At 70.8% G+C, this 230,686-nt stretch carries 211 protein-coding genes, 5 tRNA genes and 5 pseudogenes (1 of these 221 cut by a window edge); 96 read left to right on the top strand and 125 right to left on the bottom strand.

From position 1 onward, the window contains the following. On the top strand, positions 1-539 hold the 3' portion of the coding sequence (locus tag CLV30_RS03740) for a TetR family transcriptional regulator (protein WP_106535836.1). The gene continues 97 nt to the left of window position 1, outside the view; the window shows 539 of its 636 coding nt (coding positions 98-636); its start codon lies off the left edge, out of view; its stop codon occupies positions 537-539. A 19-nt stretch (positions 540-558) separates the two neighbouring features. Next, positions 559-1,074, top strand: a complete 516-nt coding sequence (locus CLV30_RS03735; RefSeq protein WP_106535835.1) for a nucleoside deaminase — start codon at positions 559-561, stop codon at positions 1,072-1,074. Here the strand turns inward: CLV30_RS03735 and CLV30_RS03730 are convergent. Then, positions 1,071-1,730, bottom strand: a complete 660-nt coding sequence (locus CLV30_RS03730; protein WP_165358436.1) for a TetR/AcrR family transcriptional regulator — start codon at positions 1,728-1,730, stop codon at positions 1,071-1,073. The genes CLV30_RS03735 and CLV30_RS03730 overlap by 4 nt on opposite strands. 290 nt (positions 1,731-2,020) lie before the next feature. On the opposite strand from CLV30_RS03730, the gene CLV30_RS03725 reads away from it, so the two are divergent. After that, positions 2,021-2,638, top strand: a complete 618-nt coding sequence (locus CLV30_RS03725; protein ID WP_165358437.1) for a GNAT family N-acetyltransferase — start codon at positions 2,021-2,023, stop codon at positions 2,636-2,638. 13 nt (positions 2,639-2,651) lie between these two features. Here the strand turns inward: CLV30_RS03725 and CLV30_RS03720 are convergent, their stop codons facing one another. After that, positions 2,652-3,629, bottom strand: coding sequence for a DUF6454 family protein (locus CLV30_RS03720; protein WP_106535833.1), 978 nt, complete (start codon positions 3,627-3,629; stop codon positions 2,652-2,654). A 90-nt stretch (positions 3,630-3,719) separates the two neighbouring features. On the opposite strand from CLV30_RS03720, the gene CLV30_RS03715 reads away from it, so the two are divergent. Both CLV30_RS03715 and CLV30_RS03710 read left to right on the top strand, forming a co-directional pair. Continuing rightward, a complete protein-coding gene (locus tag CLV30_RS03715; protein WP_338068478.1) occupies positions 3,720-4,181 on the top strand; it encodes an imine reductase family protein in 462 nt (153 codons plus the stop codon). Positions 4,182-4,242: 61 nt separating this feature from the next. Continuing rightward, complete coding sequence (locus CLV30_RS03710) at positions 4,243-4,674, top strand: PPOX class F420-dependent oxidoreductase (protein WP_106535831.1); 432 nt, start codon at positions 4,243-4,245, stop codon at positions 4,672-4,674. A 78-nt stretch (positions 4,675-4,752) separates the two neighbouring features. Here CLV30_RS03710 and CLV30_RS03705 read toward each other — a convergent pair whose 3' ends face one another. Then, the gene (locus tag CLV30_RS03705; RefSeq protein WP_106535830.1) at positions 4,753-6,783 is read right to left on the bottom strand and encodes an MSCRAMM family protein; all 2,031 of its coding nucleotides are present in this window, start codon (positions 6,781-6,783) and stop codon (positions 4,753-4,755) included. Positions 6,784-7,182: 399 nt separating this feature from the next. On the opposite strand from CLV30_RS03705, the gene CLV30_RS03700 reads away from it, so the two are divergent. Then, positions 7,183-9,228: a HelD family protein gene (locus tag CLV30_RS03700; RefSeq protein WP_129710841.1), complete on the top strand. Its 2,046-nt coding sequence runs from the start codon at positions 7,183-7,185 to the stop codon at positions 9,226-9,228. A 51-nt stretch (positions 9,229-9,279) separates the two neighbouring features. On the opposite strand, the gene CLV30_RS03695 is transcribed toward CLV30_RS03700, so the two are convergent. Next, on the bottom strand, positions 9,280-10,221 hold the full coding sequence (locus CLV30_RS03695; protein WP_106535828.1) for a GlxA family transcriptional regulator: 942 nt from the start codon (positions 10,219-10,221) through the stop codon (positions 9,280-9,282). Positions 10,222-10,291: 70 nt separating this feature from the next. Between CLV30_RS03695 and CLV30_RS03690 the strand changes: the two genes are divergently transcribed. Further along, positions 10,292-11,332: a saccharopine dehydrogenase family protein gene (locus CLV30_RS03690; protein WP_106535827.1), complete on the top strand. Its 1,041-nt coding sequence runs from the start codon at positions 10,292-10,294 to the stop codon at positions 11,330-11,332. A 58-nt stretch (positions 11,333-11,390) separates the two neighbouring features. Here CLV30_RS03690 and CLV30_RS03685 read toward each other — a convergent pair whose 3' ends face one another. The 3 genes and pseudogenes from CLV30_RS03685 to CLV30_RS03675 all read right to left on the bottom strand — a co-directional run bounded on the left by CLV30_RS03685 (position 11,391) and on the right by CLV30_RS03675 (position 13,699). Then, on the bottom strand, positions 11,391-11,618 hold the full coding sequence (locus tag CLV30_RS03685) for a hypothetical protein (RefSeq protein ID WP_106535826.1): 228 nt from the start codon (positions 11,616-11,618) through the stop codon (positions 11,391-11,393). Between the two features lie 612 nt (positions 11,619-12,230). Further along, a pseudogene (locus tag CLV30_RS03680) lies at positions 12,231-12,568 on the bottom strand (IS1380 family transposase); the annotation flags it as partial. A gap of 150 nt (positions 12,569-12,718) precedes the next feature. Then, complete coding sequence (locus CLV30_RS03675; protein ID WP_106535825.1) at positions 12,719-13,699, bottom strand: AraC family transcriptional regulator; 981 nt, start codon at positions 13,697-13,699, stop codon at positions 12,719-12,721. A gap of 82 nt (positions 13,700-13,781) precedes the next feature. Here CLV30_RS03675 and CLV30_RS03670 point away from each other — a divergent pair, with 82 nt between their 5' ends. The 6 genes from CLV30_RS03670 (at position 13,782) to CLV30_RS03645 (ending at position 16,919) form a co-directional block, all read left to right on the top strand. Continuing rightward, complete coding sequence (locus CLV30_RS03670) at positions 13,782-14,213, top strand: pyridoxamine 5'-phosphate oxidase family protein (RefSeq protein ID WP_106535824.1); 432 nt, start codon at positions 13,782-13,784, stop codon at positions 14,211-14,213. A gap of 65 nt (positions 14,214-14,278) precedes the next feature. Further along, positions 14,279-14,617 (top strand): ArsR/SmtB family transcription factor, encoded by a 339-nt coding sequence (locus CLV30_RS03665; protein ID WP_106535823.1) that lies wholly within the window; start codon positions 14,279-14,281, stop codon positions 14,615-14,617. Next, positions 14,614-15,084: an SRPBCC domain-containing protein gene (locus CLV30_RS03660; protein ID WP_106535822.1), complete on the top strand. Its 471-nt coding sequence runs from the start codon at positions 14,614-14,616 to the stop codon at positions 15,082-15,084. Before CLV30_RS03665 ends, CLV30_RS03660 begins: the two co-directional genes overlap by 4 nt. Beyond that, entirely contained in the window at positions 15,081-15,548 is a 468-nt protein-coding gene (locus CLV30_RS03655) for a dihydrofolate reductase family protein (protein ID WP_106535821.1), read from the top strand. The genes CLV30_RS03660 and CLV30_RS03655 overlap by 4 nt, the downstream gene beginning before the upstream one ends. A gap of 56 nt (positions 15,549-15,604) precedes the next feature. Further along, complete coding sequence (locus CLV30_RS03650) at positions 15,605-16,210, top strand: helix-turn-helix domain-containing protein (RefSeq protein WP_106535820.1); 606 nt, start codon at positions 15,605-15,607, stop codon at positions 16,208-16,210. Next, a complete protein-coding gene (locus CLV30_RS03645) occupies positions 16,203-16,919 on the top strand; it encodes a B3/B4 domain-containing protein (RefSeq protein WP_106536056.1) in 717 nt (238 codons plus the stop codon). The genes CLV30_RS03650 and CLV30_RS03645 overlap by 8 nt, the downstream gene beginning before the upstream one ends. 68 nt (positions 16,920-16,987) lie before the next feature. Here the strand turns inward: CLV30_RS03645 and CLV30_RS03640 are convergent, their stop codons facing one another. Then, entirely contained in the window at positions 16,988-17,473 is a 486-nt protein-coding gene (locus CLV30_RS03640; protein WP_129710842.1) for a hypothetical protein, read from the bottom strand. 276 nt (positions 17,474-17,749) lie between these two features. Between CLV30_RS03640 and CLV30_RS03635 the strand changes: the two genes are divergently transcribed. The 3 genes from CLV30_RS03635 (at position 17,750) to CLV30_RS27485 (ending at position 20,465) form a co-directional block, all read left to right on the top strand. Beyond that, positions 17,750-18,538: an oxidoreductase gene (locus CLV30_RS03635; RefSeq protein WP_106535818.1), complete on the top strand. Its 789-nt coding sequence runs from the start codon at positions 17,750-17,752 to the stop codon at positions 18,536-18,538. A 102-nt stretch (positions 18,539-18,640) separates the two neighbouring features. Then, on the top strand, positions 18,641-19,384 hold the full coding sequence (locus tag CLV30_RS03630; RefSeq protein WP_106535817.1) for an SDR family oxidoreductase: 744 nt from the start codon (positions 18,641-18,643) through the stop codon (positions 19,382-19,384). A 64-nt stretch (positions 19,385-19,448) separates the two neighbouring features. Beyond that, positions 19,449-20,465, top strand: coding sequence for an MDR family NADP-dependent oxidoreductase (locus CLV30_RS27485; RefSeq protein ID WP_106535816.1), 1,017 nt, complete (start codon positions 19,449-19,451; stop codon positions 20,463-20,465). A gap of 54 nt (positions 20,466-20,519) precedes the next feature. Here CLV30_RS27485 and CLV30_RS03620 read toward each other — a convergent pair. Then, positions 20,520-21,119, bottom strand: a pseudogene (locus CLV30_RS03620) (MmyB family transcriptional regulator); the annotation flags it as partial. Here CLV30_RS03620 and CLV30_RS03615 point away from each other — a divergent pair. After that, positions 21,107-21,781: pseudogene (locus CLV30_RS03615) on the top strand (SDR family NAD(P)-dependent oxidoreductase); the annotation flags it as partial. The pseudogenes CLV30_RS03620 and CLV30_RS03615 sit on opposite strands and share 13 nt — an antisense overlap. Before the next feature lie 7 nt (positions 21,782-21,788). Here CLV30_RS03615 and CLV30_RS03610 read toward each other — a convergent pair. Then, on the bottom strand, positions 21,789-22,685 hold the full coding sequence (locus CLV30_RS03610; RefSeq protein ID WP_106535813.1) for a LysR family transcriptional regulator: 897 nt from the start codon (positions 22,683-22,685) through the stop codon (positions 21,789-21,791). Positions 22,686-23,324: 639 nt separating this feature from the next. Here CLV30_RS03610 and CLV30_RS03605 point away from each other — a divergent pair. Beyond that, a complete protein-coding gene (locus CLV30_RS03605) occupies positions 23,325-24,860 on the top strand; it encodes an arylsulfatase (RefSeq protein WP_211300007.1) in 1,536 nt (511 codons plus the stop codon). A 170-nt stretch (positions 24,861-25,030) separates the two neighbouring features. Here CLV30_RS03605 and CLV30_RS03600 read toward each other — a convergent pair whose 3' ends face one another. The 15 genes from CLV30_RS03600 to CLV30_RS03535 form a co-directional block, all read right to left on the bottom strand. Further along, on the bottom strand, positions 25,031-26,824 hold the full coding sequence (locus CLV30_RS03600; protein ID WP_106536055.1) for a sulfatase: 1,794 nt from the start codon (positions 26,822-26,824) through the stop codon (positions 25,031-25,033). 320 nt (positions 26,825-27,144) lie between these two features. Then, positions 27,145-27,217, bottom strand: a tRNA-Ala gene (locus CLV30_RS03595). A 374-nt stretch (positions 27,218-27,591) separates the two neighbouring features. Continuing rightward, entirely contained in the window at positions 27,592-28,227 is a 636-nt protein-coding gene (locus tag CLV30_RS03590) for a histidine phosphatase family protein (protein ID WP_205740455.1), read from the bottom strand. Continuing rightward, a complete protein-coding gene (rsfS, locus tag CLV30_RS03585; protein ID WP_106535811.1) occupies positions 28,224-28,628 on the bottom strand; it encodes a ribosome silencing factor in 405 nt (134 codons plus the stop codon). The genes CLV30_RS03590 and rsfS overlap by 4 nt, the downstream gene beginning before the upstream one ends. A 49-nt stretch (positions 28,629-28,677) precedes the next feature. Beyond that, positions 28,678-29,247: a nicotinate-nucleotide adenylyltransferase gene (gene nadD, locus CLV30_RS03580; RefSeq protein ID WP_106535810.1), complete on the bottom strand. Its 570-nt coding sequence runs from the start codon at positions 29,245-29,247 to the stop codon at positions 28,678-28,680. A 54-nt stretch (positions 29,248-29,301) separates the two neighbouring features. Next, a complete protein-coding gene (locus CLV30_RS26225; RefSeq protein ID WP_165358439.1) occupies positions 29,302-29,448 on the bottom strand; it encodes a hypothetical protein in 147 nt (48 codons plus the stop codon). 27 nt (positions 29,449-29,475) lie between these two features. Then, positions 29,476-30,735 (bottom strand): glutamate-5-semialdehyde dehydrogenase, encoded by a 1,260-nt coding sequence (locus CLV30_RS03575; RefSeq protein ID WP_106535809.1) that lies wholly within the window; start codon positions 30,733-30,735, stop codon positions 29,476-29,478. Positions 30,736-30,795: 60 nt separating this feature from the next. After that, positions 30,796-31,929: a glutamate 5-kinase gene (gene proB, locus CLV30_RS03570; protein WP_106535808.1), complete on the bottom strand. Its 1,134-nt coding sequence runs from the start codon at positions 31,927-31,929 to the stop codon at positions 30,796-30,798. A gap of 154 nt (positions 31,930-32,083) precedes the next feature. Then, on the bottom strand, positions 32,084-33,427 hold the full coding sequence (obgE, locus tag CLV30_RS03565; protein ID WP_106536054.1) for a GTPase ObgE: 1,344 nt from the start codon (positions 33,425-33,427) through the stop codon (positions 32,084-32,086). Between the two features lie 121 nt (positions 33,428-33,548). After that, positions 33,549-33,806, bottom strand: a complete 258-nt coding sequence (gene rpmA, locus CLV30_RS03560) for a 50S ribosomal protein L27 (RefSeq protein WP_106535807.1) — start codon at positions 33,804-33,806, stop codon at positions 33,549-33,551. A 14-nt stretch (positions 33,807-33,820) separates the two neighbouring features. Further along, a complete protein-coding gene (gene rplU / locus CLV30_RS03555; protein WP_106535806.1) occupies positions 33,821-34,132 on the bottom strand; it encodes a 50S ribosomal protein L21 in 312 nt (103 codons plus the stop codon). A 206-nt stretch (positions 34,133-34,338) separates the two neighbouring features. After that, positions 34,339-37,818, bottom strand: coding sequence for an Rne/Rng family ribonuclease (locus tag CLV30_RS03550; RefSeq protein ID WP_106535805.1), 3,480 nt, complete (start codon positions 37,816-37,818; stop codon positions 34,339-34,341). Positions 37,819-37,834: 16 nt separating this feature from the next. Then, positions 37,835-38,014, bottom strand: a complete 180-nt coding sequence (locus tag CLV30_RS03545; RefSeq protein ID WP_129710843.1) for a hypothetical protein — start codon at positions 38,012-38,014, stop codon at positions 37,835-37,837. Positions 38,015-38,234: 220 nt separating this feature from the next. Beyond that, positions 38,235-38,987, bottom strand: coding sequence for a TIGR03936 family radical SAM-associated protein (locus CLV30_RS03540; RefSeq protein ID WP_205740456.1), 753 nt, complete (start codon positions 38,985-38,987; stop codon positions 38,235-38,237). Between the two features lie 93 nt (positions 38,988-39,080). Next, on the bottom strand, positions 39,081-39,893 hold the full coding sequence (locus CLV30_RS03535) for a PhzF family phenazine biosynthesis protein (RefSeq protein ID WP_106535802.1): 813 nt from the start codon (positions 39,891-39,893) through the stop codon (positions 39,081-39,083). A 42-nt stretch (positions 39,894-39,935) separates the two neighbouring features. Between CLV30_RS03535 and CLV30_RS03530 the strand changes: the two genes are divergently transcribed. Next, positions 39,936-40,652: an MBL fold metallo-hydrolase gene (locus CLV30_RS03530; protein WP_106535801.1), complete on the top strand. Its 717-nt coding sequence runs from the start codon at positions 39,936-39,938 to the stop codon at positions 40,650-40,652. Here CLV30_RS03530 and CLV30_RS03525 read toward each other — a convergent pair whose 3' ends face one another. After that, complete coding sequence (locus CLV30_RS03525) at positions 40,653-42,575, bottom strand: TIGR03960 family B12-binding radical SAM protein (protein ID WP_106535800.1); 1,923 nt, start codon at positions 42,573-42,575, stop codon at positions 40,653-40,655. Between the two features lie 241 nt (positions 42,576-42,816). Here CLV30_RS03525 and CLV30_RS03520 point away from each other — a divergent pair, with 241 nt between their 5' ends. The 4 genes from CLV30_RS03520 to CLV30_RS25860 all read left to right on the top strand — a co-directional run bounded on the left by CLV30_RS03520 (position 42,817) and on the right by CLV30_RS25860 (position 46,412). Further along, on the top strand, positions 42,817-43,374 hold the full coding sequence (locus CLV30_RS03520) for a hypothetical protein (RefSeq protein ID WP_106535799.1): 558 nt from the start codon (positions 42,817-42,819) through the stop codon (positions 43,372-43,374). Beyond that, positions 43,371-44,543, top strand: coding sequence for a hypothetical protein (locus tag CLV30_RS03515; RefSeq protein ID WP_106535798.1), 1,173 nt, complete (start codon positions 43,371-43,373; stop codon positions 44,541-44,543). Before CLV30_RS03520 ends, CLV30_RS03515 begins: the two co-directional genes overlap by 4 nt. A gap of 142 nt (positions 44,544-44,685) precedes the next feature. Beyond that, positions 44,686-45,396 (top strand): hypothetical protein, encoded by a 711-nt coding sequence (locus tag CLV30_RS25865; RefSeq protein WP_129710844.1) that lies wholly within the window; start codon positions 44,686-44,688, stop codon positions 45,394-45,396. Next, positions 45,393-46,412, top strand: coding sequence for a hypothetical protein (locus CLV30_RS25860; protein WP_129710845.1), 1,020 nt, complete (start codon positions 45,393-45,395; stop codon positions 46,410-46,412). The genes CLV30_RS25865 and CLV30_RS25860 overlap by 4 nt, the downstream gene beginning before the upstream one ends. A gap of 79 nt (positions 46,413-46,491) precedes the next feature. Here CLV30_RS25860 and CLV30_RS03505 read toward each other — a convergent pair whose 3' ends face one another. The 4 genes from CLV30_RS03505 to CLV30_RS03490 all read right to left on the bottom strand — a co-directional run bounded on the left by CLV30_RS03505 (position 46,492) and on the right by CLV30_RS03490 (position 49,808). Further along, complete coding sequence (locus tag CLV30_RS03505) at positions 46,492-47,208, bottom strand: hypothetical protein (RefSeq protein ID WP_165358440.1); 717 nt, start codon at positions 47,206-47,208, stop codon at positions 46,492-46,494. A 316-nt stretch (positions 47,209-47,524) separates the two neighbouring features. Next, a complete protein-coding gene (locus CLV30_RS03500) occupies positions 47,525-47,953 on the bottom strand; it encodes a hypothetical protein (RefSeq protein WP_106535796.1) in 429 nt (142 codons plus the stop codon). Positions 47,954-48,171: 218 nt separating this feature from the next. Then, positions 48,172-48,630, bottom strand: a complete 459-nt coding sequence (locus CLV30_RS25855) for a hypothetical protein (protein ID WP_129710846.1) — start codon at positions 48,628-48,630, stop codon at positions 48,172-48,174. A 104-nt stretch (positions 48,631-48,734) separates the two neighbouring features. Beyond that, positions 48,735-49,808 carry a hypothetical protein gene (locus CLV30_RS03490; RefSeq protein ID WP_129710847.1) on the bottom strand — a complete coding sequence of 358 codons (1,074 nt, stop codon included), beginning with the start codon at positions 49,806-49,808 and terminating at the stop codon, positions 48,735-48,737. Positions 49,809-50,106: 298 nt separating this feature from the next. Here CLV30_RS03490 and CLV30_RS03485 point away from each other — a divergent pair, with 298 nt between their 5' ends. Continuing rightward, positions 50,107-50,364, top strand: coding sequence for a hypothetical protein (locus CLV30_RS03485; RefSeq protein WP_106535793.1), 258 nt, complete (start codon positions 50,107-50,109; stop codon positions 50,362-50,364). 193 nt (positions 50,365-50,557) lie between these two features. Beyond that, positions 50,558-52,369 carry a DUF6571 family protein gene (locus CLV30_RS03480; RefSeq protein ID WP_106535792.1) on the top strand — a complete coding sequence of 604 codons (1,812 nt, stop codon included), beginning with the start codon at positions 50,558-50,560 and terminating at the stop codon, positions 52,367-52,369. A 74-nt stretch (positions 52,370-52,443) separates the two neighbouring features. Here the strand turns inward: CLV30_RS03480 and CLV30_RS03475 are convergent, their stop codons facing one another. The 12 genes from CLV30_RS03475 to CLV30_RS03420 all read right to left on the bottom strand — a co-directional run bounded on the left by CLV30_RS03475 (position 52,444) and on the right by CLV30_RS03420 (position 67,157). Then, positions 52,444-57,099, bottom strand: a complete 4,656-nt coding sequence (locus tag CLV30_RS03475; protein WP_106535791.1) for an FtsK/SpoIIIE domain-containing protein — start codon at positions 57,097-57,099, stop codon at positions 52,444-52,446. Between the two features lie 176 nt (positions 57,100-57,275). Then, the gene (locus CLV30_RS26220; RefSeq protein WP_165358441.1) at positions 57,276-57,548 is read right to left on the bottom strand and encodes a WXG100 family type VII secretion target; all 273 of its coding nucleotides are present in this window, start codon (positions 57,546-57,548) and stop codon (positions 57,276-57,278) included. A 237-nt stretch (positions 57,549-57,785) separates the two neighbouring features. Then, a complete protein-coding gene (locus CLV30_RS03465; protein WP_129710848.1) occupies positions 57,786-60,794 on the bottom strand; it encodes an AfsR/SARP family transcriptional regulator in 3,009 nt (1,002 codons plus the stop codon). A 121-nt stretch (positions 60,795-60,915) separates the two neighbouring features. Beyond that, positions 60,916-61,368 carry a pilus assembly protein TadG-related protein gene (locus tag CLV30_RS03460; RefSeq protein ID WP_205740457.1) on the bottom strand — a complete coding sequence of 151 codons (453 nt, stop codon included), beginning with the start codon at positions 61,366-61,368 and terminating at the stop codon, positions 60,916-60,918. Next, entirely contained in the window at positions 61,365-61,784 is a 420-nt protein-coding gene (locus CLV30_RS03455; RefSeq protein WP_106536050.1) for a TadE/TadG family type IV pilus assembly protein, read from the bottom strand. Before CLV30_RS03455 ends, CLV30_RS03460 begins: the two co-directional genes overlap by 4 nt. Before the next feature lie 5 nt (positions 61,785-61,789). After that, positions 61,790-62,197, bottom strand: a complete 408-nt coding sequence (locus tag CLV30_RS03450) for a TadE/TadG family type IV pilus assembly protein (protein WP_205740458.1) — start codon at positions 62,195-62,197, stop codon at positions 61,790-61,792. An 8-nt stretch (positions 62,198-62,205) separates the two neighbouring features. After that, positions 62,206-62,436, bottom strand: a complete 231-nt coding sequence (locus tag CLV30_RS03445) for a hypothetical protein (RefSeq protein WP_205740459.1) — start codon at positions 62,434-62,436, stop codon at positions 62,206-62,208. A gap of 66 nt (positions 62,437-62,502) precedes the next feature. Beyond that, complete coding sequence (locus CLV30_RS03440; RefSeq protein ID WP_106535788.1) at positions 62,503-63,426, bottom strand: type II secretion system F family protein; 924 nt, start codon at positions 63,424-63,426, stop codon at positions 62,503-62,505. Further along, complete coding sequence (locus CLV30_RS03435) at positions 63,423-64,289, bottom strand: type II secretion system F family protein (protein ID WP_106535787.1); 867 nt, start codon at positions 64,287-64,289, stop codon at positions 63,423-63,425. The genes CLV30_RS03440 and CLV30_RS03435 overlap by 4 nt, the downstream gene beginning before the upstream one ends. Further along, positions 64,286-65,590, bottom strand: a complete 1,305-nt coding sequence (locus CLV30_RS03430; RefSeq protein ID WP_106535786.1) for a TadA family conjugal transfer-associated ATPase — start codon at positions 65,588-65,590, stop codon at positions 64,286-64,288. Before CLV30_RS03430 ends, CLV30_RS03435 begins: the two co-directional genes overlap by 4 nt. A gap of 6 nt (positions 65,591-65,596) precedes the next feature. Beyond that, positions 65,597-66,379: a CpaE/TadZ family protein gene (locus tag CLV30_RS03425; protein ID WP_106535785.1), complete on the bottom strand. Its 783-nt coding sequence runs from the start codon at positions 66,377-66,379 to the stop codon at positions 65,597-65,599. Between the two features lie 4 nt (positions 66,380-66,383). After that, a complete protein-coding gene (locus CLV30_RS03420; RefSeq protein WP_106535784.1) occupies positions 66,384-67,157 on the bottom strand; it encodes an SAF domain-containing protein in 774 nt (257 codons plus the stop codon). A gap of 418 nt (positions 67,158-67,575) precedes the next feature. On the opposite strand from CLV30_RS03420, the gene ndk reads away from it, so the two are divergent. Further along, positions 67,576-67,986 (top strand): nucleoside-diphosphate kinase, encoded by a 411-nt coding sequence (ndk, locus tag CLV30_RS03415; RefSeq protein WP_106535783.1) that lies wholly within the window; start codon positions 67,576-67,578, stop codon positions 67,984-67,986. Between the two features lie 75 nt (positions 67,987-68,061). On the opposite strand, the gene CLV30_RS03410 is transcribed toward ndk, so the two are convergent. From CLV30_RS03410 to CLV30_RS03395, 4 genes are all read right to left on the bottom strand, one after another. Further along, on the bottom strand, positions 68,062-68,403 hold the full coding sequence (locus CLV30_RS03410) for a DUF4233 domain-containing protein (protein WP_106535782.1): 342 nt from the start codon (positions 68,401-68,403) through the stop codon (positions 68,062-68,064). Beyond that, a complete protein-coding gene (locus tag CLV30_RS03405) occupies positions 68,400-69,731 on the bottom strand; it encodes a bifunctional folylpolyglutamate synthase/dihydrofolate synthase (protein WP_106535781.1) in 1,332 nt (443 codons plus the stop codon). The genes CLV30_RS03410 and CLV30_RS03405 overlap by 4 nt, the downstream gene beginning before the upstream one ends. A 346-nt stretch (positions 69,732-70,077) precedes the next feature. Further along, positions 70,078-72,702 (bottom strand): valine--tRNA ligase, encoded by a 2,625-nt coding sequence (locus CLV30_RS03400; protein ID WP_106535780.1) that lies wholly within the window; start codon positions 72,700-72,702, stop codon positions 70,078-70,080. Positions 72,703-72,795: 93 nt separating this feature from the next. Then, entirely contained in the window at positions 72,796-73,716 is a 921-nt protein-coding gene (locus tag CLV30_RS03395; protein WP_106535779.1) for an NADP-dependent oxidoreductase, read from the bottom strand. Positions 73,717-74,537: 821 nt separating this feature from the next. On the opposite strand from CLV30_RS03395, the gene CLV30_RS03390 reads away from it, so the two are divergent. Then, entirely contained in the window at positions 74,538-74,972 is a 435-nt protein-coding gene (locus tag CLV30_RS03390; RefSeq protein ID WP_106535778.1) for a helix-turn-helix domain-containing protein, read from the top strand. Further along, positions 74,969-75,382: a DUF4180 domain-containing protein gene (locus CLV30_RS03385; protein ID WP_106535777.1), complete on the top strand. Its 414-nt coding sequence runs from the start codon at positions 74,969-74,971 to the stop codon at positions 75,380-75,382. The genes CLV30_RS03390 and CLV30_RS03385 overlap by 4 nt, the downstream gene beginning before the upstream one ends. A 56-nt stretch (positions 75,383-75,438) precedes the next feature. Here the strand turns inward: CLV30_RS03385 and CLV30_RS03380 are convergent, their stop codons facing one another. After that, entirely contained in the window at positions 75,439-76,872 is a 1,434-nt protein-coding gene (locus CLV30_RS03380) for a GuaB1 family IMP dehydrogenase-related protein (protein ID WP_106535776.1), read from the bottom strand. A gap of 124 nt (positions 76,873-76,996) precedes the next feature. Here CLV30_RS03380 and CLV30_RS03375 point away from each other — a divergent pair, with 124 nt between their 5' ends. Continuing rightward, entirely contained in the window at positions 76,997-77,668 is a 672-nt protein-coding gene (locus tag CLV30_RS03375) for a hemerythrin domain-containing protein (RefSeq protein WP_106535775.1), read from the top strand. Between the two features lie 69 nt (positions 77,669-77,737). Here CLV30_RS03375 and CLV30_RS03370 read toward each other — a convergent pair whose 3' ends face one another. The 6 genes from CLV30_RS03370 to CLV30_RS03345 form a co-directional block, all read right to left on the bottom strand. After that, positions 77,738-79,486 (bottom strand): metallophosphoesterase family protein, encoded by a 1,749-nt coding sequence (locus CLV30_RS03370; RefSeq protein ID WP_106535774.1) that lies wholly within the window; start codon positions 79,484-79,486, stop codon positions 77,738-77,740. Between the two features lie 42 nt (positions 79,487-79,528). Further along, complete coding sequence (gene clpX / locus CLV30_RS03365) at positions 79,529-80,824, bottom strand: ATP-dependent Clp protease ATP-binding subunit ClpX (RefSeq protein ID WP_106535773.1); 1,296 nt, start codon at positions 80,822-80,824, stop codon at positions 79,529-79,531. Positions 80,825-81,049: 225 nt separating this feature from the next. Further along, complete coding sequence (locus tag CLV30_RS03360; protein ID WP_106535772.1) at positions 81,050-81,655, bottom strand: ATP-dependent Clp protease proteolytic subunit; 606 nt, start codon at positions 81,653-81,655, stop codon at positions 81,050-81,052. Between the two features lie 68 nt (positions 81,656-81,723). Then, entirely contained in the window at positions 81,724-82,290 is a 567-nt protein-coding gene (locus CLV30_RS03355; RefSeq protein WP_106535771.1) for an ATP-dependent Clp protease proteolytic subunit, read from the bottom strand. Positions 82,291-82,761: 471 nt separating this feature from the next. Then, positions 82,762-84,240, bottom strand: coding sequence for a trigger factor (gene tig / locus CLV30_RS03350; RefSeq protein ID WP_106535770.1), 1,479 nt, complete (start codon positions 84,238-84,240; stop codon positions 82,762-82,764). 89 nt (positions 84,241-84,329) lie between these two features. After that, positions 84,330-84,405, bottom strand: a tRNA-Pro gene (locus CLV30_RS03345). Positions 84,406-84,472: 67 nt separating this feature from the next. Here CLV30_RS03345 and CLV30_RS03340 point away from each other — a divergent pair. Then, positions 84,473-84,546 (top strand) — tRNA-Gly (locus CLV30_RS03340). A gap of 224 nt (positions 84,547-84,770) precedes the next feature. Here CLV30_RS03340 and CLV30_RS27480 read toward each other — a convergent pair. After that, complete coding sequence (locus tag CLV30_RS27480; RefSeq protein ID WP_276319979.1) at positions 84,771-84,896, bottom strand: hypothetical protein; 126 nt, start codon at positions 84,894-84,896, stop codon at positions 84,771-84,773. A gap of 188 nt (positions 84,897-85,084) precedes the next feature. Here CLV30_RS27480 and CLV30_RS03335 point away from each other — a divergent pair, with 188 nt between their 5' ends. The 3 genes and pseudogenes from CLV30_RS03335 to CLV30_RS03325 all read left to right on the top strand — a co-directional run. After that, positions 85,085-85,822, top strand: a complete 738-nt coding sequence (locus CLV30_RS03335; RefSeq protein ID WP_106535769.1) for an XRE family transcriptional regulator — start codon at positions 85,085-85,087, stop codon at positions 85,820-85,822. Positions 85,823-85,826: 4 nt separating this feature from the next. Beyond that, the gene (locus CLV30_RS03330; RefSeq protein WP_106535768.1) at positions 85,827-86,297 is read left to right on the top strand and encodes an NUDIX hydrolase; all 471 of its coding nucleotides are present in this window, start codon (positions 85,827-85,829) and stop codon (positions 86,295-86,297) included. A gap of 247 nt (positions 86,298-86,544) precedes the next feature. Further along, positions 86,545-86,769, top strand: a pseudogene (locus CLV30_RS03325) (GNAT family N-acetyltransferase); the annotation flags it as partial. Between the two features lie 106 nt (positions 86,770-86,875). Here CLV30_RS03325 and CLV30_RS03320 read toward each other — a convergent pair. The 3 genes and pseudogenes from CLV30_RS03320 to CLV30_RS27170 form a co-directional block, all read right to left on the bottom strand. Beyond that, positions 86,876-87,289 carry a hypothetical protein gene (locus tag CLV30_RS03320; protein ID WP_106535767.1) on the bottom strand — a complete coding sequence of 138 codons (414 nt, stop codon included), beginning with the start codon at positions 87,287-87,289 and terminating at the stop codon, positions 86,876-86,878. Between the two features lie 465 nt (positions 87,290-87,754). Continuing rightward, positions 87,755-88,165, bottom strand: coding sequence for a nuclear transport factor 2-like protein (locus CLV30_RS03315; protein WP_106535766.1), 411 nt, complete (start codon positions 88,163-88,165; stop codon positions 87,755-87,757). A gap of 55 nt (positions 88,166-88,220) precedes the next feature. Then, positions 88,221-88,612 (bottom strand): annotated as a pseudogene (locus tag CLV30_RS27170) (GrpB family protein). Positions 88,613-88,689: 77 nt separating this feature from the next. Between CLV30_RS27170 and CLV30_RS03305 the strand changes: the two are divergent. The 5 genes from CLV30_RS03305 (at position 88,690) to CLV30_RS03285 (ending at position 92,462) form a co-directional block, all read left to right on the top strand. Continuing rightward, positions 88,690-89,472 carry a protein phosphatase 2C domain-containing protein gene (locus CLV30_RS03305; RefSeq protein WP_106535765.1) on the top strand — a complete coding sequence of 261 codons (783 nt, stop codon included), beginning with the start codon at positions 88,690-88,692 and terminating at the stop codon, positions 89,470-89,472. An 84-nt stretch (positions 89,473-89,556) separates the two neighbouring features. Next, entirely contained in the window at positions 89,557-90,165 is a 609-nt protein-coding gene (locus CLV30_RS03300) for an RNA polymerase sigma factor (protein WP_106535764.1), read from the top strand. Further along, the gene (locus CLV30_RS03295; RefSeq protein WP_106535763.1) at positions 90,158-90,901 is read left to right on the top strand and encodes a hypothetical protein; all 744 of its coding nucleotides are present in this window, start codon (positions 90,158-90,160) and stop codon (positions 90,899-90,901) included. Before CLV30_RS03300 ends, CLV30_RS03295 begins: the two co-directional genes overlap by 8 nt. 47 nt (positions 90,902-90,948) lie before the next feature. Then, positions 90,949-91,584 (top strand): hypothetical protein, encoded by a 636-nt coding sequence (locus CLV30_RS03290; RefSeq protein WP_106535762.1) that lies wholly within the window; start codon positions 90,949-90,951, stop codon positions 91,582-91,584. 32 nt (positions 91,585-91,616) lie between these two features. Beyond that, complete coding sequence (locus tag CLV30_RS03285) at positions 91,617-92,462, top strand: alpha/beta hydrolase (protein WP_106535761.1); 846 nt, start codon at positions 91,617-91,619, stop codon at positions 92,460-92,462. Between the two features lie 68 nt (positions 92,463-92,530). Here CLV30_RS03285 and CLV30_RS03280 read toward each other — a convergent pair whose 3' ends face one another. The 4 genes from CLV30_RS03280 to CLV30_RS03265 all read right to left on the bottom strand — a co-directional run bounded on the left by CLV30_RS03280 (position 92,531) and on the right by CLV30_RS03265 (position 95,879). Then, the gene (locus CLV30_RS03280; RefSeq protein ID WP_129710849.1) at positions 92,531-93,634 is read right to left on the bottom strand and encodes a PP2C family protein-serine/threonine phosphatase; all 1,104 of its coding nucleotides are present in this window, start codon (positions 93,632-93,634) and stop codon (positions 92,531-92,533) included. A gap of 64 nt (positions 93,635-93,698) precedes the next feature. Beyond that, positions 93,699-94,502 carry an Fpg/Nei family DNA glycosylase gene (locus CLV30_RS03275; protein WP_106535759.1) on the bottom strand — a complete coding sequence of 268 codons (804 nt, stop codon included), beginning with the start codon at positions 94,500-94,502 and terminating at the stop codon, positions 93,699-93,701. 180 nt (positions 94,503-94,682) lie between these two features. Continuing rightward, the gene (locus CLV30_RS03270; protein ID WP_106535758.1) at positions 94,683-95,162 is read right to left on the bottom strand and encodes a ribose-5-phosphate isomerase; all 480 of its coding nucleotides are present in this window, start codon (positions 95,160-95,162) and stop codon (positions 94,683-94,685) included. A gap of 57 nt (positions 95,163-95,219) precedes the next feature. Continuing rightward, positions 95,220-95,879 (bottom strand): mycothiol-dependent nitroreductase Rv2466c family protein, encoded by a 660-nt coding sequence (locus tag CLV30_RS03265; RefSeq protein WP_106535757.1) that lies wholly within the window; start codon positions 95,877-95,879, stop codon positions 95,220-95,222. A gap of 184 nt (positions 95,880-96,063) precedes the next feature. On the opposite strand from CLV30_RS03265, the gene pepN reads away from it, so the two are divergent. Further along, entirely contained in the window at positions 96,064-98,619 is a 2,556-nt protein-coding gene (gene pepN, locus CLV30_RS03260) for an aminopeptidase N (RefSeq protein WP_106535756.1), read from the top strand. Positions 98,620-98,676: 57 nt separating this feature from the next. Here pepN and CLV30_RS03255 read toward each other — a convergent pair whose 3' ends face one another. Together CLV30_RS03255 and CLV30_RS03250 are read right to left on the bottom strand one after the other, a co-directional pair. Further along, positions 98,677-99,573 carry an LLM class flavin-dependent oxidoreductase gene (locus CLV30_RS03255; protein ID WP_106535755.1) on the bottom strand — a complete coding sequence of 299 codons (897 nt, stop codon included), beginning with the start codon at positions 99,571-99,573 and terminating at the stop codon, positions 98,677-98,679. Between the two features lie 7 nt (positions 99,574-99,580). After that, positions 99,581-101,023, bottom strand: coding sequence for an amidase (locus tag CLV30_RS03250; RefSeq protein ID WP_205740463.1), 1,443 nt, complete (start codon positions 101,021-101,023; stop codon positions 99,581-99,583). Positions 101,024-101,167: 144 nt separating this feature from the next. Here CLV30_RS03250 and CLV30_RS03245 point away from each other — a divergent pair, with 144 nt between their 5' ends. The 3 genes from CLV30_RS03245 (at position 101,168) to CLV30_RS03235 (ending at position 105,322) form a co-directional block, all read left to right on the top strand. Continuing rightward, complete coding sequence (locus CLV30_RS03245) at positions 101,168-102,385, top strand: M48 family metalloprotease (protein ID WP_106535754.1); 1,218 nt, start codon at positions 101,168-101,170, stop codon at positions 102,383-102,385. Further along, entirely contained in the window at positions 102,382-103,983 is a 1,602-nt protein-coding gene (locus CLV30_RS03240) for a type IV secretory system conjugative DNA transfer family protein (RefSeq protein ID WP_106535753.1), read from the top strand. Before CLV30_RS03245 ends, CLV30_RS03240 begins: the two co-directional genes overlap by 4 nt. Before the next feature lie 280 nt (positions 103,984-104,263). Further along, entirely contained in the window at positions 104,264-105,322 is a 1,059-nt protein-coding gene (locus CLV30_RS03235) for a 3-deoxy-7-phosphoheptulonate synthase (RefSeq protein WP_106536047.1), read from the top strand. Between the two features lie 84 nt (positions 105,323-105,406). Here CLV30_RS03235 and CLV30_RS25850 read toward each other — a convergent pair whose 3' ends face one another. Continuing rightward, the gene (locus CLV30_RS25850; protein ID WP_129710850.1) at positions 105,407-105,877 is read right to left on the bottom strand and encodes a hemerythrin domain-containing protein; all 471 of its coding nucleotides are present in this window, start codon (positions 105,875-105,877) and stop codon (positions 105,407-105,409) included. Between the two features lie 87 nt (positions 105,878-105,964). On the opposite strand from CLV30_RS25850, the gene CLV30_RS03230 reads away from it, so the two are divergent. The 3 genes from CLV30_RS03230 to CLV30_RS03220 all read left to right on the top strand — a co-directional run bounded on the left by CLV30_RS03230 (position 105,965) and on the right by CLV30_RS03220 (position 108,068). Continuing rightward, complete coding sequence (locus tag CLV30_RS03230; RefSeq protein ID WP_165358442.1) at positions 105,965-106,732, top strand: NAD-dependent epimerase/dehydratase family protein; 768 nt, start codon at positions 105,965-105,967, stop codon at positions 106,730-106,732. A 98-nt stretch (positions 106,733-106,830) separates the two neighbouring features. Then, complete coding sequence (locus CLV30_RS03225; protein ID WP_106535751.1) at positions 106,831-107,601, top strand: GntR family transcriptional regulator; 771 nt, start codon at positions 106,831-106,833, stop codon at positions 107,599-107,601. Between the two features lie 200 nt (positions 107,602-107,801). Continuing rightward, entirely contained in the window at positions 107,802-108,068 is a 267-nt protein-coding gene (locus CLV30_RS03220; RefSeq protein WP_129710852.1) for a hypothetical protein, read from the top strand. A gap of 106 nt (positions 108,069-108,174) precedes the next feature. Here CLV30_RS03220 and CLV30_RS27475 read toward each other — a convergent pair whose 3' ends face one another. Continuing rightward, complete coding sequence (locus CLV30_RS27475; RefSeq protein ID WP_165358443.1) at positions 108,175-111,111, bottom strand: helix-turn-helix transcriptional regulator; 2,937 nt, start codon at positions 111,109-111,111, stop codon at positions 108,175-108,177. A gap of 78 nt (positions 111,112-111,189) precedes the next feature. Beyond that, positions 111,190-111,387, bottom strand: a complete 198-nt coding sequence (locus CLV30_RS25845) for a hypothetical protein (protein ID WP_129710854.1) — start codon at positions 111,385-111,387, stop codon at positions 111,190-111,192. A 250-nt stretch (positions 111,388-111,637) separates the two neighbouring features. Between CLV30_RS25845 and CLV30_RS03210 the strand changes: the two genes are divergently transcribed. The 5 genes from CLV30_RS03210 to CLV30_RS03190 all read left to right on the top strand — a co-directional run bounded on the left by CLV30_RS03210 (position 111,638) and on the right by CLV30_RS03190 (position 116,626). Further along, positions 111,638-112,585: an ABC transporter ATP-binding protein gene (locus tag CLV30_RS03210; RefSeq protein ID WP_106536046.1), complete on the top strand. Its 948-nt coding sequence runs from the start codon at positions 111,638-111,640 to the stop codon at positions 112,583-112,585. After that, on the top strand, positions 112,582-113,460 hold the full coding sequence (locus CLV30_RS03205) for an ABC transporter permease (protein ID WP_106535748.1): 879 nt from the start codon (positions 112,582-112,584) through the stop codon (positions 113,458-113,460). Before CLV30_RS03210 ends, CLV30_RS03205 begins: the two co-directional genes overlap by 4 nt. Next, positions 113,436-114,722 (top strand): sensor histidine kinase, encoded by a 1,287-nt coding sequence (locus CLV30_RS03200; protein WP_106535747.1) that lies wholly within the window; start codon positions 113,436-113,438, stop codon positions 114,720-114,722. The genes CLV30_RS03205 and CLV30_RS03200 overlap by 25 nt, the downstream gene beginning before the upstream one ends. An 11-nt stretch (positions 114,723-114,733) precedes the next feature. Next, positions 114,734-115,372, top strand: coding sequence for a response regulator (locus tag CLV30_RS03195; protein ID WP_240723157.1), 639 nt, complete (start codon positions 114,734-114,736; stop codon positions 115,370-115,372). Between the two features lie 93 nt (positions 115,373-115,465). Beyond that, positions 115,466-116,626, top strand: a complete 1,161-nt coding sequence (locus tag CLV30_RS03190) for an ROK family glucokinase (protein ID WP_106535746.1) — start codon at positions 115,466-115,468, stop codon at positions 116,624-116,626. Between the two features lie 130 nt (positions 116,627-116,756). Here the strand turns inward: CLV30_RS03190 and CLV30_RS03185 are convergent, their stop codons facing one another. The 23 genes from CLV30_RS03185 to CLV30_RS03075 form a co-directional block, all read right to left on the bottom strand. Further along, the gene (locus CLV30_RS03185; RefSeq protein WP_106535745.1) at positions 116,757-117,605 is read right to left on the bottom strand and encodes a 3-hydroxyacyl-CoA dehydrogenase family protein; all 849 of its coding nucleotides are present in this window, start codon (positions 117,603-117,605) and stop codon (positions 116,757-116,759) included. 13 nt (positions 117,606-117,618) lie between these two features. Next, entirely contained in the window at positions 117,619-118,635 is a 1,017-nt protein-coding gene (locus CLV30_RS03180; RefSeq protein ID WP_106535744.1) for a phosphatase PAP2 family protein, read from the bottom strand. Beyond that, positions 118,628-119,902, bottom strand: coding sequence for a UDP-N-acetylglucosamine 1-carboxyvinyltransferase (gene murA, locus CLV30_RS03175; protein WP_106535743.1), 1,275 nt, complete (start codon positions 119,900-119,902; stop codon positions 118,628-118,630). The genes CLV30_RS03180 and murA overlap by 8 nt, the downstream gene beginning before the upstream one ends. Positions 119,903-119,985: 83 nt before the next feature. Beyond that, the gene (locus tag CLV30_RS03170; protein WP_205740464.1) at positions 119,986-120,426 is read right to left on the bottom strand and encodes a DUF2550 domain-containing protein; all 441 of its coding nucleotides are present in this window, start codon (positions 120,424-120,426) and stop codon (positions 119,986-119,988) included. Positions 120,427-120,467: 41 nt separating this feature from the next. After that, positions 120,468-120,842 carry a F0F1 ATP synthase subunit epsilon gene (locus CLV30_RS03165; RefSeq protein ID WP_106535742.1) on the bottom strand — a complete coding sequence of 125 codons (375 nt, stop codon included), beginning with the start codon at positions 120,840-120,842 and terminating at the stop codon, positions 120,468-120,470. A gap of 237 nt (positions 120,843-121,079) precedes the next feature. Continuing rightward, on the bottom strand, positions 121,080-122,537 hold the full coding sequence (atpD, locus tag CLV30_RS03160; RefSeq protein ID WP_106535741.1) for a F0F1 ATP synthase subunit beta: 1,458 nt from the start codon (positions 122,535-122,537) through the stop codon (positions 121,080-121,082). A gap of 5 nt (positions 122,538-122,542) precedes the next feature. Further along, positions 122,543-123,514 carry a F0F1 ATP synthase subunit gamma gene (locus CLV30_RS03155; protein WP_106535740.1) on the bottom strand — a complete coding sequence of 324 codons (972 nt, stop codon included), beginning with the start codon at positions 123,512-123,514 and terminating at the stop codon, positions 122,543-122,545. A 50-nt stretch (positions 123,515-123,564) separates the two neighbouring features. After that, positions 123,565-125,247 carry a F0F1 ATP synthase subunit alpha gene (gene atpA, locus CLV30_RS03150; protein WP_106535739.1) on the bottom strand — a complete coding sequence of 561 codons (1,683 nt, stop codon included), beginning with the start codon at positions 125,245-125,247 and terminating at the stop codon, positions 123,565-123,567. Positions 125,248-125,310: 63 nt separating this feature from the next. Further along, on the bottom strand, positions 125,311-126,132 hold the full coding sequence (locus CLV30_RS03145) for a F0F1 ATP synthase subunit delta (RefSeq protein WP_165358444.1): 822 nt from the start codon (positions 126,130-126,132) through the stop codon (positions 125,311-125,313). Further along, positions 126,132-126,710 carry a F0F1 ATP synthase subunit B gene (locus CLV30_RS03140; RefSeq protein ID WP_106535737.1) on the bottom strand — a complete coding sequence of 193 codons (579 nt, stop codon included), beginning with the start codon at positions 126,708-126,710 and terminating at the stop codon, positions 126,132-126,134. Before CLV30_RS03140 ends, CLV30_RS03145 begins: the two co-directional genes overlap by 1 nt. Positions 126,711-126,719: 9 nt before the next feature. Then, positions 126,720-126,923, bottom strand: a complete 204-nt coding sequence (atpE, locus tag CLV30_RS03135) for an ATP synthase F0 subunit C (RefSeq protein WP_106535736.1) — start codon at positions 126,921-126,923, stop codon at positions 126,720-126,722. Between the two features lie 42 nt (positions 126,924-126,965). Next, positions 126,966-127,757, bottom strand: coding sequence for a F0F1 ATP synthase subunit A (atpB, locus tag CLV30_RS03130; protein WP_205740465.1), 792 nt, complete (start codon positions 127,755-127,757; stop codon positions 126,966-126,968). A 47-nt stretch (positions 127,758-127,804) separates the two neighbouring features. After that, the gene (locus tag CLV30_RS03125; RefSeq protein ID WP_205740466.1) at positions 127,805-128,017 is read right to left on the bottom strand and encodes a hypothetical protein; all 213 of its coding nucleotides are present in this window, start codon (positions 128,015-128,017) and stop codon (positions 127,805-127,807) included. A gap of 12 nt (positions 128,018-128,029) precedes the next feature. Then, positions 128,030-128,476, bottom strand: coding sequence for a hypothetical protein (locus CLV30_RS03120; protein WP_106535734.1), 447 nt, complete (start codon positions 128,474-128,476; stop codon positions 128,030-128,032). A 122-nt stretch (positions 128,477-128,598) separates the two neighbouring features. Continuing rightward, positions 128,599-129,705 (bottom strand): MraY family glycosyltransferase, encoded by a 1,107-nt coding sequence (locus tag CLV30_RS03115; protein ID WP_106535733.1) that lies wholly within the window; start codon positions 129,703-129,705, stop codon positions 128,599-128,601. A gap of 15 nt (positions 129,706-129,720) precedes the next feature. Then, entirely contained in the window at positions 129,721-130,383 is a 663-nt protein-coding gene (locus tag CLV30_RS03110; protein ID WP_106535732.1) for an L-threonylcarbamoyladenylate synthase, read from the bottom strand. Positions 130,384-130,529: 146 nt separating this feature from the next. Continuing rightward, positions 130,530-131,408, bottom strand: a complete 879-nt coding sequence (locus tag CLV30_RS03105; RefSeq protein WP_211300004.1) for a N5-glutamine methyltransferase family protein — start codon at positions 131,406-131,408, stop codon at positions 130,530-130,532. A 19-nt stretch (positions 131,409-131,427) separates the two neighbouring features. Further along, positions 131,428-132,516 carry a peptide chain release factor 1 gene (prfA, locus tag CLV30_RS03100; RefSeq protein WP_106536042.1) on the bottom strand — a complete coding sequence of 363 codons (1,089 nt, stop codon included), beginning with the start codon at positions 132,514-132,516 and terminating at the stop codon, positions 131,428-131,430. Positions 132,517-132,681: 165 nt separating this feature from the next. Beyond that, complete coding sequence (gene rpmE / locus CLV30_RS03095) at positions 132,682-132,903, bottom strand: 50S ribosomal protein L31 (RefSeq protein WP_106535730.1); 222 nt, start codon at positions 132,901-132,903, stop codon at positions 132,682-132,684. 158 nt (positions 132,904-133,061) lie between these two features. Continuing rightward, positions 133,062-135,281: a transcription termination factor Rho gene (rho, locus tag CLV30_RS03090; RefSeq protein ID WP_106535729.1), complete on the bottom strand. Its 2,220-nt coding sequence runs from the start codon at positions 135,279-135,281 to the stop codon at positions 133,062-133,064. 359 nt (positions 135,282-135,640) lie between these two features. Continuing rightward, complete coding sequence (thrB, locus tag CLV30_RS03085) at positions 135,641-136,570, bottom strand: homoserine kinase (RefSeq protein WP_106535728.1); 930 nt, start codon at positions 136,568-136,570, stop codon at positions 135,641-135,643. Further along, complete coding sequence (gene thrC / locus CLV30_RS03080; protein ID WP_106535727.1) at positions 136,567-137,670, bottom strand: threonine synthase; 1,104 nt, start codon at positions 137,668-137,670, stop codon at positions 136,567-136,569. Before thrC ends, thrB begins: the two co-directional genes overlap by 4 nt. A gap of 3 nt (positions 137,671-137,673) precedes the next feature. Then, on the bottom strand, positions 137,674-138,966 hold the full coding sequence (locus CLV30_RS03075) for a homoserine dehydrogenase (protein ID WP_106535726.1): 1,293 nt from the start codon (positions 138,964-138,966) through the stop codon (positions 137,674-137,676). Between the two features lie 315 nt (positions 138,967-139,281). Here CLV30_RS03075 and CLV30_RS03070 point away from each other — a divergent pair, with 315 nt between their 5' ends. Then, positions 139,282-139,914 (top strand): hypothetical protein, encoded by a 633-nt coding sequence (locus tag CLV30_RS03070; RefSeq protein ID WP_106535725.1) that lies wholly within the window; start codon positions 139,282-139,284, stop codon positions 139,912-139,914. Here the strand turns inward: CLV30_RS03070 and CLV30_RS03065 are convergent. Next, a complete protein-coding gene (locus CLV30_RS03065; RefSeq protein ID WP_106535724.1) occupies positions 139,877-140,857 on the bottom strand; it encodes a S1C family serine protease in 981 nt (326 codons plus the stop codon). The genes CLV30_RS03070 and CLV30_RS03065 overlap by 38 nt on opposite strands. A gap of 182 nt (positions 140,858-141,039) precedes the next feature. Between CLV30_RS03065 and CLV30_RS03060 the strand changes: the two genes are divergently transcribed. Continuing rightward, complete coding sequence (locus CLV30_RS03060) at positions 141,040-141,987, top strand: serine/threonine dehydratase (protein WP_106535723.1); 948 nt, start codon at positions 141,040-141,042, stop codon at positions 141,985-141,987. Between the two features lie 59 nt (positions 141,988-142,046). On the opposite strand, the gene lysA is transcribed toward CLV30_RS03060, so the two are convergent. From lysA to CLV30_RS03045, 3 genes are read right to left on the bottom strand one after another with little or no spacing between them, the layout of a single operon-like run. Then, positions 142,047-143,456: a diaminopimelate decarboxylase gene (gene lysA / locus CLV30_RS03055; protein ID WP_106535722.1), complete on the bottom strand. Its 1,410-nt coding sequence runs from the start codon at positions 143,454-143,456 to the stop codon at positions 142,047-142,049. Positions 143,457-143,460: 4 nt separating this feature from the next. Next, on the bottom strand, positions 143,461-145,119 hold the full coding sequence (gene argS / locus CLV30_RS03050; RefSeq protein WP_106535721.1) for an arginine--tRNA ligase: 1,659 nt from the start codon (positions 145,117-145,119) through the stop codon (positions 143,461-143,463). Then, positions 145,116-145,412, bottom strand: coding sequence for a helix-turn-helix domain-containing protein (locus CLV30_RS03045; protein WP_106535720.1), 297 nt, complete (start codon positions 145,410-145,412; stop codon positions 145,116-145,118). Before CLV30_RS03045 ends, argS begins: the two co-directional genes overlap by 4 nt. A gap of 51 nt (positions 145,413-145,463) precedes the next feature. On the opposite strand from CLV30_RS03045, the gene map reads away from it, so the two are divergent. From map to CLV30_RS03020, 5 genes are all read left to right on the top strand, one after another. Next, the gene (gene map / locus CLV30_RS03040) at positions 145,464-146,231 is read left to right on the top strand and encodes a type I methionyl aminopeptidase (protein WP_106535719.1); all 768 of its coding nucleotides are present in this window, start codon (positions 145,464-145,466) and stop codon (positions 146,229-146,231) included. A gap of 63 nt (positions 146,232-146,294) precedes the next feature. Continuing rightward, positions 146,295-146,367, top strand: a tRNA-Arg gene (locus CLV30_RS03035). A gap of 300 nt (positions 146,368-146,667) precedes the next feature. Next, positions 146,668-149,781 carry an alpha-mannosidase gene (locus CLV30_RS03030; RefSeq protein ID WP_106535718.1) on the top strand — a complete coding sequence of 1,038 codons (3,114 nt, stop codon included), beginning with the start codon at positions 146,668-146,670 and terminating at the stop codon, positions 149,779-149,781. A gap of 328 nt (positions 149,782-150,109) precedes the next feature. Next, positions 150,110-152,527 carry an LPXTG cell wall anchor domain-containing protein gene (locus CLV30_RS27470; protein WP_165358445.1) on the top strand — a complete coding sequence of 806 codons (2,418 nt, stop codon included), beginning with the start codon at positions 150,110-150,112 and terminating at the stop codon, positions 152,525-152,527. Between the two features lie 481 nt (positions 152,528-153,008). After that, complete coding sequence (locus CLV30_RS03020) at positions 153,009-155,255, top strand: LPXTG cell wall anchor domain-containing protein (protein ID WP_106535716.1); 2,247 nt, start codon at positions 153,009-153,011, stop codon at positions 155,253-155,255. Between the two features lie 138 nt (positions 155,256-155,393). Here the strand turns inward: CLV30_RS03020 and CLV30_RS03015 are convergent, their stop codons facing one another. Next, positions 155,394-156,575 (bottom strand): (Fe-S)-binding protein, encoded by a 1,182-nt coding sequence (locus CLV30_RS03015; RefSeq protein WP_205740467.1) that lies wholly within the window; start codon positions 156,573-156,575, stop codon positions 155,394-155,396. After that, positions 156,572-158,008: an FAD-binding oxidoreductase gene (locus CLV30_RS03010; protein WP_205740468.1), complete on the bottom strand. Its 1,437-nt coding sequence runs from the start codon at positions 158,006-158,008 to the stop codon at positions 156,572-156,574. The genes CLV30_RS03015 and CLV30_RS03010 overlap by 4 nt, the downstream gene beginning before the upstream one ends. A gap of 121 nt (positions 158,009-158,129) precedes the next feature. Between CLV30_RS03010 and CLV30_RS03005 the strand changes: the two genes are divergently transcribed. Beyond that, complete coding sequence (locus tag CLV30_RS03005; protein WP_106536040.1) at positions 158,130-159,353, top strand: ROK family transcriptional regulator; 1,224 nt, start codon at positions 158,130-158,132, stop codon at positions 159,351-159,353. A gap of 115 nt (positions 159,354-159,468) precedes the next feature. Then, the gene (locus CLV30_RS03000) at positions 159,469-160,974 is read left to right on the top strand and encodes a sulfatase family protein (protein WP_106535714.1); all 1,506 of its coding nucleotides are present in this window, start codon (positions 159,469-159,471) and stop codon (positions 160,972-160,974) included. A gap of 105 nt (positions 160,975-161,079) precedes the next feature. Here the strand turns inward: CLV30_RS03000 and CLV30_RS02995 are convergent, their stop codons facing one another. After that, the gene (locus CLV30_RS02995) at positions 161,080-163,497 is read right to left on the bottom strand and encodes a glycoside hydrolase family 43 protein (protein WP_106535713.1); all 2,418 of its coding nucleotides are present in this window, start codon (positions 163,495-163,497) and stop codon (positions 161,080-161,082) included. Positions 163,498-163,666: 169 nt separating this feature from the next. On the opposite strand from CLV30_RS02995, the gene CLV30_RS02990 reads away from it, so the two are divergent. Further along, positions 163,667-164,941: an MFS transporter gene (locus CLV30_RS02990; protein ID WP_106536039.1), complete on the top strand. Its 1,275-nt coding sequence runs from the start codon at positions 163,667-163,669 to the stop codon at positions 164,939-164,941. A gap of 44 nt (positions 164,942-164,985) precedes the next feature. Continuing rightward, entirely contained in the window at positions 164,986-166,056 is a 1,071-nt protein-coding gene (locus CLV30_RS02985; protein ID WP_106536038.1) for a trans-sulfuration enzyme family protein, read from the top strand. 86 nt (positions 166,057-166,142) lie between these two features. Here CLV30_RS02985 and cydC read toward each other — a convergent pair whose 3' ends face one another. The 4 genes from cydC to CLV30_RS02965 all read right to left on the bottom strand — a co-directional run bounded on the left by cydC (position 166,143) and on the right by CLV30_RS02965 (position 172,073). Beyond that, positions 166,143-167,801 carry a thiol reductant ABC exporter subunit CydC gene (gene cydC / locus CLV30_RS02980; RefSeq protein WP_483401414.1) on the bottom strand — a complete coding sequence of 553 codons (1,659 nt, stop codon included), beginning with the start codon at positions 167,799-167,801 and terminating at the stop codon, positions 166,143-166,145. A 134-nt stretch (positions 167,802-167,935) separates the two neighbouring features. Further along, positions 167,936-169,795, bottom strand: coding sequence for a thiol reductant ABC exporter subunit CydD (gene cydD, locus CLV30_RS02975; protein ID WP_205740472.1), 1,860 nt, complete (start codon positions 169,793-169,795; stop codon positions 167,936-167,938). Further along, positions 169,747-170,712, bottom strand: coding sequence for a cytochrome d ubiquinol oxidase subunit II (locus tag CLV30_RS02970; protein ID WP_106535712.1), 966 nt, complete (start codon positions 170,710-170,712; stop codon positions 169,747-169,749). Before CLV30_RS02970 ends, cydD begins: the two co-directional genes overlap by 49 nt. Before the next feature lie 2 nt (positions 170,713-170,714). Then, complete coding sequence (locus CLV30_RS02965; RefSeq protein ID WP_106535711.1) at positions 170,715-172,073, bottom strand: cytochrome ubiquinol oxidase subunit I; 1,359 nt, start codon at positions 172,071-172,073, stop codon at positions 170,715-170,717. 108 nt (positions 172,074-172,181) lie between these two features. Between CLV30_RS02965 and CLV30_RS02960 the strand changes: the two genes are divergently transcribed. Further along, positions 172,182-172,511 carry a PadR family transcriptional regulator gene (locus tag CLV30_RS02960; protein ID WP_106535710.1) on the top strand — a complete coding sequence of 110 codons (330 nt, stop codon included), beginning with the start codon at positions 172,182-172,184 and terminating at the stop codon, positions 172,509-172,511. On the opposite strand, the gene CLV30_RS26870 is transcribed toward CLV30_RS02960, so the two are convergent. Next, positions 172,434-173,150, bottom strand: coding sequence for a permease prefix domain 1-containing protein (locus CLV30_RS26870; RefSeq protein WP_205740473.1), 717 nt, complete (start codon positions 173,148-173,150; stop codon positions 172,434-172,436). The genes CLV30_RS02960 and CLV30_RS26870 overlap by 78 nt on opposite strands. 268 nt (positions 173,151-173,418) lie before the next feature. Here CLV30_RS26870 and CLV30_RS02950 point away from each other — a divergent pair, with 268 nt between their 5' ends. Genes CLV30_RS02950 through CLV30_RS02940 form a run of 3 tightly spaced genes read left to right on the top strand, consistent with a single transcriptional unit; the run spans position 173,419 to position 178,155 of the window. Beyond that, complete coding sequence (locus CLV30_RS02950; protein WP_106535709.1) at positions 173,419-177,240, top strand: multifunctional oxoglutarate decarboxylase/oxoglutarate dehydrogenase thiamine pyrophosphate-binding subunit/dihydrolipoyllysine-residue succinyltransferase subunit; 3,822 nt, start codon at positions 173,419-173,421, stop codon at positions 177,238-177,240. Positions 177,241-177,255: 15 nt separating this feature from the next. After that, on the top strand, positions 177,256-177,462 hold the full coding sequence (locus CLV30_RS02945) for a DUF6104 family protein (protein WP_106535708.1): 207 nt from the start codon (positions 177,256-177,258) through the stop codon (positions 177,460-177,462). Continuing rightward, the gene (locus tag CLV30_RS02940; RefSeq protein ID WP_106535707.1) at positions 177,463-178,155 is read left to right on the top strand and encodes a GDSL-type esterase/lipase family protein; all 693 of its coding nucleotides are present in this window, start codon (positions 177,463-177,465) and stop codon (positions 178,153-178,155) included. Between the two features lie 138 nt (positions 178,156-178,293). Here the strand turns inward: CLV30_RS02940 and CLV30_RS02935 are convergent, their stop codons facing one another. Both CLV30_RS02935 and CLV30_RS02930 read right to left on the bottom strand, forming a co-directional pair. Then, positions 178,294-179,259: a zinc-binding dehydrogenase gene (locus CLV30_RS02935; protein ID WP_106535706.1), complete on the bottom strand. Its 966-nt coding sequence runs from the start codon at positions 179,257-179,259 to the stop codon at positions 178,294-178,296. A gap of 144 nt (positions 179,260-179,403) precedes the next feature. Beyond that, entirely contained in the window at positions 179,404-180,609 is a 1,206-nt protein-coding gene (locus CLV30_RS02930) for an NAD(P)-dependent malic enzyme (RefSeq protein WP_106535705.1), read from the bottom strand. Positions 180,610-180,883: 274 nt separating this feature from the next. Between CLV30_RS02930 and CLV30_RS02925 the strand changes: the two genes are divergently transcribed. The 7 genes from CLV30_RS02925 (at position 180,884) to CLV30_RS02895 (ending at position 186,190) form a co-directional block, all read left to right on the top strand. Beyond that, positions 180,884-181,726, top strand: coding sequence for a transporter substrate-binding domain-containing protein (locus CLV30_RS02925; protein ID WP_106535704.1), 843 nt, complete (start codon positions 180,884-180,886; stop codon positions 181,724-181,726). Between the two features lie 17 nt (positions 181,727-181,743). Then, a complete protein-coding gene (locus tag CLV30_RS02920) occupies positions 181,744-182,529 on the top strand; it encodes an amino acid ABC transporter permease (RefSeq protein ID WP_106535703.1) in 786 nt (261 codons plus the stop codon). Further along, the gene (locus CLV30_RS02915) at positions 182,526-183,269 is read left to right on the top strand and encodes an amino acid ABC transporter ATP-binding protein (RefSeq protein WP_106535702.1); all 744 of its coding nucleotides are present in this window, start codon (positions 182,526-182,528) and stop codon (positions 183,267-183,269) included. Before CLV30_RS02920 ends, CLV30_RS02915 begins: the two co-directional genes overlap by 4 nt. Before the next feature lie 185 nt (positions 183,270-183,454). Further along, on the top strand, positions 183,455-183,841 hold the full coding sequence (locus CLV30_RS02910; protein WP_211300003.1) for an ATP-binding protein: 387 nt from the start codon (positions 183,455-183,457) through the stop codon (positions 183,839-183,841). Beyond that, on the top strand, positions 183,751-184,656 hold the full coding sequence (locus CLV30_RS02905) for an RNA polymerase sigma factor SigF (RefSeq protein ID WP_106535700.1): 906 nt from the start codon (positions 183,751-183,753) through the stop codon (positions 184,654-184,656). The genes CLV30_RS02910 and CLV30_RS02905 overlap by 91 nt, the downstream gene beginning before the upstream one ends. Before the next feature lie 34 nt (positions 184,657-184,690). After that, entirely contained in the window at positions 184,691-185,614 is a 924-nt protein-coding gene (locus CLV30_RS02900) for a diacylglycerol/lipid kinase family protein (RefSeq protein ID WP_106535699.1), read from the top strand. Positions 185,615-185,938: 324 nt separating this feature from the next. After that, on the top strand, positions 185,939-186,190 hold the full coding sequence (locus CLV30_RS02895) for a WhiB family transcriptional regulator (protein ID WP_106535698.1): 252 nt from the start codon (positions 185,939-185,941) through the stop codon (positions 186,188-186,190). A gap of 84 nt (positions 186,191-186,274) precedes the next feature. On the opposite strand, the gene CLV30_RS02890 is transcribed toward CLV30_RS02895, so the two are convergent. Next, on the bottom strand, positions 186,275-187,750 hold the full coding sequence (locus CLV30_RS02890; RefSeq protein ID WP_106535697.1) for a sensor histidine kinase: 1,476 nt from the start codon (positions 187,748-187,750) through the stop codon (positions 186,275-186,277). Positions 187,751-187,815: 65 nt separating this feature from the next. Between CLV30_RS02890 and CLV30_RS02885 the strand changes: the two genes are divergently transcribed. Continuing rightward, positions 187,816-188,697, top strand: coding sequence for a DUF2785 domain-containing protein (locus CLV30_RS02885; RefSeq protein ID WP_106535696.1), 882 nt, complete (start codon positions 187,816-187,818; stop codon positions 188,695-188,697). 34 nt (positions 188,698-188,731) lie between these two features. Then, a complete protein-coding gene (locus CLV30_RS02880) occupies positions 188,732-190,513 on the top strand; it encodes an acetolactate synthase (protein ID WP_106535695.1) in 1,782 nt (593 codons plus the stop codon). Here CLV30_RS02880 and CLV30_RS02875 read toward each other — a convergent pair. Next, positions 190,486-191,454: a GlxA family transcriptional regulator gene (locus CLV30_RS02875; RefSeq protein WP_106535694.1), complete on the bottom strand. Its 969-nt coding sequence runs from the start codon at positions 191,452-191,454 to the stop codon at positions 190,486-190,488. The two genes, CLV30_RS02880 and CLV30_RS02875, sit on opposite strands and share 28 nt — an antisense overlap. Before the next feature lie 93 nt (positions 191,455-191,547). Between CLV30_RS02875 and CLV30_RS02870 the strand changes: the two genes are divergently transcribed. Next, the gene (locus CLV30_RS02870; RefSeq protein ID WP_106535693.1) at positions 191,548-191,730 is read left to right on the top strand and encodes a hypothetical protein; all 183 of its coding nucleotides are present in this window, start codon (positions 191,548-191,550) and stop codon (positions 191,728-191,730) included. Positions 191,731-191,765: 35 nt separating this feature from the next. On the opposite strand, the gene CLV30_RS02865 is transcribed toward CLV30_RS02870, so the two are convergent. Continuing rightward, positions 191,766-192,155, bottom strand: a complete 390-nt coding sequence (locus CLV30_RS02865) for a thioesterase family protein (RefSeq protein ID WP_106535692.1) — start codon at positions 192,153-192,155, stop codon at positions 191,766-191,768. Next, a complete protein-coding gene (locus tag CLV30_RS02860) occupies positions 192,152-192,400 on the bottom strand; it encodes a biotin/lipoyl-binding carrier protein (protein WP_420841953.1) in 249 nt (82 codons plus the stop codon). Before CLV30_RS02860 ends, CLV30_RS02865 begins: the two co-directional genes overlap by 4 nt. A gap of 88 nt (positions 192,401-192,488) precedes the next feature. Between CLV30_RS02860 and CLV30_RS02855 the strand changes: the two genes are divergently transcribed. Next, positions 192,489-193,286, top strand: a complete 798-nt coding sequence (locus tag CLV30_RS02855) for a DUF5317 family protein (protein WP_106535690.1) — start codon at positions 192,489-192,491, stop codon at positions 193,284-193,286. Between the two features lie 60 nt (positions 193,287-193,346). After that, positions 193,347-193,421, top strand: coding sequence for a 50S ribosomal protein bL37 (locus CLV30_RS27730; protein WP_420841957.1), 75 nt, complete (start codon positions 193,347-193,349; stop codon positions 193,419-193,421). A 94-nt stretch (positions 193,422-193,515) separates the two neighbouring features. On the opposite strand, the gene rsrA is transcribed toward CLV30_RS27730, so the two are convergent. The 4 genes from rsrA to CLV30_RS02835 form a co-directional block, all read right to left on the bottom strand. Next, positions 193,516-193,791 (bottom strand): mycothiol system anti-sigma-R factor, encoded by a 276-nt coding sequence (rsrA, locus tag CLV30_RS02850; RefSeq protein ID WP_106535689.1) that lies wholly within the window; start codon positions 193,789-193,791, stop codon positions 193,516-193,518. Next, complete coding sequence (locus CLV30_RS02845) at positions 193,788-194,387, bottom strand: sigma-70 family RNA polymerase sigma factor (RefSeq protein ID WP_106536035.1); 600 nt, start codon at positions 194,385-194,387, stop codon at positions 193,788-193,790. The genes rsrA and CLV30_RS02845 overlap by 4 nt, the downstream gene beginning before the upstream one ends. Positions 194,388-194,586: 199 nt before the next feature. Further along, a complete protein-coding gene (locus CLV30_RS02840; protein ID WP_106535688.1) occupies positions 194,587-195,243 on the bottom strand; it encodes an alpha/beta hydrolase family protein in 657 nt (218 codons plus the stop codon). Next, complete coding sequence (locus tag CLV30_RS02835; RefSeq protein ID WP_106535687.1) at positions 195,240-195,959, bottom strand: SOS response-associated peptidase; 720 nt, start codon at positions 195,957-195,959, stop codon at positions 195,240-195,242. Before CLV30_RS02835 ends, CLV30_RS02840 begins: the two co-directional genes overlap by 4 nt. A gap of 69 nt (positions 195,960-196,028) precedes the next feature. Between CLV30_RS02835 and CLV30_RS02830 the strand changes: the two genes are divergently transcribed. Continuing rightward, a complete protein-coding gene (locus CLV30_RS02830; protein ID WP_106535686.1) occupies positions 196,029-196,577 on the top strand; it encodes a DoxX family protein in 549 nt (182 codons plus the stop codon). On the opposite strand, the gene CLV30_RS26865 is transcribed toward CLV30_RS02830, so the two are convergent. Next, positions 196,546-197,547, bottom strand: coding sequence for a TetR/AcrR family transcriptional regulator (locus tag CLV30_RS26865; protein WP_205740476.1), 1,002 nt, complete (start codon positions 197,545-197,547; stop codon positions 196,546-196,548). The two genes, CLV30_RS02830 and CLV30_RS26865, sit on opposite strands and share 32 nt — an antisense overlap. A 67-nt stretch (positions 197,548-197,614) precedes the next feature. Between CLV30_RS26865 and CLV30_RS02820 the strand changes: the two genes are divergently transcribed. Both CLV30_RS02820 and CLV30_RS02815 read left to right on the top strand, forming a co-directional pair. Next, positions 197,615-198,538 carry a DMT family transporter gene (locus CLV30_RS02820; protein WP_106535685.1) on the top strand — a complete coding sequence of 308 codons (924 nt, stop codon included), beginning with the start codon at positions 197,615-197,617 and terminating at the stop codon, positions 198,536-198,538. Positions 198,539-198,597: 59 nt separating this feature from the next. After that, positions 198,598-199,026 (top strand): PRC-barrel domain-containing protein, encoded by a 429-nt coding sequence (locus CLV30_RS02815; protein ID WP_106535684.1) that lies wholly within the window; start codon positions 198,598-198,600, stop codon positions 199,024-199,026. 113 nt (positions 199,027-199,139) lie between these two features. Here the strand turns inward: CLV30_RS02815 and CLV30_RS02810 are convergent, their stop codons facing one another. Continuing rightward, positions 199,140-200,894, bottom strand: a complete 1,755-nt coding sequence (locus CLV30_RS02810; protein WP_106535683.1) for a glycerol-3-phosphate dehydrogenase/oxidase — start codon at positions 200,892-200,894, stop codon at positions 199,140-199,142. Between the two features lie 223 nt (positions 200,895-201,117). Here CLV30_RS02810 and CLV30_RS02805 point away from each other — a divergent pair, with 223 nt between their 5' ends. The 5 genes from CLV30_RS02805 (at position 201,118) to hisN (ending at position 206,846) form a co-directional block, all read left to right on the top strand. Next, positions 201,118-201,828, top strand: a complete 711-nt coding sequence (locus CLV30_RS02805) for an MIP/aquaporin family protein (RefSeq protein WP_106536034.1) — start codon at positions 201,118-201,120, stop codon at positions 201,826-201,828. Positions 201,829-201,904: 76 nt separating this feature from the next. Further along, positions 201,905-203,419, top strand: a complete 1,515-nt coding sequence (gene glpK / locus CLV30_RS02800) for a glycerol kinase GlpK (protein ID WP_106535682.1) — start codon at positions 201,905-201,907, stop codon at positions 203,417-203,419. A gap of 264 nt (positions 203,420-203,683) precedes the next feature. After that, positions 203,684-204,976, top strand: coding sequence for a 3-phosphoshikimate 1-carboxyvinyltransferase (aroA, locus tag CLV30_RS02795; RefSeq protein ID WP_106535681.1), 1,293 nt, complete (start codon positions 203,684-203,686; stop codon positions 204,974-204,976). Continuing rightward, positions 204,976-205,983 (top strand): ribosome small subunit-dependent GTPase A, encoded by a 1,008-nt coding sequence (gene rsgA, locus CLV30_RS02790; RefSeq protein ID WP_106536033.1) that lies wholly within the window; start codon positions 204,976-204,978, stop codon positions 205,981-205,983. Before aroA ends, rsgA begins: the two co-directional genes overlap by 1 nt. 77 nt (positions 205,984-206,060) lie before the next feature. Then, positions 206,061-206,846 (top strand): histidinol-phosphatase, encoded by a 786-nt coding sequence (gene hisN, locus CLV30_RS02785; RefSeq protein WP_106536032.1) that lies wholly within the window; start codon positions 206,061-206,063, stop codon positions 206,844-206,846. Positions 206,847-206,865: 19 nt separating this feature from the next. On the opposite strand, the gene CLV30_RS02780 is transcribed toward hisN, so the two are convergent. Continuing rightward, complete coding sequence (locus CLV30_RS02780) at positions 206,866-208,266, bottom strand: AI-2E family transporter (protein WP_165358446.1); 1,401 nt, start codon at positions 208,264-208,266, stop codon at positions 206,866-206,868. A gap of 204 nt (positions 208,267-208,470) precedes the next feature. On the opposite strand from CLV30_RS02780, the gene CLV30_RS02775 reads away from it, so the two are divergent. The 3 genes from CLV30_RS02775 to CLV30_RS02765 all read left to right on the top strand — a co-directional run bounded on the left by CLV30_RS02775 (position 208,471) and on the right by CLV30_RS02765 (position 212,949). Continuing rightward, a complete protein-coding gene (locus tag CLV30_RS02775) occupies positions 208,471-209,319 on the top strand; it encodes a hypothetical protein (protein ID WP_106535679.1) in 849 nt (282 codons plus the stop codon). A gap of 30 nt (positions 209,320-209,349) precedes the next feature. Continuing rightward, the gene (locus tag CLV30_RS02770) at positions 209,350-212,397 is read left to right on the top strand and encodes a sigma-70 family RNA polymerase sigma factor (RefSeq protein ID WP_106535678.1); all 3,048 of its coding nucleotides are present in this window, start codon (positions 209,350-209,352) and stop codon (positions 212,395-212,397) included. 291 nt (positions 212,398-212,688) lie between these two features. Beyond that, positions 212,689-212,949 carry a WhiB family transcriptional regulator gene (locus CLV30_RS02765; protein ID WP_106536031.1) on the top strand — a complete coding sequence of 87 codons (261 nt, stop codon included), beginning with the start codon at positions 212,689-212,691 and terminating at the stop codon, positions 212,947-212,949. Between the two features lie 269 nt (positions 212,950-213,218). On the opposite strand, the gene CLV30_RS02760 is transcribed toward CLV30_RS02765, so the two are convergent. Then, positions 213,219-213,295, bottom strand: a tRNA-Met gene (locus tag CLV30_RS02760). A 149-nt stretch (positions 213,296-213,444) separates the two neighbouring features. Here CLV30_RS02760 and CLV30_RS02755 point away from each other — a divergent pair. Further along, positions 213,445-213,939 carry a GNAT family N-acetyltransferase gene (locus CLV30_RS02755; RefSeq protein ID WP_106535677.1) on the top strand — a complete coding sequence of 165 codons (495 nt, stop codon included), beginning with the start codon at positions 213,445-213,447 and terminating at the stop codon, positions 213,937-213,939. A 115-nt stretch (positions 213,940-214,054) separates the two neighbouring features. Here the strand turns inward: CLV30_RS02755 and CLV30_RS02750 are convergent, their stop codons facing one another. Then, positions 214,055-216,982, bottom strand: coding sequence for a UPF0182 family membrane protein (locus CLV30_RS02750; RefSeq protein WP_106536030.1), 2,928 nt, complete (start codon positions 216,980-216,982; stop codon positions 214,055-214,057). A gap of 161 nt (positions 216,983-217,143) precedes the next feature. On the opposite strand from CLV30_RS02750, the gene CLV30_RS02745 reads away from it, so the two are divergent. Next, a complete protein-coding gene (locus CLV30_RS02745; RefSeq protein WP_106535676.1) occupies positions 217,144-217,695 on the top strand; it encodes a PPA1309 family protein in 552 nt (183 codons plus the stop codon). Positions 217,696-217,771: 76 nt separating this feature from the next. On the opposite strand, the gene CLV30_RS02740 is transcribed toward CLV30_RS02745, so the two are convergent. From CLV30_RS02740 to CLV30_RS02730, 3 genes are all read right to left on the bottom strand, one after another. Then, positions 217,772-218,821 (bottom strand): YlbL family protein, encoded by a 1,050-nt coding sequence (locus CLV30_RS02740; RefSeq protein WP_106535675.1) that lies wholly within the window; start codon positions 218,819-218,821, stop codon positions 217,772-217,774. A 208-nt stretch (positions 218,822-219,029) separates the two neighbouring features. Further along, positions 219,030-219,452, bottom strand: a complete 423-nt coding sequence (locus tag CLV30_RS02735; protein ID WP_106535674.1) for a molybdenum cofactor biosynthesis protein MoaE — start codon at positions 219,450-219,452, stop codon at positions 219,030-219,032. Between the two features lie 2 nt (positions 219,453-219,454). Next, the gene (locus tag CLV30_RS02730; RefSeq protein WP_205740478.1) at positions 219,455-220,552 is read right to left on the bottom strand and encodes an NAD-dependent epimerase/dehydratase family protein; all 1,098 of its coding nucleotides are present in this window, start codon (positions 220,550-220,552) and stop codon (positions 219,455-219,457) included. 75 nt (positions 220,553-220,627) lie between these two features. On the opposite strand from CLV30_RS02730, the gene CLV30_RS02720 reads away from it, so the two are divergent. Together CLV30_RS02720 and CLV30_RS02715 are read left to right on the top strand one after the other, a co-directional pair. Continuing rightward, positions 220,628-222,091 carry a zinc-dependent metalloprotease gene (locus CLV30_RS02720; protein ID WP_165358447.1) on the top strand — a complete coding sequence of 488 codons (1,464 nt, stop codon included), beginning with the start codon at positions 220,628-220,630 and terminating at the stop codon, positions 222,089-222,091. Further along, positions 222,092-222,706: an NUDIX hydrolase gene (locus tag CLV30_RS02715; protein ID WP_106535671.1), complete on the top strand. Its 615-nt coding sequence runs from the start codon at positions 222,092-222,094 to the stop codon at positions 222,704-222,706. It begins immediately after the preceding gene. On the opposite strand, the gene CLV30_RS02710 is transcribed toward CLV30_RS02715, so the two are convergent. Next, positions 222,695-223,315 (bottom strand): M48 metallopeptidase family protein, encoded by a 621-nt coding sequence (locus tag CLV30_RS02710; protein WP_205740479.1) that lies wholly within the window; start codon positions 223,313-223,315, stop codon positions 222,695-222,697. The two genes, CLV30_RS02715 and CLV30_RS02710, sit on opposite strands and share 12 nt — an antisense overlap. 600 nt (positions 223,316-223,915) lie before the next feature. Here CLV30_RS02710 and CLV30_RS26215 point away from each other — a divergent pair. The 3 genes from CLV30_RS26215 to CLV30_RS02700 all read left to right on the top strand — a co-directional run bounded on the left by CLV30_RS26215 (position 223,916) and on the right by CLV30_RS02700 (position 226,543). Next, a complete protein-coding gene (locus CLV30_RS26215) occupies positions 223,916-224,074 on the top strand; it encodes a DUF5679 domain-containing protein (RefSeq protein WP_165358448.1) in 159 nt (52 codons plus the stop codon). 102 nt (positions 224,075-224,176) lie between these two features. Next, positions 224,177-225,208, top strand: a complete 1,032-nt coding sequence (locus CLV30_RS02705) for a thiamine biosynthesis protein ThiF (RefSeq protein ID WP_106535670.1) — start codon at positions 224,177-224,179, stop codon at positions 225,206-225,208. A gap of 21 nt (positions 225,209-225,229) precedes the next feature. Next, positions 225,230-226,543: an ABC1 kinase family protein gene (locus CLV30_RS02700; protein ID WP_106535669.1), complete on the top strand. Its 1,314-nt coding sequence runs from the start codon at positions 225,230-225,232 to the stop codon at positions 226,541-226,543. Between the two features lie 13 nt (positions 226,544-226,556). On the opposite strand, the gene CLV30_RS26210 is transcribed toward CLV30_RS02700, so the two are convergent. From CLV30_RS26210 to CLV30_RS02675, 5 genes are all read right to left on the bottom strand, one after another. Continuing rightward, positions 226,557-226,721 (bottom strand): hypothetical protein, encoded by a 165-nt coding sequence (locus CLV30_RS26210; protein ID WP_165358424.1) that lies wholly within the window; start codon positions 226,719-226,721, stop codon positions 226,557-226,559. 160 nt (positions 226,722-226,881) lie between these two features. Then, positions 226,882-227,064, bottom strand: a complete 183-nt coding sequence (locus tag CLV30_RS02690) for a hypothetical protein (RefSeq protein WP_146154783.1) — start codon at positions 227,062-227,064, stop codon at positions 226,882-226,884. Between the two features lie 209 nt (positions 227,065-227,273). Continuing rightward, positions 227,274-227,546, bottom strand: coding sequence for a WhiB family transcriptional regulator (locus tag CLV30_RS02685; protein WP_106536028.1), 273 nt, complete (start codon positions 227,544-227,546; stop codon positions 227,274-227,276). A 108-nt stretch (positions 227,547-227,654) separates the two neighbouring features. Then, positions 227,655-227,873: a hypothetical protein gene (locus CLV30_RS02680; protein WP_106535666.1), complete on the bottom strand. Its 219-nt coding sequence runs from the start codon at positions 227,871-227,873 to the stop codon at positions 227,655-227,657. A 123-nt stretch (positions 227,874-227,996) separates the two neighbouring features. Next, complete coding sequence (locus CLV30_RS02675; protein WP_240723161.1) at positions 227,997-230,081, bottom strand: ATP-dependent DNA helicase UvrD2; 2,085 nt, start codon at positions 230,079-230,081, stop codon at positions 227,997-227,999. Positions 230,082-230,217: 136 nt separating this feature from the next. On the opposite strand from CLV30_RS02675, the gene CLV30_RS02670 reads away from it, so the two are divergent. Next, a complete protein-coding gene (locus CLV30_RS02670) occupies positions 230,218-230,475 on the top strand; it encodes a mycoredoxin (protein WP_106535664.1) in 258 nt (85 codons plus the stop codon). The last annotated feature ends 211 nt before the right edge of the window (positions 230,476-230,686 follow it).

Below are 230,686 nucleotides of genomic sequence, written 5' to 3'. Positions count from 1 at the left end.
ACGGCTTCGCCCAGCTCAGCCTGCGCCAGGTCGCCCGGCACGCGGGCGTGGTCCCCACCGCCTTCTACCGGCACTTCGACTCGATGGACCAACTCGGGCTGGCACTGGTCGAGCAGTCGTTCGCGACGCTGCGCCGCATGATCCGCGACGCCCAGCGCGACCCCCACGTCTTCGACAACATCATCGACGCGTCGGCCGAGATCCTGGTCGAGACCGTCAAGCAGAACAAGGCCGACTTCGCCTTCGTCGCCCGAGAGCGCGTCGGCGGTTCACCCACCGTGCGGCGCGCCATCCGGCACGAACTGGACCTGTTCGTCAGCGAGCTGGCCGTGGTTCTGGCGCGGCTGCCGAACATCGAGACGTGGAGCAGCGACGACGTCCGGATGGTGGCGCGGCTGTTCGTCCGCAACATGGTCGCCAACGCCGAGGAGATCGTCGAGATCCCCGACGGCCGCACCGATCTGGAGGACGAGATCAAGGACGGCGCACGTCGCCAGATGCGGCTGATCGTCATCGGCTTCCGCGACTGGCGCTCCTGAGGGACGTAACGTCGCTGCCATGACGTCCGCGTACGACCCGAGCACCGTGACCGCGAAGGACCGTGAGCTCCTGCGGCGTTGTGTGAACCTCGCCCGCGAGGCTCTCGACGCCGGCGACGAACCGTTCGGCTCGCTGCTCGTCGACGACCACGACACCGTCCGCTTCGCCGACCGCAACCGGGTCGCCGGCGGTGACGCCACCCGGCATCCGGAGTTCGCCATCGCCAGGTGGGCTGCCGCTCACCTGACCCCCGAACAGCGACGCGCAAGCACCGTCTACACCTCCGGCGAACACTGCCCGATGTGCAGCGCCGCGCACGCCTGGGTGGGGCTCGGCCGCATCGTTTACGCCGCGAGCACCGAACAGCTGACCGGGTGGCGCAAGGACTGGGGGTTCGAGCCGACCGGTCCGGTCGCACCGCTGCCGATCACCGTCGTCGCGCCGGGCACCCCGGTCGCCGGTCCCGAGCCGGCACTCACCGCGGAAATCCGCTCGCTGCACGCCCGGATGCTCGGCATCGACACCACGGACTAGGGCGTGCTGCGGGCAAGCAGTCCGTCGACGACGCGCGGCAGGCCGGCCGCGAACCACCGGGCGACGTCGTCGTGGCCGTCCGCGCCGCTGGCGGTGGTGTTCTGGGCGATCCACGGGTGGCGGCGGTCGCGGCCGGTGCGTTCGGCGCGACGGTGCTGCGCCGCCCACCACGCGGCGTACGTCACGCCGTGCGCACGGGTCTCGTGCTGCTCGGAGGTGAGCAGCCGCGCCATGCCCTGGACGTAGGCGCTCAGCGCGATGTAGCGGTCGAAGGCGTCCGCGGGGTCGAGTCCGTGCCGCACGAAAGCGTCGATCACGTCGCCGGCGTGCTCGAGGACGGCCGGCTCGACCGGTGGCCGGCTGCTGGCCAGCACGGAGACCAGCCACGGATGCCGCTCGTACCTGCGCCACTCCGACTGCGCGAGCGCCACGATCCTCGCCGCGCTCCCCGGCGCCATCGCCGATGGATCGCGGCGGGGCCGGGACAGGACGTGTTGCGTCATCGCGGCGACCAGCCGGTCCCGGCTGCCGATCAGCCGCTCGACCCTGACCGGCGACGCGCCCGTGTGTCGCGCCACGGATCGCAGCGTGACGGATTCGATGCCCTGACGATCCGCCAGTGCCACCGCCGCCTCGACCAGATCGTCGACGGTCACCGGGGTCGACGTGCTCGCGGCCTCCGATGCCCACGCACCGGTCACGTCGCCGTGCCGCGGCGCGGACCGGCCACGATCACGGCGACGCCGGTACGCGCGCGCCTGGCACGCTCGCGAGCAGTACCGGCGGGGACGGCCTGTGCCGGCCGGGGACGGCAACTCGTCCTGACATTCGGCGCAATCCATCCCGGCAGCCTTTCGTCACATCGACCCGATGTGACGAAACTACTGGGTCGTCGGAGCATTCGCCATCAGCGTGGAACCATGATCGAGCAGAGAGGACCGACACCATGACGTCCACGACACGCCCGCGCATCGAGGCCAGGCAGGCCACCACCGCCGAGGCCGACACCGTCGTCGCCGCGTGCCTCGAGGCGTTCGCCGACGAAGCCGTGTTCACATGGGTGCTCCCCGACCCGGAGCAGCGCCGTCTCCGTGCGGACGAGTTCTTCGACGTCCCGCTGCGCGCCGCCATCGACGCCGGAAACGTCCTCGTCGCCGTCACCGACGACGGCCACGTCGCCGGTGCGTCGGTGTGGCTCGACAGCAACGGCGGGGACGCCGAGCCGTCTCAGACACAGCCTCCTGCCGAGGACGACCCGGTGGCCAACCGCCTCGTTCTGGTCGCGGAGGCGACGGCCGCCGCACATCCGCGCACGTCACACCTCTTCCTGTCGTCCATGGCCGCGCTGCCCGCCTACCGCGGACACGGTGTGGGGACCGCGATGCTCACCGTTGCGCTGCACCGCGCCGACCGGCAGGCCAGGCCCGTCTACCTGGAAGCGTCGACGCCGCGCAGCCGGGACCTCTACGCGCGGTTCGGGTTCCGCGACCACGGGCCGGCGATCCACCTCCCGTACGACGGTCCGACGCTGCAGCCGATGTACCGGCCCGCTACGCGGGACTGACCCGGCGGTGGGATCACGGCTCGGCGGTGTAGATCAGCACCTGGGTGCCGGCGCCCTCGTCTGAGTCGTCCGGAGCGGCGTAGAGGGTGAGCTCCGTACTGTCGCCGCGGGTCTCGACGTCGATGTCCGTCGGGTTGCGGGTGATCACGTGGCCGGCCGCCGACCACAGCTGCAGCGGCACCTCGTGCCGGATCCGGTGCCCGTCCCGCAGGTCGATCATGGCGAACCCGCCGAGCTCGTAACCGGCGTCCGCGCCGGGCTGGGCCGGAAGGCCGGTCACGCCCGAGCAGAGCGTCTTGCGGGCGGCGACGTACTCGCAGTCCTGATAGTCCAGGAAGTGGTTCTCGTTGAGCCAGGTGTCCTTCTGCTTGCCCTTGACGTTCCATTCGTAGAACCGTCGCGATCCCCAGGACTGGCCCACCAGCCGCCCGGTCGCCTGGTCCATGACCACGCCACCGACGTGGTCGTCCACACCGAACATCCGGGTCACCTCGTAGGTGTCCAGGTCGACGCGGTAGATGTCCGCGGAACTGTCCGGGCGGTACTCCGCGACCGGAAGGTAGAGCGCGTCGCCGTGGACGTCGAGACCGCCCGGGTGGTACCGGTGCCCGTCCGAGATCTCGATGTCGCGCAGCAGGTTGCCCTCGCGATCGAGCACGAACAGGTGCCCGACGCCCCGGCCCGGGCTACGGTCGTAACCATCGATCGGCTCCGGATAGCGCTGCGTCGGCTCGATGATCTCGACCGAGGACAGGTAGATCCGGTCGCCCACCACCTCCATCGCCTGCGGGTGATACGTCTCGAAGTCCAGGTCGACGGTGTCGGCGTGGACCCATTCGGTGCCGCGATCGACCCGGTCGAACGCTGCGACCAGCGGTTCGTCACGGCCCTTCGCCCGGACGTCGTCGGTCGATGCCGTGGACGTGGCGACGGCGGCCACGCCGACGACCAGGGCCGTCGTGCCAGCGAGAGCGGCGAGGCGTATCTTCATGGGCCGGATGCTAGCCGGGCCACGGATGCCGCTGCGCGACCGCGCGTCGACAGGCGCTGGAACCCTCCGCGAACCGGACGTGGCGTCCCGGTGATCACGCCGGCGCCGACTCCGGCACGGCGCCATCCCCGTCCGGGACGGGACGCGGCAAGCGCCGTTCGGCGGAGTCGATGTAGTCGTGCAGGGCTGGCCCTGATGTACGGCATCCTGGACGGCTTCCTCCAGGGCACCGCGCTGCTCACCGCCGCGGGTGTCGACGCCGCCGCATTCACGCCGGTCGCGAGCGGCGGACTCGCGACCGTCGCGAGCTGGCTGCCCGGGTATGCCCGGCAGATCGACGAGGGCGCATACGCGGCTGCGGACTCCACCATGGACACCCACCTGGCAGCGATCGACCACCTCGTCCACGAGAGCGAATCGCTCGGCGTCAGCACCGAGTTTCCGCGATTCGTCAAGGCCCTGGCGGACCGGGCCATAGCAGACGGGCACGGCGGCAACGGCTACCCGGCGCTGATCGAGCAGTTCCGCAAGCCCGCGGGAGACCGGCCATGACCGGCGGTCTCCCCCACTGCGGCAGGAATATTCGGCACCCGTTCGGATCTTGGCTCCACACATGACCACCACACAGTTCAGCCCGTACGCACTGCTCGCCGAGAGCCGCCTCGGCGTCCTGGCGACCATCAAGTCGGACGGGCGCCCGCAGCTGTCACCGGTGACGCCGTTCTACGACCAGGAGGCCGGCGTCATCCTCGTGTCGATCACGGAAGGGCGGGCGAAGACCGCGAACCTGCGCCGGGACCCGCGCGCCACGCTCGAGGTCACCAGCCCTGACGGCTGGGCCTGGGCCACCGCCGAGGGCACGGCGACGCTCACCGGACCGAGCACCGACCCGCACGGCCCGGAGGTCGAGGCGCTGGTCGACTACTACCGCCGGGCCGCCGGAGAACACCCGGACTGGGACGAGTACCGGTCGGTGATGGTCTCCGACCGCAGGGTGCTGATGACGATGACAGTGGATCACGTCTACGGCGCCAAGATCCGCTGACCACGCCCTGACGGAGTACGCAACCGGGGAAGGCGCCCGCGCCGAAGCCGCGGCGCCGGGCGCCTTCCCCGGTCCGGCTCAGCACTGGTTGGGTCGTCGCGCCAGCACGACCGCGCCGGTCATCAGCAGTGCGAGGGAGATCGCCAGCCACCCGGCGACGGACGAGCCGCCCGTGTCGGGAAGACCGGGGTCCGTCGGCGACGGCTCCGGCTCCGTCGGCTCCGGCTCCGTCGGCGACGGGGTCGGTTCCGTAGGTGTCGGCTCCGGTTCTGTCGGAGTCGGCTCGGGCTCCGTCGGTGTAGGCGTCGGCTCCGGTTCGGCAGGCGGGTCGACGAACGTCACCGTCGCCGGCGAGGTTCCGGTGTTCGTCGCCGTCACCGAGATCATCTCGCTGAACCGTGTCTCCGGCAGGAGGTAGCCGTCGGGCGCCTGCACCTCGAACCAGTAGTAATCACCGAAATCCAGGCCGTCCCTGGTGCAGGTGCCGTCGGCGCCGGTCGTGCACTCGCCCACCAACGTGTCGCCCTCTGGAGCATCCGGAGCACCGTTGCCGTCGTCGAGGTAAAGCTCGAACACGGCACCGGCCAGCGGCTCTTCGGAGTCTTCGGCGATCTTGCGCACGGTCAACTCGGCGAGCTGACGTGGATCCTCGAACGGTTCGCTCACCACCACGTCGGGTGTCTCCGCACTGATGACCACGTCGGTGCGAACCGGATCGACCGGAAGCTCGTAGCCTTCCGGAGCGACGGTCTCGGTGATCGTGTACGTCCCGGTCATCAGCTCCTCGACGAGGACCACACCGGCGGCCGTGTCCGCGTCGTTCTCCCCGTTGTCGACCACCGTCACCGACACGCCCGCATCGGCCCCGTCTCCCTCGGTGGCCTCGACGGTGAAGGTCGCGCAGCAGACCGGCTCACCGCTGCTCTCGTCCAGCTTCTGCCATGCCAGCGTGCCGAGACGATTCTCGAAGACGACCGTGGCCGAACCGAATTCGTCGAGCGTGACCTCCTGCGCCTCGTCGGTCCCGATGTAGCCCGGTGGTGGCGACGCCTCGGTGACGGTGTACTCGCCGGGCTCGGCCGGATCGATGCGGACGACACCGTCGGCCGGGTCGACGTCGTTCTCGTCGTTGTCGACGATGGTGAGCTCACCCGGGTCGTCGGCTTCCGGGATCGGATTCGGCGTGACACCGAACGTCGCACCGCCGACGAGGTTGCCGTCGACGTCTCTCTTCTCGATCACCAGGTCGCCGCAACGGCTGGGAACGTCGACCGTGCCGACGGCGTGGTCCTTCAGTTCGGCATTGGTCCCCTGGCCGGACTGCGAACGCAGGTTGAGCGCCTGGTAGCCGGTGAACACGCAGGCGTCGTCCGCGCCGAGCAACTCCGTGAGGTTGAAGCCGAGCTCCATGAACCGAGCTTCCTCGCGCGCGCCCTCGGTCGTGGTGATCTCGGAGTCGTTGGCCAGCCCGGCCCATGCGTCACCGCTGCCCCCCGGTGCCACCACCCAGTCCGACCCGTCCCAGACGTGCGCCGTCTCCACCGCGAAGTCCCCATTGCCCTGCACCGTCATGGTGAGCCGTAGATCGTTCACCGTTCGGTCGGGCACCGATACGCCGTGCTGATTCGTGGTGTTGGGGTGTTGATTGAGTTCCAGATACCACGTCGTGGTGCCGGTGGTCTGCGCCCTGTCGAAGGCGACGAAGGCGTACAGGTCACCGCCGACCACCCGGTCGTAGACGTAGATGTTGCCGATGTCGGCCTGTCCCGGCGCCGACTGCGAACCCTCGTTCTGCCAGGAGGACAGGTCGTCTTCTTTCGAACCCTGGCCGTAGACGGTGTCGTCGGCATTCCCGGTGGGATCCACCAGATGCGACACGTCCGTGGAAATCTCCGCGGATCCCCAGTCGACCGGGTCACCGTCCGGCCCGGTCGCGGTGGATGAATTGTCGAAACCTTCGTAGAAGTTTCCGTCGATCTCGAACCCGCCGATGACCGAGTTCCCATCGGTGTTGGCCTGCGCCGGGACCCCCACTCCGGTACCGGCGAACACCAGTACGGTCGCCGCTGCAATACCTGCGTGCCACCGGTACGCGTTCGAGTTGGACATACATGACCCCCATTGCTGATCCCGTCGATCGACGCACGGTTCCCCCATTTGTGCGGTTGAGATCAACGCGCCGGATCGCGCTCAGACTGCTCCTGACTCACCTGACCGTCAAGCACATCCGCGAATTTCGTTGACTTTTCCCATCCGGTGGGTGTGTCGACGTTGCTGCTCACCGGCAGACGCCGCGAGCTCGAACAACTCCCCATCCGTACGCCCGGAACGTGACCGTCCCCGCCGTCGCGGAGGCCGCGAGCGCACCGTTGTGCGTGCGGTCACCATCACGTCATCGAACACTCACGCGCCGGTAAGGTTGCCGCGGGTTGACGTCGGCGCGGAGACGCGCACTCGGCTCCCCGACGCCACCGAGCAACGCCCCGCCGCCCCGTGGAGAACCACACCGTGTCCGAGGCCGAACTACGCGCCGAGATCGACCACCACGACCGCGTCCGGGACGTCGTCGCGACGATGCGCGAATCGACCGTGGCGCGGCTCGAGAAGTTCGAGGCCGACTTCGTCGAGAGCAAGCAGAACCGGTTCGCCCACGACGGCGGGCCGGACCACAACATGGGCCAGGCGATGGCGAAGCGCGGTGAGGAACGCCTTCGCAAGCTCGCCGACCGGGACGTTCCGATGTTCTTCGGGCGGCTGTGGTTCGACTCGGGCGCGGACTACCACGTGGGCCGGCTGCACGTGGCTCACGAGAGCGACCGCTCACAACCACTGGTGGTGGACTGGCGCGCTCCGGTGGCCGAGCGCTTCTACCGGGCGTCGGTCCATGCACCGCAGGACGTCATCCGGCGCCGTCGGTTCGGCTTCAACGGCAGCACACTCACCGGCTTCGAGGACGAGGATCTTCGGCTGGGACAGGACGGCGGTTCCGACGCGCTGGCTGCCGAGATCGAGCGGCCGCGCACCGGACCGATGCGCGACATCGTCGCCACGATCCAGCCCGAACAGGACGAACTCATCCGGCGCGGACTGGACACGACCCTGTGTGTCCAGGGAGCGCCGGGCACCGGGAAGACGGCCGTCGGGCTGCACCGCGCGGCCTGGCTGCTCTACTCCTTCCCCGACCGGCTCACCCGCAGCGGCATGCTCGTCGTCGGCCCCAACGAGAACTTCCTCACCTACATCTCCGAGGTCCTGCCCGCGCTCGGCGAGCGTTCCGTCTGGCAGGTCACCGTTGACCAGCTCACCGGCGCCGCCGACGCGCCCGGCCGCGACCGCCCCGAGGTCTCCCTGGTCAAGCACGACGCACGGATGGCCGAGGCGTGCCGGCGGGCCGTCTGGAACCACCGGGGACACGTCGAGGACCGCCTGGTCGCGCTGCACGACGGCATCCGCATGGCGCTCAGCGTCGACTATCTCACCAATGCGATCGACAGGGTCGTGACCACGCGGCACACCTGGGAGGCCGGGCGCAAGGCTCTCGAGCAGGCCGTCATGCACGGCTTCGAGCGCCAGTTCGAGGAACGCACCCGGCGATCAGCGGACGGCCGGACGAGAGCCGCGATCAAACGCCACCCGTCCGTCAAGGAGTTCTTCGACACGGTCTGGCCACGGCTGACCGCCAAACAGGTGCTGCGCAAGCTCGGCACGGACGAGGCGTTCCGGGCCGAGATCTGCGCAGGGCTGCTCACGGCAGAGGAGACCGAACTTCTGCAGGCAGGCAAGCGGTCCGCCAAACCGTCCGCCGCGGACATCCTGCTGCTCGACGAGGTCCAGGCGCAGCTGCGGCCGATCGAGCCGGAGCAGACGTACGCGCACATCGTCGTCGACGAGGCGCAGGACCTGTCACCGATGCAGTGCCGCGCCGTCGCACGACGCAACGGCGCACGGTCGATGACCGTGCTCGGGGACCTCGCCCAGGGCACCACGCCGTGGGCCGCCGCGGATTGGCGCACCCAGATGGCCCATCTCGGTCACGATGACGCCGAGCACACGGAGCTGACCACGGGATACCGCGTCCCCGCTGCGATCATCGAGCTCGGCAACCGGGTACTACCCCACCTCGGCGTGTCCGTGTCTCCCGCACGCTCCATCCGGCCCGGCGGCACGGTCGACGTGATCGGATCCGACGACGTCGTCACCGCGACGGCCGACGCCGTCGAACGTGCGCTGCTCGACGAAGGGCTCGTCGGAGTCATCGCCCCCGACGACCTCGTGGACTCCGTCCGGGCCGTGCTTCCCGCGGGCGATCGCGTGGAACTCGTCGCGTCCGGCCTGGCCAAGGGTCTGGAGTACGACCACGTCGTGCTGGTCGAACCCGCCGACGTCGTGCTGGCGACCGACGAGGGCCTGGCCCGCCCCGACGTGGGACTGCGGCACCTGTACGTCGCGCTGACCCGAGCGGTCTCGCGGCTGACCATCGTGCACGCCCGGCCGCTGCCGGCCGAACTCGACGACGCGAACGCCGTCGCGCCGGCGGTGGCGTCGCGGCACTGAGCCCTCCGGCCGACGGTCCGCATCGAACGGTTCGGCCGGCTCGTGGTGCGGTCAGTTGCGGAACGCGGTCCGGTATGTCGTCGGGCTCACCCCTGTGACACGGGAGAAGTGACGGCGCAGCGTGCCGGCGGTCCCCATCCCGCAGCGGGACGCGATCTGCTCGATGGACGCGTCGGTGCGTTCGAGTAGCTCTTGCGCTCGGACGATCCGCTGTTGCTGCAGCCACGCGAGCGGCGCGGCACCGACCTCCGCGCGCATCCGGCGTGCGAGTTGCCGCGTGCTGAGCGCCGCCCGGTCGGCCAGTTCCCGGATCGTGATCGGCCGGTCCAGGTGCCCCCGAGCCCACTCCAGGGCCGCGCCGAGGCCGTCGGTCACCTGCGGATCGTGCGGAGGATCGATGAACTGCGCCTGACCGCCCGGGCGGTGCGCCGGGACGACCAGGCGACGGGCGAGCCCGTTCGCCGCGGAGGCACCGTGGTCGCGGTGGACCAGATGGAGGCAGAGGTCGAGAGCGGCCGTCTTGCCCGCCGAGGTGAGCACCGGCCCGTCGTCGACGTAGAGGACGTCGGGGCGGACGTCGACGCGCGGGTATCGCGTCGCGAGCACGTCCGCGTGCATCCAGTGCGTCGTCGCGGCGCGTCCGTCCAACAGTCCCGCGGCCGCGACGACGAAGGCTCCGGTGCACAGCGCGGCGATGCGGGCGCCCGCGTGGTGCGCCCGCCGCAGTGCAGCCAGCAGATCGGCCCTCGGCTCCTGGTCGAGGTCGCTCGCCGACGGCACGACGACGAGGTCCGCGTCGGCCAGCGCGGCGAAGCTCCGGGTCGGCACGTCGGGCAGCCATCTGGCCGGCGCTCCGTCCGCCGTGCACACCGCGAAGCGGTACCAGTCGCCGGTACGTGACAGGTCCGATCGGTCGACACCGAAGATCTCCGCCGCGATGGCGGTCTCGTACAGCATCGAACTCTCGTGGACTGCCAGAGCGACCGAGTGCATGTCCGAAACTGTACGCACCCTGTCGGATCAGACACTCGTCCACGCCCCCTCGAGTTGATGGGATGGCGGCGTGAATGAAGACGTACTCGTGTACGGCGCCTACGGACACACCGGGCGGTTCGTGGTGGCCGAGCTGCTGCGACGTGGCTTCTCGCCGGTGTTGTCCGGCCGAGACCCGGCGGCTCTGAAGGACCTGGGGTCGCAGCACCCCGGCCTCGATGTACGGCCGGCGGCCGTCGACGACGACCGGGCGTTGGACGCCGCGATGCGGGGTGTCGCGGCGGTCGTCAACTGCGCCGGCCCGTTCCTCGACACCGCCGTCCCGGTCGCGAAGACCGCGATAGAGGCCGGGGCGCACTATCTCGACATCAGCGCGGAGCAGGCAGCAGCCCAGCAGATCTACGACTCCCATGACAGGCGCGCGCAGCACGCAGGCGTCGCGGCGGTGCCGGCCATGGCCTTCTACGGTGGCCTCGCCGACCTCCTGGCAACCGCGGCGGCCGCCGATTGGGACGCCATGGACGAGATCGTCGTCGCGATCGGTATCGACAGGTGGTGGCCGACGATCGGCACGCGGAACACCGGTCGACGCAACACCGCGACCCGCCTCGTCGTCGAGGGCGGGCAACTCGTCCCGGCACCCACGACCGCGCCGGTCCGCGACTGGGAGTTCCCCGAGCCGTTGGGGCGGCGAACCGTGATCGGCGCACCGTTCACCGAGGTCATCAGCGTGGCTCGGCACCTGAACGTATCGTCCGTCCGCACCTACCTGGCCAGTGACGCGCTGGACGACATCCACGATTCCGGCACACCCGCACCTCAGGCCATCGACGAGACCGGTCGCTCCGCCCAGCGGTTCGTCGTCGACGTGACCGTATGCCGGGGACGTGCCCAGCGCCGCATCTCGGCAGGAGGACGAGACATCTACGCCGTCACCGCGCCCCTCGTCGTCGAGGCCGTGCAGCGGCTGCTGGACGGACGGGCGGTGATCCGGGGCGCTGCCGCACCGGGCGAGACCTTCGACGCACGCGACTTCCTGGAGGCGCTCACCCCGGATCACCTCACCCTGTCGACACGAGATGTCGACGTCGAATGCGCACGGACCGGATAGCCAGAGGTGTGGTCACTCTCGAGTGCGCAACTCACACCCCAGCTGTCGATGGTGAACTTCATGGTCGAGTCGGTTCGTCGTTGATGGCAGCAACCTCGACGTCCTCGGTTGAGCAGACGAATGTCCCTATCCCAGGAAAGGACACCACCGCTTCCGACGATCCCGGCCCGTCGAAATCAAGGAACACGCCGATTGTCCCCGGGAGCACGTCCTCGGACAGCTCTGTGTACGGGACGCCGATCCACCGGACGGCCGTGCCGTGAGCGATGTTCGCAGGCAGAGTCATCAGGTCAACGTCATCATGACGCCGCGCCATGCAGCACCCGCACAGAGCCTGCTGGACTTCTCCTGGCGGCGGCACGGTTGCAGTACCGCGGGACCACCCAAGACGAGTCCGGAGTTCTCGCCGCCGCGACGACGAAGGCTCCGGTGCGAGGGTGTCGTGTCTGCTCCATCCGGTCCGGTCGGGCGTGCGGACCGTGTCGACGTCCGATGGCTCGCGCAGAGCCGTCTCGCCGAGCTCGGTGCCGGGATGCCGCGGCGCTCGGTCGCTGAGGCAGGAAGCTCGAGGCTCGGGTCGTACCTCGGTGCCGGCTGGGTTCGACGTCCGATCGACCGGATCGTCTCAAGATTTCACAGGCCGTTGTGCCCGTACGCTGCAGCTACAAGCAACGCGGGGGTGCCTTGTCCGGCTGCTGGTGCGGTGACAGCGTTCTCGCTGTCACCGCACCAGCGAGCTGACACTGAGCCTCGATCCGTGGACCAGCTGCACGGTGATCTTCGCGCGGGATTGTTGATCTTGACGGGTATTGGCTGTGGTCGGGCGTGGCTGGTCTGCCCAGCATTTCCACTGTGGCCTCCGGTCGGTGCCGCGTGCGGCTGGTGGTCGATCCTCAGGCGGCGGTGAGTGGCCCAGTGGCGGAGGGGCGAACACGTGGCGAATGAGCGCGCTCCACTGCTCGCCCCATGGCCAGTGCGCGGGGTAGATGCAGCACGACGCGGCGTTGTGGTCGGGCCAGGCGGGGCGGGGACGGTGACGAGGCGTCGGCGCAGGGTGACGCCGCGCGCGCCGGCTGTCGGGGCTGGTCAGGGATTCCGGCGGCGCGCAGCAGGTTGTGCGTGATCGCCGCGCAGGTGGCCCAGGCGCTGTTCGCGGCGAACCGGCCGGACGGAAGGTGGCCAGGGGCCCGTCGATGAGGTCGGCGAACACGGTCCGGAAATGATCGCGTGGCGGCGGCGCGCGAAGGCGTCTTTGATGCGCAGCGCCCGGCCAGTCACGGTACGACATACATGTGAGCGCTCGACATGCAAAAATCCGACGGATATTCGCGACTTCGAGCCGACATTCGTCGCTGATTTGTATGTCGAGCGCACGCGCGCCTGACCTCAGGACAGTGCCGGTTCGGCCGCTCGGGACGTGCGCGTCGTGGTGCGGCGGAACTCGCTCGGGTTGACACCCCGGACCCGCTTGAACGCCGCACTGAACCCGAACGGGTCGGAGTAGCCCACCGTATGGGCGACGTCCGCGACGGTCGTGGCCTCGTGCTCGACGAGCCGGTCCGCCGCGAGCGTCATGCGCCAGCGGGTGAGGTAGGTCAGCGGCGGCTCCCCGACCAGCTCGGTGAACCGCTTGGCCAACGTCGAACGCGACACCTGGGTGAGCTCGGCCAGCGCGGCGACCGTCCACGGTGCCGCCGGGTCGGCGTGCAACAGGCGCAGCGCGTCGCCGACCACCGGATCCCGCTGGGCAGCCCACCAGGCAGGAGGTGCGCCGTCGGGCCGGTCGAACCATTCACGCAGCGTGCAGACCAGCATCCAGTCCAGCAGCCGGTCGAGGACCACCTGCTGGCCCGGGGTGTCGACGGCGACCTCGGCGGCGAGGTGCTCCAGCACGGCGTCGGCCGTGCTGCCGGCGTCCACGCGCAGCACGACGGGCAGCGCGTCCAGCAGCCGGCGGCTGATCTCGCCGCGCACCGGGTAGGCGCCGGTGACCAGGGTCGTCGCCCCGGAAACGGCCTCGCCGGCACCAGTGCCCCCGGAGAGGTCGTTCCAGCCGCGCCGGTACCTCGTCCCACCCTCTTCCGGTGCCGCGCAGTGCTCTCCGCACGCGACCGGCTCGGCCGGGGTCTCGAGTTCGTCGACGAAGGTGAACGTCGCGGGACCGCGGACGACGATCGTCTCGCCGGCCCGGAGCGGCTCGGGTGGACGGTGCTCCGGCACGATCCAGCCCGCTCCGGTGAGGACGGTGCACAGGGTCAGCGGAGCCCCGTCCACGAAGTGCAGCGCCCAGGGCGGGGACAGGGTCGAGCTGCCGAACAACGATCCGTGGGCTCGCACCCCTCGGATCAGGTCACTGAAGACGTCCACCTCCGCGAGGATAGACGATGACACAGGTGATCCGGCTTCTTACCTATGGCTCCGTCCAAGTCGGCCGTGTTCAATCGATGTCATGAACAACGTCACCAGCAGCAGACTGACCGCCGAGGACCTCGAGTTCCTCGGACGCCCCTTGCACGGGTTCCTGTCCGTGGCCGCCGGGCCGCTGCCGCCTCAGCCGCGGCCGGTGTGGTTCGAGGCCACCACCGAGGGCACGATCCAACTGTTCACCGCTTCGGACACGCTCAAGGTGCGGCGCCTGACGCGCGACCCCCGCGCCTCGATCGTCGTCGCCGCGCCGGTGGGGGAACGCGAGCGCTGGGTGGCGGTCGCCGGGCACACCACCGTGGAGCCCGACGGCGCATACGACCTGTGCACACGCCTCGCCCCGCGCTACTGGGACCTCGACGACCATGCCCGCGCCGACGACCTCGCCGAGATCATGGCCACTGACCTGGTCCGTCTCGTCATCCACCCGGAGACCGTCAGTCGCTACGCGATCTGACCGCCGCGCAGACCCGTCACACTGTGCCCTTGCGCTAAGTATCGCAGCCGGAGATACTTAGCCTCGTGGCACAGCATTTGGCAGGGCTCGACGGAGTGTTCCTCGCTCTCGCGGACCCCACGAGGCGCGCCGTGATCCACCGCCTCGGGCACGGGCCGGCGAGCGTCGGCGACCTGGCGCGCGACGCCACGATGACCCTTCCCTCGTTCATGAAGCACGTGCGGATGCTCGAGGAGAACGAGCTGATCCGCACGACGAAGTCCGGCCGCGTGCGTACCTGCGAACTCAACCGCGAACGGCTCGCGGTCGTCGAGGACTGGCTCACCGAGCAGCGCCGCCTCTGGGAAGGCCGCACCGACCGGCTCGAGCGGTTCGTCACCGAAACGGAGAGGAACACGAGATGAACCCCGATCTGGACCTCAGCATCGAACGCGTCATCCGGGCGCCCCGCAGGGCCGTCTGGGACGCGTGGACCGAGCCGGCCAGTCTGTCCCAGTGGTGGGTCCCCGCCCCGACGCTGTGCCGCGTCGACCGGTTGGAGGTCCGCCCCGGTGGCGCGTTCGTCACCAGGATGAGCGACGACGGCGTCACGTTCGGCCCGCACCTCGATGCGTGCTTCCTGCTGGTGGACGAGCTCGAGCGCCTCGTGTTCACCAACACCGTGGACAGCCAGTGGCGTCCGGCGAACCCCGACCCCGTCGCGATGACCGCGGAGATCACGCTGCGCGAGCACGCCGACAGCACCGACTACCGGATCGTCGTGCGGCACGGAGATCCGGCCGCGAGGAAACGCCATGCCGAACTGGGCTTCACGCAGGGCTGGGGCACCGTCGCGGACCAGCTCAGCCGGTTCGTGGAGAACGCGGCATGAAGATCACCATGACGCAGTTCCTGACCCTCGACGGGGTGAGTCAGGGACCGGGCTCGCGAACGGAGGACACCAGCGACGGCTTCAGCCGTGGCGGCTGGCTGGTGCCCTACATCGACGAGCTGTTCGTCCAGCGCACGTCGGAGTGGCTCGACCTCGCCGACGGCCTGCTGCTCGGGCGCCGGACGTACGAGGCGTTCGCACGCGACTGGCCCCGCATCACCGACCCCCGCGATCCCTTCACCGGGCGGATGAACTCGCTGCCGAAGTACGTCGTCGTGGCGCCGGTCCTGATCGGGGCGGGGCGGCAGTTGCTCACCCACCCGAACGCGGCGACGGGCTTGCGGCTCGTTCGGCACGAGGCCACGGCGCCGGGCCTGCTGCTGCTCGAATATCACGCCACGGGCGCGGCCCGCACCGACGACTACCACGGCGTCGCGGATCTGCGGCCGCAGCCACAACCCTGATCACGCGAGCATGAACGCGAGTTTCGATGCACTGTGTAGTGCATTATGATGCACTCATGGAGGCGGACACGGACACGCTGGCTGCGCTGATCGGCGCACGCGTCCGGCACGAGCGGACTTCTGTGGGCTGGACGCTGGACCAACTCGCCGAGCACGCGGGCGTGAGCCGCCGGATGGTCGTGAACGTCGAACAGGGAGCGACGAATCCGAGCATCGGCACCCTGCTGCGTCTCGGCGACGCCCTGGGGGTCGGCCTGCCCGCCCTGGTCGAACCTCCTGCGCACGATCGCGCAAGTGTCACCCGTACCGGCGAAGGCGCGGTGCTGTGGCGCGGCGCATCCGGCGGCCGCGGAGTGCTCGTCGCCGGCACCGAACCGCCGGACGTGGTCGAGCTCTGGACATGGACCCTTGCGCCCGGGGAGCACCACGCGAGCGAAGCTCACTCCGCCGGCACGAAAGAACTCCTGCACGTCATCGAAGGCACCCTCACCGTCACGGTGGCTGACGACACGTTCACGCTCGGTCCCGACGACGCCCTGACCTTCGCCGGAGACGAGCCCCATTCCTATGCGAACCCCGGCGAGGAGCCGGCCCGGTTTTCGCTGACCGTCCACGAGCCCGGGGTCGGTGCCGGGCACCGAACAGGGAACACGCATGCCTGACCCGTCGCAGACCCGATTTCTGGCTTCCGCGCGCGTCGCCCCGGAGGTGTTCGCGCTGCGCCCCGACTACCGGGTACTGCTGATGGCCGCCGACGGCATCGAACCCGGCCCCAGCGCTCCCGACGACGAGAAGCTCATGGTCGCCGCCGAGGATGCGGCAGCGCAGACCCTCGCTGACCGTCCGTTCACCGAGGTTCCGCACGTTGCCGCGTGGCGCGAGGCGTACCGCGCGTTCGGCGCGAAGCCGCAGCGGACCCGCAACAGCCTCGAGGCGCTCATGCGGCGTGCGGCGACGGGACTGCCGCGGGTGAACCGGCTCACCGATGCCTACAACGCGATCTCGGTGCTGCATCAGGTGCCGTTGGGCGGTGAGGACCTGGCCTGCTACCAGGGAGCACCGCAGCTGATCCGCGCGACCGGTGCGGAGCCGTTCGACACCATCGCCGACGGTGCGCCGGTCGTCGAGAATCCGGATCCCGGCGAGGTGGTGTGGTGCGACGACGCCGGCGTGACGTGCCGCCGCTGGAACTGGCGGCAGGGCCGGCGCACCGCACTCACCGACACGACGACCTCGGCGGTGTTCATCCTCGACGCTCTCGACCCGATGAGCGACGACGCGCTGCGAGCAGCCGCCGACGGTCTGGCGAAAGAACTCGAGCGGCTCGGCAGCAACGTGACGGTGGCGTCGCGGGTGATCTCGGCGGCATGAACCGTCAGGGCGCGGGCGACGTCCCGCCGCCGTGGCTCGGCGCGGTCGCGGCGATGAGCGCCGGATCGTCAGTTCGCTGATTCGACGGTGACCGTTGCTGACACTGCGGTGGCGATCGTGATGTCGGCCGCCCCCGGTTGCGCATCGTCGGGAATCGTCACCGACAGTTCGACGACGCCGTCAGCGTCGGCGTCCACAGTGTCCAGGACAGACTCCGCGGAGCCCTGTCGCCACACGACACGCAGATCCGTGTCCGGGACCCGCTCGCCGGGTGTCACGCCCGGAGTGTTCCAGCCAGGAGGGAGACACTGTTCCCACATCCCCTTGGCGGACACGCCGATCGACTCGCCCGCGACAACGGTGGCGTCGGACACGTCGGTCATGGGCTTGGCGCACGAAGCGCTGATGTCAGTGGTCTCGTCGCCGTTGTTCTGCGCCTGAACACGCTGTTCGCCACGATCGCTCGGCTGATCCTCTGATCCACAGGCCGTGAGGCCACCGAGCACCACGATCGCGACGGCGGGTACAGCTCGGTGCTTTCGCCACATGAGCACGGACCTCTCCTCTGCGATGGAGTCGTCGATGCGGCTCGGTGTCGCATGGATCCGACGTCCACCGCACCCGTCCGGTTCCGCCTCGCCTTGGAGCGATATAGGGATTCCCTATGGCGGCTGCTGACATTTCGTCTTTGCCATTCGTTCTGCTGCGGACGTAGCGTCAAATTGCTCGGCGAGGTGCTCACCGCGATTTCTCCAGAATATTCGCGCTGGTGCGCACGTGAATTCTTTCCTCCGTCGAGCGGACGAACTCGCAAACGAGAGGACCATGGCATGACCACGTTCGAGAACGGCTCGGGAACGCAAGAACTCAAGGGAAAGCGGGCCCTGGTCACGGGCGGTTCACGCGGAATCGGAGCAGCCGTCGTACGCCAGCTCCTGGACGCCGGCGCCGACGTGCTCACGACCGCCAGGTCAGCGACGAGCACCGTGCCGGAAGGGGCCACCTTCGTGGAGGCCGACGTCCGGACCAAGGCCGGAGCGCAGGCTCTCGCCACGGCCGCACAGGACATGCTCGGCGGGGTGGACATCCTGGTCCACAACGCGGGCGGGGCGCGCCCGCACGAAGGCGTCGCGGCCATCCCGGACGAGGAGTGGCAGGACGCGCTGGACCTGAACTTCCTGGCGTCGGTGCGGCTGGACGTGCAGCTGGTGCCGGGGATGCGGGAACGCGGTGACGGGGCGATCGTGCATGTCTCGTCGGCCGCCGTGCTCACCCCGGTAGGACAGTTCCTGCACTACACCACGGCGAAGGCGGCACTGGACAACTACAGCCGGGGAATGGCCATGGAGCTGGCCACGGCCGGTATCCGTGTCAACACCGTCACTCCCGGCAGGGTCGCCACCCCCGGCGGCGAAACGACGCGGGAACAGTGGGCGGAGGTGACCGCACGCATGGGTGCGGCGCCGGCGGAGACCAACGCCAGCGACACGCCGCCGCTGGGGCGCGATGGTCAGCCCGACGACATCGCCCACGCGGTGCTGTTCTTCGTGTCCGAGAGGGCCGGCTGGCTGACCGGGCGCAATCTCATCGTGGACGGCGGCGAATTCCCGATGGATTGACGCCGACGGTTTTCCGAAACGCCACACACCGGCGACAAGCATTCATCGACTTCGCGCCGGGACACATCACCGAGTTTTCGAGAAAGACCGAGGGAATCCGGCATGGGTGAGTACAGCGACAAGAACGTGGTGATCACCGGCGGCGGCAGCGGCATGGGGTTCGCGCTGGCGCAGCTACTGGTGGACGGCGGAGCCCGCGTGGTGATCACCGGTCGTTCACAGCACACGCTCGACGCCGCGCGGGAGCGGCTCGGCGAGAACGCGATCGCGGTCCGGGGCGACGTGGCCTCACTGTCCGACCTGGACGATCTGGCCGACCGGGTGAAAGGTGAGCTCGGCACCATCGAGGCGCTGTTCGTCAACGCCGGCATCGCACGCACCACGCCCTTCGAGTCGACGACCGAGCAGGTGTACGACGAGCTGTTCGCGATCAACGTCAAGGGCGCCTACTTCACCGTGCAGAAGCTCGCCCCGCTGCTGAGCACGGGCGCCGGCGTCGTCCTCACCACCTCGAGCGCCAACGCCGTCGGCATGCTGGACACCAGCGTCTACGCGGCCGGCAAAGCCGCACTGCGCTCGATGGCGCGCAGCCTCTCCCGCGAGCTGCTTGCCCGCGAGGTCCGGGTGAACGCGGTCAGCCCCGGGCCGATCGACACCGGGATTCTGGAGAACACGATGACCGCGGAGGCCGCCGCGCAGTTCAAGGCGCAGGTGGTCGCGGACAATCCGATGCAGCGTTTCGGCACCCTCGGCGAGTTCGCCCGGGCGGCCGTCTTCCTCGCCTTCGGCGCCACGTACACCACCGGCGCCGAACTCGCTCTGGACGGCGGCGTCACCCAGCTCTGAGCTCGTCCCACCCGTTCCGCCATGGGCTCCTCAGCCCGGCAACGACCGACCACGAGGATTCATCATGCCCGTTCAGGGATCATCCGCCGTCGTCCTACGCGCGCACCGCACGGATCTCGCCCAGCCGCCCAGCTCGCTGCTGGAGGTGGTCGAGCAGCCTCCACAGGAGCCGGCTGCCGGCCAGGTGCGGGTGCGGAACCTGTTCCAGCAGGTGATCGCGGCCAACGGCGACCTGATGTTCGAGACCAGCCAGATCCCGGTTCCCGTCTTCCGGGTCGGCGAACCGCTCTACGGCACCGCGATCGGCAGGGTCGTCGAGTCACGCGCCGACGACCTGCCGGTGGGCACCGTCGTGCTGCACATGTCGGGCTGGCGCGAGGAGAGCATCCTCGGGCCGGGTGAGGCGTTCCCCGTGCCCGACGGCGTCTTCCCCGGCCCCGAGTACCTGCTCAACCAGGGCGTTCCCGCCTACCACGGCATCGTCGACGTCGCCGCCGTCGGCGCGGGGGACGTCGTCCTCGTCAGCGGAGCCGCTGGCGGCGTCGGGTCGATGGCCGCGCAGATCGCCAAGGCACGTGGTGCTTCGGTCATCGGCATCGCCGGCGGGCCGGAGAAGGCCCGTTACCTCGTCGACGAGCTCGGCCTCGACGCCGCCATCGACCACCACGACGACGACCTCGACGACCGTCTCGCCGAGCTCGCGCCCGACGGCATCACCGCCTTCTTCGACACCATCGGCGGTCCGCAGTTCGAGGCGGCGCTGCGGCACGCGGCGTCCGGCGCCCGCTTCGCGCTGGCCGGCGCCCTCGCCGGACAGGTGGGCGGCGGCGACGGCGGGCACCCACGACTCGACATCATGACCGCGCTCGCCCACGAGGTGCGGATCCTCCCGTTCAGCACCAGGCACACCCCGGACCAGATCCAGGCCTGGAACACCCACTACGCCCAGTGGTACGCCGAAGGCCGGATCAGGTTCGCGCACACGCTCCTCGAAGGCACGCTCCAGCGCGCCGTCACCGCCCAGGACGAGCTCCTCGCCGGCGTGCACCGCGGCAACGTCGTCGTGCGGCTCGCCGAGTAGACGAGTCCCTGCCACCGGCGTCGCCGTGCGGCCGGGTGAACAGCATCGCCGCGATCAGGTCGTTTCGAGGCTGTCCGCTCCCAACGCGTCGAGGAAGGCCAACGCCTCGGCGTCCGAGGAGGCCACGGGAGCGCTGTAGAGCACGAGATGCTGGTCACGGTCGGCGGGGTAACGGGCGAGAGCGGCGCGCAGTTCCATGACGACTTCCTGGCGGAACTCGGTGGCGTCGGTGATCCCGTACAGCGGCTCGTCGGCGGGCGACGAGCGCAGGAAGGCGCGGCGGGCGAGGTTGCGGTCCGCGGGGTCGCGCTCGGCGAAGTTCTCCATGAGCGCCACGGCCAGGTCGTTCCAGGCGAGCACGTCGAACGCGGCCGACATCACGAATCCGGCGGTCCGTGGGAGCCGTTCCAGGAGCGCGAGGATGCTGGGGCGCACGTCCCTGCGATGCAGGTCGGTGCGGTTCGGTGCGGTGCCGGCGAGAAGGTGCAGGTAGTGGGATTCGGGGTCGGTGAGCCGCAACGCCGCCGCGAGTCCGGCGAGCACTTCGGCCGACGGACGCGGCGCCCGGGCCTGCTCGAGGCGCACGTAGTACTCGGTGGAGATGTGCGCGAGGACCGCGACCTCTTCCCGCCGCATCCCCGGAGTGCGCCGCCGTCGTGCTCGCCGCCCGCAGCACCGATGCCCTCGGCCACATCGTGACCGGCATCCGTGTCGCAGGTGGTACCGCCGACGCCGTGACCGTCGACCTCGCCGACGGCAACAGCATTCACGCCGCCCTGGACCATCTCCAGGAGCGACACGGACGGCTCGACGGCGCGTTCAACAACGGCGCGGCCATCCAGCGGCAGCCCGGCCCGATCGACACCACGAGCGACGAGGACATCGACGAGCAGTTCGCGGTGAACTTCCGAGCGCATTGGACCGCCATGACCGCTGAGGCCGAGCTCATGCGAGCCAACGGCGGAGGGGCGATCGTCAACACCTCCAGCATCGGCAGCCGCCGGGCGAACCCCGGCCTGCCCGCGTACGGCGCCATGAAACGCGCGCTCAACAGCCTCACCGAGACGGCCGCGGTGACCTGGGCGCCGGAAGGCATCCGCGTCAACGGCATCACCCCCGGCGGAACCGCGACGGAGATGATCCTGGCTTGGGACAAGGCCAGCCCCGGCATCATCGAAGCGAACAACGCCGCCACCCCGATGGGCCGGATGGCCGAGCCCCGCGAGGTCGCCGAGGCCGCCGCGTGGCTGCTCAGCGAGCGCGCCTCGATGGTGACCGGTGCGATGGTCCCCGTCGACGGCGGAGCCGGCGCATGACCGGCCGTCAGGACACCAGCGCCAACGAACCGGGCTCGGACCAGGTCTCCTGGCGCAGGACGTCGAGCAGGGCCGCTCCCGCCGGGCCCGCATCGTGCCGGAGCACGGCGATGACGGGCTGCGACACTATCGGGGACACCGGGCGGACGAGGTGCTCGTAACCGTCGGGCACCGCGGAGGCCGGAACGAGCGTCACCCCGAGGCCGTGGGCGGCCCAGCGCACGGCCGTCGCCGTCTGGGAAACGCGGGCTGCTGTCGTCGGTGTCAGCTCGTTGTCCCGCAGCACACCCTGCAGGACGCCGTCGAGCGCGCTGTCGCGGTCGAACCTCACCCACGGCTCCCCCGCCAGATCGCGCAGCTCGACCCGGTCCGCGGCGAGCAGCCGGTGCCCGGGGCCCAGCGCGACGACGAACTCCTCGTCGCCGAGGCGGTGCGCGTCGGCAGGGCTCTGCTCGCACGCCGCCATCAGGGCGAGGTCCAGCACGCCCCGCCGGCACAGCCGATCCAGCTCAGCCGAGCTCGGCTCCTCGAAGACGGTGACCTCCAGCCGCGGGAAGCGGCGACGCAGCGTACCCAGCGCGCCCGGCAACTGCCCCGTGCCGAAGCCCATCTGCGCCGCGACCACCACCTCACCGACCAGCTCGTCGGCGCCGGCCCGCGCCGCCGCCCGCGCCCGCCGCGACGCACTCACCGCGGCCTCGGCCTCCCGCAGGAACGCGCGGCCGACCGCGGTGGGCACCAGCCCGGTGGGCGTGCGATCGAACAGGCTCACGCCGAGCTCCCGCTCCAGGCCGCGGATCTGCTGCGACATCGACGGTTGAGCGACGTGCAGAAGCTCCGCCGCCGCGGTCACCGAGCCCGCTTCGGCGACGGCCAGGGCATACTCGTACTGCCGAAGGCTCATCGGCTCTCGTCCCCTCACTGGGTGGACCGCGGTCCCCATGTGTTGTCGTCCCTGACGTAACACGCGCGACAACACGCGAGACGGCGTGCTTAGTCCACACACGTCACCGCCACACCCGGGGCCGGCGCCGTCTTCGGGCCCGCTACTTCGATGTCACCGCCGCCGGCGGTTTGGTCTCGTGTGCCCGACCGGAGCCTCTCGACGGTGACCGACACAGGGATTCCCTATGTCGGCTGCTGACATTTCACCTTTGCCATTCATTCTTCTGCGGACGTAGCGTCAAATAGCCCGGCGAGGCGCGCACCGCGACTCTCGAAAAGCCCACACGCGTCAGGATCGCCCAGGCGCGTAAGGATCGCCCAGGCGCGTAAGGATCGCCCAGGCGCGTAAGGATCGCACACGGCAGCGGACGGACCACCCTCACCATCGGTGCGAGAGCATCGGCCGGGCCGGCGCGCGGGGCGACGCGGGGTGACCCTGCCTGCTACTTCGATTCGACGGCCTGCTGGATGAGGAATGGTTCAGCGCAGGCGAATTGGCCACCTCACGAGCACCGTGGACGCACACGGAAAGGGAACCATAATTACGGCTATACCTGAATCACATTATGTTCATTGACCTCATTACCCTTGCCTCCGTATGATCATCCGCAATCATCGAGCCGCGCACCCTGGCCGCGCGTCCTGGGTGCGCCAAAGACGCCGGAGTGACATGCGACCCTTCAGCACCGGAAATCGGCCGAATGTCGTGTTGATCTGCGTCGACCAATGGCGAGGCGACTGCCTGTCTGCCGCCGGGCACCCGGTCGTGCGCACTCCCTATCTCGACGCGCTGGCATCGGAGGGTGCAAACTTCACGCGGGCCTACTCGGCCACACCATCGTGCGTGCCAGCGCGCATGGCCCTGATGACCGGGCTGACTCAACGGTCCCACCGCCGGGTCGGCTACAGCGACGGGCACGCCTTCGACGTTGCAACCACCCTTCCAGGCGAGTTCCGGCGACACGGCTACCACACCCAGGCGATCGGCAAGATGCACGTGCATCCGCCCCGCACTCGGGTCGGATTCGACGACGTCATCCTGCATGACGGGTACCTTCACTTCACACGCGAACGCGAAACGACGGCCGAACTGTACGACGACTACCTGCCGTGGCTTCGCGATCAGCCGGGTCAGGCCAGGCGGGCCGACTACGCAGAACACGGGCTCAACCCCAACTCGATCGTCGCCCGGCCATGGAGCCGGGAGGAACGGCTGCATCCGACGAACTGGGTCGCCGAGCAGGCCATCGACTGGCTTTATCGACGTGACCCGACAGCCCCGTTCTTCCTCTACCTGTCCTTTCACCGCCCGCATCCGCCCTACGACCCTCCGGCCTGGGCGTTCGACCAGTACGCCGACCACGACTACGAGCCGCCGGTGGGAGACTGGTGGGAGACGTTCACCGACTGGCGGCGTGACCATGACCCGGCGGCACAATGCGCGGTCTACGACGGGCTCAGCGCCAAGCGGGCGCGTGCCGGCTACTACGGGCACATGAGCCACATCGACCAACAGATCAACAGGTTTCTGACCGCATTGGCCGAGTTCGAGCTGCGAGACGACACGTACCTGATGTTCGTCTCCGACCACGGCGAACTCATGGGCGACCACAACCTGTATCGGAAGAGCCTGCCGTACGAAGGCTCCAGCCGGATCCCGTTCATCCTGTCCGGCCCCGCCGACGCACAGTTGCACGCCGGCGCGACGCCGCACCAGATCGTCGAATTGCGAGACGTCATGCCCACACTTCTCGACTGCGCCGATCTCCCGATCCCGGACACGGTCGAAGGACACAGCGTGCTTCCGCTCGCACGCGGCGAGAACCCTGGCTGGCGCTCTCACCTCCATGGCGAAGACATTCCAATCGCTGCCGACGTGGGGTCAGCGCAATGGATCACCACCGATCAGTACAAGTACGTCTGGATGTCCCGTCAAGGCATCGAACAGCTCTTCGACCTGCACCACGACCCGACCGAACTGCACGACCTCGCGGCCGATCCCACATATGCGGATGCCCTCCGCCAGTGTCGTGACCTACTGGTGCAAGGACTGGCAGGCCGCGAGGAAGGCTACGTCCAGAACGGCCGGCTCGTCGCCGGCCAGCGCCCGGTCACGCTGCTCAGCAAAACATGACGAACGTCAGGGCCCCGATGGGCTCGAGTGTTGCAACGGGAGAGTAGGTGGACTCGGAGGTTCCTTCCGATGATCTGCTACCGGACGTCGACGAGATGCTCGAACCGTTCGCGGCCGAGCACGAAGATCGTCAGGTGTACAGCGTCGAGCGCGACGCCGCCGGACAGTCTCTAAGAGTCGGTGCTGGTCGGATCGAGCGCCGTAAGCTCCTCGGCGATGGCGTGCACCGTCGGCCACGGCAGCACGCCAATGGCCAGAGCGGCGGCACGGTACAGGGACAGATCCGCAGCGATCCTCGCCACCGGACCCGTGGAGACCTGTGGTGCGTGCCGGGCCAGGACCTCCGCCGCCGGCGGATGCGCGAGCAGGTCGGCCAATGGTGAGTGGACGCTGTACCCGCCGTCCGGGAAATCCGCCGCAGCGGGTGGGGGTGCAGCGGCGCTCACGGCGCGCTCGTAGTGGGCCGCGGCGAGGAGATGGGCGCCCGTGATCGGCCCGTCGGTCGGCAGTCCGAGCCGTTCGTACTGGCTCACCGGCGCGTCGTTGGCCCGCATCAGCTCGACGAGTGCGACAGCCATCCGCAATTCGAGTTCGTCGTCGACGAGCGGCGCCTTCTGCTGCGGGTCATGGCGCAGATCGAACAGCAGCGTGCCGAAGGCATACGGGTTGGTGGCGCTGTGTCCGGGCACCCTGAGCGGCCGCACGCCCTTGGTGAAATCGAACGGCGCGACGAGCTCGGCCGGACGGAGCTCCTCGGGCGCGAAGTGTCCACGCATGTGCGTAGGCATGAGCGTGTGCTCGAACAGAGGCGTGTTGGACTCGGACACCGGCGACCGCATGTACACGTAACGACCGTCGGTCACACTGACGTGGCCGCCGAAGGCCCCGAACAGGCCGAAATCGCGTACGGGAGTGTCGTCGGCAACCGTGTCGGCGAGTGGAACCCCCTGAACGTCATCCGGGATGGTGACGCCGAAGAAGTCCAGCACGGTGGGCGCCAGGTCGATGGTCTGCACCAGACTCGTCCGGTGCTCGCCGGCCACCCGCGAACGCGGATCCCACATGAACAGGGGCGTGTGGATCGTTTCGTCGTACCAGGGAGGCGCGGCCTTGCCCCACCATTCGTGCTCACCCAACAGGAAACCGTGGTCGGTGCAGACGATGAGCATCGTGTCGTCCCACAGCGAGAGCTCGTCCATCAGATCGAGCACGCGACCCAGCGAGTCGTCGCACATGCTCAGCAGTGCCGCGTACCGGTTGGTCACGTGCGCCACCGTGGCGTCGTCCTCAAGAACCTGCTGGTAGTCAGGCCAATCATGGTCCGGGCCGGAATAGTCCTCCGGGTACAGCTTGTGGAAGTCGGGATGGCTGAAAAAGGGCTCGTGCGGGTCGAACGTCTCGATCTGCACCATCCAGCCGTCCTCACCGGCATTGGTTCGGATGAACTCGCAACCGGCGTCGAAGGTACGCGTCTGCGGGTGCGAGACGAGGTCGTCCATGTACCGGCGGTTGATCAGATCCTGGCGCCATTGGCGGTGCCGATCGACCCTGAGGGTCTCCGGGATGTCCGGGCCCGCCACGCAGCCCTTCCAGGGATCGCCCTCCTGCCCGCGGACCAGCTCGAACGTGCTGTATCGGGGATGGTACGTCGCACCCCCGTCCTCCCAGTAATGCTGATGGTCCGTGGCGAGGTGCGTGTGCACACCCGCCTGTTTCAGCAGTTCCGGCATCGAATCGTCGTACGGTTCGAGCGGTCCCCAACTTCGGTGGAGGAAGTTGTACCGCCCGGTGTGAAGCTCGCGCCTGGCTGGAGCGCAGGGCATCGAGCCGGCGTAACAGTTGTCGAAGGCTGCCGACCGCTCAGCCAGGCGGCTGAAGTTCGGCGCACGGACCCAATCCTCGCCGCCGTAAGGGGGAAGGTAACGCCGGTTGAGACTGTCGAACATCACCACGATGGTCTTCATGAACCAGAATCCCTCCCATTCCCACCCCGCGACACTGGTCGGCGGGCGTACGGCACGACCGATCGGCGACCTGCGGCACACGTCGCCGTGCGTCGACGAACCAGACAGCCGAGCGGGTGACCATGACGGCCGAGCGGGTGACGTGTCGTTGCGTCACAGTAGACGTACGCGGCTCTGAGCGTCAACAGCGCGTCGTGATGGAGACCCGGAGGGCTTCACAACGAACAAAACAACGGGAGCCCGGCCGCTGGCCGAACTCCCGCTCCGATACGAACGATGACCCGACACATCCCTGAACGATGTCCCGACTCATCACATTGTGGAGCTGAGGGGACTCGAACCCCTGACCCCCTCCATGCCATGGAGGTGCGCTACCAGCTGCGCCACAGCCCCGTGCGAACGGCTCCGCTAGCTTAGCCGACACCTGCCCCGAGTTCATAATCGGGCGAGTTGCCTCATCCACGATGCCCGTGTGGGGCGAGTCGCGACCGCGCAAGCGGCGGGAGCCGGTGCGCCGTATGGCGACGAGGCGGTCGAGTTTGTCAGCCCGCCGCCGGGCGACGCTGGATGGTCCGACAGGCAGACGGTCTTCGTTCTCGTGCGATGACACAGCTGGCAACGATCGCCTCCTGTGTCACCACCTTGCAACGCGGCACCGATCCTGCCGGTGACCTGACGGGCCGCGGCCCGACGTCCAGGCTGTCGCGCAGCCCGGCAGGGTCCGTGCGCGGCCCTCGGCCCGCTCCGACGCCGCTCGCCGTCGCGGATCAGCCCTCTTCGATGACCACCGGCGGAGGCAGCGTGCCGGCGTTGTGCTCCACCAGGATCCACCCGTCGTCGCCCTCCCGGAGCATCGACCACGAGCAGTTCGACAGCCCGCCGATGTTGGTGAACCGGTGCAGCGGCATCCCGATCAGCGCCGCGATGCCCAGCCGGGCCGCGCCGCCGTGCGACGTCACCACCGCCAGGCCGTCCTCCGGCAGCCGCGCCGCCGCGTCCACGACCGCCGCGAACATCCGCTCGGCGACCTCTTGGCGGGTCTCGCCGCCGCCGACACGCAGCAGCGGGTCACCGGCGCGAAAAGCCTTGTAGTCGTCCGGCCAGCGCTCGGCGATCTGCGCGGTCGTGCAGCCCTGCCACTCGCCGGCGTACGTCTCGCGCAGCCGCGGGTCGAGCTCGACGTCCAGCCCGACCAGCCGGGCGAGCGCCGACGTGGTGTCCTGCGCACGCTGCAGGTCCGACGAGACCAGCGTGTCCGGCTCCAGCGCGGCGAGCCGGGCGGCCGCCTCCTGCGCCTGCTCGCGGCCGAGCTCGTCCAGAGCGACGTCGGTCTGGCCCTGGAACCGGCCCGCGGCGTTCCACTCCGTCCGGCCGTGCCTCCAGAGCACGACGCGGCGGCTCACTCCTCGTCTCCGGCGGCACCGTCCCCGTCCCGGCCGACGTTGACGTCGTCGGGCAGCGTGATGGTCGGGCAGTCCTTCCACAGCCGCTCGAGGGCGTAGAAGACGCGGTCTTCGGCGTGCTGAACGTGGACGACGACGTCGACGTAGTCGAGCAGGACCCACCGGCCCTCGCGCTCGCCCTCACGCCGGACCGGCTTGGCGTCGAGGCCACGCAACCGCTCCTCGATGGCGTCGACGATGGAGCGCACCTGCCGGTCGTTGGCGGCCGAGCACACGAGGAACGTGTCGGTGATGGCCAGCTGGTCGGACACGTCGAACGCGACGATGTCGTCCGCCAGCTTGTCGGCGGCGGCCCGGGCGGCCGACACCGTGAGCTCTACAGCGCGATCGGTTGCGGTCAAGGGTGACGTCCCTCTCTTCGTACAGCGCGTGTCGTGTGACCCTAGCGTCTCACGAGCCGGAGTAGAGGCCTCGCTTGTTGATGTACTGCACGATGCCGTCGGGCACGAGGTACCAGATCGGCTCTCCGCCCATGACGCGGTCGCGGCACTCGCTGGACGAGATGGCCAGTGCCGGCACCTCCACCAGGGTGATCTTGCCCTCGGGCAGCCCGGCGTCGGACAGCTCGTGCCCCGGCCTGGTGCAGCCCACGAAGTGCGCGAGCTGGAACATCTCGTCGTGGTCGCGCCAGGAGAGGATCTGCTCGAGCGCGTCCGCCCCGGTGATGAAGTACAGGTCGGTGTCGTCACCGCGCTGGGCACGCAGGTCGCGCAGGGTGTCGACGGTGTAGGTCACGCCCGGCCGGTCGATGTCGACCCGGCTGACCGAGAACGACGGGTTGGACGCCGTCGCGATGACCGTCATGAGGTAGCGGTCTTCCGCGGCGGTGACCTTGCGCTCGCCCTTCTGCCACGGCTGCCCGGTGGGCACGAACACGACCTCGTCCAGGCCGAACCAGTGTCGGACCTCGCTGGCGGCGACCAGGTGACCGTGGTGGATCGGATCGAACGTGCCGCCCATGACACCCAGCCGTCTGCGATTGCTCACCGGCGACACCGTAGTCCGACGACACGCTCAGGCGTGCGGGCGGCCCTTGCCGAACGACAGCGTGACGAACAACAGCGTCATCAAGATGACGAACGCGCTGATGCCCCACCCCCAGGCCGGGAAACCACCTTCCTCGCCATGGGTCTGCTCAGCCAGCCGCACAACCGTGTCCATGGCTCCGCAGCCTATCTCAAGGCGCCGTCAGCCTCGGACGTGCCCTTCCCCGGTCACGACGTAGGTGGTTGTGGTGAGTTCCGGCAGCCCCATCGGCCCGCGCGCGTGCAGCTTCTGCGTCGAGATGCCGATCTCGGCACCGAAGCCGAGCTGCTCGCCGTCGGTGAACCGGGTGGAGGCGTTGACCATGACGGCCGCGGAGTCCGTCGTCGCCGTGAACCGACGCGACGCCGCGAGCGAGCGGGTGACGATCGCCTCGGTGTGACCGCTGCCCCAGGTGCGGATGTGCGCCACCGCGTCGTCGAGCGAGTCGACGACCGCGACCGCGATGTCCAGGGACAGGTACTCCGCCGCCCAGTCGTCGTCGGTCGCCGCGACGACGTCGGCGTCGTACGCGCGTACCCGGTCGTCGCCGTGCACCGTGACGCCGGCGGTGCGCAGCGCGCTCAGCGCGTCCGGCAGGAACCGCGCGGCGACGTCGGCGTGCACCAGCAGCGTCTCGGCGGCGTTGCACACGCTGGGCCGTTGCGTCTTCGCGTTGAGCACGATCTGCAGAGCCTGCGCCAGGTCGGCGTCGGCGTCGACGTAGACGTGGCAGTTGCCCACGCCGGTCTCGATGACCGGCACCGTGGACTCCTCGACGACGCTGCGGATCAGCCCGGCGCCGCCGCGCGGGACGAGCACGTCCACCAGTCCGCGCGCCCGCATCAGCTGCTTGGCCGGCTCGTGCCCCTCGCCGCGCACCAGCTGGACGGCCTCGGCCGGCAGCCCGGCCGTCTGCGCCGCGGCGGCCAGGACCTCGACGACGGCGGCGTTCGACGACGCCGCGCTGGACGACCCGCGTAGCAGCACCGCGTTGCCGCTCTTCAGGGCCAGCCCTGCGGCGTCGGCCGTGACGTTGGGCCGCGCCTCGTAGATGATGCCGACCACGCCCATGGGCACCCGGCGCTGGCTGACCTGCAGCCCGTTCGGCAGCGCGTACCCGCGCACGACCTCGCCGACCGGGTCCGGCAGCCCGGCGACCTGACGCAGGCCGCCGGCCATCCCGGTGATCCGTGCCTCGTCCAGGCGCAGCCGGTCGATGATCGCCTCACTGGTGCCGTTCTCTCGCGCGCGTGCGACGTCGGCGTCGTTCGCGGCGGTGATGGCGCTGGTGTGCACCTCCAGCGCGTCGGCCATGGCCAGCAGCGCGGCGTCCTTCTCGGCGCGAGTTCGCACCGCGAGGTCGGCGGCCGCGACCCGCGCACGCCGGCCCAGCTCGGGCACCGGGATCGTCACGTCGTCCATGCCGTTCAGTCTACGGCCGCGTCCACGGCGACGAGGTGGCCCCTGGGTCCGCCGTCGCCGTCAGCGGCGGCCGCGTCTGAGCAGCACCATGTCGTCACGGTGCACGACCTCGCGTTCGTAGGCGGCGCCGAGCTCACGGGCGAGATCCTTGGTCGAGCGGCCCAGTAACGCCGGCAGCTCGGAGGCGTCGAAGTTCACGACGCCGCGGGCGAGGACCGCGCCGTCGCCGTCGAGCAGGTCGACCGGATCGCCGGCCGTGAAGTCGCCGGCCACGTCGGTGATGCCCGCCGGCAGCAGCGAGGCGCCACGTTCGACGACCGCGCGGACGGCGCCGTCGTCCAGGACGAGCGTGCCGCGGCCGTCGGTGGCGTACTCCAGCCACAGCAGGCGGGTCGAGCGCCGCGCCGCGCGCCGGTGGAACCAGGTCCCGACCTTGTCGCCGGCCAGCACCGCCGGCGCCTGCGGCGCGGACGTGAGCACCACGTCGATGCCCGACCCGGTCGCGATCGCCGCCGCCTCGACCTTCGTCTGCATGCCGCCACTGCCCAGCCCGGAGCGGCCGGTCGCGCCGACATCCAGCCCGTCCAGCTCGTCGACGCTGTGCACGTCGGTGATCGCGGACGCCTCGCCGCGGTGCGGGTCGCCGTCGTAGAGCGCGTCGACGTCGGACAGCAGGACCAGCAGATCGGCGTGGACGAGCTGCGCCACCAGCGCGGCGAGCCGGTCGTTGTCGCCGAAGCGGATCTCGTGAGTGGCGACCGTGTCGTTCTCGTTCACGATCGGCACCACCCCGAGCGCGAGCAGCTTGTGCAGCGTGCGGTAGGCGTTGCGGTAGTGCGCGCGCCGCGTGACGTCGTCGACGGTCAGCAGCACCTGCCCGACCTGACGTCCGTGCGCGGCGAACTCGGTGGTGTAGTTCGCCATCAGCAGGCCCTGCCCGACGCTGGCGGCCGCCTGCTGGCGGGCAAGGTCGCGCGGGCGGGCGGGCATGCCCAGCGGCGCGAGGCCCGCGGCGATGGCACCAGACGACACGAGGACGACGTCACGCCCGGCGGCACGCACCTTGGCGAGCGAGTCGACCAGTGCCGCGACCCGGGAGTCGTCGATGCCGCCGCGGGTCGTCGTCAGCGACGACGAGCCGATCTTGACGACGACCCGCTCCGCTTCGGTGATCGCCGTCCGGTCCGCGCCCATGCCCGTGTCCTCGCCTTTCGTGCCTCGTGTCCCCAGAACGATACTCCGCCCACGCCTCCCCCTCCGCCCATGATCATCGGCACTTTCCCGCCCATATGGCGACTAAGTGCCGATGATCATCGGGACGGGGGACGGGGACGGGGAGCGCCGCGGCTCACTCCAGCCGTGGGTCGCTGCCTCGCCGGCCCAGCAGCTCCGAGCCCGCGTGCATGCTCGGCTCCCAGTCGAACACGACCGCGTCCTCGCCGCCGATGACGACCTCGTCTCCGGGTTCGGCGCCGGCCTTGACCAGCTCGTCCTCCACACCGAGCCGGGCGAGCCGGTCGGCCAGATAGCCGACGGCCTCGTCGTTGCTGAAGTCCGTCTGCTGGATCCAGCGCTCCGGCTTGACGCCGCGTACCCGGAACCGCTCGCCCTCGCGGGTGACGGTGAACCCGTCGTCGTCGACCGCCTCCGGACGCAGCACCAGCCTCGTCGGCTCGGCTGCCGGCGCGGCCGCCCGGGCATCGCTGACCAGCGACGCCATCGCGAACGACAGCTCACGCAGACCGTCGCCGGTGACCGCGGAGATGGGGAACACCCGCCAGCCCATGGCCTCGATGTCCGCGCGCACCATCTCGGCCAGCTCCCGCGCGTCCGGCACGTCCACCTTGTTCAGCGCCACCAGCCGCGGCCGGTCGTCCAGGCCGCCGTGGCGCTCCAGCTCGGCCTCGATGACCTGGATGTCGTGCACCGGATCCCGCCCGGACTCCGGGGTGGCGCCGTCGACGACGTGCACCAGCGCCTTGCAGCGTTCGACGTGGCGCAGGAACTCGTGGCCCAGGCCGCGCCCCTCGCTCGCCCCCTCGATCAGGCCGGGAACGTCGGCGACGGTGAAGCGGACGTCACCGGCCTCGACGACGCCGAGGTTCGGCGTCAGCGTGGTGAACGGGTAGTCGGCGATCTTCGGCCGCGCGGCCGACATCGCGGCGATCAGGCTCGACTTGCCGGCGCTGGGGAACCCGACAAGACCCACGTCGGCGACGCTCTTCAGCTCCAGGACGATGTCGCTCGCCTGCCCGGGCTCGCCGAGCAGCGCGAACCCCGGCGCGCGGCGGCGCTTGGTCGCCAGCGCGGCGTTGCCGAGCCCGCCGCGGCCGCCCTGGGCGATCACCAGCCGCGTCCCGGAACCGACCAGGTCGGCGATGGGCCGGCCGTCCCGGCCGGTGACGACGGTGCCGTCCGGGACGGCGAGCACGATGTCGTCGCCGTCCGCGCCGTTGCGCATGCTGCCCTCGCCGGGCGCGCCGTTACCCGCCCGGCGGTGCGGCCGGCGATGGTAGTCGAGCAGTGTCGTCACGCCGGGATCGACGACGAGCACGATGTCGCCGCCACGTCCCCCGTTACCGCCGTCGGGGCCGCCCAGCGGCTTGAACTTCTCGCGGTGTACGGACACGCAGCCGTGCCCACCGGAGCCGGCCGCCAGATGCAGCACGACACGATCGACGAACGTCGGAATCGCCATCGTCGCACCTCATTCCTTCATCATGTGCCGCTGGTGCCCGGCACGGGTCACACGCAAAAGGCGGGCCGGTCAGCACGACCGGCCCGCCCTGCGCTGATTCGCGTGTCGCGCGGGGTCATTCCCCCGCGGGGACGATGTTCACGACCTTGCGCCCGCGCTTCACGCCGAAGGCGACCTCGCCGGGCGAGCGCGCGAACAGCGTGTCGTCCTTGCCCCGGCCGACGTTGTCGCCGGGGTGGAAGTGTGTGCCGCGCTGGCGGACGATGATCTCGCCGGCGCCGACGACCTGGCCACCGAAGCGCTTCACGCCGAGCCGCTGTGCGTTGGAGTCGCGCCCGTTCTTACTGGACGAGGCGCCCTTCTTGTGAGCCATGTGGTGGTTCCTGCCTACTTCGTCTCGATACCGGTGACCTTGACCTGGGTGTACCGCTGGCGGTGCCCCTGGCGCCGCCGGTACCCGGTCTTGTTCTTGTACCGGAGGATGGTGACCTTCGGGCCCTTCGTGTCGCCGACGATCTCCGCGTTGACGGACACGCCCGCGAGCTTCTGCGCGTCGGAGGTCACCGTCTCGCCGTCGACGAGCAGTACCGCCGGAAGCGTGACCGTGGCGCCGACCTCGCCGTCGAGCCGGTCGACGTCGATGATGTCTCCGACGGAGACCTTCTTCTGGTTACCGCCGCTGCGGACGATCGCGTACACCGCGGACTCACTCTCTCACTCGGGCTTTGCGGGCGCGCATGCCCCACGAGATGCGGGCACGCGGTTGGGGCGCAGGTCGCGCCGACGGTCTAGGGTACGGAATGCGGCATCGCCTGGTCAAACCAGCATCACTTTCCCGTTGATCATCAACGATCCGCCGCGCCAGGACGGGGCGAACCGTTGATGATCATGCGCACGGAAGTGGTTCACACCGGCGCCGCGACGGAGTCGTCGGCCTTCCCGCCGCCGTCGTCGCCGGCATCGGGCTGACTCTCCGGGCGTCCCGCCGGGCGCTGCGCACGACGGCGGGTGCGGCGACGCGGTTGCCCCGAACCCGCCGCAGCCTCGTCGTTCGAACCGGACGCCGTGGCCGGCTCCGCCGCCGGCGACGTGCCGTTCGTGGCCGGCGTGCCGTCGACGGACGCGGCAGCCGTACCAGCGCTCGTGTCTGTGCTCGTACCGTCACCGCCGCCGGCGCTGCTGGTGCTCTCGCCGTTGCCGGTGCCGTTCTCCTGCCCGGCGATCGGCATCAGGTCCGCCGGAGAGGCCTCCCCCGGCTCCGCCGACGCCTCGAGCTTCGGCGCCGCGGGCTCGGCCGGCGGCTTGTCGTTCTGCTCGCTCTTACGCTTGCGGTTGCGCTTGTCGGACTTGCCCGAACGTCCCGACGACCCGCCCGAGCCACCCGATCCGGACGAGCCGCCCGAATCGGAGCCGCCGGAGTCGACCGGGTGCGAGTGCACCACGAGCCCGCGTCCCTTGCAGTGCGGACAGGACTCGCTGAACGCCTCGAGCAGGCCGGTGCCGATGCGCTTGCGGGTCATCTGCACCAGACCGAGCGACGTCACCTCGGCGACCTGGTGCTTCGTGCGGTCGCGTCCGAGGCACTCGACCAGCCGCCGCAACACCAGGTCACGGTTGGCCTCGAGCACCATGTCGATGAAGTCGATGACGACGATGCCGCCGATGTCGCGCAGCCGAAGCTGGCGCACGATCTCTTCGGCCGCTTCGAGGTTGTTACGGGTGACCGTCTCCTCGAGGTTGCCACCGGAGCCGGTGAACTTGCCCGTGTTGACGTCGACGACGGTCATCGCCTCGGTCCGGTCGATGATCAGCGACCCGCCACTGGGCAACCACACCTTGCGATCCATCGCCTTGGTGATCTGCTCGTCGATCCGGTACGCGGCGAAGACGTCGCCGGGTCCGGTCCAGCGCTCCACCCGCTCACGCAGCGACGACGCGACGTGCGTGACGTACTCGTCGATCGTGTCCCACGCGCGGTCGCCGGAGACGACGAGCTTGGTGAAGTCCTCGTTGAACAGGTCCCGGACCACCTTGATGGCCAGGTCCGGCTCGCCGTGCAACAACGCCGGAGCGTTGCCGTTGGACTTCTTGCTGATCGCCTCCCACTCGGCCTGCAGCCGCGAGACGTCGTTGGTCAGCGCCTCTTCGGAGGCACCTTCGGCCGCCGTCCGCACGATGACGCCGGCGTCCTCGGGAACGACCTGCTTGAGGATCTTCTTCAGCCGGCTGCGTTCGGTGTCCGGCAGCTTGCGGCTGATGCCGTTCATCGAACCGCCGGGGACGTAGACGACGTACCGGCCCGGAAGGCTGACCTGTCCGGTGAGCCGCGCGCCCTTGTGCCCGATGGGGTCCTTGGTCACCTGCACGAGCACCGACTGCCCGGACTTGAGCACGTCCTCGATGCGCTTCGAACCGTCCGTCTTGCCCATCGACGACCAGTCGACCTCACCGGCGTACAGCACGGCGTTGCGGCCGCGGCCGATGTCGACGAACGCCGCCTCCATCGCGGGCAGCACGTTCTGCACCCGGCCGAGGTAGACGTTGCCGATCAGCGACTGCTGCGACGCCCGGCTGACGTAGTGCTCGACCAGCACGTCGTCCTCGAGCACGCCGATCTGGGTCAGGTCGCCGGACTGGCGTACCGCCATCACCCGGTCGACGGCCTCCCTGCGGGCGAGGAACTCGGACTCGGACAGGATCGGCGGCCGGCGACGTCCGGCCTCGCGGCCCTCACGCCGGCGTTGCTTCTTCGCCTCGAGCCGGGTCGAACCCTTGACCGAGGTGACCTCGTCCTCGGCTTCACGTTGGTCACGGACCCGCACGACCGTGTTCGGCGGGTCGTCGGGGCGCGTCTCCTCGGAGTCGGACTCGCTCTTGCGGCGGCGACGACGCCGACGCCGGCGGTTGCCACCACCCTCACCGTCGTCGTCGCTGTCGGTGTCGCCGTCGGCGTCACCACCTCGGCCGTCGGGCCGCTCGCTGTCGGCCTTGTCCGGGCCGGTGGAGTCGTCGGCTCGCGGCGTGTCCTCGTCGCCGGCGGACTCGTCACCGTCGGCATCGGCCGAGTCGTCGCTGCGGCGCCGGCGGCCGCGACCGCCTCTGCGGCGGCGCTTCCGGCGGGTCCCCTCACCGTCGTCGCTCTCGTCGGTCTCGCTCGCGGTTGCCGTGCCGGACGTCGCCTCACCCTCGGAGTCCTCGGTGTCCTCCGCATCGTCGACCGCGTCGTCGGCCGGCGCCGGCGGAGCGGACGAGGTCGGCGCGGCGGGGGTCGCGGCAGCCGGGTCGGGCGGGGCGAACAGCGGCGTGGTGTCGAATGCCGGCGGCGGCTGGAACAGTACCGAACCGGCGGCCTCGGCCTCGGGCTGTCGCGACCCGGCGGCGGGGCCGGCGGGCTCGTCCGGGAAGCCGCCACTCGGAGCCGGCTCCGTGACGTCGGCGGTCGGCGACTCGCTCTGCGGCACGGCTGCGGACGCGTCCGCAGCCGTGTCCGTGCCCGTCGACGCGTCCGTGCCGGTCGTGGCCGTGCCGGTCGTGGCCGTGCCGGTCGTGGCCGTGCCGGTCGTGGCCGTGCCGGTCTTGGACCGGCTGCGACCACCGCGGTTGCGGGACCTGGCCGACGGGGCCGGCGCCCCCTCCGTCGACTCGGCCGTGACGTCGATCGACTCGGGCGCCGACGCGGGCGGGGCTGCCGTGTCCGATTCCGCGGCCGGGGTCTCCGGCTCGGCGGTCTTCGCGGCGCTCGTCCGGCGTGTGTCGGCGGTCTTTTTGGCCGTCGACTTCGTCGCGGTCGTCTTCTTGGCGGTGGTCTTCTTCGCGGTGCTCTTGTTGGCCGTGCTCTTCTTGGCGGTCGCCTGATCGGCGGCCGCCTGCTCGCCCGTCGCCTGCTCCCCCGTCGCCTGCTCGGCGCCGGATTTTCCGGTGGTGGCCTTCTTGGCGGTGGATTTGCCGGCGGACTTCCTGGTGGCGGTCTTCTTGGCCGGAGCCTTCGACGACGGTGCGGCGGCCTCGCCGTCGTCGTCACCGGAGGCCGCGGCCGACACGCCCGGCTCCGCCGGTTCGGCCGCAGCGCTCTCCGCCGTCGTCGCCTTCGTGGCGGTCTTCGCCGCGGTGGACTTCTTCGCCGTGGCCTTCGCCGCCGTCGTCTTCTTGGCGGTGGTCTTCTTCGCCGCGGTCTTCTTGGCCGTAGCCTTCACCGGCGCGGCAGTGGCCTCGCCTCCGTCGGCGGCGTCACTACCGGTGTCGGCCGTGGGCACACCGTCCTCGACCGGGGGGCCTGCGGCGCGGCTGGCAGCTCGACGCCGCTTGGCCGGCGCCTGACGCTCGTCGGCGGCGGCCTCCACCGCCGAGCTGGTATCGCCTGCCGAGCCGTTGTTCTCTTCCTGCATGCGGGTTGCACTCCCGTCAGCTCCGGATGCGGGGCGCCGCGCCGTCACCGGCGCGCAGCAGCCCGTCCAGAGCTTCCCATCGGCCACCCGGCGCAGCCTCGTACGACCACGACAGGTGGAAAGCCTGTGTTTCGACGACGTCCACCGAACTCGTGCGTCGGTCGCCACGTTCGGGCTCCCAGCGGTGGCGCGGCATGCACCACTCCACCGGGCCCTCTCGCCGGTCGACCGTGCCGAACGACTCAGACGCAGGTAACCGTCGCACGCCCCGGCCCTGAGACCTCAGCGGCGCCGTATCGACCACGCGCAGGACGTCGGCGAGGACGTCATCGGATCGAACGGTACGTTCCGCCCGATCATTCCCGAGTATCGCACACGTCGAGCCCACAACGGTCGCGCGGACGTTGCGACACGCGTCACTCGCCCCGTCGACCCGGCGCCGACGCGCCGCCGACCCGGTCCGGCGCCAACGGATCGTCGATGGCGCCGTTGCTCCACAAGCCCTGCGCCAACCGGGTGACCCGCGGCGGTGCGGGCGGCTCGAACCCGGCCACGAGACGCAGGCCGGCCATGATCTCGTCCGGTCGGACGGTCGGTGACTCGTGCCGGATCACCGCGGTCACCGCGACGGGATCGTCGCCGGTGACGTCGCCGTGCAGCAGCACGGCCCGCGCGTCCAGGGTCCGGGTGCCGTTCTTGGTCCTGCGCCGCACCTCGACGGATTCGGCCGCCAGGAATCCGTCGACGGCGTCGGTCACCGTCGCGACGTCGGCACCACCCATCTCCAGCAGCCACGACGACACCTGCAACCGGTCGGCCAGCGCCCCGGGCCCCGCGATCACCAGATCGACCACGTCGAACCCGTCCGGTAGCGCCTCGTCCAGTGCGGAGCGGATGTGTTCAGGATCACACTCCTGCGTGACCGAAACCTCCAGGTACTCGGCCTCGCTCGCCGCTCCGGTGGGCGAGGCGCCGAGGTAGGAGACCTTCGGGTGCGGGGTGAACCCGTGTGAGAACGCCATCGGCACATGGGCGCGGCGCAGCGCACGCTCGAACGCCCGCTGGAAGTCGCGGTGGCTGGTGAACCGCATCCGGCCGCGTTTGGCGAAGCGCACCCGCAGCTTCTGCACGGCCGGCGGCTGATCGCGATCCGGTGTCGGTCGACTCACCCTTACATTCTCTCCGGAGCACGTCCGATGATCAGCGCCGGGATCACGCGCACCGCGGCGACAGCGCCCCCACGAAGATCACCGGGGCCGTGCTCAACCGTGCGCCGCCCCGCCGTCGAGCTGGCCGTCGACGACGGTGACGGCCCGTCCGGCGAGCCGGACGCGGTCGCCGTGCATCGTCGTCCGCACCGTTCCGCCGCGGCTGGACAGCTGACGGCCGGTCATCGCGTGACCGTCGGCACGCCCCAGCGCCCAGGCCCAGTACGGCGCCAGGACGCAGTGCGCCGACCCGGTGACCGGATCCTCCGGCACGCCCACCCGCGGGGCGAAGAACCGGGAGACGAAGTCGGTGCCGGCCTCGTCGGCTGCGGCCGTCACGATGATGCCGCGCGCGTCGACTCGGGTGAGCGCGTCGACGTCCGGAGCGAGCCGGCGCACCGTCTGCTCGTCGTGGACGGCGGCCAGGACGTCGAACCTGCTGCGGCCGGTCCACCGCACCTCGGCCCCGAGCGCCTCGGCCAGACCCGGCACCGGCTGTGTCTCCTGCGCGGGATGCGCCGGGAAGTCCATGCCGATGACGCCGTCGGCGTCACGATCGACGGTGAGCACACCACTGCGCGTACCGAAACGCACCGGGGCCGCGACTCCCTCGTCGAACAGCACGTGCGCCGTCGCCAGCGTGGCGTGCCCGCACAGGTCGACCTCGGTCTCCGGAGTGAACCAGCGCAGTTCGAAGTCCGCGTCACCGTCGTCGGCCGGCCGGACGAACGCCGTCTCGGAGTGCTTCATCTCCGCCGCCACGGCCTGCATCCACGCGGGGTCCGCGGCGCTCTCGAGCCGGCAGACCCCGGCCGGGTTGCCGGCGAACGGACGGTCGGTGAAGGCGTCGACGACACTGATACGCACTCGGACAGCCTACGGTCGGACCGGATCCGAGGAGGTTGCCAGGTGTCGACCGGACTGCAGCGCCTGACCGACAACGTGTGGCTGTGGCCGCACGACCCCGACCCGGCCACGGTCCGCGCCTGTGTGGGCGTCGTCGCCGGGACGTCGGGCAGCATCGTGGTGGACGCCGGCCAGAGCCCCGCGATGGCGCGCGAGGTCCGCGCGGCCGTCGACGCCACCGGGCTTCCACCGGCGCGGTTGCTGGTGCTCACCCACCACCACTGGGACCACACGTGGGGCGTCGCCGAGTGGGGTGTCCCGGTGCTGGCGCACGAGCGCTGCGCCGAACTGCTCGCCACCGACGCCGCCCTCCCCTGGAGCCACGAGTACCTACGCGCCGAGATGGACCGGGAGCCGCTGCTGAAGCCGAGCTACACGGCTCGTTCGCGCGCGGTCGACGACTTCGGCGAGCTGCGGATCGTGGTGCCGGACCGGACGTTCACCGACCGCGTCACCATCACCGAGGGCGGCGTGACCGTGCACGTGGAGCACGTCGGCGGTCAGCACACGCCCGATTCGACGGTCGTGCGGGTGCCGGGCGACGGCGTGCTGTTCCTCGGCGACAGCTACTATCCGCCGCCCTACCACCTGCGCTCGGCCGGCGACGACGTCGACGTCGCCCTGCTCACCAGCCTGATCAGCGACGACATCGAGTGGTACGTCGAGAGTCACGACGTCCCGCGCCGCCGCGCCGACCTCCTCCGCCTGCTCGGAGAATGATCAGACGACGCTCAGCGGCAGCAGCTTCTGTCCGGTGGGTCCGGTCTGGATCTCCGTGCCCATCTGCGGGCACACCCCGCAGTCGAAGCACGGCGTCCACCGGCAGTCGTCCAGCTCGATCTCGTCCTGGGCGTCCTGCCAGTCCTCCCACAGCCAGTCACGGTCCAGCCCGGAGTCGAGGTGGTCCCACGGCAGCACCTCGTCACGGTCGCGCTCACGGGTGGTGAACCAGGCCAGGTCGACGGGTTCGCCGGCCAGCGCCTGCTCCGCGCACCGCAGCCATCGGTCGTACAAGAAGTGCTCGCCCCAGCCGTCGAACCGGCCGCCGTCCTCCCACACCTCGCGCACGATCCGGCCGACGCGCCGGTCGCCGCGGGACAGCAGCCCTTCGATCATGCTCGGCTTGCCCTCGTGGTATCGCAGGCCGATCGACTTTCCGTACGAACGGTCGGAACGCACCGCGTCACGCAGCTTGTGCAATCGGTCGTCGACGACCTCGTGGTCCGTCTGTCCGGCCCACTGGAACGGCGTGTGCGGCTTGGGCACGAAACCGCCGATGGAGACGGTGCAGCGGATGTCGCGGCGGCCGGAGACCTCGCGGCCGGCGGCGATGACCCGCTTGGCGAGGTCGGCGATGGCCAGCACGTCCTCGTCGGTCTCGGTGGGCAGCCCGCACATGAAGTACAGCTTCACCTGCCGCCAGCCGTGCCCGAACGCCGTGGAAACGGTCCGGATCAGGTCGTCCTCGCTGACCATCTTGTTGATGACCTTGCGCAGCCGCTCCGAGCCACCCTCGGGCGCGAACGTCAACCCGGAGCGCCGCCCGTTGCGGGAGAGCTCGTCGGCGAGGGTGACGTTGAACGCGTCGACGCGGGTGGACGGCAGCGACAGCGAGGTGTTGGTGCCCTCGTACCGGTCGGCCAGGCCCTTGGCGATGTCGCCGATCTCGGAGTGATCGGCGCTGGACAACGACAACAGCCCGACCTCGGTGAACCCGGAGTTCTCGACCCCTGTCTGCACCATGTCGCCGATGGTCTCGATGGAGCGTTCGCGCACCGGCCGGGTGATCATGCCGGCCTGGCAGAACCGGCACCCGCGGGTGCAGCCGCGGAAGATCTCGACGCTGTAGCGCTCGTGCACCGTCTCCGCCAGCGGCACCAGCGGCTTCCGCGGGTACGGCCACTGGTCCAGGTCCATGACGGTGTGCTTGTGCACGCGCTCGGGCACGCCGGCGCGGTTGGGCACGACCCGAGCGATGCGGCCGTCCGGCAGGTAGTCGACGTCGTAGAACTTGGGGACGTAGACGCCGCCACCCGCGGCGAGGCGCTCCAGCAGGCCGTCGCGCCCGCCTGGACACCCCTCGGCCTTCCACTCACGCACGACCTCGTTGATCGCGAGCACGACCTCCTCACCGTCACCGAGCACGACGGCGTCGACGAACTCGGCGATGGGCTCCGGGTTGAACGCCGCGTGCCCGCCGGCGACGACGACGGGGTGCTCGTCCGTGCGTGCGACGGCCTCCAGCGGAAGCCCGGCCAGGTCGAGGGCCGTGAGCAGGTTCGTGTACCCCAGTTCGGTCGCGAACGAGACGCCCAGGAGGTCGAACGCGCCCACCGGGCGGTGCGCATCGACGGTGAACTGGCTGACGCCGTGCTCGCGCATCAGCCGCTCGAGGTCCGGCCACACCGCGTACGTGCGCTCGGCCAGGACACGTGGCTGCTCGTTCAGCACCTCGTACAGAATCTGAACGCCCTGGTTGGGCAGGCCGACCTCGTAGGCGTCGGGGTACATCAACGCCCAGCGCACGTCCGCGTCGTCCCAGTCCTTGGGGGTCGAGCCCAGCTCGCCTCCGACGTACTGGATCGGCTTGGTCACCTGCTCGAGCAGGGGCTCGAGCTGAGCGAACAACGACTCGACGGGCATGAACGTTCGGCTCCAAACGATCCGGGCAACTTCTGCCGACCAGCCTATCGGCCGGGTCCACACGCAGGTTGCGCCTGCGTACGTGACAGGGCAACCGGCGTACGTCGCAGGGCAACCGATCACGCCGTTGCGACCGGACATGTGACCGGTATCGTAACTCTCGCGGACAGTCGGGTATGGCTACATCGACGCCTGTTGTCCGCGACAACGGCCGCGACTTGAGCATGGTGGAAGGCGCGAGATGACGGACAACGCTCCGCCCCCGCACGGGGTCGAGACCGCACCGGACTCCGCTTCGACTCCCCGCCCGCCGTCGGACACCCCGCCCGTGCACAACCAGCCGGACGAGCAGCCTCTGCCGGACATCCACACCCAGCCCGACTACGGGCAGACTCCACCGGTTCCGGAGGACCAGCCGGACCACGTCGAGTTCCCCGATATCCACAACCAACCCGACCACGTCGACCTGCAGCCCGACTACGAAGTGGAAACACCGATCGGCAGGCCGCCGATCCTCGAACCTCCTGTCGGTTGCTTCCCGCAGCCGACACGTGAGGAGCTCGAGATGGCGTTGCACCGGGCCCAGCTGGTCGTCGACGAACTGTCGTCACTGCTCGACCCGGCGTTGAAGGCCATGGAGGACGGTGCGTGGGTCAGCCGGCGGGCCGACGAGTTCTCCGGCGGACTGACCGAGCATGCGCGCCAGACCGGGGCGACCGCCGAGCGGTGCCTCGACACCATCCAGGAAGCACTCGACAACCATGGTGACGACAACGTCGTGGAGCCGAGACCGCTATGACGAAGATGCAGGGTGACCTCCAGGACGATCCCGGCAAAGAGGTCAACTCGCTGGCCACCAAGAATTCCGGGTCGCTCGACAAGGATTCCCTCGCCGGCGACGACGCGACGTCCGGCTACGACTACGAGCCCTCCGCGGGTTCGGACTACGCGAGCGGGTACGACTCGGACAGCTCGGAGGGCTACGACGGCGGCGGCTCCGGCGGGTACGGAGGCGGCTCGTCCACCAGCGACGACACCACCGACAGCGAGTCGACGGGCAGTGACCCGACGAGCGAGACCGGCGGCGACGAAAACCCGGAGGCTTCGCCTCCCGACGACGACACCTCCGGAAGCGACGACGACCAGGCCCTCTACGCCGAGGGCACCGGGGACGAGCCCGAAGACACCGGCGAGGAGCCGGCGCCGATCGAGATCGGCGAACCACCGGACGACACCAAGCCCGGCGAGCCGGTCATTCCGCCCGAGAACAAAGTCTCCATCGACATCGAAGCCATGACCCGCCTGGTGGCAGCCATGGAACGCGCCGGCGACCAGGTCGTCGAACTGCAGGGCGAGCTGCGATCGATCCTGTCGGGTGTACAGCTCGACACGTCCGAGACGAACGGTTTCGACCAGGTCACGGCCTGGATCGAGGAAGTGCTTCCGGACCTCCGCCGCCGTCTCGCGCTGGCGCAGGACCTCGAAGGCGACTCGCCTCGCCGCGTCGACCCGCACCTACCGGTGACACGGCAGCCGATCATCACCGACGAGACGCAGATTCCGACGCTTCCACCGCACAAGTCGTTCCAGAACGGGAACGAAACAGCCCAGCGGTTCTCGGTGCCGGCCGAACAGAAGCCGGCGGTTCGCGATCTGGTCACCGATCTCAGGTCCGGCCAGCACGACCCGTACTACGCCAAGGAGTTCGTGCACAACGCCGATCCGAAGACCCTGGTCGAGACCGTCCGGCGTGCGACATCCGACGGCACCGCCGACACTGACGAACTGGTGCAGCTGACGGCCTCCACAGTCGCCACCGGCTCGCGCGGTACCGGCGACCTCGCCCCACCGGAGGGACACGAGGAACAGTGGGCGGCGCTGCGCAACAGCGACGACCCCGAGACAGCCGCCGTGGCCAGGCAGCTCCGCCCGGCTCCGGCCGACGAATCAGCCGCGCCGACCGCGTGACGACGGCGCATCCTGTGGTCACACCTCGTGTCGGCAACGCTTCACGAGGGATTTGTCCAGTATCAACCGACTCGAGGGGCCGACGTTTCCACTCGTCCGGTAGAGTGTGACGGCATTTCGACTGTTGTCTCGTGGGGGATGAATGCTTCGCGCCATCGGCGTCACCGCTGCCGTTGTGACCGTGCTCGGTCTGACCGCCTGTTCGGACTCGTCCGACGAGCCCACCGGGCTCGCCGCCGACACCGACACGCCGGCATCCACCGGGACACCCGCGCCCAGCGAGACCCCATCGGCCACTGCGCCACCGACCAACGCCGGTAGCAGCGACCCCACCGCCGAGTCGGAAACGACACCGGCCAACACCTTCACCCAGCCGTACCTCCCGGAGGAACGCGTCGTCGAACTCCGTGAGTCGGTTCCGGTTGAACCACCCGCTGACGCGAGCGACCAAGAAGCCGCAGTTGTCGCATCGTTCGCACACGTACAAGCAGCCTGGGAACAGATTCTCTGGGGTGTTCCGGTTGAACAGACACATGTTGCCGAGCACTCGACTGGGGTCCACCTCGACACCATGCGCGACTATGCACAAGAATCGGTGGACCTCAAACGCGTCAGCGTTGGCCCACCACTAGAGCATCGAATTCTCTCCGTCGAAGCCGGTTCAACGACGGGCTCACTGGAATTCTGTATGGGTGGTGGCATCTGGACCGACATCTACGCAGAGGGGCCACCTAAGACGGCTGATGAGCTGTACCTCGGCACCATGAACTTCGAGCAAGTCGACGGCGCATGGAAATCCACGCGCGTCGAGTATGCGGAAGACGTGACACAGTGCGAAGGAATGTTCGAATGACCACTAGATCGAAGATTGTTACCGCAGGCGTAACAGGCATTGCGCTCGCACTCGCGACGAGTATGGCTCCAGCCGCCGCGGGTCCCGGTGACGGCGAGTCCGATGACGATAACAACACGGTCGAGGGCACTGTCGAGCAGACGATCACTATCGACGGTGATGTAGTCCCCGGCGGCAGTACTACCACCACGGTATCGGTCCCAGCCAAGTGCTGGTGGGTGCCGTTCCCGGGAGACGAACATGCGTTCGCTGGCTGGTGGATCGGTGCAGTCTCTTCGTTACCCATTACATTGATCTTCCTTCCGACACCGGACGAAGTCGCACAAGCAATTAAGAAAGACAAGAAAACTCCTGGGCAGTGGTACTTGGCTGAATGTGTCGAAGACCCACCACCAGGTGCCATGGAAGAGTTCCTCGGCGCGTGTCAGGACTGGTACCCGGACGCGTGCATCCCGAAATGGGCTGGCTGGTACGAGGAGACCGAGGGCGAGCCGCCTGTCGTGATCCAACCCGAGGAACTGGCCCTCGCCGCTCAGGCACAGATCAAGATCCCCAACCCTCAAGTCGAGCAGAACCCGAAACTCGAGAACACCGCCAACACCACGCTGGTGAACGTCGACACCGGGTTCTGGGTGACCGACCCCGCGTCGGTCGGCGGCGAGGACGGCGTCCACGAGATCCGCGCCACCATCCCCGAGACCGGCGTCTGGGTGGAGATCCGCGCCGAAACGGACGGGCTGCAGATCGCTTCACAGGCCGGCTCCACGACCTGCACACCCGCGGAGGCCGTCACCGCGTGGTCTCCCGGCAGTGACCCTGCCTGCTCGGTGCAGTTCAACCGAGCGTCGACGCACCTGCCCGGCGGCTACCCGGTCACCGTGTCCTCCGCTTGGAACACCTCATGGCGTGGCGGCGTCGGTGACACCGAAACGGACAGCGGGACGCTCGACCCGATCACGACGGAGACCACGCTCAACATTCCGGTTGCTGAGGTTCAAACACTCGTGACCGACTGACGGGGTCACGGACACTCAACTGGCGGCGCTCCCGCAATCAATCGTGGAACTTGCGGGAGCGCTGTCGTGCAGCCGTCGCTCACGCCTCGAGCAGCTGCTTCAGCTCGGCGAGCCTCTCGCGCCAGTAGGACTTCATCTGCCCTGCCGCGTCCGCGTCCGGTAGTTTCTCGTGGGCCAGACTCACCTGTGACTTCTCCTCGCTCTTCCGCTCGAAGCCCGCGACGAGGCGAGTCGATCCGTCGCCCCACCTGGCGCGGAACGACTTCGGCGCTCTGACCGTGCGCACCTCCAGCGTCGCACCGAGCAGCCACCGTTCGCGAAGCTCGTCGTCGGAGAACGCCTCGAACAGCCGCTCGACAGGGACCGAAACCGTCTTGCTCGCGTTGGCGGTGAAGTACCCGTCCGAACGCTGCCCGGGTGCTCGCATCCCTCTGGCCTGCTCGTAGGCCACAGTGATGCCCTGCGCCCACCAACCAGGGACATCGTGTTGCTCGACGATCCAGCCAGCGATCTCGCTGTGGCGGCGTTCCGTTCCGCCCCAGGCGTCCAGTTCACTGAACCACTCGGCCCAGGTCCGTCCTGTGTGGGCGAGGACGGACTCGTCAGAGAACTGTTGCGGCCGGACGCCCGGGGGAGCGCCGCTGTCCGTGTCGGTCACCGCAGGCTCGACGTCAACACCAGAGTCCGACGTTGAATGCTGCTTCTCGGCGACGTGGCGGCGAGCTGTCGTGTAGCTCTCGCCGGTCTTCTCCATGCGCGCCCGCACGAGCGTCTTGAAAGACTTCTGCCTGGTCATGACATGCTCCCCTCGACGACGCAGGCCACCAGAACTCACGCTCCTGTTGGCCCCGCCGGATGGGGCATGTGCTGCCGGCGTCCCGAGGGCATCCGCCCCCTTTGCCCTCACAACGCCGGTGGCGTGAGCACCGGAAACGAGGGTGAGGCGCAGGACCATGCCCGGCTCAGAGATTATCGTCGTCCCTGGTCGGCCCGCAACAGAATGATTGCGGGTTCACGACTCCGCGCCGAAGGTCTGTTGATCAGCGCCGGTCTTCCGGCGCCGGCGTCGACACGTGGCATCGAAACTTCGTCGACCAAATAGTCGACACCGTTCACCGAGTCGGCGGCGAACCAGGAAGCGTCCACTGCTCCGGGATGTCAAGCGTCTGCCTGAGTTGCGCGGCTATTGCCGCGGCGTCGGCTTCCTGATCACGGCCATCGGCGATGCCGGCGATCCACACGCGGACGAAGTAGTCTCCGTATGACACCCACGCTTGCCCGGTGGATACCGAATCCCCACCACGGTCCTGTTCGTCTGCCCAGGTGAATCCCAGGCCGACGTCTGGCGGCAGTTGATCATAGCCGTCACGATTCAGTCGTTTCTCGAAGCCATCGCGCTCGTACCCCTCCGCGGCAAGTCCGACCGAAGCGGTGAACGTCAACTCGTCGTCGACCTCGATACGACAGCCTGCAGCGCTGACGGAGCCCTCGGAGGTCCGCGACACCTGGCCGTTCACGACGTCGAAATCCTCGGTACCCATCGCAAGGGCTACGCCTTCCGCTGGGACGAAGTCACAAAGAAACTTCCCGACTGGTGCCGCACTGGGCATGGCAGTCACGTGACTCACCGAACCGGCGCCTCCGTCGTCACTGTTGCAAGCAGCCAGAGTCATGACCGTGGCAGCCAGGGCAACCACGCCAATAGCGAGCCCCGGTTCACTTGGCCCGGCCGAAGAGAGGCGACGCCATGTGCACGCCCTCACCGCGACGGTGCCGTTCCTTGCAAGGTCCACTCGTCCGGGATCTCCAGTGTCTGTATGACCTGTTGTGCCAGGCCAACGGCGTCCGTTTCGGCATCGCGCCCTTCGGCAATGCCGACGACCTCGACGTCGATCAGATAGTCGCCGCGCGACAGGCGCGCCTCACCCGTGACGGGACCGTCGTCTCCGGTGTCGGTCCACGAGTACAGTCCCTCGCGGAACCCGTTGCCCGCATAGCCCAGCATGAAACCAACCATGACCGACACGACGACGTCGCCGTCCACCGCCAATTGACAAGCCGCCCCGGACAAGGCGTCAGCGGAGTCTCGGGACACGTTACCGCCCTGCACCTCGAACTCCTCGGTTCCCAGCACCTCGACGACGCTTTGCCTGGGAACGAAGTCACACAACTGATCTCCGGAAGGAGCTTCGCTCGACAAAGGGGTGCTCGTTGCCACTGGCGAATCTCCTCCATCGTCTCCGCCGCAGGCGGCAATGACGATCACACTGACGATCAGCGCCGCGCCACGCCAACGCCTCATCACGTGCCAACACCCATAGGTCAGCGCCAGTCTTCCGGCACCGGCGTCGACACGACCAGAACCTCCGACGCGGGCCCGTCCTCGGCTGTCTCACCCGTCACGTACAGACGGTCGCCGTCGAGAGCCACGCTGGTCACGTGGGCCATGGCCGTCGCCGCCTGACCATCGTGCACCAGGACCGCAACCTGGCCGTACGGAGCGGTGTCGTCGGCCGACTCGACCGACTCGTCGGCGCCGAGTCCTCGAACGATCCGGTCAGCCAACTGCTGCACCGACCCTTCCAGCTCGTCTCCCCACGAGAACGCCCCGACATCGACCGTTTCCTGCTCCAACGCGACCGCGCTGTCGACCACCGCGACCGTGCCGCCTTCAGCGGCAACATCAGAACCGACCCAACTGCCCCCGAAGCCGGACGCGTCACCGGCGTCGCCATACGGCTCGTCGGGCACGGCCCGCTCGCCCTCACTCAGCACAGCCTCGACACCGCCGCCCGGTTCCACTCGCAGCACGGACGACGGCCCTGCGACATACACCGCGCCGTCCTCGCCGATAGCGAGCTCCCCCTCCGTGCCATAGCCGTCGAGAGGCACGTCGGCGGCCTTCATGTCCGCAGGCGGGGACGCCAACACCTCGTCCAGTTCGTCGCCGTCGAGATCCGTCGAGTCCGCTCCCGCCACGTGCTCGACCTGACCGTCGACCAGCCGGAACACCTGCGACATCACCGGCTGCGAACCTTCGTCCGGTCCCGACCCGACGAAGGTCGCCGTCCACACCAGCTGCCCGTCGCCGTCCACGGCAACGGCCGCGATGCTCATGGATTCCGGGATGGCCGTCGCGTCCGCGCTTCCGGCCACGTCCGCGCCTTCCACGACGATCTCGGGGACCAGCTCGGATCCTTCGACGCGGTACACAGCCTCACCGTCGGCGACGTGGACACTGCCGTCCGGGCCCACGGCGAGTTCGCGAGGCGTCCCCGCACCTTGCACCTGCATCCGGCTCACGGCGCCGTCCGGGTCGATCGTGACGAGTTCTCGCTTCTGCCCGTCGTACACGAGCGCGTGGACCGTGCCGTCGTGTGCTTCCAGATCCGACACGGTCCCGGTCAGTTCCAGACTGTCAGCCGCAGACGCTTGTGGATCGTCGCCACCACCAGCCACGACGGTTACCGGTGCTCGACGCCCATCGTCGGCCGGATCGTTGTCGGCGGGTTCATCGCCACCGCATGCCGCGCACATGACAGCGACACCGGTCAGAGTGACAAGGTTCAGCAAACCACGACGCCTCATGAGTCCATGAGTCTGTCATACGATGTCGTCCGTATCGCACACCGTCAGGCTCACGGCATGGTTGCAGGGCACGTCGACCGGCTCACGGAACTTCAGGAGGAAACACGTGGGGACCAACGCTGACCGCGAGGCGCTCGAACAGCTCAAGACCGATGTCAGCAAGGACGTGCCGGACATCAGCGACCGCTTCAAGGGCATCGCCGAACGCATGGGCAACGGTAGCGTGTGGTACGGCACACAAGCCGACAACTTCTCGACGGATCTCGACGGCGAGAAAGGCACACTCTCGACCAGCACGAATGAGCTCACCGGCGACATCGAAGATCAACTGGCGAACGTTCCTGAGTCGGACGGTGGAAACTGATTCTTCACGGCCTCAGCTGAGCGTGTGAACCGTTCCGAACTGATGTAAACTCCCGTGCCCGAGCCAGCGTCTCGGCCGGGCTCGTGTACGAGAAGGATCCCAACCGTCGTACACGTCGAGCGCAGGCGAGCTATCGATAGCGAACGAGGCAGCCCTCACCTCGGGGTTGCCTCCAACGAGGGGCCAAGCGCGCATGAACGTGACAATTGACGGCGGCGGTGGGTCCGGCGTCGGAATCGATCCCGAGGAGCTGGACAAGTTCATCACCGACGCCGAGAACGCGGCGACCGACGTCGAAGACTTCGTCGACGCGTTCCGAGGACGGTTCGTCAGTGAGAACGTGTCCACCACGAACATGGACAAGGTCGCGGGGACGGCTGAATGGCTCCGCGATCAGCTGCCGATGCTGCGCCGCCGTCACGGCATGGCGGAGATCGCTGCTGAACAGTCCGGGAACTCGTTCGTGACGGCCGGCGCCGGTGAGCTCAAGTTCGACACGTCAGCGGAGGCCAAGCAGCAGGCCAAAGAGGACGCCGAGCGCCTGCTGGACGGTGTCGAACCGGGCGAGGACATCCCCCCGGAGGTCTACGAGCTGCTGCAGGAGCACAGCAACGATCCGGACTACACGGAGGCGTTCTTCAAGAAGATCGGTCCCGAGGGGATCAACGCCCTGCGCGTCGGAGCACACGCCGAGGACGGCGGCGCCGGCGAGTACGACAAGTCGAAGCTGGTGCCGCTGTCCAATTCGATGGCGACCGCGAGTTACCGGATCAACTTCGGCAAGGAGGAATGGCTCCAGGGGATGAACGGAGTGGATCCGTCCTCGCATGCCACCTCCGCCGCCGTGTTGCAGTACGGGACGTTCAACGGCAATTTCCTGCACGCCGCCATGGACCGTCTGGAAACCGCCCCGGCAGCGCCGATGCCCGGGGAGACCGAGACGATCTTCAATGCGCTGGCGCGCAACCCGGTGGCCGCGGCCAACTGGTACAAGAACAACAAGGAGCGGGCGGACCTCTACCTTCAGGGCCGCAGCCATCTCATGCGCGAGGGCGTTCCCGAGGCGTTCAACAACATCATGAACTCCGCGACGATCGACGTTCGCCGGTACGACCAGCATCTGGGCGAGCAGAACACCCATGACCTGCTGGAACGTGTCGGCACGAAATGGGGCGACAACGAGGCGTCGCCGGCGGCCCAGAAGTGGTTCGGCGAGCTCATCAAGCACGACATCGACGATGTCTACGACAGTGTCACGACGCCGGTGTCGGACTACTTCCAGGACCCCCGGAACGGCCGGGACGGCGTGGAAGCACCGGCTGAATGGTGGGCTGCGATCAGTGAGCAGGCCATGCGCGATCCCGAGGTCGCGGCAACCCTGTCATTGGAGTTCGAAACGAAGTATCGCGAGGAACGCGACCCGTTGCTCGGCGACGAGAACCAGAACAAGCCCAACGCGAACAACTTCTCGCTGGCCCAGACGAGACACTTCTCCAACTGGTTCGTCTCTCGGGTGTCGAACGTCCAGGAGAAGTACGTCGAGGACACGAAAGAGTGGAACAAGAACTTCGACAAGGCCGTCGACATCGCGTTCTACGCGTTGGATCCCAAGACTCTGCCGCAGAACCTCACCAAAGAGATCATCAAGGGGATCGTCGACAAAGAGCCACCGAAGTACAACGTCGACACAGACTGGGCGACGAGCCTGCAGGAGAATCTTTACCCTGATCTCGACACCAAGTACTCCGAGTTCCAGCGCGAGGACGGCACGCTTCCTCCCGTCGAGGTGGACGGGCTCACCTGGGACGGCGACCCGCAGTTTTACAACGAGCTGTATGCCGAGGGTGGGAGCTTCGTCGAGAACGGGCAGATCAAGCCGATCGACGAGATGACCCCCGCCGAGCAACGTGCCTACATGAACTGGATCGAGGATCCGGCGGTACAGAACATGTTCTGGGACGACTTCAGTTCCGACCTGCCTGAGGGCGTCGGCGACGGCGACTGACCAGACGGCCGGCCACGCCCGCGCCTTTACCCTCGACCGCGAGGGGCCGCAGGTATCAGCTCACGATCCGGTCCTCACGTGCCCGTCGTGGTCTCGGGGACCTGGACGAGCTGCCACTGGCCGGCGGCGACATAAATGCCACGCCCCGGTGGCATCCCGCCGGTGAGCGACCGGGGCAGCTTCAGCCCGTAGTGGTCGCCGTCGGACGTGGACGCCGGGGACAGCAGCACCCCCGAGCGGGACTTCTTCAGCACCGCCGCCGGGCCACGGTAGCTGCTGCCGAGATCGTCGGTCGTGGCCCCGGCGATGACCGTGCTGCCGGTGTCGCGGAGCTTCGGCACGTGCTTCGTGAGCAGGTCGACCAGCCAGCCGTCGACGCCCATCAGCTCCATGTCGTCGATGACGACGGCCGTGGGCGGTCCGTCCTTCGCCGGCACCATCGACTCGAACAGGTTCGTGACCTCGTCCTTCTCGCCCTCGAGGTTGATCACCGCCTCGACGCCGTCGCGACCGGACAGCTGGCCCAGCGGGCTGCGCCGCGGCGTGATGATCAGCATCCGCCAGCCGCGGTCGAGCGCGGAGGTTGCCATCGTCAGCAGTGTCGTGCTGCGCCCGGAACGCCGCGGCCCGAGCACCAGGATGCCGGGGCCGTGGTCGATGGTGTCGAGCGTGCGCAGCGTCAGCGTGTCGCCGCCGACCGCGACCGGCAGCTCGGTCGGCGCCAGTTGGCCGTCGGCCATGTCGAGCGCGTCGGCGTAGGACAGCCGCGTCGGCAGCGGGTCCACCCGGAACGGCCGCAGCGCGCGCGGCACGTCGGCGTGGCGCTCGGTGGCTTCGCGGCCGATCTCTTGCAGCGCCGCGACCTGCGCCGTGCCCTCCTGGTCCTCGACCAGGAGCGCCACCTGGGTCTCCAGCAGCCCTTCGGCCCGGAACGCGCGTCCCGGTGGCATGTGCTCCGGCACGGATTTCGGCTGCTTGCCGATGTTGCCGAAGTCGGTGCTGTCGGTCATCCGCAGCATCATCTTGTCCTCGAGCAGCGCCGACAGCCGCCCCACCAGGGCGGTGCGGTCGGCGGCGAGGACGACCTTGACGCCGACGGCCGCGCCCTCTTGCAGGATCTGCATCCACTGGTCGATCAGCTTGCCGCTGTCGAAGTTCTCGAACGACTGGACGAAGCCTTCCCAGCGGTCGAACAGCACGAGGATGTACGGCAGCCGCTTGTCCGGCTCGGCGCCGGCACGCTGCTCGCTCAGGTCGGAGTAGCCCTGCTCGGCCAGCACCTGCTGGCGCCTGCCGATCTCCGCGCGGATGCGCGTGGACAGCCGGGACAGCCGATCCGGCTGGTCGCGGCTGACGACGGCGCCGGTGTGCGGCAGACCCACCATGGACAACAGCGCATTGTTGCCGCAGTCGACGCCGTACAGGTGAACGTCACGCGGCGACATGGTCCGCCCGACCACGCCGGCGAACGCCCGCAGCACGCTGGACCGGCCGGTCCGCGGCGCACCGACCACGGACAGGTGGCCGCCGCCGGAGAGGTCGTACTCGGCGACCGCGCGGCGCTGCTCCTTCGGCACGTCCACGATGCCGAACGGCAGCCGGATCTCGCGCCTCTGCTGCACCTGCACGGCCGGGTCGGCCAGGACCTGGTCGAGCGTCACGACGTCGTCCAGAGCCGGCAGCCACGGCGGTGGCGGAGCGACGACGCCGGAGTCCGAGGACGCCTCGTTGATCGCGGTGACGACGCTCTCGAGGTCCGTGGGGATGCTGACGTCCTCTTCCTCCTCCTCGTCGTCCGTGCGATCCGGCGGCTTGCCCAGGCTCTCCCAGGACAGCTGGCGCAGATCGACGGCGGCCACCGCGTCCGGCGCGCTGGGGCGGCCACCGACACGCGCGGACTGGAACGCCACCAGCGACGAGTGACCCAGGCGGGCGTATCCGCGGCCGGGGGTCGACTTGGAGATCTCGGAGGCCTCTTTGGACTCGATGACGTCCTGGCTGTCGTTGCCGTCGGTGACCCGCAGCGCGATGCGGAGGTTGGTGTTGGACTTGATCTCCGAGCTGACGACACCGGCCGGGCGCTGCGTCGCGAGGATCAGGTGGACGCCGAGCGACCGGCCGCGTCGGGCGATGTCGACCAGACCCTTGACGAAGTCCGGCAGCTCGGCGACCAGCGCGGCGAACTCGTCGATGACGATCATCAGCCGCGGCATCGGCTCGTCGTCCGGCCCCTTGGCCGCGAGGTAGTCCTCGATGTCCTTCTTGCCGGACTCGGCGAGCTGGTGCTCGCGGCGGTGCAGCTCGGCCGCGAGGCTCTCCAGCGCCCGGGTGGTGAGGTGCCCGTCGAGGTCGGTGACCATGCCCACCGTGTGCGGCAGGTTGTTGCAGTCCTTGAACGCCGCGCCGCCCTTGTAGTCGACCAGCACGAACGTCATCTCGTCCGGACGGTTCGCCACCGCGAGCGACGCGATCATGGTCTGCAGCAGCTCGGACTTACCCGAACCGGTCGTCCCGGCGACCAGACCGTGCGGGCCGTCGGCGCGGATGTCGACCGCGAACGGCCCGTCCATGCCCTCGCCGATGACCGACTTCGTCGTGCGGCCGACGTTCGTCCACCAGCCCTGGATCGCCTCGGACGTCGGGTTCTCCAGCTTGAGGACGTCCAGCAGTCGGCTCGACGACGGCAGCGCGGACGAGAGGTCCTCGGAACTGACGTCCTTGACCGGCGCGACCGCGCGCGCCATCCGCTCGCACCAGGCCGGTGAGACGAGGTCGGGCCACACACCCTCGATGGTCGGCTCGCCGGTACGGCGCACCGTCGTGCTCTCGGCTCCGATGGCCACCACCGCGCGGCACTCCTCGGGCAGCAGCCGCTCGTCCGCGTCGATGCACAGGAAGTACATGCCCAGCTTCGGTCCGTCGCGCAGCAGCGAGATCAGGCCGGGGATCAGTCGGATGCGGCGTGCGCCGTCCAGGACCACCAGCAGCGGAGGGAAGGACATCTCGCGTGAGCTCGTCAGGCCGCTCCCGCGGTCGTTCGCGGCCTCCTTGCGCCGTTCCATGACGGCCATCAGCTCGGCGACGCGGCGGCCGGTGGTGTCCTCGTCGGCGCCGACCCCGGCGATCACCTCGGACGTCTCGTTGCGGCGCACGTGCGGCAGCCAGCGCACCCAATTCCAGGCGTCGCCACCCTCGACGTCGGAGAGCACGACGACCTCGACGTCGGCAGGGCTGTGCAGCGCCGCGAGCTGGGCGACGACCCAGCTGGACACCTGCCGGCGCTCGACGTCGTCGCCGGCCACGCCCATGACGCCGGCCTCGGCCAGCGGAACGCCGACCGGCACGTTCGGTGTCGTCCAGTTGAGCACCCGCTCGTGCTCCTCGCGCGCCGGGTCCGTCAACGACACCTCGCTGGGCACGTCGGCGGTGCCGACGCGGACCAGCAGCCAGTCCGGATCGGTGCGGCGGCGCTCCCACAGCCGCGCCCGGGGGCCGGTGGCGAACAGCAGCACCGCCGCCGGGTCCGGGATGTCGCGGCGCCTCGCGGCACGCTCGGTGACCAGTGCCTGGTACGCCTGGTTCTCGATGTTCCGCTTACGCTCGACGTAGTTCTTCATGTCGTTGGCGTAGCGGTTCTGGACCTGCCCCTTCGACTGCTTGTACCGCGCGACCATCATGAGCGGCGACAGGATCATGATCATCAGGCTGAACGGCGAACCGGTGATGAAGAACATCGTTCCGCCCATGATCATCGGCGCCAGCGCGATGGCCCACGGCAGCGGTGTCTTCTCGGGCTTCTTCGGCTCGTTGGGCAACCGGAACTCGGTCTGCCGCGGCGGCGGCAGCAGCCGCGGCGGCCGGTTGTAGTCCAGCGTCACGCCGCCCGGGCTGGGCGACAGCGACGCGTCCGGCTCGCTGGGCACCGCCAGTTCGAGCACCGTGTCGCCCACGACCAGCGCACTGCCCGGCTCCCACACCGTGGGTTCGGTCAGCCCCACCCGGTCGATGTGGACGAACGGCCGGTCCCCCTCGGGGTCGATGGTCAGGTGCGGGTCCTTGAGCCGCGCGAGCTCCTCCATCTTCTTCTTGTGCCGGCGGCGCTTGCGCGGCTTCGGGTCGGTCTCGTCCTCGATCTTCGGAATGACGATCGGGCCGTCCAGCGGGTACTCGCGCACCGGCGGCGCCACCTCGACCCCGGCGACCGACGGTTCCGGCGTCGCGGTCACCGTGCCGTCGAGGGCGACGTCGAGGCGCAGCGCGACCGCCGGAGCACCCGGCTCGTGCAGGCGCACGGTGCAACCGGTGCGGGTGCCGACCTCGTGGCTACCGGCGGCGAGCGTGTCGACGTGTCCGGCGCCCCGGCCGGAGACCGTGCGCACCTCGACCAGCCCGGTCCGCTCGGCGAACACGTCCGGCAGCGGAACGCCCACGCCCACCAGGGCGCCGTTACGCAGGTCGGACTCCACGACCGGAGTGGCAGGCTCCAGCGGCTGCTGGCCGAGGTAGAGCGTCGGCGGCAGCGCCGGCTCGTCGCGCAGCACGGACGCGTCGTCGTCGACGACGCCGAGGTGACGGCCGGCGGTGCGTACGACGCGCGCCTGCTCGGCCGGCTGGACGTGCGCGGCGAGCTGACGCGCGATGTCGGCGACGGTCGCGTCCTCCTCGCAGTCGATGGCGAGGTCGACGACGTCGCCGTCCGCACTTGCCGTGGCAGTCAACAGCAGCCGCACGTGTCCGCCCCTGGTTCCCTATCCGAGCTCGTCGACTCTGGACCGCATACTACCCGCGCCGACGGTGTTCACTGAATTGTCGAACACCGGTCACCCGCGGTGGATTGCGGGTGACAAAGTGACGGCCCACATCCGCGAAGAAGTCGCAGATGTGGGCCACCGAATGTACGTGCGAGTCAGATCCGGTCCGGCTCGCCAGTCGCCTCGGCAATGTTGTTGTGGTTCGTCTTGACGTCCTCTGCCGCGCCGTTCAGAGCCTCACGCAGCGTGTCGAGGTTCTTCTTGTAGTCCTCCCAGGAGTTGCGGAAGTCCTCGGAGTACTTACCCGTCCAGACGGCGCTCGACAGGCCCTTGTCCACCTCGGTCTTGATCGACTCGGCGTCCTCGGCCTTGTTCTTGAACGTCGTGTGGAGGTCCGCCAGCGTGTTTAGCTCTGCACCTACGCCCATCTCAGTTTCTCCCTCTTGGTGACTCGCCGCACCGGGTCCGGCACGGCACGACATCGGAAAGCCTACCTGTCGCTTCGCCGGGGGCAACACCGGACTCCGACGACCCGATTGCCCGCTGGATTGCCCTCTGTGCTCGTGACACCGGATGCGACCACTCGTGCGTGGACGCATCCCGAACCTGCCGACTATCGGCCGGTAATTGACACGACACCGAAATGCCGCGGAGAAATTCTCACGTCAGGCGAGATCGCGATGTCTTCCTCCCGGACTCGGCATCAGTTCGTCCAGCAACGCCACCGTCTCGGGCGCCAGGGCGACCCCGCCGAGACCGGTCAGCGTCTCGGTCATCTCACTCTCGACCGCGATGACGCCGCCACGACCGTCCACGGCGTGCTGAGCCTGCAGCAGGTCACGCCACAACACCTGCTCGGACGGACGCACCCGCAGGCCCGCACGCGCCGACGCCCCCGCCGTGCCCGGGTCGCCGCCTTCGAGCGTGATGTTCGACAACCGGTGCGCCGCGTCGACCAGCAGGTCCGAGGCGACCCGCTCGACGCGCGCGCGGGCGAGCCACGAGTATCGTCCCTGCGGCCGCTCGCTGAGCACCGGTCCGCGCGCCACCCGCAGCGCCCGCCGCAGCAGATCGGCCTCCTCGGCCGGTCGCCGCACCTGGCGCGCCTGGCTGAGCAACGAGCACACCACGTCCCAGTCGAGCACCACCGCGTCGCTCAGCCGCATCCGCCCGTCCTCGGTCATGAGCACGTACGGCGAACCGGACTGGTCGACGCCGAGCCACTCGCGCACCCGCGCGAACGTCGCCTCGCGCACCGACGCCGTGACGCCCTGCGGCCACACCGCCGACGCGAGCACCGTCGGGTGCACCCCCTCGCGGTGCAGCGCGAGGTGCACGATGATCTCGGTCGCCAGCGCGCGCCGCTCCTCCTCGATCTCGCTGCGCGCCTGCACCACCACCGGTCCGAGGATGTACACCCGTACCGGAGCGGTGGCCAGGTCCGCCTCCGCGACCACCGAACGCACCTGTGGCACCTCCGGACGCAGGTCCGGCGACCACGCGCCGGGCAGGCCGCCCCCGGACGGATCGGGCTCCTGACCGCGTTCCGGGTCCACCAGGCCGACGAGGGCGTCGATGCTGCGCCACGACAGCCGGTTGGCCTGCACGCTCAGCCCGAGCGCGGGCAGTTCGAGCGTTCCCGACGCGTCGACGGAGATCCGCCACCGCGCGCCCGGTATGGCACCGGCGGCGATCACGCCCAGCGGCGAACGCCCGGCGGCGCTGGTCAACGCCACCAGCTGCTCGGCCAGCTCCGCCGACGGCGGAGTTCCCAGGACGAGATACTCGGGCATCCAGCTGCCGGAACCGCCCGGGCGCACCCTGCCGGTGAGCACGTCCGTGCCCAGCCGGTCCGACCGGCGCGCGGCCAGCTCGGGCAGCATCGGCTCGACGCCGTCGACGAGTCGCAGCCGCCCCGAGTCGAAGGCGTCGAGCGCCTCGGGCAGCCCGTCCGCGGTGACCCGCAGGTGATCGGACCACTGGTTCGTGGCGAGCTCGACCGCCAGCGCGGTGACCACCTCGATGGTCGCCTCCGGGTCACCGTCGACGCTGATCGGCCCGCCGGCGGCCTCGAGGTCGACCAGCAGGTCACGCTCGCCGTTGCGGCCCAGCGACACCAGGCCGGGGTACGGAGCCAGGACGTTGCCGCTCAGCTCGTCGCCCACCTTCACCTCGGACCGGTCGAGGCGCCAGCGTCGCCCGTCGTCCATGACGGCCCATGGCGACGGCGCCTCGGCGCGGGCCGGCGCCAGCAGCAACTCGACCGACGTGTTGTCGACCACGGCCGCGTACACCGGCGGCAGCGCCAAGCGCTCCTGCTGGCACCCGGCCGCGAGACTGCGCAGCGCGTGGTCGAGCCACCGTGCCCGGTCCGGGTCGGCGCCGATGCGCAGCGCGACCTCGGCCTCGACCTCGTCGTCCGTCGGCTCCGGGGTACGGCGGCGGCGCCGGAGCACCTCGATGGCGGCCAGCACCCCGGCAGCGAGCAGCCCTGCGTCGGCGAGCCCCGCGTGCGGGTTGGTGCTGATCGCCTCGGCCTCGCCGGCCGCGGCGAAGTCGGCGAACATGTCGGCGCCGCCGGTGTCGGCCTCGGCCTGGCCGGTGCCCTCGGTGCCCTGCGTGCCCTCCTGGCCGGGCGGCCCCGGCGGTGTCGCCGGAGGCGCCGGCGTCTCCGGCGGTGCCGGCTTCTCGGCCGTGACCGTCGGCACACCCTTGGCGTCGTCGGGAACGATCAGCAGCCAGTTCGGGTAGATCAGCCGGGCCAGGGACAGCTCGTGCCCGTCCGGCTGGGTCCGGCCGCGGTTGAGCTCGTAGATCTCCTGGTAACGCCGTCCGTCACCGAGGGTGCGCTCGGCGATGTCCCAGAGGTTGTCGTGGTAACGGCCCTCGGGCGGCTGGACGACGTACACCTTCCGGCCGACGAGCTCGCGGCCCTCCTCCTCGTCCAGGACCATGTCGCCGAGGCGGTACTCGACCTCGCCCTCCGCTTGGGCCTGCGCCTGTTCCTGCTGCTGTGCCGACGCGCCGGACTGCTCCTGAACGCTCCCGCGCACGGTGCCGTCGTACTCCGTGCCGGTGTCGGCCTCGGCCGAGGCCGACACCGACGTCGACGTGGACGGTGCGGGGGTGTCGTTGGTTCCGGGGGCAGCGGCGCTCGCCTGCCCCACCGCGGCGGTCGCGACCAGCACCGAGGCCACCAGCACCCGGGCGAAGCGTTGCGTCGGCCCGGACAGCGGCACCCGGTTGGGCAGGCCGACGCCGCGCAGACCACTGCGCAACTCCGTCAACACGCAGACGAGGAACTGCAGCCAGGCCAGCCACACGACCCACAACAGCACGCCCACCAGCTGTTCGGCGCCGATGGTGCCGGTCAGCTCCGCGCGACCGGGCCAGGACGTCGGTATCGGCGGCGCACCACCCAGCAGGATCAGCGCCGCCGGCACACCGGCGACCAGGAACAGCAGCGCCAGTCCGGCGGCGAACGCCTGGAACCCGCCGCGCTCCGGGTCGGCCGCCTGGCGCTGCTGGAAGCGCTGTGGCCCGGTCTCGCGCACGGTGGAGGCCGGGGTCACCTCGTCCGGGCTGACCGGCCGCACGTCGCGCGACGCGGCATTGGCCCGGCGCCCCGCCCGCCGCGCGCCGCCGGTTCCGCGATCCCGTTGCTCTCGACTCATGCTGCCTGGTCCGCTCCACTCCTCGCTCGCCGCCAGAACGATTCTGCCGGGCCGATCCTGCCGGTCCGGCAACGCCGGCCGGACTCGGCGCCGCCGTCGACGACGACGCGTGCCGCCATGCTCATGGTGCCTCCCCGGTGATCCCTACCGCGGGACGGGACGTGGCCTGACCCTCGACGTTGTACTCGTCGATCATGATGAGCTGCAGCAGCGACGTGTCAACGGTCCGCTCGGCCCACACCGTCACCTCGCCCGCGCCGACGTCGACGTTGACCCTGCCGGGGGCGTAACCGCGTTCGCTCATGTACTGCTCGGCGCGCTGCACGGCCGCGGCCTGCATGATGACCACCTCACCGGTGGCGCGCAGATGCTCGATGTCGATCTGGTTCGCCGCGGCGCGCGCGGCCTGCTCGGCGTCGTCGTACACCTTCTCGCGCGCGTTCAGTGCGAACCCGCCGTCGACGACCAGGCCGGCCAGCACGAACAGCATGAGGAGCATCGTGATGATCATCGCGCTGATCGCGCCGGACTCCGCACGGCCGACACCGACCCGTGCCCGCAGCCGCCGGATCACGACGTCCTCCGCAACGTGTCGATCGGGGCGGAACTCTCGCCGACCATCGTGGCACCGCCGGGCAGTCCGATGAAGCCGAGCCCGTCGAAGGACACCTCGCAGCGGACCTGCAGCGTGATCTCCTCGCCCGAGGCGAAACTCCCGCCGAAGCTGCTGACGTTCTGGCACGTCGTCCCGGCCGGGGTGGACCGGTCGATGATCGTGTTCGCGGCCTCGAGCGCGTCGCCCATGGTGCGCTGCAACGACGCCGCACGCACCGCGTCGCGCGCGATCGCGTCGACGTCACCGGAGCGGTCGACGTACCGGCCGAGCCCGACCACCAGCATCATCATCGCGATCAGCACCGGCGCCAGCAGCACGACCTCGACGGCCATGGAACCCCGCTGCCGCCCCCACCGGCGAACGACCCCCACCATGGCGATCACGTGTCCGGGACGAACTGCTCGACCGGACCCTCGACCGTCTGGGACACCCGGGGCGAGAGGTTGTTGATGATCTCGTTGGCCCGGCCGCTGACGGTCACCCGGACGTTGTCGCCCACCCGGACCGCCTCGACCCGGATGTCGACGAGTTGCCCGTTGCCGACGACCTCGGCGTAGTCGACGGCCGCCGCCTCGGCGGCATCCAGCGCCTGCGGCGTGCCGCCGCCGGTACGCGCCTCGCGGGCGGCGACCCGCGCCGCGGACGAGGCCACCTGATTGCCGTGCCACGTCAGGGTGAACTGCACGATCACGAAGATGATCAGGAACATGATCGGGGTGTACAACGCGAGCTCGATGGTGCTCGCGCCGCGTTGTGATCGCAGCCGCCGCAGACGTTCGGGCAACACGGCGAGGCTCAGGGTCCGCCCGGAGCGTCCGGGATCTCGATGGAGTCGGCTTCGTCCTTCACCAGGTTGTAGATGACCAGGCCCACCGCACCGGCGAGCGCCACCAGGACGGCCGTGATGATCACGAACTCGATGGCCGACGCGCCACGATCCGGCGCGCTGCGGGCACGGTCGGTATGGACCCGTAGGGTCAGCAGCAGCCACCCCAGCGGGGAGTCGGGCGTTGTCTTGAGATTCATGTCGGTTGATCTCCTGGTCGGGTCGGTTCCGTCGGATTCTGCCCGGTCTTCGGTTGTCTTGTCTCGTCAGCCCTGGCTGAGCACATCCATCAGCGCCGGGTAGACGAGGAAGATGAGGAAGCCGACGCACAACAGCAGCTGCGCCACCAGCATCGACTGCGAGCGCTGGCCGGCCTTGCCCTCGACCTCCGCCAGCTCGCGCCGACGCAGCGACGACGCCCGGGCCGACAGCGACTCTCGCACCTTGGCGCCGTCCTCGGCGACCAAGGCCAGCGCCGCCGCCATGTCGCGCAGCTCGTCCACGCCGACGTCGTCGCCGAGCTCGCCGAGCGCGGCCCACGGCGTGACACCGTGCAGCCGCGCGGTCAGCAGCGTGTCGCGGATGCGGACCATCCCCCACCCGTCGCTGAGTGACGACGCCGCCTGCAGCGCCTCCGGGACGCCGCGCCCACCGGAGAGGTTCATCGCCACCAGGTCGAGGAACGAGCCGACGACGTGCCGGAAGTCGCGCCGCCGATCGGCCGCGTTCGACCGCATGGTCATCGTCGGCACCACCGCGAACACGAGCGCCAGCACGATACCGATGATCACCGAGGCGCCGATGCCGAACGGCGCGTTCACCGCAGACAGCACGGTGCCCAACACCACCGGTGTCAGGAACCCGCCGAGCGCCATGAGCACCGTCGTGGCGAGATGCCCCTCGAGCGAGCGGTCCATCAGCGACAGGTCACGGCGGATCGAGCCGAGGTCGAGGCCGAGCCCTTCGATCGTGTCGCGCAGCCGGCCGCCGAACCGGCGCAGCGACGCCGACTCGCGGACCTGCCGCGGGTCGATGGACACCGCCGTCAGCCGTTCGTGCCGGGCACGAGAGCGCTCGGTGTCGAGCTTGGCCAGCGCGGCCGCCGGGTTGACCTTCGGCGTGGACAGCACGATGCCCAGCAGCAGCAGTCCGAGCCCCACGACGGCGCCGCCCAGCAGGATCAACGTCATGACCGCACCTCGGCATGCTCCGTGTCGGTGACGAGGAACCGCGCGGGTGTCTCGAACGAGGCCAGCCGCCGCATCCAGATGAATCCGAGAGCGAAGATCGCCAGGATGATGCCGAGCACGACCTGCCCGATGGGCTCGGAGTACGGCTCGACGTACTCGCGGTTGATCACCGACAGACCGATCATGAACGTCAGGCTGAACATCACCACGATCTGCACCGACCGCCGCGTGCTCGCCCGGCCGGCCATGACCCGCTGGCGCATGTCCAGCTCGGCGCGCGCGGAGTCGGCCAGCGAGCCGAGCACCTGGCGCAGCCCCGGACCACGCAGCCGCGAGTTCAGGATCAGCGCGGAGACGATCAGGTCGGCGCTGGCGTCGTCGAGGTCGTCGGCGAAGCCCTGCAGCGCCTCCGGCATCGGCTGGCGGATACGCAGCCGGTCGGCCAGCAGCCGAAGCTGGGGCTGGATCGACGGCGACGCCGCGTAGACGGTCGCCGGGATCGCCTGCTCGAGACCCACGGCGCCGGCGATGGTGTCGCGCAGCGACTCCGTCCACGACGCCAGCCCGTCCAGGCGGGCGATGGCGTCACGCTCGGACTTGGCGCCGCCGAACAGCGCGGGCCAGAACGCGACCAGCAACCCGCCGCCGACGGCCGCGACCGGCCACCTGGTCACGGCCAGCGTCACGATGCCGCCGCCGATGCCGAGGACCGTCTGCCGTCCCAGCCGCTCGATCACCGAGCGGGCCGAGGCGTTCGGCGACGGCGGCTTGGCCTCGGTGCCGCGGAGCGCGTACACGAGCAGCAGGATGCCCGCGCCGACGACCGCCCCGACGAGCGTGATCAGCAGGATGGACTGGCTCATGCCACCACCTGCGACCCGTGGGCGTCGTAACCCACCGCGATGAGGTCGTCGATGCACGAGATCGGCGCGGCCGGCACGGCGACGCCGTCCGGGCCGGCCGCGAACACCTCGCTGGACAGCACCCGCCCGTCGACGCCGTTGATCTCGCGGATGCTGGACACGAACCGGCGCAGCCGCCCGCCCTCGGCGAACTCGTTGCGCTTCTCGACGAAGACGACGAAGTCGATGGCGCCGGCGATGAGCATCATCGTCGCGTCGACCGGCAGCCGCTCCACCGACTGGATGGCGTAGGTCGAGATGCGGTTGAACACCTCGATGGAACTGTTGGCGTGGATCGTCGACAGCGACCCGTCGTTGCCCTGGCTCATCGCGTTGAGCATGGTGACGATCTCGTCACCGAGCACCTCACCGACGATGACCCGGCTCGGGTTCATGCGCAGGCTGCGACGGACCAGCTCGGCCATCGTGATGGCGCCCTGACCCTCGGAGTTCGGCAGCCGCTCCTCGAACGACACCACGTTGGGGTGCAGGTCGGGGAACTCGCCGAGCCCCAGCTCCAGCGCACGCTCGACGGTGATGAGCCGTTCGTCGGACGGGATCTCGTTGGCCAGGGCGCGCAGCAGCGTCGTCTTTCCCGCGTTCGTCGCCCCGGCGATCATGATGTTCTTCCGCGCGGCCACCGCCGCCGACAGGAAGGCGGCCAGTTCCTCGCTGACCGTGCCGTAGCCGACCATCTCGTCCAGGTGCACCCGCGCCAGCCGGGCGCGCCGGATGGACACCGCCGGACGCGCGCACACCCCCATGACCGCCGAGAGCCGGCTGCCGTCGGGCAGGCGCATGTCCAGCTGCGGGTTTGCCGAGTCGAACGGGCGGCTCGTCAGCCCGGAGTAGGCGCCGAGGATCTGCACCAGCTCGACGAGCTCGTCGTCGCTCTCGGCCACCGGCGCGCCGTTGACCTCGCGGCCGTCGGCGTACTGGATGAACACCTGGTCGCAGCCGTTGATGTCGATGTTCTCGACCTCGAGGTCGTCCAGCAGCGGCTGCAGCCGGCCCACGCCGAACAGCGCGGCGTGGATGCCGGAGGAGATCTCCTCCTCTTCCTCGGCCGTCGGCGGGGTGCGCCCGGCCGTGATCTCCTCGCGGGCGTACGAGTCGAGCACCCGGCCGATGACGGCGCGGGCGAACTGCCGTTCGTCCTCGCCGGTCATCGGCACGACACCGTTGGCGGCGTCGTCGCGGCGCTGCCGTGCCAGCGTTTCGGCGACCTCTTCGCGCAGGCGACGGATGAGGTTCTGATCCAACGTGCGTCAGCTCCTTGCCGTGGTCCGCGTCCGTACCGTGGCCAGCGCGCGAACCGACTCCGCCAGTTCACGTGCCGACCTGACCAGCAACGATCGGTCGATACGCCGGCTCCACCGGCCGGCGAGCGCGCCCGCGGCCTTGTGATCCTCGGCCACCCGCCCGAGCACCGTCACCTGGTGCCCGTCGTGCTGCAGCAGCCGGTCGAGATCGCGCGGGGCCGACGTGTCCGAGCTGCCGGTCAGCAGGGCGACGCCCAACGGGATACTGCCGGCCTCGCCGACGTGCAGCGGCTCCACCAGCCAGCGCAGCCGTTCCCGCAGGTGCGCGTAGTACTCCACGCCCGGTCGCGCGACGAACACGACGGCGTCGGCGGCGGTCAGCACCGGCAGCAGCGGCGTGCCCGGAACGATGCGCCCGCAGTCGACCAGCACGTCGGTCGAGGCGCCGGCCAGCATCGACGCCACCGACGGCCAGGCCGCGCCGATGCCGGTGAACTGCTCCGGCCGGGTGACGCCCGCGATGATGTCGAGCCCGCCCGCGGCGGTCTGGACGTGTTCGCCGAGGTCGCCCTCGCCGGCGCCGCCCCGGCGGGCCGCGGCCGCGAGCGACAGCAGGCCGCGCTCGTTGTCCAGCGGCTCTCCCTCGACACCGCGATGGCGCAGCGCCAGATCGCCGCCGGCAGGATCGAAATCGGCGATGACGACGTCGGACGGCCAGATCCCGCCCAGCGCGTTCACGGTGGTCGTGACGCCGGGAGACCCCTTGGCCGAAGCGAAGGCGATCAGCACCGGATCATTCCCCCTCGTTCTGGCCGTTGTCCTGGCCGCCGCCGTTCTGGCCGCCGCCGTTCTCGCCCTCGAACGGCACTCCCCGCTCGACGAGCACCACGACCAGCTGGTTCGTCGCGGCGACGTTGGCGACGGCGGCACTGTCCTCGCGGTCGACGATGAACGTCGCGGTGACACCCGCTGCCGTGGTCTCACCGCTGTCGGCGAAGTCGGCGGAGCTCACCCGTGCGTCCTCGACGATGGTCTCGCCCTGGCCGCTCGCGATGGACACGAGGTCGACGACGTCGCCGGCGTACAGCCCGCTCGCCGGCACGAACCCGTTGGCCAGCGACGCGCCGACCGCGACGCCGCCACCGCTCATCGCGCCGGACGCGTTCGTCATGGTGGAGTCGATCAGCTGGCCCTGGTTGATGCGGGTGGAGGCGTAGCGGCCGATCAGGTCGTGCATCTGCGACTCGGGAATCAGCAGCTCGCTCTCCGCCGCCACCCGCGTCGTCGTCAGGTGCGCCTGGGTGATCTGCTCTCCGGCCTCGATGGTGCCGCCCGCCTGGATGACGGCCACCCGTTCGTCGACCCGCAGCGCCAGCAGCGCCGCCACGGCGGCGCCGCCGACGATCAGCAGCACGGCCAGCGCCGCGAGCGCCGGCCGCCGTTGCCGTGGCGGCGCCGGGAGTCGGTTTCCTTCGGCCTTGGCCCGCTGGGTGCTGCGGATGCCGCGCTGCTCGCGTGCGCGCTGCCGATCCGTCGTCGCATCACCGGTCTGCACTGTCCCCGCCATGACGTCGCCTTACCGCTCCCGCCTGTGTCGTGCCACTCGCCAGCATGTCGTCACCAGCTCCCGCCGGCCGCTCGAACCCCGGTCACGCACCAGATGGACGACCGGGCCGGTGGCCTGACGGCACCGCCCGGAGCACACACCGGAACGCGCCACGCGACGCGTCCCTCCATGCGACCCCCGCGCGTCGTGGGCACTGTACCCCGAATCATGACCACACGGCATATTCACGCTGATCATCGTCCGTCAACTATTGACCAACTGTCATGTCAGCGCCAACCGCCGATCACACTCCGGACGAGTCCGCCGCCGTGTCCGGTGCGCTCCGTCCCGCGCAGCGACCTTGTCGTCTGCGCCCCGGACACGACGCGTTAGGGTGCGCACATCAATCGGTACGACTGAACTGCCCACAGGAGCCCACGTGTCCGAGCGCACGCTCGTCCTGATCAAGCCCGACGCGGTCCGCCGTGGCCTGGTCGGTACGATCCTCGCCCGATATGAGCGCAAAGGCCTGTCCATCGTCGCGATGGACCAGCGCACGATCGACCCCACGCTGTCCGACGCGCACTACGCCGAGCACGTCGACAAGCCGTTCTACCCCGCACTGCGCGAGTTCGTCACCGGCGGGCCGCTCGTCGCGCTCGTCCTCGAAGGTGACCAGGCCATCGACGTCGTGCGCGCGCTGAACGGCGCCACCGACGGCCGCAAGGCCGAACCCGGCACCGTCCGCGGCGACTACGCCCTGTCCAACTCCGAGAACCTCGTCCACGCCTCGGACTCCACCGAGTCCGCCAAGCGTGAGCTCGACCTCTGGTTCCCGGGCCTGTCCTGACGGCCCGACCGCACGCCCACCCGGGGTGATCGTCAGGGGTCCGCTGCCGCTATGGCGCCGGTAGAACCCTGACGATCACTCGCCGGTGTTCCGCTCACGCGCCGCCTGGGCGCGTTCCACCTCCGGGCCGATGCGCATCAGCACGAACCACATCAGCGCGAACACACCACCCAGCACGAACATCGCGGGCACCACGAAACCGGTGCCGACGGCGGCCAGCTGCGCCACGGAGCCGACGACGTAGCCGAGGCGCCCGCGCCGCACGGTCCCGGCACCCACCACGCAGGCCGCCGCGATGGCGCCCGCGACCAGCCACGCCGTCGCCGTCGCGACGTTCGACACGTTCACCGCCACCGGCACCGCCAGCAGGACGACCAGCGCCTCGGTGACCAGGATCGTCGCCGCGATCCGGCTCATGTCGCAGCCTCGTGGAACGCCTCGCGCACGTCGCCGGAGGTCACGACCGACCCGGTGACGACGACACCGTGCCCTCCGGTCTCGCCCTCACGCTCGGCCAGCGCCAGCGCGGCGTCGACGGCCTCGGGCAGCGGCGTCGCGACGTGCACGCGCTCCTCGCCGAACACGTCCACGGCGATCGGCTCGAGGTCGTCCGCGGCCAGGCACCGCGGTGACGAGTTCTCGGTCACCACGACCGACGCGACCACCGGTTCCAGCGCCGCGAGGATGCCGGCGGCGTCCTTGTCGCCGAGCACCGCCACCACCGCGACCAGCGACGTCGAGGCGAACTCCTCCGACAGCGCCGCGGCCAGGGCCTCCGCGCTCGCGGGGTTGTGCGCGGCGTCGGCCAGCACCACCGGACCGCGTCGCAGCACCTCGAGCCGGCCCGGCGAGGCGACCCGCGCGAACGCCGACTGCACCCGTTCGAGATTCAGTTCGCGGCCGCCGCCGACGAACGCCTCCACCGCCGCCAGCGCGACCGCCGCGTTGTGCGCCTGGTGCTCGCCGTGCAGCGGCAGGAAGATGTCGTCGTACAGGCCGGCGAGCCCCTGCACGCTGATGACCTGCCCGCCGACCGCCATCTCGCGGTGGCGCACACCGAACTCGACGCCCTGGCGGGCGACCGACACACCGGCCTGCGCGACCCTGCTCAGCAGCACGTCGGCGGCGGGGGCCTCTTGCGCCGCCAGCACCGCGTACGACCCGGGCTTGATGATGCCCGCCTTCTCCTCGCTGATCAGCTCGACGGTGTCGCCGAGATACTCGGCGTGATCGACCGAGATCGGGGTCACGACCGCGACCTTGCCGTCGGCGACGTTCGTCGCGTCCCACGATCCGCCCATGCCGACCTCGACGACGGCGACGTCCACCGGCGCGTCGGCGAACGCCGCGTACGCGATGGCCGTCAGCACCTCGAAGTAGCCCAGCTGCACGTCGTGGCGGGCATCGACCATGTCGAGGTACGGGCTCAGCTCGGCGTAGGTCGACAGGAACAGCTCCTCGTCGATCGGCTCGCCGTCGATGACGATCCGCTCGGTCACCGACTGCAGGTGCGGGCTGGTGTAGCGCCCGGTGCGCAGGTTCAGCTCGCGCAACAGCTCGTCGACCATCCTGGCGGTGGACGTCTTGCCGTTCGTGCCGCCGACGTGCACCACCGGAAAGGCGCGCTGCGGCTCGCCGAGCAGATCGATCAGCTCGCTGATGCGTTCCAGCGACGGCTCGACCTGCGACTCCGGCCGGCGCGCCAGCAGTTCCGCCTCGACCCGGCGTAGGGCATCACTGCTCACGACTCACCTGTCTTCTCCATGACGAACGGACACTCGGCATTCTCTCGCATCTTCTGCTCGCGGACGCACTCCCCTGCGACGACCACGCCGGCCTGCGCACAGGACCCGTCTCGCGGCACAGATGTGTCGGTCCGGCGCGGCCCCACTGTCACGGAACGATCAGGTGACAAAGGACCGCTACCGCGGCGCCTTCGGTCACCTGATCATTCCGCGTCCGGCATGTGGAGTCGATCAGGTGACGTTGCCGCGTCCGCACCCCGGCACATCGTCACCTGATCGCCGAATCTGGGCTGATCAGGTGATTTTTTCGCGATCAGGTGACCAACGACGGCGGTGGCGGGCGAGATCAGCGCGAGGGCGAGGGTTGGAGGGCGGCGAGCTGGGCCTCCAGCCGGGCGATCTCGGACTCGGCGGCGCTACGACGGCCGCGGACCTTGTCGACCTCGGCCTCGGGCGCCTTGGCGAGGAACTGCTCGTTGTCGAGCTTCCGTTCGGCCTGCTCCAAGGCCTTGCGCTCGGCCTCCAGGTCCTTCGTCAGCCGGCGCCGCTCCGCTTCGACGTCGACGGCTCCCGACAGGTCGAGCTCGACGGTCACCTCGCCCACCACGACGCTCGCGGTGGCGTGGAACCCGTCCGCCTCGGGCCGCGTCAGCTTGGTCAGCGAGCGGAACGACTCCTCGTGTTCGCTCACCACCCGCCCGGTGCTTTCGGTGAACCGCGCCGGAACCCGCTGTCCCGGCTTGAGCCCCTGGTCGCTGCGGAAACGACGCACCTGCGTGACGATGCGCTGCAGCTCGACGACCGTCTGCTCCGCGGCCGTGTCGGTCCAGCCCGGCTGCGCCTCGGGCCACTCGGCCACCATCACCGACTCGTCACCGGTCAATGTCGTCCACAGCGCCTCGGTCACGAACGGGGTCACCGGGTGCAGCAGCTTCAGCAGCACGTCCAGCACGTGCCCGAGGACCAGACGCGTCCGGTCGGCCTGGTCGCCGCCCGCGGCCAGGGACGCCTTCGCGAGCTCGACGTACCAGTCGCAGAACTCGTCCCACGCGAAGTGATACAGCGAGTCGCTGAGCTTGGCGAACTGGTAGTCCTCGTAGTACGCGTCGACCTCGGCCACGGTGGCGTGCAGCCGCGACAGAATCCACCGGTCCGGCGCCGACAGCTCGGCGGCAGGCGGCAGCGTGCCGACGCGGGCCCCGCTGAGCAGCGCGAACCGGGTGGCATTCCACAGCTTGTTGCAGAAGTTGCGCGAGGCCTGCACCCAGTCCTCGCCGATGGGCACGTCGGTGCCGGGGTTCGCCCCCCGGGCCAGCGTGAAACGCAGCGCGTCGGAGCCGTACGCGTCCATCCACTCCAGCGGGTCGACGGCGTTGCCGAACGACTTCGACATCTTCTTGCCGTGCTCGTCACGGACCATCCCGTGCAACGCGATGGTGTTAAAGGGAACTGCAAGGCACGGGCCTTTGTCCGCGTTCGCGTACAGCCCGAACATCATCATCCGGGCCACCCAGAAGAACAGGATGTCGTAGCCGGTGACCAGCACCTGGTTCGGATAGAACTTCTCCAGCGCCGGAGTGGCCTCCGGCCAGCCCAGCGTGGAGAAAGGCCACAGCGCCGACGAGAACCACGTGTCCAGGACGTCCTCGTCCTGCGTCCACCCGGGCCCGGTGGGCGGCTGCTCGTCCGGGCCGACGCACACGACCTCGCCGTTCGGCCCGTACCAGACCGGGATGCGGTGTCCCCACCAGAGTTGACGTGAGATGCACCAGTCGTGCATGTCGTCCACCCAGCCGAACCAGCGCGGCTCCATGCTCGACGGGTGGATGCGCACCCGGCCGTCGCGTACGGCGTCGCCCGCCGCGGTGGCCAGCGGGCCGACCTTCACCCACCACTGCAGCGACAGCCGCGGCTCCACCACGGTCTTGCAGCGTGAGCAGTGCCCGACGGCATGCGTGTACGGCCGCTTCTCGGACACGATGCGGCCCTGCTCGCGCAGCGCGGCCACGATGGCCGGGCGCGCCTCGAACCGGTCCAGCCCCTGGAACGGGCCGTGCGCGGTGACGGTGCCGTGCTCGTCCATGATGCTCGGCTGCGGCAGCCCGTGCCGTCGGCCGATCTCGAAGTCGTTCGGGTCGTGCGCCGGCGTCACCTTCACCATGCCGGTGCCGAACTCGGGGTCGACGTGCGCGTCGGCGACGACGGGGATGTGGCGGCCGGTCAGCGGCAGCTCGATCTCGGTGCCGACCAGGTGCCGGTAGCGCTCGTCGTCGGGGTGCACCGCGACCGCGGTGTCACCGAGCATCGTCTCCGCCCGGGTGGTGGCGACGACGACGTCGCCGTCCGGCGCGCCGTAACGGATCGAGATCAGCTCGCCCTCGTCCTCACTGTGCTCGACCTCGATGTCGGACAGCGCGGTGTGGCAGCGCACGCACCAGTTGATGATCCGCTCGGCCTGGTAGATCAGCTCGTCGTCGTACAGCCGCTTGAAAATGGTCTGCACGGCGCGGGAGAGCCCGTCGTCCATGGTGAAGCGCTCGCGGTTCCACGCGACGCCGTCGCCGAGGCGGCACATCTGGTCGAGGATCTTGCCGCCGGATTCGGCCTTCCACTCCCACACCTTGTCGATGAACGCCTCGCGACCGAGGTCGTGGCGCGAGATGCCGTCCTTGGCCAGGTCGCGCTCGACGACGTTCTGGGTGGCGATGCCCGCGTGGTCCATGCCGGGCATCCACAGTGCCGCGTAGCCCTGCATCCGGCGCCGACGGACCAGCGCGTCGATCAGGGTGTGTTCGAACGCGTGCCCGAGGTGCAGCGACCCGGTGACGTTGGGCGGCGGGATCACCACGCAGAACGGAGGCTTGTCGCTCTCGTCGTCGACCTCGAAGTAGCCTCGCTCGACCCACCGGCGGTAGGTCGGCTCCTCCACCTCGGCCGGGTCGAACACGGACGGCAGTGCGGCGTCGTTCATCGATTCGGGGCTCGCTGTCACGGTGGCGGAGTCTACCCACCGTCGCCGCCGATCACCGGCAACGTCCGCACCTCGGCCGAAACCGCCGGCCGGTCAGGCGTCGACGGTGACGACGATCTTGCCGAACACGTGACCGGCCTCGCTGCGACGGTGCGCCTCGGCGATCTGCCGCAGCGGGTACACCTCGGCGACCGGCATCCGGATCCGGCCCTGCTCGACCAGCGGAAGCACCTCGGCGAACACCTCGGGCAACGACGTCCCACCACCGGAGCTGTACTCGACGCCGTAGTTGCCGGCGTCTCCGTCGGCGATGGTGACGACGCGGTCGGCGCCGCCGGCCAGCTCGACCGATCCGGCCAGGACACCGCGCCCGGAGGCGTCCAGCACCGCGTCCACACCGTCGGCCGCGACCTCGCGTACCCGGTCGACCCAGCCGTCGCCGTACGTCACCGGTGTCACGCCGAGCTCGCGCAGCGCGTCGTGCCGGGCCGCGCTGGCGGTGCCGACCACCCGGGCCTCGCGGATCCGGGCCAGCTGCGCGGTGAACAGTCCGACGCCGCCGGCGACCGCGTGGATCAGCAGCGTCTGCCCGGCGCCGACGCCCAGCAGCCCCAGCGTGCGGTGCGCGGTCTCGGCCGCGACCGGCAGCGCCGCCGCCTGCTCGAACGACAGGCCGTCCGGTTTGGCGACGATCCGGTCGGGGCGCGCCACGACGTGCGTCGCCGCGGCCCCGGAACCGACCTGGCCGAACACGGCCTGGCCGACCTCCCAGCCGTCGACGTCCGGGCCGACGGCGTCGATCACTCCGGCGACGTCGACGCCGACGCGTTTCGGTTCGCTCAACGGCTCGCCACCGGCGAACACCCCGCTGCGCAGCTTCCGGTCGATGCCGTTGACACCGGCCGCCCGTACCGCGATGCGGACCCGGCCCGATCCCGGTTCCGGCGTGGGGATCTCGTCGACCGTCAGCACCTCGGGGCCGCCGTAACGGGCGTAGCGCGCTGCGAGAGACATGGAGCGGTTCCTTCCTGCCTGCGGAAATGCCGGGTGCGGCACGAGAAGTCTCCAACCCGCACCGGCCCCGGGGTCAAGTCGAGTCCCCGGGGTGGGCATGTCGTACGCCGACCTGATCATTTCCGGGTCGTGTGACATATCCGTGGCTCCGGCTCGGGCGAGGGCTTTCGTGTCAGGTCGGTGAGCGGATCTGGGCTGTCGTGCCCTTCGTGCCCGGGGGCGTTGGCTCGGGGCTGTGGGGTGGCTCGTGTGCCAGAATCCGGCTCCATGTGTGAAAAGCGGACGGATGCGGGCCCGTTTCGGCGGTTGGTGCGTCCGGTTTTCGCGCATGCGACGCTCAGAACAGCATCAGCGAGCCCGGGGCACATCCGCCCGACATGCCCACGGACGCGACAGCCCTCACACGCCGGCGCTTCGCGCACCGTTGCCACCGACCCAGGTCGCTGACCCTTCGACAAGCCAGACCCCCGGCGGCAGCCGGAGCGGCGCTCGGGCCGTCGACGCGCAACCAGGCACCCACGGATGAGAACGGCAGAGCCTGAAATGATCAGGTGCTGGATCGGCGATCAGGTCACGCCCTGGCGGACAGTGAGACGCTCTGGCGGACATCCTCGTGGCTGTCAGCGCTCCTTCCGTGATGGCTACCGAGCCGGCGCCGCGGTCAAGTCGAGTCCCGAGAGTGAGTGGGTGTGTCGTCCCGAACAGAAGCCGCACCCGGGCAGTTCCGCGAGCAGACCTGATCTTGGAAGCCGACGTTCACTATCCTTCTGCAAAGTAACTTCTCTGATACTCTAATAGAGGAATTTAGGGAAGGATAGGCCGTGCCGGACCAGCTGTACTCTGTCGACCAGGTGGCGACCCTGCTGGGGTTGCACGTCAAGACGGTCCGGGGTTACGTGCGCGACGGCCGCCTGCCCGCCACCCGCATCGGCAAGCAGTACCGCATCGCGCGCGAGGACCTGGAGGCGTTCACCGGACGCCCCGTGACGGCACCGTCCGGGGCGGCCCGCACCCGGCGCCACGCCGAGGTGTCCGCGGTCGTGCAGATCGACGCGATCAGCGGTGCCGACGTGTCGCGGCTGACCACCCTGGTCACGGCCTCCGCGTCCGGACGTGCAGCGGACCAGCGGCCGCTGCGCGTCGAGACCATGTACGACGAGGAACGGGCCAGCCTGAAGATCGTCATCGTCGGCGGGCTCGAGGACTGCGCCGAGATGCTGAAGACCGTCAACCTGATCGCGGAGGAGCAGTCATGAGCCACGAAGTACCCGCCGGCACCCGCGACCTCACCGGCGACACCGGCGCCGACATCCCGACCGTTCGCGCCGGCGTCCGGGCGCTGCTGTGCGCGCACGACGGCAGCTCGCTGAGCAGCGCACAAGACGCCCTCGACCTGATCGGGCAGGCGTGGTCGCACGAGGCGGAACTGGTGATCCTGCCGGCCCAGCGGCTGGACCCGGACTTCTTCGCACTCAGCACCGGGATCGCCGGCGAGTTCATGTCCAAGTTCGTCAACTACGGCGTCCGGCTGACCGTCGTCGGCGACATCTCCGCCCGGCTGGAGTCCAGCGACGCGCTACGCGACTTCGTGCACGAGTCGAACCGTGGCCGCCAGGTCTGGTTCGTGGACGACCTCGACGAGCTGGACTCCCGGCTCACCGGCTGACCTCGACGAGCCGGCGCCCGTCTCACCAACTGACGTCCACGAGCCGCACGCCTGGCTCACCAGCTGACGTCGACGGGCATGCCCTCGGTGTAGCCGGACGCGCTCTGGACGCCGACGACGGCACGCTCGCGGAACTCCTCCAGCGTTCCCGCGCCGACGTAGGTGGACGCGCTGCGCACCCCGGCGACGATGGTGTCGACGAGGTCCTCGACACTGGGCCGGCTGGGCTGCAGGTACATGCGGGCCGTCGACACGCCCTCCTCGAACAGGCCCTTGCGGGCGCGCTCGAACGCGGAGTCGTCCGCGGCGCGCAGCTTTACCGCGCGCGCGGAGGCCATGCCGAAGCTCTCCTTGTACATCCGGCCCTCGCCGTCGCGCTGCACGTCGCCGGGCGACTCGTAGGTGCCGGCGAACCACGAGCCGATCATGACGTTGTCCGCGCCCGCCGCCAGCGCCAACGCGACGTCGCGCGGGTGGCGCACACCGCCGTCGGCCCACACGTGGACGCCGAGCTCGCGCGCACGCTTTGCGCAGTCGAGCACCGAGGAGAACTGCGGGCGGCCGACGCCGGTCATCATCCGCGTCGTGCACATGGCGCCCGGCCCGACGCCGACCTTGACGATGTCCGCACCCGCCTCGACCAGGTCGGAGACGCCGTCCGCGGTGACGACGTTGCCGGCGACCAGCGGAACCTGCGGGTCGATGGCGCGCACCCGCCGCAGCACCTCGAGCATGCGCTCCTGGTGCCCGTGCGCGGTGTCGACGACCAGCACGTCGGCGCCGGCGGCGAGCAGCGCCTTGGCCTTGCCCTCGACGTCTCCGTTGATGCCCACCGCCGCGCCCACACGCAGCCGGCCGTCGGCGTCGAGTGCGGGGCGGTACAACGTGGCACGCAGCGCCCGTTCCCTGGTCAGGATGCCGACGATGTGTCCGTCGTCGACGACCGGCGCCAGCCGGTGCCGGCCGTCGTGCAGCTGGGTGAACGCCTGCTCCGCGTCGACACCGGCGGGCAGCGTCAGCAGCTCGGTGGACATCACGGTGTGCAGCTGAGTGAAACGGTCGACGTCACGGCAGTCGGCCTCGGTGACCACACCGACCGCCTGCCCGTCCTCGACCACGATGACGGCGCCGTGCCCGCGCTTCGGCAGCAGGTTGATCGCCTCGCCGACGGTGCCCGACGGGGGCATGGTCAGTGGAGTGTCGTAGACGACGTGCCGGCGCTTCACCCACCCGATGACGTCCGAGACGACGTCGACCGGGATGTCCTGCGGAATGACCGCCAGCCCGCCACAGCGGGCGATGGTCTCGGCCATCCGCCGCCCGGACACCGCGGTCATGTTCGCCGCCACCAGCGGGATGGTGGTGCCGCTGCCGTCGGACGTCGCGAGGTCGACCTCGAGGCGGGAGCCGACCCGGGAACGGTTCGGGACCAGGAAGACGTCGCTGTAGGTGAGATCCTGGTCCGGGACCCGGTCATGGATGAATTGCATCAGTACTCTCCCCGTCGACGACCTGGTGGCCGCGGCCGCCCCAACGGCCACCTCATCAAGGGTACGGCGAGGCACCGACGGCGTAGACTGACAGCGACGCCGCCGTTCGCGGGAGGCGATCGTGATGGCGACACGACCGAAGATCAGCGCTGTCCTCGACGCGCACGAGACGCTGCGCGCCGAGCTCGACGCTGCCCGGCGCGCCGAGCCGACGCAGGCCGACCCGCGCCGGCCGGTCGTGCTCTGCGACACCTTCCTGGCCACCATGAGCCGGCACATCGCCACCGTCGAGGACGTGCTGTACCCGCGGGCGCGGCGGCTGCTGCCGAGGACCGACGGCCTCGCCGCCGAGCAGGTCCGTATCGCCCGGAACGTCGAGCACACCATGCGCGCCATCGAGGGCACCTACTACGGCGACGCCTACGCTCCCGCCGGGCCACGCGAGCCGTGGTGGGCGCTGATGGCGGACCTGCTCGCCGAGCACGACCGTGCCGAGCGGGTGCTGCTGGCCCGGTTGTGTGCGGCCATGTCGCCGGACGAGCTGGACGAACTCACGGTGCGGTTCGCCACGGTGCTGGAGCGCGCGCCGACCCGGCCGCATCCGTACTCGCCGCACTCGCCCCGGCTCAGCCGGTGGCAGCACCGGTTCTGGGCGGTGGCCGACCGGATGATGGACGCCATGGACAACCGCGTCATTCCCACCAAGCCACGCACGCGCCACGGAGCACCGGACAGCCTGCTGACGCAGTACCTGGTCGGTTCGCCGAGGTCCGCCCGGAGCCCGGCGCACCGCTGAACCGCCGGGCCGTTCCGCGTGTGACCGTCAGGCTGCGCTCTCGCCATGGCAGCAGCAGATCCCTGACGATCACAGCCTGACCGGCGGCTCGACGCGGCGCGCCCGCAACGGATCCACCGGAACCAGCCACGGGGCGCCCGGCGGGCCGTCCGGGTCGGCACGCCAGCGCCGGCACACCTGGTCGATCGCGACCGGGTGCAGGGTCAGCGACCCGTCGGAGTCGATGTGCATGCGCAGGAAACACTTGAAGTCGTCGATGCCGAGCCCGGCGTACAGCTCGTTCACGTTCACCCGTGCGTACCGGGCGAGCAGCAGGTACCCGCTCACGATCCACGAGTCCACGACCCCGGCGAGCGGCAGGTACACGGCGAAGGCCAGCACCGTGTCCCACGGGTTCGGCACCTCCGACAGCGGTGACGCCGACCACGCCAGTGCGCCCAGGATGCCCAGCCCGAGGTGTGGCAGAGCGTGCAGAGCGCCGGCCACCCAGTGCCGGCGGCCGTGCTCGCCGAGGGCCGTCGCGAACAGCAGCGTCCCGGCGAACACCCCGGCCACGGCCGCGCCGACGGCCGCGTTCAGCCAGGTGCCGTGTGCGCTGAGAAACGCCAGCATCAGCAGGGTCTGCATCAGGCCGACCAGGCCCACGAAACCGCGGTTGCGCAGCGGCAGCCGGGCGAACACTCGCCAGCCGAGCTGCCGGGACCGCTTGCGGGACGGGTAGGCCGCCGCCAGGCCGTAGCGCCGGGACGGCTCCGCCTCGGGTTCGCGGTTCGGCGGGACGGTCCTCCCGTCCGGCGGCGCGGCGCTGCCGTCCCGCGCGGCGCTCCCATCGCGCGCGCCAGCGCTCCCGTCCCGCGCGGCGGCTCTCTCGTCCGGCGGGACGGTGATCTCGTCCGGCAGGTCCGCGGTTCCGACCAGGTAGGCGCCGCCGCCACCGCAGGTCACCAGGTGCCGTCCCTGTCCGTCGGGGCCGTCCCCGGCGTAGCGCGCGTAGTGGTGCAGATCGCCGGCGAGCAGTAGCGGCACCTGCGCACCGGTCGGTTCGATGACGGTGCGGACGAAGTAGTCGATGTTGTCGTATGCGCCGGCGTCGTCCGTCGTCTTCACCCAGCCCGGCTTGGCCGAACAGAGGATGACGCGGTCCCCCGGGCCCAGCCGAGCCGCCGCGTCGGCGAAGTAGTCCAGCTGCGGCTCGTCGATGTAGGAGGACAGCTGGACGTCGACGGCGAACAGCCACCAGCGGTGTGGCAGCGCCGCCGCGAAATAGCTACGCCGCTGCCGGGTCCGCCAGCCGCCGATCCACTCACCCTGGGCGAACAGCCGCAGGAACGCTGTCAGCCCGTCGTACCAGTCGTGGTTGCCGGGCACCGCGTACAACTCCGCGCCACCGTCGGGCTGCTTCGGGAATGCGGCGCGGAACGGGCCCTTCCACCGGTTCTCGTACGCCGCCGCCGACGCCGCCGGATACACCTGGTCGCCACCGAGCACCAGAACGTCCGCACGCGGCAGCCCGGGCCCGTCGTCGACGGACAGCCACCGCCGGGACAGGACCGACGCGACGGACAGCGTGGCATCGAAACCGTCGCCGGTGTCGGCGGTGTAGTCGACCCAGAGCTCGTCGGCCGCCGAGTGGTCGTGGACGGTGCTCGGCATCGACGCCTGCAGCTCACGCTTGTCGAGATACCCGCCGAACAGGTGCGCGAACGCGACCCGGACGGCGGTCCCGGCCAGCAGGCCGGGGTTCAGCCACGAGACCGCACGCTGCGGGACGAATCCGATCTCTGCCGGGCTCAGATCACGCGGCCGATGATCACGCATGCAGGGGAGCCTACGACGTCGACGCGGCTCCCCGTCGCACGGTCAGGCGGACTTCTCGCGCCGTTCGCGTTTGCGTGGACCCTCACGCGGCACCAGCGTGGGCAACACGTTCTCTTCGACGACGTCGCGGGTGACGACGACGCGGCCCACGTCCTCGCGGCTCGGCACCTCGTACATGACGCTCAGCAGGACCTCTTCGAGGATGGCGCGCAACCCCCGCGCGCCGGTGCCGCGCAACAACGCCAGGTCGGCGACCGCCTCGACAGCGTCGTCGGTGAACTCGAGCTCGACGTGGTCGAGCTCGAACAGCTTGATGTACTGCTTGACCAGTGCGTTGCGCGGTTCCGACAGGATCCGGATGAGCGCCGCCCGGTCGAGCGGGCTGACCGTGGTGATGACCGGCAGCCGCCCGATGAACTCCGGGATCAGCCCGAACTTGAGCAGGTCCTCCGGCATGACGTCGGTGAAGGTGTCGGCCGACTCGCGCTCGGCCGCGCTGCTGATGTCCGCGCCGAAACCGAGGCCCCGCTTGCCCACCCGCTGCTGGATGATCTCGTCCAGCCCGGCGAACGCGCCGCCGACGACGAACAGCACGTTCGTGGTGTCGATCTGGATGAACTCCTGGTGCGGGTGCTTACGCCCGCCCTGCGGAGGAACGCTGGCCGTGGTGCCCTCGAGGATCTTCAGCAGCGCCTGCTGCACGCCCTCGCCGGAGACGTCCCGCGTGATCGACGGGTTCTCGCTCTTGCGGGCGACCTTGTCGACCTCGTCGATGTAGATGATGCCGGTCTCGGCCTTCTTCACGTCGTAATCCGCGGCCTGGATCAGCTTCAGCAGGATGTTCTCGACGTCCTCGCCGACGTAGCCGGCCTCGGTCAGCGCCGTGGCGTCGGCGATGGCGAACGGCACGTTCAGCATCTTGGCCAGCGTCTGCGCCAGATACGTCTTGCCACAGCCGGTGGGGCCGATGAGCAGGATGTTCGACTTGGACAGCTCGACCGCGTCGTCCTTGGCATGCCCGCGTGTCGCCGCCGCCTGGCGCGCCTGAACGCGCTTGTAGTGGTTGTACACCGCGACCGACAGCGCCTTCTTGGCGACGTCCTGGCCGATGACGTACTGCTCGAGGAAGTCGTAGATCTCGCGAGGCTTCGGCAGCTGGGCCAGTTCGGACCCGCCGGTGGTCTCGCTGAGCTCCTCCTCGATGATCTCGTTGCACAAGTCGATGCACTCGTCGCAGATGTACACCCCGGGGCCTGCGATGAGTTTCTTCACCTGCTTCTGGCTCTTGCCACAGAACGAGCACTTGAGCAGATGATCAGCGTCGCCGATGCGTGCCACGCGGTACGTCCTTCCGTCCTCTGCTGCGTTCCCGGTCGTGCGGACCGAGGATTCGCGAGCCGGGTCGACGGGCGACCCACGCGCGAATCGACATCGTGCGTATCGCGGGCCTCACGAGCCCCGCGTGTCTTCGACGGTACAACGTCGAGCCGACAATCGCAGGGTCCCCTCGCCGGTTTTGCGTGGCGCGTCGCGCCGGTTCGCGGGACGCGCCACGCCGCCGGCTCAGCCGACCAGGCTCGCCTTGCGGGACGACGTGAAGCTGTCGACGAGGCCGTAGTCGATGGCGTCCTGGGTGGTGAGGATCTTGTCCCGCTCGATGTCCTGACGCACCTGCTCGACATCCTTGCCCGAGTGCTGGGAGATCATCGTCTCCAGCAGCCCGCGCATCCGGAGGATCTCGTTCGCCTGGATCTCGATGTCACTGGCCTGGCCGTAGGTGCCCTCGGTGTACGGCTGGTGGATCAGGATCCGCGCGTTCGGCACCGCCAGCCGCTTGCCCGGCGCTCCGGCGGCCAGCAGCACCGCCGCCGCCGATGCGGCCTGCCCCATGCACACCGTGCGCACGTCCGGCTTGATGAACTGCATGGTGTCGTAGATGGTCGTCATCGCGGTGAACGAGCCACCGGGCGAGTTGATGTAGATCTCGATGTCGCGGTCGGGCTCCATCGACTCGAGGCAGATGAGCTGGGCCATGACGGCGTTGGCCACGTCGTCGCTGATGGGCGTGCCGAGGAAGATGATGCGCTCCTCGAACAGCTTGCCGTACGGGTCGATGCGCCGGAAGCCGTAGGAGGTGCGCTCCTCCCACTGCGGGATGTAGTAGTTCATCGAAAGTCTCCTAGCTGTGCGCGGCGTGCGCGATGGAAGGCCGGATGCGGATGGCGAGAGAGGACGCGTCAGGCGCCGTTCTGCGGGACCTGGGACGCGCTCTCGACGACCCGGTCGATGAAGCCGTAGTCGAGCGCCTCCTGCGGCGTGAAGTACCGGTCGCGGTCCGAGTCGCGCTCGATGGTCTCGATCGGCTGCCCGGTGTGCAGCGCGTTGATCTCGGCCATCTCCTTCTTCGTCCGCAGCATCTGCTCGGCCTGGATACGGATGTCGCTGGCCGATCCGCCCATGCCGCCGGACGGCTGGTGCATCAGGATGCGCGAATGCGGCAGGGCGTAGCGCTTGCCACGTGCCCCGGCCGTCAGCAGGAACTGGCCCATCGAGGCGGCGAAGCCCATGGCGACCGTCATGACGTCGGGCTTCACGAACTGCATGGTGTCGTAGATGGCCATGCCCGCCGACACCGAGCCGCCGGGCGAGTTGATGTAGATGCTGATGTCGCGGTCGGGGTCCTCGGCCGCCAGCAGCAGCAGCTGCGCACAGATGGCGTTCGCGTTCTCGTCGCGGACCTCCGCACCCAGGAAGATGATCCGCTCCCGCAGTAGCCGGTTGTAGATGTGGTCGTCGAGTCCCATCGACGAGCCCGGGCTGGGCGTGTGTGCCTGCGCGGGCTCGACTGGGCCGGACGTCTCGGGGCGTGTGCTCACCGTGATCTCCTCGGGCTGTTCAGATCGGTCGTCGCGACCGGGGATTCCGTCGTTGGTGCCAACGACACTAACCAAGAAGTGTGCGCCGCCCATCCGCCGGACACCCCCTGTTCGCTGACGGCGTGCCCGGCGGTCCGGTACGCCACGGCGCCGCGCGTCCGTACCGGCACGAAACGATGAGCTGACCAGCGGCCGCGACGTGGGGCGCCGCCGGTCACCTGATCGCCTCGTCCGGGACGATCAGGTGACCGCTGCGGCGGCATGCGCCCGTCGGCAGTCACCTGATCATGTCCGCATCGTGGGCAGAAATGGATCAGGTGACCGAGTCGGCGCCGTAGCGCGCTCTCGGTCACCTGATCGTCGCGGTCGTGCGGATGAGGCGAATGGCAGGCGGTGCTGTCAGGCCTTCTGCTCGTCGTCGCCGTCGCCGGACTCGTCATCACCGGCGGAATCGGTACCGCCAGACTCCGTGCCGGCGGCCGCCTCGGTGTCGTCCGCGGACGCGGCCTCGTCGCCGGTCTCGCCGGCGGATGCGTTCTCGTCGATCTCGGCGAACTCGAACGAACCGCCCACCTGCGACGCGTCACCGTCCTCTTCGCCCGGCTCGGCCAGCGAGCCGTCCTCGCGCAGTCGGTCCAGCTCGACCGTCTCGCCGGACGCGTCGACCACGTTCGCCTTCTCGACCACCTGCGCCAGCGCCTTGCCGCGCGCGACGTCGGCCATCACCGACGGCAGGTTGCCCTGGTCGACGAGCTGCTGGGCGAGCTGGTTCGGGTCGGTGCGCTGCTGCATCGCCTGCTGCACGATGTACGAGCTCAGCTCGTCCTGCGAAACCTCGATGCTCTCGGCCTTGACGAGCTCGTCCAGGACGAACTGCGACTTCAGGTTCCTGCGGAACTGGTCCTCGTACTCGGCGCGGTGGTCGTCGTCGCCGTGCCCGTCGGAGAAGTGCTCCTGGATCTGCGAATCGACCAGCTCGTCCGGCAGCGGCACCTCGCCGACCTTCTCGAGCAGCTGGTCGAGAACTTTGTCGCGGGCCGACATCGCCTGGTCCAGCCGCTTGGCGCGCAGCGCCTGCTCGCGCACGTCGGCGGTGAGCTCGTCGAGCGTGTCGAACTCGCTGGCGAGCTGGGCGAACTCGTCGTCGAGCTCGGGCAGCTGCTGCTCCTTGACGGCGCTGACGGTGACCTCGCAGTCGACCTCCTCGCCCTCGTGCGTGCCGACCAGCTGGGTGCGGAACGTCGTCGTTTCGCCCGCCGACATGCCGGTGACGGCCTCGTCGAGGCCCTCGATCATGCCGCCCTGCCCGATCTGGTACGACACGCCGGAAGCCTGCCCGCCCTCGACGGGCTGGCCGTCGGACGTGGCGTTGAGGTCGATCTGGACGAAGTCGCCTTCGGCAGCCGGGCGGTCCACACCGGTGAGGGTGCCGAACCGCTGGCGCAGCGAGTCCAGCCGCTCCTGGATGTCGGAGTCCTCGACGACCGCGTCGTCGACCTCGACCTCGAGCCCCTCCCACTCCGGCAGGGTGATCTTGGGCCGGACCTGGACCTCGGCGGTGAACTTGAGCTCTTCACCGTCGTTGAACTCCGACACGTCGACCTCGGGCTGCCCCAGCGGCTGCAGCTCGTTCTCGCGCACAGCGTCGCCGTAGAGCTTGGGGATCGCCTCGTTGACGGCCTCTTCCAGCACGACCGGCCGGCCGATGCGCTGGTCGATGACGACGGGCGGAACCTTGCCCTTGCGGAAGCCCGGCACCGTCACCTGGGCGGCGATCCGCTTGTATGCGGACGTGATGTTCGGCTCAAGTTCCGAGAACGGGACCTCGACCGCGAGCCGGACCCGCGTCGGGTTGAGGGTCTCGACGACGCTCTTCACGCTGACGTGTCTCCTGTGGTGGGTGTTCAATGTGGACACGGCCACAGTGGAGGACCGGAAGGACCGGCCTCACCACCGCGAACGCGGGCTGGTCGGGGCGACAGGACTCGAACCTGCGATCTCCTGCTCCCAAAGCAGGCGCGCTAGCCACTACGCTACGCCCCGGGTGCCCGGACAAGTCTAGGCCAGATGACAGGGTACTCTGTGCGTGCGGGGCCGAACGCGGCCTCCCGCGGGTGTAGCTCAATGGCAGAGCCCCAGCCTTCCAAGCTGGTCATGCGGGTTCGATTCCCGTCACCCGCTCCACCAAACAAGGCCCAGGTCAACGGGAAATTTCCCCCGGCCTCGGCCTTGAGGCTGCGTGAGTCAGTCGCGAAGGCGTTGCTGTCAACGTCGACGCCGGTGGTCGTCGACCCACAGGACGACCGCGAAGCCCACAAACAACGCGAGCAGCGGAAGCCCCAGGACCAGCGCGTCCACCCACGCGTGAGGATCGGCCGACACCGGCTCTCCGCGTACGCCCACTCCAGTCACCTGCCGCACTCCGTGCAGTAGATGATCTCCCACGGACTGTCGTCGTACACGATGACGCTGTGCAGGGTGTTCCTGCCGCAGTGCGAGCATCGCTGGTGCCGGGTCGTTTCGTACCGACTCATCGTTGGTCCTTCGCCACCGGGGAACGGGGGAGGCCGGCGCACCGCCGGGGCACGGAGGCACTCCCGGCGCGGCGCCTGGTGCATACCAGGCTCGTATCTCGGCGGTGGATGTCGGAACCACGACAGCGGACGGCCGCGGGACGTCCTGTAGCGTCAAGACGTCCCACCGGACGTCCAGGAGCTGCGGTATGGAGAACGAACGGCTACGCGCAACGATGGCCAAGCGCGGCCTCACGGCACAAGCCCTTGCATCGCAGGCGGGAGTGGACGCCAAGACAGTCGAGCGCTGGGTGAATGCCGGCCGAGTGCCCTACACGCGCACAGCCGTCCAAGCTGCCGAAGCGCTCGAGGAGGACGTCATGTTCCTCTGGCCGACCCTGCATCGAGGACGTACCGGCAAGGCGGTGTCAGCCGAGGTGGTCGCCGTCTATGGGCAGCGCGCGGAGGTGTCCCCGGCAATGTGGCGCGAGTTCTTCGAGCAGGCGTCGGAGCGCATCGACATCCTGGTGTACGCGGCGAATCACCTGCACGAGTCCGTGCCCGGATTCACCGACCTGCTCGCCAGCAAAGCCCGCGAGGGCTGCGAGGTGCGCATCGCGGTCGGCGACCCGAACTCGCCGACCGTCATTGCACGCGGAGCCGAAGAGCGATTCGGGCACGGCATCCAGAGCCGCTGCGAGCTCGCCCTGATGTACTACCAACCGCTCGTCGGGCTCACCGGTGTCGAGATTCGCACCCACGGCACGACGCTGTACAACAGCATCTACCGCTCCGACGACCAGCTCCTCATCAACACGCACCTGTGGGGCGTCAACGCCTTCGGAGCGCCGGTGTGGCACCTGCGCCAGAACCAGACCGGCTCGATGGTCACCAGCTACCGACAGTCGTTCGAAGCCGTCTGGGAGCAGGCCAGTCCAGTACCGTGACGACGTGGCACGCACCGACTACTACGACGACCCGGACGCACCGCGTCCGAACTCGATCGTGGTCGCGGCGTCGGCGGCGGTGCGTGATCAGACGGACCGGCTGCTACTGGTCCAGCGCGCCGACTCTGGCCAATGGGCGCTGCCCGGTGGGGGGATGGAGCCGGGCGAGACCGTCGCTGCGTGTGCTGTTCGCGAAGTCCGCGAAGAGACGGGCATCGATATCGAGATCACTCGTCTGGTGGGCATCTACAGCGACCCGAATCACGTGATCGCCTACGACGACGGCGAGGTCCGGCAACAGTTCAGCGTGTGCTTCGCTGGGCGACTCCTGGGCGGCGAGCTCCATCGGTCGATCGAGTCGACGTCCGTAGCGTTCGTGGACGCGGCCGGCCTCGAACGGTTGCCGATCCACCCGACGCAACGCCTGAGGATCGGACATGCCCTGGAACGTCGCCACGCTCCCTACCTTGGGTGAATGACTCACTCCAGCTCAGGAGACCGCCGGCACACGTCGGCCGGCTGGAGCCGTGTGCGGTTCGTGTTGCGGCTGTTGTCGGCGAGCTCGACGTACTTTGTCGGCGTCCCACCTTGCCGACAAAGTACTTGCGGATCGAGAGCACGGTGAGCCCAGGGATCCGTACCGGGGATGAGCTGCCCAGCCGGCATATCGTCCGTGAGCCGCGTGAGCAGGTCGTGACGGGCGCACTCGCTTCGTCGCCCCGGAGGCTCGCGGGCACAAGCTCGGCGAACATCTCACTCGCGCCGTCATGGACGACGCCGCCCGCCGACGGCAGCCGCTCGTGCTCGACGTCATGACCAAAGACGCCGCCGCGATCCACCTCTACGAAGGCCTCGGCTGGCACCGCATCGGCACCGTCGACCACACCTTCGGCGACCGCGAGCACACCCCGGCCATCTGTTACCTCGCCCCCAGTTTTGCCGAATAGACCTCTCTGAGATCAAGGGCGGCTCGCTTCGCTCGCCGCCGCGCACAACCGCACGAAACGACACCCACACCGGCAGATCACACGCGTTGCGGAGTGGTCGTCGCCCTCATGACGCCCCAGACTGGGCGGGTGAGGACGGCTTCGCTGTGCAGGCGACTACCAGCGCGGCGGCCACCGGGAGCACAAGGACACCGATCGAGAGCATCGCAAGCGCCGTCAAGCCGCAGAGCGCAGCGGTCATCGTCCAGGCGATGGCCATCGTTCCGGGGACTCTCCGCATCAGCAGCGCGCCCGCGACCAATATGGACACGAGCAGTGGCGCGAGAAGAACGATCACCGACTGCGAGCCGTTCACTCCCACGAAAGTGTCGGTCCCGTGCGAGATCGTTCCGGACGACGACTCGGTCTCCTGGCGGTACATGGGAACCGTGAAGCCAGCCACCAGCAACCCGACCGACCACACCAGGGCGACAAGCAACGCGAGCTTACGGACGTGCCCCAACTGCGCGACGGTGTTCATGAGTGACTTCCTCGACTGTGTGGCCGCTCGCTACTGATCCTCCCACCGGAAGCGCTCTGCGGGCTCGCGGGACTCATCGGCTGGTCAAGTAGGCGTCAGTAGATCGCTTATGCACGGGCGCCTCGCCGGGCATGGCCACCGGAGCCTGACTCGCGTCCCGAGGTGTTCGATTCCCGTCACCCGCTCCACGGATCAATTCCGGTTCTCCGGCGGGTTCGGCCCAGCGCCGGCGCACGAAACGCTCGACTCGACGGTGCTGGCCCATCCGTCGACGGATAGACAACAGTCCGGACACCCACGCTGCGCGTGCCGGTGACATCAGGGGCAATAGTTGCGCGCACTGTCACCCCGCCGAGAAGCGTGCGCTCACTGTCACTCCACCGACACCACGCGCACTCGGTTCCTCGCGCTGCACCTCGTCGAGCGGACCCAGCGGCGACTCGTACCGCAGCCGCTCTCAGCCCGTCATGCGTGCGATATCCCGCGGAGTGCCTTGTCCTCCGATGGGTCGGTCACGACAAGGATCCGCTGAATCCTCCCGTCGCGCACGAGCAGAATCCGAAGGTGATGCTCCGCACCAGGTGTCGTCATCCCAGAGTCGCGACGGGTGAGACGACACACGACCAGCTCGCCCCAGACGTCAACTCCGTGCAGCTCCACTTCCTGCGTAAGCGCCCTCGCGCGGGACAGGTATCCGTCTCGGATCGCTGCCACACCGACCTGCGCAGACGCCGCCTTGCCGTCGATCAACCGCACCGCATCCGGGTGAATCATCGCCATGAGCCTGTCAATGTTCGCCCCACCGGTTGCCGTGCACTCATCCAGCTCGGCGCTGAACCGTACCGCGAGGTCGATCAGCTCAGACCCATGCGCCATCTCACGCTCCCCGTCGCTGTGAATGGGACGTGCCGTGCACCGCTCGGCACCGTGCTCACTCCTCCCAGACCGGCACCGAGGCCAGCCCGCGCTCGGCGCGGGCGGCGTCGACGAGCTCCTGGATCAGCCCTGTCTTGGTCACCACGTGCAGATGATGGGTACGCCGCCCGTCGGCGCCGCGCCGATAGAACAGGCGGTTCGGCATGCCGGTGTCGAACCGTTGGTAGCCCACCTCGACCAGCGCGGCCTCGCGCGCGGCCACCGTGTCGAGGTCCGGCGTCGACGCCATCATGTCGATGACGGGTTGGCTGCCAGCCCGGGAACGGCCGTGCTCCCGATGTGCTCGATGGCGTCGAACACGCCGGGCAACGCCGCGGTGACGTCGTCGCACGCCGTCGCGGCCCGCTCGGCCCAGGAGGGGTCGTGGTCGGTGACGCGAATCGCCATGCGCGACAGGCTAACGTCCTGCCTCGAACGTAGGCTGACTGCGCCCCGCTCCGAACGACGACGCAGGTGACAAGACCGTGCAGGTGACCTTCAGCAGCCAGCCGGCGCCGGGTGGCGTCAACGAGGACCTCGTCGTCGCCGGACCGTCCTGGGTGGTGGTCCTGGACGGCGCCACCGCGCCACCCGGGGTCGACAGCGGCTGCCGGCACAAGGTCCGCTGGCTGGTCGAACGCCTCGCCGCGCGGCTGTGCCGTCCGCTGACGCTCGGCACGCAGGCGCCGTTGCCGGACGTCCTCGCCACCGCGATCGCCGGCGTGCGCGACGAGCACGGATCGGGCTGCGACCTGGACAATCCGGATAGCCCGTCGTCCACGGTCGCGCTCGCCCGCGTCCGGGACGACATGCTCGACTACCTCGTCCTCGCCGATTCGGCCGTGCTCCTGGACGTCGCCGGCACCGTCTCCTGCGTCACCGACGCCCGTCTGGATCATCTGCCCGAGTACTCGGTCGACGCCGTCGCGGCGCGGCGCAACCGGCCGGACGGATTCTGGGTCGCGTCCACGTCGGCCGAGGCCGCGTACCAGGCTCGCACCGGGTCGGTTCCGCTCAACGACGTACGGCGGTTCGCGCTGGTCAGCGACGGCGTGGCGCGCTACGTCGAACTGCTCGGGCTCGGCGACTGGCCGCAGCTGCTCGACGCGCTGGCCGACGACGGGCCGGACGCGGTCGTCGGGCAGGTCCGGGCCGCCGAGGCCACCCACCTCGGCAGAGACCCACGCGGGCCGCACGGGCGCCGGGTCAAGAGGCACGACGACGCCACCGCCGCCTACGTCGCCGTCCAGGCTCGGAACCGTAGCTGAATTCCGAACCTGCAACCGGAACCCGCACCGGACACGCGGTGTAGGAAGGGTGCAGCTGCCACACGAGACCCGGGGTGGGCCCTCATCACCGACGACCCAGAGGCCGCGGACCAGGCCGCCATCGCTCGCGTACGCGCCGGAGACCGGGAGGCGTACGCCGTCCTCGTGCGTCGTTACGCGGCGCAGGCCCACCGGACCGCCGTGCTGGTCGGCGCCGGCGCGGACGCCGACGACGTCGTGCAACTGGCCTTCGTGAAGGCCTATCGGAACATGGACTCGTTCCGCGACGGCGCGCCGTTCCGGCCGTGGTTGCTGCGCATCGTCATGAACGAGGCGAAGAACGCAGCCCGGGCGAGCACCCGTCGCCGGCTCGCGACCGAACGCTCCGCCGTCGCCGACCCGTCCGGCTTCAGCATCGACCCGACCGCCGACCCGGCATCGGAGACGCTGTCCAAGGAACGCCGCGCGGAGCTGCTCGACGCCGTCCGGAAGCTGCCGGAGCCGCAACAACGGGTGGTGCTCTGCCGCTACTTCCTCGATCTGGACGAGCAGGAGACAGCCAGGGTGCTGGGCTGGCGGCGCGGGACGGTCAAGTCGAGGCTGCACCGGGCGCTGCGCCGGCTGCACAGCTGGCTGGACGAGCCGTCCGCACAGGACGAGCCGTCGCCAACCCGGGAGGTGGACCATGAATGACGACACGCTCACCGGCGAGCTGCGGTCGCTGGGTGCCACGCTGCAGGTGCCGGCGCCCGACCCCGACGCGACCGCCGCATCGGTGCTGGAGCGCATCGCCGACGAGCCCGCGCCCGCCACCGCCCAGCGGCGCCCCCTGATGCGTCACGCCGGAGCCCGGGTGGCCGCCGCCGCGCTCGCGCTCCTGGTGGCCCTCGCCCTGACGCCGCCGGTTCGAGCGACGGTTGCGGAGTGGTTCGGATTCGGCGGGGTCGTCGTCCGCCCCGGACCGGCGGAGTCGTCGGCCCCCGCGCCTCCGGAAGCCGACACGGACCTGACCCTGCGGACGGCGCGCGAGCTCGTCGGCTTCGATCCGGTGGTGCCGGAAGGGCTCGGAGCACCCGACGGCGCCCAGGTGTCCGACGACCGGCGGCTGCTCACCCTGACCTGGAACGACGGGGACGCGACCGTACGACTCGACGAGTTCGACGGCCCGCTCGCTCCCCGGTTCATGAAGACCGCGGTCATCGAGGAGTCGGCACAGTTCGTCGACATCGCCGGAGCGCAGGCGTTGTGGTTCGCCAAACCGCACGCGCTGGTGCTTCTCGACGAGAACGGTCAGCCCCGCGACGCGTCCGCACGCACCGCCGGCCCCACGCTCGTCTGGCAGGTCGACGGCGTCACGCTGCGACTGGAGGGACTCGACCGCCGGCAGGCCGTCGCCGTCGCGGAGAAGTCGGTCACCGGAACCGGATAGCCGCGGACGGTGTAGGCGGGGTACGCAGTCCACACCAAGGAGCATTCATGCGCGGATCCCGCCTGGCCGTCCTCGTCGGCACCGTCCTCGGCATCGTGGCGCTCTCGTCCGGATCGGCGGCTGCCGGCGGGCCGACGAGCGTGCTGATCGTCTCGCCCGAGAGCGGAGCCACGGCCTCGTTGCACACGACGGACGACGACTACGACCTGCTGTCGAGGGCCCTCGACCGGACACCGTCCGCCGAGCCCGGCGCGCCGACGGGCACGAACATGAGCCCGGGAGGCCGGCAGATCAGGGTGACCTGGCTGATCCACGACGTCCGGGTCTGGCGGATGGACCGCATCCTGTTCGAGCCCGACGGCGAGGTCTGGATCCACACCCAGCAGTCCCACGACGGCGACGTCGGCTTCGGCGCGCAGGGCGTCTGGCACCTCGCGCCGAACCCGGACGAGCTCCGCAGCCTGCTGGAGCGCCTTGGCGTACGCGGGTCGAGCACGTCGGCACAACGAGAGGCCGCCGCCCCGGTGAGCCTGCCGGGGTCGGCCGACGCGGAGACCGTCGGCTCGTGGACGCTCCCCGCCCTGGCCGGAGGCGTCGTCGTCGGCGTCCTGGCCGACCGGCTGGTGCGGCGCTACCGCGACCGTGACGACGAGGGCGGGCGCTGGCAGCTCGAGGACGCCTGACTCCGGCGCCGCCGCGGGGCCACACTGGCGGTATGTCGTCCGGCGGCGTTCTCGCGCTCCGTGTGGCCGCGATCGTGCTCATCCTGACGGTCGTGCTGCTCACCCTGGTGTGGGCGCTGCAGCGGCACCTGATCTATCTGCCGGACCGCTCGCCGCCCCCGCCGGCCGGCGAGGTCCTCCCGGGGGCCCGCGACGTCACGCTGACGACGGCCGACGGTCTCGAGCTGGGCGCGTGGCACGTCACCGCCACAACACAGCGCCGGGACATGACCGTCCTGGTCGCCAACGGCAACGGCGGGAACCGGTCCGGGCGGGCGCTGTTGGCCGCCGCGCTCGCGAGGGCGGGCTTCGACGTCCTGCTGTTCGACTACCGCGGGTACGGCGGCAATCCGGGCGAGCCGAGCGAGGACGGCCTGGCGCGTGACGTACGCGCCGCCCGCCGGTACCTGGTGGAGGAGGCCGGCGTCGACCAGGACGCGCTGCTCTACTTCGGCGAAAGCCTCGGCTGTGGCGTGGTCGCGGAGCTGGCCACCGAGCATCCGCCCGCGGGTCTCCTGCTGCGCTCGCCGTTCGTCGAGCTGGCCGCCGTGGGGCAGCGGCACTACCCGTTCGTGCCGGTCGGCCTGCTGCTGCGTGATCGGTATCCGGTCGCCGAGGCCGTCAGCGGCGTCGACGTGCCGACGACGGTCGTCTACGGCACGGCGGACGCGATCGTCCCGCCCGAGCAGAGCCGCGACGTCGCCGCGGCGGCGGCCGGACCCGTCGACCAGGTCGCCGTGGCCGGGGCCGGGCACAACGACCGCGCGCTGCTCGACGGTGCCGAGCTGATCACCGCGGTGACCGAGCTGGCCGACCGCGCCACTCCCCCTCTCCCATGATCATCGGCACTTTCCGGCCTATATGGCGGCAAAGTGCCGATGATCATGGGAGAGGGGTGGGCAGAGGGTCACGTCCGCCAGAGCAGCAGCAGCGCGCGGTCGTCGGCGTCCGAGGAGGCGACGGCGTCGATGAGCTTGTTCGCGCCGTCCCGGAACCCGCGTGTGACCAGGCGTTCCGCCTCGCCTTGCAGCTTGTCGATGCCGTCGACGAGGTCACGGCGCGGCGCCTCGACCAGACCGTCGGTGTAGAGCATCAACGCGTCTCCGGGCCGCAGCCGGCCGGTCGCCGGCTCGTACACGTCCTTCTCGAACACGCCCAGCAGGCCGCCCTCGGTGTCGAGCGTCGTCCACCGCCCCGAGCCGGCGTGGAAGTGGATGGCCGGCGGATGCCCGGCCGACCGGACCTCGAACTCCCCGGACGCGAGGTCGACGACCAGGTGCACCGCCGTGGCGAAGCCCTCCGGCCAGTTCTGCCGCAGCAGGTAGGCGTTGGCCGCCGGCAGGAACTGCTCGGGTGGCAACGAGCCCAGCAGACCGCCGAACGCGCCCGACAGCAGCAGTGCCCGTGTTCCCGCGCCGTGTCCCTTGCCGGAGACGTCCACCAGTGCCACCTCGAGGACGCTGCCGTCGGCCGAGCGGGTCGACACGACGAAGTCGCCGGAGAAGCTGGCGCGCTCGGCTGAGCGGTGGACCAGTTGCTCGGCCCACCCTCGGGGCAGGTCGGGCATGCGGCCCTGCGCGGTCAGCCGGTCGCGCAGGTCGACGAGCATCGAGTCGCCCATGGTGCCCTTGAGCCCCAGCCGCGCCCGCGAGCGCGCCAGGCCGGCGGAGACCGCGGCGGTGATCAGCACGACGACCGCGGCCCCCGCGAACCGGGCGTCGACGTCGACCGTCACCACCGTGGCGAGCAGACAGCCCGCGGCCGCGGCGATCACCCACGCCAGCGCGCGCACGGACAGGAAAAGCCCGCCCACCAGCAGCGGCAACGCCAACGCGGCGGCGGACATCCATTCCCGGTCGTACACGAGTGCCGTGCCGAGCAGCAGCGTGAGCACCAGCAACGCCACCAGGACGACCGGCTCGCGGGCCAGACGCCGGCCGAGGGCACCAGCGGGACGCCCAGAGGCCGCCGCGGCGATCTGCCCGAGCACAGCGTCCGGTCGGGTCGTCACGGTGGCGACACTAGCGCCTGCGGTGCGCACAATGCAGTAACATGCATCCGCCGGTCGGCCGAGCTCAGCGCTGACAGTGCGGGCACCAGAAGGTGTTCCGCGCCGCGGCGGTCCCGCTCGCGACCGGGGTGGCGCAGACGTGGCACGGGCGTCCCCCGCGCCGGTACACGTAGACCTCGCCGCCGTGGTCGTCGACGCGCGGCTCCCTGCCCATGGCCTCCGGCTCGTGCTCCGGGCGGACCGTGTCGATCCGCCCGGTGCGTTCACCCGCGGTCATCAGCCCCACCAGGTCGGTCCAGATGCCGTGCAGCACGTCGCCGGGCACCGAGCGCCCCGGCCGGGCGGGGTCGATGCCGGCACGGAACAGCACCTCCGCGCGGTACACGTTGCCGACGCCCGCGACGACGGACTGGTCCATCAGCAGCACGCCGATCGGCGACCGGCTGCCGCCGATGCGCCGCAGCGCCGGCTCCGGGTCGTCGCCACGCAGCGGGTCCGGCCCGAGCCGCGCGCCGATGGACGCCTTCACGGACTCGTCGAGCACCTCGCAGGCCGTGGGGCCGCGCAGGTCGGCGTGGGCCGACGGCGCCGCCATCCGCATCCGCACGGCGCCGCGGGGCGGACCGGGCGGCTGCTCGACGATGTCGAACCTCCCGTACAGGCCCAGATGGACGTGCACCCAGCGGTCGTCCTCGAAACCGAGGAACAGGTGTTTGCCGTGCGCGTCCGTCGCCCGCAGCGGCACCCCGTCGACGACGGCGGCGCCGTCGGCGAAGCGCCCCTGCGGGCTGGTGACGGAGACCGGCTCGCCCGCGAACACCGCACGCAGGCTGCGGGCGAGCCGGTGGATCGTATGCCCCTCGGGCACGTACTGTCCCTTCCATGGCCGATCGGGACAAGCGCAACGACCGCAAGCTGGACCAGGTGGATCGCCGCTCGCAGGTCACCGTGTCGCGCGCGACCCGCTCACGGGACGTGTCCCGCCCGGACGAGTCGCAGCTGGCGCAGGCGCTCGAGAAGCTCGAGTCGACCCGCCTGCCGCCGCGTTCTAGTGGCTCACGCCGGACAGAGGGGGCAGCTCGCCCGTCTCCTCGTACCGGCTGAGCATGTCCACCCGGCGGCCGTGCCGCTCGTCCCCCGAGTAGGGCGTGCTCAGGAACACCTCCACGAACGTCACGATGTCCTCCAGCGGGTGCATACGCGCGCCGACGGAGACCACCTGGGCGTTGTTGTGCTTACGCGCCAACTGCGCGGTCTCCTGCGACCAGGCGAGCGCCGCCCGGATGCCGCGCACCTTGTTCGCCGCCATCTGCTCGCCGTTCCCGGACCCGCCGATCACCACGCCACGGCTCTCGCCGTCGGCGGCCACCGCCTCGGCGGCGCGGAGGCAGAACGCCGGATAGTCGTCGTCGGCGTCGTACTCGAACGGACCGTGGTCGATGACCTCGTGCCCCCGTTCGCGCAACGCTTCGACGAGCCCGTTCTTGACCTCGTACCCGGCATGGTCGGAGCCGACGTGCACACGCATGGGCATCAAGTGTGCCTCATGGGGTGCCGGCGTCCGTCGCCGCCACCTCGCTGCAGATCATTCGAAGATCGGCTCACGGGTGCGTGTGCGCTTGAGCTCGAAGAACCCGTCGTAGGACGCCAGAGCCCGCACGCCGTCCCACACCCGGCCGGCCTCCTCGCCCTTCGGGGCCGGCGAGACGACCGGGCCGAAGAACGCGTAGCCGTCGACGGCGATGACCGGCGTGCCGACCTCCATGCCGACCTGGTCCATGCCGGCGTGGTGGCTCTCGCGCAGCCGTTCGTCGTAGTCGTCCCGGTCGGCGTACTCGAGCAGCTCCGCCGGCAGTCCGACCTCGTCGAGAGCCTCGGCGATGATGGGCCGGTAGTCGCGGTCCGCGCCCTTGGCGACGCGGTCCTGCACGTGGATGCGCTCGCCGAGCGCGTCGTACAGCGGACGCAGGTACTCCGGGCCGTGCTGCTGCTCGGCCGCGACGGCGACCCGCACCGGCCCCCACGCCCGCTCCATCAGGGTGTTGTACTCCTCGCCGAGGTCACGGTCGGAGTTGAGGTAGGACAGCGACATCACGTGCCAGTTCACCGTCACCGGCCGCACGCCCACCACCTCGAGCATCCACCGCGAGGTCATCCACGCCCACGGGCAGACGGGGTCGAACCAGAAGTCCACCGCCGTGGTCTCGTTGCCGGTGACGTCGTTCACCGACGTTGCGTCCGTCATTCGCGGTCCCTCGATCTCGTCTCGATTCGGTCTCTGCCGGGCACAACCGACGACCCACGGCCGGTGATTCCCGTCCCGCCGCGGCGCACGCCGACGTCCCGCGACGGGGCAGTACCACGTCTCGCGGCGTGGCACACGGGCATCTCGCGGCGCGGCACACCGATGTTCTGTCAGGATCAGGGCCATGCCTGGCACCAACCTGACCCGAGACGAGACGCGTGAGCGCGCGTCGACCATCGAGCCGTCGACCGTGCACTACACGATCGCGCTCGACCTGACCGGGGACGACACCACGTTCGCCACCACCACGACGGTGCGGTTCTCGGCCACCGAGGGCGCGCGGACCTGGCTCGACCTGATCGCCCCGGCCGTCCGCGAGGTCGTGCTCAACGGCGCCGCCCTGGACCCCGCCGCGGTGTTCGACGGTCATCGCGTCGAACTGCCCGGGCTGGCCGCCGACAACGAGGTCCGGGTCGTCGCCGACGGCGCGTACATGCGCACCGGCGAGGGGCTGCACCGGTTCGTCGACCCGGTGGACGACGAGGTGTACCTGTACTCGCAGTTCGAGGTGGCCGACGCGCGCCGCGTCTTCGCCTGCTTCGACCAGCCGGACCTGAAGGCCACCTACACGTTGACGGTCGACGCTCCCGCGCACTGGGAGGTGGTGTCCAACGCGCCCGGCACCACGACGAAACGCGGCAAGAACGCACGCCGGTGGGCCTTCGACACCACGGCCGCGCTGTCCACCTACGTCACGGCCGTCGTAGCCGGGCCGTACCACGTCGTGCGCTCGGAGTACGAGCCCGACCACCATGCTCCGATCCCCTTGGCGTTGTACTGCCGCCGCTCGCTGGCCGAGTACCTCGACGCCGACGAGCTGTTCGACGTGACCCGCCGCGGGTTCGGGTTCTACGAGAACGTCTTCGGCCTGGCCTACCCGTTCGCGAAGTACGACCAGCTGTTCGTGCCGGAGTTCAACGCCGGGGCCATGGAGAACGCCGGGGCCGTCACGCATCACGAGGACTACCTGTTCCGCAGCCGGGTCACCGACGCCGCGTACGAGCGTCGCGCCGAGACGATCCTGCACGAGATGGCGCACATGTGGTTCGGCGACCTGGTGACCATGCGCTGGTGGGACGACCTGTGGCTGAACGAGTCGTTCGCCAGCTGGGCGGCGGTGCTGGCGCAGTCGGAGGCCACCCGCTGGGACGAGGCGTGGACGACGTTCGCGGTGACCGAGAAGCTGTGGGCGCTGCGCCAGGACCAGCTGCCGTCCACGCACCCCGTCTCCGCCGACATCCGCGATCTGGAGGACGTCGAGGTCAACTTCGACGGCATCACCTACGCCAAGGGCGCGGCCGTACTCAAGCAGCTGGTCGCGTGGGTCGGCCGGGACGAGTTCCTCGAAGGCGTGCGCGGGTACTTCGACGAGTTCGCGTGGGGCAACACGACGCTGGCCGACCTGCTCACGCACCTGGAACGCACCAGCGGCCGCGACCTGTCCGCCTGGAACGAGCAGTGGCTGCGCACCGCCGGTGTGAACACGCTGCACCCCGTCGTCACGGTCGACGCCGACGGCACCTACACGTCCGTCGTCGTCGAGCAGACCGCTGCGCCCGAGCACCCCACGCTGCGCTCGCACCGGGCGGCCATCGGTCTCTACGACCGCGCCGACGACGGCAGCCTGCACCGGCGCGACCGGATCGAGCTGGACATCTCCGGCGAGCGCACCGACGTCACCGAGCTGCGTGGCGTCGCCCAGCCGGACCTGCTGCTGGTCAACGACGACGACCTGACGTTCGCCAAGGTCCGCCTCGACGACAGGTCGCAGCGCACCGTCGTCGAGTCGATCGGCTCGCTCGGATCGCTGCAGCGGGCGCTGTGCTGGTCGTCCGCGACCGACATGGTGCGTGACGCGGAGATGTCCGCCGGCTCCTACGTCGAGCTCGTGCTGAGCGGTATCCGGCGCGAGACGTCCATCGGAGTGGTGCAGCACGTGCTGAACTCCGCGCGCGCTGCCGTCGAGCTGTACTCGTGGCCCGCTCATCGGCTGGCGCTGTCGGCGCGCTGGGCGAGCGCGCTGCGCCAGCACGCCGGCAGCGCCGAACCCGGCAGCGACGTGCAACTCGCGTTCGCCCGCGCGTGGATCTCGGCGGCGACGAGCCGCGACCACGTCGACGAGCTGCGCGCGCTGCTGGCCGGCTCGGACGAGGTACTGCCGGGACTGACCGTCGACACCGATCTGCGCTGGGCGCTGCTCCAGCGGCTGGCGATCGTCGGCGCGGCCGGCGAGGACGACATCGCCACCGAGATGGAGCGCGACGACACCGCCACCGGGCGGCGCCATGCCGCCTACGCACGTGCCGCACAGCCCAGCCAGGGGGCGAAGGCGGCGGCCTGGCAGGCGGTGGTCGAGTCCGACGAGCTGCCCAACGCGATCCTCTCCGCCACCGTGCGCGGGTTCAACCAGCCCGAGCAGCGCGAGCTGATCCGTCCGTACGTCGGCGCGTACCTGGACGCGGTCGGCCGGGTCTGGGAGGAGCGCACCAACGAGAGCGCCCAGGTCATCGTCTCCGGGCTGTTCCCGCGGGTGCTCGCCGACGAGTCCACCGCGCGGGCGGTCCGCGCCTGGCTCGACTCCGCCGACGTCCCCGACGCTGCCCGCCGGCTGGTCGTGGAGGGGCTGGCCGACCTGGACCGCGCCCTGCGCGCCCAGGAGCGTGACCGTCAGGCCGGCTGACCTGTCCGCATGATCATCAACGGTTTGCCACACCATGGTGTGGTGGATCGTCGACGATCACGGGGAGGAGGGAAGCAGCTCCCGGGTCGCCGGCACGACCTCTTCGGCGAACCGGCGCAGCTGCGTCCGTGCTTCGCCGCCCTGTGGCCCCGACATCGACGGGCCGGCGAACACCAGCAGGTCCGCGCGGTGGTCGGTGACCAGCGTCGCCAGCTCGTCCGCCCACCGCGACACCGGCCCGCGCAGGAAGCCCGTGCCGGCGCCGTCGGTGATCTCGCCGCTCACGTTGAACACCCGGCGCACCGCCGACGGGTCCCGGCCGGCGTCGGCCGCGCCCTCGTCCACGCGCCCGTTCAGCTCGGGGAGGCGCCGCAGCACGTCCTCGTCGACCGACGGCACCCACCCGTCGGCGAGGCGCCCGGTCTGTCGCAGCGCGCGCGGGCCGAGCGCACCGAGCCAGACGCCGATGTCGTGCGCAGGCGGCGGCCCGGAGTGCACGCCGCGCAGGTGGTAGTACTCGCCCTCGAACCGCAGTCCGCGTTCACCGCTCCAGATGCGGCGGACGACCTCGACGGCCTCGGCCAGCTGGCCCAGAGCCGCGCCCGGCGAGCGGCGCTGCCCGCCGTAGCCCTCGATGGCGTCCCAGAACGCGCCCGCGCCGAGCCCCAGCTCGAACCGGCCGCCCGACAGCATGTCGAGCGACGCCGCCGTCTTCGCCAGCACGGCCGGCGGGCGCAGCGGCACACACGCGACGTCCGGGAACACCCGCAACGTGCTCGTCGCCGTCAGCACCGCACTCGTCAGGGCGAACGTGTCGACGTAGCGCCGCTGGTACGGATGGTCCTGGATACCGACCCAGCCGAGGCCGGCCCGTTCGACCTCACGGGCGATGTCCAACAGCGGGTCGTCGGCGTTCGGGACGAGGAAGTATCCGAACTCGGGTGCTCGCGCCATGACGTGTTCACCACTCCGTGTCCGGCGGGTGCCGGTCCCGCCACGGCCGTGCCTGCTCGAGCTGCGACGACAGCGCCAGCAGCGTCTCCTCGCCGCCCTGCCGCCCGCCGAGCATGACGCCGACCGGAAGCCGCACGCCGTCGACCTCGGCCTCCTCCAGCGGCAGGCTCACCGCCGGCCACCCGGTGAGGTTCCAGACGCTCGTCCAGGGGGTGAACGCCATCTGGGCCGCGAAGTCCGCAGCCGGGTCGTCGTCGTCACGCAGCTCGCCGACCCGGGCCGGCGGCCGGGCCAGCGTCGGCGTCACCACGACGTCGTACGGGGCCCAGGTCGCAGCCGACTCCCGGGTGGTCGACTGCACCAGCGAGATCGCCGACGCGTAGTCGACCCCGCTGACCGAGCGGCCCTTCTCGCGCAGCCAGCGCGTCAGCGGGACGAGCAGCCGTTCGGCCTCGGCCTCGACGGGCGCCGTGAGGCTCAGCACCGACCACAGCACGTCGAACGACGCCCACCGCTCGGCCGGGAACGGCACCGGCGCCTCCTCGACGTCGTGGCCGAGCTCTTCGAGCAGCGCCGCCGTGCGCGCGACCGCCGCCACGCACGCGTCGTCGACCGGCGCGTCCGCGTCGATGACCGGCGTCGTCAGCACGCCGACGCGCAGCCTGCCCGGGTCGCGTCCGCACGCGTCCAGGAACGTGGTCCGCGGGCCCGGCAACGTGAACACGTCCCCGGCCCACGGCCGCGCCAGCACGTCCAGCAACGCGGCGGTGTCGCGGATGTCGCGGGTCAGCACGCCGTTCGACGCCAGCCCGGCGCCGTCGGTGCCGTACGGTCCGGGGCTGATCCGGCCGCGGGTGGGCTTGAGCCCCACCAGGCCGCACGCGGACGCGGGGATCCGGATCGAGCCACCACCGTCACTGGCGTGCGCCACCGGGGCGATCCCGGCGGCCACCGCCGCTGCCGCTCCCCCGCTGGACCCGCCGGCGGTGCGGCTCGGGTCCCACGGAGTGCGCGCGGGCGGCGCGATGTCCGGCTCGGTGTACGGCGGCAGGCCGAACTCCGGTGTGTTCGTCTTGCCGAGCATGAGCGTGCCCGCGTCGCGCAGCAACGTGACGACGCCGTCGTCGGCCGGAGCGATCGTGCCCTCGAGCGCCGCGCTGCCGGCACGGAACGGCACACCGGCGACCATCGCGAGGTCCTTGATCGGGCACGGCACCCCCGCCAGCGGCGGCGTGGGCGCGTCGTCGTCCGCGGCGTCGGTCAGCGCCTGCTCGACCTCGGCGGCGTGGGCGCGGGCCAGCTCGGGCGTCACCGTCACGAAGGCCCCCAGCCGGGCGTCCAGGCGATCGAGTCGCGCCAGCGCGTGCTCGACCACCTCCGTCGGCGACAGCTCGCGTCGGCGCACCAGGTCAGCGAGCTCCAGTGCGCTGAACTCGTGGATCTGTGTCACCTGATCGACCCTACGACCGTGACCTCCGCGACGGCACTGCATGCCCCGGATCGATGCGGACGTGTACCGCATCATGACTCGAACGGTTGCGCGAAAGTCACGTCTGCCGGTGTAATCGACGCAGCACGATCACCGGAGGCGGGCATGAGCGACCCCGAACAGGCCGGCGCGTCGCGGCCCGGTAGTCCTGCCGGTCGCGTCCGCTCGCACGTCGCGCCGTCGGGCCCGCCCGGCAGCTTCGAGCAGCCCGAACCCGCCGGTTCCGGCGCCCCGCCCACGGCCGAGCCGGGTCAGCTCGATCCGCCGGGACGCTCGGCCGAACCCGGCCGCCTCCGGCTGCCGCGGCCGGCGTGGCGCCGTGCCCGGGAGACGGCCTCGGCGCCGGTGAGCGACCCCGCCCGTCGCCGCCGCACCGTCGACGTGTCCACCGTGGCCTCGCTGGCGCTCGCCGTGCCGTGGTTCCTGTACAGCCTGCTGGTCATGGGCTTCGTCGGCCTGGCCGCCGGAGCACTGGCCGGCGACGTCGCCGCCATCTCGATCGCGGTGGTCGTCGCGTGGCTGCTCAGCGGGGCGCTGATCTTCGCCCAGCCGGTCGAGGTGTTCCTGGCCCGCACCGTCCTGCGCGCGCGCCGCCCCACCCCCGCCGAACGCGAGCGGCTCGAGCACGCATGGCGCGACGTCGGCGTGGCCGGCGGCACGGACGGCGCCGGCTACCGGCTGTTCGTCCAGGACAGCGACGCGCTGAACGCGTACGCGGCGTCCGGGCACATCGTCACCGTCACCCGCAAGGCGCTCGACGCCATGCCGCACCACCATCTGGCCGCGGTGCTCGCGCACGAGCTGGGCCACCACCTGGGCGGGCACGCCTGGGGGAACCTGCTGGCCTACTGGTACTCACTGCCGGCCCGGCTGCTCAACCGGCTGCTGCGGTTCCTGGTGCGGGCGTTCGTCCGGGTGTTCTCGTTCGTGTTCGCCGTCGCCGCCCGGGCTCCCGGCCTGGTCGTCGTGGTGGCGCACGTGATCACCTGGACGTTCGCAGCGTTCGCGCTGTTCCTGCTGGTGATGTTGATGGTGGCCGCGGCCCGGGACGGGCAGCTGTGGGTGCCGCCGGTCGTGGTGGTCATGATCCTGTCGCCGCTGCTGCTCGCGTGGCTCGCCCGGCGCAGCGAGTTCGGCGCCGACCGGGTGGCCGCACAGCTCGGCTACGGTCCCGCGCTGATCGAGGTGTTCGAGGACTGGCTGCGACAGGGGATGGACGACGAACGCACGCACGCCGTCCTGCGCGCCCGGCTGTTCAGTACCCACCCCGCGCTCGCGGCGCGGATCAAGAAACTCGACGCCTACCTGCGGAAAACCGGATGATGCTGCGCAGACGACGCCGCCGGCCCACTCCGTGGGACACCCTCCGCGAGCAGCACCCCCAGGCGGCCGAGGCGCTCGACCGCCTCGCCGAGGACGACACCTGGTCCGACGTCGACCGCGCGCGGATCCTCACCGCGCTCGAGCGGCGTGGCGACAACCCGGCGGCCACCGCCGAACTGGCCGACGAAATCGTCCGCTACGGCCCGGCGACGCTGATGCACCAGTCGTCGCTGCGCGACCTGCCGGGCGATCGCAAGGCGATGCACAACCTCCAGCTCGGTCAGGTGCGGCTGGGCCGAACCGTCCAGGACCCGCACGCGGACCGGACGCTCGCCACCGACTTCGGCGTCGACCACGATGTCCTGAGAACATCGATGCTGGTCATCGGCCCGCCCGGGTCCGGCAAGACCCGCGGGTTCGCCTGGCCCATCGTCGAGAACCTGTCCCTGTCGGCGTTGACCCAGCAGGCCAGCGTGGTCGTCGTCGACCCCAAGGGTGACGACTTCGCGCACGACGAGTGGTTCGACGTGACCATCGACCCGCTGTCGCCGACGGTCGGATTCGATCTGTACGGAGGTACCGACCAACCCGACACCGCCGCCGACCGCCTGGCCAGCGCGATGCTCCCGCCACAGGTCAGCGACGACATCGCCTACTTCATGGACGGCTCGCGCAATGCCCTGTACGCCTGTCTCGCGCCGTTCCACCTGGCGTTCGGGCGGTGGCCGAAGATCCGCGAGATGCTGGCGCTGCTGCGTTCCGAGCAGGACATGACCGACAAGGTCAAGGCCGCGCTGCGCGGCCCGGACGGCAAGGACGCGAAGGCGCTGCTGGACTCGCGGCACGAGCAGGCCACCCGCAACGCCGACCCGGCGGCGTCGTTGATCGAGCGCTTCCAGCTGCTGGCCAGGCCGCGGCTGATGGAGCTGTTCGACCGCGAGCGGCCGTTCCGCATGCACGACATCAACCGGCCCATGCGCGTGCGTGTCTCACTGCCGGAGGCGGAGTTCCCGGATGCCGCACGCATCCTCGCCCGGCTGGTCGTGTCGCAGTTCGTGCAGGTGACGTCGGCGCCCGACACGAACCGGTCGATCTTCAAGGCGCTTGCCATCGACGAGGCCGGCCGGTTCGTCGACGACTACGTCGCCCGCGGCGTGCAGAAACTGCGCTCCAACAACGCCGGGTTGCTGCTGCTGGCGCAGACCATCAGCGACTTCCCGGTCCAGGTCCGCGCGACCGTCTTCGGTTCCGTCGGCTGCAAGGCCGTGTTCGGCGGCATCGACCCCGTCGACGCCAAGGTGTTCTCCGACTGGTTCGGCGAGCACTGGGTGTCGGAGGTCAGCTTCAGCCAGGGCGAGTCCATCGGCGGCGCCCGCAACGCCGGGCGTTCACGCGACAGTAAGGGCGGCTGGAACCGCCAGGACGGCGAGAGCCAGACATGGGGCACCAGCAAGGGCACCAACCTGCGCCGGGTGGAACGGCCCCGGTGGTCGGTGTCCGACATCGTCACCGGCATCCCGCCGGGGCACTGCGTCGTCTCGCTGTCGCGATCGGACGGCACCCGCACCGGCCCGACGCTGATCAACCTCCGCGCCTGAGCCTCCGCGGGGATCGTCCGGGGATCGCTGTCGCTCTTGGCGACCGTGGCCCCTGACGATCCCGCCGCGGACGACGGTCGGTTACACTGCTGTACGTGAACAGGGTTCGTCGGTATCGCTACTTTACGCAGGCTCCGGGTGGAGCCGGGCGTTACTCGCGCTGACCGACCACTCACCCGGAGCCATCAGGGCAGAGACCACTCGTCTCTGCCCTTCGTCATGAGGCGGGCCGGCTCGGGTGACACGGGCGACCCGCCCGTCACGGAAGAACGGTGCCACCATGTCCGACCCCCACTCTCCCACCGGTGACCTCCGCATCACCGGGTTCCAGCCGCTGACGTCCCCGGCGCGGATGCTCACGGAGCTGCCGATGGACGACGAGCACGCCGGGCTCGTGCGCGACAGCCGACGCGAGGTCCGCGAGATCATGTCCGGCGAGGACGACCGGTTACTGGTCGTCGTCGGTCCGTGCTCGGTGCACGATCCGGAGGCGGCTCTCGACTACGCGCGCCGCCTGGCCCCCGTGGCGCAGGCGCTGCGCGCGGACCTGCGGGTGGTGATGCGGGTGTACTTCGAGAAGCCGCGCACCACGGTGGGGTGGAAGGGCCTGATCAACGACCCCGGCCTGGACGGCTCGTTCGACGTCGAACGCGGCCTGCGGACGGCGCGCACGCTGCTGTTCGACGTGCTCGACGCCGGGCTGCCGGTGGGCTGCGAGTTCCTCGAGCCGATCAGCCCGCAGTACATCGCCGACACGGTCTCGTGGGGAGCGATCGGGGCCCGCACCCCCGAGAGCCAGGTGCACCGCCAGCTCGCGTCCGGGCTGTCGATGCCGGTCGGGTTCAAGAACGCCACCAGCGGCGACGTCCAGGCGGCCATCGACGGCTGCGCCACCGCCGCGAGCGGGCACGTGTTCTTCGGCGTCGACCACGACGGGCGGGCCGCGGCGGCGACCACGTCCGGCAACCCCGACTGCCACGTGATCCTCCGCGGTGGCCGCGGAGGGCCCAACTACCGCGCCGACGACGTCCGCGACGCGCTCGCGCTGTTGCACAAGGCGGACCTGCCGGAACGGCTCGTCATCGACGCCAGCCACGGCAACAGCGGCAAGGACCACGAGCGCCAGGCCGTGGTCGTCGACGAGATCGCCGCCCAGATCGCGGACGGACAGTCCGGCATCGCCGGCATCATGCTGGAGAGCTTCCTCGTCGAGGGACGGCAGGAGATCGACGACCTGCCGCTGACCTACGGGCAGAGCGTCACCGACGCCTGCATGAGCTGGGAGACCACCGAGGCCCTGCTGACCCGCCTGGCCGCCGCTGTGCGCTCCCGGCGCTGACGGATCCCGTCCCACTCCCATGATCATCAACGTTTGGTCACGTCATGGCGTGGCGAAACGTTGATGATCACGGCAGCCTCGAGATCACAACGGCCCCAGGACGTCGTGCGGGTCCGCATCGAACGCGAGCGTGTCGAGGACGGTCAGGAGCTGACGTTCCTCGTAGCGGAAATGGCTCTCCATGATCGCCGCGATCCCCTCCAGGTGCTGGTCGAGTTCGACCGGGGACGCGACCCACTCCACGGCGGCCTGCAGATCGGTGAGCAGGTGCGCGATCATCGAGTGATCCTGCTCCAAGTACCGCAGTGTGTCGCGCAGCTGCGGATGCGCCGCGGCAATGGCCGGGAACAGTTCGCGGTCCTCGCCCTCGTGGTGTCCGGTGAGCGCGGTGCAGAAACCACGGCAGAACAGCAGCAGATCCCGGGTAGCGCGCTCTGCGGCCTCGCCGCCGTTCAGCGCGGCGCGGGTCACCCGCAAGGCTTCCCGCAGTTGCTCGTGGACGGCGCGAAGTTCATGGCTCCAGGCGATCAGCCTGGTCGTTTCGCCCTCAGACACGTGAGGACGAAGGGAACGGTCGCCAACGACTCCGCCACAGCCGCGGGGATATCGTTGATCAGCGCACGTCCGAGCCGAGGAGGACGCATGGACCAGCGGCCGGTGCTGATCACGGGCGCGGCAGGAAGTGTCGCGCGGATGCTGTGGCCGGGCCTCGACGGCATGAGCGTTCGTGCCGTCGACACTCGCGACGTCGACCACGCCGAGGTGGAGACCGTCGTCGGCGACCTCGCGGACAGGTCCTTCGCCGACCACGCGGTCGCCGGGGTCGACGCGGTCGTGCACCTGGCGGCGAACCCGGCCGCGTACGCGTCGTGGAACGATCTGCGCCGGCCGAACATCGACGGGATGGTCAACGTCGTCGACGCCGCCCGGGCGGCAGGCGTTCGCCGGCTGGTGCTGGCGAGCTCCGTGCATGCCATGGGCGCGTACTTCCGTCCCGGCGAGCGGATGGTCGACCCGGCGTGGCCGGCGCGGCCGTGCTGCGCGTACGGCGCCACCAAGGCCTTCGCCGAGAGCTACGGGCACATGACCGCGGCGACGAGCGAGCTGTCGGTGATCTGTCTCCGGCTGGGCGCGTGCCAGCCACGCCCCGTCGACACCGGGGCGTTGACCGGCTGGCTCGCTCCAGAGGATCTGCAAGCGCTGGTCCGCTGCGCGCTGACGGCGGACGTGCGCGCGGGCGCCTACTTCGGCGTCTCCGCGAACACCCGGAACGCCTTCGACGTCTCCACCGCACGCATCGAGCTCGGATACCTGCCGCGGCACGACTCCGAGGACCACGCCGCGGGGCTGCCCGACGGGAGAGGTGGCATGTGCCGGGTCACGCATCCACCGGTCCCGTCGGCGGCCTGACCGGACACGGCCACGACGCGACCGTGGCCGCTGCTCCGGGACGTGCCGGTGCGGCCCGTACAGTGGCGTGCACGACGACCCGGGTGAGGAGGACGACCGTGCCTGAGCACACCGATCCCGTGCCCAGGTACCGGCAGATCGCCCAGCACTACCGCGACCGGATCATGGGCGGCGTCCTGCGCCCGGGAGACGAGCTCCCGTCCGAACGACGCGTCGCCGACGAGTGGGACGTCGCGCGGCCCACGGCAGCTCGCGCGTTACTCACCCTGCGGCTGGACGGCCTCACCGAGACCCGGCAGGGCTCGGGCACCTACGTCGCCGAGGTCCGGCCGCGGCATCCCAGAGACGAGCACCACCGGCCGCCACGGTCCGGTGAGGGCGCGGACGAGCCCGGCGAGCACACCCGGATCGTCGACGCCGACCTCGTCGAGCCGCCGGCCGACGTCGCCGACGACCTGCAGCTCACGGCCGCGGCCGGCGGCGACGCCCCGCGGGTCGTCCGCCGCCGTCGTGTGGTCCGGGTGGGCCGGCGGGTCGTGGAGACGTCGACGTCCTGGTTCCCGGCGGAGCTCGCCGACACGGCGCCGCGGCTGCTGCGGGCCGAACGGATCCGCGAAGGCACAGCGGCCTACCTCGAGCAGTCGACCGGCCGCCGCGCCGGCTACGCGCGCGATCGTGCCTGGGCGCGCACGGCCGGCACCGAAGAACGACGCACCCTGGGCTCGCCGGAGGACGTCGCCGTCCTCGTGGTCCGCCACGTCGTCTACGACACCACGGACCAGCCGCTGGAAGCCGCCGACACGATCCACCCACCGGGCGCCGCAGCCGTCGAGCGCGAGTACCCGCTCCACCCCTCCCAGCGCGAATGATCACGTCCCGCATGGAATTCCATGCGTCACCACCCGTACAGCCCTAGTGATGCATGCATTCGCCTAGTGATGGCCGCTCGACAGTTGACCAGACGACCGGCCTATGCCACTGTTCTTCCGGCGTAGGCCAGCCACCTCGAGCGAAAGGGCGCCCGTGACCCTCCCCGTCCGTGCACGAGTCACCTGCGACGGAGCCCTGCGTGAATGAGATGCGCGTGATCGTCGCCCTCCCCGCAGCCACCCAGGCCCTCACCCGCGTGTCCACCGAGATGTTCGACGACGGTTCGCTCGGCGCCGTCGTGGAGATTCACCACCCGGGAGGCGATCAGATCGCCCTGGTGTCCGAGCACCCGGACGTGTTCGACCGGCTCAGCGTCGTCGCCGCGAGCGCGCGCGACGAACTGTGGTCGGCGGCAGCCGGACGGCAACGACCCACCCGGTTCATTCCGCGTCCGGGCGTGCTCTGAGCCGGTGCGGGGCGGCGGTGCGCCCACCCGCCGCCTCGCACCTCACGCCGCCGCTGCTCATGCGGATTCGCACCTCACACCGCCGTGCCTGAGGCGGGCCCGTGCCTCACGACGCAGCGCGGCTCAGCAACCCGGCTTGGTGGGCCACGGCGGCAGCCTCACCGCGGCCCGTCACTCCGAGCTTGGCGAGGATGTTCGAGACATGCACGCTGGCGGTCTTCGCGGTGATGAACAACGCCTCGCCGATCTCACGGTTGCTGCGCCCCTCGGCGACCAACCGCAACACCTCGCGCTCCCGAGCGGTCAGACCGGGCAGTGGCTCGCCGTCCACGGACGAGCCGTCCGCCGACGTGGCCGCCCTGAGCGGCAGGTTCGCCCGCCGCGACAGGTCGTCGACCCACCTGCGGTACAGCCCGGCGCCGAGCTCGTCGCAGGCGGCCGCGGCCTCACGCAGCGCCTCGGCGGCACCATGACGATCGTCGGTGTCGATGAGCGCACGCGAGCGCCGGAACGCCGCGTACGGCACGAGGTGCGCGGGCCCCTCCGCCGCGCGGACCGCGTCGAGCGCATTCGCCCAGGCCGCGGGGTCGTCACCGCCGTGGCCGGCCAGTTCGGCGTCGACGAGACTCGGCCAGACCGTGCCCGGCCAGGTTCCCGCGAACCGCTCCGTCAGCTCCCGGACCAGTCGGAGGTCGGCCGACACGTCGGCCGCACCCTGCCGGACGCGCGCACCCAGAGCCTGAGCGCCACCGAACATCAGCGGAAGGTCGTAGCCGGCTGCCAGCGGGCTCGAACCGTCCGCGCCGATCACGTCGACCAGCGCCGCCCACGCCCGGGTGGGATCGCCCTGGGCGAGAGCGACGTCGATGCTGAGCCTGGCCACCAGGTGGCCGTCCTGCGGCAGGACGACTCGACGGCTGCCGGTGCTGGTGAGCTCGTCGAGCACCCGCGCGGCCGCGTCGACGTCACCGCGCCAGAGCAGCAGCCAGCCATGCAGGGTACGCACGTGCCGCTCGTGGTTGACCGGCGCTTCCAGCTCGAGACCACGGCGGATCAGCCGCTCGGCCCTCTCCCAGTTGCCCACCGCGAGCAGTGGTTCGACGGCGTTACCGACCATGATGGAACCGACGGTCCGTTTGCGGCCGAGCTCTTTGGACCGCTGGTAGCCCTCGGTGGCCAGCTCGACGGCGTCGGAGTAACGCCCCGAGATGTGGTACACGTCGGACAGGTTGACGTAATAGCGCAGCAGGTGCCTCGGCTCGGCCAGCGCCACCGGCCTGGCGCGTTTGATCTCGGGGACGGCATGCTCCGGATCGGTGTGCACCCACACCGTGCCCCGGGTGATGCGCGCCGACGCGACGAGGTGGTCGAGCCCGGCGGTACGGGACATCTCTTCGGCTTCGTCGGCGACCTCGAGCGCATCGTCGAAGCGCCACGCGAGCATGAGCATCATGGCCAGCCGGTCGAGCGCCTCCGCGCGCCAGGCAGCGGACGTGGCGTCCGCCGGGATGAGCCGGAGCCCGCGCTCGAGCGCTTCGATGGCGCCGGGCCGCCCGTCGCGGCTCTGGACGTTCGCGAGCCGCGTCAGCAGCCAGCCCATGCGGGCCGGCTCGGTGTCTTCGTCGACCAGGCGCAGCGATTCCTTGAGCAACGACATGGCGCGGTCGTGATCGCCGGCCTCGTAGGCCTCGTTCGCGGCGCGCGCCAACAGGTCGACCCGGTCGCCGCCGGCGATCTGCGCCGGCTCCGCGACATGGTCCCAGAGTTCGAGCGCGCGCTCGAGCATGAGCCGCGCAGTCGCGTGCGCGTAGGACTGCACCAGCTCGCCGGCGGCCGTGAGCGACCACCGGAACGCCCGCTCGACGTCGTGCGCGGAGTACCAGTGGTGCGCGATCTCGGCTGCCGTCGGCGTGTTGGGCATCAGCTCCGGGCGCTCTTCGAGTGCCTCCGCGTACCGGGCGTGCATACGCGCGTGCTCGCCGGGCAGCATGTCGTCGTGCAGGGCTTCGCGCAGCAGTGCGTGCCGGAACGCGTAGCCGTCGCCGTCCACCACGACGGCTCCGCCCGAGACCGCCTCGCGCAACGCGGACTCGAGGTCGTGCGTGGACTTGCTGGACACGTAGGCCAACACGGCGTGTTCGACGCGGTTGCCGCCGGCGGACATGAGCCGCAGCAACCGCTGGGTGTCCTCGGACAGCGGCTCGATACGCACCAGCAGCAGGTCGCGTAACGACTCGGGCAGCTCGGTGCAACCGCAGCCGTCGTCGACGTAGGCGAGCTCTTCGACGAAGAAAGGGATGCCCTCGCTGCGCTCGTGGATCCGCTCGATGTGGTCACGAGCGACCTCGCGGCCGAGGACACCGCGGACCTGGACCGCGACGTCGTCGAGCCCGAGGCGGGGTACGTCGATCCGGTGGACCTGGCGCAGCCGGTCGAGCTCGGCGAGCAGCGACCGCAGCGGATGCCCTCGGTGCAGCTCGTCGGTGCGGTAGGTGGCGAGCAGCATCAGGCGGGCGCCGCGCAGGCCGCGCACCATGAACCGCAGCAGGTCGCGCGTCGGGCTGTCCGCCCATTGCAGGTCTTCGAGGACCACCACGAGCGCCCGCTCGGCGGCGACCCGCTCGAGCAACGACGTGACGACCTCGTACAGCCGGCCGCGCCCCTCGGCGCCGCCGCCGTGGCCCACCCCGTCGCCGAGCTCGGGCAGCAGACTGCCCAGGACCTCACCGCCGGGACCGGCCATGTCGAGCAGTTCCCGCGCCCCGAACTCCTGGTACAGGCCGCGCACCACCCCGACGATGGGTGCGAACGCCGGGCCCTCGCCGTCCAGCGGCACCGACCGGCCGACCACGACGCGGGCACCGCCCTGTGCCGCCTCGGCGGTGAACTCCTCCGCGAGCCGGCTCTTGCCGATGCCGGCCTCGCCGCCCACCAGCACGGTGGCCGGGGCCCCCGTGCGCGCGGACTCGAACGCGCTCCGGAGGTCGGCCAGCTGGCCGTCCCGGCCGACGAAATCGGCTGGGCGGGCGACATGAATGTTCACGTCACTCATGGTGCCACCGGCCACCGACACTCTCGTACCCCTTTTCGCCCGGCCGGGCGTATGAGGCGGTCGGCCGTGTCACACCGCCCGGGCCCGGCCGGACGCCGACCGCGCTCCCCGCCGGCCACGTCCCGGCTGACCGCGCAGACCGCGCCGCCCTCGCCGGCTTCCGTTGGTGGCCTCCTCCGCCATGACCGCCCGGCGCGCTTCGTCCCGGAGGTCCTTCCCGCGCTGCTTCGAGATGACGGTCGCCGCGTAGTCCCCGTAAATACTCATGGTGTGTCTCCTGTCACTCCGTTTCGGTGGCTGCTGCCGCCGACACCGTCGACACTCGTCCTGAGGCGTGCGGCCGCACATCGGGCGAGTTCCTCATCTTCGCGGCGCGGGACCCGTCTGAGGCCACCTCAGACGGCCGTCGTCGCAGGTAAGGAGGTCTGAGTACCGCGGCAACGTCCACCGTCCGGTGGACCCGCGAACCCACCGCGTGATGCTGTCGCCGAACCCGCCGAGGCGCCACGGTGGAGCCATGATCACCACCACCTCCCAGGCCGTCCGGGTACGCGGACTGCGCAAGGCCTACGGCGACGTCACCGCCGTCGACGCGCTGGATCTCGACGTCGACCACGGCGAGGTCGTCGCGCTGCTGGGCCCGAACGGCGCCGGCAAGACCACCACCGTCGAGATCCTCGAGGGCTACCGTCACCGCGACAGCGGCGAGGTCGGCGTGCTCGGCGCCGATCCGGGCCGGCCGGAGCCCGGCTGGCGCGACCGGATCGGCATCGTCCTGCAGACCTCCGGCGGCCTCGACGAGCTGACGGTCGACGAACTCGTCCGGCACTTCCGCGTGTACTACCCCGCGCCACGCGACCCGGACGAGGTCATCGCCGCGGTCGGGCTCGAGAGCAAGCGCCGGGCCCGGGCCCGGCACCTGTCCGGCGGACAGCGCAGACGCCTCGACGTCGCGCTCGGCATCCTCGGCTCGCCCGACCTGCTGTTCCTCGACGAGCCGACCACCGGTTTCGACCCGGAGGCCCGCCGCGAGTTCTGGTCGCTGATCTCGTCGCTGGCCGACGGCGGGACGACCATCATCCTGACCACGCACTATCTGGACGAGGCCGAACAGCTGGCAGACCGGGTCGGCATCATCACGGCCGGGCACATCCTCGCCATGGACTCGCCCGCGCGTATCGGCGGACGCGACCGCGACGACGTCGTCGTGCGCTGGCTCGACGAGGGCGAACCGCACAGCGCCACCACCGACCGTCCGACGGCCCTCGTCACCGACCTCGCCGCCCGCTTCGGCGGCGAGGTTCCGGGCCTGTCCGTGGACCGGCCCACTCTCGAGGACGTCTACCTGCGTCTGATCGGCCACGACACCCGGCCGGACACGCAACACGACACGGGCACGGGCGGGCACGTCGACGAGCGGCCCGACGACCGATCCGACGGACCGACGCTGGAGGCCACCCGATGAGCCGCACCACCGCATCCGCGCACGAGCGCTCCACCGCCACGCCCTCGCCGGATCGGACGAAACCGTCGACGCTGCGGATCGCGGTGGCCCGGACGATCCTCGAGACCAGGATCTACTTCCGCGAACGCGACTCCGTCGTGTTCTCGTTCCTGTTCCCGGTGGTCCTGCTGGGCCTGTTCGCCACCGTGTTCGGCGGCGGGGAGACGGTCTTCGGCGAGGCGACCGGCGGCGGCGTCGACTTCGCGCGATACTTCCTGCCCGGGATGGTGGCCGCCGGCATCATGCTGGTCAGCTTCCAGACGCTGGCCATCGGCATCGCGGTCGAGCGGGACGAGGGCACCCTCAAGCGGCTCCGCGGGACGCCGATGCCGCCGGCCGCGTACTTCCTCGGCAAGGTCGGCATGGTGCTGCTCACCGGCCTCGCCCAGGTGGCCCTGCTCCTGGCCGTCGCCGCTGTCGCGTTCGACGTGCCGCTTCCCGGCGACGCCGGGAGCTGGCTCCGGTTCGCCTGGGTCTATCTGCTCGGAACCGCGGCCGGCACGGTTCTCGGGCTGGCGTACTCGTCGGTGCCGTCGTCGGCGCGCAGCGCGTCCGCGGTCGTTCTGGCGCCGGTGCTGATCCTGCAGTTCATCTCCGGGGTCTTCTTCGTCTTCAACGACCTGCCAAGCTGGTTGCAGAACGTGGCTTCGGTCTTCCCGCTGAAGTGGTTGGCTCAGGGCATGCGCTCGGTGTTCCTGCCCGACCGTCTCGAACCGATGGAGGTGTCCGGATCATGGCAACTCGCTCCGACGGCACTGATCCTGTCGGTGTGGCTGGTCGCCGGTCTGCTCCTGTGCGCACGGACGTTCCGGTGGGGCCGGAAGGGGGACAGCTGAGCGCGGCCGATCCGGGCCCGGCGTCCGCGCCGGCGAAGGGCTCCAGTGAGGCGGACCTGATGGCGTTCTGGAGCCGGATGGCCGTCGGGTGGCACACGCTGTACGTCGGGCTCGTCGTCCTGGTGGCGGTCCTGACCGGCACCTCGGACGACGTCGCCGGCGGCGAGCGGACCGCGGCGCTGCTGGTCCTCGCGCTCATGATCCTCAGCTACCTGCTGCTCGGCCGGCGCCGACTGGGCGACGCGGATTCGACACCCGCCGCGATCGCCCTGGTCGCGATCAGCTGGGGTTGCCTGTACGCGCTGCTCGCGCTGGGCTCGCAGAGCGCGTACATCCTGCTGTTCGGGCTGTTCCCGCACGTCTGGGCCCTGCTGCGTACCCGGCACGCCGTCGTGGCGACGTTCGTGCTCGTCACCGGGATGGCGGTGGTCGAGTTCACCCAGCTCGGGTGGTCGTCGGACAGGTTCGGCGACGCGCTGCCCGAGTACGCGACGCAGGTCGGCCTCTCCCTGCTTCTCGGCCTGTTCATCACCGGCGTGTTCGACCAGGCCGAGAAGCGGGCCGCGCTGATCGACGAACTGGAGCGCACCCGCGCCGAGCTCGCCGAGACCGAGCACTCGCGCGGTGCGCTGGCGGAGCGGGAGCGGCTGGCGCACGAGATCCACGACACGTTGGCGCAGGGGTTCACCAGTGTGCTGACGCTGGCGCAGGCGGTGGAGGTGGCTCTCGAGCGTGACCCGGCCGCCGCGCGCGAGCGGCTCGCGCTGCTGGAGTCCACCGCACGCGACAACCTGGCCGAGGCGCGTGCGCTGGTCGGCGCCCTGGCTCCGGTCGGCCTGCAGGACGCGTCGCTGCCGGAGGCCGTCCAGCGCGCGGCTACGCGGTTCGGCCACGAGACCGGTGTCGACGTCGACGTCCGCGTCGAGGGCGATCCGGTCGTGCTCCCGGCCGGCACCGAGGTCGTCCTGCTCAGGACGGTGCAGGAGGCACTGGCCAACGTGCGCCGGCACGCGGGCGCCTCCCGGGTCTGCCTGGCGCTGCGGTTCCGTCCCGGCGTGCCGGACGGCGCCACGGTCGCCGTCGTCGACGACGGCAGCGGATTCCGCACCGACGACGGCCACGGATTCGGTCTGCACGGCATGCGCACCCGGGTGACCCAGGCGGGCGGCACCCTCGACATCGTGAGCGCGCCGGGCTCGGGCACCACCGTCCGGGTGACGATGCCGGGTCGGGCGGATCCGGACCTGGACCACCGCGGGTAGCGTATGCCGCTGTGACGACGGTTCGCCTGCTGCTGGTCGACGACCACCCGGTCGTGCGCACCGGGCTGGCCGGGATGCTCGGCGCCGAGGACGACCTCGACGTGGTCGGTGAGGCCGGCGACGGCGCCGAGGCCGTCACGATGGCGTACCACCTGCGGCCCGACGTCGTGCTCATGGACCTGCGGATGCCGAACGTCGACGGCGCGGAGGCGACGACGCACATCCTCGCCGAATCGCCCGGAACCCGCGTGCTCGTGCTCACCACGTACGACACGGACACCGACATCGTGCGGGCGGTCGAGGCCGGCGCGGCCGGATACCTGCTCAAGGACACCCCGCGCACCGAACTGGCCGAGGCCGTGCGCGCCGCGCACCGCGGCGAGACCGTCCTGGCGCCGCCGGTGGCCGCCCGGCTCGTCCAGCGGATGCGCGCCCCGTCCGAGCCACAACTGACGCCCCGCGAGATGGAGGTGCTGGCGGCGGTCGCGACCGGCTCGTCCAACGCGGACATCGCGCGGACGCTGCACATCGGCGAGGCGACGGTGAAGACGCATCTGCTGCGAGTGTTCGCCAAGCTCGACGTCGACGACCGCACCGCTGCCGTCACCACCGCTTACGCGCGCGGCATCCTCACACCGCCGCAGCGCTGACGGCGCCGCCGACCGTACCGCCAAGGGGCCGCCAACAGCGCCGCTCCCGGCCCGGCGCCACCGGCCCGCCGACCAGGCCGCCATACTTGAGGGATGTCCCCAACTCGCGCGCGAGTCGCCCGGCTGGCGCTGCGGCCCACCATCGGCATCGACATCGGCGGAACGAAGGTCGCCGCGGGCGTCGTCGACGCCGAGGGTCGGGTCATCGACCGCGCCCACCGCGAGACTCCCAGCAAGAGCAAGAGCGCCCAGGTCGTCGAAGACACCATCGCCGACGTGGTCGCCGAGCTCGCAGCCCGGCACCACGCCCTCGCCGTCGGCATCGGCGCGGCCGGCTTCGTCGACGGCACCCAGTCGTCGGTCCTGTTCGCGCCGCACCTGGCGTGGCGGAACGAACCGCTGCGCGAGGCGGTGCACCGGCGGACCCGGCTGCCGGTGGTGGTCGACAACGACGCCAACGCCGCCGCGTGGGCGGAGTGCCGCTTCGGCGCGGCACAGGGCGAGTCGCACGTGGTGTGCGTGACTCTCGGCACCGGCATCGGCGGGGCGCTCGTGCTCGACGGTGTGCTGCACCGTGGCCGGTTCGGTGTGGCCGGCGAGTTCGGGCACATGGTCATCGTCCCGGGCGGTCACCGCTGCGAGTGCGGCAACCGCGGCTGCTGGGAGCAGTACGCCAGCGGCAACGCCCTGGTCCGTGAGGCGCGGGAGCTCGTCGTCAACGGCTCCCCCGTCGGGCACCGCATCGCCGAGGCGTGCGAGGGCGATCCGCGGCGCATCACCGGCCCCATGGTCAGCGAGCTGGCCCGTGAGGGCGACCCGGCCGCCGTCGAACTGCTGGAGGACGTCGGGCACTGGCTCGGCACCGGTCTGGCGAATCTGGCCGCAGCGCTGGACCCTGGCCTGTTGGTCGTCGGTGGTGGGGTTTCGGACGTGGGCGATCTGATGCTCGGCCCGGCGCGGACGTCGTTGCGGCGCACACTGACCGGCCGCGGCTTCCGTCCGGAGGCCGGCCTCAGCCGGGCGGCGCTGGGCAACGAGGCCGGGCTCATCGGGGCGGCCGACCTGGCCCGGCGCGAACGGCTGCGCCGCCGTGACCGCGCCAAGCTCGTGACGACGCGCCTGCTGCTGCCGCGTCGGATGAGCACCCACTCGACACCGGTGAGCCACAACCCGGAGCACACGTCCGGCACCGCGATCGACCCCGGCGTGCCCCGGCGCACGAACGGAAACCGCCGCCGCACCAGCGCCACCTGAAGGGGACATCCCGATGGCTCAAGGATCACCGTCAGAACAGCGTGCCGGTCGGACGGTGTGGCTCTCGTGCCGCTGTGACCACCACATCATCACACCGTGACGGCTTCCGTGCGGCTCGGCGGCTGCAGGCTCAGTAGGTGTAGAAGCCGCGGCCGGACTTGCGGCCCAGCTCACCGGCGTCGACCATGCGCCGTAGCAGCTCCGGCGGGAAGAACTTGTGGTCGGCCGTCTCGTCGTAGATGTTGCTGGAGGCGTGCATGAGCACGTCGACACCGGTCAGGTCCGTGGTCGCGAGCGGGCCCATGGCGTGACCGAAGCCGAGCTTGCAGGCGTTGTCGATGTCCTCGGCCGAGGCGACCCCCGACTCGTAGAGGTGCACCGCTTCCATCACCAACGCGCTGATCAGCCTGGTGGTGACGAAACCCGCGACGTCCCGGTTGACGACGACGCAGGTCTTGCCGACGGTCTCGGCGAACGTCCGCGCGCTGTCCAGCGTCTCGTCGCTGGTGCGCTGGCCGCGGACCAGCTCGCACAGCGCCATCATCGGCACCGGCGAGAAGAAGTGGGTGCCGACGACCGCCTCCGGTCGCTCGGTGGCCGCGGCGATGGTCGTGATCGGGATGGCGCTGGTGTTGGTGGCCAGCACCGCGTCCGGACCGCACACGCGGTCCAGCTCGGCGAACACGGACCGCTTCACGTCCACCCGCTCGAAGACCGCCTCGACGACGACGTCGGCGTCGGCGGCCGCGTCGAGCTCGGTCGTCAGGGTGATCCGGCCGAGCGCGGCGTCGCGGTCGGCGTCGGTGAGCCGGTTCTTCTGCACGAGCTTGCCGGTGCTGACCTCGATGGTGGCCATTCCGTGCCGGACGGTGTCGTCGTCGACGTCACGCAACACGACGTCGTATCCGCCGGTCGCCGCCACCTGTGCGATACCCGACCCCATCAGCCCGGCACCGATCACCGCGACTTTCTGCGTCATGCTCCTGCCTCCCTCAGCCGGCCGCGACAACGGCGGTCATCATGCCCGAGCGCTTGGCGCGCCAACGCTCCCACCAGCGTGCCACCCAGAGCACCAGAACGACGTAGATCCAGCCCAGCAGCACGTCGACGACGTAGTGCTCGCCGCCGTACACCAGCGTGAACGCCATGGCCGGCGGGAAGAGCACCAGGCACGCGCGCAGCAGCGGATGCCGCGTCAACGGCCAGAGCGTCACGGCGACCAGCAGGGCGAACGCGGCGTGCAGCGACGGCACCGCCGCGACCAGGTTCGACTCCGCCTGCGCGCCGGCCAGCCACTCGTCGGCGCTGCGCAGCCCCAGTTCCTCCCAGCCGCGTCCGACGAGTCGGTAGACCGGCGCGGCGATCTCGCCCTCTCCGGCGGCGTACCACGGCGGCGCGACCGGCAGCAGGATGTAGGTGGCCAGCCCGGCGTAGGACAGCAGGAGCACCCGCCGGATGTAGGCGACCCAACGCGGGCGGGCGTACAGGTAGAACACCGCCGCGATCAGCCACGGCAGCACGAAGTGCGTGAAGTACACCACCGCGATACCGACGTCCCACCAGCGCACCGACTGTTCCAGGAGCTGCGTCTGCAGCCAGACCGTCGGTGTCGTCCCGGCGAACAACGACTGCTCGACCTCGACGACCGAGCCCACGTGCACGGGCATACCGAGCCCGTCGGCGACGCCGCGGGTGTGGTCGTAGAGCACCAGCGCGGCCAGCAGCGGCAGCCAGTCGAGGAACGTCCGCACGTGCTCGCGCCAGGGCCGCCCGAGCTTCCCGGCGACGATGCCGATGAGGATCCAGCCCGTCTGCCCGATGCGGTCCATCGGGATGCCCTCGGTGACGCAGTAGGTGAGCAGCACCGTCACGTAGACCACCAGGCCGACGCGGCCCGGCGTCACGTGTGCCCGCCATGCGGCCGCCCGGTCGCGGTGTGTCAGCGGCCGCTCAGCGCTGTCCGGCGTCGTGGCGTCGCTGGTCGACTGCTGGCTGTCGACATCAGTCATCGAAGCCGTCCGGGTCCGGCTCTCGGACCACGTCGGCGCCGAGCGAGCAGAGTTCGCCGACCAGATCGGGGTAGCCGCGGTCGATGTGGTGCACCGCCGACACCAGCGTCTCGCCGTCGGCCACGAGCCCGGCCAGGACCAGCCCGGCCCCCGCCCGGATGTCGGTGGTGACCACCGGCGCACCGGACAGCGCCGAACGGCCGCGCACGATCGCGTGATGCCCGTCGATACGCACGTCCGCACCCAGCCGGGCCAGCTCGTTGACGAACATGAACCGCGCTTCGTAGACGTTCTCGGTGATCATCGCCGTGCCCTCGCTGACGGCGTCGAGAGCGACGATCATCGGCTGCAGGTCGGTGGGAAAACCCGGGTAGGGCAGCGTGACGACGTCGACCGCCCGCGGTCGCCCGGACATGGCCACGCGCAGCCCGTCAGCCGACGACTCGACGACGGCTCCGGCCGAGGTCAGGGTGTCGAGGACGATCTCGAGATGCTCGGGGCGGCCGTTGCTGATGGTGATGTCGCCGCGGGTCATGACGGCCGCCACGCCCCAGGTGCCGGTGACGATGCGGTCCGGCACGGTGGTGTGCTCGGTCGGGTGCATCCGGTCGGCACCCTCGACGCGCAACGTGGACGTGCCCACCCCGTCGATGTGCGCGCCCATCTCGGTCAGCATGGTGCAGATGTCGATGATCTCGGGCTCGCGGGCGGCGTTGTCGATGGTCGTGGTCCCCTGAGCCAGGACCGCGGCCATCAGGATGTTCTCGGTGGCGCCGACGCTGGGGAAGTCCAGCAGGATGGTCGCGCCGGTCAGCCCGCCCGGCGCGCGAGCGACCACGAAGCCGTGCTCCACACCGATGTCCGCGCCGAGTTTCGCCAGCCCTGCCATGTGCATGTCGAGCCCGCGCGAGCCGATGGCGTCGCCGCCCGGCAGCGCCACGTCGGCCGCGCCGCACCTGGCCAGCAGCGGGCCGAGCACGCAGATGGACGCCCGCAGCCGCCGCACCAGCTCGTACGGTGCGGCGTGGCCGATTTCGCCGGGCACGTCGATCGTCACCACGGTGCCGGTCCGCTCGACGTCCGCGCCGAGGCGGCGCAACAGTTCGGCCATGTAGTCGACGTCGGTGATGGCCGGCACGTCGTGCAGGATGGTACGTCCTTCGGCCAGCAACGCGGCGGCCATCAACTTCAGCGCGCTGTTCTTCGCGCCGTTCACCCGCACGGAGCCGCGCAGTGAGCTACCGCCAGCGACTCGAAATCTCTCCACTCCGCCGACCCTTCACCGTCGAGTCCAGACCCGTTGACCCGTACGCCGCAAAGGCGTGCTGCGAACGTTACGCCGCAGTACCGTCAGTCGACGAACTGCCCCCCAGGCGGTGCCGCCTCCAGCCAGGCGAGGAAAGCCGTCGCCGCCGACTCGCTCATGGACACCTCGACCGGCTCGTTCTCTACCGCGCAGACCAGCACGACGTGCCCGGCCGGAAGCTCGTAACTCTCTTCGGAGTCGGGGTCACGACGGTTCTCGACCGTCATGTCCTCTCGCTGGAACGAACGTTTCGGCCACGTGGTGAAACTGAAGGTGCGGAACCACTCGAGTGACTCCTCGCGGTAGCGGCCGATGCCGAACGCCCACCCGCCGGCCCAGCCGTCGTGACTGCTGCCGCGGACACACATGTCGAATCCACCGTCGCGCTGCAGGAGGCTTCGGCGGACGTACAGGGCGATGAGGATCAGGACCGCGGCCAGCGCGAGCGCGACCAGCACGACCAGGATCCACGACACCAGCGCCACCGATCACCTCCCCCGAACGTGGCCCGACGTTCTGTGCCGATCTAGCGGTGTGAGGCGACGCCGAGCCGGGCCTCGGCCCACTGACGCGCAGCCTCGTCGTCTGCCCCTTGCAGTTGTGCGATCTCCGCCTCGACGCCGACGGCGTCGACCTCCTCGGCCAGTACCGCCTGCTCGGCGAGCACTGCCACCCGGTCCTCGGACACCGACAGGAACCCGCCGGACACGGCCGCCACGACGGCACCGCCGTCCGCGGTCCGCACGGTCACCGGCCCGGTGACCAACACCGCCAGCACGGGCTCGTGGCCGGCCATGACGCCGACCTCGCCGTCCGGTGTGCGGGCGATCACGATGCTGGCAGAGCCCGACCAGACCTTGCGGTCGGCCGCGACGACCTCGACGTTCAGCTCTTTCGCCACAACCATTTCCCTTCCTAGGCTATGCGAGCCTACCGGCCGCCTCCGACACGGCGCTCCCCACCCCGGCCCACCCGACCTCACCGTCCGTCCCGCAGCGGGCCGGTCGGATCGGACGGGGCCGGGAGATTGGCGGCAGGCGCGTCAAGCGAGCTTGCGAGCAGCGCCAGAGCCAACTCCCGGCCCCGTCACGAAGGGCGACCACAAGCCCCACGCGACGCAACGACCGGTCACGAACAATTACGACGACATCTCGCGTGCGCGCTTCTCGGCGTCCTCGATGTTGCCGACGTAGCTGAACGCCTGTTCCGGCAGGTGGTCGTACTCGCCCTTGCAGATCGCGTCGAACGACTCGAGCGTCTCGGACAGCGGCACGAACACGCCCGGCTGGCCGGTGAACGCCTCGGCGACGAACATGTTCTGCGACAGGAACCGCTGGATCCGGCGCGCCCGGTTCACGGTGATCTTGTCCTCTTCGGACAGCTCGTCGACACCGAGAATCGCGATGATGTCCTGCAGCTCCTTGTACTTCTGCAGGATCTCCTTGACGTGGCTGGCGATGCGGTAGTGGTCCGCACCGATGTAGGCCGCGTCGAGGATCCGGCTGGACGAGTCCAGCGGGTCCACCGCCGGGTAGATGCCCTGCTGCGAGATCGGCCGCGACAGCACCGTCCGCACGTCGAGGTGCGCGAACGCCGTGTGCGGCGCGGGGTCGGTGATGTCGTCCGCCGGCACGTAAATGGCCTGCATCGACGTGATGGAGTGACCACGTGTCGACGTGATGCGCTCCTGCAGCTCGCCCATCTCGTCGGCCAGCGTCGGCTGGTAACCGACAGCCGACGGCATCCGGCCGAGCAGCGTCGAGACCTCGGAACCGGCCTGGGTGAACCGGAAGATGTTGTCGATGAACAGCAGCACGTCCTGGTTCTGGACGTCGCGGAAGTACTCGGCCATGGTGAGCGCCGACAGGGCGACGCGCATACGCGTGCCCGGGGGCTCGTCCATCTGTCCGAACACCAGCGCGGTGTCCTTGAGCACGTCCGCCTCGATCATCTCGACCCACAGGTCGTTGCCCTCACGGGTGCGCTCGCCGACACCGGCGAACACCGAGGTCCCGCCGAAGTTCCGCGCGACCCGGGTGATCATCTCCTTGATGAGCACCGTCTTGCCGACACCGGCACCGGCGAACAACCCGATCTTGCCACCCTGGACGTAGGGCGTGAGCAGGTCGAGCACCTTGATGCCGGTCTCCAGCATCTGAGTGGAGCCCTCGAGCTGGTCGAACGGCGGCGGCTTACGGTGGATGGACCACCGGTCGTCGGCCTTGATGGTCGACGGGTCCGTGTCCAGCGGGTGGCCCAGCGCGTTGTACACGTGGCCCTTGACGCCGTCGCCCACCGGCACCGTGATCGGCGAACCGGTGTCGCGGACGTTCGCGCCGCGGACCAGTCCGTCGGTCGGCTGCATCGAGATCGCCTTGATCAGGCCGTCGCCGATGTGCTGCTCGACCTCGAGCGTCAACGTACGGCGGCCACCGGCCTCTTCGGCCAGTTCGAGCTCGACCTCGAGCGCGTTGTAGATCGCCGGCATGTGCCCGGCACCGAACTCGACGTCGACGACCGGACCGATCACCCGGACGACCCGGCCGGTCGCGCCGACGGGCGCGGTCGCCGTGCCTTCACTTTCTGTCGTGGTCATGAGTCCTATTCACTCCCTGCGGTCGCCAACGCATCCGCGCCGCCGACGATCTCGCTGATTTCCTGGGTGATCTCGGCCTGGCGAGCCGAGTTCGCCTGACGGGTCAGGCTCTCCTGCAGTTCTCCGGCGTTGTCGGTCGCCGACTTCATCGCGCGCCGACGCGCGGCCCACTCGGACGCGGCCGCATCGAGCAACGTCGTGTACACGAGGTTACCCGCGTACTGCGGCAACAGCGTGCCCAGCACCTCGTCGGCCGACGGCTCGAAGTCGTACAGCGGCAGCGCGTGGTTGTCGCCACCGGCTCGCGACTCGGCGGCGGCCCCGCCGGTGTCGCCGCGCTGGGCGGCGATCTCGGCGTGCTGCAGCTCTTCGGGCACGTCCTCGACCACGATCGGGAACAACCGGCGCGCGCGCACCTGCTGCGTGACCATGTTCTTGAAGTGCGTGGACACGACATGGATCTCGTCGACGCCGCCGTCGTCGGTCGGCGTGTTGATCGCCTCGAGCAGGTCGTCGGCGATCGCCCGCGCGTCGGCGTAGGTCGGCTTCCCGGTGAACCCGGCGTACTCGCCACCGGTCTCGCGCGAACGGAACCGGAACCAGTTGACGCCCTTGCGGCCCACGACGTACGGCCGGACCTCCTGGCCGTTGCCGTTGAGCAGGCCGGTCAGCGACTCCGCCTCACGGATCACGTTCGCCGAGTACGCGCCGGCGAAACCGCTGTCGCTGGTGACCACCAGCACCGCCGAACGCCTGGGCGTGCCGACACCCTCGATCAACGGGTGATCGAGCCGGGCACGGTCGGCGGCCGCTTCCAGCGCCTCGACCAGCGCCCTCGTGTAGGGGCGCGCCGCCTCGGCGGACTGCTGCGCCTTGGCGATCCGCGACGTCGCGATCAGTTCCTGCGCGCGCGTGATCTTCTTGATGGAGCCGACCGACCGGATGCGCTCACGCAGCTCCCGAAGTTGTGCTCCCATGGCTCAGCGACCTCCTCTCTCGCCCTCGTCGATCGACGCGGACCGGCCCGTCACTCGTCGCCCGCGTCGGGCCGGGCCGCCTCGCGGATCTCCGACTCACGGCGGGTGTGCCGGCGCAGGACCGTCAGGTCCTCCTCGCCTTCCTCCATCGCCGCGACCGGCTCGTCCTTCACCAGCGGTTGGCCCGATGCGGTGACGAACTGCTGCTTGAACTCGTCGACCGCGCTCTCCAGCGTGGCCCGGACGTCGTCCGGCAGCTTGCCCGTCCCGCGGATGGTCTCGTAGATGTCGTTGTGCTCGCGGCCCAGGTAGTCGAGGAACTCCGACTCGAACCGGCGGATGTCCTCGACCGGCACGTCGTCCATCTTGCCGTTGGTGCCCGCCCAGATCACCACGACCTGGCGCTCCACCGCCATCGGCGACGCCTGCGGCTGCTTGAGCAGCTCGACAAGACGTTCACCACGGTCGAGCTGCGCCTTACTGGTCGGGTCGAGGTCCGAGGCGAACGCGGCGAACGCCTTCAGCTCGTCGTACTGCGCCTGCGCCAGTCGCAACGTTCCCGCGACGTCCTTCATCGCCTTGACCTGGGCGTCACCGCCGACTCGGGACACCGAGATACCGACGTTGACCGCCGGGCGCACACCCGAGTTGAACAGGTCGGACTGCAGGAAGCACTGCCCGTCGGTGATGGAGATGACGTTGGTCGGGATGAACGCCGACACGTCGTTGGCCTTCGTCTCGATGATCGGCAGGCCGGTCAGCGACCCGCCGCCGAGCTCGTCGGACAGCTTCGCGCAGCGCTCGAGCAGCCGCGAGTGCAGGTAGAACACGTCACCAGGGAACGCCTCACGGCCCGGCGGGCGGCGCAGCAGCAGCGAGATGGCGCGGTAGGCGTCGGCCTGCTTGGACAGGTCGTCGAAGACGATCAGGACGTGCTTGCCCTGATACATCCAGTGCTGCCCGAGGGCCGAGCCGGTGTACGGCGACAGGTACTTGTACCCCGCAGCGTCGGATGCCGGCGCCGCCACGATGGTCGTGTACTCCAGCGCCCCGGCCTCCTCCAGCTGCTGCCGGATGCCGGAGATGGTCGAGCCCTTCTGACCGGTCGCCACGTAGATGCAGCGCACCTGCTTCTGCGGGTCGCCGCTCTTCCAGTTCTCGACCTGGTTCAGGATCGTGTCGATGGCCACCGCGGTCTTACCGGTCTGACGGTCACCGATGATCAGCTGGCGCTGCCCGCGGCCGATGGGCGTCATCGAGTCGATCGCCTTGATGCCGGTCTGCAGCGGCTCGTTCACACCCTGGCGGCCGATCACCGACGGTGCCTGCAGCTCGAGCGCACGCCGCTGCTCGGACTCGATCTCGCCGAGACCGTCCAGCGGGTGGCCCAGCGGGTCGATGACGCGGCCGAGGAAGCCGTCGCCGACCGGCACCGACAGCACCTCGCCGGTGCGCCGGACCGTCTGCCCCTCCTCGATGCCGGCGAACTCACCCAGCACGACGACGCCGATCTCACGGACCTCGAGGTTCAGCGCCAGTCCGAGAGTGCCGTCCTCGAACTCCAGGAGCTCGTTGGCCATCGCGGACGGCAGCCCCTCGACCCGGGCGATGCCGTCGCCGGCGACCACGACGTGCCCGACCTCTTCACGGACAGCCGCGGCCGGCTGGTAGGACTCCACGAAGGCGTTGAGCGCCTCCCGAATCTCCTCCGGACGGATTGTCAGCTCCGTCATCGTTACTCCTGCTCTCTTTGGGCTCGTGATCGTTTGTCGGCCGGGTGCCGGACGTGGGACATGTCACATACCCACCGCGAGTCGCCGGCGTGCGGCATCGATGCGGCTGGTGACGGTGCCGTCGACGACCTCGTCGTCGAACTCCACCCGCACACCGCCCACGAGCCCGGGCTCGACGACGACGTTCAGCAGCACCGGGCCACCGGCGCGCTCGGCCAGGTTGCGCTCCAGCCGTTCCCGCTGTTGTGGACTCAGCGGCGCGGCGACGTGCGCCACCGCGATGCGGCGCTCACGCTGCTTGGCCGCCAGCGCCATGATGTGTTCCAGCTGTGCCTCGAGGCTACGCATCCGCCGCTCGGTCACCGCGTACTCGACCAGCCGAGTCGTCTCCGGAACCGCCTTGCCCTCGACGAGGGTGCGGACCAGCGTGCGCAGCGACTCCACCGGGGCTGCGGTGTTCAGCAGCGCCGAGCGCAGCTCCCGGTCGCCACGCACGACCTGGCCGAACCGGAAGATCTCTTCCTCGACCGTGTCGAGACGTCCGTTGAAGCGTGCGGCCAGCAGGTGCGCCAGCACCCCGAACTCTTCGACGGCCGCGCTCAGCTCACCCGGCCCGGACCACCGCTCGCGGGCGCAGGCCGCGACGACGTCGACCGCCGCAGCATCGACCTGGTCGGCGATCAGGCCCCGGATGAACGACTCGCGATCCTCCGGCGCACGCCCGGTGTCGGTCAACGCGCGGCGCACCGACGGCCGGGAAACGAGGAACCCGGCCACCGAGAACAGCGCGTCGCCCACCTCCGACGCCCTGTCCTGGGCGTCGGAGACGATCGACACGACACGCTGCTGCAGCTCGTCGTGTGCGTGACCTTCACGGTCCTGCATCATTCGTCCCTACTGGCCGGTCCGACCGCCGCGTCCGATGCCTCGGCCGATTCGAGGTCGTCGAGGAAACGCTCGACGACCCGCTGCGAGCGCTCGTCGTCCTCGAGCGCCTCGCCGACGATCCGGCTGGCCAGCGTCGTGGCCAGGGTCCCGACCTCGGTGCGCAGCGAACGCAGCACCTGCTCACGCTCGGCCTCGATCTGCGCGTGAGCCCGAGACGTGATCCGCTGCGCCTCTTCCTCGGCCTCGCGCCGCATGTCGTCGACGATCGTCTGGCCCTGCTGTTTCGCGTCCTCGCGGATGCGAGCCGCCTCGCTGCGCGCCTCGGACAGCTGGCTGCGGTACTGCTCGAGCAGCTGCTGCGCCTCGGCCTGCGACTCCTCGGCCTCCTTCATGCCACCTTCGATGCTGGCCGTGCGCTCGGCGTAGGTCTTCTCGAACATCGGGAACACCTTGGCCCGAAGGAAGAAGAACAACAGCCCGAACGCGACCAGCCCGACGATGATCTCGGACGTGTGCGGCAGAACCGGGTTCGGTTCCTCTGCCGCGAGGATCGTCATGTTCGATGCCGTCAACATGGGCACCGACTACAGCGCGAAGGCGAGGCCGATACCGATGATGGCCAGCGCCTCGGCGAGAGCGAAGCCCAGAATCGCGATGCCCTGCAGCACGCTGCGGGCCTCGGGCTGGCGGGCGACGCCGTTGATGTAGGCAGCGAAGATCAGGCCGATGCCGACACCCGGGCCGATGGCCGCGAGGCCGTAACCGACCATGTTCAGGGAGCCTTCCATCCTTCTTCCTTTCCTAGTGGGTCAAGCTCAGGGAACTTTTGCTCAGTGCTCGTGGGTGAGCGCGCCGCCGATGTAGATGGCGGTGAGCAGAGTGAAGACGTACGCCTGCAGGATCTGAATGAACCCCTCGAAGAACGTCAGCACGATGCTGAACAACAGGGACACGCTGCCGGCCGCGTAGCCGACCACACCCTGGTACTCGGTGATCAGGTACTCGCCACCCAGAATCGTCAGCAGCAGGACCAGGTGGCCGGCGAACATGTTGAACGTGAGTCGCAGTGTGAGCGTCGCCGGGCGGAACACGACTGTGGACAGGAACTCCAGCGGCGCCAGCAGCGGGTACAGCGCCTTCGGCACCCCCGGCGGGAACATCATGTTCTTGAAGTACCCGCCGAAGCCCTGCCGGCGGATGCCCACGTAGTTGAAGATGATCCACGAGATCGCGGCCAGACCGAGCGGGATTCCGATCTTGGATGTCGCCGGCAATTGCAGGATCGGGATGATCCCGGAAATGTTCAGGGCGACGAGAAAGCCGAACAGCGTCACCAGGTACGGGACGTACTTGGAGCCCTCGCGCCCGATGGCGTCCATGGCGATCTGGTTACGGACGAATCCGTAGAAGCTTTCCGCGGCGAATTGCAGCTTGCCGGGAACCACCGTGGCCCGGCGTGCGGCGAAGTAGAAGAATGCACCCACCGCGATCGTGCCGAGCACGACCACCAGCATGGGCTTGGTGAAGAACGTCCCCTCACCGAAAATCGGCGGGAATTCGAAGTCGGCCGGCCCTGGACTGTGGAACTCCGGCGACTCAGCGGCGATCATCCGAGTGCTCACGGGGTCCTTTCCTCAATGCGCCTCGGCGCGTCCGTCGGGGTGCCAGGTCAGGACTTACCGTATCTGACCCATACGAGGTACAAGGCGGCGCCCATACCTACCAGGAGACCCAGCATCACGAAGATGGTGTTGTCGAGCCACTCGGAGACGAGCCAGCCGACGCCACCCCATACCGCGATGCCGGATACGATCAGCCCGGAGGCGTCCCATGCATTGGCATGGTCCCGACGACGCAGGTCATCGTGCTCCTCCGCGCTCATGGCAGGTCGATCCTACTGGCTGGGGTCATCGGCGACGAAATCGGGGGGCCGTGCGCTCGATCGAGGCTGGTGTCCCCGGACCGACGTCACCACGTGGACCAAGATCCACGTCAGCGCGCATGCGACAATAGTCACACCGAGCGAGCGCTCGTCGAGTGCGTCGAGACCACTGCTCACCTGCAGCGCCATCAGCACGACCGCCAGTCGCAGGGTGTAGGTCAGCAGCAGCACGGCCATGCCGGTGCCCGCGCCGGTGCGCAACTCGCGGACCACGAACAGCGGGATCATCCCGGACCAGAAGAACCCGACGACCAGCAGCGTCGCCCCGGCCGCGCCGACGAGGCCGGCGGTCCCGGCCGTCACCCAGGCCAGCACCGCGCACACCACACCCGCGGCCACCGTCGCGCGCCGGGCCACCGAGTGCGCTCCCCGAGCGCGTCCCGCACGGGCGAGCCGCATCCACGTCACCGGGGCCCGCTTCGGAGCGCACGAGCAGTTGTCACAGTCATGAGACGGGCAGTCTATTCAGCGCCGGAGCGCGGCCACAAACGTCGGGCCACGCCCGTCCCCGCGTCCGCCGGTCAGGCGTTGACGCCGCGCCGGAACAACCGGCGCGGGTGCCCGGTGGTGAACGCGATCATCACTAGCACCGCGACCGCCACCAGGACGTACGTCGTCCAGCCGCCCACCATCGCGATGACCACCACGCCGAACGACACCAGGCCGGCCCACACCCACATGATCGCCACCGCCCGCCGCGGCGAGTGCCCCACCTGCAGCAACCGGTGGTGCAAGTGCCGCTTGTCGGGCGCGAACGGCGACCTGCCTGCCCGCGTGCGCCGGACGACGGCGAGCATCATGTCCAGGAACGGCAGCAGGATGACCGCCAGCGGCAGCACGAGCGGCAACATGGTCAGCAGGAAACTGGTCGCCTCGACGTCCTGGCTGGGCAGCCGACCGGTCAGGCTGATGGACCCGGCGGCCAGCAGCATGCCGATGAGCATCGCTCCCGAGTCGCCCATGAAGATCTTCGCCGGCGCCACGTTGTGCGGCAGCAATCCGGCGCACACGCCGACGACCACGATCGACACGAGCGCCGGGGTGCTCATCCGGCTGATCTCGTTCACCACGTCCAGCAGGTAGGCGTACGAGAAGAACGCACCCGCACCGACGCCGACCACCCCGGCGGCCAGGCCGTCCAGCCCGTCGATGAAGTTCACCGCGTTCGCCGCGCCGACCACCAGGAAGACGGTCAGCAGCGCCCCCTGGGTCTGGTCGAGGATGAACGTCCCCCCGGGCAGCGGCAGCCACACCAGCTGCACACCGAGGACCACGAGCAGTCCGGCGGAGAGCAGCTGTCCGGCGAACTTCGTCAACGCCGACAGGTCCCAGATGTCGTCGGCCACGCCGACCAGGCAGATCACCGACGCCGCGGCGATCAGCGCCCACGCGTCGCTGGACTCCTCGAACACGCCGCGCAGCCGGGGCAGGTAGCTCGCGACGAGCATCGCCGCCAGCATGCCCACCAGCATGGCGATACCGCCGAGGCGCGGCACCGGCTCCCGGTGGACGTCGCGGTCGCGGACCGGAGGCACCGCCCCCACCCAGTAGGCGAACCTTCCGGCCAGGCCGACGACCAGATACGTCACGGACGCCGCGACGAAGAAGGTGAGCAGGTACTCGCGCACGGGCGGCGGCGCTCCCTACGCGTCCGGAACCGCGGCGTCGTCCCCCTGGATCTCGGGGACGACCTCCTGCAACCGGTCCAGTCCGAGGGCGCCCTGCCGTAGCACCCGCGGCGTGTCGCCGCTGACGTCGACGATGGTCGACGGGGTGTCCTGGCCGGTGGAGCCGGACTCGAGGTAGACGGCCACACTGTCGCCGAGCTGTTCGCGCGCGTCCGCGGCGGTGCGCGCCGGCGGCCGCCCGGAGACGTTCGCACTGCTCACCGCCAGCGGTCCGGTCTCTTTGAGCAGGTCGAGGGCGACGTCGTGATCGGGCATGCGCACCGCGACGGTCCCGGAGGTGTCGCCGAGGTCCCAGTGCAGCGACGGCTGCTCGGCGCAGATCAACGTGAGCCCGCCCGGCCAGAACGCCTCGACCAGCGCGTCCACCGTCGGCCCGGTCACCGCGACGCCGCTGAGCATCGCCGTCGAGCCGACCAGCACCGGCACCGGCATGTCCCTGCCGCGTCCCTTCGCCGCCAGCAGCGCCGTGACGGCGTCGGGGGTGAACGCGTCCGCGGCGATGCCGTAGACCGTGTCGGTGGGGAAGACCACCAGCCGGCCGTTGCGGACGGCACGGCGCGCGGCGCCCAGCCCGCGGACGCGTTTGGTCTCGTCCGAGCAGTCGTACAGCGGGGTCACGGTGTCATCCTCTCTCGCGCGGTCGGCCGGACGGTATCAGGGTGCTCTGGCTCGCGGCTGCAGCCATCACCAGGACTCTCACCGCATCACCAGGCCTGTACGGGTGGTGACGCATGGAATGCCCTGCATGCCATCCGACTACATGATCATTCCGCGGGTGAGGTGCGCCGGGCAGTAAGGTACCGCGGGCGGCCGTTCAGGTCCGGGTGATCGACGACATCGGTCCACGATCCGGTGGCGCGGAACACGTCCGGCGCGGAGGTTCCCTGCACGTCGGCATGCTCGGCGACGACGAGGCCGGCGCCGGTCAGCAGGTGCCCCGCCACCCGTTCGAGGGTGCGCATCGCGTCCAGGCCGTCCGGCCCGGACCACAGCGCCGCTCCCGGATCGTGGTCGACCACCTCGGGATCGCGGATCCGCGCGCCGGACGGCACGTACGGCGGGTTCGCGACTACGACGTCCACCCTTCCGAGCAGCATCGACATGCTCCGCTCGGTGATGGACCCGACATCGTCACGATGCACGACGACGGACGCGCCGGCCGCGTTGCGGCGCAACCACTCCACCGCGTCGTCCTCGCTCTCGACCGCGTGCACGACACACGGACGGACCTCGGTGGACACCGAGATCGCGATGGCGCCGGTACCGGCGTAGAGGTCGACGACGACCGGCACACGACCGGCCGCCACCACCGCCCGTGCTTCCTCGACGGCCGCGCCCGCGGTCAGCTCGGTCTCCGGCCGGGGCACGAACACGCCGGGCCCCACCTGCACCGTGATGTGGCGGAACGCTGCGCTGCCGGTCAGGTGCTGCAGCGGCTCGCGGGCCGCGCGCCGCGTGATCAGCGCCTCGTAGGCCGCGCCGAACGTGCCGTCCGGCTCGGGGCACGTGTGCAGCTCGCCCCGCTCGATACCGAGCACGTGCGCGGCGAGCACCTCGGCGTCGTGACGCGCCGACGGCACGTCGGACTCGGTCAGCCGCGCCGCGGCGTCGCGGATCTGCTCACGCAGTGGCGCCGGTGTCACGGCCGCACCGTCCGTGCCGTCATGTCCGCTCCGCTTGATCGGTGGCCGCGAGCCCGGCCTCGGCGTCCGCGTCGACCAGGGCCTGCACGACCGGGTCGAGGTCGCCGTCGAGCACGGCATCGAGGTTGTGTGCCTTGTACCCGACCCGGTGGTCGGTGATCCGGTTCTCCGGGAAGTTGTAGGTCCGCACCCGCTCGGAGCGGTCGACCGTGCGCACCTGGCTGCGGCGCGCGTCGGCGGCCTCCCGCTCGGCCTCCTCCTGAGCCGCGGCCAGCAGCCGCGCCCGCAGGATCCGCATCGCCTGCTCGCGGTTCTGCAACTGGCTCTTCTCGTTCTGACACGAGACGACGATGCCGGTGGGCAGGTGGGTGATGCGCACCGCGGAGTCGGTCGTGTTCACGCTCTGCCCGCCGGGGCCGGAGGAACGGAACACGTCCACACGGAGGTCGTTCGGGCCGATCTCGACCTCGCCCTCCTCGTCGGCCTCCGGAAGCACCAGCACCCCCGCCGCCGAGGTGTGGATGCGGCCCTGGCTCTCGGTGACCGGAACCCGCTGCACCCGGTGCACGCCGCCCTCGTACTTCAGCCGGGCGTACGGGGCCGTTCCCAGCTCGGCGGTGTCACGGGCCTTCACCGCGACCGTGACGTCCTTGTACCCGCCGAGATCGGACTCCTCGGTCTCGAGGACCTGGGTCGACCACCCGGAGCGCTCGGCGAAGCGCAGATACATGCGCAGCAGGTCCGCGGCGAACAGCGCCGACTCGGCCCCGCCTTCGCCGGCCTTGACCTCGAGCAGCACGTCACGGTCGTCGTTCGGGTCGCGCGGCGTCAACAGTACGCGAAGCCTGTCCGCGAGCTCCTGCTCGCGCCGCGCGTTCTCGTCCGCCTCGGCTGCGAAGGCGGGGTCGTCGGCCGCGAGCTCCAGCGCGGCACGGCGGTCCTCACCGGCGGCGCGCCACTGCTGGTAGACCTTCACCACGGCCGACAGTTCGGCGTAGCGCCGGGCCAGCTTGCGTGCACGGGCGGCGTCGGCGTGCACCGAAGGGTCGGCCATCCGCTCCTCGAGCTCGGCATGCTCGGCGACCAGAGCTTCGACACCCTCGAACACCACGACACCTCCCTCGACACCTCGAACGGCGACTATCCGGCCACGTGGAAGCGGCGGGGATTCCTGTACTGCGTAGCCGGCGTCTAAAGAGGTGGACCTGGCATGCTTCACCGCCAGGTCCACCGAAGCCGGCGGAGCAGTGCAGGAATCCCCGCCGCGAACGAGCTACTTCGAGCCGATCTTCTTCTTGCCGTACCGCGACTCGAACCGGGCGACGCGGCCGCCGGTGTCGAGGATCTTCTGCTTGCCCGTGTAGAACGGGTGGCAGCTCGAGCAGACGTCGGCGTGGATGTTGCCGTTCGGTGCGGTGCTACGAGTGGTGAACGTGTTGCCACACGTGCAGGTCACGGTGGTCTCCACGTACTGCGGATGAACGTCGCGCTTCATCAGTTGACTCCTGGGATCTTCGAGGGCCGCCGGGTCGGTCGGGCGGGCTGCCCGACCGTGAACCGGAACCGGTCATTCAGTATTCCAGCCGGAACGGCGCCGGGCCAAACCACCGCGGTGGGCGGTCTGCCCGGCCGGAACGCAACGGCCGCACCCGGCTACTCGGTCTCCTTGGTTCCGTTGCCGTTGCCGTTGCCGCCGCCCACGGTCGGCGTGGTCTTCTGCACCGTCATGAGGAACTCGGTGTTGCTCTTCGTCTTCTTCAGCCGATCCAGCAGCAGCTCGACGGCCTGCTGGTTGTCCAGGGCCGACAGCACGCGGCGAAGCTGCCACATGATCGACAGCTCCTCCTTCGACACGAGGATCTCCTCGCGCCGGGTGCCGGAGGCGTCGACGTCGATGGCCGGGAAGATCCTCTTGTCGGCGAGGTCACGGCGCAGCCGCAGCTCCATGTTGCCGGTGCCCTTGAACTCCTCGAAGATGACCTCGTCCATCTTGGACCCGGTCTCGACCAGAGCCGTCGCGAGGATCGTCAGCGAACCGCCGTTCTCGATGTTCCGAGCGGCGCCGAAGAACTTCTTCGGCGGGTACAGCGCGCTGGAGTCGACACCACCGGAGAGGATCCGGCCGCTGGCCGGCGCCGCCAGGTTGTAGGCGCGGCCCAGCCGGGTGATGGAGTCGAGCAGCACGACGACGTCGTGGCCCAGCTCGACCAGCCGCTTCGCCCGCTCGATGGCGAGCTCGGCGACCGTCGTGTGGTCGTCGGCCGGCCGGTCGAAGGTGGAGGCGATCACCTCGCCCTTGACCGCGCGCTGCATGTCCGTGACCTCTTCGGGGCGCTCGTCGACGAGCACGACCATCAGGTGGGTCTCGGGATTGTTCGTCGTGATCGCGTTCGCCATCGCCTGCATGATGAGCGTCTTACCCGCCTTGGACGGCGAGACGATCAGGCCGCGCTGCCCCTTGCCGATGGGCGCGACCAGGTCGATGATCCGCGTCGACGGGATGCCCGGCTCGGTCTCGAGGCGCAGCCGGTCCTGCGGGTACAGCGGCGTCAGCTTGTTGAAGTCGGTGCGCTGCCTCGACCCCTCGGGGTCGGTGCCGTTGATGGTGTCGACCCGCACCAGCGCGTTGAACTTCTGCTGCTTCTCGCCCTCACGCGGCTGACGCACCACGCCGGTGACGGCGTCGCCCTTGCGCAGCCCGTGCTTACGGACCATGGCCAGCGAGACGTAGACGTCGTTGGGGCCGGGCAGGTAACCCGACGTGCGGACGAACGCGTAGTTGTCGAGGATGTCGAGGATGCCGGCAACCGGGATCAGGACATCGTCCTCGGCGATCTGCGGCTCGTCCGCGCGCTCACGGCCACCGCCGCCACCACCGCTGCCGCCGCCTCCGCGACGGTCGCGGTTGCCGCGACGGTCGCGCCGACGGCGCCTCCGGCCCCCGTCGTCGTCATCGTCGCGGTCGTTCTGCCGGCCGTTGCCCCGGTCGTTCTGGCGCTCGCCCTGGCGCTCGTTCTGCCGGTCACCCTGACGGCTGTCGCCGTCCCGGCCGCCCTGACGGTCGCGATTGTCGCGCTTCTGACCACCGTCACGGTTCTGACCGCCCTCGCGGTTCTGACCGCCCTCGCGGTTCTGACCACCCTCGCGGTTCTGACCACCCTCGCGGTTCTGACCACCCTCGCGGTTCTGACCACCCTCGCGGTTCTGACCACCGTCACGCTTCTGGCCACCGTCGCGGGAATCGCGGTTCGGCGCCTCCTGGGCACCGTCGCCACGCGCGTCCCGCCGCTGGCGCTGCCCGTCGCGGCCGCCGCGGCGCTCGTCCTGAGCGCCGCCGGAATCGTCGCGGCGCGGCTGCTCGGCGTCGGCGGAGCTGTCGGCCGACCCGTCGGCAGGAGCCACCACCTCGTCGAGCCGGGGCTCGGACGCGGCCTGCGAACGCTGCGCGCGTCGCCCCTGCGGCCGTCGGCCGCCGGAGGAATCGCCCGAGCCGGTGGAATCGCCGGAGCTGGGCTGTGCCGTCGGCTCCGCGTCGCCGCTCGGCAGCGTGTCCGCGGCGCGTCGTTCGCCGGTGCCGGCGTCGTCGGCGGCCGGCTTCTTGGCGGCCGGCGTCTTGGCGGGCGTCGTGTCTTCGGCCGCCGGCGCCGAGCCGCCGGACTGAGCCTCCTTGATGGCGTCGATCAGCTGGCTCTTGCGCATCCGGCCGGTGCCCTTGAGCCCGAGGCTGGTCGCGAGCTGCTGAAGTTCAGCCAGGACCATGCCGTCGAGACCGGGCGCACGGCGGCGCTGTCGCTTCGCCGGCGCGGCGTCGTCGCCCGACGACGCCTGAGGGTCCGGCGTCTCCGCGACGCCGGGAATCTCGGTGTTAGTCACTCAGGGTCCTTCCCTGGACCGGCACCGGCCAGATTGCCGGTGCATCGAACGCCCCGGGGTGTTCCCCGAGGGAATATCAACACGGACGTCTCTGATGGTCCATCACCCCTGTGCCCGCGCAGGCGAACCCTGAGAGGCGAATGAAGATCCACGGCCGTTGGCGATGATCACCGCCACCATGGCATACCGACCAGCAGAACGTCGGTGCACTGCGAGCTTAGCACGCCACCACCCGATTGACCCACACCCCGCCACGTGCGGTTTTGTCCGGCCGGGCCGAGTCCGGTCCGCGCCGTACCGGGCGGCCAGGTGCGTGCCCGGCACGCACGCCGAGCACGCCGACCCCGGCACCGGCCGCCTCACTCGAGCGTGTCGACCCGGACCCCGTCCGCACGGACCGGCAACGTGTGAACCTGCCAGTCCGGGACACGCGCACGCACCTGAACGGCTGCAGCAGCATCGCCCATGACCAGCACCGACGGGCCGGCTCCGGACACCACCGCGGGGAGCCCGCGGTCTCGCAACGCCGCCACCAGCGCGATGGTCGCGGGCATCGCCGGCTCCCGGAACGCCTGGTGCAGCCGGTCGTCGGTCGCGTCGAACAACAGCTCCGGCCGGTTCTCGGCAGCATGGACGAGCAGTGCCGCCCGGCCGGCGTTGCGCGCCGCATCGGCATGCGGCACCGTCGCCGGCAACAGGCCACGCGCGGCCTCGGTCGACACACCGTCACGCGGCACGGCCACCACCGGCACGATCTCCGGGTGCACGTCGACGCGGGCCGCGCGTGCCGCACCGTCGTCGTCGAGCCAGGCCATCGTCAACCCGCCGAGCAGGCACGCCGCCACGTTGTCCGGATGGCCCTCCAGCCGGGCCACCAGAGCGAGCACCGCATCGTCGTCATCGAGCACACCCGCGGTGCCGTGCGCCCGCCGTGCCAGTTCGCGCGCCGCGCACACCCCGGCCACGATCGCCGCGGCCGACGAGCCCAGCCCACGGCTGTGCGGAACGACGTTGTGGCACCCCACCCACAGCGACGACGGCCGGCCGCCGGCTTCGTCGAACGCCGCTCGCATCGCTCGGACCACCAGGTGCCGCTCGTCGCGCGGGACCTCGTCCGCGCCCGCGCCCTCGACCTCGACGTGCAGCTGTGTGCCCGGGCCGTCGAACTCCGCACGGGCCTCGACGGTGTCGCACCAGTCGAGCGCCAGGCCGAGCGTGTCGAAGCCGGGCCCGAGGTTGGCGCTGGTGGCCGGCGCGGTGACCCGTACGGCGGCGGGGCGCGCGCTCACGCCAGGCCGAGTGCGGCCGCCGCGGCCGACGCGTCCGCCGGCACCACGTACGGCCGGATCTCGCCGTAGTACGCGCTCGCCGTGTCGACGTCCTTCAGGCCATGTCCGGTGACGGTGACGACGATGCGCTGGCCACCGTCGAGACGGCCGGTACGGCTGTAGTGCAGGAGGCCGGCCACGCCCGCGGCCGACGCCGGCTCGACGAACAGTCCCTCGCGGCCCGACAGCTCCTGCTGCGCGGCCAGGATCTGCTCGTCGGTCATCGCGTCGATGAGCCCGCCGGACTCGTCACGCGCGGCGATGGCCAGGTCCCACGATGCCGGGTTGCCGATCCGGATGGCGCTGGCGACGGTCTCCGGCGACGACACCGGCCCGCCGTGCACGAACGGCGCGGCGCCCGCGGCCTGGAACCCCCACATCCGCGGCCGCCGGGTCGCCGGGCCGGGCACGTCACCGGCGTCGGCGGCGTACTCGCGGTATCCCATCCAGTACGCGGAGATGTTGCCGGCGTTGCCCACGGGCAGCACGTGCACGTCGGGAGCGTCGCCCAGGTCGTCGACGACCTCGAACGCCGCCGTCTTCTGCCCGGCCAGCCGGAACGCGTTGACCGAGTTCACCAGCGCCACCGGATAGGTGTCGGCGAGCTCGCGCGCCAGCCGCAGGCAGTCGTCGAAATTGCCCTCGACCGAGGCGATGATGCCCCCGTGCACCACCGCCTGCGCGAGCTTGGGCCCGGAGATCTTCCCGTCCGGCAGCAGCACGATGGGGCGCAGCCCGGCACGGACGGCGTAGGCCGCCGCCGACGCGCTGGTGTTCCCCGTGGATGCGCACACGACCGCCTCGGCGCCCTGCTCGACCGCCTTGGAGACCGCGACCGTCATCCCGCGGTCCTTGAACGAGCCGGTGGGATTGACCCCTTCGACCTTGAGGTGCACGTCGCAGCCGGTCTGCTCGGACAGCCACGGCGCGGGCAGCAACGGCGTCCCGCCCTCGCGCAGCGTCACCACCGGCGTCGTCGACGACACCGGAAGCCGGTCACGGAACTCCTCGATCACACCCCGCCACAGCCTGGACCTGGTGGCGGCAGGCACCACGGCCATCGTCTACTCACCTTCCACGCGCATCACCGAAAGCACAGCACGAACAGTATCGAGGCCGTCGAGGTCGTCGACAGTCGCGGTCAGTGCGTCGTCGGTGGCGCTGTGGGTGACGACGACCAGCTCGGCGTCGTCGTGGCCCTCGACCCGCTGGCGGACGGTCTCGATGGACACGCCGTGCTCGGCGAACACGGCGGCCACCGCGGCCAGCACGCCCGGGCGGTCGTCCACGTCGAGGCTGATGTGGTACCGGGTGACGGTCTCGCCCATGGGGCGGGTGCGGCGGTCGGCGTACCAGGACCCGCGCGGGCCCAGGCTCGCACCGACGCGGTTGCGCGCGGCGGTGACGACGTCGCCCAGCACGGCGCCGGCCGTCGGGGCGCCACCGGCGCCGGGACCGTAGAACATGAGCTGCCCGGCGGCCTCGGCCTCGACGAACACCGCGTTGTACGCGCCGTGCACGCCGGCCAGCGGGTGCGTGCGCGGCAGCATCGCCGGGTGCACGCGGACACCGACGGACGTGGCGTCGTCCGAGAGCTCGCAGATGGCCAGCAGCTTCACCACCGACCCCATGGCCTTCGCCGAAGCCACGTCGGCGGCGGTGACGTCACCGATGCCCTCACGGTGCACGTCGCCGGAGCCGACCGGCGAGTGGAACGCGATGCCGGCGAGAATCGCGGCCTTGGCCGCGGCGTCGTAGCCCTCGACGTCGGCCGTCGGGTCCGCCTCGGCGTAGCCCAGCGACTGCGCCTCCTCGAGGGCCTCCGCGAACCCGCTGCCCACGGAGTCCATCTGGTCGAGGATGTAGTTGGTGGTGCCGTTCACGATGCCGAGCACGCGCTGGATGCGGTCGCCGGCCAGTGACTCGCGCAGCGGCCGCAGCAACGGGATCGCCCCGGCGACGGCGGCCTCGTAGTACAGGTCGACGCCGTGTTTGTCGGCGGCGGTGTGCAGGCCGACGCCGTCCTCGGCCAGCAGCGCCTTGTTGGCGGTGACCACGGACGCGCCGCGCTCCATGGCGGTGTGGATCAGCGTGCGTGCCGGCTCGATGCCGCCGATGACCTCGATGACGAGGTCGACGTCGTCGCGGCTGACGAGGCCGGCGGCGTCGGTGGTGAACAGGCTCGGGTCGATACCCGTCGCCGTCCGATCCCGGTCGAGCCGCCGCACGGCGACCCCCGCCAGCTCGAGCGGAGCCCCCGCCCGGGCCGCCAGGTCGTCGGCGTGCTCGTCGAGCAGCCGGGCGATCTCGGTGCCGACGACACCACAACCGAGCAGCGCCACGCGCACGCTGGCCATCACCGTCCTCCTTCTTGGTCTCTACCCCGCCGCGGCCCGCGATCGTCCCCGGCGAACAGCGGTGGAGGACCCGCCAGAGCGTGCCGGCCCGACGACACCGCGAAGCACAAGTGTCTTCGAGGTGCGGACGATCTCGCGCGAACTATCCATCATGCGAGATGTCCGTCTCATGCTTCGTGCTGTCGGCCGCAGAATCTCCATCGACACAGCAATCGTCTCACCCCTTCGGTTGCCGGCTCCCCCGAACGAGGGAGTCGGGCCCCGCGCTGGGACGCGGAGAGTGGCGCTGTCCACGGTGCTGCTGAGGAGCCACTGATGTCCACTGATGTCGCCATGCTGTTGCCCCGCTGGGACCGGAGAGAACGCCACGGTGTCCACGTCTTGACGGACGCGCCCACGCTGATGCGCGCCGCGCGTGAACTGACGTGGCGCGAGGTCCCGGTGTTCCGGAGCCTGATGTCGCTGCGGTTCACACAGCGCCACCGCTACGCCGCCGACCGCGCGGTGCTCGACTCGATGACCGCGGACGGGTTCGAGATCCTCGAGAGGAGTGACGCCCATCTGCTGGTGGGCATCGTCCTCGTCGCCGGGCGAGGTGAGCAGGTCGTCCCGATCGGCGATGTCGAGCACTTCGCCGGGGTCGACCAGCCGGGGCATCTCAAGATCGCGTTCGAGTTCCGCGTGCACGGTGCACGGCTCGACACCGAGACGCGGGTCGCCGCGACCGACACGCGGACCCGCCGGCTGTTCGCGGTGTACTGGGCGCTGATCCGCCCGTTCAGCGGGCTGATCCGGCACGAGTGGCTGCGCGCCATCCGCCGCCGCGGACGGAGATCGTGCGACGTTCACGGCGCTGCGACGCCATGGAACGCTCATGGTCTTCTGTCGGACCGACCGACACCGCGCGCCGTCACGAACCGTCGGCCAGCTCCACCGGGTGCGCGATGACGTCGACCATGGCGCCGTTGCGGAACGTCGTGATGGCCAGCGGCTCGCCGATGGCCTCGGCGAACATCCGCCGCTGCAACGCCTGCGCGTCGACGACGGCCTCGCCGGCCACCGTCACCATCAGATCACCCTCGCGCAGCCCGGCGACCGCCGCAGGACTGCGCGGCTCGACGTGCACGATGCGCACACCACGGCGGCGGCCGATCCGTTCGGCCAGCTCGGGCGGCACCGGCGCCGGCGCGGTGGCCACCCCGAGGAACGCGCGGCGCACCCGACCGGCCTGCTGCAGCGTGGTGACGATGCGGGTGCTCGTCGCGTTCACCGGGACGGCGAGGCCCACGCCGACCCCGGCGACCGCTGTGTTGATGCCCACGACCCGGCCGGAGGAGTCGGCGAGCGCGCCGCCGGAGTTGCCGGGGTTCAGCGCCGCGTCGGTCTGGATCACGTCCTCGATGATGCGCACCGCGCGCCCGCACTGCGCCGGCATCGACCGGCCGAGCGCGCTGACCACGCCTGCCGTCACCGACCCCGAGAGGCCGAGCGGGCTGCCCACCGCGACCACGAGCTGCCCCACGGTGAGCCCGTCCGCGTCGCCCAGCACGGCGGGCGGCGGCGTCGGCCCGTCGGCCCGGATCACCGCCAGATCCGACAGCCGGTCACGTCCGACCACGGTGAAGCCCGCCTCGGCTCCGTCGGCGAAGGACACGGTGCCGCCGTCCGACGAGCCGACGACGTGCGCGTTGGTCAGCAGGTGACCGTCGTCGGTGAAGACCACCGCCGAACCGGTTCCCGCGACACCGTGACGTCCGCCGCGCTCGCCGGAGACCGCGATCGCCGCGACCGCCGGCAGCAGGCGCCGCGCCACCGACGTCACCACCTGCGAGTACGCATCGAGGGCAGCGGCGCCGGTGTCGTCCCGGTCGCCGCGTGGGTCCACGGACATGGCGCACCTCCTGCCGAGCCTGTTCCGAGTGAACGCCCGGAACGGGCGCGCCCAGTCCCGTGTCCGCCGTGAGCGCAACTCCGTTCCACTCCCCATGATCATCGGCACTTACCGTGCCTATATGACGGGTAAGTGCCGATGATCATGGGAGGACGGGCCACCCGATCCGCCACAATGGCCGGGTGACCGACACCGTGCACCCACTGACGCTCGACCGCACCGACGTCGAGGCGGCCCGGGCCCGCATCCACGACATCGTCCGGCGGACGCCGACCCTCGAGCTCCACGGCGCCGAACTGGGGGTCACCGGCCGTGTCGTCCTCAAGCTCGAACTGCTCCAGCACACCGGGTCGTTCAAGGCGCGCGGAGCGCTCAACTCGGTCCTTCAGGCCGACGCGTCGTCCGGAGGCGTGGCGGCGGTCTCCGGCGGCAACCACGCCGCGGCGGTGGCCTGGGCCGCCGAGCGCGCCGGGATCGACGCCGACGTCTTCGTCCCGGCGACGGCGACACCGGAGAAGCTGGAGCGCATCGGCGGCTACGGCGGGCGCGCGCACGTCGTCGACGGCGGCGTGCCGGATGCGTTCGCCGCCGGGCTGGCGTGGACGGCCGAGCACGGTGTCCCGCTGATCCACCCGTTCGAGCAGGAGGGCACGATCAGCGGCCAGGGCACGCTCGGCCTGGAGCTCGAGGAGCAGGTGCCCGACGCCCACACGGTGGCCGTGGCCTGCGGAGGCGGCGGACTGTACTCCGGCGTGCGCACCGCGCTGGGCAGCCACGTCCGCGTCGTCCCGGTGGAGCCGGAACGCTGCGCCGACCTGCACGCCGCGCTGGCTGCCGGGCACCCGGTGCCGGTCGAGGTCGGCGGCGTCGGCGCGGACTCGCTCGGCCCGTCCGAGATCGGCGCGACGGCGTTCGACCTGGCCCGCGCGGACGTGGTCGACGTGCCGCTGGTCTCCGACGACGACATCCTGGCCGCACGCCGGTGGCTGTGGCAGCGCTGCCGGGTGCTCGCCGAACCCGGCGGGTGCGTCGCGCTGGCGGCGCTGATGTCCGGCGCGCTCACGGTGGAGCCGGGGTCGACGGTGGTGACCGTCGTCAGCGGCGGCAACAACGCCACCCTCCCCCGATGATCATCGGCACTTTCCCGCTCATACGGCGGAAAAGTGCCGATGATCATGGGAAAGGGCCCTCAGCCGACGTCCAGCGCCAGCAGGTCGTCCTCGGTCTCGCGGCGGACGATGACGCGCGCCGTTCCGTCGCGCACGACCACCACCGGCGGCCGCGGCACGTGGTTGTAGGTGTTGGCCATGCTGCGGCAGTAGGCGCCGGTCCCAGGCACGGCGATCAGGTCTCCGACGGCGACGTCGGACGGCAGGAACTCGTCCTTGACGACGACGTCGCCGCTCTCGCAGTGCTTGCCGACCACCCGCGACAGCACCGGCGCCGCCTCGGAGGCGCGTGAGGCCAGCGTGCACGAATAGTCCGCGTCGTACAGCGCGGTGCGGATGTTGTCGCTCATGCCGCCGTCGACGGCGACGTAGCGGCGCGAGGCACCACCGTCCAGCTCGACGGTCTTGACGGTGCCGACCTCGTAGACCGTGCACGTGCTGGGGCCGACGATCGCCCGGCCGGGCTCGACGCTCAGCCGCGGCACCGCCAGCCCGTGTCCGCGGCACTCGTGCGCGACGATCTCGGCCAGGCCGGCGGCCAAATCGGACGGGTTCGACGGATCGTCTTGACTCGTGTAGGCGATGCCGAAACCGCCACCGAGGTCCAACTCCGGCAGCTCGACACCGTGCTCGTCGCGGACGTCGGCCTGGACGTCGAGCGCGCGCCGCGCGGCCACCTCGAACCCGGAGGTGTCGTAGATCTGCGAGCCGATGTGCGAGTGCAGGCCCAGCAGGTCCAGGGCGGGCGCGGCCAGCACCCGCCGGACGGCCTCGGCGACCTCGCCGCCGGCGATGGAGAACCCGAACTTCTGGTCCTCGTGCGCGGTGGCGATGTACTCGTGCGTGTGCGCCTCGACGCCCACCTTGGTGCGGATGAGCACCCTGGCGGTCACGCCGTGCCCGCCGGCCAGCTGTGCCAGCCGGTCGATCTCGTCGAACGAGTCCACGATGATGCGGCCGACGCCTGCGGCGAGCGCGCGGTCCAGCTCGGACGACGACTTGTTGTTGCCGTGCAGGCCGATCCGCTCCGGCGGGAACTCCGCACGCAGCGCCACCGCGAGCTCACCGCCGGAGCACACGTCCAGGCACAGGCCCTCGTCGGCGATCCAGCGCGCGACCTCGACGGACAAGAACGCCTTACCCGCGTAATAGACGTCCGCGCCGCCGAGCACGGCACCGAACGCGTCGCGGAACTCCGCCGCGCGGGTCCGGAAGTCCTGCTCGTCGACGACGTACATCGGGGTCCCGAACTCCGCGGCGAGCTCGCCGACACCGACCCCGCCGACCCGCAGCGTGCCGTCGGCCCCGCGCTCGGCGCCGGCCGGCCACAACCCCGGATACAGGGCGTTGACGTCGTCGGGCACCCGCAACCACGACGGCCCTCGGTGACCGGCCTCGGCATGCAGGACGCCGGCCTCGTGCGCACGCACCGGGCTACATCCGTTCCGGCGCCGCGACGCCCAGCAGGCCCAGCCCGTTCGCCAGCACCACGCGGGTGGCGTCGACCAGCCAGAGGCGGGCACGGTGCACGTCGGTGGCGTCCTCGTCGCCCATCGGCAGCACGCGGCAGTCGTCGTAGAACCGATGGAAGGTGCCCGCCACGTCCTCCATGTATCGCGCGATGCGGTGCGGCTCGCGCAGCTCCGCAGCGGTGGCCACCACCCGCGGGAACTCCGCCAGCGCGCCCAGCAGCACGGACTCGCGCTCGTGGTTCAGCATCGACGGGTCCAGCTCACCGCGGTCGACACCGAGGTCCGCGGCGTTGCGCAGGATGGACGACAGCCGCGCATGCGCGTACTGCACGTAGAACACCGGGTTGTCCGGCGTGTGCTTGGTGATCTGGGCGACGTCGAGCGTCAGCGGCGAGTCGGCGGGATAACGGCACAGCGAGTACCGGAGCGCGTCCACGCCCGCGGCGTCGACCACCTGCCCCAGCGTGATCATCGTCCCGGCCCGCTTGGAGAGCTTCAGCTCTTCGCCGCGGTCCAGGATCTTCACCATCTGCCCGATGGGGATCTCGATGTTGCGGTCGGCGTCGTCGCCGGCGCACGCCGCGATGGCCCGCAGCCGGCCCACGTAGCCGTGGTGGTCGGCGCCGAGCAGGTAGATGCAGACGTCGAAACCGCGCTCGCGCTTGTCCACGTAGTACGCGGTGTCGGCGGCGAAGTAGGTGTAGCCGCCGTCGGTGCGCACGAGCACGCGGTCCTTGTCGTCGCCGAAGTCGGTCGTGCGCATCCACACCGCGCCGTCGGCCTCGAACACGTGGCCCTTGCCGCGCAGCACGTCCAGTGCGTGCTCGACCCTGCCGCCGTCGTGCAGCGTGCGCTCGGAGTACCAGACGTCGAAACGGGTGCGGAACTCGTCGAGCTGACGCTGCTGCTCGGCCAACTGCCGCTGATAGCCGGCCTCGCGGAAGGCCACCAGCTGCTCGTCCTCGGGCAGCTCGGTGATGCCGGGCTGGTCCTCGACGATCGCGCGGGCCAGCTCGCCGACGTAGGAGCCGTGGTAGCCGTCGTCGGGCACGTCGCGGCCGTGCGCACGAGCCATGATCGAGGCGCCGAACTTGTCCATCTGCGCGCCGCGGTCGTTGATGTAGAACTCGCGGGTGACGTCCGCGCCGGCGGCGTCGAGCACCCGCGCCATGGCGTCGCCGACCGCGGCCCACCGCACGTGGCCCAGGTGCAGCGGCCCGGTGGGGTTCGCGGAGATGAACTCGATGTTCAGGCGGGTACCTGTGAGCACGTCAGCGCGACCGTACTCGGCGCCCTGCTCGACGACGGTGCGCGCGAGCTCGCCCTGCGCGGCGGCCGAGACGGTGATGTTGAGGAACCCGGGACCGGCCACGTCGACGGCGGTGACCCCGTCGACGGCGCGCAGCCGGGCGGCGAGCAGTTCGGCCAGCGCCCTCGGGTTGGCGCCGGCCTTCTTCGCCAGCTGCATGGCGACGTTCGTGGCGTAGTCGCCGTGCTCACGGTTGCGCGGTCGCTCCACCGTCACCCGGTCGGGCACGCCGTCGGGCAGGGACACCTCGCCCGCGTCGACGGCGGCGGCCAGGACGTCACGGACCGCGGTGGAAAGCTGCTCGGGGGTCACCGGGCCAGCGTAGCCAGCGGCGCGGCGTCGTCGTCAGCCGCGTCCGTCACCTGAACCATCACCTCGGTCAACAGCGCGTCGACGGACATGCCGAGGATGTCGGCGACGGCGACGACGGTGAAGAACGCGGGCGTGGGGATCCGGCCGCGCTCGATCTTGCGCAGCGTCTCCGGCGAGATGCCGGCCTCGGTGGCGACGTCGACGATGCTGCGCTCGCCGCGGGCCCGGCGCAGGGCCTCACCCAGGCGCTCGCCGCGTTCGCGTTCGGAGATGGTCAGCGGCACTCGTACCATGAATGTGATACTAATACCGGTATAGTTATCGCCGCATCCGAGGAAGTCACCGTGATCGAACTCAAGTCCCCGACCGAGATCGACGTCATGCGCGCCGCCGGCCGCGTCGTCGCCAACGTGCACGCCGAGGTGCGCGAGCACGCCGCACCAGGCGTGACGCTACGTGACCTGGACGAAGTCGCCCGTAAGGTCATGGACGAAGCCGGCGCCATCTCGTCGTTCCTGGGATACCACCCGCGGTTCGGCGCCACCCCGTTCCCGGGGGTCATCTGCACGTCGGTCAACGACGTCATGCTGCACGGGCTGCCGACGGACCACCGGCTACGCGACGGCGACCTGCTCAACGTCGACTGCGGCGCGGCCATCGACGGCTTCCACGCCGACGCGGCGGTCAGTTTCGTCGTCGGCACCGCGAGCGCGGAGGACCTGCGACTCATCGACACCGTCGAGCGGTCCCTCGCCGCGGGAATCGAGGCGGCCGTGCCGGGCGCGCACATGGGCGACATCGCGCACGCGACGGCGGCGGTGGGCCGCGCCGCCGGGTACGGCATCCAGAACGACTTCGGCGGGCACGGCATCGGCCGCGCCATGCACGAAGAGCCGTTCGTGCCCAACGAAGGCGTCCCGGGACGCGGGCTGCGCCTCGAGCCTGGCCTGGTCATCGCCATCGAGCCGAGCCTGATGGCCGGCGGCGACGACCGGTACCGGATGGCCTCCGACGGCTGGTCGCTGTGCACGGCCGACGGCAGCCGCGGCGTGCACGCCGAGCACACCGTCGCCGTCACGGACGACGGCCCGCGCATCTTGACTCTGCCCTGACCGAGACCCGGGACCGCAGGTTCGCCGCCCCGGCGGTCGTGCTGATAGCCTGTGCAGGCCTGAGCCCGCGTAGCTCAGCGGATAGAGCGTCTGCCTCCGGAGCAGAAAGTCGCAGGTTCGAGTCCTGCCGCGGGCACCCACCTTTCACACGTCACCGGCCGCTGCCGTGCGATTCCGCAGGGCCCGGATCCCCATTCCGTTCGCATGTTCGGCTCTGGCGCCGCAGAGGTGCGGAGCCAGGTGCGGAGCTACTGGGGCCAAAGCAGCAGCATCTCGACAGCGCTGGTGCAGTAACCTCACACCGCTGTCGCGCCCGGAGTCGGAGATCATGGCTCGTGAGCCTTGGTGTCGGCGACGCGGCGCGCCTGCCGTGATCGCCCTTCGAACACCGAGTCCGCGCCCGTGAGTCCGCGCCTTTCATGGAGTTGTTCCGCTCATGCACGACGACCGGTCCCTCGTCGAGAACCGCCTCGAGCGCGTCCTGCGGCAACGGCTGCGTCCGCTGACCCACCGGCCGGTCGCGCCGTTGCGGCTGTCGGCGTGGCACGTCGGCGGCGGGCAGGGCGAGCCGGTGCCGCCGGCCGCGGCGCTGCCCGGGGCCGACGATCCGCCCGCGTACGTCCCCACCCGGGTGGGCGACCGGTGGGGTCCGGCGTGGGGAACGTCGTGGTTCCACCTCGCGGGCGAGGTGCCCACTGCCGCGGCCGGCCGGCGGGTCGAGCTGGTGGTCGACCTCGGCTGGGAGGAGCATTCCCCCGGTTTCCAGGCGGAGGGACTCGTCTACCGGCCGGACGGCTCCGTCGTGAAGGGCCTCAACCCGCGGAACACGTGGATCCCCGTCCCGGCCGGGGACGATCCAGGCGCGCCCGGCGCGCCCGCCCGCGGCGGCGAACCCATCGACCTGTACGTCGAGGCAGCCGCCAATCCGCTGATCATGGGGCCCGACCCGTTCCGTCCCACGGAGCTCGGCGAGAAGACCACGGCGGGCTCCGACCCGCTGTACCGGCTCGCGCGCGCCGACGTCAGCGTCGTCGAGCAGGACGTGTGGGAGCTGGTGCAGGACCTCGAGGTCCTGGACGGCCTCATGCGCGAGCTGGGTGACGGCGAGCCCCGGCGCTGGCAGCTCACCCGTGCCGTCGAGCGCGCGCTGGACGCCATCGACCTGCAGGACGTCGCCGGGACGGCCGCGCGGGCCCGTGCCGAGGTCGCCGACGTCCTCGCCGCACCGGCGCACGCCGGCGCGCACCGCATCCACGCCGTCGGCCATGCGCACATCGACTCCGCCTGGCTGTGGCCGGTGCGCGAGACCGTCCGGAAGGTCGCGCGGACGGCGGCCAACGTCGTCGGGCTGCTGGACGAGTACCCGGACCTCGTGTTCGCGATGTCGTCGGCACAGCAGCTCGCCTGGCTCGAGGAGCACCGCCCGGAGGTCTTCACCAGGGTCGCCGAGCACGTCGACGGCGGACGCTTCGTCCCCGTCGGCGGCATGTGGGTGGAGTCGGACACGAACATGCCCGGCTCGGAGGCGATGGCGCGGCAGTTCGTGCACGGTAAGCGGTACTTCCTGGACACGTTCGGGGTCGAGACCGAAGAGGTGTGGTTGCCCGACTCGTTCGGCTACTCGCCGGCGCTGCCGCAGCTGGTGCGGCTGTCCGGGTCACGCTGGTTCCTCACCCAGAAGATCTCGTGGAACCAGCAGAACCCGTTCCCGCACCACAGCTTCTGGTGGGAGGGCATCGACGGCAGCCGCGTCTTCACGCACTTCCCGCCCATCGACACGTACAACTCCGAACTGTCCGGGCACGAGCTCGCGCACGCGGTACGCAACTTCCGGGACAAGGGCGCGGCAAATCGGTCTCTGGCGCCGTTCGGCTGGGGCGACGGCGGAGGCGGGCCCACCCGCGAGATGGTCGCCCGTGCCCGCCGTACGCACGACCTCGAAGGCTCGCCGCGGGTGTCGATCGAGAAACCCGCCGAGTTCTTCGCCGCCGCCGAGGCCGAGTACGCCGGCTCCGCGCCGGTCTGGGCGGGCGAGCTGTACCTCGAGCTACACCGCGGCACGTACACCTCACAGGCGAAGACCAAACAGGGCAACCGCCGCAGCGAGCATCTGCTGCACGAGGCGGAGCTGTGGTCGACGACCGCCGCCCTGCACGGGCTGATCGACTATCCGTACGACGAGCTGGACCGGATCTGGAAGGTCGTGCTGCTGCACCAGTTCCACGACATCCTCCCCGGGTCGTCCATCGGCTGGGTGCACCGTGAGGCGCGCGACGTCTACGCACAGGTCGGCGCGGATCTCGAGGCGATCATCACCACGGCGCAGGCGGCGCTGGCGGACGCGGGAGCGAGCGCGGACGCGGGCGGGCCCGTCGTGTTCAACGCCGCACCACACCCGCGGTCCGGTGTCCCGGCGTTCGGGGCGGCGCCCACCGTGCCGCCCGCCCCGGCAGTACGCGCCGACGCCGTCGACGGTGGATTCGTCCTCGACAACGCGCTGCTGCGTGTCGTCGTCGACCGTGACGGCACACTGTCGTCGGTGTACGACCATGCCACCGGCCGCGAGACCCTCGCGCCCGGCGCTGCCGGCAACCTGCTGCAGCTCCATCCGGACTTCCCGAACATGTGGGACGCCTGGGACGTCGACGGGTTCTACCGCAACACCGTCGTCGATCTCACCGACGCCGACGAGGTCGCGCTGGTCGCCGACGGTTCGGAGGGGACCGACGCGGTCGCCACGGTCCGGGTCACCCGCACGTTCGGCGACTCCCGTGTGGTCCAGGACGTCTCGCTCGCCGCCGGCGCCCGGCGTGTCGACCTGCGCGCCGAGGTCGACTGGCACGAACGCGAGAAGTTCCTCAAAGCGGCGTTCGATCTGGACGTGCACAGCGCGCGGGCGGCGTACGAGACCCAGTACGGCCACCACCACCGGCCCACGCACGAGAACACGTCCTGGGACGCGGCCAGGTTCGAGGTGTGCGCACACCGGTTCGTCCACGTCGAGGAGCCCGGGTACGGCGTGGCGATCGTCAACGACTCGACCTACGGCCACGACGTCCGCCGCCACGCCCGCCGCGGCGGCGGCACGACCACGACCGTGCGGCTGTCGCTGCTGCGAGCGCCGCGCTTTCCCGACCCGGACACCGACCAGGGAGTGCACACGCTGCGTTACGCACTCGTGCCCGGGGCCGGTGTCGACGAGGCGGTCCGCGAGGGCTGGGCGCTGAACCTGCCGGAACGGGTGGTCGCCGGCGGAGCCGTCGCGCCGATCGTCGAACTCGACTCGCCGTCGGCGGTCGTCTCGGCGGTGAAGCTGGCCGACGACCGCAGCGGTGACGTCGTCGTGCGGCTGTACGAGGCCGGCGGCGGGCGCGGCGAGGCGACGCTGCGGGCCGGTTTCGGAGTCGTGTCGGCCGACGAGACCGACCTGCTCGAGCGCCCGCTCGACCGGGACGCCGTCACCGGGGTCCACGGCGGCGAGGTGGCGCTGCGACTGCGCCCGTTCCAGATCGTCACCGTGCGGCTACGACCCGCCGGAAGCGTGCGCTGACGCCGGCGAGAGCTTATCGACGATGCACTTCCATCACTAGGCTTTTGCACGCGTCACCAGGGCTGCAAGGGTGGTGACGCATGGAATCCCATGCGGAACGTGGTCATTCCCGGCTCACTTGGGGGAGATGTCCGGGTTCGCTCGACAATGGCGTGGTCCGTTTGCATGACGACGCCACTCCTGTCGACCGATACCGGATAATCCGTAGTGGTGACGTTCACCACATCGACTCCATCCCGGCGCGGATCCTCGGTACCGTCGATGCGCCAGCATGGACTATCGTGACGAGGTCGTCGCTGGCTCGACCGAGAGGAATCAGGAGACGTTCGTGAGCGGTTCATTGTTCCGGCGTCATTTCCGGCGCCGCGCGTTCCAGGTATCGCTCGCCACCGCCCTCGTCGCGGGCCTCACGTCAGTCGGGGTCGGCAACGCGGCCGCCGACGGCGCCGATCCCGCCGAGTCCACCTCGGCCACCAGCGCCCCGAGGTCGCCGGTGCGGATGCAGACGTTCGACCCTGAGGACTTCAGCAAGCAAGCCGCACGTCTCCCCGCCGGCCTCGTGTCGGCTGTCCGCCGCGACCTCGGCATCTCGGGCCAGGAGTATCTCGCCGGCGCCGCTGCCGCCCGGCTGGCCGGTGACGTCGTCGCCCATCTCGGCGCCACCGCCCGATCGGCCTGGCTCGAGGGACAGACCCTGCACGTCGCCGTCACCGACGAGGACGCCGCCCCGGCCGCGCGCGCCACCGGCGCGGAGGTGCACATCGGCGACAGCCTCACCGACGCGCTCGCGGCGGCCCGCACCCAGGACAAGATCGCCTACATCGACCGCGAGGCCGGCGAGATCGTCCCGGTCGACGTCGGCCTCCGCGGCGAGCCCGTCAGCGAGGGCGGACTGATCGCGCAGTCGACCTGGCAGGGCGGTGACGGCTTCGCGGTCAGCGATCTGCTGGCGGACTACCGCTGCTCCACCGGGTTCACCGGAACGGACGACGACGGCAACGCCAGCGTGCTCACCGCCGGCCACTGTGCCTCGTCCGACGACGGCCTGTTCAGCTCGCCCGTCAGCGCCCTGACACCACCGGGGCCGATCGGCGCCTCGCCGGAGCTCAACGAGTCCTGGCCCGAGCACATCGGCGCCGAGGTCGGCGAACTCGATCCCGAAAGCGTCACGTTCGGCGGTGGCCAGGACGCCGGCCTGATCGACATCACGGCCGACGACTGGCAGATCGCGCCCGAGGTGACCGCACCCGCGAGCAGCGGCGGCACCACCGGCGAGACCACCGCGCCGCACGACGACGCGCAGCCGGCCGACAGCACCGTCGACGAACCGGCCGACGGCACCGGCGACGAGCCCGCCGACGCCGGCGGCGTGCGCATCCTCGACTCGATCGACGCGATCGCCGGAGCTCCGGTGTGCTCGTCCGGCATGACCTCGGGGTGGACCTGCGGAACCGTCCTCGACGCCTCGATGACCGTCCCCGTCAGCGGCAAGGCGGTCACCGGCTTCCTGATGGACACCTGCGTTCTTCCCGGCGACAGCGGCGGCGCGGTGACCGTCGGCCAGTACGCGCTGGGCATCAACTCCGGCTCGACGTGGCGTAGCTCCACCTGCGAGAACGGATCCAACCCCGACAGGCCCGACGGCGTCAGCCTCGGTTACGCCGTGACCAGCGGGAAGGACAACGTCCAGACGCTGTACGGCGACGCGTGGGAACTGGCCATCCATGTGGGGGCCCCGGTGATCACGTCGCCGGGCGAGGACTCCATGGTCGCCCGCACGCCGACCATCGCCGGGCGGGCAGACGCCGCGTCCGGGGCGACGGTCGAGCTCACCATCGACGGCGAGCCGACGCTGACCACCAAGGTCGACGCCTCCGGGCAGTGGTCGATTCCCGTCGACGAACCGCTGGAGCCCGGCTCGCACGACTACGAGGTCGTCGTGTCCCACTCGACGCCGACCGGCGACCTGACCGTCACGTCGGACCCGACCACCGGCTCGTTCGAGGTCGCCGAGGTGGCCGGCCTGACGGTCGGCTGGCCGCAGCCCGGCGACACGACGGCCTCGCACAGCCCGGCCTTCACCGGCACCGGCGAACCCGGCGCGAGCGTCACGCTGTCGGTGGACGGCGAGAACCTCGCCACCGGCAAGGTCGGCGCCGACGGGTCGTGGTCGTTGAAGCCCGAGGACGGCCTGAGCGTCGGCCGCTTCGACGTCGTCGTGACCCAGCAGGTGGACGGCGAATCGGCTTCGGTGACCGTGCCGGACGTCGGGCTGCGTCCCGAGGCTCCGGTCATCACCAGCCCCGGCCCCGGCGAGGAGGTCGGCACCACGCACACGTTCACCGGTGTCGGCGTGGTCGGCGCGACGGTATCGGTGCGCGTCCGGCCGGACTCGAGCGGCGCGGCCATCGACACCGCGAGTGACGAGCCGCTGCAGGTCCGCACCGACGACGAGGGCATCTGGGAGATCCAGCTGGATGCTCCGCTGCCCGCCGGCGACCAGGCTGTCGTAGCCACGCAGACGGTGGACGACCTCACCTCCGAGCCCTCCGGGCGGGTCTCGTTCGACGTCACCGAGGCCCAGCGCAGCACGCGCTCCATGGGCGACATCGGCGGCGCCGGCAGCGCGGAGGCCGATCTCGCGGACACCGGCTCGACAACCCTGCCACTTCTGACGGCCGCAGCCGCGTTGCTGGCGGCGGGCCTGGTGGTCGTCGTGACACGGCGGCGTCGCACCGCGCGCTGACTCGGGACGTCAGACCGAGCCCGACGAGCACACCGGCCGTGACGCGAATTCACCGGGGGACGTGCCGTCGCCGCGTCACTCCGCAGAACGCGACCGAAATCCGCTATTCGACTTCTCGACCAGGGATTTCAACTCGCTTTGCCGACAATCCCCTTTCCTGCTCTGATTATTGCCACGTCAATGAATTGTCGCGGCGTCACTCCGCGTGACGTGACACACCTCACACGGAAATTCCCGACACCACAGAGCGCATCAGACATTCAACTTCAACAGCGGCGATGTCTTGAATAACGGCTGGAAGCGTGCTGTAAGGTAACTCCCGGTTCTGGGGTCTCGTCCATCGGTTTCGGCTGGCGGCTGGGTCACCAGGGCCATCCATGTCGATGACATATTTCTTGGAGAAACTGTGAGCACAGCCCTGCTGCGCCGTCGTGGCGTTGCACGGGTCACGGGAGTACTGACTGCTTCTGCCCTGGCATGTGTGGGCGTCGTCGCGACGACGACCACGGCCAGCGCGGAGGAGTCGCTCTCCGAGACCCTGCAGACCTTCGCCGCCGACGCGTTCACCGAACAGGCCGCGGACCTCCCGTCCGGCCTGACCCAAGCCATCGAGCGCGACCTCGGCCTTTCGCCCGCCGAGTACCTCGCGAACGCCGCGGCCGCCAAGTCGGCCGCCGACGTCGTTGCGGAGCTCGAAGCCGCCGGCGTCTCCATCAACGGTTCCGTCATCTCCGGGCAGGACCTCACGGTGTACGTCGAGGCCGAGGCCGACGTCCCGCTGGTCGAGTCCGTGGGCGCCACCGTCGAGGTCGGCGAGCCGCCCGAGAGCGACTCCGGCGACCTCGAGAAGCCCGAGCTGTACGCCCAGGACGACTTCAAGGGCGGCTACGGGTACGCGACGCTGGACGACATCGAGAACCCGAGCGGCGCCGGCCGCTGCTCGGCGGGCTTCAACGGCACCAACGCCGACGGTTCGCCGATCATCTACACGGCCGGGCACTGCGGAGCCGACTACGAACAGGGCCACCCCTGGTTCCACCTCCCGGTCGACAGCCCGCTGTTCGGCGACGAGAGCTGGGCCAGCCCGGAGCTGGCGAACAACCCCCAGCTGGGTGAGAACGGGCCGATGGAGTTCGGCGGTGGCAACGACGGCGGCCTGGTCAACGTGACCGACGACTGGACGCTGCCTCCGCAGGTGGCCTACTGGGGCGGCGGCACCGGCGCGCCGGACGACGGCGAGTCGGTCGACATCTACGACTCCACCGACCCGATCGTCGGCCAGCCCGCCTGCAAGTCCGGCGCCACGTCCGGCTGGACCTGCGGCGAGGTGCTGCACGCCGAGGACACCGTCGACGTCGCCGGCACCGACGTCACCAGCTTCGTCTTCACCGCCTGCATGCTCAGCGGTGACAGCGGCGGGTCGATCGTCTCCGGCAACTACGCCCTGGGCGTGGACTCGTGGTCCACCGAGCAGGCCATGAACTGTGATGGCTGGGACCCGGCCACCGAGTACGAGGTGGGCGGCTTCGCCAACGGCGACATCGGCGGTGGCTTCGCGGTCACCAGTGGCTCGGCCAACGCCGAGACCCTGTTCGGTGACGGCTTCAACCTGTCGATCCACGTCGGCACCCCGAGCGTCACCGCGCCCGAGGACGGCGCCACGACCGGCCCGACGCCGACCGTCGAGGGCACCGTCGAGGCCGCCAAGGGCGCCACGGTGACCGTCGAGATCGAGAACGGTCCGACGGTCGAGGGCAAGGTCGCCGCCAACGGCAGCTTCAGCGCCGACGTCGCCGAGGCGCTCGAGCCGGGCACCTACAACTACACCGCGACCGCCTCGCACACCGCCAACGGCGCGAACCAGGCGACGACCTCCGAGTCGACCAGCGGCTCGTTCCAGGTCGCCGAGGCTCCCGAGGTCGAGAAGCTGGCCGTCGACCAGCCGAGCGAGGGCCAGACGACGGGTAACCCGCGTCCGGACTTCACCGGCACCGGTCACCCCGGCGCCACCGTGAGCCTGTCCGTCGGCGGCAACGCCTACGGCGAGGCCGAGGTGGCCGAGGACGGTTCCTGGACCATCACGCCGAACGCCGACCTGCCCATCGGGGTCCGCTTCGACGCGGTGCTGACGCAGACCTTCGAGAACGACACCCAGGAGGTGACCGTCGCCGACCTCGGCATCGAGGCCGCCGACGTGACCATCTCGGTGCCCGAGGACGGTTCCACCGTCAACGGTGACGTGACCTTCGAGGGCACGGCGTTCCCGGGCGCCACCGTCGGCCTCATGCTCGAGCCGGCCGGCGCCACGGACGAGGCGGACGCCAACTCCGCCAGCTCCGAGCAGCTGTCGACGCAGGCCGACGGCAACGAGGACGCCGCACCGTGGCCGGGCGAGTTCAACATCGACGACGAGGGCAACTGGACCTTCAACCCGGACGAGCCCGTGGCGGCGGGTGACTACACCGTCACCGCCACCGCGTCCCTCGACGGCGGCGACCCGGAGCTCTCCGAGTCCGAGGCCAGCGCCTCGTTCACCGTGGCCAACCCGGACAACGGCGACGAGTCGGGCGACGAGTCCGGTGACGCCGGCGGCGCCGAGGGTGGCGACGAGGACCTGCCGGACACCGGTTCGTCCAACACCTGGATGATCTACGTCGGCATCGGCCTGCTCGTGGCCGGTGGCGCCGCCGTGGCCATCCGCGCCCGTCGCAACAGCAGCACCGCCTGATCTGATCAGGTGACGGCCTAGCGCCAACGCCGTCGGCCCCGGCCCCGCATCGCGCGGGATCGGGGCCGACGTCTGTCTCGACCGATGGTGGCGCGTCTACCAGTACTATGACGCTGGTAAACGCACCACCATCGACGCTCAGGCGGCGCGGATCAGCAGTTCGACGAGGTGGACGGCTTTGACGCGGGAGCGACGTGCCAGGAGGCCCTGTTTGAGCTGCAACAGGCAGCCGGGGTTCACCGCGACGACGTAGTCGACGCCGAGCTGCTCGATCTCGTCGAGTTTCGGTGCGAGGACCCGTTTGCTGTCGCGTGGGCGCAGCATCGAGTACGAGCCCGCGGCGCCGCAGCACGAGGCCGCCGACGGCGCTTCGACGTACTCGGCGATCCGTTCGAGTAGCTCTCGCGGCTGGCCGGACACGCCGAGCCCGTTGCGCAGGTGGCAGGAGTCCTGCAGGCTCACCCGCACCGGCCGCGGCTTCCCGTCGGCGCCGGTGGTCATGAGCCGTCCTGCCGGTGCCCACCCGGTCCGGGTGAGGTAGTCGCTGATCTCGGCGACCCGGTCCCGGCCGAGGTGCTCGGCCACGTGCGCGGCGCAGCCGCCGGACGTGGTGACGATGGTGCCGGGCAGGTCCTGCCCGAGCCGCTCGGCCATCGCGCGCCCGCCGGCGGAGTCGCCGTTGTGCGCGTGCAACGCGCCGCAGCAGCCCTGCTCGGCCGGGGCGTCGGCGCCGGGCACCAGCGACACGGCCGCGCGGCTCACCGACGGGAACAGCGCCCGCTCGGCGCAGCCCAGCATGACGTGCGGCGACGCGTCCGACACCGGCCCGCGGGTGCGGGCGAAGCGCCGCACCAGCCCGGACAGCCGCAGCATCGCGCGCCGTTCGACCGCCCACCGCAGCCAGCGCGCCAACCGCGGGCCGTGCCCGGCGCGCCACTGATGGTCGCGCCACTGCTCCAGCATCGGCCCGTACTCCACCCCCGCCGGGCACACCGTCTCGCAGGCACGGCACCCCAGGCAGTACGACGCCTCGTGCTGCAGCACAGGATCGTCGGGCTCGAGGCGCCCGGACTCCAGCGCCCGCATCAGCGTGATCCGACCCCGCGGCGACGACTGCTCGTCCTTGTCCAGCGCGTACGTCGGGCACACCGGCAGGCAGAAACCGCACGAGATGCACCGGTCCAGCAGCTCGACGTCGAAGATCCCGCGGGCGTGCGCACCGTGATCCCCGGTGTCGACCTGCCCCGGCACCCGCGCGAACGCCGCCGGATCGAGCAGCGGGCCCGACGCCGGCGCCGCAGCCTCATCGTCGCCGGTCACCGACCCACCTCCCCGTCGTCGCCCGGTTCGAACACCGACCCGGTCTTGCCCGGGTTCAGCACGCCCGCCGGGTCGAACGCCGTCTTGATCCGCGACAGCAACGCCATCTGCTCCGCGCCCAGCCGCGCCGGCAGCCACGGCAGCTTGGCCGCACCGACACCGTGCTCACCGGTGATCGTCCCACCCAGCTCGATCGCCGCGTCGAAGATGTCACCGATGACCGCCTTCGTGCGCGCGGCCGCGTCCTCATCGGCCGGGTCGAGCACCGCTGTCGGGTGCAGGTTGCCGTCACCGGCGTGCCCGAACGTCGCCACCGTGACACCGTGCCGGGCCGCGATCGCGTCGATCCGGTCGACCATCTCGGCGATCCGCGGCCGCGGCACCCCCACGTCCTCCAGCACCGTCACCGGCGCCAGCCGCGCCAGCGCCGGCAGCGCGCAGCGCCGCGCCGCCAGCAGCGCCTCGGACTCGGCCACCTCGCGCGCCATCGTCACCCCGGTCGCGCCCTCCTTCTCGCACGAACGCGCCATCCGGGACAGGTTCTGCTCGACCAGATCCGACGCGCCGTCGTCACCGAACAGCAACAACGCACCCGCGTCACGGTCCAGACCCAGCCCGGCGAAATCCTCCACCGCGTTGATGCACTTGCGGTCCAGGAACTCCAACGTGGCCGGAACCACCCCGTCGGCGATGATCCGCGCCACCGCCCGCCCGGCATCGGCCAGCGACGCGAAATACGCCACCCCCGTCCCCGTGGCCGGCGGCATCGGCACCAGCGCCACCGTGACCTCGGTGATCACCGCCAACGTGCCCTCCGACCCGGTCAGCAACCGGGTCAGGTCATAACCGGCGACGTCTTTCCACAACCGGCCACCCGTCCGCACGACCTCACCGGTCGCCAACACCGCCTCGAGCCCGAGGACGTAGTTGCGGGTCACCCCGTACTTCAGACCCCGCAACCCACCCGCGCACGTGGCGACGTTTCCCCCGACCGTCGAGACGGTCTTGCTGCCCGGATCCGGCACATACAGCAACCCCCGCGCCGCCGCGGCCGACGCAAGCGCCGACGTCGTCACCCCGGTCTGCACGACCGCCAGCAACTCGTCACCGTCGACCTCGACGATCCGATCCAGCCGGGTGAGCACCACAACGATGCCACCCGCATCCGCCAACGTCGCCGCAGACAGATTCGACCCCGCGCCACGCGGCACCACCGGGAGACGCTCGGAGGTGGCCAGCCGCATCACCGCCGCGACCTCCTCGGTCGAGCCCGGCAACACCACCACATCCGGACGAGCCGCGTACAACGGCGTCGCATCCCGCGCGAACGCCGCCACCGCACCGTCGTCCACCTTCACGTGCTCGGCGCCCACGATCGCCCGCAACCGCGCCACCACGCCGTCGTCGACCATGCCCCAACCGGGTGCGTCCATACGCCGCACGCTATCCGAACCACGGACGGCGGCCCGCGGACCGTCGCCCGGCACCGGCAGGCGCAATTCTGTCGGGGCCTTGACGGAAAGGGCCACACCTTCCTACGTTGACGCGGTGTCGATGCCCATCGGACTGCACGCGCTCGTCAGGCGCGCCCACGAGGAGCGGGTCCTGCGAGCGCTGCGCGAGCGCGGCGCGCTGAGCCGGGGCGTGATCGCCGAGCAGGTGGGCCTGTCCCGCACGACGCTGTCCGAGATCATCAGCGGTCTGCTCCAGCGCGGCGCGATCACCGTCGTCGACACCGACCGTGACCTGCGGACCGGCAGCGGCCGGCCGGCCGAGCGTCTCGCCCTCGATCCCGCGTCCGGGCAGTTCATGGGTGTCGACTTCGGTCACCGCCGCGTCCAGGTCGCCGTCGCCGACGCGTCCCACGAGGTCATCGCGTCCGGCTCGGACCGCTATGCCGACGACAGCTCCTGGCAGCACCGGTTCACCGTGGCGCTGGATCTCATCGACCGGCTCGGTGACGACTCCGGCGTCCGGTTCGGCGCGCTGCAGGCCATCGGCATCGGCCTGCCGGGGCCGTACCCGAACACCGTGCTACACGGCCACGCCGGGCCGGGCTCCGCGGAAGATGCCGATTCCGCGGGTGCTGCCGAGACGGTCTTCGCCGACAGGTTCGGGGCCGCGGTCGTCGTCGACAACAACACCCGCTTCGCCGCACTCGCCGAAGCCATCGCCGCCCACGGCGACAGCCCGGACGACCTCGTCTACGTCCGGCTGTCCGACGGCGTCGGCGGCGGCCTCGTCGTCGGCGGCCGCCTGGTGACCGGCGCGACCGGGCTGGCCGGCGAGCTCGGTCACGTCACCGCGCTGCCCGGCGGGCGGGGCTGCCGGTGCGGCAAGCGGGGGTGCCTCGAGACGGTCGCATCCGTCCCCGCGATCCTGGCCGAGTGCCGTGCACGCGGCGCCGCCGTGCACACGCTGGAGCAACTCGCCGCGGCCGTGGCGAACGGCGACACGACCGTCGACAGCGTGCTGACCGAGGCCACCGACGCGCTCGGGCGGGTGATCGCCGCGGCCGCGATGGCCCTGAACCCCGCCGGCGTCGTCGTCGGCGGCCGGATCACCGCGCTCGCACCGGTCCTCGTCGAGCGGGTCCGCGCCGTCGTCGCCGCCGACATGTTCCCGGGCGCCGACGCGCCGGCCGTCCGGGCCGCGCGGCTGTCCGACGACGACGGCGCTCTCGGTGCGCTCGCCGCGCTCTTCCACAGCTCGCCGCTGCTCGCCGGTTATCCCGAACCCGACGTCGCACCCACCCACGCCGTGCAGCCGCCCCGGTGACGGCCGCGCCGAAGACGGAGGACACCCAGATGAGGCTCACCCGACCGCGTCCCGGCACGATCACCACCACCCCGTCGGCGTACTCCACCGGCGCTGCGTTCACGGCGGCCGGCCAATGACCGGACGCAGCAACATCCTGTTCCTCATGACCGACCAGCACCGGGCGGACACGCTCGGCGCCTACGGCAACACCCGGGCGGTCACGCCGACACTGGACGAACTGGCCCGCACCGGCACCAGGTTCGACCGGTGGTACACGCCCACCGCCATCTGCACGCCGGCGCGGGCCAGCCTGCTGACCGGGCAGGCGCCGTTCCGGCACAAGCTGCTGGCCAACTACGAGCGCAACGTCGGCTACATCGAGGATCTCGGCGACGACGTGTTCACCTTTCCCGCCGCGCTGCGCGAGCGGGGCTACAACTGCGGCCTCATCGGCAAGTGGCACGTCGGCACGGCCAAGACGGCGGCGGACTTCGGCTTCGACGGGCCCGACCTGCCCGGCTGGCACAACCCCGTCGACAACGAGGACTACGTCGCCTACCTCGCCGACAACGGCCTGCCGCCGTACGAGATCACCGACCGCATCCGCGGCACCCTGCCGAACGGCGGCCCGGGCAACCTGCTCGCCGCGCGGCTGCGGCAGCCGCTCGAGGCGACGTTCGAGCACTATCTCGCCACCCGGACCATCGAGATGCTCGAACGCTACGCACACGACCTGCGCGAGCGGGAGGCGCCGTTCTTCCTGGCGCTGAACTTCTTCGGGCCGCACCTGCCGTACATCGTGCCGGACGAGTACTTCGACATGGTCGACGCGGACGAGGTCGAACTGCCGCGCTCGGTCGACGAGACGTTCCAGGGCAAGCCGCCGGTGCAGCGCAACTACAGCGCCCACTGGACGTTCGACACGATGCCGACCGAGGTCAGCCGCAAGCTGGTCGCGGTCTACTGGGGCTACGTCGCCCTGATCGACCACGAGATCGGCCGCGTCCTGGCCGCGATGGACCGTCTCGGGCTGACCGACGAGACGGCGGTCTTCTTCACCGCCGACCACGGCGAGTTCACCGGCTCGCACCGCCTGCACGACAAGGGGCCGGCGATGTACGAGGACATCTACCGCACGCCCGGCATCGTCCGGGTGCCCGGCGCACCCACCGGGGTGGTCCGGCCGGAATTCGTCAGCCTGCTGGACTGCACGTCGACGATCCTGGAGCTCGCCGGCGCGGACGCGACGCCGGCGGTCGACTCGCGCAGCCTGCTGCCGCTCGTCAGGGGCGAGACCGTCGAATGGGACGAGGACATCGTCTGCGAGTTCCACGGGCACCACTTCCCGTACCCGCAGCGGATGCTGCGCACCGACAGGTACAAGCTCGTCGTCAACCCCGAGTCGACGAACGAGCTGTACGACCTGCACAGCGACCCGGACGAGCTGCTGAACGTCTACTCGCTGCCGGAGATGGCCGAGGTCGTGGGGCCGATGATGCGGCGCCTCTACACCGTCCTGCGCGACCGTGGCGACAACTTCTACCACTGGATGACGTCGATGTACGACGTCGGCGACGTCGAGTACGACCCGACGCTCAGCGGGCTGGACGAGTCGACCTACCGCGACGGCTCCCGCTGACGGCTCACGATGTTCTGTTGCGGCACGGAGGGTTGTTGCCTGTGAGTCGCGGATGGAGTCCGGACAACGAGGTACATCCGCGACTCACAGGCAACAAGGATCGCTTCAGCCTTCTGAGCCCGCGACTGCCGCGCCCGTGGCAGCGAGGTCGTAGGTGCGCACGTAGTCGAACTGCGCGGCCGCGCCCGGCGCGTTCATCGTGATCAGCCCGATCCGCAACGGGTCCCGCGCCGGCAGTGACCAGGCGCCGCCCCAGGTCCAGTGCTCACCGTCGGTGCTGGACGCCATCCGCACGTCGTGCTCGTCGTTCGCCTCGTCGTACACGTACGCCAGCCGCAGCCACGTGGTGTCCGCGGCGGGCCCACCGAACATCGGCCCGGTGAACACGTCGATGGGCGGCGTCGTCGTCGGCCGCTCGGCCTCCTTCATGAACTCGGTCAGGTGGAACACGTCTCCCCCGCCGAAGCGCATGCCCAGCACCGTGTGCGTGAGCTTGAGGTAGCGGTCGTCGTTCTCGTACAGCACCAGCCCGGCCTGCTGGGCGGGGCGGTCGCCGTCGAACTCGAGCTTGGTCTCGACGACGAAGTCACCCTGCGGGGTGTCGCGCAGCAGCACCGGCGCGGTGTTGCTGCCCCGCCACAGCTCGGTGCCGTCGGTGGACCAGTTCAGCGCGCCGCCGCCGAGCGTCGCGTCCGATCCTTCCCCGCGCAGCCAGCTCCACGCCGGATCGGCCGTCTCCGGGCGCCCGGTCCCGTCGAACTCGTCGGAGTACTCGTCCAACTGCTCGCCCAGGACCGGTTCGGGCACCCGCTCGGACACCGGCTCGTGCAGCGGCACCGCACTGACGTTGTCCGCGACCGCCGGAGCCCCGACACTGGCGACGCCGACCCGGTCGACATGCCGCGCACCGGCCGGCAGCTCGGCCGACACCCGGCCCAGCGGGTCGCGCAGGCGGTCGGCGGACACCTCCGCCGTCACCGTCGAACCGCGCCGCTCGATCGCCAGCGTGTGCCACGACTGGTAGTCGAACGTGTCCGGCAGCGGCGTCTCGTACTCGAACGTCTCGCCGTCGGCCGTCACCGTGATCACCAGCGCCTGCTTCGCCCGATCGACCCAGGTCACGACCTCGTCACCGGCCCGGTCACCGGCGCCCGCCAGCACCAGCCCGCTCGCGCCCGACGAGCCCCCGGCGGCCAGCTTCACGTCGCCCTCGACGCGGACGTCGCCACGGACCGGTCGCCGGTCGACGAGGTACGCCGGTTCGGCCGGCGCGGCGGTCTGTACGGCGACGCCACCGGCGTCCGGGCGAGAGCCGGCGGCCCAGCGCGCGTCCGCCGAACCCGCGGAGCCCCACCGCGCGGGCAGGCCCTCGTCGAACGCGCTGCCGACGGCCGCCGTGGTGACCGGCGCCTGCTGAGGTCCGTTCGACGGACCGGCGCCGCCGCGCACGACCGGCCAGCCGTCGATCCACTCCAGCCGGTCGATCATCATCGGCCGCTTGGACAGACTGGCCAGCCGGCCGCCGGTGGCGCCGTCGACCGGCGGGAAGTCCGGATCGTCGGCGGAGATCGCGTGATAAACCAGCCAGTCCTGCCCGGCCAGGTCGGTCTGGATGGCGCTGTGGCCGGGGCCGACCCATCCGTTCCCGTTCGCCGCCGCCACGATGCTGCCCTTGCTCGTCGGCTCCATCAGGTCGACGCCCTGCCGGGTGACGAACGGGCCCCGCGGGTCCTCCGCCCGCCCGACCTTCACCGTGTACCCGCTGAAGGCGCCCTGGCAGCAACCGGCGTCGGAGTAGAACATGTAGTAGTAGCCATCGCGCTCGACGACGAACGCGCCCTCGGCGCGCCGGCCTTTCGCGACCTGTGTGACCGGGCCGACAAGCGCCGTCGCGTCCTCGTTCATCGCCGAGACGCAGATCAGGTCGTAGCTGCCCCAGTAGACGTAGTGGGTCCCGTCCGAGTCCGTGAACAGCGCCTGGTCGATGTTGCCCGTCGGACAGCCGCTGCCGCCGGCCGGGATGATCAGCCCGTGGTCCTCCCACGGGCCGGTCGGGCTGGCGCTCGTGGCCAGGGCCACGCCGCCGCTCGAGAGGCTGTACGTCAGGTAGTACGTCTCGTCGATGTAGCGGATGTCCGGCGCCCAGGCCCGGGCGTTCGTGGGCCACCAGTCCGGCTGCTCGCCGGCGGCGTAGACGTCGCCGGTGTACTCCCAGCTGGTCATGTCCTCGGACCGGAGGACGGGGAGGATGTGCTCGCCGGTCTCGCCCGCGCTGTTGAAGATCGGGTTGGTGGTGCCGTACGCGTACCACGCGCCGTCCTTGCCCCGGATCATCGTGGGGTCCGGGAAGGTGTCGACGACGCCTTCGGTCACCGGGTTCGTGTAGCTGCGGGTCGACTCCGCCGCCGCGGTCGCCGGCTCGCTCGCGGTCGTCGGCTCGGCCGAGCCGGCGGTCGTCACGGTCGCCGCGGCCGCCACGGTGACCGCGGCGACGACGGCCGGCACGGTGCGATGGACTCTCATCTGAACGCCTCCCTGGTGGTTGAAGCTGTTCGAAAGTGTTCGCGAGGCTAGGGAAAGTAGATTTTTCCGTCAATGACTCGACATAATCGAACTTGCCTGGTCGGCCGCTCGTGCTGATCACAGCAACCGTCGTCCAGGGCCGACGGCGGCTACTGGCAGGATGCGTACCGTGCGTCGGCTGCTGTTGGACCTGACACCACTGCGCATCAGTTCCGCCTACCGCCGGCTCTGGGCCGGCATGTCCCTGTCGGGCATCGGGACGCACCTGACCACGGTGGCGGTCGGCCTGCAGGTGTACGACCTCACGTCGTCGACCTTCAGCGTCGGCATCGTCGGTGCGTTCGCCCTGGTGCCGCTGGTGGTCCTCGGGCTCTACGGCGGCTCCGTGGTCGACGCGCACGACCGGCGGCGCGTCGTCATCGTCACGTCGGCGGGCCTGCTGATCGTCGCTTCGGCGTTCGCCGCGCAGGCGTGGCTGGCGATCGAGCAGGTGTGGCTGCTGTACGGCCTCGTCGCCACGCAGAACGGGTTGTTCGCCATCAACGTCCCGGCACGCACGGCGATCGTCCCGCGGCTGGTTCCCGGCAGGCTGCTCCCCGCGGCCAACGCCCTGAACAGCCTCTCCATGAACATCGGCCTGGCCGTGGGGCCGCTGCTCGCCGGGGTTCTCATCGACCACGTCGGCTACGGATGGACGTACAGCATCGAGGCGATGCTGCTGGCCGCCGCGGTCGTCATGTTGTCCGCCCTGCCGTCGATACCGCCCGAGGGCACCGTCACCCGGGCCGGGCTCGCGTCGGTGCTCGAGGGCTTCAGCTACCTGCGGACCCGCTCCAACGTCCGGATGACCTTCGTCGTCGACCTGGCGGCGATGGTCCTGGCCATGCCGCGGGTGCTGTTCCCCGCCATCGCCGCGGTGGTCCTCGGCGGCGGCTCGACCACCGTCGGAATCCTGATGTCCGGCTTCGCCGTCGGCATGATCACCGCCGGAGTACTGTCCGGGCCGCTCGGCCGGGTCCGGCGCCAGGGGCTCGCAGTCGTCGTGTCGGTGATCGGCTGGGGCCTCGCCGTCGTCGCTTTCGGGGTCGTCGTGTCGCTGGCCCCCGGGCCGGCAGCGGATGGCGGGGCGCACTGGATGCTGTGGCCCGCGGCCGCGTGCATGGCTCTGGCGGGAGCCGCCGACGCCGTCAGCGCGGTGTTCCGGATGACGATCCTGCAGGCCGCCACCCCGGACGCGATGCGGGGACGGCTGCAGGGGGTGTTCATCGTCGTCGTCGCCGGCGGTCCTCGGCTCGGTGACCTGACGCTCGGATCCGTCGGCGAGGCGGCCGGCGAGAGCACCGCGGCCGTCGCCGGCGGGCTGGCCTGTGTGGTGGTGGTCGCCGCACTCGCGGTCACGCAGCGGCGGTTCGTCCGCTACGACGCCGAGCACCCCACACCGTGAGCCCGGCGCCGAACCGCCGGCACCCGGCCGGAATACTGGCGGACATGCCGAACCCCGAACCGACACCCGCGACCCGCCTGGTCACCGGCGGACGCCCCGCGCACACGCCGGACGCCCCGCTGAACGAGCCGGTCACGTTCGCCTCGACGTACCACGCCGGTGGTGACATCGGCTACGGCCGGTACGGGAACCCGACCTGGTCGGCGTTCGAGGACGTGCTGGGCGACCTCGAAGGCGGTCGAGCGCTCGCGTTCTCCTCCGGCCTGGCCGGGTCCAGCGCGGTGCTGTCGCTGTTACCCGACGGCGGCACGATCGTCGCGCCGGAGTGTGCGTACCTCGGTGTGCTCGACCAGATGCGTCAGCTCGAGACGCTGGGGCGCGCCACTCTCGTCCAGGTCGACATCACCGACACCGCGGCGCTGACCGCGGCCGCACGTACCGCGTCCATGGTCTGGCTCGAGTCGCCGTCCAACCCGAACCTCGACGTCGCGGACATCCGCGCAGTCACCGACGCTGCGCGCGCTGCCGGCGCCCGCACCGTCGTCGACAACACGTTCGCGACGCCGCTGTTGCAGCGCCCGCTCGACCTCGGCGCCGACGTCGTCGTGCACAGCGCCACCAAGATGCTGTCGGGCCACTCCGACGTGGTCCTGGGCGCCGTCGTCTGCGGCGACGACGACGTCCACGGACGGCTGGACACGCACCGCCGTCTGCACGGCGCCATTCCGGGACCGATGGAGACCTTCCTCGCGCTGCGCGGTGTTCGGACACTGGACGTGCGGCTGGAGCGCGCGCAGGCCAACGCCGCCGAACTGGTGCGACGGATGAGCGGGCACCCCGCCGTCGGCCTCGTACGCTACCCCGGCTTCGGCACCATGTGCTCCGTCGAGGTGACCGGCGGCGCGGAGGCGGCCGATCGGGTCGTCGACGCCGTACGGCTGTGGGTGCACAGCACCAGCCTGGGCGGCGTGGAGTCGAGCCTGGAGCGCCGGCGTCGGTGGCCGTCCGAAAGCTCCGCGGTCGCCGAGTCGCTGCTGCGGCTCTCGGTGGGTGTCGAGGACGTCGACGACCTGTGGCGAGACCTGTCCCGTGCTCTGGACTCAGCTGGGCGCTGACCACGGCGCGCCCGCGTCACCAGGCTTTCGCATGCGTCACGAGGGCTGTACGGGTGGTGACGCATGGAATTCCATGCGGAACGTGATCATTCGTCCCCGGGGTGGGCCGACCACCAGAGGTCTTGGTAGGGCCCCGGACGGGCCACCAGATCGCGGTGGGTGCCGCGCTGCACGACCCGGCCCGCGTCCAGGACGACGATCTCGTCGACACCGTCCAAGCCGTCCAGCCGGTGCGTGACCAGGACGGCGCTGCGCCCGCGGGTGGATGCCAGCAGGTCGGCGACCAGCTCGTCGGCGGTGTCCGGGTCGAGTCCCTCGGTCGGCTCGTCCAGCAGCACCACCGGCGGGTCGCCCAGCAGCGCGCGTGCCAGCGCGAGCCGCTGCCGCTGGCCACCCGACACCTGCGCTCCGGACGCTCCGACGACGGTGTCCAGCCCGCTCGGCAGCGAGTCGACCCAGTCCAGCAGCCGCGCCGTGGCCAGCGCCGCGCGCACCTGCTCGTCACCGGCCTCGGGCGCGGCCAGCAGCAGGTTCTCGCGGATCGTGGTGTGGAACAGGTGCGCGTCCTGGGTGACGCCGCTGATCGCCGCGCGGACGTCGTCGCCGGCGAACTCGCGGACGTCGTGTCCGTTCAGCCGGATCTGCCCGGCCGAGGGCTCGATGAACCGCATCATCGCCGCCAGCAGCGTCGACTTGCCCGAGCCGCTCACGCCGACCATCGCCACCCGGGTGCCCGGACCGAGCCGCAGGTCGACACCGTCGACGGCGTCGCTCGGCGCGTCCGGGTACCGCACGTGCAGTGCATCCAGCTCGACGGTGACGTCACGGCCCGGTGCCGGGCGCGGGCTGACGGGTTCACCGACCGGCGCCGGCGTGTCGAGCACCGCGAGGATCCGGCCCAGCGCCGCACGCGACTCCAGCAGCCGGTGCACCGCGCCGACCATCGGCATCATCGGCTCGAACGAGATGAGCGCCGTCAGCGCCACCACCGGGACCAGCACCGGCTCGAGCGTCCCGTCGGCGGCCGCCCCCATGGCGACGACGGTCACCAGCACCGTCGTCGCGCCCTGGACGAGCATCGCCGTCGCCGTGCCGGCGGCCGACGACAGCGCCGCCCGACGTTCCACCCGGGCCAGTCGCCGTGCCGCCGCGTCCGCCGCGGACAGCGCGTCAGCGGTGCCACCGAGGACCGCGAGGTCGGCGCTGCCCTCGAGCAGATCGACGTTGCGCGCGGACAGCTCCGCCCGCGCCGGCGCCAGCAACCGCGCGTTCCGGCGAGCCGCCGCGAGCGTCACCAGCGGCACCACGAGCGCCGCGAGCACCAGCCCGGCGGCCAGGACCGCGCCGGCCGACGGCAGCAGCACGGTCGAGAACCCGACGGCCACCGCCGCCACCGCCAGCGCCGTGCCCACCGGCACGAGGACGCGGACCACGAGGTCCTGCACCGCCTCGACGTCGGAGACCATGCGGCTGAGCAGATCGGCGCCGCGGTAGGCGGGCAGTCCGGACGGGGCCAGGGGCACCAGCGCGTCGTACAGCTGCCCGCGCAACGTCGCCAGCGCCCGCAGCGCGGCATCGTGTCCCGCGAGCCGTTCGGCGTAGCGGAACGCGCCGCGAGAGGTCGCGAAAGCCCGCACCCCGACGATGGCCAGCGACAGTGCCGCCAGCGGCGGCTGCTGCGCGGCACGCGCGATCAGCCAGGCGGCCGTGGCCATCAGGGCCAGCGTCGCCAGCTCGGCCGCCACCCCGGCAGCCACCGCGAGCGTCAGCCGGCCGGCATGCGTGCGCAGGATGCGCACCAGCCGGGCCGCGGGGCGCCGCCGGGACCCGGTCGCCGGGGCGGACGCCGGCCGCGGCCGGACGCGTTCGGCCGCGGCCGTCACGTCGCCACCACCGCGGTCCGTGCCCCGCCGGCCGAATCGGCCGCCACGCGTCCGTGCTCGAGGCGGATCACCCGGTCGGCGTCGGCGACCATCGCCGGACGGTGCGCCACGACGACGACCGTGCGCCCGGCCATCAGCCGCGCCGTCGCCTCGACGACCTTCGCCTCGCTCGTGGCGTCCAGCCCGGCCGTGGGCTCGTCCAGGATCAGCAGCGGCGCGTCGCGGAGGAAGGCGCGGGCGAGTGCGACCCGCTGCCGCTGACCGGCGGACAACCCGGCGCCGCGCTCTCCCAGAACCGTGTCGTACCCGTGCGGGAGCGCCGTGACGAACTCGTCCGCGTGTGCCAGCCGCGCGGCGTGGCACACCTGCTCGTCGGTGGCGCCGGGGTAGCCGAGACGGATGTTCGCCGCGACGCTGTCGGCGAACAGGTGCGGCCGCTGCGGCACCCACGCCAGGCCGTCCCGCCAGCCGCGCACGGCCGCCTCCGGCGGCGCGGCCGCGAGATCGACCGCCCCGTCGGCGCCGGTGACCAGCACGCGTCCGGCACCCGGTGGCACCAGACCCAGCAGCACCGACAGCACCGTCGTCTTGCCGGCGCCGCTGGGCCCGACCAGGGCCACGTGCTCGCCGGCGCCGATGGTGAACGAGACGGCGTCCAGCGCGGGCACGTTCCGGCCCGGGTACGACACCGACACCCCCTCGAACCGCACAACCGAAACGCCGTCGCCGGCCGGAGACGAGGAACCGTCAGGCCGGGCGTCAGGTCGCGAAGCCGGCGTCAGAGAGCCGTCCGTGGCATGTTTCTCCGCCACGGACGGCGAAAGCCGGCGTAGCGAGCTGTCGTCCGGCCTGACAACAGGAGAGTCCAGGACGGCGAAGGCGCGTTCGGCGACTTCCAGCCCTTCGGTGCTGGCGTGGAACTGCGAGCCGAGGGCCCGCCACGGCAGGTACGCCTCGGGCGCCAGCAACAGCACCAGCAGGGCGGTGTGCAGGTCGAGCTCGCCGTCGAGCAGCCGCAGCCCCACCGGCACGGCCACCAGCGCGACCGACAGCGTCGCCACCAGTTCCAGCACCAGGGCGGACAGGAACGCGACCCGCAGCGTCGACATCGTGGCGCTGCGGTGCTCGTCCGCCGCACGGCGCACCGCCGCGGCCTGCGCCTGCGCCCGCCCGAACGCGCGCAGCGTGGGCAGCCCGGCGACGAGGTCGAGGAACTGCCCCCCGAGGCGTTCGAGCGCGCTCCACTGGCGCCGGGTCGAACGCTTGGTCTGCAACCCGACGAGCACGCCGAAGACGGGGATCAGCGGCAGCGTGACGCAGATGATGACCGCGGACGCGAGGTCGGCGACGGCGATCTGCACGATGATCGCGACCGGCACGACGGCCGCGACGAACAGCTGCGGGAAGTAGCCGGTGAAGTAGGGGTCGAGCGCGTCCATGCCACGGCCGAGCGTGGTGGCCAGCCGTCCGGTGTGCTGGCCGGACAGCCACTGCGGCCCCAGCTCCTGGGTCCGGTGCAGCACACGGCGCCGCAGCGACGCCTTGACCGCGGCCGCGGCGCGTTGCGACGCGACCTGCTGGCACCAGGCCAGGCCCGCGCGCCCGGCCAGCACCAGCGCCAGCGCGGTCAGCACCGGCCTCAACTCGCCCGGCGACGGGCTGTCGACGACGGCGTCGGCCAGCGCACCGGCGAGCAGGTCGGCCTGGACGAGGATCAGCGCCGCACCGGCCGCGGCCATCGCGGCGAACGCGGCGACGACGAACGGCGCCGAGGGTACGGCGCCGAGCAGACGACGGGCGAGAGCGTTCAGAAGAACACCGCCGATCCCTCGCCGACCCGGCGGCGGAACAGCCACCACATCCACGCCTGGACGGCGATCAGCACCGGGACGGCGGGCAGTGCGATAGCGGCGAGCAGGTCGAGCGTGCGGGGTCCGGCGGCGCCCTCGAGCAGCCGCGGCGTGGTACCGACGCCGACGGCGATCGGCGCACACGCCGCGGTGACGGCGGTGCACGCGTACACCCGGCCGGGCCGGTGCCGTACGTCGCCACGCCGGAGCAGCACCACGGCGAGCGTCGCCGCCACCGTCGCGACCGCGGCCACCGCGAATGCGGGGACCGGGCGGGCAACCTGGGTCCGTGCCAACGGCGTCGCCGCGGCGACGGCGAGGACGAGAGGGGGGACGACGGCGCCGGCTCGGCCCGCGACGCCGTGCGCCCGGGTGCGGAGGCGGTCCGGCAGCCGAAGCGCGGCGAAGGCAGCACCGTGCACGGCGAACACCGCGACCATGGTCACTCCCCACAACAACGAGTACGGCCCCACCAGTGTCTCAACACCCGGACCGCCGTCGCGGGGCACCCCCTGGACGACGTTGGCGAGCAGAAGTCCCCAGACGAACGCGAACCCGCCGCCGGCCAGCACGACGACGCGCTCCCAGCCGTCGCGCCACACGTCGCCCGGCAGCCGGCTGCGGAACCAGACACCGGCGTCGCGGAGGATCCACGTCACCACGAGCGCGACGACCAGCGGATAGAACGCACCCAGCAAGTCCTTCTCGAGGCCGGGGAACGCTCCGATCAGCACTCCCGCCGCTGCGACCAGCCACACCTCTCCGGCCAGCAGGAACGGTCCGAGCGCGGTCAGGACGAGCCTGCGGCCGACGCCGTCGCCGCCGACGGCGCGCATCGTCATGCCCAGCCCGAGGTTGGCGCCGTCGAGCACGAACCAGCCGGTGACCATCACCCCGAGCGTGAGCAACCAGACCGTGTCCATCGTCAGTCCCTCCTGGTGAATTCGAGCGCCTCGCGCGTGCCCGCCTCACGGGTGCCCGGCCCAGGCCGATCGGCGGGCGCCACACCCGCTTCGCCGTCGACCCCGTCGCCCCCTTCGCCGTCGCCCCCGTCACCGACGAGCGAGCCGCCGAGGACCATGCCGTGGGGCCCGCGCCGCGCCAGCCGGGCGATCAGCCACCAGTCCGCGGCCGCCAGCGCCGCGAACACCGTCCCGAACACGAGCAGGCTGATCAGCACCGTGCCGGCGCTGCGCGAGGAGACCGCCTCGTCCACCGTCAGCTCGCCGTACACCATCCAGGGCTGGCGCCCGACCTCACGGACCAGCCATCCGCAGACCACGACCACGAACGGCCACGGGACGATCCAGACGTAGAAGCGGTGCCAGAACCGCCGCAGCCGCCGCGGCCGCGCCCGGTCGAACGCGTTCTTGATCAACAGAAACGGCAGCACCACGAAGATCAGGCCGAACGCGTACCCGCTGAGGTCCATGACCAGCCACGGGATCGACAGCCACTCCGGCGGCATCCAGTCGCCCGGGCCGAACCGGTCCTGGAGCTCCGCCGCGACCTCGGCCCGCCGTTGCCCGCCCTCGAAGATCGCCAGCTTGCTGTCGGCCAGGTAGGAGAACTGGGCGTAGCCGAACTCGAACGTGAGCGTGGAGCCGACAGTCCCGGCGAGGACGGCCAGCCGCAGCGACCGGCGGAAGAAGTCGACGTCGGTGCCCCGCAGGAAGTGCCACGAGCACACGGCCACCATCAGCACCGCGACGGTGAGCAGGCAGACCGGCGCGATGTGCAGCAGCGCGCCGACCGTGTGCTCGTTGGTCAGCAGCGCACCGAAGTCCTCGATCCGCGCGGTCCCGTCCTCGACGACGTGCCCGACCGGGTTCTGCAGGAACCCGTTGGCGACCATCACCCAGTAGGCGGACAGGTATCCGGTGAGCACGACCAGCCAGAACAACGCGGTGTGCACCCACCGGTTCAGGTGGTGCCAGCCGAAGATCCACATGCCGAGAAACGTGGACTCCAGAAAGAACGCGACCAGCGTCTCGGTGGCCAGCGGGGCGCCGAACACGTCGCCGGCGTAGGTCGTCAGCCCGCTCCAGTGCAGGCCGAACTGGAACTCCAACGCGATGCCGACGACGATGCCCAGGGCGTAGTTGACGACGTAGATCTGGCCCCAGAACCGGGTCATCCGCTCGTGAAGCTCCCGGCCGGTGACCGCCCAGCGGGTCTGCATGATCGCCACCAGCGGCGCCAGACCGAGCGTGGTGACCACGAACAGGAAATGGAAGATCGTCGTCGTCGCGAACTGCAGCCGCGACAGGTCCACCACGCTCATCCGACGCCTCCCCGCGCCCGGCCCGGCAGGATCGCTTGGCCATCGAGCGCCTACATGTCGTCTAGCTACCTATCGAAACACTACCTATTGAACATGTAGGCTGCCAACATGAAGGCCGACGCCTTGCGGGGGCACCTCGACGCGCTGATCCTCGCCGTGGTCGAGGACGAGCCGCTGCACGGCTACGGCATCTCCGAGGCGCTGCATTCCCGCAGCGAGGGCGCCATCGACCTGCCCACCGGCACCCTCTACCCCGCGCTGCGCCGGCTCGAGCGGCTCGGCTACCTGCGCAGCTCGTGGAGCACGGTCGGCGGCCGCAAACGGCGTACGTACCAGCTGACCCGGTCCGGCCGCGCCGAGCTAGCGGCGCGGCAACACGACTGGCACCAGACCAGCAGCGTCATCGGGGCGATCCTCGGGACCGGACCGGCCGGGTGAGGTGAGCCGGACGCAGCGCCAGGCGACCGACGCCGTCCACCCGACGGACACGATCGACAGCGCGAACAGGATCGGCAGCTCCGGACCCTTCCACACCGTGATGCCCTGCGGGGCGAACGCGTTGAGCACCGTCCCGACCACGACGTCGACCAGCAGGCTGACGAGCACGCCGATGCCCATGATCCGCACCACGCGGTGCGTCGGCACGAACCGCCCGCCGCGCCCGAGCAACGGAACGGCCAGCGCCAGCGCCACCAGAACGACGATGTTCGACACATCCACGGCCTGGGCGAACATGCCGTACTCCGGGCTCGGGCGAGGCCAGCCCTGCTCCCTCGCGGCTGTCTGCCATGTGTAGTGTGCCAGCGCGAACTGCGTACTGCCCAGAACGATGGACAGCGCCGCCAGGTAACGGCCGGTCGCCGCCGCGAGCTCGTCGCGCAGCCCGGCCGCGACGACACTCGGCGGACCGAACTCGTCGACGGCGCGCCGCTCGGCCTCGGCCGGCGACACGCCGTCGTCGCGGTGTGCGCGCGTCGCGTCGTGCAGCCCGTCGCGCACCTCACGGATCATGTTCGCCCGCAGCACACGCGGACCACGCAGCTCACGACGGAGGGTGGCGAGGTAGGCGTCGATCACGATCCACTCCAGACGTGCACCGTCCGGCTGTGTCCACCGGCACGACTCGGCACCCGCCAGCGTAGCCGCCGGGCACGACGGCGACGGGCGCCCAGACCCGGATCTGGGGGCCCGCTCAGGGAGATCCCCGAGCGCCGCCGGCACACCCGTAGACTTGCCGCGCATCGTGACCTAGGCCACGATGACCTCCATGCGCCCGGTCCCGGCCTGCGGCTAATCTGTACCAGAGCAGCCGCGCATATTCGAACGGAAGAAGGCGAACGCGACAGTGGCCCCCACCGGCCCGCCATCGGGATTCGGACCGAACGAATGGCTCGTCGAGGAGTTCTACGAGAGCTGGCTCGAAGATCCCAGCAGCGTCGACCCGGAGTGGGCGGAGTTCTTCTCCGAACGTGCCGCCGCTTCCGACTCGTCGTCCGGGAGCCGGCCCGAGACCACCGCAGCATCGACCGCGAGGACGACCGTGACATCCAAGGATGCGACGCCGGCCGACGCCACCTCGTCGGCGCCCCCCGCCCCCTCCACCCCGAAGCCCGCCGCGGCCGCGCCGGAGTCCACGACGGGTGGCGCCACCCCGGGGTCCGGGACCGCGCAGTCCGGCGCCGGTGAGTCCGGGTCCGGCACGACCGCCGCCACCCCGTCATCCACGACGCCGCCCCCGGCGACCGACCGCGCGCCCGCCTCGCGGACGCCTGCGGACGCGCCCAGCGCGACACCCGTGCAGAACGACGGCGCGGCCGACGAGGCCGAGCTGACGCCACTGCGCGGCGCGCCGGCACGCACGGCGGCCAACATGGAGACCAGCCTCGAGGTCCCCACCGCCACCAGCGTGCGGGCGGTGCCGGCCAAGCTGCTGGTCGACAACCGCATCGTCATCAACAACCACCTCGCCCGCTCCCGCGGCGGCAAGGTCTCGTTCACCCACATCATCGGCTACGCGCTGGTCAAGGCGCTGAGCCTGATGCCGGACATGAACACCGCCTACGGCGAGAAGGACGGCAAGCCGGCGCTGGTCACGCCCGCACACGTCAACCTCGGCCTGGCCATCGACATGCAGAAGTCCGACGGCACCAGGCAGCTGCTCGTGCCCAGCATCAAGCGGGCCGAGGCCCTGAACTTCGCCGAGTTCTGGGCGGGCTACGAGGACGTCGTGCGCCGTGCCCGCGACGGCAAGCTCGGCATCCCCGACTTCCAGGGCACCACCATCACGCTGACGAACCCGGGCACCATCGGCACGGTGCACTCGGTGCCCCGGCTGATGAAGGGGCAGGGCACCATCATCGGCGTCGGCGCCATGGAGTACCCGGCCGAGTACCAGGGCGCCGCACCCGAGACCCTGGCCCGCCTCGGCGTGTCCAAGACGCTGACGCTCACCAGCACCTACGACCACCGGGTCATCCAGGGCGCGCAGAGCGGCGACTTCCTCCGGCTCGTACACCGGCTGCTGCTCGGCGAGGACGGTTTCTACGACGAGATCTTCCACGCCCTGCGCATACCGTACGAGCCCATCCGCTGGGCCACCGACGTCACGGCGAGCCACGAGGACGAGGTCAGCAAGCAGGCACGGGTGCTCGAGCTGATCCACGCCTACCGGGTGCGCGGGCATCTCATGGCCGACACCGACCCGCTGGAGTACGAGCAGCGCACCCACCCGGACCTCGACATCTCGACGCACAACCTGACGCTGTGGGACCTCGACCGCGAGTTCGCCACCGGATCGTTCGGCGGGCACAAGCGGTTCATGCTGCTGCGCGACATCCTCGGCGTACTGCGCAACGCGTACTGCCGCACCGTCGGCATCGAGTACATGCACATCCAGGAGCCGGAGCAGCGGCGCTGGATCCAGCAGCGGGTCGAGAAGCCGGTCGACCTCACCCCGCGTGAGGACCAGCTGCGCATCCTGCTCAAGCTCAACCAGGCCGAGGCGTTCGAGACGTTCCTGCAGACCAAGTACGTCGGGCAGAAGCGGTTCTCACTCGAGGGCGGCGAGTCGCTGATCCCGGTGCTCGACGAGGTCGTCGAGGCCGCCGCCGAGGGCGGGCTGGAAGAGGCCGCCATCGGGATGGCGCACCGCGGCCGGCTGAACGTGCTGGCCAACATCGTCGGCAAGAGCTACGCGCAGATCTTCGGCGAGTTCCAGGGCAACATCGACCCGCGGACGGTGCAGGGCTCCGGCGACGTCAAGTATCACCTCGGCGCCGACGGCGAGTACACCGCGCTCGACGGCTCGCCGATCAAGGTCTCGCTGACGGCCAACCCGAGCCACCTCGAGGCCGTGAACCCGGTCCTCGAGGGCATCGCCCGGGCCAAGCAGGACATCCTCGACCGCGGCGAGGAGTTCCCGGTGCTGCCGATCCTGGTGCACGGCGACGCGGCGTTCGCCGGTCAGGGCGTGGTCGCCGAGACGCTGAACCTGTCGCAGCTGCGCGGCTACCGCACCGGCGGCACCGTGCACGTCGTCGTCAACAACCAGGTCGGCTACACCACCTCGCCGGACCAGTCCCGCTCGTCGATGTACTCCACCGACGTCGCGCGGATGGTCCAGGCGCCAATTTTCCACGTCAACGGCGACGACCCGGAGGCGTGCGCGCGCATCGCGCGGCTGGCGTTCGACTTCCGGCAGACGTTCCACAAGGACGTCGTCATCGACATGATCTGCTACCGCCGCCGCGGGCACAACGAGGGCGACGACCCCAGCTACACGCAGCCGCTGATGTACGACCTGATCGAGGCGAAGCGGCCGGTGCGCAAGCTGTACACGGAGGCGCTGATCGGGCGCGGCGACATCACCATCGAAGAGGCCGAGCAGGTCGTGCTCGACTACCAGAAGCAGCTCGAGCGGGTGTTCGCCGAGACCCGCCAGGCCGCGCCCACCGAGTTCACCAGTGTGCCGACGTACCCGGACAAGCCGGAACCGTCCGGCGACCCGGTGACGGCGACCACGCCGGAGGTGCTCAAGAGCATCGCCGACGCCTACCTCACAGTGCCCGACGGCTTCACCGTCCACCCGAAGGTGCTGCCGCAGCTGCAGCGGCGTGCGTCGGTGATCACCGACGGCGGCATCGACTGGGCCACCGCCGAGATCACCGCGTTCGGCGCATTGCTCGTCGACGGCCGGCCGGTGCGCCTCGCCGGGCAGGACAGCCGGCGCGGCACGTTCGTCCAGCGGTTCGCCTCCATCGTCGACCGGCACACCGGCGAGTCGTACATCCCGCTGCAGCATCTCGACGAGAACCAGGCGAAGTTCTACGTCTACGACTCGCTGCTGTCGGAGTTCGCGGCCATGGGCTTCGAGTACGGGTACTCCGTCGCCCGCCCGTCCGCGCTGGTGCTCTGGGAGGCGCAGTTCGGCGACTTCGCCAACGGCGCGCAGACCATCATCGACGAGTTCATCACCGCCGGCGAGGCGAAGTGGAGCCAGCTGTCCGGCATCGTGCTGCTGCTGCCGCACGGGTACGAGGGCCAGGGCGCCGACCATTCGTCGGCCCGGCTCGAACGGTTCCTCGCCATGGGCGCCGAGGATGCGTTCCGGGTGGCGCAGCCGTCCACCCCGGCCTCGTACTTCCACCTGCTGCGCCAGCACGCGCTCGGGCCGCACCACCGCCCGCTCGTCGTCTTCACGCCGAAGTCGATGATCCGCAACAAGAAGGCGGTCTCCGCGCCCGAGGACTTCACCGGGACCACCGCGTTCCGCCCGGTGCTGCCCGACCCGGAGGGCATCGACCCGGCGAAGGTCGACCGCGTGCTGCTGTGCACCGGCCGGATCACCTGGGACCTGCTGGCCCAGCGCAGCAAGCGCTCGGACGAGCGGACGGCGATCCTCCCGGTCGAGCAGCTGTATCCGCTGCCCGTCAAGGACCTGACTGACAAGCTCTCCGGGTATCCGAACCTGCGTGAGGTGCGCTGGGTGCAGGACGAGCCGGAGAACATGGGCGCGTGGCCGTTCATGGCCCTGCACCTGGCTCCGGAGATGCCGAGCGGCGTGACCCTGTCGGGCGTCACCCGTCCCGCCAACACCGCGCCGGCCGTCGGCAACCACGCCGTCCACGTCGAGCAGCAGAACGAGCTGCACGACACCGCGTTCGGCTGATCGGGAGGGCCGGCGATGTACTTCACCGACCGCGGGATCGAGGAGCTCGACGAGCGTCGCGGTGACGAGCAGGTCACGCTCGGCTGGTTGTCCGAGCAGATGCGCCGGTTCGTCGACCTCAACCCGGAGTTCGAGACGTCCGTCGAACGGCTGGCCACCTGGCTGGCGCGTACCGACGACGACGCCGACGCCGACGACGACGTCGAAGCCGAGGACGCGTAGGTGAGCGACGAGCCCGCTGCTGGAGCGGCCGGCGACGAGTCGGCCGCGCCCGACGGGCAGGGGCCGCGTGACGTCCGAGATGTTCGAATATGCGTGTTCGGCGACTCGTTCGTCACCGGTGTCGGCGACCCGAAGGCCCTGGGATGGGTCGGCCGGGTCGCCGCGCGCACGCCGCCGAGCACCGGCGTCTCGTTGACCACGTATCCGCTGGGTGTCCGGGGCGAGGGCGCCGAAGAGGTCGCGGTGCGGATGCCGATGGAGTGCGCGCCCCGGTTCGCCCGCGGTGACGAGCACCGCGTCGTGCTGGCGGTCGGTGTCGCCGACGCCGTCCGCGGGGTGGCGCCGGCCCGGTCGGCAGCGGCCCTGGCGTTCGGGCTCGAGTCCGTCGGTGTGCCCGCTCTGGTCATGGGCCCGCCGCCGGTGGGTGACGCCGAGGTCCAGGGACGCATCGCCGAGCTCGACCGTGGCTACGCGCAGCTGTGCGCGCAGCGCGAGGTCCCGTACATCACCACCTTCGAGCCGCTGTCGCGCAAGACGCCGTGGCAGCGTGCCCGCGCCGACGACGGCCTGCACCCGGACCAGTCCGGCTACGGCATGCTCGCCTACATCGTCCTCGGCGGCGGCTGGTACCCGTGGCTGGGCGCGGAGCCGCCAACCTCCCCGGTCAAACGCCGCCACTCGGCTCGAGAATGATCACGTTCCGCATGGAATTCCATGCGTCACCACCCTTACAGGCCTCGTGATGCGTAGATTCGCCTAGTGGTGCAGCCGCGCTTCGACGCCGTCCCGCCACGCAGCAGCCGCACCACGACACCGCCCACGCGGACGCCGTCAGAGCGTGACGACGACCTTGCCGAAGACGTCCCCCTGCTCCATGGCGGACAGCCCCTCCCGCACGTCACGCAGCGCCACCGTCCGGTCGACCACCGGGCGGATTCCGGTGCGCTCCAGGAACGCCAGCAGCCGCTCGAGCTCGTCGCGCGTGCCCATGGTGGAGCCGACGATCTGCAACTGGAGGAAGAAGACGCGGTTGAGCTCCGTCTCGGCACCGTGCCCGGAGGTGGCCCCGCAGGTCACCACCGTCCCGCCGGGGCGTACCGACCGGAGTGAGTGCTTCCAGGTGGCGGCGCCGACCGTCTCCATCACCGCGTCGACCCGCTCCGGCAGCCGCTCACCGCTGGCGAAGACGCGCTCGGCGCCCAACGCCGTCGTACGCTCCGCCTTCGCCGGGTCACGCGAGGTCACCCACATCCGCGCACCCGCGGCCGCACCCAACGTGATCAACGCCGTCGCCACTCCTCCGCCGGCGCCCTGCACCAGAACCGTCTGACCGGGGACGACCCGCGCTCGGGTGAACAGCATCCGGTACGCGGTCAGCCACGCTGTCGGGACGCATGCGGCGTCCTCGAACGACAGCGCGGACGGTTTCGGCACGAGGTTTCGCCGCGGCACGGCGACCTGCTCCGCGAGCGTCCCCGGGTGCCGCTCGGACAGCAGAGACCGCTTCGGGTCCAGCGTCTCGTCACCGCGCCACTCGGGATCGGACACGACGGAATGAACGACGACGTCGTTGCCGTCCGTGTCCACGCCGGCGGCGTCCGTGCCCAGGATCATCGGCAACCTGCTGGCGTCGAGCCCGACGCCGCGCAGCGACCACAGATCGTGGTGGTTCAGCGACGCGGCGCGCACCGTGACCGTCGTCCATCCGTCGGCGGGTTCCGGATCGGGCCGGTCGCCGAGCACCAGCGCGTCGAGTGGCCGGTCGGCGTCGGTCGTCGAAGCGTAGGCAGCGAACATCTCCCCGAGACTAACGGTGCCCCGGCTGCTCGCGGCGCACCGTCATCGACGAAGCGCCGGGCGGGGTCATCACGAGGCTCGTGCCCGCATCACGAGGCTTACAAGGGTGGTGACGCATGGAATTCCATGCGGGACGTGATCATTTCACTCCGGGAGCGCCGCGCGGGCGACACCGTCGGTGACGGCGGCCTCGGCGACGGCGTCCGCGACGGCCGGCGCGACCCGGTCGTCGAACGCGCCGGGGATGATGTGGTCGGGGCGCAGATCGTCACCCACCAGGTCGGCCAGGGCGGTGGACGCCGCCAGCTTCATCCGGTCGGTGACCCGTCCCGCGCGCACGTCCAGCGCACCGCGGAAGATCCCCGGGAACGCGAGCACGTTGTTGATCTGGTTCGGGAAGTCGCTGCTTCCGGTCGCCACCACCGCGGCGTGCCGGCCGGCGACCTCCGGGTGCACCTCCGGCTCCGGGTTGGCCAGCGCGAACACGATCGAGTTGGGGGCCATCGCCTCGACAGCGGCGGGCGGAATGGTGCCGCCGGAGACGCCGATCAGCACGTCCGCGCCGCGCAGCGCCTCGGCCGCGTCGCCGGTGATGCGGTCGCGGTTGGTGCTGTCGGCCAGCTCACGTTTCACGCCGCTGAGCTTGCCGCGCTTGCGGTGGATGGCGCCCTGTCGGTCCAGGACCACGACGTCGCCGACGCCCATCGACTGCAGCATCCGGGTGACGGCGACGCCGGCGGCACCGGCGCCCGACACCACGACCCGGACGTCGCCGACCTTGCGATCGGTGACCCGCAACGCGTTCGTCAACGCCGCCGCAGTGGCGACTGCCGTGCCATGCTGGTCGTCGTGGAACACCGGGATGGACACCCGCTCCTGCAGCTTGCGCTCTACGTCGAAGCAGCGCGGCGACGCGATGTCCTCGAGGTTGATGCCGCCGAAGCTCGGAGCCAGCCGCGCGATGGTGTCGACCAGATCGTCGACGTCGCGGCAGTCCAGGCAGATCGGCACCGCGTCGACAGCGCCGAAGTTCTTGAACAGCAGCGCCTTGCCCTCCATGACCGGCAGCGCCGCGTCCGGGCCGACGTCACCGAGGCCGAGCACGGCCGACCCGTCGGTGACCACCGCGACGGTGTTGGAGCGCCAGGTCAGCTCGTGCACACGCTGCGGGTCGTCGGTGATGGCCGCGGCCGCCCGGGCCACGCCCGGTGTGTAGGCCAGCGACAGATCCTCCGGCCCGCGCAGGCCGACGGTCGAGCGCATCTCGATCTTGCCGGCCCGGTGCAGCGTGATCGCTGGGTCCTCGGGATCGGCGGTGGCGGGCGGCGAGGGGACGACTTCGGCAACCATGGAACGCTCTCGTCACGGCATCAAGGGCAGGGCATGAAAGGTCGGGACTTGAAGGCTGGGCATACGAGGACGCGTGCCCGTCGTCGAGGTGCCGCGACAGGGTGCGCCGGCGCGCGAGGATCACCCGCGTCGGCTGATTCTGCCACGGCTTGCGCGCCCGCGCGCCGGGTTTCGCCCTACTTCTTTATCCGATCGTGGCCTGCCCATGACCGGACAGCGTCAGACTTGGTGGCAAGATTCGTGCACGACCGTCGAACAGTTCGGGAGAATCATCATGACCACGCGAACCCTTCGTGCCGTTGCGGCCTCCGCGGCGGCGGTGTTGCTCCTGACCGCCTGCGGAGACGACGGCGAGTCGACGACGAGTGACGGCGGTGGCGGCGGTAGCGAGTTCGATCTCGTCCAGGAGGGGACGCTGACGGTCTGCTCCGACATCCCCTACCCGCCGCTGGAGTTCCAGGATCCCGACTCGCCCAGCGGATACGCCGGGTTCGACATCGAGCTGATGCAGAACATCTCCGACAACCTCGGCCTCGAGATGGCGGTGAAGGACGTCGGCTTCGACGCGCTGCAGAGCGGCACCATCTTCGCCTCCGGTCAGTGCGACATCGGCGCCTCGGCGATGACCATCCTGGAGGAGCGCAAGGAGAATCTCGACTTCTCCGACCCGTACTACGACTCGCTGCAGTCGCTGCTGGCCCCGGTCGACTCCGGCATCCAGTCCATCGACGACCTGTCCGGCAAGACCGTCGGCGTCCAGCAGGGCACCACGGGTCAGCGCTTCGCGCAGGAGAACCTGCCCGACGACGCCAACGACCCGCAGCGCTTCCCCAGTGACGGCGAGCTCTGGCCGGCGTTGCAGGCCGGGAACATCGCCGCCATCCTGCAGGACTACCCGCCCAACTACGTGCACGCCCAGGACAACCCCGACTTCGAGATCGTCCAGACGTTCGAGACGAACGAGCAGTACGGTTTCGCGTTCCCCAAGGGCGAGAAGACGCAGTTGCGTGAGGCCGTCAACGAGGAACTGCAGGCGCTGCGCGACGATGGCACCTACGACGAGCTGTACGCCGAGTACTTCCCTGAAGCCGCGTCCGCGTCGCCGTCCCCGTCCTGACATCAAGGGTCGCTGACTTGCGAAAGACCACGAAACGGCGCCTCGGCCGCGGTGCGCTGTATCTGATCTTCATAGCTGCCGTCCTGCTCCTGATCCTGCTCGCGGACTGGGCGACGTTGCAGGAGAACTTCTTCCAGATCGACGTCGCGCGCGAGCAGCTGCCCGAAATGATCACGGTGGCGGCGAAGAACACCGTGCTGTTCACCCTGATCGCGTTCGCGGGCGGGCTGCTGCTCGGCATCCTGCTGGCGCTGATGAAACTCTCGCCCATCCCGCCGTATCGCTGGGTGGCCACCGGCTACATCGAACTGTTCCGCGGGCTGCCCGCGCTGCTGACGATCTTCGGCATGGCCTATGCGCTGCCGATCGCGTTCCAGGTGAACATCCCGGGCGGCGCGGTCGGCGCCGGGCTGCTCGCCCTGATCATGGTCGCCGGCGCTTACATGGCCGAGGTCATCCGCGCCGGCATCCAGGGGGTACCCAAGGGACAGGCCGAGGCCGCGCGGTCGCTCGGGATGCCGGCCGGGCGGACGATGGTGTCGATCATCCTGCCGCAGGCGTTCCGCATCGTCATCCCGCCGATGACGAACGAGTTCGTGCTGCTCATCAAGGACACCTCGCTGTTGTTCATCGCCGGTTCCACACTCGCGACCAGGGAGATCACCACGTTCGCCCGCGACAGCGTCGTCACCTCGGCCAACGCCACGCCACTGATGATGGCCGCGATGCTGTACCTGCTGATCACCGTCCCGCTCACACGCGTGGTGGCCATCCTCGAGCGTCGAATGGCGAGGTCCCGATGACGACGAACGGCGTCCCGGCCATCGAGGTGGCCGATCTGCACAAGAGTTTCGGGCACGTCGAGGTTCTCAAGGGCATCGACCTCACCGTCGACACCGGCCAGGTCGTGTGTGTCATCGGGCCCAGCGGTTCCGGCAAGTCGACGCTGCTGCGCTGCGTCAACCGGCTCGAGGAACCCACGTCCGGCAAGATCCTCGTCGAGGGGATCGACATTCTCGACCCGGAGGTCGACCTCGACCGGGTGCGGGCTCGCATCGGCATGGTGTTTCAGCAGTTCAACCTGTTCCCGCACCTGACGGTGCTGCGCAACCTCACCATCGCGCAGCAGCGAGTGCTCGGACGTGACAAGGACGAGGCCGCCGAGGTCGCGCGGCACAACCTCGACCGCGTCGGCGTGGGCGAGAAGATCGACGCGTATCCGGCGCACCTGTCCGGCGGCCAGCAGCAGCGGGTCGCCATCGCGCGGTCGTTGTCGATGAACCCGGACATGATGCTGTTCGACGAGCCGACGTCCGCGCTGGACCCCGAACTCGTCGGCGACGTGCTCGACGTCATGCGTGATCTCGCCCACAGCGGCATGACGATGATGGTGGTCACGCACGAGATGGGCTTCGCCCGCGAGGTCGGCGACGACCTGATCTTCATGGACGACGGCGCCGTCGTCGAGTCCGGCAATCCGCGCGACGTGCTGGGCGAGCCGCAGCACGAGCGGACCCGCGCGTTCCTGTCGAAGGTACTCTGAGCCTCCCTCGAGTTGCCGGGATCGGCTCGTGTGACACTCTGTCGGGGAACAACTCGTGCACGGTCACGCACGGTCCCGGGCCACGCGCACCCGGTGTCCGACGTGTCCGGTCGCGGCCGCGCAGCGCCGCCGACACCGGCACCGCGGCCTGTGTCGGCGTCATCAACACGGCTGAGGGAGGCCTGGTGGGCGAGACCGATTCGCCGTTCGGAGATCTTGTCGAGCTGCAGGTGCCGGCGTCCAGCGCCTACCTGACGGTGTTGCGGACGACGGCCGCCCGGCTGGCGGCACGGATCGGCTTCACCCTCGACGAGATCGAGGACCTGCGCATCGCCGTCGACGAGGCCGGCGCCATGCTGCTACCGCTCGCCACCAACGGCGCCACCATGCAGTGCAGTTTCCAGCTGCACACCGACATCCTCGATGTCGTGGTGTCCGTGCCGACAGAGCAGGCCGACCTGCCCGGACGCGGCAGCTTCGCGTGGACGGTGCTGTCCGCCCTCGCCGGCGAGGTGCACTCCCGCGCCGACGACGGCCGGCTGTCCATCATGCTGCGCAAGAGCCGCGGATAAGACCGTCTACCGTGACACCGGCCGAGGCACGCGTCCCAGGCGAGGCCGCGGACGAGGCCGGGCCGGATCCGCTGCTCGACGAGAGCCGTGCCCTGCTGGAGCGCTTGGAAGCGCTCGACGTCGGCGATCCGCGTCGTGCGGAGGTCCGCAACCGGCTGGCCACGCTGCACCTGCCGCTGGCCGAGCACCTGGCCCGCAGGTTCGCGGGGCGCGGTGAGCCGTACGAGGACCTGGTGCAGGTGGCCACGATCGGCCTCATCAAGGCGATCGACCGGTACGACGCGTCTCGCGGCGCGGAGTTCTCCTCGTACGCGACGCCGACGATCCTGGGCGAGATCAAGCGCTGGTTCCGCGACAAGGGCTGGGCCATCCGGGTGCCGCGGCGGCTTCAGGAGCTGCGGATGTCGATCGGTTCGGCGACGACGGAGTTGATGCAGACGCTCGGCCGCTCACCTACCGTGAGTGAGCTCGCGCACGCGACCCGGGCCAGCGAGGACGACGTGCTCGAGGCTCTGGAGACGTCCGCGGCCTACAGCACCGTGTCGCTGGACACGCCGGAGGCCGGCGACAACTCCCCGTCGACCATCGAGACCCTGGGCCACGACGACGAGGCTCTCGAGGGGGTGGAGAACCGGGAGACGCTGGCCAGGCTGCTGAACCTGCTGCCCGAACGCGAGCGGCGGATCGTCGTGCTGCGTTTCTTCCGCGGCATGACGCAGTCCCAGATCGCCGCCGAGGTCGGCATCTCGCAGATGCACGTGTCCCGGCTGCTGTCGCGCGCGCTGGCCGAACTGCGCGAGGGGATGTTCAGCTGAGTCCGCGCGGACGGGCTCATCTACGCTGTCGCTCATGCGTGCTCTGGCCATCCTCAATCCGAACGCGACCACGACGTCCTCCCGCACCCGCGACGTGGTGCTCGCGGCGCTGAGCAGCGACCTCGACCTGGAGGTGGCCGAGACCACGCACCGGGGGCATGCGGCCGAGCTGAGCCGCCAGGCCCGCCGCGACGGCGTCGGACTGGTGGTGGCCGTCGGCGGGGACGGCACGGTCAACGAGGTCGCCAACGGCGTCCTCGACCCGGCGTCACCGGCGACGACGGTGCCGGACGTGGCCATCATCCCCGGTGGCAGCACGAATGTGCTGGCACGCAACCTCGGCATCCCGGAGAGCCCGGTGGAGGCCACCGGACTGTTCCTGGACGCGTGGCGCAGCGGGCGGCGGCAGCGGATCGGACTGGGCCGGCTGGACGGGCGGTACTTCACGTTCGCCGCGGGGTTCGGCTTCGACGCCGACGTGATCCGGGCCGTGGAGGACCAGCGGGAGCGCGGCCGGACGTCGACGGTCCCGCTGTACGTGCGCACGGCGGTGCGCCGGTTCTTCCAGCAGCCGGAGCGACGGCACGGCTCGATCGAGCTGGTCGCGGACGACGGGGAGCCGGTCGGGCAGCTGTCGGTGGTCATCGTCACCAACTGCACGCCGTGGACCTACCTGGGCGCGCGACCGCTGCGGCCGACTCCGAACGCCGATTTCCACGGCGGTCTGGACGTGTTCGGGCTCGCCGGGCTGCGGCTGGCGCGGACACTGTGGCACGTCGGGCAGATGGCGACGCGGCGCGGACCGCGGGGGCGCGACGTCGTGTCGTTGCATGACAGCGGTCACATGGTGCTGACGACGGACGAGCCACAGCCGGTGCAGGTCGACGGCGACTACATCGGGGACCGCACCCGCGTCGAGATCGCCGCGGCCCCGGCCGCGTTGCGCGTGGCGTACTGACGGGATGCGCAGGTCACAGGTATTGCCCCGGGGACCGTATGCCCGCTATGGTCCGGTTTCGCCGAATACTGTGACGGACGCGACACCGGCGTCCATGAGACGGATTGCACAAAGCCCTTGTACATGCATCACGAAGTTGTCACCCTAGTACTGCCACGCAGTTACGAGAGCGCCATGCGCGCACTGTAACGTGCCGACGCTTCGCGTCATCCCCGGGCCAGCATCACTCCCGCTGGTCGGCGGGGATTCGTGAACGAATTCACGTATTGAAACGTGGCTGAGCGGCCCACCTGCTCAGCACCACTATAAGGAGCTGTGAGAACCATGGATTGGCGCCACCGTGCCGCCTGTCGCGACGAGGACCCGGAGCTGTTCTTCCCGATCGGAAACACCGGGCCCGCGTTGCTCCAGATCGAGGAGGCCAAAGCGGTCTGCCGTCGCTGCGATGTCCGTGAATCCTGCCTGAGCTGGGCGCTCGAGAGCGGCCAGGACGCCGGCGTCTGGGGTGGCCTGTCCGAGGACGAGCGCCGCGCGCTCAAGCGTCGCAACGCCCGCGCCCGGGCGCGCGCCTACTGAGCGGCTCCGACTCACTCGACCTCGGCGCCCCGCCTGCCAGCCCGGCCGGCGGGGCGCTGCCGTTGGTCCGTGTCGCCGGAAACCTCACGCCGCCCCGGCGCTGCCCGCCGGCAGGTCCAGCACGACCGCCGTCCCGCCGCCGTCGCGCGCGCCCAGATCGATCTGCCCGCCCAGCTCTCCCACCACGAGCGTCCGGACGATCTGCAGGCCCAGGTTGCCCGCCGTGTCCGCGTCGAAGTCCGCCGGCAGGCCGGCGCCGTCGTCCGCGATGACGACGCGCAGCCGCCCGGCGCCGCGCTCCGCGGTCAGGCGCAGCTCACCGTCGCGTCCGCGCAGGCCGTGCTCGACAGCGTTCTGCAACAGCTCGGTCAGGGCCATCGCCAGGGGTGTCGCGACGTCGGCGCCGAGCACCCCGAACGAGCCGTCGCGGTCGGCCTGCACCCTGGCCTCGGCGGTGGCGACCTCCGTCACCATGCCCAGGAGCCGGTCGGCGACGTCGTCGAACACGACGGTGTCGTCCACCGTCTGCGACAGCGTCTCGTGCACGATCGCGATGGTCCCGACCCGCCGCACCGCCTCGTCGAGCGCGGCCCGGCCGGCGGGAACACCGATGCGCCGTGACTGCAGCCGCAGCAGCGCCGCCACCGTCTGCAGGTTGTTCTTGACCCGGTGATGGATCTCGCGGATGGTCGCGTCCTTGGTGAGCAGCTCGCGCTCACGGCGCCGGACCTCGGTGACGTCGCGGCACAGCACCAGCGCGCCGACATGCCGGCCCTCCGGGTCGAGCGGGATCGTGCGCAGGGTCATCACGGTGCCGTTGCCCTCGATCTCGGTCCGCACGTGCTGGCGCCCGCTGAGCACCGACTCCAGCGGCTCGTCGAGCGCACCCGGCCGCGGCGCCAGCTCCGCCGTCGCCGCACCGAGCTTCTGGCCGACGAGATCCGCCGCGAGCCCGAGCCGCCGGTACGCCGACGTCGCGTTCGGGCTCGCGTACAGCGCGACACCGTCGACGTCCAGCCGGATCAGCCCGTCGCCGACCCGCGGGGCGCCGCGGCGTCCCATGTCCGTCGCCCGTGGATGCGGGAACCGGCCCTCGCCGATGAGCTTGGCGAGCTGACCGCCGCACTCCAGGTAGGACAGCTCCAGCCGGCTCGGCGTACGCACCGCGACCAGGTTCGTGTGCCGGCCGATCACGCCGATGATGCGGTCGCCGCGACGCACCGGGATCGCCTCGACCCGGACCGGGACGTCGTCCCACCACTCGGGGTCGCCCTCCCGGCGGATGACGCCCTCGGCGTAGGCGGTGTCGATCAGCGGCCTGCGGCCCTTCACCAGGTACGAGCCGACGAGGTCCTCGACGTACGCGGTGGGCCCGGTGGTCGGGCGCATCTGCGCGACCGCGCGGTAGCCCTCGTCGTCCCGGTCGGGCACCCACAACACGAGGTCGGCGAACGACAGGTCGGCCAGCAGCTGCCAGTCGGCGACCAGCGCGTGCAACCAGTCGAGGTCGGCATCTGTCAGGTCGGTATGGCGATGGACCACGTCGTTCAGCGACGGCACGTCACCGAGCGTAGTCGCTACGCCCGCACTTCCCGCCTCCGAGGTGGTTCTGCGAGTATTGGGGCGTGCAGCAGTCGTACTGGGAACGGGTCGTGGCCGAAGGCTGCCGGCTCCCCCAGGGCGCCGCCCTGGACGAGCTCACCATCGAGCTGGTCTCCATGCTCGGCGAGACCGACCCGCACGTACGCACCGACATCGCTCACTCGGTCCTGCAGACGTGGATCGGCGAGGGCATCTACGACGAACTGCTCGTCGGCCTGGGCGACGGTCTGGTTCTGGGCCTGCGCAAGGGCATCGGCGAGGATCGCACGCCGTCGGTGCTCCGGCGCTCCTACTCCGCCGCCGTCCTGGCCGAGGTCATCGCCCGCGACAACGTCACCCACGGTCTTCATCCGGCGGCGGTGCTCACCTGGGCCGACCAGGCCGTCGCCTGGATGCTCGCCGAGCGCGACCTGCGTGGCTGGATTCCCGCGCAGGGCTGGGCGAGTCCCATGACGCACGCCGCCGACGTCCTCGGCGCTCTCAGCGCGTCCCGCCACCTCGGCGCCGACGAGCTCCCGGTGCTGCTCGACGTGCTGGCCGAGCGGCTGTCGACGGCCACGACGTACCGGTTCACCGCCGGAGAGGAGCAGCGGCTGGCGTTCGCCACCATGTCTCTGCTGCACCGCGACCTCATCCCGATCGAGACTCTCGAGGGGTGGCTGGAGCGGCTCACCGCCGTCTGGGCGGACGCCGACCCGACCCCCGACCCCGGCGCGGCGGCCCGCGAGAACGCCGTCGACTACCTCCGTGCCCTGCACCTGCAGCTGTTGCTGGGCGTGCATGGCACCCCGGCCCAGAATGTCGCCACCACGGCGAGCATCATGCCCGGGGTCAGGTCCGACCTGCTCATCGCGTTGCAACGCGCGCTACGCTCCAGCGCGCCGTGGATGTACCGCCAGCCCTGACGCTTCTGGCGCTGCCTGCGCTCCCGCACCGTCGATGTGCGGTCCGCTGGTTGCCGGAGGCGCGTCCGCGGTGTCGACAGCCGCGTCTCTCACGTCACGCGCGTCGTCGCGCTATGGTGATCGCGTGAGTATTTCGCACTACAACAATCACGCCGAAGCGCCCCCGCTCACGCTGTCCGGGCACGCGGGCCGGCACGCGCTCGCGGTCGCCGAGGCGCACGGCGTCGGCACGCTGTGGACGCTGTCCGGAGCGCACGTCTTCCCGCTGTACGACGCGGCCGTGCAGTCCGAGTCCGGAACCCGCATCGTGGACGTCCGGCACGAACAGACCGCCGTCTTCGGCGCCGAGGCCACCGCGAAACTCACCCGGGACCCGGGCATGGCGGTGCTGACCGCCGGCCCGGGCGTCACCAACGGCGTCAGCGGGGTGGCACAGGCGCACTTCTCCGGTGTGCCGCTGCTGGCGCTCGGCGGCCGGGCTCCGGCCACACGATGGGGCACCGGCGCACTGCAGGAGCTGGACCACCCACCGGTGTTCGCGCCGATCACGAAGTACGCCTCGACCGCGGCCACGGCCGGCGACGTCGCCGGCACCGTCGACCACGCGCTGGCCACCGCGCGCAGCGCACACCGTGGCCCGGTCTTCGTCGACGTGCCGATGGACGAGCTGTACAGCCACGCCGACACCGAGCTGGCCGTGACCGGGCCGCAGCAGCGCCCCGAGCCCGACCCCGCCGAGCTGAGCTCCGTCGCCGGGATCCTCGCCACCGCGCAGCGCCCCGTCGTCGTCCTCGGCTCGGACGTGTGGCTGGACGGCGCCGAGCAGGCGGCGCGCCGGTTCGCCGACGAGACCGGGATCCCGGTGATCACCAACGGCATGGGCCGAGGGCTGCTGCCTTCCGGACACCGACTGTTGGTCAACCGCGCACGCTCGACGGCTTTCGGCCGGGCCGACGTGGTCCTCGTCGTCGGCACGCCGCTGGACTTCCGCCTCGGGTTCGGCACGTTCGGCGGGGGTGACGGCGCCGCGCCGGCCCGGGTCGTCCACCTCGCCGACTCCCCCGCGCAGCTGACCACCCACGTCGAGCTCGCCGCGCACGCCACCGGCGACCTGTCCGCCGTCCTCGACGGCGTCCTGGACAGCTACACGGAGGCGACCCGGCACGTCGACCACGGCGACTGGACGCGGCGGTTGCACGACCAGGTCTCCGCGGCCCTCGAACGCGACAGGGCGCTGCTCACCGCCGACGCCGACCCGATCCACCCGGCCCGGGTCTACGGCGAGCTCAACGCGCTGCTCGACGACGACGCCGTCATCATCGGCGACGGCGGTGACTTCGTCTCGTGGGCGGGCAAGTTCATCGAGCCCGGGCGTCCCGGGTGCTGGCTGGACCCGGGCCCGTACGGCTGCCTCGGAGCGGGCGTCGGCGCGGCCGCGGCGGCACGGCTGGCACGGCCGGACAGTCAGGTCGTGCTGCTCTACGGCGACGGCGCCGCCGGCATGTCGTTGATGGACGTCGACACGCTGGTCCGGCATGGCCTGCCGGTGGTGATGATCGTCGGCAACAACGGCGCATGGGGCTTGGAGAAGCATCCGATGCGGTTCCTGTACGGCTACGACGTCGCTGCCGACCTGCGGGCGCAGACGGGGTACGACGACGTCGTCCGGGCGCTCGGCGGCGCCGGCGAGACCGTGACCGCCCCCGGGCAGATCGCGCCCGCACTGCGCCGGGCGTTCGACTCCGGTGTCCCGTACCTGGTGAACGTCCAGTGCGACCCGGAGATCGCCTATCCGCGGTCGACCACCGGCATCTGAGCGCGGAACGCCGCCCGATAGGCCCGCGGCGTGGTGCCCAGCCGCCGGGCGAAATGGTGCCGCATCACCGCCGCCGTGCCGAACCCGGCTCGCGCCGCGACCGCCTCGAGCACGTCGTCACCGCGTTCGAGCATCCGCTGCGCCGCGGACAGGCGGGCCGACAGCACCCACTCGTACGGCGTGGTGCCGGTCTCGTCGCGGAACCGGCGCGCGAACGTCCGTGACGACATCGACGCGACGGCGGCCAGCCGCTCGACACCGAGGTCCTCGTCCAGATGGGCGCTCATGTACTCGAGGACGCCGGACAGCGTCGGCACGTCGCTGGCCCGGATGGGCGTGTCGATGAACTGTGCCTGGCCGCCGTCACGGTGCGGCGGGACGACCATCCGGCGCGCCACGGCCGCCGCCGAGTCGGCGCCGAACTCCTTGCGCCACAGGTGCAGGGACGCGTCGATGCCCGCGGCGGTGCCGGCGCTGGTGATGATCGGGTCGTCGTCCACGTAGAGCACGCCCGGGTCGACCTTGGCGCGCGGATACCGCAGCGCCAGCTCGTCGGAGTACATCCAGTGTGTGGTGCAGCGCCGGCCGTCCAGCAGGCCCGCCGCGCCCAGGACGAACGCGCCCGAGCAGACCGACAGCACGCGGGCGCCGCGGTCCACCGCCGCGTTCAGCGCGTCGAGCAACTCGTCCGGGAAGGTGTCGCCGCGCGGCATCGCCGGGACGCCGACCAGGTCGGCCTCGTCGAGCCGGTCCAGGCCGTGCCGGACGGAGATGTCGAAGCCGGACTTGGTCGACACGGGTCCGGGCCGCAGCCCGCACAGGTCGAAGGCGAAGTTCGGCAGCCCCTGGTCGGAACGGTCGAGCCCGAAGGCCTCGCACAGCACGCCGAGCTCGAACGCCGCCACACCGTCCAGCACCACCACCGCGACATTGCGCATCATCCGGGCAGTCTGCCAGAGCGATGGCAGAAAGTCGATGATACATGTCAGTTCTGCCAATGGTGGCAGCGACGCGATGGTTACAGACTTTCTGCCATGGCGTACCTGTTGATCCCCCTCGTCGTCATCTCGCTCGTCGCGGTGGTGACGCTGATGCGCTGGGTCGGTCACGACGGCGGGCCGCGGCCGGCGCCGCTGCCGCGACGCACCGACGAGTGGTCTCCCGATCTGCCCAGCCGGCCGTACTCCCTCACGGCGCACGACGGCCGTGACGGGTGACGTGCCCCCGGGTGTCCCGGCCGTCCCGGCCCCGGCTACGGCCGCTGGCAGCGCGCGAGAAAGCGCTCGGCGTCGACGACCGCCCGCACGATGCGCCCGGACCCGACCTGGCGGCCGTCACCGTCCTCGGCCACCACCGTGAACGTCAGCTGCCGTTCGTCGGCGGCGAGCAGTTCCGCGCGCACCGCGACCCGGCCGCCGACCGGGGTGGGAGCGACGTGATCGACCTCGACCCGGGTGCCCACGCTGGTTCGGCCCGCGGCGAGCTCGTCGGCGAGAGCCGCCACCGTTGCCGCCTCCATCCACGCCAGCAGCCGCGGCGTGCCCAGCACCGGCACCGCGCCGGACCCCAGGGCCACGGCGGTGTCGTCCTCGGACACGACGTGGGTGTGCCGCGCCCACAGCCCCGGCGCCGGGCCGCTCATCCGATGACCATCAGGACGTCGCCCTCCTGGACGACGTCGCCGGCGCCGACGCGGATCTCGGAGACCAACCCGGACACCTCGGACAACACCGGGATCTCCATCTTCATCGACTCGAGCACCAGCAGCATGGCTCCGGACTCGACGTGGTCTCCGACGGAGACCACCACGGAGTGGACATTGGCCACCATCTCGGCGGACACCAGCTCAGCCACGTGCCGTTCTCCTCTCGATGCCGACCGCAGCATTCCACCACGAACAGTCGAATCCACCTCAACCCGCCTGACCGGGCGTGCCTCCACCTGATCGCCGGCGCTCGGCGTCAAGATGATAGTCGTGGTGCTTCTGCTGCTCGCGCTCGCCGCCGGCACGGCGGTCGGGTACGCGCGACGCGGCCGGCTGCGCCGCCTCGCCTCACCGGCGCCGGAACGCAACCGGCTGATCCTCACCGCGTTGGGTATGTACGTCGTCGGCGTCATCGGCAGCTGGGCGTGGGAACCACTGCTGGCACTGCTCACCGCCGGTTGCTGGCTCGTCCTGTCGTTCTACGCGTGGCTGAACCGCCGGCGTGACGGAGCACGGCTGATCGCCGCCGGGCTGGCGGCCAACGCCCTGGTCATCCTGCTCAACGGCGCCATGCCGGTCGATCGGTCGGCACAGCTGCGCGCCGGCGCCGAGCCGGCCGAGCACTCCGCAACGGCCCGGACCACCGAGGTCGACGACGACACCCTGGCGCCGTGGCTGGGCAAAGTGGTCCCGGTCGCCTTTCCGCTGCGACCCGAGGCGGTCAGCCCGGGCGACGTCGCCGTCGCTGCCGGAGCCGCCGCCGTCGTCGGCACCGGCATGACCCGCCGGCGGCCGGGCGCCGAACGCCGCGGCGCGACCCCGGCACGCCGCACGCGGCCGCGTCCCGCAGCCGACGAGAACTCCGGCGCCGCCGACGACGAGACCGCCGGCACGCACGACACCGACGGCACGCACGACACCGACGAGACGCGGGACAGCACCCCGGCCGGCGAGCCGTCGCGCCGCGACACCGCACCACTCGACGCCGGACCGGAGTCCGCGGCCGACCGTGCGACAATGACAGCGGACGCCGAGAGCGAGCGCACGTCACCGCGCGTCACCGCCTGACCTACCCGCGCAGCGGGTCGGCGTCCGGCAGTGTCACCCCACTCGTGAAGGAGTACCGCCATGGCGAAGCGAGCACGTAAGCGCAAGGCCCGCAAGAGGCGCGGTCCCAACCACGGCAAGCGGCCCAACGCCTGACCACGGATCCACCGTCAAAACGCCCCGGCTCTCACGCAGAGGGCCGGGGCTTCGTCGTGCAGCCGATGCGCCGCGCTCGCGACGGGGCGAGCGGTCAGGGAGTCTGGCTGATCTGCACGCGCACCTGCTCGATGCGCGCGCGGATACGCGACTTCAGCTCGTCCGGGGCGTGCTCGCAACCGCACGAGCGGGCCAGCGCCTCACGGATCACGCGCTCGATGTCGTAGGTGGACATACACGGCCGGCACTGCTCGAGATGCGCCTTGATCTCGTCATAGGTCAGAGTCCGGCTGTCGAGCTCCTGATCGAGGAAGTCGTAGACACGGTCGAGCACCTCAGTGCAGTCGACGTCGTTGTCGTCGCAGCTCATCCTCCGACCTCCTGAGTGACCTTGGGCACCAGCCCACGCTCGCGTGCGTAGTCTTCGAGCAGCTCCCGAAGCTGGCGGCGCCCACGATGCAACCGCGACATCACGGTGCCGATGGGCGTGCCCATGATCTCGGCGATCTCCTTGTAAGGGAAGCCCTCGACGTCCGCGAGGTAGACCGCGATGCGGAACTCCTCCGGAATCTCCTGCAGGGCGTTCTTCACGTCGGAGTCGGGGAGGTGGCCCAGGGCCTCGGCCTCGGCGGACAGCAGGCCGGACGAGGTGTGCGCCCCCGCGCGCGCCATCTGCCAGTCCTCGATCTCTTCGGCCGCGCTCTGCTGCGGCTCGCGCTGCTTCTTGCGATAAGTGTTGATGAACGTGTTGGTCAAGATCCGGTACAGCCAGGCCTTGAGGTTCGTCCCCTCCTTGAACTGGTGGAACGATGCGTAAGCCTTGGCGAAGGTCTCTTGGACCAGGTCCTCGGCGTCGCTGGCGTTACGGGTCATCCGCAACGCCGCCGAGTAGAGCTGGTCGAGGAAGGGCAACGCATCGCGTTCGAACCGCTGCGTGCGCTGCTCGTCACTCTCCTGGTCAGCCATCACTGCCGATGATACCGGCGCGAGCGGGTTCCACGCCTCGTCACCCCGAGGCAGGACCGCGTCGGGCGCGGGCCGATCCAAGCATGTAGCGCCACTGCCACCCACGATTCGTCGAGCCTCCCAGCGGTTTCGACGTCGGTTTCACCAACGGCCGAATCGGCCGCGGCTTCCGGTGGTGTCAACCATCGACCGGCCCGACTCATTCCCACCGCATGCTCGACACGGTGGCGAGCACGAACGACCGGACGGCCTCGACCACCGCCGCCGTGGCGGCATCCCGGTCGTGCGCCTTCGGCACGGCCATCGCGTGGTCGGCATGGTCGACGGCGACCAGCCGGTACGGCCCGTCGGGGAACTCGCCGGGACGGCCGAACGTGTCCCGTTCACCCTGGACCACCAACGTCGGCACCGCGGCGGCCGCGGTGAGCAGCTCGTCCTGACGTGAACGCTCCGGCTTGCCGGGTGGATGCAGCGGGAACGACAACGCGACGACGCCCGCCGCGCCCGTGGCCTCGGCGGTGCGGCAGGCCACTCGCGCACCGGCGCTGCGCCCGCCCACCAGCATCGGCACGTCCCGCGCGACGGCGTCCAGAGCCACCAGCCACGCCTCGTCGAGAGTCGCCGGGCGCGGCGCCACCCGCTTGCCCGCGACCCGCCACGGCTGTTCCACCCGGACGACGCTCACCCCCGCCTCCGGCAGCCGCTCGGCCAGCGCGCGCAGATCGGCCGCGTCCGGGCCGCCGCCGGCGCCGTGTCCCAGCACCAGCCTCGCCCGGGCGGCGTCAGCCTCGTCCGGCTCGTCCGTCCAGAGCCGGGCGTCGCCGACAGGCGTCGGCACCGTGGTGCGCTCGGTCACAACGTCACCGGGTCGATCAGCTGGGGCCCGTTGTTGGCCACCCGGTTCACCTCCGTGGAGACCGGATAGGCGTCCAGCGTTCCGGGGGTGGCGGGCGCGAGCATCGACGTCAGCCCGTCGGTGTCTGTGCGGTCCGGGTCCAGCCACTCGGCCCAGCTCGCTCGGTCGACCAGCATGGGCATGCGCGGGTGGATCTCGCCGACGTCGTCGGTGGCGTCGGTCGTGAGGATGACCGCCGACCACAGGAACGCGTCCGGATCGTCGTCGGGCCGGCTCTGGTCCCGCCAGATCTCGTACAGGCCGGCCATGGCGAGCGTTCCCTCGGGCGGGTGGATGAAGAACGGCTGCTTCTTGCCCTTGGTCTCACCGCGCCACTCGTAGAATCCCTCGGCCGGCAGCAGGCAGCGCCGCCGGGCGAACGCGCGCCGGAACGACGGCTTCTGCGCCGCGGTCTCGACCCGCGCGTTGATCAGCTTGTTGCCGATGGTGGGGTCGTCGGCCCAGGAGGGCACGAGGCCCCAGCGCAGCGTGCGGATGCGCCGTTGCGCGCCGGCGTCCGGCTCGTCGCGGCGGTGGCGGGTCAGCACGCCGTAGACCGGCTTGCTGGGCGCGACGTTCCAGTCCGGCTCCAGTCGCTCCTTGACGTCGACGCGGTCGACGTCGAACTCGTCGGCCAGGTCGTCGACGCTCTGGCTCACCACGTACCGTCCACACATGCGTCCATCCTCGCACCGCCCACGGCACGGGAGTCCCCGGACGCCGGCCATCCGTGGTAGGTAGGAGTCATGAGCCTGGTCCGTCTGATCGCCCGACCGATGCTGGCGACGGTCTTCGTCGTTCAGGGTGCGAACAATCTGCGTAACCCGGACGCGGGAGTCCCGGGCGCCACCAAATTCGCCGAACGGTTCGGCCCCACCATCGAGCGCCGAGCGCCCTCGTTCCCCACCGACCCGAAGACGCTCGTGCGCATCAACGCGGGCGTCCAGCTCACCGCCGGGCTCGCGCTCGGCACCGGCCGGTTCCCGCGGCTGGCGGCGCTGACGCTGGCCGCGTCGCTGGTGCCCACCACCTGGGCCGGGCACGCGTTCTGGGAGATCGACGACCCGGCGCAGCGCAAGACCCAGCGCGTCCAGGCGATGAAGAACGTCGGCCTCACCGGCGGCCTGCTGCTGGCCGGCGTCGACACCGGGGGCAAGCCGGGGCTGACGTGGCGCGCACGACACGCGGCCCGCGATGCCCGCCGCGCCGGCAAGGGCGCCAAGCGCGAGGCGAAGCTCACCGCGCGCAAGGCGCGCAACGAGATCACCTCAATGCCGCACCGCGGGAAGTCGTGACCGAAGCCGGCGGCTGCGGGTCGTCGCACAGGAACGGTCCGCGTCGTCCGCCGGCGTGGTACTCGTACCGGTGCCCGGCATGCTCCAGAACGATCCGGTGCCCGTCGACCAGCATCTGCTGGTAGGCCATCCCCGGCTTCGGACAGCCCAGGCTCGAATCACGCCAGGTCACCTCCTGCACGGCCGCGACGGTGATCGCCGCGGCGTCGACCCCCAAGCGCCCGGCCAGGTCGGCCACGGCGGCGTGGGTGGGATCGGCCGGCGTGGGGCGACCAGCGCCATCGGCGGGCTCGGCATCCGCGGGCTCGGCATCGGCGGCCGCCCGCGGCGCCGTCGTCACCTCGTGCCCGTGCGCTGCGGATTCGTGCGCTGCAGGTTCGTCACCGAAGGCGAGGTCCAGGGCCTCCGCGGCGGCCGCACGCGCATGACCGATGGCGTCGGCGACCTCGCCCGCCGTCATCAGGATCAGCGCGCCCTCGTGCAGCAGCGTCATCCGAAGCCCCAGCTCGGCGGCGCGGTCGGCGTCGAGACCGGCCTCCTCGAGCAGCCGGACGTACAACGACCGCGTCCACGACTTCTCCGCGCGCACGACCGCCAGCCCAGGGTGGTCGGTGCCGCCGATCTCGGCGTAGGCGTTGACGAAGGCGCAGCCGCGGGTGGCGTCGACGTTCCAGGCGCTTAACGCGTCGAGCACCGCCAGGACCCGGTACCGGCCCGGCTCCGGAGCGTGCCGCTCGAGGTGCTCGTGGACGAACGCCCTCCAGCGTTCGGCCCGTCGCTGCAGGTAGAGCGCCACGAGGGCGTCCTTGGACCCGAAACGGTCGTAGAGCGTCTTCTTGGTGGTCCCCGCGACCTCCGAGATCATCTCGACCCCGACCGCCCGGATCCCCTGTGCGTAGAACAGCTCACCGGCGGCGGCCAGGATCCGTTCCCCGGCGGGCGTGAGCCCGGTCGTTGCGGTGCGTGGCATGTGAGTCCTCTCACCGAGCGTGTACACGACACTGACAGTATACCGACCGGTATGGTTACATGCCATCATGACCGCCCCGACTCTCTCCCCCGCGACCGTCCGGACCAGCACCGGAACGGACGTCGCCGCCGCGGCCGCCCTGGTCGTGTTCTGGAGCTCCGGATTCATCGGCGCACGGCTCGGCACCGAGCACGCACCCGCGGACACCCTGCTCACCTGGCGCTACCTGCTGGCCGCGCTGATCGTCGTGCCGCTGGCGGCACACCGGCTGCCGCGGCTGGGGCGGCGGAGCCTGACCCAGCACGCGATCGTCGGCGTGCTGTCGCAAGCCATGTACCTGGGCGGAGTCGTGACCGGTGTCGGCGCCGGGGTACCGGCCGGTACCGCCGCGCTGATCGCGGCGTTGCAACCGCTGGTGGTCGCCAACGCCGCGCGCCGCTGGCTGGGCGAGCCGGTGACCGCGCGGCGGCGGCTCGGGCTGTGGCTGGGGTTCACGGGCGTCGGCCTCGTCGTCGCCGACGACCTGACCGCGACGGACGTCGACGCCTGGGCGTACCTGCTGCCGCTGGGCGGGATGCTGGCCCTGTCCGCGGGCACGGTGCTACAGCAACGCTGGCAGCCGGCCGGCGGACTCGTCGAGTCGATGACCGTGCACACGATCGCCTCCGCGCTGCTCATCGGCACCGAGGCGGCGGCGTTCGGCCGGCTGGACGTCCCCGCGGCGGCCGGATTCTGGTGGGCCGTGGTCTGGGTCCTCGTGCTGTCGACAGCCGGCGGGTACGGGGCCTACCTGCTCGTCCTCCGCCGGAACGGGGCCACCCGCGTCAGCGCGCTGCTCTACCTGACGCCCCCGACGACGCTGATCTGGAGCTGGGCGATGTTCGACGACGGCATCGGCGTGCGCAGCCTGGCCGGTCTGGTGGTCTGCGCCGTCGCCGTCTGGCTGGTCCTGGCGACGCGACATGGTGTGGGCCCGTCCGGTGCCGGGTAGTCGCATCGTGAGGCGGACGTCCATCGACGAACGCCAGGTTCGCGAAGGAGGTGCACGCCATGACTCAGGAACGCAGCACACCCCTCGTCCGGCTGGCGGACACCCACCTCACGCTCGCCAGCGATCTCGACGACATCCGGGGGCGCGACGTCGTCGACCGCAACGGCGACGAGGTCGGCGAGGTCGAGGACCTCGTCATCGACCCGGGCGAACGCCGCGTGCGGATGCTCGAGGTCGGTTCCGGCGGTTTCCTCGGCATCGGCGAGAAGAAGCAGCTCATCCCCGTCGACGCTGTGACGGGCGTGAACGACGTGGTGCACATCGAGACCGCCCGCGAGCACGTCGCCAGCGGGCCGGAGTACGACCCGGACATCGTGCAGGAGCCGGAGTACGCCGCCAGCGTGTACGACCACTACGGCTATCCGCCGTTCTGGTCCCCCGGCTACATCTACCCCGGATTCCCGTTCTACGGCGCCGGCCCTCGCTGACGCCGCGGCGTGGTCGCCGGGCCTCGCACATCACGAGGCCTGTGCACGCGTCACCAGGCCTGTACGGGTGGTGACGCAGGGCATTCCATGGTGAACGTGGTCATTCCGGTGGGTCAGCTGACGGGTTCGGCGACCAAGGGGCGGGCCTCCGGAGCCGCCGAACGGATCTGGTCGGCGGCCTGGTCGTCCGGCTTCGTCTGCGAGTCGCGCTCGGCCTCCACCCGCTCGGCGTAGATCTCAACCTCGCGCGCGACCGTCTCCTCGTCCCAGCCCAGCGTCTCGGCCATCAGCCGGGCCACCGGCCGGGCGGCGTCGAGCCCGCGGTGCGGGTACTCGATAGAGATACGCGTGCGCCTGGTCAGCAGATCGCTGAGGTGCAGGGCACCCTCGTGCGTGACCCCGTAGACCACCTCCACCTTCAGGTAGTCCGCCGCGCCCGGAATCGGCTCGAGCAGCTCGGGCCGGTCGGCCGCCGGCGCCAGAACCTCGTGCACCATCGAGCCGTACCGGTCCAGCAGATGACGCACACGGTGCGGATGCAGGCCGTGCAGGTCCGCCAGCCGGTCGGCCTGGTTGACCAGCGCGTGGTAGCCGTCGGCGCCCAGCAGCGGCACCCGGTCGGTGATCGACGGCGCGGTCCGCCCGCGCAGGTCCTGCGCCGCAGCGTCGATGGCATCGGCGGCCATCACCCGGTACGTCGTGTACTTGCCACCGGCGATGGCGACCATGCCGGGGGCCGGCCGCGCCACCGCGTGCTCGCGCGAGAGCTTCGAGCTCTCCTCGCTCTCGCCGGCCAGCAGCGGCCGCAGTCCCGCGTACACGCCCTCGATGTCGTCGTGCGTCAGCGGCGTCATGAGCACCGTGTTGACGTGGTCGAGGACGTAGTCGATGTCCTTGCGGGTGGCCGCCGGATGCGCCAGGTCGAGGTTCCAGTCGGTGTCGGTGGTGCCGATGATCCAGTGGTTGCGCCAGGGAATCACGAACAGCACCGACTTCTCGGTGCGCAGGATCAGCCCGGTCTCAGCCGCGATGCGGTCGCGCGGCACGACGACGTGCACGCCCTTGCTGGCGCGTACCCGGAACCGGCCGCGGGTGCCGGCCAGGCGCTGCATCTCGTCGGTCCACACGCCCGTGCAGTTGACCACCACGTCGCAGGTGACCTGCTGTTCCTCGCCGCTCTCGACGTCGCGCACCCGGACCCCGCTGATCCGGTCGGCCTCGCGCAGGAACCCCACGACCTGGCTCGACGTGCGAACGACCGCGCCGTAGTGCGCGGCGGTGCGGGCGACGGTCATGGTGTGCCGGGCGTCGTCGGACATCGCGTCGAAGTAGCGGACGCCGCCCACCAGCGCGTCGTGGCGCATCGCCGGGAACAGCCGCAGCGCGCCCGAGCGGGTGAAGTGCTTCTGCCCGGGCACCGACCGCGAGCCGCCCATCGTGTCGTACATCAGCAGGCCGGCCGCGGTGTACGGGCGCTCCCACAGCCGGTGCGTCAGCGGGTACAGGAAGCTGACCGGCTTCACCAGGTGCGGCGCGAGACGGGTCAGCATCAGCTCGCGCTCGTGCAGCGCCTCGCGCACCAGCCCGAACTCGAACTGCTCGAGGTAGCGCAGCCCGCCGTGAAAGAGCTTGCTCGAGCGGCTGGACGTGCCGGCCGCGAAGTCGCGCGCCTCCACCATGGCCACTCGCAGCCCCCGCGTCACCGCGTCCAGGGCGGCACCGGCGCCCACGACTCCGCCGCCGATGACGACGACGTCGAAGTGCTCGCCGCCGAGGCGGTCCCAGGTGTCGCGCCGTGCTTCGGGGCCGAGACGGCTGTTCGCACCACCGGGCCCGAAACGGACGTTCTCACCGGTCACGTCGATCATGCCTCCTCGCAGCGTCCAGTGCGTCGCGCGGCTCGGAGCCGACGGAAGCCGGACCCGATCGTGGCGCCCGACGCACGGCCTCACGCTACCGGTTACCCGCCCCGGAACGTAGACAGTTGGCCTACGCATCAGTAGTTTCGACGTGACCCTTGGCAACGGCGCCGAGGCTCCGCGGGCGGCCCCGGAGCGTGGCGACGTGCCACCGACGGAAGCGGAGGCCCAGATGGACCTGAGTTTCGGCGAGATCATCCTGTCCGAGATCTTCGGCACCGGCATGCTCACTCTCCTCGGCTGCGGCGTCGTCGCGAATGTGCTGCTGGCCAAGACCAAAGGCATCAACGGTGGCTGGCTACTGATCAACTTCGGCTGGGGGCTCGGCGTGTTCGCCGGTGTCTACGCCGCTGTCGAGACCGGGGGCCACATCAACCCCGCGGTGACATTCGGCCTCGCCTTCGAGGGCACCACCGACTGGGCGGACGTGCCCGCCTACCTGATCGGCGAGATGATCGGCGCCTTCCTCGGTGCCGTTCTGGTGTTCCTGGCGTACAAGAAGCATTTCGACTCCGAGGAGGACGCCGGCAAGAAGCTCGCCGTCTTCTCCACCGGCCCGGAGATCCGTGGCCACGGCTGGAACCTGGTCACCGAGATCATCGCGACGTTCGTGCTGGTGTTCATCGTGGTCTCGTTCGGCGAAACCCCCAGCGGGCTCGGGCCGCTGGCCGTCGCCCTGCTCGTTCTCGGCATCGGCGCCTCGCTGGGCGGGCCCACCGGCTACGCCATCAACCCGGCCCGCGACCTCGGGCCGCGGATCGCGCACGCCGTGCTGCCCATCCTGCGCAAGGGCTCCAGCGACTGGAACTACTCGTGGGTCCCGGTCGTCGGGCCGATCATCGGCGGCATCATCGGCGGCCTGACCGGCGGTGCGATGTACTGACGCCGCCGCCGACCCGTCCCGCCACGTCCACACGTCCGGCAGCCCGCACGCTCGGCACGAACGATGAGGAGCACGCATGAACAACTACGTCGCCGCCATCGACCAGGGCACCACCTCCACCCGCTGCATGATCTTCGACCGCACGGGTTCGGTGGTCTCGGTCGACCAGCGCGAGCACGAGCAGATCTTCCCCAGGGCCGGCTGGGTCGAGCACGACCCCGAGGAGGTCTGGCGCAACACCCGCGAGGTCTGCGCCGGCGCCCTGGCCAAGGGCGACCTCGTCGACAGCGACATCGTCGCCGTCGGCATCACCAACCAGCGCGAGACCACGGTCGTCTGGGATCGCAACACCGGCAAACCCGTCTACAACGCCATCGTGTGGCAGGACACCCGCACCGACCGCATCGCCACCGAGCTCGGCGCGCTGGGCGGCGGCCAGGAGCGCTACCGCGCCGTCACCGGCCTGCCGCTGGCGACGTACTTCTCCGGGCCGAAGGTGAAGTGGATCCTCGACAACGTCGACGGCGCCCGGGCCAAGGCCGAGGCCGGCGATCTGCTGTTCGGGAACATGGACACGTGGGTGCTCTGGAACGCCACCGGCGGGACCGACGGCGGCCTGCACGTCACCGACCCCACGAACGCGTCGCGCACACTGCTGATGGACCTCGACACGCTGACGTGGAACGAGCAGAACGCCGCCGACATGGGCATCCCGATGTCGATGCTTCCCGAGATCCGCTCGTCGTCGGAGGTCTACGGCTACATCCGCCAGCGCGGCGCGTTCGCCGGGCTGCCGCTGGCCGGCATCCTCGGCGACCAGCAGGCCGCCACGTTCGGGCAGGCCTGCCTGACCCCCGGTGAGGCGAAGAACACCTACGGCACCGGCAACTTCGTGCTGCTGAACACCGGCACCGAGAAGGTGATGAGCGAGAACGGCCTGCTCACCACGGTCTGCTACAAGATCGGGAACAACGAAACCGTCTACGCGCTCGAGGGCTCCATCGCCGTCACCGGGGCGCTGGTGCAGTGGCTGCGGGACAACCTCGGCATGATCAGCTCCGCTCCCGAGATCGAGCGGCTCGCCGCGGCGGTCGACGACAACGGCGGCGCGTACTTCGTGCCGGCCTTCTCGGGCCTGTTCGCCCCGTACTGGCGTTCCGACGCGCGCGGAGCCATCGTCGGGCTGACCCGGTTCGTCGACAAGGGCCACCTCGCCCGTGCCGTGCTCGAGGCGACGGCGTACCAGTCGCGTGAGGTCATCGACGCGATGAACGCCGACTCTGGGGTCGCGCTCAAGTCGCTGAAGGTCGACGGCGGCATGGTCGGCAACGAGCTGCTGATGCAGTTCCAGGCGGACATCCTCGGCGTCCCGGTCATCCGCCCGGTGGTCGCCGAGACCACCGCGCTGGGCGCCGCCTACGCGGCCGGGCTGGCCGTCGGCTTCTGGAAGAGCGAGGACGACATCCGCAACAACTGGGCCCAGGACAAGCAGTGGGAACCCAGGATGGACGAGGCGGTCCGCGAGAAGCAGTACCGCACCTGGAAGAAGGCGGTCACGAAGACCTTCGACTGGGTGGAGGACGAGTCCTGACCGTCCGGGCGGGCACGCGTGTCACCTGATCATCCCTGCGACGATCAGGTGACACTTCTCCGTCCGGAGCGGCTCCGTCGTCACCTGATCATCATCGGTCCAGCATCCGGACATGATCAGGTGACGACGTCCCGCTCCGGACCCGTCACGTCAGTCACCCGGTTCGGCCGGTTGCGAGGATCAGGTGCCGGAACGACGATCAGGTGACTCATCGGCGGAGCCGGCGCGGCCCGTTAAGCTGGGCACACGATGTCCAAAACCTCGATGACCGAAACCGCCCCCGGCCTCTGGGCCGCGCCGCACGCCTCCGGGCCGATCACGGCCACCGTCACCGTCCCGGGGTCGAAGTCCCTGACCAACCGTGCCCTGGTCCTCGCGGCGCTCGCGTCGGGCCGGTCGCGGATCGGCCATCCGCTCGTGGCGCGCGACACCGCGCTGATGCGCCGGGCGCTGACTGGTCTCGGCGCGCGTATCGACGACGACGAGCACGGCTGGGTGGTCACCCCGGGCCCGGTGCGCGGCGACGCCGACGTCGACTGCGGCCTGGCCGGCACGGTGATGCGCTTCGTCCCGCCGCTGGCGGCGCTCGCCGACGGCGAGGTCCGTTTCGACGGTGACGCGCATGCCCGTGAGCGCCCCATGGGCACCGTCATCGGGGCGCTGCGCGGCCTCGGCGCCGCTGTCGACGACGGCGGCCGGGGCGCGTTGCCGTTCGCGGTGTCCGGTACCGGCGCCGTGCCCGGCGGCGACGTCACCATCGACGCCTCGGCGTCGTCACAGTTCGTCAGCGGGCTGCTGCTGTCCGGCGCCCGCTACGACGACGGCGTCACGGTGCACCACGACGGCAAGCCGGTGCCCTCGCTCCCGCACATCGACATGACCGTCGGCATGCTCCGTGACTGCGCGGTGGAGGTCGACGACGAGACCGCGAACACGTGGCGGGTGCGGCCCGGTCCCGTCGCGGCGCTCGACCTCGACGTCGAGCCGGATCTTTCCAACGCGGCGCCGTTCCTGGCCGCGGCGCTGATCACCGGCGGCCGGGTGCATGTTCCCCGGTGGCCGGCGGTCACCACCCAGCCGGGCGACACCCTGCGCGACCTGCTCTCCCGGATGGGCGCCGACTGCGAGCTCGACGCCGCGGGGCTGACGGTGCGCGGCGACGGCAGGGTCCGGGGCATCGACGCCGACCTGCACGACGTCGGAGAACTGACGCCGGTGCTGGCCGCGCTCGCCGCCGTCGCCGACGGGCCGTCGCACCTGCGTGGCATCGCACACCTGCGCGGACACGAAACCGATCGGCTGGCCGCGCTGACCGCGGAGATCAACGGTCTCGGCGGCGACGTCGCCGAGACCGACGACGGCCTCACCGTCCGCCCGGCGCCGCTGCACGGCGGCGTCTTCCACTCCTACGCCGACCACCGGATGGCCCAGGCCGGCGCGGTCCTCGGCCTGGTGGTGCCGGGGGTCGAGGTCGAGGACATCGCGACGACGTCGAAGACCCTTCCGGACTTCCCCGGCCTGTGGACCCGGATCGTCGAGGCGGAGCGCACGGCGTGATGGCTCGGCGGGCCTCCGCGTCGTACGACGAGCGCGACGTCAAGGTCCGCCCCGGCCGCGGCTCGCGGCCGCGCAGCAAGCTGCGTCCCGCTCACTCCGACGCCGCGCTCGGCATGGTGATCGCGGTCGACCGCGGCCGCTACACCTGCGCGCTCGCCGACCACGTCGTCACCGCGATGACCGCCCGTGAGCTGGGCCGCAAGGCCGTCGTCGTCGGCGACCGGGTCCGCCTCGTCGGCGACGTGTCCGGGCAGGAAGGCAGTCTGGCCCGCATCGTGCGGGTGGAGCCCCGGTCCACGGTGCTGCGCCGTACCGCCGACGACGTCGACGCGGTCGAGCGCGTCATCGTCGCGAACGCCGACCAGATGGTCATCGTCACCTCGGTGGCCGAGCCCGAACCGCGTCCCCGGCTCGTCGACCGCTGCCTGGTCGCCGCGTACGACGCCGACGTCGAGCCGCTGCTGTGCGTCACCAAGGCCGACCTCGCCGACCCGGGGCCGCTGCTCGACACGTATGCCCCGTTGCACGTCCCCACGGTGGTCACCAACCGCGACGGCGATCAGCTCGCCGGTCTCGACGCACTGCGCCGGCGTCTGCACGAGCGCACCACGGTCCTGGTGGGCCACTCCGGCGTGGGCAAGTCCACCCTGGTCAACGCGCTGGTCCCGGACGCGGACCGCGCCATCGGCGAGGTGAACACGGTCACCGGCCGTGGCCGGCACACCTCCACGAACGCCGTCGCGGTCGCGCTGTCCGAGCAGGGCTGGGTCATCGACACGCCGGGCATCCGCTCGTTCGGGCTCGCGCACGTCGACCCGGCCCGGTTGATCGTCGCCTTCCCCGACCTCGCCGCCGAGACCGCCGACTGCCCGCGCGGATGTGCCCACGGCTCGTCGGAGCCGGAGTGCGCGCTGGACACGGCCCTCGACGCGGGCCGCCTCGAGCCGGGTCGCGTCACGTCGTTCCGCCGGCTCCTGGCCAGCCGCGAGCGCCGGACCGGCGACTGACGGGCGGCTCACGGCGCAGCGCGGGCCACGCCCGGCGAGCCGTGTCCCGGCCGTCGGCGCGGCGTGTAGGTTGGCCGATCGTGAGCCACGATGACGACCTCCGGTTCGCGCACGTCCTTGCCGACGACGCGGACGCCCAGACGACGGCCCGGTTCCGGGCCGACGACCTGCGCATCGACACGAAGACCGACAGCTCGCCGGTCACCGACGCGGACCAGGCGACCGAAGAGGCGATCCGGCGGACCCTGTCGCGAGCACGCCCCCGGGACGCGGTCGTCGGCGAGGAGTTCGGCACCGAGGGCTACGGCGCGCGGCGCTGGGTCATCGACCCCATCGACGGCACCCGGAATTACGTGCGTGGCGTGCCGGTGTGGGCGACGCTGATCGGGCTGATGGTCGAGGACGAGGTGGTGGCGGGCGTGGTGTCGGCGCCCGCGCTGGGCCGGCGGTGGTGGGCCGCCCGCGGGACCGGCGCCTGGACGGGCCGGTCGCTGTCGTCGGCCACCCGCTGCCGGGTGTCCGACGTCGGGTCGCTGGCCGAGGCGTCGCTGTCGTACTCGTCGCTGCACGGCTGGGACGAGCGCGGACTGCTCCCGGCGTTCCTCGACCTCACCAAGGCGTGCGCACGCACCCGCGCCTACGGCGACTTCTGGTCGTACATGCTGCTGGCCGACGGCGCCGTCGACGTCGCCACCGAGCCGGAGCTCGCGCTGCACGACATGGCCGCGCTCGTGGCGGTCGTCGACGAGGCCGGCGGCCGGTTCACCGACCTGCGCGGCACGCCGGGCCCCGGCGGTGGTGACGCGCTCGCCACGAACGGCCGTCTGCACCACGAGGTCCTGGAGCGGCTCAGCGCCGGCTGAAGGCTCACCTGCCGCGCCCTCAGGGAGCGCGCTCGACGTCCGGCGTCGACGTGGAGGCCAGGTGACGGGCGACGGTGTTGACGACCGCCACGATCGGCACCGCGACGATCGCCCCGATGATGCCGCCGGCCAACGTGCCGATCGACACCGCCACCACGACCGCCAGCGGATGCACCCGCACCATCCGGCCCAGGATGAGCGGCTGGAACACGTTGCCCTCGACCTGCTGCACGACCACCATGCCGATCAGCACCACGATCGCGGTGATCAGCCCCTGGGTCACCAGAGCCACCAGCATCGCCACCGCTCCGGTGACGAACGCGCCGACCAGCGGCACGAACGCGCCGAAGAAGATCAGTACGCCGAGCGGCAGCGCCAGCGGCACCTGCAGGATGAACAGCAGGATCGTGACGGCGACCGCGTCGAACAGCGCGACCAGGACGATCCCGCGGATGTACTGCGCGAGCGTCCGCCACGCGACGTCACCCGCGGCCGCCGCCCGGCCGCGGGAACGCGCCGGCAGCACCCGCACCAGCCACACCCAGATCCGGTCGCCGTCGTAGAGGAAGAACAGCAGCGCGAACAGCGTCAGCACGATCCCGACGATGATCTCGGCCGCCACCGTCGCGGCGGTGGCCGCCTGCTCGGTCACCGCGCCGTCGTTCTGGACCAGCGCGACGGCGCGATCGATCCACTCGTCGAGCTGTACCTGGTCGATCCGGAACGGCGGCCCGGCCAGCCAGTCGCGGATCTCCTGCAGGCCCTCCTCGGCCTGGTCGACGACGTCGCTGAACTGGTCGCCGACGGCGTTGCCGACCAGTGACAACGAGCCGGCGACCACGATGATGAATCCGACGAAGACCGTCGCCGCGGCCGGCCCGCGCGGCCAGCCCGCAGCGCGCAGCCGGCGCACCAGCGGATGCAGCCCGGCCGCGATCAGCAACGCCGCGACCAGCGGGAAGACGACGACCTTCAGCTCCCACGCCAGCCAGCCCGCACCGCCGATCGCGGCGACGATGATCAGCAGCCGCCAGCTCCACTCGGCCGCGTCGCACACCACACGCGGAACGGGGTGGTCGCGTTCGGCCGCGCGGTGGCGCTCACCGCTCGCGCCGGGTTCGGGCTGAGGCGGTCCGCCGGTGGGCTGAGGCGGTCCGCCGGTGGGCGGCTGTGCCGCGCCGACACTGCCGGGCGGGGGCGGCACCGGTGGCATCGGCGGCACCGAGGCGGTGTCGTGCCGACCGGTGTGCTGCGTCCCGCCGTCTGCCTCGGCGTCGGCCGCCATACCGGTGTCGGGCCGGTCGCCGGGCAGCGGCACGCCGGCATCGCCGTCGACGTCACCGTCGCCGTACCGGGACGACTCGGTGCGCTCACGGCGTTCGATCGCACGCTGCCGGACCACCTCGAGGTGGTCGATCACACGACGAATCCGCTCGAACACAGCAGCCAAGCCTGGCACACGGCTCGATCGCACCGTGTCAGGGTGGCGTTTCGCCACGATCATCCGCCGGAATCGCCGCGTCATGATCCGCGCCCGAGTCCGTCGTGGTATACGGATGGGCTTGCACTCGCTTCAGGACGAAACGGGGAGTTTCGGAACATGACGCATTGCCGTCGACATGACGTGTCCACATCTCCTCCGTGGTCGCGGTGGCTGGCGACGATCACGGCCGAGCGACCGGACCGCGCCGAGGCCGTCCGGCGCGCCGCTACCCGGTTACAACGGTCCTCGCAGAACGCCGAGGACGGCACACCGACACCCGGCGCCGAGGCCGTCGTCACGGCCCTCACGGATCCGGAGGCCGACGACGACGCGGTGACGCACGCGCTGACGGTCTTCGCGTGGGAGCGCGTGGCCACCGGCGACGATCTCACCTGCACCATGGACGATCTCGACGAGCTCTGGACCGCCGTGGAGCGCACCGCCCCGACGCCGGTGTCACGCTCACGCGCCCGGCACTGCCTGGTCGACGCGTGGGCCGAGGCGATCGCGGCCGAACGCGGCTCCCCCGGCGTGGACCCGCTGTCCGGGCTGCACACGGCCGGTTATCTGTACGGCCGCGTGCACGAGCTGGACCGGGTCTCCGGCGACAGCGCCACGCCGCTGGTCCTGCTGGTCGTACGTTGGGACGCCGCCGCCGGGCCGTGGCAGCGCATCGCCCGGATCATGCAGGTCGCCTCGGCGTTGCGGGCGCGGGTGCGCCCCGAGGCGACGCTCAGCCAGGTCGGCACCACCATGGCCGTCGCCCTCGTGCCCGACGACGCCCGCGCCCGCCTGGAGCGCCTCGCCTTGACGAAGGCGGTCGGACACGATGAACTGAGCACCGCACAAGTCCAGGTCGACGTGTTCGCAGTTCCGGACACAAGATCGCGATTGCCCGATCTTGTGACGCAGCTGCACGAGACCGCTAACGTTGATCAGGTCGCCGGGTCGCCCGCCAGCCGCCACACAGGGGCAGGGCCCCTGGACTGACCGGCAGTAAGGGACCAGAAGAGAGCGCCAGTGACGATTCCAGCAGATGCCGCGAGCGACGAACAGCTCATCGCGCGCACCCGCTCGGGCGACATGGCGGCCTACGACGAGCTCTACCGGCGCCACTCCGACGACGCCGCGAAGGTCGCCCGCATCGTCACCAACAACAGCGACGAGGCCCAGGACATCGTCGCCGAGGCGTTCACCCGCGTGCTCACCCGGCTGCGCGAGGGCGGCGGCCCGGACGGCGAGCTGACGCCGTACCTGCGCACCGTCGTCCGCCGGCTGGCCATCGACCGGCACCGAAGCTCGCAACGCGAGGGCAGTCCGTCCGATCCCACCGCGCTGGAGGTCCTTCCGCGCACGGACGACCCGATGGCCCGCGCCACCGACAAGCAGCTGGTGCGGCACGCGTTCGAGACGCTGCCCGAACGCTGGCAGCAGGTGCTGTGGCACACTGAGATCGAGGGGCGCTCGGCCGCGTCCCTGGCCCCGGCGCTCGGCAGCTCGCCGAACGCCGTCGCCGCGCTGGCCTATCGCGCCCGCGAAGGGCTACGGCAGGCATATCTCGCGGTGAACCTCTCCGCCGAGGTCCAGCCGGAGTGCCGCCCGTACGCGCCGAAGGTCGCCCCGTACGTGCGCGGCACGCTGTCGGCGCACGACACCCGCGAGGTGAGCGCCCACCTGGCGCAGTGCGGATCCTGCCGTGAGCGCCGCGACGAGCTGCTGTTGCTCGTGTCGGACATGCGCGGGGTGCTTTGGCCGGCGCTGCTGCTTCCCGCCTCGGCGGCCACCGCCGCTGCCGCTGGTGCCGCCGGCGCCGCGGGCGGCGGGATCCTCGCCTTCCTCTCCCCGGCCTCGTGGGGCAAGCAGGCCAAGCAGCTCGCGGCCACCAGCGCGGGGGTCGCCGCCGCCGGTGTCATCGCCGCCTCGGCGGTCCTGCTGGCCGGCAACGACGATCCGTCCGAACCGCCACGGGCCGCCCCCACCGCCAGCAGCGAACCGGACGCGCCGGCCGACGCGGACCCCCAGGACCCGCCCGCTCCGGATCCCGAGCCGGACGAGCCTGCTGGCGACCAGTCCGCGCCCGACGAGCCGGCGGGCCAGGATCCGGCGCGCGAACCGGACGATCCGCCGGATGATCCACCGGACGTGCCCGAGTCCGACCCGGTCGCGTCCGACCCTCCGGAGGTCGATCCGTCGCAGCCGTCGGATCCGCCAACCGTGGATGAACCCGACGAACCCGACGAGCCCACGCCGCCGGACACGCCCGACGAACCCACGACGTCGCCCACGCCGGATCCGCCCACCGCGGAGGAGCCCCCGCGCATCGAGGTCGCACCGCCGGCCACCACGGTCGTCGTCGCCGGCGGGAGCGTCGAGCTGACCGTCGAGGTCTCGGGGACGCCGCGGCCGCAGCTGCAATGGCAGTCCGCCGAGCCGCCCACAGACGAGGCCTCCGGCGCGACGGCCCAGGCCGCTGGCAGCGACAGCACCGGTGGCGACGTGATCGTCGGACCGCCCGCGTCGGCGTTCACGGCAACGGCGGTGTCCGCGGCGCCCGTGTCCTGGTTGCCGACCACGGCTCCGTCGTGGCGTCCGACGTCGCCCGTCGATCCGCCGCTGTCACCGCTGGACCTGCCTCCGAGCGGAACATCGTCGCCGTCGGTGGGCATCACGCCGTCGCCGACCGGCACGCCGTCACCGCCGGACACGCCGTCGCCGTCGACGAGCCCGACCGAGACGCCGTCACCCACCGCGACGGCCACGTCGCCGGAGCCGTCGCCCACGCCGACGACGTCGGTGACCCAGCCACCCACACCGGGCACGCCCGAATCGAGCCCGCCGCCGGATCCGGGCGAGCAGGAGTGGGTCGACATCAAGGGAGCGACCTCCGACACCCTCGTCATCGATGAGCTCCGCGCCGAGCATGACGGCCGTGCATACCGCCTGCTGGCCAGGAACCCGGCCGGGACGGTCGCGTCCGAGCCGGCGGTGCTGACCGTCAAGTACCGGCCGGACGTCACCGCCAGCCCGCAGGACGTCCAGGTGCCCGAGGGAGACACCGCCACCTTCGAGGCGTCGGCTGTCGGCAATCCCGAACAGATGAGCGTGGCGTGGCAGGTGCGCGAGCCCGGAGGCTCGTGGAGCGAGGCGAGCTCCGCCGGCGTCGAGTCCCGCTCCGGCGGAGCCGAGTCGGGCACCGGTGAAGCCGAGTCGGACTCCGGCGGAGCCGAGCAGAGCACCAGCACCACGCTCGAGATCAGCGACGTGAGCCGTGACCTCGACGGCAACGAGTACCGCGCCGTCTTCACCAACGACCTCGGCTCGTCGCACTCCGATCCGGCCACACTGACGGTGCACTGGGCACCCGAGATCCAGACGCCGCCGGCGGACGTCGAGGCGTACGACGGCGACGACGCCACCTTCAGCGCCACGGCCACCGCGAAACCGGCGGCGAGCTGGTACTGGGAGTCCCGCGCGCCCGACAGCGGCACATGGACACGGATCGAGGGCGCCGGCGGCGGCCCGGGCGCCGAGGCGTCGCTGACCCTGTCCGACGTCACCGTCGACGACGACGGCACCCAGTACCGCGCCGTCTTCACCAACGACCAGGGCACGGTCGAGAGCGAGGCCGCCACCCTGACCGTGCGGCCTCCCACCGGAAGCATCCGGTTCACCCAGCCCGACGGCACGACGCTGTGCGTCACCCAGCAGGGGCACCAGGCGACCCTCGAGGAGTGCGTCGGCACCCAACTCTGGGAGCGCCCCGGCGACGGCACGATCCGCTCTGTCGAGACCGGCGAATGCCTCGACGCACTCGGAGGGCCGATCTTCGTCACCGTCCGCCCCTGCGACGACGCCGGATCGCAGCAATGGGACCTGGACACACGGACCCAAGATCTGCAACAGATCAAGCTCAAGCCATGGCAAGACCTGGTGGACGTGTGCCTGGATACGCGTGACGTCGGAACGCCCGGGCACTCCCGGCTGTCCATCTGGAGCTGCTACGAGCAGAACGAGGACGGGTACGAGTCGCAGCTGTTCCGGTTCGTCCGCGCCACCTCCGACGACTGACCGGCGTCGACCGGTCTCCCGCCGCCACGTGGCACGGCTGACAGTCGTACGCCACGGCGCACCTGCGCTGCGGCGAATTGTGGCAGTGTGTGGAACGCTCCGACGTGCCACGTGCGCTCCGCTCGGCGACTCCCGCGAGGCGGCGCCGGCGAGCTGACGATCTTTTTTGAGATTTCTTCGGTATCGGCGTCATAGCCGGCCCTCAGCCCTGTCTTGGTGATCAAAGGCAACCTGATCCGACCCCACCGGGCGAAGGGGGAAATGGCCGCAATGACCGCGTTGGCCGAACTGATGAACACGAACGACGCCGAGGACAGGTTCGATTCGCGGGACGCGTGGCGGGTGCACGCCGCCTGCCGCGGCATGGACACCGATCTCTTCTATCCCGAGGGTCGGGGTCGCACCCTGCGTGCACGTGAGCAGATCGCCAAGGAAGTCTGCCTCTCCTGCCCCGTAGCGCGACAGTGCCGCGAGGCCGCGACGGCGCTTCCGGAGCGGTACGGCATCTGGGGCGGCCTCACCGAGGGTGAACGCGGCTGGTCGCGCCGCTGATCACCCGGACCGAGTTCCGTGGCGCGCCTCGACCGGGGAACGAGGCGCGCCACGGCTGATCCAACGGCCCCATGCGGCTCACCGGAGGCAGCGCCGCCGAGGACGCCGTGTGGCTGGGCTTCTCGCCTCCGACGCCGCACGCGGGAGCACCGGCCAGGTTCGTGGACGCGAGCGGCAGGCTCTTCCTCTGCCCGCGAGCCGGAGCGTGCAGCCGTCGCCGCCGAACATGAAGACGGCCCCGGAGGCTGAACCTCCGGGGCCGTCCGTGCTGGTAGCGGGGGCAGGATTTGAACCTGCGACCTCTGGGTTATGAGCCCAGCGAGCTACCGAGCTGCTCCACCCCGCGCTGCGTGTACAACTTTAAGGGATGCTGGCGCTCACGCCAAATCGCGGGCTCCCGGGCCGAACCGGGCTCGGCGAGTGTCGATGCGACGGGCCCGAACACCCGCCGAGCCCCGCCGCCGGACTGTCGGGGTCGTGATCCACACTGACCCCATGTCCGACTTCACCATCCGCGCCGCGCTGGCCGACGACCTCGAGGCCGCCGGCCAGATCACGGTGGCCGCGTACGACCGCGACGGCCACCTCGACGCCGATCGCAGCTACGCCGACGAGCTCGCCGACACCGGTGCGCGTGCGTTACAGGCGAGTGTGCTCGTCGCCGTCGACGCCGACGAGGCGGTCCTCGGAACCGTCACGTTCTGCCGGGCCGGCTCGCCCTACGCCGAGCTCGCGCAGCCCGGCGAGGCGGAGTTCCGCATGCTCGCCGTCAGCGACGCCGCACGCCGGCGCGGCGTGGGGCAGGGCCTGGTGGAAGCCTGCGTCGACCTCGCTCGACAGCACGGCGACCACACCCTCGTGCTGTCGTCCCAAGCCGGCATGGTCCAGGCGCACCGGCTGTACGAACGGCTGCAGTTCACTCGTGCACCCGAGCGCGACCACGAGCCGGTACCCGGTGTCCATCTTCTCGCCTACACACGCACGCTCTGAACACGACGGACCGGACCGCCGCGTCGGCGGATCGGCCACACGACTTCGGCCCGGGTGACACCGACGTCTTCGGTGTCACCCGGGCCGAATCGAACGACGTGGCTGTCGACGGACCCTACTGGCCGCCACCACCATCGCCGGAACTGCCGGAGCCGCCGGAGAGCTGGTTGGCCCGCTGCAGCGCTTCCTCCAGCCGAGCGAGCGCCTGACCGTACTCGGCCCATTGCCCCTCGGACTGGGCCGCTTGCGCGTCCTCCCAGGCCTGCTGTGCGTCCGCGATGGCCTGCTGCAGGCCACCGTCGGCCGGCGGAGGCGTCTGCTCGGTCTCCGGCGGAGGCGTCTGCTCACCTTCCGGCGGGGTCTGCTGACCCGTGCCTTCACCTTCGGGCGGGACACCGTCCTCGATGCCGCCCTCTTCCTCGGTCTCCGCGCCGGACTCGCCCTGGAAGGTCTCGTCGAGAGCGCCCTGCAGCGTGTCGTCGAAACCGATCTCGTTGCCGAACTGCACCAGCACCCGGCGCAGCAGCGGGTAAGCAGCGTCGCCGCTGGCCCGGACCACGTAGACCGGCTGCACGTACAGCAGGCCACCGCCGACCGGGAGCGTCAGCAGGTTGCCCAGCTGGGTCTGCGCGTCACCGGAACGCAGCAGCGTCAGCTGTCGCGCCACCTCGGTGTTGCTCTCGAACGCGTTGGCGACCTGGCCGGGTCCGTCGATCTGCGTGTTGCCGGGTAGTCGAAGGATCTGGAGCTGGCCATAGTCCTCATGTCGCGTATCGGCGTTGACCGCCATGAACGCGATGAGGTTCTGCCGGCCACGCGGGCTGTACGTCGTCGTCTGCGAGAACACCGGCCGGTCCTGACCAGGCATCTTGATGCTCTGGTAGTACGGCGGCTGGTCGACCTCGACCTCGGCCGACGGGTCACTGGGCACGACCCAGCGGTCCTGCCCGCCGTAGAACGTGATCGGGTCCTCGACGTGGTACTGCTCGAGCAGCTTGCGCTGCATCTTGAACATGTCCTCGGGGTAGCGCAGGTGGTCCATCAGCGGCTCGGGGATGGCCGAGCGCGGCTCGACCGCGTCCGGGAACGCGCCCATCCACGCCTGCAGCACCGGATCCTGCTCGTCCCAGGCGTACAGCGTCACCTCACCGCTGTAGGCGTCGACCGTCGCCTTCACCGAGTTGCGCACGTAGTTGATGTAGTCGTCCGGCTGCGCGGCCAGCGCGGGACGCGACGTCCGCGAGTCGCTGGTCGCCTCGCTCAGCGACACCCGCTGCGCGTACGGCACCGAGTTCGAGGTCGTGTAGCCGTCGACGATCCACTTGATCCGGCCGTTGACCACGGACGGGAACGGGTTGCCGTCGACTGTGAGCCACGGTGCGACCTTCTCGACACGCAGCCGCGGGTCCCGGTCGTACAGCAACTGGGACTCGGAGTTGAGCCGGTCGGACAGCAGGAAGTTCGCCTCTTGGAACCGCGTGGCGTACAGCAGTCGGTTGATGAACGACCCGACGGGAACGCCACCGTCGCCCTGGTAGGTGTTCCGCCGTTCCTCCCCGGACTGCGGATCCTCCGGGATGTCGTACTCCACCGGATCCACACTGTCGGGCGCACCGACGATCGAGTACGTCGGCGAGTTCTGCCCGAAGTACACGCGCGGCTCGTAGTCGCCGAGCTGGCCCTGGGCCGGAATGTTCCGCTCGACGAACACCGGCGACCCGTCCGACTGCCGCTCGTTTCCGGGAGCGGCGACCATCCCGAACCCGTGCGTGTAGACGGTGTGCTCGTTGATCCAGTTCTGCTGCTCTTCCGGGATGCCTTCGGAGTCGATCTCGCGCACCGCGACGACCGTGTCCCGCATGGTGCCGTCGATCTGGTAGCGGTCGACGTCCAGCGGGTCGCTGAACGAGTAGAAGCCACGGACCTGCTGCAGCTGCTGGAACGCCGGCTGGATGACGTTCGGGTCCATCAACCGGATGCCCGGGATGGTCGCCGAGTCGGACGCGAGCTGCCCCTGGGAGGCCTCGGTGGTGGCGTTGTACTCCTGGATCTCGACGTGCTCGTCGCCGATGTTGTACGCCTCGCGCGTCGCCTGGATGTTGCGGTCGATGTAGTCCGACTCCTTGCTGGCCTCGCTCGGGCGGACCTCGAACTGCTGCACCAGGAACGGCCACAGCCCGCCGAGCAACACCGCGGACAGCACCAGCAGGCCGAGGCCGATGCCGGGGAGCGTCCAGTTGCGCTGCCACACGTTGACGAAGAACAGGATGGCGCAGATGAGCGCGACGAAGACGAGGATCATCTTGGCCGGCATGAGCGCGTTGACGTCTGAGTACGAGGCGCCGGTGAAGCGTTCGTTGTCCTGCAGCACCAGCTCGTACCGGTCGAGCCAGTAGGCGACCGCCTTGAGCAGGACGAACAGGCCGATCAACACCGACAGGTGAGCCTGTGTGGCGGGACTCACCTTCTGCCCCGCCGTCTGCAGGCGGATGCCGCCGTAGACGTAGTGCGTGATGGCCCCCACCACCAGGCCGAGGACCACGACCGCGAAGCCGTAGCTGACCAGGAACCGCCACCACGGGAAGTCGAAGGTGAAGAACCCGATGTCGATGCCGAACTGCGCGTCCTCGCGGCCGAACTCGCCGCCGTTGCGCCAGAGCAGGTAGTCCTGCCACCGGCCGGAGGCACTGGCGCCGGCCATGATGGCCAGCAGTATGGCCGCGCCGGCCAGCACCCACTTGCGCACCGGGTCGATGGCCTCGCGGTAGCGGTCGAGGCTCTGTTGCTCCACGCTCATCGGCCGGTGCTGTGGCCGCAGCCGGTACGCGATGATGCCGTTGACCACCACCGACACGGCCATGACCAGGCCGAACACGATGAACAGCACCGCCCGCGTGAGCAGCTGGGTGGTGAAGACGTCCGTGAAATCCACCGAGTCGAACCAGAGCCAGTCGGTCCAGAACGTCACGGTCAGGATGTATGCCACCACCAGCACCGCCAGCACGGCCAAGGTGGGCAGCAGCGCGCGGGAGCGTCGGGGCATGTTGGGCCCGCGGAAGGGCCCGGCGGGTCGCGGTATGTCCTGGCTCACATCTGAGAACCTATCTCACCACCGACCGTCGTTCCGAACCGGCCTGGCTCAGGGCAATCGCCAGGGCAACCAGTGAATTCGTACTGCCCCGGCGGCCGTGCGACGATGACGCCATGAGCACGGACGACGACGCCACCGCGGCCGCCGACGAGACCCCAGCGGCCCTGGGGCGCGCGGTGGCGGAGATCGAGCAGCATGTGCGCGCCGACGGCTGGGACCAGCCGCCGCGTCTCTATGCGCTCGCACCCACGGGCGAGCTGATCGAACACGAACCCGATCTGGCGGCTCAGCTGGGCATCGATCCGCAGGCGGATCTCGGCGACGCGCTCACGCCCATCGAGCAGGACGTCAGCGACCGGTCCATCGACGAGCTGCTGCCGACCATCACCTGGCCCGAGAGTGTCCACGGCTGTGCGCTGGCGGTGGAGCGCATCGTGCTGCCGCCCGGCGCCGAGGAGTCCATGCCCGACGACGACGCCGCGGCCACCCAGTGGGCCCAGCAGCACCCGTCGCGCTCCGACGTGCGGGTCGTGGTCGGTGTCCTGCGCGACGGCAGCCGTGCGGCGGTGCTGCGGGTGCGGGGCCACGACGGCGACGACGAGCTGGTGCACGGCGCCGAGCTTTCACCGGAGCTGGGCGACGCACTGTCCGAGACGCTGAGCTGATCCACGCCGCAGCACCGACCGGAACCGTCGTGAGGCGGCGAGCCGGTCCGGCCGTCCGCCGGGCTGGCGGCTCCGGTCAGGACGGGCAGCTGCGCAGGTCTCCGGTCTGGCCGTCGACGAACGCCTCGATGGTCGAGACGGCCTCGTCGAGAGTGCCGACGGGCACGACGCGCATGTCGCCGTTGTTCGCGTCGACGGCCTCGTCGCAGTTGCCCTCCGGCGCGAGGAACAGCTGCGCACCGTCGTCGGATGCGGCCGCGATCTTCTGCTGGATGCCGCCGATGGGGCCGACATCGCCTTCGGCGGAGATCTCGCCGGTGCCCGCGATGTGCCGGCCGTCGAGCAGCGCGCCGGGCGTCATCGTGTCGTAGATCGCGACCGCGAAGATCATGCCGGCGCTGGGCCCGCCGATCCGCTCGTCGATGCCGATGCTGATGTCCACGGGCAGGTCGTAGCCCGGAACCGGGGTGAAGCCGACCAGCGCACGTCCGTCGTCCTCGGCCGCGGTGGTCTCGACCGTCTCGGTGAGCTTCTGCCCGTCGCGCCCGATGACCATCTCGACGGTCTCGCCGGGCTCGTGCGCCGTGATCGCGTCGACGACGTCCTGCCGCCCGGTCACCCGCGTCCCGTCCACCCTGACGATGACGTCACCGGGCTGCAGCACCCCGTCCGCCGGAGCGTCTTCGAGGACGCTGTCGACCAGGACCTTCGTGGGCACCTCGTAGCCGAGCTTGCGCAGCGCGGCCACCTCGGCGTTCTGCTCCGACCCGGCCAGCATCGCGGCGTTGCGCTGCCGGGACTCCTCGGCCGTCGTCCCTTCCGGATACACCAGCTCACGGGGCACGACGGCACGGTCCGGGTCCGCCCAGGCGCGCAACGCGGTCAGCAGATCGAGCTCGGCGTCCGCCGACGTCACCCCGACCGTCGTCAGGTCGAGCTCACCCTCGGTCTCGTACGTCTCGGCCCCGTCGATCTGCACCACCTGATCGCCGTCCCAGGTGCCCAGCGTGTCCTCGACCGGGCCGGGCGAGTAGACGACGTACGGCACGTTCAGCAGCGAAGCGACCGCCACGAGCGCGACGATCAGGGCACCGGCGACGGCCAGCGTCGCGGAACGGCGGGTCATCGGGGTCGGTCATCCTCACGGCAGTCGAGCACGGGACAGCGTCCAGGGTACGTGGCCACACCGCACGTGCAGGACGCACCGGCCGGGACGCGGGAAGGCCGGCGGTCGGTGTGGCCGGTGGGATCCGCGTCCATGGTGCGGACGAGCATCGGCGATGCGAGGCACGAGCGAGCCGCGGGCGAGGACGCGGATCCCCGCCGGCTCTCCACTACGGCGCCCCCACCCACTCGTCGGTGCCGTCGCCGAACGTCTGGTGCTTCCAGATCGGCACGTCGCGTTTGAGGTCGTCGATCAGCCGGCGGCAGGCCGTGAACGCCTCCTGCCGGTGCTCGGCCGCCGCCGCGACCACGACGGCGGGCTCGCCGATCTCGAGCCGGCCGACCCGGTGAACGGCCGCGAGTGCGCGCACCGGCACCTCGGCCGCCACCTTCTCGGCCACGGTGCGCAGCGTCTCCTCGACCGTCGGGTGTGCCTCGTAGGTCAGGCCGGTGACCGGGCGGCCGTCGTCGATGTCGCGGACCGTGCCCACGAAGAAGCAGGTGCCGCCCGCGGCCGGGTCGGCGACCGCGGCGAGCACCTCGTCGACCGACAGCGCGGTGTCGCGCACCCCGAGCAGCGTGACGGCGTCCATGTCTATCCCCGCTTCCTGCGCCGGGCCCGGCGCACGGCCACGGCCGTGCCCAGGACGGCCACTGTCGCTCCGGCCGCGCCGATGGTCGCCGCCGTCTCCTTGCGTCCGATCCGCCGCGCCGCCAGCGCGTGCCGGCCGTCGATCTCGTCCATCATCGCCCGCACCGCCGCGGCGTTGTCGAACGACGGTCGCCATCCTGCCGTGCGCAGCCGCCCGGCGGAGACCACCCACGGATACGTCACGAACTGCAACTCGCTGGCGGGCACAGGGGCCAGGCCGAGCCGGTGCAGCCGCTGCGCGGTGCCCCGGACGAACGACGCCGGCAGCTCGACCCGGTTCCGCCCGGTCAGCTCCTCGATCTCGCTCTGGCTCAGGTGCCCGTCGCAGCCCACGGTGAGCGGTCCCGGCAGGTCGTGGACGACGACGTGTTCCAGCGCGGCGGCGAGGTCGTCGAGGTGGCAGAACTGCCAGGCCGGTGAGCCGCCCTTGACCACCAGCAGCCGCGGCGCCTCGAAATGCCGGGTCAGCACGGTGTCGACGCCGGGGCCGACGAGGGTGGCCGGACGCACGACGGTGACCTCGGTGCCGGGGTGCGAGCGCTGGGCGCGCGCGCACAGGTCCTCGATCTCGAGCAGGTCGCTGATGATCGACCCGTCCGGCTCGGCCCGCAGCGCGGCGTCGTCGTCCAGTGGGATCGGGTTGTCCTGGCCTGCGCCGTACACCATGGCGCTGGTGACGACGGCCACGCGCCGGACCCCGGCGGCGGCCGCTGCGGTCAGCACCGTCTGGGTACCCCGAACGTTGCGCTGGGCGCGCTGATCGGCGTCCGTGGCGACACCGACGTCGACGTCGGCGTGCACGACGGCATCGACGCCGGAGAACCGGCTGACGACGGACGGGTCGGTGATGTCCACGACACGCCAGCTGACGCCCTCCACGTCGCCGCGCTCGTCGTCGATCGCCACCACCCGCGACACCGCGGAGCTCGCCGCCAACCGGGACGCCACGGCCCGGCCGGCACCAGAGGCCGCGCCGGTGACGGCGATGACCGGCGCGCCGCCGTTGCGCCGAGCGCGAACCGGACGAGGCTGCTGACCCACGGATGCCCTTCCTGCGGTTACCGTGGAACGCATGAGGCGCTCCCTAACGCTTCCCATCCTGCCTGAGGCTTTCTGATGAGTGACGTGCCCTTCGGCTTCCGATCCGCCGACGAACCCGACGAGCCGGACAAGAACCGCCCGGACCACGACACCGGTGCCGGCGGTGCGTCCGGTGGTGCATCCGGCGGCGGGCAATCCGGGGGTGCCGGCGGCGCCGGCAGCGGTTCGGGTCCCGGCGACCCGCTCAGCGGCCTGTTCGGCATGCTCGGCGGCCAGGGCGGCTCCGGCTCGTCGCCCGACCTCGGCGCGATCTTCCAGCAGCTCGGCCAGATGTTCTCGTGGTCCGGCGGCCCGGTGAACTGGGATCTGGCGAACCAGTCGGCGCGCCAGGTCGTCGCCGCGACCGGCGATCGGTCCGTCAGCGGGTCCGAGCGTCGTGACGTCGAGGCGGCCTTCCGGCTCGCGGACACCTGGCTGGACGACGCGACGACGTTCCCCGCCACCGGCGGCGCCCCGCGCACCTGGAGCCGCGCCGAGTGGGTCGACGGGACGCAGGCGGCGTGGCGCGAGCTCGTCGAGCCGGTCGCCGCGCGCGTGTCCGAGGCCATGAGCACAGCGTTGCCGCAAGAGATGGCGCAGGCCGCGGGACCGCTGGTCGGCATGTTGCAGCAGGTCGGCGTCTCGATGTGGGGCGCGCAGGTGGGCCAGAGCATCGGCACCCTGGCCGGCGAGGTCTGCGGCTCCACCGACATCGGTTTCCCGCTGGCCGACGGCCACCCCGCGCTGCTGCCCGCGAACGTCCGTGCGTTCGGCGAAGGGCTCGGCGTCGAAGAGCGTGACGTCACTGTGTATCTGGCGCTGCGCGAGGCCGCGTACCTGCGCCTCTACGGTCACGCACCGTGGCTGCGCGGGCACATCGTCTCGCTGGTCGAGGAGTACGCGCGGCACGTCAACGTCGACACCGAGGCCATCGAGTCGCGGCTGCAGGACCTCGACCCGGAACGGCCGGAGGCCCTGCAGGAGGCGCTGGAAGGCGGGCTGTTCGACCTGCCCACCACGCCACAGCAGCAGGCGGCACTCGACCGGCTCGAACTGGCTCTCGCCCTGGTCGAAGGGTGGGTCGACGACGTCGTCACGACGGCGACGGAAGACCGGCTGCCGTCGGCCGGCGCGCTGCGCGAGATGGTGCGACGGCGACGGGCCACCGGCGGTCCCGCGGAGCAGACCTTCGCCACCCTGGTCGGCCTCCAGCTACGGCCGCGCCGGCTGCGTGAGGCCGCGGCGTTCTGGGCCGCCGTGCGCGAGGCACGGGGAGCGCAGGGCCGCGACGCGGTGTGGGCGCACCCGGACCTGATGCCGTCGGCCGACGACCTCGCCGACCCGCAGGCCTTCCTCACCCGCGACGAACTGGACATGTCGGCACTCGAGAACACCCCCCGGATGGAGGCGTCCGGCACGGACGAGGACACGTCCGGCCCCGCGTCGGGTCCGGGGACCGACGACACCGAGCCCGGCGACGGCGACGGAACGGCTCGATAGGTGCGGTCACCGGCCGACCCGCACGCCGCCGCGGTCGACCTGCTCAGCGACTGGATCGCTCCGGACCCGGGACAGGAGGTACTGCGCCGCGAGTTCGTCGACTTCCTGGCCGGGCACGCCGACGGTGTCTGGCGCTCGTGCAGCCCGGCCCACCTGACCGCCGGAGCGTTGATCGTCGACCCGGAGCGCGACCGCGTGCTGTTGTTGCTGCACGCGAAGGCGCGCCTGTGGCTGCCCGCCGGTGGGCACTGTGAACCCGGAGACGGCTCACTCGCCGCCACGGCGCTGCGCGAGGCCGTCGAAGAGAGCGGGATCAGCGATCTCGTCCTCCACGGCGACGGCACACCGCTGAAGCTGGACCGGCATCCGGCTCCGTGCCGGCCGGGCGTCGCCGACGAGCACTTCGACGTCCAGTTCCTGGCTCTGGCTCCGCCGGACGCCGTGCCGGCACTCAGCGACGAGTCGCACGATCTCGCCTGGTTCGGCTATGACGAGCTGCCGACGCCAACGGCCGACGACGTGCACCACCTGGTCGCCGCCGCGCGCGGACGGCTCGCGGCCGACGGCGAACCGAACGGGCCGGGCGCGGCCGGACGCGCCGGATCACCGGTCTGACGACTCCGTCGCCTCGTCGACGTCGCCGTCGGCACCGTTGCCGTCGGCACCGTTCCCCGCCGGGGCGTCGCCGTCCCACGAGATCGCCGACGGGTCCGCGCCCTCGGGTGCGGTGCTCGCCGCGTGGCTGAGTCCGTCCAGGAATCCTCGGGCGCGTTCGGCGCGGGGGTAGCGGCCCACCAGGTTCCAGAACTGCGATCCGTGGTCGCTGATCAGCAGGTGCGCCAGCTCGTGCACGATCACGTAGTCGATGACCCACGTCGGCAGGCCCTGGAGCCGCTCGGACAGCCGGATGGAGCCGTCGTCGGGGGTGCACGAGCCCCAGCGCGAGCGTTGCGCGGAGCTCCATCGCACGCTGGTCGGTTCCGCGCGCCCGTCGAGGTACTTCGCGGACAGTTCCCGCGCCCGGGCCAGCAGCCCCTCGTCGGTGGGACGCCGCCGCCGCTCCTGCGTCGCGATGCGGTCGAGCATGACCTCGACCCAGCGCTTCTCCTCGGCTCTGGTCAGCTTCGAGGGGACACACACGACCACCCGGCCGCCTTCGCGGAAGGCCGTCACCGTGCGTCGGCGACGCACCGAGCGCCGGATCTCGACGTCGGGCCGTTCCATGACTGCACAGTAACCCCGGTTGCCCCGAATCGCGTGGATGTGCTGTGGACAACGTTTCCTCGCAGGTCGGCTACCAACCGGTAGCGGCGGCCGGTGATCGTCGTCCGCGGGCCCCTGCTCCGATCGGTCCTCACATCCGTCGAGGACGGCATCGTTGCAGGTAGAGAGGTCAAACAACGCGCAGCTGGCAAGCCGTCAACAGGGTATGCACCGCGGTTCCACAGCGAGTGGCCGACCCTGCACATGTCGTCCACACAGTTATCCACAGGCTTGGGACGGAATCTCCGTGTTCATGTTGCCGTCAGACACTGATTGCCGTACGTTGAATGACATGTAGGGCGAGTTGCAGCCTTCCATCCCGGGCTTCACTCGCCTGATCCCGTTCGGCGGGGCTTCGGAAAACGATGACCCGCGCGCCACCCGGGGGAAGCGCGCGCGAGGTCAGCGGAACTGGGGCCCCGCCGTACGTTTCTCCGGCACCGTGCGGCCGCGAAACGCGTTTTCCCTGCGTGCCGCACCTTTCTCCCGTACTGTGACAGCAGTTCTCGGCGTTTGGTCTGCGCTTGTGACGCCCCGCGCCCCGGAGGAAAGGAACCCACGATGACGGACACCTACACCGGCGAGTTCTACTGTGTGAAGTGCAAGCAGAAGCGTGAGGCGACCGGTGAGGTCACCGTCAACGACAAGGGCACCCGGATGGCGAAGGCGACCTGCCCGACCTGTTCCACGAACCTCAACCGCATCCTCGGGAAAGCCTGACGCCTTTCCCGGCGCACATCTGCGCCGAAACCGCGCTCCAGCCTGTGGATAACCTGTGGACATCGAGACGCGCTCGCGGCGGATCCGAGCCATGATGGGCCCGTGCGTCCACTCCTGCATCCAGCGCTGAGCCGAACCTGGCGAGACCGGACGACCCTGCAGTTCGGTCTCACCGACACGGCCGGCGTCGTCCTCGACGGGCTCGGCGCGGTCGAAGCGGCCCTCCTCGGCGAGATGACCGGCCGGTACGACGTCCGCGCGCTGCGGGAGCTGGCCGCCGAGCTCGGTGCCGAGCGAGCCGTCGCCGACCGGTTGGTCGACACGGTGTTGTCGGCGGGCGTCGCGGTCGACGCCGACACCTGCCCGCAGCCCGTGACCGTCGCTCGTGCCCAGCCGGAGCTGTCCAGCATCGCGCTGCGCGGCGCCGAGCCCGACGGCGGCGTCGCCGCACTCGACGGCCGCGGCCGCGTGCGCGTCGACGTCCACGGAGCCGGTCGCGTCGGCGCCCAGGTCGCCCGGCTTCTCGCCGCGAGCGGGGTCGGCGACGTCGTCGTCCACGACACCACGGCGGTCCGCGACGACGACGTGGTCCCCGGCGGTCATCGGCCCGGCGCGGTCGGGCGGACCCGCCGCGCCGCACTCGAGCACGCCATCCGCGCGGACCGCATCACCTCCCCACCGCCGTCGGCGGCCGCGGGCGACACGACGGCGCAGCCGGACGCCGCCATCCTCGTCGACGCTCCCGGCGCGGAGCAGAACGAGGCCGCGGATCTGATCCGCCACGGCGTCGCTCACCTGCGCGTCCTGGTCGTCGAGACCACCGGCGTCGTCGGCCCCCTGGTCCTGCCCGGCGTCTCGTCCTGCCTGCGCTGCCACGACCTGCACCGCACCGACCACGACCCGCACTGGCCGCTCGCCCTCGACTCGTACACCCGCCGGCCACCGCCCGCGCCGGCGTGCGACGCCGCCACCGCCGCCACCGTCGCGGGTATCGCGACCGCGCAGCTGCTGGCGCACCTCGACGGGCACGCGGCGGCCGCCGTCGACGGCACCATCGAGGTGACATCGCCCTACGGCCTCCCCCGGCGACGCAGTTGGAGCCGGCACCCGGCGTGCGGCTGTGGGTGGACGTGACCGTCACGGCACAATGGAACGGTGAGCGATCCGCCACGCAACTCCGTCAACCGGGCCTTCCGGCTCGCCACGCTGCCCATCGGAGCAGCCGGGCGGGCCACACTCGGCCTCGGGCGGCGGCTCGGCGGCAAGTCCGCCGAGTCGGTCGGCCTGGAGGTCCAGCAGCGCACGGCCGAACACGTCTTCCGCGTGCTCGGTGAGCTCAAGGGCGGCGCGATGAAGTTCGGGCAGACGCTGTCGGTCATCGAGGCCGGCATGCCCGAAGAGGTCGTGGGCCCGTACCGGGCGACGCTCACCAAGCTCCAGGAAGCCGCGCCCCCGATGGCACCCGAGACCGTCCACCAGGTCCTCGCCGACAACCTCGGCGACCACTGGCGCGAGCGGTTCCGCAGCTTCGACGACACACCGGCCGCCGCCGCGTCCATCGGCCAGGTGCACAAGGCCGTCTGGCACGACGGCCGCACCGTCGCCGTCAAGATCCAGTACCCCGGCGCCGGCGAGGCCCTACGCGCGGACCTGCGCCAGGTCGCGCGGCTCGGCCGCTCCCTCGGTCACCTGGTGCCCGGCATGGACACCAAGGCGCTGGTCGAAGAGCTGCACGACCGCATGGTCGAAGAGCTCGACTACCGCATGGAAGCCGACGCGCATGACGGCTTCGCCCTCGCCTACGAGAACGACCCCGAGTTCGCGGTGCCCGAGCTGATCGAGGGCCACGAGCAGGTCCTGATCGCGCGGTGGCTGGACGGGCGGCCGCTGGCGCACGTCATCGCCGAAGGCACCCAGGCAGAGCGGGACCGCGCCGGGATGCTCTACGTGCGGTTCCTGTTCTCCGGTCCGGCCCGCGCCGGGCTGCTGCACGCCGATCCGCACCCGGGCAACTACCGCATCACCGACGACGGCCGGCTCGGCGTCCTCGACTACGGCGCCGTCGCGAGGTTGCCCGAAGGGCTTCCGCCGTCCATCGGGCAACTGATGCGACGCGCGCTGAACGGCGACGCGGAAGCCATGCTGGACGGCCTCCGCGACGAGGGGTTCGTCAAGTCGCACATCGACCTCGCCCCGGACGACCTCTACGACTACCTCGCGCCGTTCCTCGAACCGGCGCGCAACGAGACATTCCACTTCTCCCGGCCGTGGATGCGCGAACAGTTCGCCCGGATCAACGACCCGCGTCGGCCCGGCTACACTATCGGGCTCAAGCTGAACCTGCCGCCGTCGTACATGCTCATCCATCGGGTCTGGATCGGCGGCATCGGAGTGCTGTCGCAGCTGGACTGCGAGGCGCCGTTCCGATCCGAGCTCGAACGGTGGCTGCCCGGATTCGCCGCCGAGTGATCACCGGCCGCCATTACCACCACGACGAATCCAGCCGCGCCTCGATGGCGCGCAGATTGTCCCGCGCACAGCGTGGGCAGTAGTACACGGTACGACCACCCTCGACGCTGCTCACCCACTCCAGCGGCCGTCCCAGCGCGACCGTGCCGCAGTACATGCATGTCACCGTCTCGGGCACTCGTCCTCCCACGCGACCGACGGCGCCGCCGTCGAACTCGATCCACACCAGCGTGAAGACGCACGGGGCGCCTGTCGCATCGGCTACCCATGATCGCATGGGCCGATGCGCCAGGACGCCCCGTGCGTCCGCGTCGTACCGGTGTCGTCGCCGGGTCGGCTTATGAGCGGGTGTCCATGACCACCGCCGCGTTGGCGAGCCGGCGCGCACGCCGAGCGGCACGCGCCGCCCTGCGCTGCAGCCGGCGTGTCGCCACGACACGATGGGCCTGCCGCTCCCGTTCGGCGACGTCGAGTCGCTCGGTATGCTGCGCCCGAGCGAGGGCTTCGTTGATGAGATGCATGTCGATGCTCCTGATGGTCGTCGCTTCGGTGGATCGAGTCACGCCGTTCGCGGCGTCGTACGTGTGCACCACGTGAGGTCCTTCCGTCGTCTGCCCGGTCGCAGGCGGCTCGCCTGCACTGACGCGGCTCCACCGGCGGCGTCGGCCGTTGCCGCCGAGGTCGTCGTGCCGCCCGGGTCGGAGGTTGCCGGGCCCGGTCCCGGTGCCGATCAGGCGGCGATCTCGTTCTTGCGTGGCCGGCCGCGCGGGCGCTTGCGCGCCACCACGACTCCGGACACGAACAGCTCGCCTCCCCATACGCCCCAGGGCTCCGCCCGCTCCATGGCACCGGCCAGGCACTGCTCCCGTACGGGGCACTGCCGGCACAGTTCCTTGGCGCGTTCCACGTCAGCCGGCGACTCGGCGAACCACAGCTCGGGGTCCATCCGGCACGGGATGTCGTGCTCGGTCGCCACGGCGCCGTCGAGAACGCTGGTCAACATCATGAGTCTTCCGTCACCTCCCTTCCGCTGTCGTCATCGGGCAAAGAAAAAGGCCGCGGATCCCGGTGTGGGAGTCCGCGGCCTGGAAGGTGCCGGTCTTGTCATGAGTCAGACCGGTGGACTCCAGGTGCGGACACGCACGCCGTCCTTGGCAACGTCGCCGACGTGTGCGATCCGGATCGCCGGGGCGTACGGACGCACTTCTCCCGTCGACGGAGCGTCGACGGGCGCCAGAAGGCGCACCATGTCCCGGGACGCGACACCGCTGAGGGCGCGGTCGTCAGCGAACGCGCGGCGGCTGGTTGTCTGATTCAGCGTCGTGGTCATGTTTCCGGCCCTCCTCTCGGTGTCAGTGCGGAACCGGGCTCTCCGGCTCGTCCGCGCGTGGACCAACCACGCGCGCAGACATGTTAAGCAGGATGATGTGTAAGGGGCAACATATTTTTTGGGTCATTCTTCGGCGGAAACGCGGCAGAGCTCGAGGACGTCCTCGCCGTACCGTTCCAGCTTGGTTCGGCCCACACCCGGCAACGCCGCCAGCTCGGACTCGTCGGACGGCCTGTTCTCAGCGATGACCGTCAGCGTGGCGTCGGTGAACACGACGTACGCCGGCACCTTCTGCTCCTGGGCGCGTTCGAGCCGCCACGCCCGCAGCCGCTCGAACAGCTCCTCGTCCACCGACGACGGACAACTGCCGCACCGGCCAAGTTTGCGGTCGACGGCCTCGGTCAACGTCGACCCGCATACCCGGCACCGCGCCGGCGCCCGGCTCTTCCGGTTCCGGCGGGCGACGCCGTCGCTGCCGGAACGATCGGTGCGAGCGACACCGTTCGGGCGCACGCCGTCGAGGAACCGGCTGGGCCTGCGGCTGGCGCGGCCACCCGGCTGGCGCGACAACGACCACGAGACGGTCACGTGCTCACGCGCCCGGGTGACGCCGACGTACAGCAGCCGCCGTTCCTCCTCCACCTGGACCGCCGTCTCGGCATGGGTCAGCGGCAGGGTGCCCTCGTGGCAGCCCACCACGAACACCGCGTCCCATTCCAGCCCCTTGGCCGAGTGCAGCGACGCCAGCGTGACACCGTCGGCGACCGGGGCGTGCTGGGCGTTCGCGCGCGCCTCCAGCTCGGCGACCACGTCCTCGAGCCGGGCGTCCGGCCGGGCGGCGACGACCTCCTCGGCCAGCGCGACCACCGCGGCGAGGGACTCCCACCGTTCACGCGTGGCGCCGCCGGCCGGCGGCGAGGACGACCACCCCGCCGACGCCAGCACCGCCGCCGTCGCGGCAGCGGCGTCCGGCGCATCCGGCGCGGAGTCCGCGGAGCGGGCGGCGGCCCGGAGCATCATCGCCGCCTGCCTGACCTCGGCGCGGTCGAAGAACCGCTCCGCACCGCGGACCACGTACGTCACGCCGGCCTCGGCCAGCGCCTGCTCGTACGCCTCGGACTGCGCGTTGACGCGGAACAGCACCGCGATCTCTCGCGGCGGGGTGCCGGCGGCGACGAGCTTCGAGATCTCGCCCGCGACCCAGGCCGCCTCGGCCAGCTCGTCGGAGTGCTCGACGAACGACGGCGCCGGGCCGGACGGGCGTTGCGCCTCGAGCACGACGCCCTTCGACGTCTCCGGCCCGGCCTTCAGCACCGAGTTGGCCACACCCACGACCTCCGGCGTGGAGCGGTAGTCGCGGAACAACCGGACGACCGACGCCGACGGGTACCGCTGCGGGAAACCGGTGAGGTAGTCGGGACGGGCGCCGGCGAACGAGTAGATGGTCTGCGCCGGATCGCCCACCACGCACACGTCGTCCCGCTCGCCCAGCCACAGGTCGAGCAACCGCTGCTGCACCGGGGAGACGTCCTGGTACTCGTCCACCACGAAATGGTGGTACTGCGCCCTGACCGCGTCGGCCACGCCCGGATGGCCGGACATCAGTCCGACCGCGGCGAGCAGGATGTCCTCCATGTCGAGCACGTTGCGGTCGGTCTTGACGTCCTCGTAGGCGGCGTAGACCTTCGCCACGGTCTCGTGGTCGACGCCCGACACCTCGCGGTGCGCCTGTGCCGCCGCGGCGGCGTACGACTCGGCCGGGACGTTGCTGACCTTCGCCCACTCGATCTCGGAGGCGAGGTCGCGCAGGACCGTGCGCTCGGTGGGCACCCGGCACCGACCCGCAGCGGAACCGACCAGCGGCAGCTTGCTCTGGCTGATCTCGGGCAGGTCGGCACCGGCGACCTGCGGCCAGAAGTACCGAGCCTGGCGCAGCGCCGCCGAGTGGAACGTGCGCGCCTGGACGCCGTCGACGCCGAGCTCACGCAGCCGGCCGCGCATCTCGCCGGCGGCGCGGGTGGTGAAGGTCACCGCCATGGTGCGGCGCGGATCGAAGGTGCCGGCCAGCACGCCGTGCGCGATGCGGTGGGTGATGGCGCGCGTCTTGCCGGTACCGGCGCCGGCGATGACGCAGACCGGTCCGGTCAGGGCGGTGGCGACATCCCGCTGCTCCGGGTCCAGGCCGGCGAGGACATCGGGAGCATGCATGGCGCCCATCCTGGCAGCCCGCGCCGACATCCCTCCACGCGGCGTCCGCCCCTCGCTCGCCGGAACAACCACCGCCGAGCGCGTTGTTGCACCGTCTGTACCGGTCCGTCCGCCGACCCACCGTCAGGAGTGTTCGATGTCCAGCTTCGCCATGTACAGCACGTCGTGGTGCGGGTACTGCCACCGGCTCAAGAGCGCGCTGAACCGCGAGGGCATCACCTTCGACGAGATCGACATCGAGGACGACCCCGCGTCGGCGGACCTCGTCGTCAGCGTCAACGACGGCAACGCCACCGTCCCGACCCTGATCTTCGCCGACGGCAGCGCGCTGACGAACCCGAGCGTGTCGCAGGTCAAGGAGAAGCTCGCGGGGCTCGACACCGCGGGCGCCTGACGCGGGCCGGCCGGCGCCACCCGCGCCTGAAGCGGTTCCCGCCGACGTCGCCCGTCCATGACGCCGGCTCGGCAAGCGTCACCGTCCATCACCAGGCTTTTGCACGCGTCACCAGGGGTGGAATCTATCGGTGTAAGCAACGCCTAGTGGAGAGGGTGTTGTGATTGCCGAGGGCGTTGCCGTATGAGGTGCGTGAGGGGTTCTTCGCGCT

This window comes from Haloactinopolyspora alba, from assembly GCF_003014555.1.
Lineage (GTDB): Bacteria > Actinomycetota > Actinomycetes > Jiangellales > Jiangellaceae > Haloactinopolyspora > Haloactinopolyspora alba.
This window is presented reverse-complemented; position numbering and strand designations above follow the sequence as displayed.

Excerpts from the sequence above, each read along its gene's own strand:
- CLV30_RS03735 (WP_106535835.1), top strand. The coding sequence starts at position 559 with ATGACGTCCGCGTACGACCCGAGCACCGTGACCGCGAAGGACCGTGAG.
- CLV30_RS03725 (WP_165358437.1), top strand. The coding sequence starts at position 2,021 with ATGACGTCCACGACACGCCCGCGCATCGAGGCCAGGCAGGCCACCACC.
- CLV30_RS03720 (WP_106535833.1), bottom strand. The coding sequence starts at position 3,629 with ATGAAGATACGCCTCGCCGCTCTCGCTGGCACGACGGCCCTGGTCGTC.
- CLV30_RS03710 (WP_106535831.1), top strand. The coding sequence starts at position 4,243 with ATGACCACCACACAGTTCAGCCCGTACGCACTGCTCGCCGAGAGCCGC.
- CLV30_RS03705 (WP_106535830.1), bottom strand. The coding sequence starts at position 6,783 with ATGTCCAACTCGAACGCGTACCGGTGGCACGCAGGTATTGCAGCGGCG.
- CLV30_RS03695 (WP_106535828.1), bottom strand. The coding sequence starts at position 10,221 with ATGCACTCGGTCGCTCTGGCAGTCCACGAGAGTTCGATGCTGTACGAG.
- CLV30_RS03685 (WP_106535826.1), bottom strand. The coding sequence starts at position 11,618 with ATGACTCTGCCTGCGAACATCGCTCACGGCACGGCCGTCCGGTGGATC.
- CLV30_RS03670 (WP_106535824.1), top strand. The coding sequence starts at position 13,782 with ATGAACAACGTCACCAGCAGCAGACTGACCGCCGAGGACCTCGAGTTC.
- CLV30_RS03660 (WP_106535822.1), top strand. The coding sequence starts at position 14,614 with ATGAACCCCGATCTGGACCTCAGCATCGAACGCGTCATCCGGGCGCCC.
- CLV30_RS03655 (WP_106535821.1), top strand. The coding sequence starts at position 15,081 with ATGAAGATCACCATGACGCAGTTCCTGACCCTCGACGGGGTGAGTCAG.
- CLV30_RS03650 (WP_106535820.1), top strand. The coding sequence starts at position 15,605 with ATGGAGGCGGACACGGACACGCTGGCTGCGCTGATCGGCGCACGCGTC.
- CLV30_RS03645 (WP_106536056.1), top strand. The coding sequence starts at position 16,203 with ATGCCTGACCCGTCGCAGACCCGATTTCTGGCTTCCGCGCGCGTCGCC.
- CLV30_RS03635 (WP_106535818.1), top strand. The coding sequence starts at position 17,750 with ATGACCACGTTCGAGAACGGCTCGGGAACGCAAGAACTCAAGGGAAAG.
- CLV30_RS03630 (WP_106535817.1), top strand. The coding sequence starts at position 18,641 with ATGGGTGAGTACAGCGACAAGAACGTGGTGATCACCGGCGGCGGCAGC.
- CLV30_RS27485 (WP_106535816.1), top strand. The coding sequence starts at position 19,449 with ATGCCCGTTCAGGGATCATCCGCCGTCGTCCTACGCGCGCACCGCACG.
- CLV30_RS03610 (WP_106535813.1), bottom strand. The coding sequence starts at position 22,685 with ATGAGCCTTCGGCAGTACGAGTATGCCCTGGCCGTCGCCGAAGCGGGC.
- CLV30_RS03605 (WP_211300007.1), top strand. The coding sequence starts at position 23,325 with ATGATCATCCGCAATCATCGAGCCGCGCACCCTGGCCGCGCGTCCTGG.
- CLV30_RS03600 (WP_106536055.1), bottom strand. The coding sequence starts at position 26,824 with ATGAAGACCATCGTGGTGATGTTCGACAGTCTCAACCGGCGTTACCTT.
- nadD (WP_106535810.1), bottom strand. The coding sequence starts at position 29,247 with ATGGGCGGCACGTTCGATCCGATCCACCACGGTCACCTGGTCGCCGCC.
- CLV30_RS26225 (WP_165358439.1), bottom strand. The coding sequence starts at position 29,448 with ATGGACACGGTTGTGCGGCTGGCTGAGCAGACCCATGGCGAGGAAGGT.
- CLV30_RS03575 (WP_106535809.1), bottom strand. The coding sequence starts at position 30,735 with ATGGACGACGTGACGATCCCGGTGCCCGAGCTGGGCCGGCGTGCGCGG.
- proB (WP_106535808.1), bottom strand. The coding sequence starts at position 31,929 with ATGGGCGCGGACCGGACGGCGATCACCGAAGCGGAGCGGGTCGTCGTC.
- rpmA (WP_106535807.1), bottom strand. The coding sequence starts at position 33,806 with ATGGCTCACAAGAAGGGCGCCTCGTCCAGTAAGAACGGGCGCGACTCC.
- CLV30_RS03550 (WP_106535805.1), bottom strand. The coding sequence starts at position 37,818 with ATGCAGGAAGAGAACAACGGCTCGGCAGGCGATACCAGCTCGGCGGTG.
- CLV30_RS03545 (WP_129710843.1), bottom strand. The coding sequence starts at position 38,014 with ATGCCGCGCCACCGCTGGGAGCCCGAACGTGGCGACCGACGCACGAGT.
- CLV30_RS03525 (WP_106535800.1), bottom strand. The coding sequence starts at position 42,575 with ATGCCCGTCGAGTCGTTGTTCGCTCAGCTCGAGCCCCTGCTCGAGCAG.
- CLV30_RS03520 (WP_106535799.1), top strand. The coding sequence starts at position 42,817 with ATGACGGACAACGCTCCGCCCCCGCACGGGGTCGAGACCGCACCGGAC.
- CLV30_RS03515 (WP_106535798.1), top strand. The coding sequence starts at position 43,371 with ATGACGAAGATGCAGGGTGACCTCCAGGACGATCCCGGCAAAGAGGTC.
- CLV30_RS25865 (WP_129710844.1), top strand. The coding sequence starts at position 44,686 with ATGCTTCGCGCCATCGGCGTCACCGCTGCCGTTGTGACCGTGCTCGGT.
- CLV30_RS25860 (WP_129710845.1), top strand. The coding sequence starts at position 45,393 with ATGACCACTAGATCGAAGATTGTTACCGCAGGCGTAACAGGCATTGCG.
- CLV30_RS03505 (WP_165358440.1), bottom strand. The coding sequence starts at position 47,208 with ATGACCAGGCAGAAGTCTTTCAAGACGCTCGTGCGGGCGCGCATGGAG.
- CLV30_RS03500 (WP_106535796.1), bottom strand. The coding sequence starts at position 47,953 with ATGGGTACCGAGGATTTCGACGTCGTGAACGGCCAGGTGTCGCGGACC.
- CLV30_RS03480 (WP_106535792.1), top strand. The coding sequence starts at position 50,558 with ATGAACGTGACAATTGACGGCGGCGGTGGGTCCGGCGTCGGAATCGAT.
- CLV30_RS26220 (WP_165358441.1), bottom strand. The coding sequence starts at position 57,548 with ATGGGCGTAGGTGCAGAGCTAAACACGCTGGCGGACCTCCACACGACG.
- CLV30_RS03465 (WP_129710848.1), bottom strand. The coding sequence starts at position 60,794 with ATGAGTCGAGAGCAACGGGATCGCGGAACCGGCGGCGCGCGGCGGGCG.
- CLV30_RS03455 (WP_106536050.1), bottom strand. The coding sequence starts at position 61,784 with ATGGTGGGGGTCGTTCGCCGGTGGGGGCGGCAGCGGGGTTCCATGGCC.
- CLV30_RS03445 (WP_205740459.1), bottom strand. The coding sequence starts at position 62,436 with ATGAATCTCAAGACAACGCCCGACTCCCCGCTGGGGTGGCTGCTGCTG.
- CLV30_RS03440 (WP_106535788.1), bottom strand. The coding sequence starts at position 63,426 with ATGACGTTGATCCTGCTGGGCGGCGCCGTCGTGGGGCTCGGACTGCTG.
- CLV30_RS03435 (WP_106535787.1), bottom strand. The coding sequence starts at position 64,289 with ATGAGCCAGTCCATCCTGCTGATCACGCTCGTCGGGGCGGTCGTCGGC.
- CLV30_RS03420 (WP_106535784.1), bottom strand. The coding sequence starts at position 67,157 with ATGGCGGGGACAGTGCAGACCGGTGATGCGACGACGGATCGGCAGCGC.
- CLV30_RS03410 (WP_106535782.1), bottom strand. The coding sequence starts at position 68,403 with ATGAGCCGGATCGCGGCGACGATCCTGGTCACCGAGGCGCTGGTCGTC.
- CLV30_RS03400 (WP_106535780.1), bottom strand. The coding sequence starts at position 72,702 with ATGAACGACGCCGCACTGCCGTCCGTGTTCGACCCGGCCGAGGTGGAG.
- CLV30_RS03395 (WP_106535779.1), bottom strand. The coding sequence starts at position 73,716 with ATGTCTCTCGCAGCGCGCTACGCCCGTTACGGCGGCCCCGAGGTGCTG.
- CLV30_RS03385 (WP_106535777.1), top strand. The coding sequence starts at position 74,969 with ATGAGCCACGAAGTACCCGCCGGCACCCGCGACCTCACCGGCGACACC.
- CLV30_RS03380 (WP_106535776.1), bottom strand. The coding sequence starts at position 76,872 with ATGCAATTCATCCATGACCGGGTCCCGGACCAGGATCTCACCTACAGC.
- CLV30_RS03375 (WP_106535775.1), top strand. The coding sequence starts at position 76,997 with ATGGCGACACGACCGAAGATCAGCGCTGTCCTCGACGCGCACGAGACG.
- CLV30_RS03370 (WP_106535774.1), bottom strand. The coding sequence starts at position 79,486 with ATGCGTGATCATCGGCCGCGTGATCTGAGCCCGGCAGAGATCGGATTC.
- CLV30_RS03360 (WP_106535772.1), bottom strand. The coding sequence starts at position 81,655 with ATGAACTACTACATCCCGCAGTGGGAGGAGCGCACCTCCTACGGCTTC.
- CLV30_RS03355 (WP_106535771.1), bottom strand. The coding sequence starts at position 82,290 with ATGGGACTCGACGACCACATCTACAACCGGCTACTGCGGGAGCGGATC.
- CLV30_RS27480 (WP_276319979.1), bottom strand. The coding sequence starts at position 84,896 with ATGAGTCGGTACGAAACGACCCGGCACCAGCGATGCTCGCACTGCGGC.
- CLV30_RS03335 (WP_106535769.1), top strand. The coding sequence starts at position 85,085 with ATGGAGAACGAACGGCTACGCGCAACGATGGCCAAGCGCGGCCTCACG.
- CLV30_RS03320 (WP_106535767.1), bottom strand. The coding sequence starts at position 87,289 with ATGAACACCGTCGCGCAGTTGGGGCACGTCCGTAAGCTCGCGTTGCTT.
- CLV30_RS03315 (WP_106535766.1), bottom strand. The coding sequence starts at position 88,165 with ATGGCGCATGGGTCTGAGCTGATCGACCTCGCGGTACGGTTCAGCGCC.
- CLV30_RS03295 (WP_106535763.1), top strand. The coding sequence starts at position 90,158 with ATGAATGACGACACGCTCACCGGCGAGCTGCGGTCGCTGGGTGCCACG.
- CLV30_RS03290 (WP_106535762.1), top strand. The coding sequence starts at position 90,949 with ATGCGCGGATCCCGCCTGGCCGTCCTCGTCGGCACCGTCCTCGGCATC.
- CLV30_RS03285 (WP_106535761.1), top strand. The coding sequence starts at position 91,617 with ATGTCGTCCGGCGGCGTTCTCGCGCTCCGTGTGGCCGCGATCGTGCTC.
- CLV30_RS03270 (WP_106535758.1), bottom strand. The coding sequence starts at position 95,162 with ATGCGTGTGCACGTCGGCTCCGACCATGCCGGGTACGAGGTCAAGAAC.
- CLV30_RS03265 (WP_106535757.1), bottom strand. The coding sequence starts at position 95,879 with ATGACGGACGCAACGTCGGTGAACGACGTCACCGGCAACGAGACCACG.
- pepN (WP_106535756.1), top strand. The coding sequence starts at position 96,064 with ATGCCTGGCACCAACCTGACCCGAGACGAGACGCGTGAGCGCGCGTCG.
- CLV30_RS03255 (WP_106535755.1), bottom strand. The coding sequence starts at position 99,573 with ATGGCGCGAGCACCCGAGTTCGGATACTTCCTCGTCCCGAACGCCGAC.
- CLV30_RS03245 (WP_106535754.1), top strand. The coding sequence starts at position 101,168 with ATGAGCGACCCCGAACAGGCCGGCGCGTCGCGGCCCGGTAGTCCTGCC.
- CLV30_RS03240 (WP_106535753.1), top strand. The coding sequence starts at position 102,382 with ATGATGCTGCGCAGACGACGCCGCCGGCCCACTCCGTGGGACACCCTC.
- CLV30_RS03235 (WP_106536047.1), top strand. The coding sequence starts at position 104,264 with ATGTCCGACCCCCACTCTCCCACCGGTGACCTCCGCATCACCGGGTTC.
- CLV30_RS03230 (WP_165358442.1), top strand. The coding sequence starts at position 105,965 with ATGGACCAGCGGCCGGTGCTGATCACGGGCGCGGCAGGAAGTGTCGCG.
- CLV30_RS25845 (WP_129710854.1), bottom strand. The coding sequence starts at position 111,387 with ATGAGTATTTACGGGGACTACGCGGCGACCGTCATCTCGAAGCAGCGC.
- CLV30_RS03210 (WP_106536046.1), top strand. The coding sequence starts at position 111,638 with ATGATCACCACCACCTCCCAGGCCGTCCGGGTACGCGGACTGCGCAAG.
- CLV30_RS03205 (WP_106535748.1), top strand. The coding sequence starts at position 112,582 with ATGAGCCGCACCACCGCATCCGCGCACGAGCGCTCCACCGCCACGCCC.
- CLV30_RS03190 (WP_106535746.1), top strand. The coding sequence starts at position 115,466 with ATGTCCCCAACTCGCGCGCGAGTCGCCCGGCTGGCGCTGCGGCCCACC.
- CLV30_RS03185 (WP_106535745.1), bottom strand. The coding sequence starts at position 117,605 with ATGACGCAGAAAGTCGCGGTGATCGGTGCCGGGCTGATGGGGTCGGGT.
- CLV30_RS03180 (WP_106535744.1), bottom strand. The coding sequence starts at position 118,635 with ATGACTGATGTCGACAGCCAGCAGTCGACCAGCGACGCCACGACGCCG.
- atpD (WP_106535741.1), bottom strand. The coding sequence starts at position 122,537 with ATGACCACGACAGAAAGTGAAGGCACGGCGACCGCGCCCGTCGGCGCG.
- CLV30_RS03155 (WP_106535740.1), bottom strand. The coding sequence starts at position 123,514 with ATGGGAGCACAACTTCGGGAGCTGCGTGAGCGCATCCGGTCGGTCGGC.
- atpA (WP_106535739.1), bottom strand. The coding sequence starts at position 125,247 with ATGACGGAGCTGACAATCCGTCCGGAGGAGATTCGGGAGGCGCTCAAC.
- CLV30_RS03145 (WP_165358444.1), bottom strand. The coding sequence starts at position 126,132 with ATGCAGGACCGTGAAGGTCACGCACACGACGAGCTGCAGCAGCGTGTC.
- CLV30_RS03140 (WP_106535737.1), bottom strand. The coding sequence starts at position 126,710 with ATGTTGACGGCATCGAACATGACGATCCTCGCGGCAGAGGAACCGAAC.
- atpE (WP_106535736.1), bottom strand. The coding sequence starts at position 126,923 with ATGGAAGGCTCCCTGAACATGGTCGGTTACGGCCTCGCGGCCATCGGC.
- CLV30_RS03125 (WP_205740466.1), bottom strand. The coding sequence starts at position 128,017 with ATGAGCGCGGAGGAGCACGATGACCTGCGTCGTCGGGACCATGCCAAT.
- CLV30_RS03120 (WP_106535734.1), bottom strand. The coding sequence starts at position 128,476 with ATGCGGCTCGCCCGTGCGGGACGCGCTCGGGGAGCGCACTCGGTGGCC.
- rpmE (WP_106535730.1), bottom strand. The coding sequence starts at position 132,903 with ATGAAGCGCGACGTTCATCCGCAGTACGTGGAGACCACCGTGACCTGC.
- thrC (WP_106535727.1), bottom strand. The coding sequence starts at position 137,670 with ATGGCCGTGGTGCCTGCCGCCACCAGGTCCAGGCTGTGGCGGGGTGTG.
- CLV30_RS03075 (WP_106535726.1), bottom strand. The coding sequence starts at position 138,966 with ATGGCCAGCGTGCGCGTGGCGCTGCTCGGTTGTGGTGTCGTCGGCACC.
- CLV30_RS03070 (WP_106535725.1), top strand. The coding sequence starts at position 139,282 with ATGTCCACTGATGTCGCCATGCTGTTGCCCCGCTGGGACCGGAGAGAA.
- CLV30_RS03065 (WP_106535724.1), bottom strand. The coding sequence starts at position 140,857 with ATGTCCGTGGACCCACGCGGCGACCGGGACGACACCGGCGCCGCTGCC.
- CLV30_RS03045 (WP_106535720.1), bottom strand. The coding sequence starts at position 145,412 with ATGGTACGAGTGCCGCTGACCATCTCCGAACGCGAACGCGGCGAGCGC.
- CLV30_RS03030 (WP_106535718.1), top strand. The coding sequence starts at position 146,668 with ATGCACGACGACCGGTCCCTCGTCGAGAACCGCCTCGAGCGCGTCCTG.
- CLV30_RS03010 (WP_205740468.1), bottom strand. The coding sequence starts at position 158,008 with ATGGACGCACCCGGTTGGGGCATGGTCGACGACGGCGTGGTGGCGCGG.
- CLV30_RS03005 (WP_106536040.1), top strand. The coding sequence starts at position 158,130 with ATGCCCATCGGACTGCACGCGCTCGTCAGGCGCGCCCACGAGGAGCGG.
- CLV30_RS03000 (WP_106535714.1), top strand. The coding sequence starts at position 159,469 with ATGACCGGACGCAGCAACATCCTGTTCCTCATGACCGACCAGCACCGG.
- CLV30_RS02995 (WP_106535713.1), bottom strand. The coding sequence starts at position 163,497 with ATGAGAGTCCATCGCACCGTGCCGGCCGTCGTCGCCGCGGTCACCGTG.
- CLV30_RS02985 (WP_106536038.1), top strand. The coding sequence starts at position 164,986 with ATGCCGAACCCCGAACCGACACCCGCGACCCGCCTGGTCACCGGCGGA.
- CLV30_RS02970 (WP_106535712.1), bottom strand. The coding sequence starts at position 170,712 with ATGGACACGGTCTGGTTGCTCACGCTCGGGGTGATGGTCACCGGCTGG.
- CLV30_RS02965 (WP_106535711.1), bottom strand. The coding sequence starts at position 172,073 with ATGAGCGTGGTGGACCTGTCGCGGCTGCAGTTCGCGACGACGACGATC.
- CLV30_RS02960 (WP_106535710.1), top strand. The coding sequence starts at position 172,182 with ATGAAGGCCGACGCCTTGCGGGGGCACCTCGACGCGCTGATCCTCGCC.
- CLV30_RS02945 (WP_106535708.1), top strand. The coding sequence starts at position 177,256 with ATGTACTTCACCGACCGCGGGATCGAGGAGCTCGACGAGCGTCGCGGT.
- CLV30_RS02935 (WP_106535706.1), bottom strand. The coding sequence starts at position 179,259 with ATGTTCGCTGCCTACGCTTCGACGACCGACGCCGACCGGCCACTCGAC.
- CLV30_RS02930 (WP_106535705.1), bottom strand. The coding sequence starts at position 180,609 with ATGGTTGCCGAAGTCGTCCCCTCGCCGCCCGCCACCGCCGATCCCGAG.
- CLV30_RS02925 (WP_106535704.1), top strand. The coding sequence starts at position 180,884 with ATGACCACGCGAACCCTTCGTGCCGTTGCGGCCTCCGCGGCGGCGGTG.
- CLV30_RS02915 (WP_106535702.1), top strand. The coding sequence starts at position 182,526 with ATGACGACGAACGGCGTCCCGGCCATCGAGGTGGCCGATCTGCACAAG.
- CLV30_RS02900 (WP_106535699.1), top strand. The coding sequence starts at position 184,691 with ATGCGTGCTCTGGCCATCCTCAATCCGAACGCGACCACGACGTCCTCC.
- CLV30_RS02895 (WP_106535698.1), top strand. The coding sequence starts at position 185,939 with ATGGATTGGCGCCACCGTGCCGCCTGTCGCGACGAGGACCCGGAGCTG.
- CLV30_RS02880 (WP_106535695.1), top strand. The coding sequence starts at position 188,732 with ATGTGCGGTCCGCTGGTTGCCGGAGGCGCGTCCGCGGTGTCGACAGCC.
- CLV30_RS02875 (WP_106535694.1), bottom strand. The coding sequence starts at position 191,454 with ATGATGCGCAATGTCGCGGTGGTGGTGCTGGACGGTGTGGCGGCGTTC.
- CLV30_RS02870 (WP_106535693.1), top strand. The coding sequence starts at position 191,548 with ATGGCGTACCTGTTGATCCCCCTCGTCGTCATCTCGCTCGTCGCGGTG.
- CLV30_RS02865 (WP_106535692.1), bottom strand. The coding sequence starts at position 192,155 with ATGAGCGGCCCGGCGCCGGGGCTGTGGGCGCGGCACACCCACGTCGTG.
- CLV30_RS02860 (WP_420841953.1), bottom strand. The coding sequence starts at position 192,400 with ATGCTGCGGTCGGCATCGAGAGGAGAACGGCACGTGGCTGAGCTGGTG.
- rsrA (WP_106535689.1), bottom strand. The coding sequence starts at position 193,791 with ATGAGCTGCGACGACAACGACGTCGACTGCACTGAGGTGCTCGACCGT.
- CLV30_RS02845 (WP_106536035.1), bottom strand. The coding sequence starts at position 194,387 with ATGGCTGACCAGGAGAGTGACGAGCAGCGCACGCAGCGGTTCGAACGC.
- CLV30_RS02835 (WP_106535687.1), bottom strand. The coding sequence starts at position 195,959 with ATGTGTGGACGGTACGTGGTGAGCCAGAGCGTCGACGACCTGGCCGAC.
- CLV30_RS02830 (WP_106535686.1), top strand. The coding sequence starts at position 196,029 with ATGAGCCTGGTCCGTCTGATCGCCCGACCGATGCTGGCGACGGTCTTC.
- CLV30_RS26865 (WP_205740476.1), bottom strand. The coding sequence starts at position 197,547 with ATGCCACGCACCGCAACGACCGGGCTCACGCCCGCCGGGGAACGGATC.
- CLV30_RS02820 (WP_106535685.1), top strand. The coding sequence starts at position 197,615 with ATGACCGCCCCGACTCTCTCCCCCGCGACCGTCCGGACCAGCACCGGA.
- CLV30_RS02815 (WP_106535684.1), top strand. The coding sequence starts at position 198,598 with ATGACTCAGGAACGCAGCACACCCCTCGTCCGGCTGGCGGACACCCAC.
- CLV30_RS02810 (WP_106535683.1), bottom strand. The coding sequence starts at position 200,894 with ATGATCGACGTGACCGGTGAGAACGTCCGTTTCGGGCCCGGTGGTGCG.
- CLV30_RS02805 (WP_106536034.1), top strand. The coding sequence starts at position 201,118 with ATGGACCTGAGTTTCGGCGAGATCATCCTGTCCGAGATCTTCGGCACC.
- glpK (WP_106535682.1), top strand. The coding sequence starts at position 201,905 with ATGAACAACTACGTCGCCGCCATCGACCAGGGCACCACCTCCACCCGC.
- aroA (WP_106535681.1), top strand. The coding sequence starts at position 203,684 with ATGACCGAAACCGCCCCCGGCCTCTGGGCCGCGCCGCACGCCTCCGGG.
- rsgA (WP_106536033.1), top strand. The coding sequence starts at position 204,976 with ATGGCTCGGCGGGCCTCCGCGTCGTACGACGAGCGCGACGTCAAGGTC.
- CLV30_RS02765 (WP_106536031.1), top strand. The coding sequence starts at position 212,689 with ATGAACACGAACGACGCCGAGGACAGGTTCGATTCGCGGGACGCGTGG.
- CLV30_RS02755 (WP_106535677.1), top strand. The coding sequence starts at position 213,445 with ATGTCCGACTTCACCATCCGCGCCGCGCTGGCCGACGACCTCGAGGCC.
- CLV30_RS02750 (WP_106536030.1), bottom strand. The coding sequence starts at position 216,982 with ATGCCCCGACGCTCCCGCGCGCTGCTGCCCACCTTGGCCGTGCTGGCG.
- CLV30_RS02745 (WP_106535676.1), top strand. The coding sequence starts at position 217,144 with ATGAGCACGGACGACGACGCCACCGCGGCCGCCGACGAGACCCCAGCG.
- CLV30_RS02740 (WP_106535675.1), bottom strand. The coding sequence starts at position 218,821 with ATGACCCGCCGTTCCGCGACGCTGGCCGTCGCCGGTGCCCTGATCGTC.
- CLV30_RS02735 (WP_106535674.1), bottom strand. The coding sequence starts at position 219,452 with ATGGACGCCGTCACGCTGCTCGGGGTGCGCGACACCGCGCTGTCGGTC.
- CLV30_RS02720 (WP_165358447.1), top strand. The coding sequence starts at position 220,628 with ATGAGTGACGTGCCCTTCGGCTTCCGATCCGCCGACGAACCCGACGAG.
- CLV30_RS02710 (WP_205740479.1), bottom strand. The coding sequence starts at position 223,315 with ATGGAACGGCCCGACGTCGAGATCCGGCGCTCGGTGCGTCGCCGACGC.
- CLV30_RS26215 (WP_165358448.1), top strand. The coding sequence starts at position 223,916 with ATGACGGACACCTACACCGGCGAGTTCTACTGTGTGAAGTGCAAGCAG.
- CLV30_RS02690 (WP_146154783.1), bottom strand. The coding sequence starts at position 227,064 with ATGCATCTCATCAACGAAGCCCTCGCTCGGGCGCAGCATACCGAGCGA.
- CLV30_RS02685 (WP_106536028.1), bottom strand. The coding sequence starts at position 227,546 with ATGTTGACCAGCGTTCTCGACGGCGCCGTGGCGACCGAGCACGACATC.
- CLV30_RS02680 (WP_106535666.1), bottom strand. The coding sequence starts at position 227,873 with ATGACCACGACGCTGAATCAGACAACCAGCCGCCGCGCGTTCGCTGAC.
- CLV30_RS02675 (WP_240723161.1), bottom strand. The coding sequence starts at position 230,081 with ATGCATGCTCCCGATGTCCTCGCCGGCCTGGACCCGGAGCAGCGGGAT.
- CLV30_RS02670 (WP_106535664.1), top strand. The coding sequence starts at position 230,218 with ATGTCCAGCTTCGCCATGTACAGCACGTCGTGGTGCGGGTACTGCCAC.